General features: G+C 70.5%; 164 protein-coding genes, 2 tRNA genes and 1 riboswitch. Of the genes, 86 read left to right on the forward strand and 80 right to left on the reverse strand.

The window, feature by feature from the left end; translation table 11 throughout:
- Positions 1 to 42: 42 nt before the first annotated feature.
- Both ACH34Q_RS28740 and ACH34Q_RS28745 read right to left on the reverse strand, forming a co-directional pair.
- Complete coding sequence (locus tag ACH34Q_RS28740) at positions 43 to 888, reverse strand: MauE/DoxX family redox-associated membrane protein (protein WP_395986201.1); 846 nt, start codon at positions 886 to 888, stop codon at positions 43 to 45.
- A gap of 3 nt (positions 889 to 891) precedes the next feature.
- Positions 892 to 1,923 (reverse strand): hypothetical protein, encoded by a 1,032-nt coding sequence (locus ACH34Q_RS28745; RefSeq protein ID WP_395986202.1) that lies wholly within the window; start codon positions 1,921 to 1,923, stop codon positions 892 to 894.
- A gap of 306 nt (positions 1,924 to 2,229) precedes the next feature.
- Here ACH34Q_RS28745 and ACH34Q_RS28750 point away from each other — a divergent pair, with 306 nt between their 5' ends.
- From ACH34Q_RS28750 to ACH34Q_RS28760, 3 genes are all read left to right on the forward strand, one after another.
- Entirely contained in the window at positions 2,230 to 2,751 is a 522-nt protein-coding gene (locus tag ACH34Q_RS28750) for a SigE family RNA polymerase sigma factor (RefSeq protein WP_395986203.1), read from the forward strand.
- A gap of 405 nt (positions 2,752 to 3,156) precedes the next feature.
- Positions 3,157 to 4,779 carry a long-chain fatty acid--CoA ligase gene (locus ACH34Q_RS28755; RefSeq protein ID WP_395986204.1) on the forward strand — a complete coding sequence of 541 codons (1,623 nt, stop codon included), beginning with the start codon at positions 3,157 to 3,159 and terminating at the stop codon, positions 4,777 to 4,779.
- 258 nt (positions 4,780 to 5,037) lie between these two features.
- Positions 5,038 to 6,801: a sigma-70 family RNA polymerase sigma factor gene (locus tag ACH34Q_RS28760; protein ID WP_395986205.1), complete on the forward strand. Its 1,764-nt coding sequence runs from the start codon at positions 5,038 to 5,040 to the stop codon at positions 6,799 to 6,801.
- 166 nt (positions 6,802 to 6,967) lie between these two features.
- Here ACH34Q_RS28760 and ACH34Q_RS28765 read toward each other — a convergent pair whose 3' ends face one another.
- The gene (locus tag ACH34Q_RS28765) at positions 6,968 to 7,747 is read right to left on the reverse strand and encodes a MerR family transcriptional regulator (protein ID WP_395986206.1); all 780 of its coding nucleotides are present in this window, start codon (positions 7,745 to 7,747) and stop codon (positions 6,968 to 6,970) included.
- Between the two features lie 130 nt (positions 7,748 to 7,877).
- Here ACH34Q_RS28765 and ACH34Q_RS28770 point away from each other — a divergent pair, with 130 nt between their 5' ends.
- Both ACH34Q_RS28770 and ACH34Q_RS28775 read left to right on the forward strand, forming a co-directional pair.
- Positions 7,878 to 8,873: an adenylate/guanylate cyclase domain-containing protein gene (locus ACH34Q_RS28770; protein WP_395986207.1), complete on the forward strand. Its 996-nt coding sequence runs from the start codon at positions 7,878 to 7,880 to the stop codon at positions 8,871 to 8,873.
- 181 nt (positions 8,874 to 9,054) lie between these two features.
- A complete protein-coding gene (locus ACH34Q_RS28775) occupies positions 9,055 to 9,390 on the forward strand; it encodes a hypothetical protein (protein WP_395986208.1) in 336 nt (111 codons plus the stop codon).
- 69 nt (positions 9,391 to 9,459) lie between these two features.
- On the opposite strand, the gene ACH34Q_RS28780 is transcribed toward ACH34Q_RS28775, so the two are convergent.
- Positions 9,460 to 10,818, reverse strand: coding sequence for a sensor histidine kinase (locus ACH34Q_RS28780; protein ID WP_395986209.1), 1,359 nt, complete (start codon positions 10,816 to 10,818; stop codon positions 9,460 to 9,462).
- A gap of 116 nt (positions 10,819 to 10,934) precedes the next feature.
- On the opposite strand from ACH34Q_RS28780, the gene ACH34Q_RS28785 reads away from it, so the two are divergent.
- Entirely contained in the window at positions 10,935 to 11,453 is a 519-nt protein-coding gene (locus tag ACH34Q_RS28785; RefSeq protein WP_395986210.1) for a hypothetical protein, read from the forward strand.
- Between the two features lie 28 nt (positions 11,454 to 11,481).
- Here the strand turns inward: ACH34Q_RS28785 and ACH34Q_RS28790 are convergent, their stop codons facing one another.
- The 3 genes from ACH34Q_RS28790 to ACH34Q_RS28800 all read right to left on the reverse strand — a co-directional run bounded on the left by ACH34Q_RS28790 (position 11,482) and on the right by ACH34Q_RS28800 (position 13,667).
- Positions 11,482 to 12,177, reverse strand: coding sequence for a response regulator transcription factor (locus ACH34Q_RS28790; protein ID WP_395986211.1), 696 nt, complete (start codon positions 12,175 to 12,177; stop codon positions 11,482 to 11,484).
- Between the two features lie 75 nt (positions 12,178 to 12,252).
- The gene (locus tag ACH34Q_RS28795) at positions 12,253 to 12,876 is read right to left on the reverse strand and encodes a DUF305 domain-containing protein (protein WP_395986212.1); all 624 of its coding nucleotides are present in this window, start codon (positions 12,874 to 12,876) and stop codon (positions 12,253 to 12,255) included.
- A complete protein-coding gene (locus tag ACH34Q_RS28800; protein ID WP_395986213.1) occupies positions 12,861 to 13,667 on the reverse strand; it encodes a lytic polysaccharide monooxygenase in 807 nt (268 codons plus the stop codon). Before ACH34Q_RS28800 ends, ACH34Q_RS28795 begins: the two co-directional genes overlap by 16 nt.
- 242 nt (positions 13,668 to 13,909) lie before the next feature.
- On the opposite strand from ACH34Q_RS28800, the gene ACH34Q_RS28805 reads away from it, so the two are divergent.
- The 11 genes from ACH34Q_RS28805 (at position 13,910) to ACH34Q_RS28855 (ending at position 27,602) form a co-directional block, all read left to right on the forward strand.
- Positions 13,910 to 14,302, forward strand: a complete 393-nt coding sequence (locus ACH34Q_RS28805; protein ID WP_395986214.1) for a GntR family transcriptional regulator — start codon at positions 13,910 to 13,912, stop codon at positions 14,300 to 14,302.
- Complete coding sequence (locus tag ACH34Q_RS28810; RefSeq protein ID WP_395986215.1) at positions 14,299 to 15,189, forward strand: ABC transporter ATP-binding protein; 891 nt, start codon at positions 14,299 to 14,301, stop codon at positions 15,187 to 15,189. The genes ACH34Q_RS28805 and ACH34Q_RS28810 overlap by 4 nt, the downstream gene beginning before the upstream one ends.
- A complete protein-coding gene (locus tag ACH34Q_RS28815; RefSeq protein WP_395986216.1) occupies positions 15,186 to 16,214 on the forward strand; it encodes an ABC transporter permease subunit in 1,029 nt (342 codons plus the stop codon). The genes ACH34Q_RS28810 and ACH34Q_RS28815 overlap by 4 nt, the downstream gene beginning before the upstream one ends.
- Before the next feature lie 245 nt (positions 16,215 to 16,459).
- Positions 16,460 to 18,115 (forward strand): penicillin-binding transpeptidase domain-containing protein, encoded by a 1,656-nt coding sequence (locus ACH34Q_RS28820; RefSeq protein ID WP_395986217.1) that lies wholly within the window; start codon positions 16,460 to 16,462, stop codon positions 18,113 to 18,115.
- 164 nt (positions 18,116 to 18,279) lie between these two features.
- The gene (locus tag ACH34Q_RS28825; protein WP_395986218.1) at positions 18,280 to 19,404 is read left to right on the forward strand and encodes a hypothetical protein; all 1,125 of its coding nucleotides are present in this window, start codon (positions 18,280 to 18,282) and stop codon (positions 19,402 to 19,404) included.
- Between the two features lie 2 nt (positions 19,405 to 19,406).
- A complete protein-coding gene (locus ACH34Q_RS28830; protein ID WP_395986219.1) occupies positions 19,407 to 20,831 on the forward strand; it encodes a hypothetical protein in 1,425 nt (474 codons plus the stop codon).
- Entirely contained in the window at positions 20,828 to 23,512 is a 2,685-nt protein-coding gene (locus ACH34Q_RS28835; protein ID WP_395986220.1) for a hypothetical protein, read from the forward strand. The genes ACH34Q_RS28830 and ACH34Q_RS28835 overlap by 4 nt, the downstream gene beginning before the upstream one ends.
- On the forward strand, positions 23,512 to 24,666 hold the full coding sequence (locus ACH34Q_RS28840) for a hypothetical protein (RefSeq protein ID WP_395986221.1): 1,155 nt from the start codon (positions 23,512 to 23,514) through the stop codon (positions 24,664 to 24,666). The genes ACH34Q_RS28835 and ACH34Q_RS28840 overlap by 1 nt, the downstream gene beginning before the upstream one ends.
- Positions 24,663 to 25,235, forward strand: a complete 573-nt coding sequence (locus tag ACH34Q_RS28845) for a hypothetical protein (RefSeq protein WP_395986222.1) — start codon at positions 24,663 to 24,665, stop codon at positions 25,233 to 25,235. The genes ACH34Q_RS28840 and ACH34Q_RS28845 overlap by 4 nt, the downstream gene beginning before the upstream one ends.
- Positions 25,236 to 25,300: 65 nt before the next feature.
- Positions 25,301 to 26,464, forward strand: a complete 1,164-nt coding sequence (locus ACH34Q_RS28850) for a hypothetical protein (RefSeq protein ID WP_395986223.1) — start codon at positions 25,301 to 25,303, stop codon at positions 26,462 to 26,464.
- A gap of 1 nt (position 26,465) precedes the next feature.
- Complete coding sequence (locus ACH34Q_RS28855; RefSeq protein WP_395986224.1) at positions 26,466 to 27,602, forward strand: hypothetical protein; 1,137 nt, start codon at positions 26,466 to 26,468, stop codon at positions 27,600 to 27,602.
- Here the strand turns inward: ACH34Q_RS28855 and ACH34Q_RS28860 are convergent.
- The 3 genes from ACH34Q_RS28860 to ACH34Q_RS28870 all read right to left on the reverse strand — a co-directional run bounded on the left by ACH34Q_RS28860 (position 27,596) and on the right by ACH34Q_RS28870 (position 29,855).
- On the reverse strand, positions 27,596 to 29,155 hold the full coding sequence (locus ACH34Q_RS28860) for a protein kinase (RefSeq protein WP_395986225.1): 1,560 nt from the start codon (positions 29,153 to 29,155) through the stop codon (positions 27,596 to 27,598). The two genes, ACH34Q_RS28855 and ACH34Q_RS28860, sit on opposite strands and share 7 nt — an antisense overlap.
- Before the next feature lie 70 nt (positions 29,156 to 29,225).
- Positions 29,226 to 29,318 (reverse strand) — tRNA-Ser (locus tag ACH34Q_RS28865).
- Positions 29,319 to 29,426: 108 nt separating this feature from the next.
- On the reverse strand, positions 29,427 to 29,855 hold the full coding sequence (locus tag ACH34Q_RS28870) for a hypothetical protein (RefSeq protein ID WP_395986226.1): 429 nt from the start codon (positions 29,853 to 29,855) through the stop codon (positions 29,427 to 29,429).
- Between the two features lie 234 nt (positions 29,856 to 30,089).
- On the opposite strand from ACH34Q_RS28870, the gene ACH34Q_RS28875 reads away from it, so the two are divergent.
- Positions 30,090 to 30,162: transfer RNA gene (locus ACH34Q_RS28875), tRNA-Arg, on the forward strand.
- A gap of 76 nt (positions 30,163 to 30,238) precedes the next feature.
- On the opposite strand, the gene ACH34Q_RS28880 is transcribed toward ACH34Q_RS28875, so the two are convergent.
- Together ACH34Q_RS28880 and ACH34Q_RS28885 are read right to left on the reverse strand one after the other, a co-directional pair.
- Complete coding sequence (locus tag ACH34Q_RS28880) at positions 30,239 to 31,531, reverse strand: tyrosine-type recombinase/integrase (RefSeq protein WP_395986227.1); 1,293 nt, start codon at positions 31,529 to 31,531, stop codon at positions 30,239 to 30,241.
- Complete coding sequence (locus ACH34Q_RS28885; RefSeq protein ID WP_395986228.1) at positions 31,528 to 32,061, reverse strand: hypothetical protein; 534 nt, start codon at positions 32,059 to 32,061, stop codon at positions 31,528 to 31,530. Before ACH34Q_RS28885 ends, ACH34Q_RS28880 begins: the two co-directional genes overlap by 4 nt.
- A 135-nt stretch (positions 32,062 to 32,196) precedes the next feature.
- Between ACH34Q_RS28885 and ACH34Q_RS28890 the strand changes: the two genes are divergently transcribed.
- The 6 genes from ACH34Q_RS28890 (at position 32,197) to ACH34Q_RS28915 (ending at position 35,275) form a co-directional block, all read left to right on the forward strand.
- Positions 32,197 to 32,397 (forward strand): helix-turn-helix domain-containing protein, encoded by a 201-nt coding sequence (locus ACH34Q_RS28890; RefSeq protein ID WP_395986229.1) that lies wholly within the window; start codon positions 32,197 to 32,199, stop codon positions 32,395 to 32,397.
- Positions 32,397 to 32,822, forward strand: a complete 426-nt coding sequence (locus ACH34Q_RS28895; RefSeq protein WP_395986230.1) for a hypothetical protein — start codon at positions 32,397 to 32,399, stop codon at positions 32,820 to 32,822. The genes ACH34Q_RS28890 and ACH34Q_RS28895 overlap by 1 nt, the downstream gene beginning before the upstream one ends.
- A complete protein-coding gene (locus ACH34Q_RS28900) occupies positions 32,815 to 34,140 on the forward strand; it encodes a DUF3631 domain-containing protein (RefSeq protein ID WP_395986231.1) in 1,326 nt (441 codons plus the stop codon). Before ACH34Q_RS28895 ends, ACH34Q_RS28900 begins: the two co-directional genes overlap by 8 nt.
- A 145-nt stretch (positions 34,141 to 34,285) precedes the next feature.
- On the forward strand, positions 34,286 to 34,735 hold the full coding sequence (locus ACH34Q_RS28905; protein WP_395986232.1) for a hypothetical protein: 450 nt from the start codon (positions 34,286 to 34,288) through the stop codon (positions 34,733 to 34,735).
- Complete coding sequence (locus ACH34Q_RS28910; RefSeq protein WP_395986233.1) at positions 34,728 to 35,078, forward strand: hypothetical protein; 351 nt, start codon at positions 34,728 to 34,730, stop codon at positions 35,076 to 35,078. Before ACH34Q_RS28905 ends, ACH34Q_RS28910 begins: the two co-directional genes overlap by 8 nt.
- Positions 35,075 to 35,275 carry a hypothetical protein gene (locus ACH34Q_RS28915; RefSeq protein ID WP_395986234.1) on the forward strand — a complete coding sequence of 67 codons (201 nt, stop codon included), beginning with the start codon at positions 35,075 to 35,077 and terminating at the stop codon, positions 35,273 to 35,275. Before ACH34Q_RS28910 ends, ACH34Q_RS28915 begins: the two co-directional genes overlap by 4 nt.
- 598 nt (positions 35,276 to 35,873) lie before the next feature.
- Here the strand turns inward: ACH34Q_RS28915 and ACH34Q_RS28920 are convergent.
- Both ACH34Q_RS28920 and ACH34Q_RS28925 read right to left on the reverse strand, forming a co-directional pair.
- Entirely contained in the window at positions 35,874 to 36,155 is a 282-nt protein-coding gene (locus ACH34Q_RS28920) for a hypothetical protein (protein ID WP_395986235.1), read from the reverse strand.
- Positions 36,152 to 36,379 carry a hypothetical protein gene (locus ACH34Q_RS28925; RefSeq protein ID WP_395986236.1) on the reverse strand — a complete coding sequence of 76 codons (228 nt, stop codon included), beginning with the start codon at positions 36,377 to 36,379 and terminating at the stop codon, positions 36,152 to 36,154. Before ACH34Q_RS28925 ends, ACH34Q_RS28920 begins: the two co-directional genes overlap by 4 nt.
- A gap of 91 nt (positions 36,380 to 36,470) precedes the next feature.
- Between ACH34Q_RS28925 and ACH34Q_RS28930 the strand changes: the two genes are divergently transcribed.
- Positions 36,471 to 36,710, forward strand: coding sequence for a winged helix-turn-helix domain-containing protein (locus tag ACH34Q_RS28930; RefSeq protein WP_395986237.1), 240 nt, complete (start codon positions 36,471 to 36,473; stop codon positions 36,708 to 36,710).
- Positions 36,711 to 36,890: 180 nt separating this feature from the next.
- Here ACH34Q_RS28930 and ACH34Q_RS28935 read toward each other — a convergent pair whose 3' ends face one another.
- On the reverse strand, positions 36,891 to 37,553 hold the full coding sequence (locus ACH34Q_RS28935) for a DUF2637 domain-containing protein (protein WP_395986238.1): 663 nt from the start codon (positions 37,551 to 37,553) through the stop codon (positions 36,891 to 36,893).
- On the reverse strand, positions 37,550 to 38,038 hold the full coding sequence (locus ACH34Q_RS28940; RefSeq protein ID WP_395986239.1) for a hypothetical protein: 489 nt from the start codon (positions 38,036 to 38,038) through the stop codon (positions 37,550 to 37,552). The genes ACH34Q_RS28935 and ACH34Q_RS28940 overlap by 4 nt, the downstream gene beginning before the upstream one ends.
- Positions 38,039 to 38,226: 188 nt before the next feature.
- Here ACH34Q_RS28940 and ACH34Q_RS28945 point away from each other — a divergent pair, with 188 nt between their 5' ends.
- Entirely contained in the window at positions 38,227 to 38,385 is a 159-nt protein-coding gene (locus tag ACH34Q_RS28945) for a hypothetical protein (RefSeq protein WP_395986240.1), read from the forward strand.
- Between the two features lie 263 nt (positions 38,386 to 38,648).
- On the opposite strand, the gene ACH34Q_RS28950 is transcribed toward ACH34Q_RS28945, so the two are convergent.
- Together ACH34Q_RS28950 and ACH34Q_RS28955 are read right to left on the reverse strand one after the other, a co-directional pair.
- Positions 38,649 to 39,227, reverse strand: a complete 579-nt coding sequence (locus tag ACH34Q_RS28950) for an MFS transporter (RefSeq protein WP_395986241.1) — start codon at positions 39,225 to 39,227, stop codon at positions 38,649 to 38,651.
- 70 nt (positions 39,228 to 39,297) lie between these two features.
- Positions 39,298 to 40,173, reverse strand: coding sequence for a sigma-70 family RNA polymerase sigma factor (locus ACH34Q_RS28955; protein ID WP_395986361.1), 876 nt, complete (start codon positions 40,171 to 40,173; stop codon positions 39,298 to 39,300).
- A 92-nt stretch (positions 40,174 to 40,265) separates the two neighbouring features.
- Between ACH34Q_RS28955 and ACH34Q_RS28960 the strand changes: the two genes are divergently transcribed.
- From ACH34Q_RS28960 to ACH34Q_RS28975, 4 genes are all read left to right on the forward strand, one after another.
- Positions 40,266 to 41,024: an SDR family oxidoreductase gene (locus ACH34Q_RS28960; RefSeq protein WP_395986242.1), complete on the forward strand. Its 759-nt coding sequence runs from the start codon at positions 40,266 to 40,268 to the stop codon at positions 41,022 to 41,024.
- A 75-nt stretch (positions 41,025 to 41,099) separates the two neighbouring features.
- Entirely contained in the window at positions 41,100 to 43,235 is a 2,136-nt protein-coding gene (locus ACH34Q_RS28965) for a hypothetical protein (protein ID WP_395986243.1), read from the forward strand.
- 189 nt (positions 43,236 to 43,424) lie between these two features.
- Positions 43,425 to 44,579, forward strand: coding sequence for a S8 family peptidase (locus ACH34Q_RS28970; protein WP_395986244.1), 1,155 nt, complete (start codon positions 43,425 to 43,427; stop codon positions 44,577 to 44,579).
- Between the two features lie 278 nt (positions 44,580 to 44,857).
- Positions 44,858 to 45,334, forward strand: coding sequence for a macro domain-containing protein (locus ACH34Q_RS28975; RefSeq protein WP_395986245.1), 477 nt, complete (start codon positions 44,858 to 44,860; stop codon positions 45,332 to 45,334).
- A gap of 74 nt (positions 45,335 to 45,408) precedes the next feature.
- Here the strand turns inward: ACH34Q_RS28975 and ACH34Q_RS28980 are convergent, their stop codons facing one another.
- On the reverse strand, positions 45,409 to 45,591 hold the full coding sequence (locus tag ACH34Q_RS28980; RefSeq protein WP_395986246.1) for a DUF3995 domain-containing protein: 183 nt from the start codon (positions 45,589 to 45,591) through the stop codon (positions 45,409 to 45,411).
- 210 nt (positions 45,592 to 45,801) lie between these two features.
- Here ACH34Q_RS28980 and ACH34Q_RS28985 point away from each other — a divergent pair, with 210 nt between their 5' ends.
- Positions 45,802 to 46,314, forward strand: coding sequence for a DUF6896 domain-containing protein (locus ACH34Q_RS28985; RefSeq protein WP_395986247.1), 513 nt, complete (start codon positions 45,802 to 45,804; stop codon positions 46,312 to 46,314).
- Positions 46,315 to 46,380: 66 nt separating this feature from the next.
- On the opposite strand, the gene ACH34Q_RS28990 is transcribed toward ACH34Q_RS28985, so the two are convergent.
- Together ACH34Q_RS28990 and ACH34Q_RS28995 are read right to left on the reverse strand one after the other, a co-directional pair.
- Entirely contained in the window at positions 46,381 to 47,322 is a 942-nt protein-coding gene (locus ACH34Q_RS28990; RefSeq protein WP_395986248.1) for an HAAS signaling domain-containing protein, read from the reverse strand.
- Positions 47,319 to 47,657 (reverse strand): PadR family transcriptional regulator, encoded by a 339-nt coding sequence (locus ACH34Q_RS28995; RefSeq protein ID WP_395986249.1) that lies wholly within the window; start codon positions 47,655 to 47,657, stop codon positions 47,319 to 47,321. Before ACH34Q_RS28995 ends, ACH34Q_RS28990 begins: the two co-directional genes overlap by 4 nt.
- 245 nt (positions 47,658 to 47,902) lie before the next feature.
- Here ACH34Q_RS28995 and ACH34Q_RS29000 point away from each other — a divergent pair, with 245 nt between their 5' ends.
- Both ACH34Q_RS29000 and ACH34Q_RS29005 read left to right on the forward strand, forming a co-directional pair.
- Positions 47,903 to 48,355, forward strand: a complete 453-nt coding sequence (locus tag ACH34Q_RS29000) for a YdeI/OmpD-associated family protein (RefSeq protein WP_395986250.1) — start codon at positions 47,903 to 47,905, stop codon at positions 48,353 to 48,355.
- Between the two features lie 226 nt (positions 48,356 to 48,581).
- On the forward strand, positions 48,582 to 49,157 hold the full coding sequence (locus ACH34Q_RS29005; RefSeq protein WP_395986251.1) for a hypothetical protein: 576 nt from the start codon (positions 48,582 to 48,584) through the stop codon (positions 49,155 to 49,157).
- Positions 49,158 to 49,193: 36 nt separating this feature from the next.
- On the opposite strand, the gene ACH34Q_RS29010 is transcribed toward ACH34Q_RS29005, so the two are convergent.
- From ACH34Q_RS29010 to ACH34Q_RS29040, 7 genes are all read right to left on the reverse strand, one after another.
- Complete coding sequence (locus ACH34Q_RS29010; protein WP_395986252.1) at positions 49,194 to 50,381, reverse strand: ABC transporter permease; 1,188 nt, start codon at positions 50,379 to 50,381, stop codon at positions 49,194 to 49,196.
- Positions 50,378 to 51,004 (reverse strand): ABC transporter ATP-binding protein, encoded by a 627-nt coding sequence (locus tag ACH34Q_RS29015; protein ID WP_395986253.1) that lies wholly within the window; start codon positions 51,002 to 51,004, stop codon positions 50,378 to 50,380. Before ACH34Q_RS29015 ends, ACH34Q_RS29010 begins: the two co-directional genes overlap by 4 nt.
- Before the next feature lie 77 nt (positions 51,005 to 51,081).
- The gene (locus ACH34Q_RS29020) at positions 51,082 to 52,137 is read right to left on the reverse strand and encodes a peptidoglycan-binding protein (protein WP_395986254.1); all 1,056 of its coding nucleotides are present in this window, start codon (positions 52,135 to 52,137) and stop codon (positions 51,082 to 51,084) included.
- Complete coding sequence (locus tag ACH34Q_RS29025) at positions 52,134 to 52,556, reverse strand: hypothetical protein (RefSeq protein ID WP_395986255.1); 423 nt, start codon at positions 52,554 to 52,556, stop codon at positions 52,134 to 52,136. Before ACH34Q_RS29025 ends, ACH34Q_RS29020 begins: the two co-directional genes overlap by 4 nt.
- Before the next feature lie 71 nt (positions 52,557 to 52,627).
- Positions 52,628 to 53,515 (reverse strand): hypothetical protein, encoded by an 888-nt coding sequence (locus ACH34Q_RS29030; protein WP_395986256.1) that lies wholly within the window; start codon positions 53,513 to 53,515, stop codon positions 52,628 to 52,630.
- Positions 53,512 to 54,078, reverse strand: coding sequence for an RNA polymerase sigma factor (locus ACH34Q_RS29035; protein WP_395986257.1), 567 nt, complete (start codon positions 54,076 to 54,078; stop codon positions 53,512 to 53,514). Before ACH34Q_RS29035 ends, ACH34Q_RS29030 begins: the two co-directional genes overlap by 4 nt.
- Positions 54,079 to 54,678: 600 nt before the next feature.
- A complete protein-coding gene (locus tag ACH34Q_RS29040; protein ID WP_395986258.1) occupies positions 54,679 to 56,259 on the reverse strand; it encodes a DUF222 domain-containing protein in 1,581 nt (526 codons plus the stop codon).
- A 688-nt stretch (positions 56,260 to 56,947) separates the two neighbouring features.
- On the opposite strand from ACH34Q_RS29040, the gene ACH34Q_RS29045 reads away from it, so the two are divergent.
- Complete coding sequence (locus tag ACH34Q_RS29045) at positions 56,948 to 57,934, forward strand: WD40 repeat domain-containing protein (protein WP_395986259.1); 987 nt, start codon at positions 56,948 to 56,950, stop codon at positions 57,932 to 57,934.
- A 203-nt stretch (positions 57,935 to 58,137) separates the two neighbouring features.
- Here ACH34Q_RS29045 and ACH34Q_RS29050 read toward each other — a convergent pair whose 3' ends face one another.
- From ACH34Q_RS29050 to ACH34Q_RS29060, 3 genes are all read right to left on the reverse strand, one after another.
- Positions 58,138 to 58,359 carry a helix-turn-helix domain-containing protein gene (locus tag ACH34Q_RS29050; protein WP_395986260.1) on the reverse strand — a complete coding sequence of 74 codons (222 nt, stop codon included), beginning with the start codon at positions 58,357 to 58,359 and terminating at the stop codon, positions 58,138 to 58,140.
- Positions 58,359 to 58,967 (reverse strand): DUF2975 domain-containing protein, encoded by a 609-nt coding sequence (locus tag ACH34Q_RS29055; RefSeq protein ID WP_395986261.1) that lies wholly within the window; start codon positions 58,965 to 58,967, stop codon positions 58,359 to 58,361. Before ACH34Q_RS29055 ends, ACH34Q_RS29050 begins: the two co-directional genes overlap by 1 nt.
- A 77-nt stretch (positions 58,968 to 59,044) precedes the next feature.
- Positions 59,045 to 59,995 (reverse strand): LysR family transcriptional regulator, encoded by a 951-nt coding sequence (locus ACH34Q_RS29060; RefSeq protein WP_395986262.1) that lies wholly within the window; start codon positions 59,993 to 59,995, stop codon positions 59,045 to 59,047.
- A 282-nt stretch (positions 59,996 to 60,277) separates the two neighbouring features.
- Here ACH34Q_RS29060 and dnaE point away from each other — a divergent pair, with 282 nt between their 5' ends.
- Positions 60,278 to 63,886 (forward strand): DNA polymerase III subunit alpha, encoded by a 3,609-nt coding sequence (dnaE, locus tag ACH34Q_RS29065; RefSeq protein ID WP_395986263.1) that lies wholly within the window; start codon positions 60,278 to 60,280, stop codon positions 63,884 to 63,886.
- A gap of 76 nt (positions 63,887 to 63,962) precedes the next feature.
- Positions 63,963 to 64,487 carry a GNAT family N-acetyltransferase gene (locus ACH34Q_RS29070; protein ID WP_395986264.1) on the forward strand — a complete coding sequence of 175 codons (525 nt, stop codon included), beginning with the start codon at positions 63,963 to 63,965 and terminating at the stop codon, positions 64,485 to 64,487.
- A gap of 11 nt (positions 64,488 to 64,498) precedes the next feature.
- On the opposite strand, the gene ACH34Q_RS29075 is transcribed toward ACH34Q_RS29070, so the two are convergent.
- Together ACH34Q_RS29075 and ACH34Q_RS29080 are read right to left on the reverse strand one after the other, a co-directional pair.
- On the reverse strand, positions 64,499 to 64,900 hold the full coding sequence (locus tag ACH34Q_RS29075; RefSeq protein WP_395986265.1) for a hypothetical protein: 402 nt from the start codon (positions 64,898 to 64,900) through the stop codon (positions 64,499 to 64,501).
- 44 nt (positions 64,901 to 64,944) lie between these two features.
- Positions 64,945 to 68,172, reverse strand: a complete 3,228-nt coding sequence (locus ACH34Q_RS29080) for a BTAD domain-containing putative transcriptional regulator (RefSeq protein WP_395986266.1) — start codon at positions 68,170 to 68,172, stop codon at positions 64,945 to 64,947.
- A gap of 68 nt (positions 68,173 to 68,240) precedes the next feature.
- Between ACH34Q_RS29080 and ACH34Q_RS29085 the strand changes: the two genes are divergently transcribed.
- The 4 genes from ACH34Q_RS29085 (at position 68,241) to ACH34Q_RS29100 (ending at position 73,985) form a co-directional block, all read left to right on the forward strand.
- On the forward strand, positions 68,241 to 69,254 hold the full coding sequence (locus ACH34Q_RS29085) for an NADP-dependent oxidoreductase (protein ID WP_395986267.1): 1,014 nt from the start codon (positions 68,241 to 68,243) through the stop codon (positions 69,252 to 69,254).
- Positions 69,255 to 69,506: 252 nt separating this feature from the next.
- The gene (locus ACH34Q_RS29090) at positions 69,507 to 71,105 is read left to right on the forward strand and encodes an alkaline phosphatase D family protein (protein WP_395986268.1); all 1,599 of its coding nucleotides are present in this window, start codon (positions 69,507 to 69,509) and stop codon (positions 71,103 to 71,105) included.
- A 453-nt stretch (positions 71,106 to 71,558) separates the two neighbouring features.
- Positions 71,559 to 73,250 carry an NYN domain-containing protein gene (locus ACH34Q_RS29095; protein ID WP_395986269.1) on the forward strand — a complete coding sequence of 564 codons (1,692 nt, stop codon included), beginning with the start codon at positions 71,559 to 71,561 and terminating at the stop codon, positions 73,248 to 73,250.
- Between the two features lie 90 nt (positions 73,251 to 73,340).
- Positions 73,341 to 73,985, forward strand: coding sequence for a tol-pal system YbgF family protein (locus ACH34Q_RS29100; protein WP_395986270.1), 645 nt, complete (start codon positions 73,341 to 73,343; stop codon positions 73,983 to 73,985).
- Positions 73,986 to 74,229: 244 nt separating this feature from the next.
- Here the strand turns inward: ACH34Q_RS29100 and ACH34Q_RS29105 are convergent, their stop codons facing one another.
- A complete protein-coding gene (locus tag ACH34Q_RS29105; RefSeq protein WP_395986271.1) occupies positions 74,230 to 74,739 on the reverse strand; it encodes a hypothetical protein in 510 nt (169 codons plus the stop codon).
- 38 nt (positions 74,740 to 74,777) lie between these two features.
- On the opposite strand from ACH34Q_RS29105, the gene pyrE reads away from it, so the two are divergent.
- Positions 74,778 to 75,314, forward strand: coding sequence for an orotate phosphoribosyltransferase (pyrE, locus tag ACH34Q_RS29110; protein WP_395986272.1), 537 nt, complete (start codon positions 74,778 to 74,780; stop codon positions 75,312 to 75,314).
- Positions 75,315 to 75,499: 185 nt separating this feature from the next.
- On the opposite strand, the gene ACH34Q_RS29115 is transcribed toward pyrE, so the two are convergent.
- Both ACH34Q_RS29115 and ACH34Q_RS29120 read right to left on the reverse strand, forming a co-directional pair.
- Positions 75,500 to 75,985, reverse strand: a complete 486-nt coding sequence (locus ACH34Q_RS29115) for a hypothetical protein (protein WP_395986273.1) — start codon at positions 75,983 to 75,985, stop codon at positions 75,500 to 75,502.
- Between the two features lie 9 nt (positions 75,986 to 75,994).
- On the reverse strand, positions 75,995 to 76,726 hold the full coding sequence (locus tag ACH34Q_RS29120; RefSeq protein ID WP_395986274.1) for a DedA family protein: 732 nt from the start codon (positions 76,724 to 76,726) through the stop codon (positions 75,995 to 75,997).
- Positions 76,727 to 77,104: 378 nt separating this feature from the next.
- Here ACH34Q_RS29120 and fbaA point away from each other — a divergent pair, with 378 nt between their 5' ends.
- The 6 genes from fbaA (at position 77,105) to ACH34Q_RS29150 (ending at position 82,543) form a co-directional block, all read left to right on the forward strand.
- Entirely contained in the window at positions 77,105 to 78,127 is a 1,023-nt protein-coding gene (gene fbaA / locus ACH34Q_RS29125; RefSeq protein ID WP_395986275.1) for a class II fructose-bisphosphate aldolase, read from the forward strand.
- A 98-nt stretch (positions 78,128 to 78,225) separates the two neighbouring features.
- Complete coding sequence (locus ACH34Q_RS29130; RefSeq protein WP_395986276.1) at positions 78,226 to 78,684, forward strand: winged helix-turn-helix transcriptional regulator; 459 nt, start codon at positions 78,226 to 78,228, stop codon at positions 78,682 to 78,684.
- An 83-nt stretch (positions 78,685 to 78,767) separates the two neighbouring features.
- Entirely contained in the window at positions 78,768 to 79,370 is a 603-nt protein-coding gene (locus ACH34Q_RS29135; protein WP_395986277.1) for a GNAT family N-acetyltransferase, read from the forward strand.
- A gap of 61 nt (positions 79,371 to 79,431) precedes the next feature.
- Entirely contained in the window at positions 79,432 to 79,860 is a 429-nt protein-coding gene (locus ACH34Q_RS29140; protein ID WP_395986278.1) for a DUF3151 domain-containing protein, read from the forward strand.
- A 330-nt stretch (positions 79,861 to 80,190) separates the two neighbouring features.
- Entirely contained in the window at positions 80,191 to 81,474 is a 1,284-nt protein-coding gene (locus tag ACH34Q_RS29145; RefSeq protein WP_395986279.1) for an adenylosuccinate synthase, read from the forward strand.
- A 145-nt stretch (positions 81,475 to 81,619) separates the two neighbouring features.
- On the forward strand, positions 81,620 to 82,543 hold the full coding sequence (locus tag ACH34Q_RS29150) for a glycerophosphodiester phosphodiesterase family protein (protein ID WP_395986280.1): 924 nt from the start codon (positions 81,620 to 81,622) through the stop codon (positions 82,541 to 82,543).
- Between the two features lie 90 nt (positions 82,544 to 82,633).
- On the opposite strand, the gene ACH34Q_RS29155 is transcribed toward ACH34Q_RS29150, so the two are convergent.
- A complete protein-coding gene (locus tag ACH34Q_RS29155; RefSeq protein ID WP_395986281.1) occupies positions 82,634 to 83,737 on the reverse strand; it encodes a magnesium and cobalt transport protein CorA in 1,104 nt (367 codons plus the stop codon).
- 483 nt (positions 83,738 to 84,220) lie between these two features.
- Between ACH34Q_RS29155 and purD the strand changes: the two genes are divergently transcribed.
- From purD to ACH34Q_RS29170, 3 genes are all read left to right on the forward strand, one after another.
- Positions 84,221 to 85,468, forward strand: a complete 1,248-nt coding sequence (gene purD / locus ACH34Q_RS29160; protein ID WP_395986282.1) for a phosphoribosylamine--glycine ligase — start codon at positions 84,221 to 84,223, stop codon at positions 85,466 to 85,468.
- 155 nt (positions 85,469 to 85,623) lie between these two features.
- Positions 85,624 to 86,934, forward strand: a complete 1,311-nt coding sequence (purB, locus tag ACH34Q_RS29165; RefSeq protein ID WP_395986283.1) for an adenylosuccinate lyase — start codon at positions 85,624 to 85,626, stop codon at positions 86,932 to 86,934.
- Between the two features lie 19 nt (positions 86,935 to 86,953).
- Positions 86,954 to 87,826 (forward strand): MOSC domain-containing protein, encoded by an 873-nt coding sequence (locus ACH34Q_RS29170; protein ID WP_395986284.1) that lies wholly within the window; start codon positions 86,954 to 86,956, stop codon positions 87,824 to 87,826.
- A 61-nt stretch (positions 87,827 to 87,887) separates the two neighbouring features.
- Here the strand turns inward: ACH34Q_RS29170 and ACH34Q_RS29175 are convergent, their stop codons facing one another.
- A complete protein-coding gene (locus tag ACH34Q_RS29175) occupies positions 87,888 to 88,991 on the reverse strand; it encodes a suppressor of fused domain protein (protein ID WP_395986285.1) in 1,104 nt (367 codons plus the stop codon).
- A 334-nt stretch (positions 88,992 to 89,325) separates the two neighbouring features.
- On the opposite strand from ACH34Q_RS29175, the gene murA reads away from it, so the two are divergent.
- The 3 genes from murA (at position 89,326) to ACH34Q_RS29190 (ending at position 93,246) form a co-directional block, all read left to right on the forward strand.
- The gene (murA, locus tag ACH34Q_RS29180) at positions 89,326 to 90,612 is read left to right on the forward strand and encodes a UDP-N-acetylglucosamine 1-carboxyvinyltransferase (RefSeq protein ID WP_395986362.1); all 1,287 of its coding nucleotides are present in this window, start codon (positions 89,326 to 89,328) and stop codon (positions 90,610 to 90,612) included.
- A gap of 739 nt (positions 90,613 to 91,351) precedes the next feature.
- Entirely contained in the window at positions 91,352 to 92,680 is a 1,329-nt protein-coding gene (locus ACH34Q_RS29185; RefSeq protein ID WP_395986286.1) for a transcriptional regulator, read from the forward strand.
- A gap of 140 nt (positions 92,681 to 92,820) precedes the next feature.
- Entirely contained in the window at positions 92,821 to 93,246 is a 426-nt protein-coding gene (locus ACH34Q_RS29190) for a hypothetical protein (RefSeq protein ID WP_395986287.1), read from the forward strand.
- A 63-nt stretch (positions 93,247 to 93,309) separates the two neighbouring features.
- Here the strand turns inward: ACH34Q_RS29190 and hisC are convergent, their stop codons facing one another.
- The 7 genes from hisC to ACH34Q_RS29225 form a co-directional block, all read right to left on the reverse strand.
- The gene (gene hisC, locus ACH34Q_RS29195; RefSeq protein WP_395986288.1) at positions 93,310 to 94,389 is read right to left on the reverse strand and encodes a histidinol-phosphate transaminase; all 1,080 of its coding nucleotides are present in this window, start codon (positions 94,387 to 94,389) and stop codon (positions 93,310 to 93,312) included.
- A gap of 82 nt (positions 94,390 to 94,471) precedes the next feature.
- Positions 94,472 to 94,780 (reverse strand): DUF6401 family natural product biosynthesis protein, encoded by a 309-nt coding sequence (locus ACH34Q_RS29200; protein ID WP_395986289.1) that lies wholly within the window; start codon positions 94,778 to 94,780, stop codon positions 94,472 to 94,474.
- 64 nt (positions 94,781 to 94,844) lie between these two features.
- Entirely contained in the window at positions 94,845 to 95,525 is a 681-nt protein-coding gene (locus tag ACH34Q_RS29205) for an NUDIX hydrolase (protein WP_395986290.1), read from the reverse strand.
- A gap of 141 nt (positions 95,526 to 95,666) precedes the next feature.
- A complete protein-coding gene (locus ACH34Q_RS29210) occupies positions 95,667 to 97,040 on the reverse strand; it encodes a flotillin family protein (protein ID WP_395986291.1) in 1,374 nt (457 codons plus the stop codon).
- A 148-nt stretch (positions 97,041 to 97,188) separates the two neighbouring features.
- Positions 97,189 to 97,368 carry a hypothetical protein gene (locus ACH34Q_RS29215; RefSeq protein ID WP_395986292.1) on the reverse strand — a complete coding sequence of 60 codons (180 nt, stop codon included), beginning with the start codon at positions 97,366 to 97,368 and terminating at the stop codon, positions 97,189 to 97,191.
- 133 nt (positions 97,369 to 97,501) lie between these two features.
- Entirely contained in the window at positions 97,502 to 98,221 is a 720-nt protein-coding gene (locus ACH34Q_RS29220) for a hypothetical protein (protein WP_395986293.1), read from the reverse strand.
- Between the two features lie 139 nt (positions 98,222 to 98,360).
- On the reverse strand, positions 98,361 to 99,029 hold the full coding sequence (locus ACH34Q_RS29225; protein ID WP_395986294.1) for a lysophospholipid acyltransferase family protein: 669 nt from the start codon (positions 99,027 to 99,029) through the stop codon (positions 98,361 to 98,363).
- A gap of 417 nt (positions 99,030 to 99,446) precedes the next feature.
- Between ACH34Q_RS29225 and ACH34Q_RS29230 the strand changes: the two genes are divergently transcribed.
- On the forward strand, positions 99,447 to 99,800 hold the full coding sequence (locus ACH34Q_RS29230) for an STAS domain-containing protein (RefSeq protein ID WP_395986295.1): 354 nt from the start codon (positions 99,447 to 99,449) through the stop codon (positions 99,798 to 99,800).
- A 40-nt stretch (positions 99,801 to 99,840) separates the two neighbouring features.
- Here ACH34Q_RS29230 and ACH34Q_RS29235 read toward each other — a convergent pair whose 3' ends face one another.
- Genes ACH34Q_RS29235 through ACH34Q_RS29265 form a run of 7 tightly spaced genes read right to left on the reverse strand, consistent with a single transcriptional unit; the run spans position 99,841 to position 109,211 of the window.
- Entirely contained in the window at positions 99,841 to 100,665 is an 825-nt protein-coding gene (locus ACH34Q_RS29235) for a glutamate ABC transporter substrate-binding protein (protein WP_395986296.1), read from the reverse strand.
- 23 nt (positions 100,666 to 100,688) lie between these two features.
- Complete coding sequence (locus ACH34Q_RS29240; protein ID WP_395986297.1) at positions 100,689 to 102,218, reverse strand: hypothetical protein; 1,530 nt, start codon at positions 102,216 to 102,218, stop codon at positions 100,689 to 100,691.
- Positions 102,215 to 102,898, reverse strand: coding sequence for an FHA domain-containing protein (locus ACH34Q_RS29245; RefSeq protein ID WP_395986298.1), 684 nt, complete (start codon positions 102,896 to 102,898; stop codon positions 102,215 to 102,217). Before ACH34Q_RS29245 ends, ACH34Q_RS29240 begins: the two co-directional genes overlap by 4 nt.
- Before the next feature lie 4 nt (positions 102,899 to 102,902).
- The gene (locus ACH34Q_RS29250) at positions 102,903 to 104,279 is read right to left on the reverse strand and encodes a VWA domain-containing protein (protein WP_395986299.1); all 1,377 of its coding nucleotides are present in this window, start codon (positions 104,277 to 104,279) and stop codon (positions 102,903 to 102,905) included.
- Positions 104,276 to 105,541, reverse strand: a complete 1,266-nt coding sequence (locus ACH34Q_RS29255; protein WP_395986300.1) for a PP2C family protein-serine/threonine phosphatase — start codon at positions 105,539 to 105,541, stop codon at positions 104,276 to 104,278. The genes ACH34Q_RS29250 and ACH34Q_RS29255 overlap by 4 nt, the downstream gene beginning before the upstream one ends.
- A 2-nt stretch (positions 105,542 to 105,543) precedes the next feature.
- A complete protein-coding gene (locus tag ACH34Q_RS29260; protein ID WP_395986301.1) occupies positions 105,544 to 107,958 on the reverse strand; it encodes a tetratricopeptide repeat protein in 2,415 nt (804 codons plus the stop codon).
- On the reverse strand, positions 107,955 to 109,211 hold the full coding sequence (locus ACH34Q_RS29265; protein WP_395986302.1) for a hypothetical protein: 1,257 nt from the start codon (positions 109,209 to 109,211) through the stop codon (positions 107,955 to 107,957). Before ACH34Q_RS29265 ends, ACH34Q_RS29260 begins: the two co-directional genes overlap by 4 nt.
- A 338-nt stretch (positions 109,212 to 109,549) precedes the next feature.
- Between ACH34Q_RS29265 and ACH34Q_RS29270 the strand changes: the two genes are divergently transcribed.
- The 4 genes from ACH34Q_RS29270 (at position 109,550) to ACH34Q_RS29285 (ending at position 116,226) form a co-directional block, all read left to right on the forward strand.
- Positions 109,550 to 110,869 (forward strand): hemolysin family protein, encoded by a 1,320-nt coding sequence (locus ACH34Q_RS29270; RefSeq protein ID WP_395986303.1) that lies wholly within the window; start codon positions 109,550 to 109,552, stop codon positions 110,867 to 110,869.
- Positions 110,870 to 110,921: 52 nt separating this feature from the next.
- Complete coding sequence (locus ACH34Q_RS29275; RefSeq protein ID WP_395986304.1) at positions 110,922 to 111,929, forward strand: hemolysin family protein; 1,008 nt, start codon at positions 110,922 to 110,924, stop codon at positions 111,927 to 111,929.
- A gap of 154 nt (positions 111,930 to 112,083) precedes the next feature.
- The gene (locus tag ACH34Q_RS29280) at positions 112,084 to 113,046 is read left to right on the forward strand and encodes a cation diffusion facilitator family transporter (protein ID WP_395986305.1); all 963 of its coding nucleotides are present in this window, start codon (positions 112,084 to 112,086) and stop codon (positions 113,044 to 113,046) included.
- A 978-nt stretch (positions 113,047 to 114,024) separates the two neighbouring features.
- Positions 114,025 to 116,226, forward strand: a complete 2,202-nt coding sequence (locus tag ACH34Q_RS29285; protein ID WP_395986306.1) for a hypothetical protein — start codon at positions 114,025 to 114,027, stop codon at positions 116,224 to 116,226.
- Here the strand turns inward: ACH34Q_RS29285 and ACH34Q_RS29290 are convergent, their stop codons facing one another.
- Both ACH34Q_RS29290 and ACH34Q_RS29295 read right to left on the reverse strand, forming a co-directional pair.
- The gene (locus ACH34Q_RS29290) at positions 116,227 to 116,601 is read right to left on the reverse strand and encodes a phage holin family protein (protein WP_395986307.1); all 375 of its coding nucleotides are present in this window, start codon (positions 116,599 to 116,601) and stop codon (positions 116,227 to 116,229) included.
- A 177-nt stretch (positions 116,602 to 116,778) separates the two neighbouring features.
- Positions 116,779 to 117,270, reverse strand: a complete 492-nt coding sequence (locus ACH34Q_RS29295; protein WP_395986308.1) for a hypothetical protein — start codon at positions 117,268 to 117,270, stop codon at positions 116,779 to 116,781.
- A 201-nt stretch (positions 117,271 to 117,471) separates the two neighbouring features.
- On the opposite strand from ACH34Q_RS29295, the gene ACH34Q_RS29300 reads away from it, so the two are divergent.
- The 8 genes from ACH34Q_RS29300 to ACH34Q_RS29335 all read left to right on the forward strand — a co-directional run bounded on the left by ACH34Q_RS29300 (position 117,472) and on the right by ACH34Q_RS29335 (position 126,780).
- Positions 117,472 to 118,134 carry an HAD family hydrolase gene (locus ACH34Q_RS29300; RefSeq protein WP_395986309.1) on the forward strand — a complete coding sequence of 221 codons (663 nt, stop codon included), beginning with the start codon at positions 117,472 to 117,474 and terminating at the stop codon, positions 118,132 to 118,134.
- 54 nt (positions 118,135 to 118,188) lie between these two features.
- Positions 118,189 to 120,087: a DNA helicase RecQ gene (gene recQ / locus ACH34Q_RS29305; RefSeq protein WP_395986310.1), complete on the forward strand. Its 1,899-nt coding sequence runs from the start codon at positions 118,189 to 118,191 to the stop codon at positions 120,085 to 120,087.
- Positions 120,088 to 120,383: 296 nt separating this feature from the next.
- Entirely contained in the window at positions 120,384 to 121,250 is an 867-nt protein-coding gene (locus tag ACH34Q_RS29310) for an NAD(P)H-binding protein (RefSeq protein ID WP_395986311.1), read from the forward strand.
- A 68-nt stretch (positions 121,251 to 121,318) separates the two neighbouring features.
- On the forward strand, positions 121,319 to 121,834 hold the full coding sequence (locus ACH34Q_RS29315) for a hypothetical protein (protein WP_395986312.1): 516 nt from the start codon (positions 121,319 to 121,321) through the stop codon (positions 121,832 to 121,834).
- Entirely contained in the window at positions 121,831 to 122,511 is a 681-nt protein-coding gene (locus ACH34Q_RS29320) for a response regulator transcription factor (protein WP_395986313.1), read from the forward strand. Before ACH34Q_RS29315 ends, ACH34Q_RS29320 begins: the two co-directional genes overlap by 4 nt.
- On the forward strand, positions 122,508 to 123,896 hold the full coding sequence (locus tag ACH34Q_RS29325; protein WP_395986314.1) for a sensor histidine kinase: 1,389 nt from the start codon (positions 122,508 to 122,510) through the stop codon (positions 123,894 to 123,896). Before ACH34Q_RS29320 ends, ACH34Q_RS29325 begins: the two co-directional genes overlap by 4 nt.
- A 5-nt stretch (positions 123,897 to 123,901) precedes the next feature.
- Positions 123,902 to 126,235: a PQQ-binding-like beta-propeller repeat protein gene (locus ACH34Q_RS29330; RefSeq protein WP_395986315.1), complete on the forward strand. Its 2,334-nt coding sequence runs from the start codon at positions 123,902 to 123,904 to the stop codon at positions 126,233 to 126,235.
- 158 nt (positions 126,236 to 126,393) lie between these two features.
- Complete coding sequence (locus ACH34Q_RS29335; protein WP_395986316.1) at positions 126,394 to 126,780, forward strand: DUF6924 domain-containing protein; 387 nt, start codon at positions 126,394 to 126,396, stop codon at positions 126,778 to 126,780.
- On the opposite strand, the gene ACH34Q_RS29340 is transcribed toward ACH34Q_RS29335, so the two are convergent.
- Together ACH34Q_RS29340 and ACH34Q_RS29345 are read right to left on the reverse strand one after the other, a co-directional pair.
- Positions 126,767 to 127,786 (reverse strand): hypothetical protein, encoded by a 1,020-nt coding sequence (locus tag ACH34Q_RS29340; protein ID WP_395986317.1) that lies wholly within the window; start codon positions 127,784 to 127,786, stop codon positions 126,767 to 126,769. The two genes, ACH34Q_RS29335 and ACH34Q_RS29340, sit on opposite strands and share 14 nt — an antisense overlap.
- A 27-nt stretch (positions 127,787 to 127,813) precedes the next feature.
- Entirely contained in the window at positions 127,814 to 129,145 is a 1,332-nt protein-coding gene (locus tag ACH34Q_RS29345) for a hypothetical protein (protein ID WP_395986318.1), read from the reverse strand.
- A gap of 205 nt (positions 129,146 to 129,350) precedes the next feature.
- On the opposite strand from ACH34Q_RS29345, the gene ACH34Q_RS29350 reads away from it, so the two are divergent.
- Together ACH34Q_RS29350 and ACH34Q_RS29355 are read left to right on the forward strand one after the other, a co-directional pair.
- On the forward strand, positions 129,351 to 129,650 hold the full coding sequence (locus ACH34Q_RS29350; RefSeq protein WP_395986319.1) for a hypothetical protein: 300 nt from the start codon (positions 129,351 to 129,353) through the stop codon (positions 129,648 to 129,650).
- A complete protein-coding gene (locus ACH34Q_RS29355; RefSeq protein WP_395986320.1) occupies positions 129,647 to 130,039 on the forward strand; it encodes a hypothetical protein in 393 nt (130 codons plus the stop codon). Before ACH34Q_RS29350 ends, ACH34Q_RS29355 begins: the two co-directional genes overlap by 4 nt.
- A gap of 78 nt (positions 130,040 to 130,117) precedes the next feature.
- On the opposite strand, the gene ACH34Q_RS29360 is transcribed toward ACH34Q_RS29355, so the two are convergent.
- Positions 130,118 to 130,615 carry a MarR family winged helix-turn-helix transcriptional regulator gene (locus ACH34Q_RS29360; protein WP_395986321.1) on the reverse strand — a complete coding sequence of 166 codons (498 nt, stop codon included), beginning with the start codon at positions 130,613 to 130,615 and terminating at the stop codon, positions 130,118 to 130,120.
- A 172-nt stretch (positions 130,616 to 130,787) separates the two neighbouring features.
- Here ACH34Q_RS29360 and ACH34Q_RS29365 point away from each other — a divergent pair, with 172 nt between their 5' ends.
- On the forward strand, positions 130,788 to 132,398 hold the full coding sequence (locus ACH34Q_RS29365; RefSeq protein ID WP_395986322.1) for a DHA2 family efflux MFS transporter permease subunit: 1,611 nt from the start codon (positions 130,788 to 130,790) through the stop codon (positions 132,396 to 132,398).
- Between the two features lie 116 nt (positions 132,399 to 132,514).
- Here the strand turns inward: ACH34Q_RS29365 and ACH34Q_RS29370 are convergent, their stop codons facing one another.
- Positions 132,515 to 132,697 carry a hypothetical protein gene (locus ACH34Q_RS29370; RefSeq protein ID WP_395986323.1) on the reverse strand — a complete coding sequence of 61 codons (183 nt, stop codon included), beginning with the start codon at positions 132,695 to 132,697 and terminating at the stop codon, positions 132,515 to 132,517.
- A 494-nt stretch (positions 132,698 to 133,191) separates the two neighbouring features.
- On the opposite strand from ACH34Q_RS29370, the gene ACH34Q_RS29375 reads away from it, so the two are divergent.
- The gene (locus ACH34Q_RS29375; RefSeq protein ID WP_395986324.1) at positions 133,192 to 133,974 is read left to right on the forward strand and encodes a hypothetical protein; all 783 of its coding nucleotides are present in this window, start codon (positions 133,192 to 133,194) and stop codon (positions 133,972 to 133,974) included.
- On the opposite strand, the gene def is transcribed toward ACH34Q_RS29375, so the two are convergent.
- Positions 133,971 to 134,516, reverse strand: a complete 546-nt coding sequence (gene def / locus ACH34Q_RS29380) for a peptide deformylase (RefSeq protein ID WP_395986325.1) — start codon at positions 134,514 to 134,516, stop codon at positions 133,971 to 133,973. The genes ACH34Q_RS29375 and def overlap by 4 nt on opposite strands.
- A 223-nt stretch (positions 134,517 to 134,739) precedes the next feature.
- On the opposite strand from def, the gene ACH34Q_RS29385 reads away from it, so the two are divergent.
- The 4 genes from ACH34Q_RS29385 (at position 134,740) to ACH34Q_RS29400 (ending at position 140,867) form a co-directional block, all read left to right on the forward strand.
- Positions 134,740 to 135,282 (forward strand): DUF4365 domain-containing protein, encoded by a 543-nt coding sequence (locus ACH34Q_RS29385; protein ID WP_395986326.1) that lies wholly within the window; start codon positions 134,740 to 134,742, stop codon positions 135,280 to 135,282.
- Positions 135,279 to 136,460 (forward strand): hypothetical protein, encoded by a 1,182-nt coding sequence (locus ACH34Q_RS29390; RefSeq protein ID WP_395986327.1) that lies wholly within the window; start codon positions 135,279 to 135,281, stop codon positions 136,458 to 136,460. Before ACH34Q_RS29385 ends, ACH34Q_RS29390 begins: the two co-directional genes overlap by 4 nt.
- A 226-nt stretch (positions 136,461 to 136,686) precedes the next feature.
- Positions 136,687 to 136,913, forward strand: a riboswitch (cobalamin riboswitch).
- 36 nt (positions 136,914 to 136,949) lie between these two features.
- The gene (metE, locus tag ACH34Q_RS29395) at positions 136,950 to 139,208 is read left to right on the forward strand and encodes a 5-methyltetrahydropteroyltriglutamate--homocysteine S-methyltransferase (RefSeq protein WP_395986328.1); all 2,259 of its coding nucleotides are present in this window, start codon (positions 136,950 to 136,952) and stop codon (positions 139,206 to 139,208) included.
- 318 nt (positions 139,209 to 139,526) lie between these two features.
- A complete protein-coding gene (locus ACH34Q_RS29400) occupies positions 139,527 to 140,867 on the forward strand; it encodes a PucR family transcriptional regulator (protein WP_395986329.1) in 1,341 nt (446 codons plus the stop codon).
- On the opposite strand, the gene ACH34Q_RS29405 is transcribed toward ACH34Q_RS29400, so the two are convergent.
- From ACH34Q_RS29405 to ACH34Q_RS29420, 4 genes are all read right to left on the reverse strand, one after another.
- Positions 140,842 to 141,729, reverse strand: a complete 888-nt coding sequence (locus tag ACH34Q_RS29405) for an alpha/beta hydrolase family esterase (RefSeq protein WP_395986330.1) — start codon at positions 141,727 to 141,729, stop codon at positions 140,842 to 140,844. The genes ACH34Q_RS29400 and ACH34Q_RS29405 overlap by 26 nt on opposite strands.
- A gap of 87 nt (positions 141,730 to 141,816) precedes the next feature.
- A complete protein-coding gene (locus tag ACH34Q_RS29410) occupies positions 141,817 to 142,650 on the reverse strand; it encodes an alpha/beta hydrolase family protein (protein ID WP_395986331.1) in 834 nt (277 codons plus the stop codon).
- A gap of 199 nt (positions 142,651 to 142,849) precedes the next feature.
- Entirely contained in the window at positions 142,850 to 143,434 is a 585-nt protein-coding gene (locus ACH34Q_RS29415) for a TetR/AcrR family transcriptional regulator (protein ID WP_395986332.1), read from the reverse strand.
- Between the two features lie 76 nt (positions 143,435 to 143,510).
- On the reverse strand, positions 143,511 to 144,323 hold the full coding sequence (locus ACH34Q_RS29420; protein WP_395986333.1) for an SDR family NAD(P)-dependent oxidoreductase: 813 nt from the start codon (positions 144,321 to 144,323) through the stop codon (positions 143,511 to 143,513).
- 120 nt (positions 144,324 to 144,443) lie between these two features.
- Here ACH34Q_RS29420 and ACH34Q_RS29425 point away from each other — a divergent pair, with 120 nt between their 5' ends.
- Positions 144,444 to 145,604, forward strand: a complete 1,161-nt coding sequence (locus tag ACH34Q_RS29425) for a hypothetical protein (protein WP_395986334.1) — start codon at positions 144,444 to 144,446, stop codon at positions 145,602 to 145,604.
- A gap of 26 nt (positions 145,605 to 145,630) precedes the next feature.
- Here ACH34Q_RS29425 and ACH34Q_RS29430 read toward each other — a convergent pair whose 3' ends face one another.
- Entirely contained in the window at positions 145,631 to 146,140 is a 510-nt protein-coding gene (locus ACH34Q_RS29430) for a Dps family protein (RefSeq protein ID WP_395986363.1), read from the reverse strand.
- An 85-nt stretch (positions 146,141 to 146,225) separates the two neighbouring features.
- Between ACH34Q_RS29430 and ACH34Q_RS29435 the strand changes: the two genes are divergently transcribed.
- Complete coding sequence (locus ACH34Q_RS29435) at positions 146,226 to 146,354, forward strand: hypothetical protein (protein WP_395986335.1); 129 nt, start codon at positions 146,226 to 146,228, stop codon at positions 146,352 to 146,354.
- A gap of 144 nt (positions 146,355 to 146,498) precedes the next feature.
- Here the strand turns inward: ACH34Q_RS29435 and ACH34Q_RS29440 are convergent, their stop codons facing one another.
- Positions 146,499 to 147,260, reverse strand: coding sequence for a TetR/AcrR family transcriptional regulator (locus ACH34Q_RS29440; protein ID WP_395986336.1), 762 nt, complete (start codon positions 147,258 to 147,260; stop codon positions 146,499 to 146,501).
- Positions 147,261 to 147,380: 120 nt separating this feature from the next.
- On the opposite strand from ACH34Q_RS29440, the gene ACH34Q_RS29445 reads away from it, so the two are divergent.
- Positions 147,381 to 148,625 carry an FAD-dependent monooxygenase gene (locus ACH34Q_RS29445; RefSeq protein ID WP_395986337.1) on the forward strand — a complete coding sequence of 415 codons (1,245 nt, stop codon included), beginning with the start codon at positions 147,381 to 147,383 and terminating at the stop codon, positions 148,623 to 148,625.
- 122 nt (positions 148,626 to 148,747) lie between these two features.
- Here ACH34Q_RS29445 and ACH34Q_RS29450 read toward each other — a convergent pair whose 3' ends face one another.
- Positions 148,748 to 149,365 carry a hypothetical protein gene (locus tag ACH34Q_RS29450; RefSeq protein ID WP_395986338.1) on the reverse strand — a complete coding sequence of 206 codons (618 nt, stop codon included), beginning with the start codon at positions 149,363 to 149,365 and terminating at the stop codon, positions 148,748 to 148,750.
- A 366-nt stretch (positions 149,366 to 149,731) separates the two neighbouring features.
- Positions 149,732 to 150,730, reverse strand: coding sequence for a helix-turn-helix transcriptional regulator (locus ACH34Q_RS29455; RefSeq protein WP_395986339.1), 999 nt, complete (start codon positions 150,728 to 150,730; stop codon positions 149,732 to 149,734).
- A gap of 177 nt (positions 150,731 to 150,907) precedes the next feature.
- On the opposite strand from ACH34Q_RS29455, the gene ACH34Q_RS29460 reads away from it, so the two are divergent.
- Complete coding sequence (locus tag ACH34Q_RS29460; protein WP_395986364.1) at positions 150,908 to 151,303, forward strand: RidA family protein; 396 nt, start codon at positions 150,908 to 150,910, stop codon at positions 151,301 to 151,303.
- Positions 151,304 to 151,500: 197 nt separating this feature from the next.
- Positions 151,501 to 152,529, forward strand: coding sequence for a hypothetical protein (locus ACH34Q_RS29465; RefSeq protein ID WP_395986340.1), 1,029 nt, complete (start codon positions 151,501 to 151,503; stop codon positions 152,527 to 152,529).
- A 90-nt stretch (positions 152,530 to 152,619) separates the two neighbouring features.
- Here ACH34Q_RS29465 and ACH34Q_RS29470 read toward each other — a convergent pair whose 3' ends face one another.
- The gene (locus ACH34Q_RS29470; protein WP_395986341.1) at positions 152,620 to 152,829 is read right to left on the reverse strand and encodes a DUF397 domain-containing protein; all 210 of its coding nucleotides are present in this window, start codon (positions 152,827 to 152,829) and stop codon (positions 152,620 to 152,622) included.
- Positions 152,826 to 153,644, reverse strand: a complete 819-nt coding sequence (locus ACH34Q_RS29475; protein WP_395986342.1) for a DUF5753 domain-containing protein — start codon at positions 153,642 to 153,644, stop codon at positions 152,826 to 152,828. The genes ACH34Q_RS29470 and ACH34Q_RS29475 overlap by 4 nt, the downstream gene beginning before the upstream one ends.
- Positions 153,645 to 153,793: 149 nt before the next feature.
- On the opposite strand from ACH34Q_RS29475, the gene ACH34Q_RS29480 reads away from it, so the two are divergent.
- On the forward strand, positions 153,794 to 154,033 hold the full coding sequence (locus ACH34Q_RS29480) for a hypothetical protein (RefSeq protein ID WP_395986343.1): 240 nt from the start codon (positions 153,794 to 153,796) through the stop codon (positions 154,031 to 154,033).
- Positions 154,034 to 154,226: 193 nt separating this feature from the next.
- On the opposite strand, the gene ACH34Q_RS29485 is transcribed toward ACH34Q_RS29480, so the two are convergent.
- The 4 genes from ACH34Q_RS29485 to ACH34Q_RS29500 form a co-directional block, all read right to left on the reverse strand.
- Positions 154,227 to 154,592 (reverse strand): GntR family transcriptional regulator, encoded by a 366-nt coding sequence (locus ACH34Q_RS29485; RefSeq protein WP_395986344.1) that lies wholly within the window; start codon positions 154,590 to 154,592, stop codon positions 154,227 to 154,229.
- On the reverse strand, positions 154,589 to 155,368 hold the full coding sequence (locus tag ACH34Q_RS29490; RefSeq protein ID WP_395986345.1) for a hypothetical protein: 780 nt from the start codon (positions 155,366 to 155,368) through the stop codon (positions 154,589 to 154,591). The genes ACH34Q_RS29485 and ACH34Q_RS29490 overlap by 4 nt, the downstream gene beginning before the upstream one ends.
- A 200-nt stretch (positions 155,369 to 155,568) precedes the next feature.
- Complete coding sequence (locus ACH34Q_RS29495) at positions 155,569 to 156,312, reverse strand: SAM-dependent methyltransferase (RefSeq protein WP_395986346.1); 744 nt, start codon at positions 156,310 to 156,312, stop codon at positions 155,569 to 155,571.
- A gap of 14 nt (positions 156,313 to 156,326) precedes the next feature.
- Positions 156,327 to 156,779, reverse strand: a complete 453-nt coding sequence (locus ACH34Q_RS29500) for a MarR family winged helix-turn-helix transcriptional regulator (protein WP_395986347.1) — start codon at positions 156,777 to 156,779, stop codon at positions 156,327 to 156,329.
- Positions 156,780 to 156,878: 99 nt separating this feature from the next.
- On the opposite strand from ACH34Q_RS29500, the gene ACH34Q_RS29505 reads away from it, so the two are divergent.
- Together ACH34Q_RS29505 and ACH34Q_RS29510 are read left to right on the forward strand one after the other, a co-directional pair.
- Positions 156,879 to 157,058 (forward strand): hypothetical protein, encoded by a 180-nt coding sequence (locus ACH34Q_RS29505; RefSeq protein WP_395986348.1) that lies wholly within the window; start codon positions 156,879 to 156,881, stop codon positions 157,056 to 157,058.
- A gap of 9 nt (positions 157,059 to 157,067) precedes the next feature.
- Complete coding sequence (locus tag ACH34Q_RS29510) at positions 157,068 to 157,265, forward strand: hypothetical protein (protein WP_395986349.1); 198 nt, start codon at positions 157,068 to 157,070, stop codon at positions 157,263 to 157,265.
- Positions 157,266 to 157,289: 24 nt separating this feature from the next.
- Here the strand turns inward: ACH34Q_RS29510 and ACH34Q_RS29515 are convergent, their stop codons facing one another.
- Together ACH34Q_RS29515 and ACH34Q_RS29520 are read right to left on the reverse strand one after the other, a co-directional pair.
- Positions 157,290 to 158,714 carry an MFS transporter gene (locus ACH34Q_RS29515; RefSeq protein ID WP_395986350.1) on the reverse strand — a complete coding sequence of 475 codons (1,425 nt, stop codon included), beginning with the start codon at positions 158,712 to 158,714 and terminating at the stop codon, positions 157,290 to 157,292.
- Positions 158,711 to 159,916, reverse strand: coding sequence for a M20 family metallopeptidase (locus tag ACH34Q_RS29520; RefSeq protein WP_395986351.1), 1,206 nt, complete (start codon positions 159,914 to 159,916; stop codon positions 158,711 to 158,713). The genes ACH34Q_RS29515 and ACH34Q_RS29520 overlap by 4 nt, the downstream gene beginning before the upstream one ends.
- A 70-nt stretch (positions 159,917 to 159,986) precedes the next feature.
- On the opposite strand from ACH34Q_RS29520, the gene ACH34Q_RS29525 reads away from it, so the two are divergent.
- Positions 159,987 to 161,126: an Lrp/AsnC family transcriptional regulator gene (locus ACH34Q_RS29525; RefSeq protein ID WP_395986352.1), complete on the forward strand. Its 1,140-nt coding sequence runs from the start codon at positions 159,987 to 159,989 to the stop codon at positions 161,124 to 161,126.
- Between the two features lie 20 nt (positions 161,127 to 161,146).
- On the opposite strand, the gene ACH34Q_RS29530 is transcribed toward ACH34Q_RS29525, so the two are convergent.
- From ACH34Q_RS29530 to ACH34Q_RS29550, 5 genes are read right to left on the reverse strand one after another with little or no spacing between them, the layout of a single operon-like run.
- Positions 161,147 to 162,406 carry an ABC transporter substrate-binding protein gene (locus ACH34Q_RS29530; protein WP_395986353.1) on the reverse strand — a complete coding sequence of 420 codons (1,260 nt, stop codon included), beginning with the start codon at positions 162,404 to 162,406 and terminating at the stop codon, positions 161,147 to 161,149.
- 40 nt (positions 162,407 to 162,446) lie between these two features.
- Complete coding sequence (locus ACH34Q_RS29535) at positions 162,447 to 163,490, reverse strand: branched-chain amino acid ABC transporter permease (protein ID WP_395986354.1); 1,044 nt, start codon at positions 163,488 to 163,490, stop codon at positions 162,447 to 162,449.
- Between the two features lie 38 nt (positions 163,491 to 163,528).
- Entirely contained in the window at positions 163,529 to 164,410 is an 882-nt protein-coding gene (locus ACH34Q_RS29540) for a branched-chain amino acid ABC transporter permease (RefSeq protein WP_395986355.1), read from the reverse strand.
- Between the two features lies 1 nt (position 164,411).
- A complete protein-coding gene (locus tag ACH34Q_RS29545; RefSeq protein WP_395986356.1) occupies positions 164,412 to 165,191 on the reverse strand; it encodes an ABC transporter ATP-binding protein in 780 nt (259 codons plus the stop codon).
- A complete protein-coding gene (locus ACH34Q_RS29550; protein WP_395986357.1) occupies positions 165,188 to 165,946 on the reverse strand; it encodes an ABC transporter ATP-binding protein in 759 nt (252 codons plus the stop codon). Before ACH34Q_RS29550 ends, ACH34Q_RS29545 begins: the two co-directional genes overlap by 4 nt.
- Before the next feature lie 266 nt (positions 165,947 to 166,212).
- Between ACH34Q_RS29550 and ACH34Q_RS29555 the strand changes: the two genes are divergently transcribed.
- From ACH34Q_RS29555 to ACH34Q_RS29565, 3 genes are read left to right on the forward strand one after another with little or no spacing between them, the layout of a single operon-like run.
- A complete protein-coding gene (locus ACH34Q_RS29555) occupies positions 166,213 to 167,685 on the forward strand; it encodes a PucR family transcriptional regulator (protein ID WP_395986358.1) in 1,473 nt (490 codons plus the stop codon).
- Positions 167,672 to 169,435 (forward strand): AMP-binding protein, encoded by a 1,764-nt coding sequence (locus ACH34Q_RS29560; protein WP_395986359.1) that lies wholly within the window; start codon positions 167,672 to 167,674, stop codon positions 169,433 to 169,435. The genes ACH34Q_RS29555 and ACH34Q_RS29560 overlap by 14 nt, the downstream gene beginning before the upstream one ends.
- Positions 169,392 to 170,684 (forward strand): alpha/beta hydrolase family protein, encoded by a 1,293-nt coding sequence (locus ACH34Q_RS29565; protein WP_395986360.1) that lies wholly within the window; start codon positions 169,392 to 169,394, stop codon positions 170,682 to 170,684. The genes ACH34Q_RS29560 and ACH34Q_RS29565 overlap by 44 nt, the downstream gene beginning before the upstream one ends.
- Positions 170,685 to 170,717 lie beyond the last annotated feature (33 nt).

Consider the following 170,717-nt stretch of genomic DNA (forward strand, 5'->3'; position numbering starts at 1 on the left):
CGCCCCCCCCCCCCCCCCCCCCCCCGCGCCCGGGGGGCTGGGTTAGAAGGTGGCGGTGAGGGGTTCTCGGTCTGGGTCCGGGGCGGTCGACGGTACGGCGGCGACGCGGACGGTACGGCTCCGTTCGGCGGTCGAGACGGCGAAGACGAGTTCGGTGTCGCGTCCGTCCACGTGCGCGGGAAACACGACGAAACGCCAGCAGGCCTCGCGCCACACGTCCAGGGGGACGGCGCTGGTGATCGCGTTCTCCGAGGCGGTCCAGGCCTCGCTCGCGCGGAGTCGCGCGTACGTCTCGGACAGCGGGCTGCGGCGGCGCTCGCACGGGGTCACCGGACGCAGCCGCCGGACGCGGTCGGTCAGGACGGAGAGTTCGGGAGAGAGCGCGGCGAACACGGCCAGCTCGATCAGCAGGACCAGGACCACGTCGACGGGCCCGTCCAGCAGCGCCTCGTAGCCCGCGTGCGGCGCGGGCAGTGAGGTGACGGCCACGGCGGTGAGCAGCATGGCGCGCAGCACGCTGCGGCGGCCGACACGCCTGGTGCTCAGCCCGCCGAAACAGCCGCAACCGGTGTCCGGCCGGCGTACGCGCAACTCCCCCACGATCCAGGTGGCGGCGGCGAACATGACGGTCGTGGCCAGCCGTACCGACAGGTGCGAGCTGACCAGCAGGGCGAGGCCGAGCGCGCCTTCGGTGAGGCCCAGCCCCACGCTCGCCCGCCGGCCCTGCCATAGCGCGGTCGCCCCGCGGATGCGTCCCGGGACGGGTACGCCGTGCACGTGCTCGGGCGTCCCCGCGACCGGGGCGCGTACCAGGAGTTTGGCCAGGCAGGCGGTGAGGAGTACGCCGGACAGGAGCAGGAGTTGCGCGTTCTGGATGTGCGCGGTCATCGGTCAGCCCTCCGCGGCCCGGGGAACGCTGTTGCGCAGGACGGTGTTGAAGCAGCCCTTGTCGAGATCGCCGCCAAGGGCCACGAACGCGGCGGGCGTCAGCTCGCCGAGCCGCCCGCGCGGGGAGGTGTCGCACGTGACGCAGCGGTCGCAGAAGCGGGCCGCCATGCACCCGCACTCGATCACGGGCAGCGCGCTGGAACGGTCCGCGCACGAGTTGTGCAGGACCAGGTCGCTGCCGATCGAGAGGTAGGGCAGCGCGACGCACCCCGAGGGAGCGTCGGAGCAACCGCCCGCCTCGCCCTCGGGATCCACCGCCGGATAGGCGACGCCGGCCTCCCCGGCCAGCGTGAACGGCCGCTCGCCGCCCATGCCCGCGCCGCCGGATCCCGGCCGGGGCTCGTACGTGGCGCCGCCGAACCAGGTGGCCGTGCCGTGCATCGTCTCCGGAACGGCGGCCCCCGGCTCAGGCGAGGCCAGGTCGGCCGGGCGGTGTCCCGGCTGGGACGTACCGGGCCGGAACGCCATCGGGCCGTCCGCGGACCGTACGCAGATGACGTCGATCAGGTAGCCGGGCTCGAGCCGCGGATGGCGGACGAGGACGTGGCCGAGGGCGTGCGGGGGGATCACCACATGGGTACGGCCGCGATGCGGACCCATGTCCACCTCTACGGTGTTCCTCCCGCACGCCTGGATCGTGCCGGTCACCCGGCCGATGTCCACCCAGACCCGGGCGGCCCCGAGCCCGTCGGCGGACGGCCGGACGATGACCTCGCGACCCGGCCTCAGCGCGGCGAGGCCCCCGCGCTCGCCGTGCCAGATCGTGGTGCCGGGCAGCATCGGCAGCCGGACCTCGCCGTCCGCCGTGGACAGCACCAGCAGATGAGGGCTGGCGTCGAGGACGACTCCCGCCACGACGTTCGAAGGCCGCCGCGGCACCGCCGGGGGCTCGCCGCGCGGGTGCGCGGACGCACCGAGCACGACCTCCCGGTATCGGCGGCGCCCCGTTCCATGACGGTGGGTGGTGATCGGCATGGCGGCACTCCGGCGTCGATCTTTTAACTCATGGCCACTGCTGTGAGGACAGCCTGTCAAGAGTCAACGCCGAGCGACCCGGGTGTCAGTGGATTTATCGCGATAAGTCAGCCAGTGGTTGACCTTTATTTTACCCGGGTTGATTATTATCCCCTGGTTGACCCGAATATGTAATTTCTGATGGACCGGAATTACGGTCCCCATGCGATCGTCGAGAGCGTCGGGATCTTGCCGGCCGATCCGGCATCCGAACAGGCCGCCTGAGGCCCCAATCCCTTGGCCCGGTGGTGACCTGAAGGTGGTGACGTGAACAGGACACGGCACGACGAGTTCCGCGACTATGTCACGGAACGCGGACATGTCCTGCTTCGCTCCGCCGTCCAGCTCACCGGCGACCGGGCCGAGGCCGAGGATCTCCTGCAGGCCGCCCTGGCCAAGACCTATCTGGCCTGGGATCGGATCCAGGATCGCTCCGCCATCGACGGCTATGTGCGCCGGGCCATGGTCAATACCCAGATCTCCTGGTGGCGGCGGCGCAAACTGGAGATCTATCCTACGGATGATCTTCCCGAACAGGCGGTAGACGATCACACGCGCCGCAGCGAGTTGCACGATGTGCTCGGCCGCGCCCTCGACCGGCTTCCCGAACGGCAGCGCCTCGCGGTGATTCTGCGCTATTACGAGGACATGCCGGAAGCCGAGATCGCCGATGTGCTCGGCGTCAGCATCGGCACCGTCAAGAGCACGGTCTCCCGCGCCATGGCCAAACTCCGCGACGATGCCGGCCTGGAAGCCGACTTCCCCGGCATTCCGCCCCAACGCCCATAATTCAGTCGAATTCCGATAGGCCCAACTGTCTCGCCTTTTCCGGGTGCCGTTTCGTGTGGGCAGGGCTTCCTGCTGGTCGTGAGTCCCGGCACTGGCCTCGCCCGTGCACCCCTCGGCCGCCCGCGTATGGCTCGGACGTACTCCCACGTACGAGTCGCACGGCCCCCGCGTACGAGTCGCACGGCTCCCGCGTTCAAGGCCGGGCAGGCTCCCCGTACAAGTGGCCTCTCGGCTTCTGTCGTGCGACGCCGTACGACGCCGGAGGGAGGCCGGTGCGCGCCCGGAGATGCCGGGAAGGTGGCGATTGGGCCCGTATTGATAAAAATGGGGTGGCGAGTACTGACATGGCAGTACCGGACGGGCCAGAATCCGGTCTGAGGATCCACCGAGCTGGAGGCGCGCGCCATGTGGAGCACGATGCAGGACTTCCCGCTGACCATCACTTCGATCATGCGCTTCGGTACGGGGGTCTTCGGCGGGAGCGAGGTCGTGACCTGGACGGGCGAGGGGACCCGGCGGCGGTCCTATGCCGAGCTCGGTGAACGGGCCGCCCGGCTGGCCGGGGCGCTGCGCGGGCTGGGCGTGGACGGTGACCAGCGGGTGGCCACGTTCATGTGGAACAACGCCGAGCATCTGGAGGCGTACCTCGCGGTCCCCTCGATGGGGGCCGTGCTGCACACCCTCAACCTGCGGCTCTTCCCTGATCAGCTGGTCTACATCGCCAACCATGCCGAGGACCAGGTCGTCCTCGTCGACGGTTCGCTGATCCCGCTGCTGGCGCCCGTACTGGACCAGCTGAAGACGGTCCGGCACGTGGTCGTGGTCGGGGACGGCGACACGGCGCCGCTGGAGGCGGCCGGCAAGGAGCTGCACTCGTACGAGGAACTGCTCGCCGCCGCGCCCGCCACGTTCGACTGGCCGGAGATCGACGAACGGTCGGCGGCCGCCATGTGCTACACCAGCGGCACCACGGGCAACCCCAAGGGCGTCGTGTACTCGCACCGCTCGGCGTACCTGCACTCGATGGCGATCTGCACGGGCAACTCGCTGGCGATGGACGCGGCGGACCGGGTGCTTCCGGTGGTGCCGATGTTCCACGCCAACGCCTGGGGCATGCCGTACGCGGCGATGATGGCGGGCGCCTCGCTGGTCATGCCGGACCGGTTCCTGCAGGCGGAGCCGCTGGCCCGGCTGATCGAGGCCGAGCGGCCCACGATCGCGGGCGCGGTGCCGACGATCTGGGCGGACCTGCTGCGCCACGTACAGGAGCACGGCGCGGACCTCAGCTCGCTGCGGATGGTGCCGTGCGGCGGCTCGGCGGTGCCGGCGGCGCTGATGCGGGGCTTCGACGAGATCGGGGTACGGATCGTCCAGGCGTGGGGCATGACCGAGACCTCGCCCGTGGCCACGATGGCGCACCCGCCCGTGGGCTCGGAGGGCGACGTGGCGTGGCAGGCGCGGGTGTCGCAGGGCCGGGTGCTGGCCGGGCTGGAGATGCGGATCGTCGGCGACGGCGACGTGGTGCTGCCCGAGGACGGCGAGGCGGTCGGCGAGGTCGAGATCCGGGGCCCGTGGATCACCGGGGCGTACTACCTGGACGAGGACCCGGCGAAGTTCCATGACGGCTGGCTGCGTACCGGCGATGTCGGGACGCTTTCACCGGACGGCTATCTGGTCCTGACGGATCGGGCCAAGGACGTCATCAAGTCGGGCGGGGAGTGGATCTCCTCCGTCGAGCTGGAAAACCATCTGATGGCGCATCCGGACATCCTGGAGGCGGCCGTGGTCGGGGTTCCCGACGACCGCTGGCAGGAACGGCCGCTGGCCTCGGTGGTCGTACGGGAGGGCGCGGCGGTGACCGCGGGAGCGCTTCGCGAGTTCCTCTCCGGCCGGATTCCGAAGTGGCAGCTTCCCGAGCGCTGGTCGTTCATCGAGGCGGTACCCAAGACCAGCGTCGGCAAGTTCGACAAGAAGGTCCTGCGGCGCCGGTACGCCGAGGGTGAGCTGGCCGTCGAGCGAGTGGACTGACGGGCGGATATGCCGGTTCCCCTCGCCGTCCCGACCATTTCGCCATTCCGTTCGTACGGCATGCCGTCACCGCGCCACCACTCCATGGTGGCCCTATGAATACGAAGGGGTGGGGGTGTGTCACCCCAGAGTCACCTTCGTCGTGATTTCAAGGGATCAAGTGGTGCCGATGGGGCAGTCGGGTGTATGCAAGATGGGCCGAATATTCAGCTGACCCCGCGAGGGCGGGTCTCCCACATGCCGGTGCGGGGAGCGCATATGCCCAAGTGGTCCTCTTTCGACGCCGCGACCGACCGCCGGTTGGTCCACGGGTTGAACGAAGGCGACGATGGTGCTCTCGCCCTTCTCTACGAGTCGTACGCTGAGCGGCTGTACGATTACGCGCTGTCCATGATGGGTGAGTACAAGGACGCCGCCGACATCGTGCACGACACGTTCATCGACGCCTGCCGGCGCGCGCCCCGGATGCGCGACCATGTGCGGCTGCGTTCCTGGCTGTACGGGGCGGCCCGGCGCCGGTGCGTCCAGCGCGGACGGGTCCGGGTCCTCTTCTGGGAGCCGGACGTCGATTTCAGCGAAGCTCCGTACCCCGAAGCCGCGCGCGCGCCGGACCGTACCGACGACGCGAGCGACGAGGGCCGGGCCCGCCGGCGCCCCGATGTCGAGTTGCCGCCCTCCACCGAACTGCGCGGGCTGCTGGAAGCCTCGCTGGCGCGGCTGGAGATCGGTGAGCAGGAGGCGTTGCTGCTGGCCGTACGGCACGGGCTGCTGCCCGCCGAGATCGGCACCGTCCTGGGCGTCTCGCCCCGGCGGGCCGCGGCGCGGGTGGCGCGGTCGCGGTCCCGGCTGGACGCCGCGTACGAGACCGAACTCATGCTGGCCACCGAACGCTGCGTCGCCGGAGTCCGGGCGAGGCCCGCGGCCCCCGAACGGGCCCCCGAACCGGCCCCCGAACGGGTCGCCGAGGAGAAGTCCGACGGCACCGTCGTCGGCGATGCCTCCGCGAAGCAGGCCGCCGCCGAGGTTCCCGTCGAAGAGACCACGGCCACCGGACCCGACGACGGTTCCCGGCCGCCGCGTTCGCGCCAGGCCTCGGCCGTCCTGGCGCAACGGTCGCCGCCGGCCTCGCGCTGGCCCGCCTGCCGGTCCCGTCCTGGCGGGCGGCGACCGGCGAGCCGTACCGCCACGACAAAGTGGCCGGGCGGCCACCACTGCACGGAGTGCGAGCGCCGGTCCGGCGTGTACGCGGCGGCGCTGCTGGCGCTGGCCCCGTCCCCCGTCCTGCCCGCCGCGCTCCGGCACCGGGTGATCCATACCGCGACGGACTCCGAACTGGCCGGATACCGGGCCGACATCGCGGCTCGCGGCGGCGGCCTGACGCCCGACGGCCTGCCCAGCCAGCCCGACATGCCGTCCCCGTTCACCAGGCGCTGGCTGTTCGCGGGCGGCGGCATGGCGGGAGCGCTGGTCACCGCCGTGCTGGGCGCGCTGCTGATGGGCCCGGGGCTGGGCAGCCCCACGATCTACTGGCCGCCGTTCCAGACCCGGCCGCAGCCCTCGATCACCGAGCAGACCCCGGAGCAGCGCAACGGCGCCACCCCCGGCCCGCAAGCGCCCCCGCAGGCCCGGGCACCGGGCAGCGACGGCCGTCCCGGCGCCCCGCAGCGGAACGGCTCCGGCACGCCCGCGCCGAGCTCTCCCGCGCCGACCTCCCCGGCGGCGCCGCCGCCCGGGACGCTGGGGGTCAGCCCGGCCAAGGTGGAGCTGTACGGCACCAAGACCGCGCGGGTCCGGCTCACCGCCCAGGAGGGCCCGGTCAGCTGGAACGCCGTCGCCTCGGACGCCGAGGTCTCGGTCTCGCATCCGCAGGGCGGCCTGGACGAGAACGGCGAGATGGACGTGACGATCACGCTCCGGGGCGGGCTGCTCAAGCTGCCCGGCGAGGCCACCGTCACGTTCATCGACGCCGAGACCGGAGCCTCACGCGAAGTCGCCGTCGTCTGGGGAGCCTCGTTGCTCTAGCTGTTAAGCCCCGGCCTGCGGCGCTCGCCTAGCGGCTCGCACCGCAACCGTGCCTTGGGCGAGCGCGACATCGCTTCGCTACCTGCCCGGTGAGGCTCGCCTTCGGCATTGCCTCACCGGGCAGGTAGCGCGCTCGCGTGGTGGCTGAGGCCACTTTGAAAGGCGCTCAGGCCTCTGCGGCGGAGGTGGCGGTCTCGGCCGCCAGGTGGTCGCGGATCTGCTCCAGCTCGGTGCCGAGGGCGGCCTGCACCCGGGTCTCCATGGCCCGCGCGATGAACGGGTCGACGACCATCTTCACCAGCGGGCGCATCCGCCGTACCATCGCGGCGATCTCGGAGACGTCCTCGCCGCTCAGCGCGGACTCGCCGTCCAGCCGCTGGAAGACGTGCTCGCGGACGAGGTCGACGAACCGTCCGGCGATCACGTCGCAGTCGTCGCGGATCTGGGCCGCGATGTCGAGCACCGCGTCCAGCGGGATCCCGGCCGCGACCAGCTCGGCGCCGACGTGCAGCAGCCGCGGGCTGGGCACCCGGAAGTGGTCGCCGGCCGGCTCGATCAGGCCGATCTCGACGGTCCGTTCCAGATCGCGGACGACCTCGTCGTCGTCGGAGCCGGGGCTGAACGCCGCGCGCAGCTCGTCGAGGGTGACGGTGCCGGGGATCTCGTCCGACCACGGGTCGGTGAGCACCTTCTCCAGCCCGAGCACCTCGCCGACGTCCTTGCCGGTCTCCCAGGCCGAGAGCAGATCCTTGATGATCGCGAAGGTGTAGCCGCGGCCGAGCAGCTTGCCGATCAGCCGGAGCCGCGCCAGGTGGGAGTCGTCGTACAGCCCGACCCTGCCCTCCAGCCGGGGCGGTGGCAGCAGCCCGCGGTCCTGGTACGCCCGGATGTTGCGGACCGTGCTGCCCGCCGCGTGCGCCAGCTCGTCGATTCGGTACTCGGCCATGCCCCGTCCGCCGGTCTGTGTCGTCCTCGACCACCGCGGGCGTCCTGTTGACCGCGGTGATCCGTTCCTTGACCGCTTTGATCTTACGCGCCACCATTGTTACATCGACCGATGGCACATAGAGGTGGTCATGGCGGATACCCCGGAGCCCCCCGACATCGAGGAGACCCTCCTCGGCGGCCCGTTGCGCTACACCCGCAAAGAGGTCGCGGAACGCTCCGGGATCTCCGACGAGAACGCTCGCCGTATCTGGCAGGCGCTCGGCTTCCCCGCCCCGCCCGACGACGAGGTCGCGTTCACCGACGGCGACGTGGCCGCGCTCCGCGAGATCAAGGGGCTGCTCGGCCACGCACTGGTGGACGAGGAGATGGTGCTGCGGCTGTCCCGCGCGGTCGGGCAGACGATGGGACGGCTGGCCAGCTGGCTCGGCGACGTCTGGCTGCAGACGTTCAGCGACCAGCTCCCGCCCGACGAGCCGCTCAACACCGAAGCGGTCATCGCCGCCCTGCAGGCCACCGAGGAACTGCGTCCCGCGTTCGAGCGCCTGCTGATGCACGGCTGGCGGCGCCAGCTGTCGGCCGCCGGGATGCGCGCGGCCGCCTCCACCGCCACCGCGACCGCCGACCCCGCCGCGGGCGTCGCCCGGCTGGCCGCCGGCTTCGCCGACATCGTCTCGTTCACCCGGATGAGCCGGCAGATGGAGGGCAAGGAGCTGGCCGACTTCGTGGAACGGTTCGAGACCACGGTCACCGGCATCGTCGCCGAAGAGGGCGGGCGGGTGGTGAAGACGCTCGGCGACGAGGTGATGTTCGTCGCCGAGGAGCCGGCCGCCGCCGCCGAGATCGGCCTGCGCGTCGCCGAATTCTCCGAACAGGATTCCGACTTCCCCCGGGTCCGCGTCGGGCTGGCCTACGGCGAGGTCATATTCCGCCTTGGCGACGTCTTCGGTACCCCCGTGAACCTGGCCGCCCGCCTCACCTCCGTCGCCCACCCCGGAACGGTCCTGTCCGACACGGGTCTGGCCTCGGCCCTGCCGCCCGCCGCGTACGACGTGTCCTCGCTGCGCCCCCGTACCCTCCAGGGCCTGGGCAAGGTCCGCATCCGCGTCCTCCGCCGCCACACCTGACGGCCGAGCCCCTCCGGCCGGGCAACGCACCCATCGATTCGCTCTTAAGGTCCTTTCACCGTTTTCTTAAATCTTGCATAAGACGGTGGCTTTAGTGTTTCGGTGGAGTTTTTCGCGCGACAGATCCCGGTAATGTGCGTGGCGGTCAAAGAATGGCTTAACGCGCGGGGCGGTGGTGCTGATGGCGGGACGAGGGGGCGCCTCGACCACGTCGCCGGGCGGTTCCCGGCCAGGTGGCCGCGCCCACGGCCGTGGCAGGCGGAGGCGGAGGCGGCGAACCGGAACGTACCGGCTGACCCTGCACCACCTCGCCGGGAACGGTGGCGCGGGGGCGCACCGTTCCGGCCGGCGCGGGCGGCTCGGTGGTCCCGGCCCCGCCTCCGGACCCAGGCACGCGGTGGACGCGGCCTCGGCGCCGGTCGTCATCAGGTTGCGCCGGTGCGCGAACGCGGTCTGGCTGGTGAACGGCGCGCTGGCCGTCACCTCACTCGTCGTCGCGGTGCTGCCGTTGGGGTGAGGATCGCGGGCACGGGCGTACGTACTGCCGTTGGGTGAGTAACGCGGACCGGGGCGTGCGTACTGCTGGTCAGTGGCGTCCGGTCCGGCGTCCGTTGCGGCGTGCGGTGCGCCGCGAGGTCGGGCGGGGAGCGGTGCGCAGCCACAGTTCGATCTGGGCGCCGCCCAGCGAGGAGGTGCCGACGCGCAGCGATCCGCCGGTGGACTCGGCCAGCCGCCGGGCGATGTCCAGGCCCAGCCCGGTGGACCCGGCGCCGCTGGCACCGCGCCGCAGCGCCGCCTCGACATCGGCGATTCCGGGACCGGCGTCGCCGAAAAGCAGGCCGGTGGAGTGCCGGCCGCGATGGACGGTGAGGCGGAAGGCGGTGCCGTGCGAGGTGTGCCGGAAGATGTTGCCCAGCAGCGCGTCCACGGCGGCGGCCAGGTCGGCCTCGGGGACCGGGACCGGTACGGGCCCGTCGGCGCCGGCCAGATCCCAGCCGCGGTCCTGGTCCTCGGCCAGCGCCGACCAGAAGTGCAGCCGCCCGCGGATCACGGCGGCGACGTCGCAGCCCACCGCCGCCGTGCCGGACGTTCCGGCGGGCCGCCGGGCGGTGTCGATGATGTCGTCGATCGCGGTCTCCAGCCGTTCCAGCGCGTCCTGGCTCTGCGTCAGCCGGCCCGGATCGCCGGGGTGGGAGGCCAGCCCGTCGAGGTTGACCCGCAGGGCCGTCAGCGGTGTCCGCAACCGGTGCGACAGGTCGGCGCCCGCCTCCCGTTCGGCCGCCAGCAACCCGGCGAGCCGGTCGGCCATGTGGTTGAACGCCTCGCCGGTCGCGCGCAGCTCCGCCGGTCCCTGCGGATCGACGCGCACCGCGAGGTCTCCCGCGGCGACGCTGGTCACCGCGTGCCCGAGCCGGTCGGCGGCCCGGACGACCCGGAGGGCCAGCCGGTCGGCCATCGCCACCGAGACCAGCACCAGCGCGAGCGCCACCAGGATGAGGATCAGCCAGGACCTGACGACGCCCCGTTCCAGTTCACCCTGCGGTACGTACACCTCGATGACGGCCAGGGTCCCGGTCTCCAGCAGGACGGGGCGCAGCAGGACCGTCCCTCCGCCCGGTGCCGCGACGGTGGAGGTGCGGCCCTGCCGCCGCGCCGCGGCCAGGTCGGCGCGCGGGGCGTGCGGGGACCCCAGCACCTCACCGGTGGCCAGATGCAGTGCCAGCCGGCCCGCCGCTCCGGCGGGGACCGAACCGACCGCCGCGGTCAGCGCGGCCGGGTCGCGGGTCACGGTCAGCACCGGTACGAGCGAGGCGGCCTGCCGCTCGGCCGCCGTCAGTGCCCGGTCACGCGCCATCTGGCCGTTCAGCAGCCCCAGCGGGATGACGAACGACAGCGCCACCATCGCCGTGACGGCCGTGGCGATGCGCGCCAGCGCACCTCTCATCCCGCATCCCCTCAGGTCCGTCGCGCCGCACCGATGGCTCATCGGTCGTGCGGCGATCACGTAGAAAGCGAAAGATATTCTCTTATGGCGATGATGGGGTGGCGATCATGAGGCCCGTGCGGGTGCGAATCGGATTTCTGGCGGCCTGGATCGCCACCACGGCCGCCGGTATGGCGATCAGCTGGGCGGGCGTGGGCGACGCGATGCGCGGGACCGCCCTCGCCACTCCCGACCTGGCCGCCGAGGCCCCGGTCCGGCAGGGACGGCCGCCGACCTCGGGTCCCTCGCCCGAACCCACCACCTCCAGCGAACCCGACCCGTCCTCGTCCCCGTCCCCGGCACGCTCCGAGCCGGGGGACCGGTCCACCACCAAGCCCACCGCCCGGCGATCCGCGTCCCCGCGTGCACCGAGCGGGCGGGTGCGCACCTACGTGGTCAAGTCCGGACGCGTGGTGCTGGAAATGTCCGCCGACTCGGCGCGGCTGGTGTCGGCCTCGCCCAACAGCGGCTTCCAGGCCAAGGTGTGGCGGAACGACGAATGGCTGCGCGTCGATCTGACCGACGGTGTCCACGGCTCGGCGGTGTTCGCCACCTGGAACGGGCACCCGCCGATGGTCCAGATCTACGAGTACTGACCCGGCACAGTTGCTCAGGCCCGGTCCGTCACTCGGGCTCGGCTGGTTGCTTTGGCGCTGTCAGCATCACGCCTACGCCTCGTACGGTGTGCAGGTAGCGGGGTGCGGCGGCGCGGTCGCCCAGTTTGCGGCGCAGCCAGGACAGGTGCACGTCGATGGTCTGGTCGTCCCCGTACGGCTGCTGCCACACCTCGGCCAGCAGTTCCCGCCGGGTCACGACCCGGTCGGCGTTGCGGGCGAGGAACGCCAGCATGTCGAACTCCTTGCGCGACAGGTGCAGGGGAGTGCCGTCCAGTCTCGCCTGCCGCCGTTCGATGTCGACGTGCAGTGCCCCCACCATCAGCAGCTGCTGCCGGGGCACCGTCCGTGCCCGCCGGAGCACCGCCTCGACGCGCGCGTGCAGGTGACCGGCCGAAAAGGGCTTGACCAGATAGTCGTCGGCACCCGATCGCAGCAGGCGGATGATCTCCTGCTCGCCGTCCCTGGCCGTCGCCACGATCACCGGTACGTCCGAGACCGCGCGCAGCATCTTCAGTGCCTCGCCGCCGTCCAGGTCGGGCAGCCCGAGATCCAGGACGACCACGTCGGGGGCGTCCGCGGCCACTTCCCGCAGTGCCTCCAGTGCCCGGCTCACGCTGCGTACGGTGTGCCCCAGATCCCGCAGTTCCCGCAGCAGCGCATGCCGGACATCGTCGTCATCCTCGACCAACAGCACCACAGCCACCGTCGGACAGTAACCCATTATGAGCCGTCCGAAATCGGGAATCGGTTACCTGGCATGGTCGCCGCCCACCGGGCCTCAGCCGTTGAGCAGACCGAGCATCTGCCGGATCTGGTCGGTCCGGGATTCCTCGACCCGCTTGGCGAACGCCTTGGTCTCGGGGTCGCCGCCCTTGCTCCGCTCCGTCTTGGCCATCTTCACCGCGTTGTGCTGGTGGGCGACGAAGAGGTTGAGGAACGCGGGCTCGAACTCGGCGCCCTTGGTCTGTGCCAGGGCCTTGATCTCCTTGGCCCCGGTGGCGGGCATCCCGCCGTGGTCGGCGTGGGCGCCCGGTGCGTGGTCGGTCGTGGTCGGCTTCGACCACGCGACCAGCCGGGAGCTCATCGTCTTCACCTCGTCGGCCTGCGTCACCGTGACGGCCGAGGCCAGCCGGCGTACGTCGTCGCGCTGGGCTCGGCCGGCCGCCAGGCGAACCATCTCCAGCCCCTGCCGGTGATGCGCGATCATCATCTGCAGGAACATCACATCGTCGTCGTTGTAGCCGGCGGCGGCCGGCGCGGCGGAGGCGGCGCTCGCCGGCTTGGTCGCCCCATGCTGACCGTGCTGCCCGTGGCCGGTGCCGCACGCCGTCAGCAGCAGGGGTACGAGGAGTGCCGGCAGCGCACGGCGGTACGTGGGACGGGCGCTCACAGCGGCAGCCACAGGGCGAGGGTGTACGGCGGCTCCCAGCTGCGGATCGTCGTGTGGGCCTGGCGGCAGCGGTACCGGACGCCGTTGTAGGTGACCTCGTCGCCGACCCGGTACGTCACGCCCGGCTTCCAGGCCGCGCCGGGCGCGGGCGCGCCGGTCGGTGTGGGCCGCGCCGACGTCGGCCGCGTCGACGGCCGGGTGGTGGGCGAGCTGGACGGCGTCGGCCGCGTCGACGGGGCGGTGGTGGGCGGAGCCGTCGTGGGCGGGGTGGTGGGTGGCGTCGTCCCGGAGCCGCCGCCGACGTTCAGGTCGACGCAGTTGTAGAACGCCATCGGGGTGTCGCCGATGTTCCACACCGCCAGGACGGTGCGCTCGCCCGGGAACTTGCTGAGATCGACCTGGTGCGTCACGACCGAGTTCGGCTGCTGGTTGCCGTCGTCGAAGACGGCCACGCGGGTGCCTCCGACGTAGTACTCCCAGGTGCTGGTGCGGTGGCGCGCGGTGAGCGTCCACCTGAAGGACACGTTCGTCCCGACGGCCTTCGCCGGCCAGTTGCGGCTCTCGTCCGACAGCACCGCGAACTGGGGGATGTTCGCGTGGCAGTTGCGCAGGCCCTTCGGGCCTTCGACGCTCTGCGGCTCGAACTGGATGGGGCCGCAGTCGGGTACCGCGCCCTGCGCGCACAGCGCCTGCCGGCTCGGCGGCGAGGAGATGTAGCCGTGCGCCGATGCGGGACCGGCGACGGCGACCGTCGATCCGGCGGCCGCGACGACCGCGAGTGGATAGGCGATTGACCTGCGCATACAGACCGTCCCAGGGGTGTCGGGGGGTGGTCGGCCGCCGGGAGTCCGGTAGCCGTGATCGCGCTCAGGACGGTAACGACACGTTCCCTAAAGCCGCCTTAACAACCTCAGAAGTGATCATCAACGTTCCGGCGGGCCACGCCCGCGCGCCCCTTCCCGGGACGGCGGCCGCGTCCCCGATGGTTGACATCGTGCCCCTCTAGGGTACTAAAGTACTACCTATCTAGATAAATGAGGTCCCGATGATCGAGTTCCATCTGGACGCCCGCTCGGGCGTCTCGCCGTACCTGCAGCTGGTCCGCCAGGTACGGCACGCGCTGCGGCTGGGGCTGCTGCGGGAAGGGGACCAGCTTCCGACGGTGAAGGACGTGGTGGCGCAGGTCGCCATCAACCCCAACACGGTGCTGAAGGCGTACCGGGAGCTGGAGCACGAGGGCCTGGTCGGTGCGCGGCCGGGTGTGGGGACGTTCGTGACCGCGACGCTGGCCGACGCCTCGCTCGCGGCGCACGGACCGCTGCGGCAGGACCTGCGGCGCTGGCTGACCAAGGCCCGGATGGCCGGGCTCGACGACGAGAGCATCGAGGCGTTGTTCATGACGACCTTTCGGACCGCCGCTCAGGAGGACATAGCGTGACCGCCGTCGTGAGGGCCCGAGGTCTGGGCAAGAAGTACCGGAAGCGCTGGGCGCTGGCCGACTGCGACCTGGAGATCCCGGCAGGGCATGTCGTGGGCCTCGTCGGCCCGAACGGCGCGGGCAAGACCACCTTGCTGAGCCTGGCCGCCGGGCAGCTGATGCCGACCTCGGGGAGCATCGAGGTCCTCGGCGACCGTCCGGGCAGCGACCCGGACCACATGCGCAAGGTCGGTTTCGTCGCCCAGGAGACGCCCACCTACGCCGGCCTGAGCATTGACGAGCACCTGAAGCTCGGCGCCCGCCTCAACCCCGGCTGGGACGCCGCACTCGCACGCGAACGGATCGAACGGCTCGACCTCGACCCTTCGCTGCGGGCGCGGAAGCTGTCCGGCGGGCAGCGCGCCCAACTCGCGCTCACTCTGGGCATCGCCAAGCGGCCCGAGCTGCTGATCCTGGACGAGCCGGTCGCCGCGCTCGACCCGCTCGCCCGCCGCGAGTTCATGCAGAGCCTGATGGAGGCCGTCGCCGAGCACGGGCTCAGCGTGGTGCTCTCCTCGCACCTGGTGTCGGACCTGGAACGGGTCTGCGACTACCTGATCGTGCTCGTCGGCTCGCGCGTCCAGGTGGCGGGCGAGGTGGAGGACCTGCTGGCCGGCCACCACCGGCTCACCGGTGCCCGCCGGGATCCCGCGACGCTGCCGGCCGATCAGTACGTCGTCTCCGCCAGCCATACCGACCGGCAGTCGACCCTGCTCGTCCGTACCGACGCCCCGATCCACGACCCCGCGTGGACCGTCAGCCAGATCGGCCTGGAGGACCTCGTCCTGGCCTACATGGAGAAGCGCGGCGACACCGGCACCCGGCCGGCACTGGAGGTCCTGCGATGATCTGGCTGACCTGGCGCCAGTTCCGTACCCAGGCCGCGGTGGCGGGCGCCGCCCTCGCGGTCCTGGCGATCACCCTGGCGATCACGGGCCCGAGCCTGGCCGACGAGTACGCCGCCGGGATCGCGATGTGCTCCGGTACGGGCGACTGCACGGACTTCGCCAGCGACTTCTTCGGCGCCAACCAGAAGGCGTTCCTGGCTCTGGTGGCCGTCGTGCTGGTGCTGCCGGCGCTCATCGGGCTCTTCTGGGGCGCGCCCCTGATCGCCCGCGAACTGGAGGCCGGTACGCACCGGCTGGTGTGGAACCAGAGCGTCACCCGGTCCCGCTGGCTGATGGTCAAGCTCGCCCTCATCGGCCTGGCAGCCATGGCCGTCGCCGGGCTGGGCAGCCTCGCGGTGACCTGGTGGTCCAGCCCGCTGGACGGGGTCGCGGACAGCGACTTCGTCCGGCTCTCACCCGTGATGTTCGACGCGCGCGGCATCGTTCCCATGGGCCACGCGGCGTTCGCCTTCGTGCTCGGCGTGACCATCGGGATGGTGGTACGCCGCACCGTGCCCGCCATGGCGATCACCGTGGCCCTCTTCGTCGCCGTGCAGGTCGCCATGCCGATGCTGGTCCGGCCGCACCTCCTCCCGGCGAGCACGTCGACCGTCGTGATCAGCAACTCGAACCTGAGGGGGTTCATGGCAGAGGGCGACGACGCCCCGATCCAGGTGCATGTGGCGGCCCCCCAGCCCCGCGCCTGGGTCCTGACCAACCAGACCGTCGACGCGTCCGGCCGTGCGGTCGACACGGTCCCCCTGACCTTCTCGTCCGGGCCCTGCGTACCGGCCGCGGGGCCGCCCGGGGAGCCCCCCGAGGCGTGCCTCGCCGAGATCAAGCGGCTCGGGTACCGGCAGCAGGTCAGCTACCATGCCGACGGCCGATTCTGGGCCTTCCAATGGGTCGAGACGGGGGTCTACGCCGGCCTCTCCATCGGTCTCGCGGGCTTCTGCTTCTGGTGGATCCGCCGCCGCGTGTCCTGATCGAACGCCTCGTCCCGGCCGTACGGCGCTTGCCGTACGGCCGGGACGTTCCGTTCGGACCCGCTCGGCGTGGGAACGATGGCCAGGTGACACCGCCCACGCCCCACGCCGGCCCTCTCCTCGACGCAACACCCCCCACCTGCATCGATATGGACATCCATATCGATGTCACCGTGATATCCGTCTTGGACATCGCGCCGGTCAGGTGGTCTCCTAGGGACGATTCGGGGACATAGGGGGATTGGATGCGTAAACCGCACGCCATCATCGTGGCCGTCACGGTCCTGGCCGTGCTCGCGGGGGCGGGGATCTTCTGGTTCCTCCGTTCCGGAGACGGGCCCAGGGACACCGCGGAGAAGTACCTGGCCGCCTGGCAGCGCGGGGACACCGCCGCCATGCGCGCCCTGGTCGACGGCCCGCCCGCCGACTTCGACCAGCGCGTTACCAAGATGCGCGACGACCTCGGCGCCGTACAGCAGCGGTTCACGGTCAGCTCGGTCGGTGACCCCAAGGACGGCGAGGCCGGCGGCTCGTACCACGCCGCGTTCACGCTGCCGGGGAACCGCACCTGGTCGTACGAGGGGACGCTGCCGTTCGTCGAGCGCGACGGCGAGTGGCGCGTGTCGTGGTCGCCGCGGGTGCTCTACCCGGAACTGAGCGAGGGACAGCGGCTGCGCTCCAGCATGGCCTGGCCGGACCGCGCCGCGATCCAGGCCGCCGACGGCAGCGACCTGGGCGCCTCCTCCTCCGGTTCGGTCCAGCAGATCGCCGGGCCGGTCGGCCCCGCCTCGGCCGAGGACGCCAAGAAGATCGGCGCCCCGTACCGCCAGGGCGACAGCGTGGGCACCGAAGGACTGCAGCGCCAGTACGAGCGCAGGCTCGCGGGCACGCCCGCGATGGCCGTGCAGATCGTCGGAGCGGACGATGCCGTGGTCAAGACGATCCAGCGGTTCGGGGGAACCGAGGGGCAGCCGCTGAAGACCACCCTCGATCTCCAGGTGCAGAAGGCGGCGGGGGACGCGCTCGCCGACGTGGACAAGCCCGCCTCGATGGTGGCGCTCAAGCCGTCCACGGGCGAGATCCTCGCGGTCGCCAACAAGCCCGGCGGCTACAACCGCGCGCTGATGGGCCGCTACCCGCCCGGCTCGACGTTCAAGGTGGTCACGGCGGCCGCGCTGGTCGCGGGCGGGCTGAGCGTGAACAGCCCCGTCGGCTGCCCCGCCACCACCAGCATCGGCGGCCGGACGTTCAAGAACGCCGGGAACGAGGCGTTCGGGACCGTCCCGTTCAAGGACGCGTTCGCGCACTCCTGCAACACCACCATGGCGCGGCAGACCGTGGACCGGCTCGACCAGAAGCGGCTGGCGGAGGTGGCGACCCAGTTCGGCTTCAACGCCCCGATCATCGCCGGGCTGCCCGCCGTGCGCGCCTCGTTCCCCGACACCAAGGACGACACCGCGCTCGCGTCCGCCTCGTTCGGCCAGGGCGAGGTGCTGACCAGCCCACTGAACATGGCGGGCGTCGCCGCGGCGGCCGCGAACGGAACGTGGCGTTCACCGCGCCTCGTCGACGCCGCGCTCGCCTCGCAGGCCGTGGACGCGAAGGGCCGCAAGCCCGAAGCGCCGCACGAACTGGAGCCGGCGGTGAGGAAGGCGCTGCAGACCCTGATGCCCGCCGTGGTCAGCGAGGGCACCGCCTCGAAGGTCAGCTTCCCCGCCGGTACGGCCGGGAAGACGGGAACGGCCGAGTTCGGGACCGCCGAGGCCGGCGAGGAACCGCCCACGCACGCCTGGTTCATCGGCTACCGGGGCGATGTCGCGTTCGCGGTCATCGTCGAGGACGGCGGCACGGGCGCCGGCGCCGCGGCCCCTGTCGCGGCCAAGTTCCTGCGCGGTCTCTGACCTGGAACGGAATCGGATCGACGTTCACCACCCCCGCCGGCCCCACGGCACGCCCCACAAAATCCGTGCATAACTATGCTCGTGGCTAACTTGAGCTACTTTCCGGTAATGCCGTAAATATAGGGCTCAGTGATCACCATTTGACGCTGGGCGGGCGGGGGCCGGTGGAAGAGACGTTCGTCCTGCAGGAGTCCTTCGGTCATTCCGGTCGGGTCGAACTCCGGTTCGTTCCAGGTGGCCTCCAGTACGAGGACGCGCTGTTCAGCCATCGCCACGGCAGGACCGGCGACCGTGACAGCCTGCTCAAGTCCGCCCTGCCGCCCGCCGGCATCAAGGTGCTGCGGCGCGAGGCGGAGGCCTACGACCGGTTCGGCGGGCGGCACACCGCGTTCGGCCGGCTGCTGGGTTTCGAGACGGCACGGGACCCGGTCTGCCTCCTGGTCACGCGGCGCGGCGCGCCGATCTCCCGATGCGAGGCCGGCCTCCGGCTCGATGCCGCCCAGCTCACCCGGGCGGCGCGCGACCTGTTCGGTGCGCTCGCCGCACTCGCCGATCTCGGCTTCGCGCACCGGGCCGTCTCGGCCGACAGCGTGTTCTGGGACGGACTGAACATCGAACTCCAGGAACTGGGCCACGTGGAGCCGCTCGGCACGGGCGCGGCGCTGAGCGGGTCCGCGCTGGGGTCGCCCACCGGGCTCCCGGTCAGCGACGTCTCCGACGTCCACGCCGCGGCGCGGCTGCTCCACCGCCTCGCCACCGGCCGTACCGGCGGCGGTGAGCCCGCGGCCATGGTCGAGGAACTCGCGCAGATCGATCCAGGCCTCGCCGGTGCCCTCGAACCGGCGCTGCATGCCCGTCCCGGTGAGCACCCCGCCCCTGAGGGAGTGGTGAACCGGCTCTGGCAGAGCCGCCCGAAGTCCGAACCACATGCGGCCACGTCTCAGGCGTCCGCGTCCCAGCGGTCCACGACCACGCAGGACGGGCCCGTACCGGTCGGCTCGCCCGCTGCCCGTACCGCCGCCCCGCCAGGCGCGGCCAGGGACGAGCGCCAGGCCCAGGACCACGCCCACCGCAGCGAGTTCCGCGAGCTGCGCCGGCAGCAGCGGGAGTTTCGCCAGGCCAGCCGGTCCGCCCTCCGGCCGGCGGCCGGGTCCGGCACGCCCGCCTGGACGCCGGGACGATCCGCGCCGCAGCAGCAGTCCCCGAACGGCGGCTGCTCGTGGCCGTCGCTCCTCGCCGGTGCGCTCGTCGTGCTCATCATCGTTGTCGTCGTCCTGGTGGTGAGGTGACCATGAGCGATCCCGAGGCGCCGCGCCCGAAGATGCCGCCCAAGCCCGACGGGCCGCCCTACGCCATGCCGCCGTCCGCACCGGACGGCACGCCCCCGGACGGCGCGCTCGCGGACACGACGCTCACGTCCCCCTCCGCCCCGGCGATTCCGTACCCGGAGAGCGGCCCGCTCCCTCCGGACCTCCCGTCGTACCGCTTGACGGGCGAGCCCCTTTTGACGGGCGAGCCCCTCTTGACGGACGAGACCGCCACGGAGCCGCCCTCGACCTCGCCGTCCGAGGAGCCGGGCCCGGCACCGCCCGACGACCGTCCCCGGCCGGTCACGGCGGGATCCTCGCACCGGCCACGCGAGGAGGGGCCGCCGGACGATCCCGCGGGCCGGACGATGGTGTGCCCGTACTGCCTCAGCGACTTCGACTGGGACAGCGCCCCGCTGGTGAACCGCGACGCCGGCGGGGACGAGATCGCGCTGCATCCGGAGCCGGACGAGAGCGAGAGCCGCTGGCGCAACCGCACCATGGACGCCTGGCGGGTCTGCGAGACCACCGAGGAAGACCACTTCATCCCCGCCTCGCTCGGCAGCATGAAGACGCTGATCGTCGGCCTGGTCGGCAAGACCGGGTCGGGCAAGTCGCACCTGCTGTGGGCGATGATGGAGGAGCTCGGCCAGTCCGCGCTCAAGATCTCCCATGGTCTCGACGTGCTGCCGCTGAACCCCCGGCTGCAGGGGGAGCTGTTCGCCCGCAACCAGCTCGGCCTGCTGAACGACCGCAAGCTGCTGCCGCAGACCCGGCTCGCCAGGAGTCCGGAGTTCAGCTGCGCGTACCGGATCACCAGCGGGCACACCGGCGAGAAGTACGCGCTGCTGATCTTCGATGTGGCCGGCGAGATCTTCAGCCGCGGGGACACCGCCGTGTCCACCCCGTTCATGGCCATCGCGGACGCACTGATCTTCGTGGCGGACGGCTCCGACCTCGACGTCAAGCACGGCCGGCGCACCGGTGACCCCGGGTTCACCGCGGTGCTCTCCCATCTCGACCACGTCCATCCCGAGCGCGGCCGGGAGTTCCTGCCGGTCCCCGCCGCCATGGTGATCGCCAAGTCCGACACGCTGCGCGTGTTCAAGGAGGTCGACCAGTGGCTCGGCCGCCGGGACGACCTGGACCTGCACACGGTCGAGCAGGAGTCCGAGGACGCCTACGCCTTCCTCAAGTCGCGCGGGGCGGGGTCCTGGCTCGTCCCCGTCCAGAAGTTCGCGGACTCCACGCTGCACTTCGCCTCGGCCACCGGCGTCGAGGCACAGAACGGCGAGTACCCCGAGAAGTCGTTCCGCCGCCAGCGGGTGCTCCGCCCGCTGCTGTCCCTGCTGGCGATGAAGGGCGTGCTCCCCCGAGAGAGCCTGGGAACCGGACCGGAGGCGTCATGAGGAGCCCGAACCCGGCCGTCCGGGTCGACCAGATCGTCTTCGTCTGGTCGGACCGGCTGCTCATCGGCGGCAGCGGCCTCGGCCCGGTGGCGACGTCGCTGGACCCGGACGGCCTGCGGGGCTGGAACGAACGCCTCGTCGGCGGCGACGTGGCCGTCGGGCAGTGGCATCAAGGCGGCGCCGAGTGTGTCGCGCTGGGCGCGCTGCGGCTGGGCCGGCGCGGCGACCAGGGCGCCGTGCTGCGGTTGCTGCCGGCCCGGGACCCGAACGGCCGCGTCTCCCAGATGGTGCACGCGCTGGTCGGCCCCGCCGAGGCGGTCGACGCCCGGCTGGCGCTCGGCCTGCACCGCTGGCCGAAGTGGATCACTCCGGAGCTGCTCCCCGGCCTGCCCGCGTCGCTGCCCGTCCTGGACGCCGCCGAGCTCTGGGCCGAGGCCGGCCCGGGACTGGACGCGCTGGCGGTACGGCGCGAGCCGCTGGCCGGCCTGCTGGCCGGGGCGATCGCGGCGCCCGCCGACCGCTACCTGGCGGACATCTCGCCCGCGGACCTCGACCTGGTCGCCGGGCTCGTCCGCCGGCTGGACGGGGTGGCGGGCAAGGAACCGTGGACGATGATGCTGGGCGCCGAGGTCACCCGGGCCGAGGCGCGGCCACGGCTGCTGGTGCTGGCCCGGGACGACGCCCGGCGCGACCGTACGCCGCTGACCACCGAGGCCGCCGGCGATCCGCGCCTCGACCGGGCCGCCGGACTGCTCGCCGACCTGCGGCCCGAGTCGCTGACCCCGCCGCGGTCACCGCTGGCGGACCCGGCCGCGCTGCTGGACTGGGCGGAGACCGAGCACCAGCGGGCGAGCACCGTCCTGGACCTCATCGACCGCGCGCTCGCCGGAACGCTGGACGAGGACGCCCACCGGCACCTGGACGGGCCGTCCGGGCAGGAACGGCTGCGGGCCGAACTGAGGCACGCCGACGTGGCGGCGCTCACCGAACGGCTGCACCGCTGGGCCGCCGCCCCGCCGCAGGGGCTGGCGAACGCCGGCCGGACGCTGCGCGGCATCGCGGCGGAACGGTACCTGGCGCACGCCGGTGAGGTGTCGGAGGCACCGGATCACCTGGCGCAGGCGGCGCGGCGGCTGGGCACCCCGCCCGACGAGGCGGCGCGCGTCCTCGTGGACTGGTTCGCCGGCCTGTCGGAGGTCACCTCGACGCACCGGTACGCGGCGGTGTACTTCGCGCTCTGGTTCGACGTCGATCTGACGACCGATGCCACCATCCGCTCGGTGCTGGCCGGCATGCCGCCCGCCGACGTGCTGCGCTGGGTCGCGCAGCTGGCTCCGGCCGGCCGTACCGGTGCCGCCCGGCACTTCGTGGACGTCGCCTTCGACCGGTGGCGCCGCGCGCGTGACCAGGCGGGGGACGAGCGGGTCCGCGCGCTGCTCGCCGAGACCGGGATGTTCCACGAGACGATCCACCTGCTCGTCACGGCCGGCGACGCGATGGCCGACGAGGAGACCCAGCTCTACCGGACCGTCCTGTACCTGGCCTACGGTGCCCCGATCGGCGATGTGGGGCCGGTGCTGGCAGCGATGCCGGTCGACGCGGCGGCGACGGAGTTCCGGCCCTGGCTGGCGGTGGCCGCCGTGGTCCAGGAGCGCGCCCTCGTCTTCCAGATCGCGGCGCACGCCTTCGGCCTGAACGCTCCGTCGGCGGTCATGGAAGAGCTGCTCGACCGCTTCTCCAGTACCGATCTGATCACGGGGCTCGCCGACCGGCCCGGACAGCCGGGCTTGCTCCAGACCGTCTGCAACCTGCTGAACTCTCGCCCGCCTGGCATCGCCGAGCGCTCCGCGAACCACGCCGTGCTGATCGCGCACCACTTCCTGTCCGAGATGGTCGAGTCGGCCTGGGGGGCCGTACCCGAGCGTCGCTTCATCGCCTACACGATCCTCCTCAGAGCCGCTTACGGGCAGGGCGACCGGGCGGCGGGGAACGGAGCGGGCCTGACCGTTCCCCAGGTCAGGGAACTGCTGGCCCTGGGAGGGCCGCCGTCGTTCGTGTGGGCCGTGTTGGACGCAGCCAGTGAGGAAGCGGTGCTGCCCGTCCTGCTCGACGAGCAACACCGGCGGTCGGCAGCGGCAGGCCTGTCCAGCGGTGCGGCCGAACGGGCGCTGCGCGTCCCGCATCACCGGGCGGTCGAGGTCAAGCGCGCCGAGGCCCCACGGCCGCTGCCCGCCGTACCCCAACAGGACCGTTCCGGCCTGGCCTCCGCGCCGACCGGCACCCCACCGAGCCTGCAGTACTCGCTTCCAGGTGGCGGACTGGTCGGCTCGAACGGCGGTACGCACCCGGGCGACCAGCCTGACCGCTTCCCGTCCGACGAGAAGGAGCCCGTCCCGGACGACCGGAACAGGGCCCTGGCCTTCGTGGCGGACCTGGACCGCAACGTCCTCATCAGCGTGGGGATCGTCGGCCTCGCGGTGGCCCTGCTGGCCTGCTACCTGATCTTCAGTGGCGGTTCCGAGGACGACCCGCCCGGCGAGGGGGCGGTGGTCCCGACCGTGACCGTGACCGTGCCGGCCGCACCGCCCACCAAGACCGACCGGGCGACACCCACCGGCACCGATAGCGCGACACCCACCGGCGACCGAACCCCGGAACCGACGACAGGACAGAGCCCCTGATGACCACTGGATCGGCCCCGGCCGTCACCGGTCCGTCACCCGACCGGCTCACCCGGGACACGGAACTGAGCCTCATCAGCGAACGGTTCGCCGGGTACGCCGACGAGGCGCTGAAACGCTCGCTCGGGACGACCGCGACCGGCCCGGTCCTGCTGAAGCGGCTGGCCGACGACCTCGATCCCGCGAACGGGCGGCCGCCGCCACCGGCCACCGATCTCGTCGCCGCCTACCCGGCCGAGGCACTGCTGCCCGACCCGCCGCCGCCGCGCTGGCTGGAACTGGTGCTGTTCTGGACACGGATGCTGCGTGACGTGCTCGTCTTCGTCCCGATCCTGGTCACCTGGTGGAAGCTGCACGACGCCCTCATCGCCTACGGCAAGGTCGGCAGCGAGGCCTCGTTCCTGCTCGGCTGGCAGGCCGGCTCGTTCAGGCCCGACCACATCGCCCGGGGCGTCCAGGACTTCGACCCGCTGTCGCGGACCGCCTGGTGGGTCGTCATCACCGTCCTGGTGGTGATCGTGTTCGCCATGGCGGTGAACGCGTGCGAGAACCGGCTCGACCGTCCCCGCTACGAGGCCGAGCGCCTGCAGATCACCCAGGACCTGGCGCTGGCGTCCCACCTGCTCACCGGTACGGCGGACGGCCAGGTCACGTACCGGGACCTCAGCTCGCTGGTCCGCCAGATGGAGTCCAGCATCGGCGGGCTCATCGGCCGGCTCGCGACCACCGCCGACGAGATGCGCGCCGCGCTGGAGAGCAGCACCGGCCAGCGGATCGAGGAGGCCCTGCGGGCCTGGATCGACAAGTCCGCCGCACTCGAGCGGGCGCTCGAGGCGATGCAGGCGCCCGGCGAGACCCTGGAGGCGTTCCGGGCCCTGCAGGACGACATCGCGGCGGGGCAGCGCGAGCTGCGCGCGGAACTCTCCGCCATGGTCACGCAGGTCGAGCGGGCGACGCTGGCCACCACCGACCACGCCGACACCGTCCGGCACTACCAGGACGCCGGCAACGAGCTGATCTCCGGCTCGGCGGCCCGGCTCGCCGCGGGCACCGACCGGCTGGGCACGGCACTCGAACGGCTGGAGGAGCTGGTCGCCGACTCGCGCGAGTTCATCGCCTACGTGCGCGGCGTCGACGGCGGTGCGCTGCGGTGAGCCGGCGTACGTCCCGGCGGCCCCGGCGGACCTCCCGCTTCGGTGCGTCCCATCTGGCCGGCTGGCTGTTCGCCGACCTGATGCTCGTGCTGTTCCTGGTCGCGATGGCGGTGCAGCCCCGGGCCCAGCTCACCACCGGGACCCCGGACGAGAAGAAGCCGTCGCCGGCCGGGCCGCGCGTGCTCGGCCAGGACTTCTGCGAGTTCATGATCCCGGTGGAGGCGGCGGGGCTGATCGGAGGCAGCGACGGCGCCCGCGCCGACCTGGTGACCAAGGTGGAGCAGACCCTGCACCGGAAGCATCCGTCCTGGCTGCACGGTCCGGCGATGCGGGACGCCGAGGGCCGCGCCAAGTGCGACGCGATGCTCAAGCAGAACCTGCAGGTCGGCTTCTTCCTCGTCTACGGCGCCAGGAACGACACCGGCAGCGGCGTCCGCCTCGGCAAGAACGCGGCGACCGCGATCAAGGCCGGCAACCCCCGCTTCCGCCAGGCCATCTACCGGGCGGCCTGGACCGGCGGCCAGGGCAACGGCTCGGTCCAGCTCATCGTCTTCTTCTACCAGAACTGACCGGCCGGCTGCCGAGCACCGGCTGACTGACCACCAGAACCGATCGACACGGGGGATATGACGGGGTGACCACCGAGACCGTACAGCTCAGGACGCCTGCCGGCGCCGCCGGCGAACGCGCGGAATTCGTGCTGACCCTGGAACACGGCGCGCACCACGGCCCCCGGTTCAGCCGCCGGTACGGTACCGCCCGGCGCCCCGGCGGCGGGGAGACCGACTGCCTCTACAAGGTCGCCTCCGGCGAATGGGGGCGGCGTGCGCTCAGCAACGAGGTCGCCGTGTTCAGCGGCCTGGGCATCGTGGGAGTGAACACCCCCCTGTTCGCCGAACTGCTCGGCGACGACCTCGACACCGACGAGGGCGGCGCCCGGCTGCTGCAGACCCGCCGCGGGCGGGCGCTGGCAGGCGAGCGGCGCAGCTCCCTGCCCGCCGCCGCGCAGCTCTGGCAGCCCACCCATGATCTGCTCTCCGCGCTCCAGGTGCTGGCCGACAACGGCTACGCGCACGGCGCCATCGCGCCCGACACGGTCTTCTGGGACGGCGAGGGACTGCAGATCGCCGATCTGAGCAGCGCGACCAACCAGACGGGCGACGGCGAACTCCTCCGGGACGTGCGCAACGCCGTCGGGCTGCTCTCCTGGTTCGCCTCCGGTGAGGAGTCGTCGTTCGGGCTGCACAGCGAAGGAATCCCCCGCGACGACGAGTTCCGGTTCCTGACCCGTTCCCATCCCGACCTCGCCATGGTGCTCGGCCCGGTGTACGAGGGGGCGGCCGCCACCGCCGGGGAACTGCTGGCACGCATGGCGGGCTGGCCCCGTCCGGCCGCCGTGGCGCCCCGTCCGCCGGCACCGCCGCCGCCGGGCGGGACGACGGTCAAGGACGCCGAGAAGACCGAGACCACCGAGACCATCGAAAGGATGGAGAACGGCACCGCCGTGATCTCACCGGCGCCGCCCGTCCACGACGGCGACCGTCAGGCGGGCAAGAACTTCGACGAGCTGTGGAAGATGATGCACGAGCGGCCGACGGACGCGGGTCCGCTCGCCGGCCCGGCCGAGCCGCGCCCGGCCGTTCCCCGGCCGCGACCCGAGCCCGGGACGGTGCGCCCGTCCCTGCCCAAGGACTTCCCCTTCAACGTCGGCGACGACGGAAAACGCCGTCCGCACCCGCTGCTGGTGTGGCCGGCCCTGTTCATCCTGGTCCTCCTTATCCTCTTCATGGTGATGTGACATGACCGTCCCGCCCCCACAGCACCCGGCGCCGCGCGACCTCAAGATCTGCCCGTACTGCCTGAATCACCTCGACTGGTCCGACTACGGCGAGCTGCCCCTGGTCAAGGACACCCCGGAAGGCCCCGAGGTGCTCACCCGTACACCGGACGAGTCGGAGACCCGGTGGCTGCACCGGACGCTCGGTGCCATGCGGCAGTGCCGGGGCAACGGCGAACCGCACCTGCTGCCGGTCGACTACGGCGATCTGGACCCGCTCATCATCGGCCTGGTCGGTGCCACCGCGGCCGGCAAGACGCACCTGCTCACCGCGATGATCGCCCAGCTCGAACGGCGCCGGGCGATGCTCGCCCAGGAGTTGCGGATCGAGCCGCTCGACGGGCGGCTGCGGCAGCGCTTCTACGAGGAGCGCATCCGCCCGTTCCTGGAACGGCACGAGGTCCTGCCGAGCACCCGCGCCGGGCAGGCCGAGTTCGTCTACGCGCTCCGGGTGTCCAGCAGGCAGACGGGCAGGAGCCACGCCGTCGGGTTCTTCGACGTCCCCGGCGAGCACTTCACCGGGCACCGCTACGACGAGACGCCGTTCATGAGCGTGGCCGACGCGGTCATCTACGTCGCCGACGGGGACAAGCTCAAGGTCGGCGACGCCTGGAACCCCTGGGTCCCCGACCCCGGCTTCACGCACGCGATCACGCAGCTGCGGCGGACCCGGGCCTCCGGCGACGGCCGGCTGCCCCCGGCCGTCATCGTCGTCGCCAAGTCCGACGTACTGAACGGACTGGACGACGACGACACGGTCACCCGCTGGCTCGGGCGGCCGGACGAGAACACGCTCGACGACCTGCGCAGCATGCGGCAGGAGAGCCGGGACGCCTACACGTTCCTGAACCGGCACGGCGCGGAACTGTGGCTGGAGCCCTTCGACTCCGCCGCCGCGCCGATCACCATCCACTTCGCCTCCGCCTCCGGCGTCTCCCAGCGCGACCCGTCCGAGCGCGTGTTCCCCGACGAGGACTTCGGGCCCCAGCGGGTCCTGCGCCCGCTGCTGTCGCTGTTCAGCATGGCCGGGCTCGTACCGAGGATCGCCGTGGACGAGCCCGACGGCCCCATGGACGAGGCGTCGCGGCTGTTCTACTGACCGGAGACCCGCCAGGCGTGGCCGGCGAGCAGTTGCGCCACGACGAGATCGGCACGTCCCGCGACGGTCACCGGATCAGCGCTCCGGTGCCAGTCCGGCCACCAGGGCACCCCGGGCGGGACCGCTCCGGCCAGCGCGCGCGCCCGCGCCGCGGCCTCGGGCCACAGCGTCAGCTCGGTCGCCCACGCCCACAGCATCGTCCACTCGCGCGCGGACGGCAGCTCGGCCGGCCCCCGCCCCCGGTAGCTCTCGACGATCCGGCCGCGCAGCCAGCCGAGCCGGGCGTCCGCCCGCCCCATGATCTCCGGGACCTCCGCATGGACCCGGTCGACCACGGAGCACCGTCCCCGGCAGCCCGGATGGGTGCAGCGGTGCCCGGCCGCGTACTCCAGCACGCCGCCGTCCAGTGCCTGCTGCAGCAGCCGCTGCTCCGCCTCGCCGCCCTGAGCGAGCCTCAGCAGCCCCGGCGCGTCGATCGGACGCCCCTTGTAGCGCGGCGTCACCTCGGGGATCACCCGCGAGGTCAGCCTGGCCAGTGCACGCGGTGCCCGGCCGGGCGACAGCCCCCGCAGGTACTGCACCTCGCCTGGGGCGGCGCCCAGCTCGACCAGCCAGTCGGCGATCACGCCGCCGTTGCCGGCCAGCCAGCCGATGCCCTTCGCCCAGTCCCGTTCCAGGTCATCGACGAGGTGCTCGATCCTCCGGTACGTCCGGCCGTCGAAGCGCGTACGGCGGTTCTCGCCCGCCCACCCGGCCACCTCGTCATAACTCCAGCGCCGCTCCGGCTCGACGGTCAGCAAACCCTCGATCAGCGACCGCCAGGCCGGATCATGTACCTCGTCCAGCACGGGCCTCCGCCCGGCACGCAGCATCTCCTGGACCTCGGCGCCCCGCATTCCCTCGTACGGCGTCCGGTGCAGGAGCAGCTCGTAGGCGATGATCCCGAGCGCCCACCAGGCCGCCGGGGCGCCCCTGCGGCCGCGCACGGTCTCCGGTGACGCGTAGGACAGCGTCGCCGCCACGCCCTCCTCGGAGCCCTCGTACCGGACGTTGCGCGCGGTGCCCCCGAAATCGCCGATCAGCAGCTCGTACGGGCCGCGCGACCGCACCAGGATGTTGGCGGGCTTCACGTCCGTATGCGTCAGCCCTAGGTCGCCCAGCCAGAAGTTCAGGCATTCGGCGAGCTCGGCGATGATCAGGCGTAGCTCCGCGTCCCCGGCCGGCGGCGCGCTCCCGTAGATCACCTGATGCAGCGAGCCGTACGGGCAGTACTCCTGTGCCATCCACCCGACGGGGACCCCGCGCATGACGGTGTCGCCATAATCCAGGATCTTCGGAACATGCCTGGCGGAGTCCCCCAGCGACAGCAGCCGCAGCTGATCGAATTCAGCCCGCGACGCCTGGTCGACCTTGACCACCACGTCGGCCGCCCCGCCGGCGGCCCTGGCCAGGAAGACGACCGATTCCCCGCCGACCTCCAGCAACCTGACCGGGACGAACCGTCCCAGCAGGCCAGCCGGAAAATCAGCGATCCCCCACGCCTGCGGCCCCAACGATCAACCCTCCAGCCCCGCCAAACGACTCAGGGAGCACCCGCCGCACGGCGGGTGCTCCCTGGTCAAGTGGCGGAGGATCGGGGATTTGAACCCCGGATGGGCGGTAAACCCAAACCGCATTAGCAGTGCGGCGCCATAGACCGGACTAGGCGAATCCTCCAGAAGCCCTCAGGCTCACGACAGGTTACCGGTCAGCGGCCCGACCGGCAAAGTCCGGGCCGGTCGAGCGGAGACCCCGGGCCTGCCGGCCGGGGTCTCCGCCGTCCGATCACATGCCGGAGATGCCGCAGGCCTTGCCGAGCTCGCTGGCGCTCTGGATCAGCGAGGAGCCGGAGTTCGTGCTCGGCGGGTTGCCCGAACCGAGGTTGGCCATCATCTCGGCCAGCCCCTCCAGGTCCTTCGCCACCTTGTCGGCCGCGGTCTCGACGTCCCCGCCGGCCTTCTGGCCCTCGCTGCGGATCTTCGAGGCGGTGTCGCGGTACAGCTTCACGTTGGCTTCCTGGCCGGCGCCCGGGTTGCTCATGTCCGGCTTGGCGATCTTGCCCTGCACCGAGGACAGTTCGGTCCGGATGTTCTTGCAGGCCTCGTCCTTGGCGCCGCCGTCGACCACGGAGGCGAGGGGGCCGCAGCCGGTCGAGAAGAGCAGCGCGCCACCGAGGGCTAGGGCGCCGACAAGCTGGGTGGCAGACATGCGCATGGGGGGTTCTCCTTCAGCGGGGGGTGACGTGTGAGGGTAAGACCTCGTACGCCAGTTCTATATCGGTTGCCCTATTGGGCGCACAACCCAGACGAACGGTTCCATCACCCTCAGCAAGACCTTTGCCATGCGCGGGTACCCCGTTCGGTGCCCTACACTGGTGGACGTTGCCACGGCCGGGAAGCTGCTAGACTCCCGTGCGGCAACGAAGCCCTGGTGAGAGCCAGGAAACCGGCAGCCGTAGCTCAACGGATAGAGCACCTGACTACGGATCAGGAGGTTGGGGGTTCGAATCCCTCCGGCTGCGCACCTCCCACCATGGCGTTCCTTGATCTTCAAGGGGCGCCATGATCGTTTTGTAGCAACGCATGTAGCAACGCGCGCTAGGAAGCCCGTTCCCGCCGCTTCTTCACTGCGGTGAGGTCGACCAGCACGCCGTTCATCGACTCAGCCGCAGCGTCCTTCACCTCGTCGAGCAGGTGCACGTAGATCTCGCTCGTCGTCGCGAGCCGCGTGTGCCGTAGAACGCCCTGGATCACCTTGAGGTCCACGCCATCGGCGAAGAGGAACGACCCGCAGGCGTGCCGCAGGTCATGGACCCGGCATCGCTCGACCTCGGCACGCTGGCAGATCTCCTCCCACACCCGATTGACGTTGCGCGGCTCAAGCGCCGTCCCGATCACGGTCGTGAACACCAGACCCTCGTCATGCCAGATCCTCGCGGTGTCCTGCTCGGCCTCCTGCGCCGTGCGGTGCTCGCGCAGCGCCACACACGCGAAGGCGGGCAGCTTCAATGTGGCCTTGCTCGCCGGCGTCTTGAGTCCCTTGGCAACGAGCTTGCCCTTGCGCTTGCCCGTCTTCTCGTCGAGCTCGCCCCGCAACCGCTGGACCGACAGGGAAAGGCGGACCGTGCCCGCGGACAGGTCGACGTCATCCCACCGCAGGCCGAGGCCTTCACCGCGGCGCAAGCCAAGGGCGAGCAGCAGTAGCCAGTAGGCCCACAGCCGATGATCGGCCGCGGCCGCCAGGAGCTGCCGCACCTCGTCCTTGGTCAACTCGCGGGGCGGCTTGCGGTCGACGGTCGGCGCATCGACCAGAAGGCAGACATTCCGCTTCACCGACTCGTCGTCAACGGCATCATTCAGCGCCTTCCGCAGCACGGCGTGCGCGTAGGCGACCGTGCGCGTCGACAGCTTCGCCGGCGGCGGCAGCTTCTTCTCCCCGGGGCGCAACTTCCGACGGGTGTGGCTGGACGGCTTCTCTGCCAGTTCCAGCAGCCATGACCGGATGTGCGTCGTGCCGAGGTCGACCAGGCGCACCCGGCCGAGGTGGGGAACGATGTGCTTCTCGACCATGTCCCGGTACGAGTCGAGAGTGGAATCGGCGAGCTTGCCCGCCTTCACACGCTGGGCCAGTGTGACCGGGAGCCACACCCGCATCAGGTACTGCCCGACGGTGTCCGTACGACCCGCCGTGACCGGAAGGTTGTCTTCTATCTCCCGTTCGGCCTTTTTCTTCTTCCCGACAACTTCCGTGCGACTGTTGCCGTATACCGGCTTGCGTTTGCCGTTGGGGAGGTAGACGGTAGCGACCCATTTCCCGTCGCTCTTGCGCTGATACGGGGCACCCTCCCGATTGCCGCGCGTGCGTGGTTTACTGGCCACCTTTTCGCTCACCCGGCCCTGCCCTTCTCGCCCGGAGGCAGGAATCCACGTTGGCGCGCTTCCCGCACCCAGCGATGCACGGTCGTGGTGGGCACCTCGGATTCCTCGGCCAGAGTCTTGGCCGGCGCCCGCGTTGTCCGTGCAAGTTCTGAGTAGGCGAACGCCACTTCTCGATAGAACTGATCCGGGTTCTCGCCGGTCGGTCGGCCGAGCTTTCTGGCCCGCCGCTGCTGCCGTTCGGCGACCTTGACCGCCCGTTCGCGGAGCGCCGGGAGCGTCAGATCGTCATCGGCCTGGTGGCCCTTACCGCCTTGTGCCCAAGCGTCCAGCGCACCCTTCTCCTGAGACGTGGGCGCGTTGATGGCTGCTTCAAGACGGCTCACTGAGACCGCGCGCAGAGCCTCGGCGCTGACCTCGGCGCCGTGCATGTAGAGATCGGTGATCTTGAATCGGCCGGTGTCGGTGAGCTTCACGCGTACGTGAAGACCGTCCAGGCCGAGGGGTGGCGAGATCGAACACCACCCGTCGCGAGAGATGTGCATCGTCGCACCGTACAGCCGTTCGCCTAAGTACATCAAGGTTCGCGCATACGTTAGCGAACTTGCGCGGACGCGTCAGGGGCTGGTAGGAATCTGCCAAGCGCTTAAGTTGCAGAACCTAGACCCCTGGAGGTCGCGTTGACGGTTGAGCCGCTCGCGTACCGGGCCGAGGAAGTCCCCCACGTCTTCCCGATCGGCCGGACAGCCCTCTTCAAGCTGATCAAGGCCGGTGAGCTTCAAAGCTTCACGGTCGGTCGGTCCCGGTTCATCACGCGGGAAGCGCTGGTGACCTTCATGCGGGACCGCCTCGCCGAGCAGAACGGCGAGGGTGCCGCCTGATGACTGCCAACGAGTACGGCCCCGGCAGTCGCGCCGGGGCCGTAGTGGACGAGCAGCCGAGCAGGCATCACGTCGTAGCCAGCGTACGGCACCCGTACGTCGTCGCCGTAGAGATGCTGGCGGACTCGGCAGTCAGGGAGCAACGCATCGACAGGGCCGCGTTCAGTGAGGGATACCGGGCGGGTTTCATGGCCGGCCGGGAGGTCGGGTACCGCGCGGCCGAGAACGACATGGCGCGCGCCTGGTCGTACCTCGCTGCGAAGGTGCGCGGGCTGGCGATGTCGCCCAAGCACGACGAGCTGGAGCGCATCCGGTGGGACGGGCGTCGGGAGGACTTCGGCAAGCCGCGGCCGGGAGACCATCCGGGCGGCCCCAAGGACTGGAACGGCAACATGATGTCGGGACGGGGCCGGCCGCGTGAGTAGCCCTCTCGACTTCGTGCCGGGGTTCGAAGTCGACGACGGCGCGCAGCTGCTCGACGACCTGCGCGCCGCGCTGACCCGGTACGTGATCCTCCCCTCGGCCGAGGCCGCCGACGCTGTGGCGCTGTGGATCGCTGCGACGCACGCTCAACCCGCGTGGCAGCACGCGACCCGTCTCGTGATCAAGGCGCCTGAGAAGCGGTGCGGTAAGTCCCGGCTGCTCGACATCATCGAGACCACGTGCCATGCCCCGCTGGTCGCGGTGAACATCTCACCGGCCGCTCTCGTGCGCTCCATCAAGGACGACCCGCCGACGCTGCTGCTCGATGAGGCTGACACCTACTTCGGGAAGAAGGCCGCCGACCATCACGAGGATCTGCGCGGGCTGATCAACGCCGGTCATCAGCGCAACCGGCCGTACATCCGGTGGAATGCCGCGGCCCAGGTGCCGGAGAACTGCCCGACGTTCTCCATGGCGGCGCTGGCCGGGATCGGCTCGATGCCCGACACCATCGAGGACCGGGCCGTGATCGTGGCGATGCGGCGGCGCGCGCCCGGCGAGCAGGTCCAGCCGTTCCGGACCCGCCGTGACGCTCCCGCGCTGAACGATCTGCGCGACCGGCTCACAGCGTGGATGCGCGGGCAGCTCGACGCGCTCACCGACGCCGAACCGGAGATGCCGGTAGAGGACCGGGCCGCCGACAACTGGGAACCGCTGATCGCCGTCGCCGACGCCGCCGGCGGCGCCTGGCCGGACCGGGCGCGTAAGGCGTGCCGGGTCCTCACCTCGGCCGCCGACGAAGACACCACGGTCGGTGTGCGGCTGCTGGCCGATCTCCGCGAGGTGTTCGGCGACGCCGACGCACTGCACGGAGCGACCATCCTTGACGCTCTCTGCAAGCTCGATGAGGCGCCATGGTCGGACTGGTACGGCAAGCCGTTCGGCGCCCGTGATCTGGCCAAGATGCTCAAGCCGTTCGGCGTCTCTTCGATGGACGTCAAGGAAGACGGGGTCAACCGGAAGGGCTACCGGCGGGAGCATCTGCACGACGCTTGGGCGCGCTACATCCCGCTTGGGCAGGAGGGGAGCGCTACCGGCGCTACTTCCGCTACTGCGCAGGTCAACGGCATGGGCGCGGTAGCGGGTAGCGGACAGCGAACGCTACCCGCTACCGGTGCCCCCTCTCTGACCAGCGGAGTAGCGCAAGTAGCGCCGGTAGCGGATACCCCCTGCTGTGCGGGGTGCGGCGGGCCCATGACCGTGATCGAGCCGGGCCAGACACGGCACGACGACCCGGCATGCGAGCGGTCCGCCTCATGACCGGTCATCGATAACGATGGGTCGCGATAGTTCGGCGTACTATCGGAGATGTGTCGTAAGTCTGCTCGGCGACGACAAGGCCCCGCCCGGCATCGGATCGGCCGGGCGGGCAGCCGAGCAGACCAGAGCAGACAGGAGACATCCGATGGACCGCACCGAACTCAAGATGATCCGCACCGAGGGCGCCAAGCTGCGCAACGTGCTGGGCATGGCCGCCAGCGACCGCCCCGCCACCCGCTCGCAGCTGGCCGCCGCGCTGGACGAGGCGGGCATCACCGACACCGCCATGCGCGAGAAGATCGGCGCCGACTGCATCGCCCTGGCCAAGCAGGCCCGCGAGGGTGAAGGCCCGTTCGTGCTCCACCAGCTCGCCGACCAGATGACGCTCGGCCACCTGAAGGCCATGCACACCGGTGACAGCCTGCTCGGCGACGAGCCGGACTGGTCCGACAACACCCCCGACGAGACCGGCGCCGACGACGTCATGGACCGGGTCCGGCACCCGCACGAGACCGACGAGCAGCGCGCCGCGCGCCGCCAGGCCGACGCCGAGCGCGACCGCCTGCGCGCCCTGGGCGTGAACGTCGGTGGCTGAGAAGCTGACCCCCGGCGCACTGCCGGAGGACTGGAAGCCACCCACCGAGGCGCCGGCCGAACCGTCCCGGTGGGCCGACAACGGGTTGCCCGGCGGGATGATCGTCGACCGGCACGAGCACGACGTCACCGACCCCGGCATGTACGAGGCGGCCGAGGCGCCACCGCGCGCCGACGTCCGGGAGGGCCTGGAGTACCAGCGCGCAGCCCAGGCCACCGGCAGCCCGCACGTGTTCAGCTTCGCCACGTGCACCGGGTGCGCGACGCCCATCACCTACTACGGGCGGGCCGACCGGATGCCGGACACCCCCCGGTGCGCGGACTGCACCGAGGCGCCGTCATGAGACGCGCCGAGGACATCCGCGCGTGGGCGGCGCTCATGCGCTCGCAGTCCCAGGTCGTCACGTCCCAGCGGTTCCCCGAGGGATCGCCGCAGTGGGTCAAGCTCGTGGGCGCGTGGAGAGACGCGATCGACCAGACCGAGGCCCAGGCGCTACGGCAACTCCCCCCGCCCACCGACCAGACTCCACCCCCGGCGTGAAGCCCACCCCGCCGCACCGGCGCCATGGTGCGGGACCACGGGGAGGTAAGGCAGGGAGCGGGCCACCTCTTCCCGCGTTGATCTGCCTGCGCCGCACGTCGTCACCCTCGCCCGCGGCACGGCCACCAGGCCGGACACGCGCGGCCGGTGGTGCGGGTCGACACCGGGGACGCCCGGCCGCACCACCAGCACCACGCGCGGCGCACCGACAGGTGCATCACGCAGGCGAGGGCGACGACGCACCTCACGCAGCGTCACCCAGGGGTGGGGGAGGCCCCCCTCAGGGCAGGGGTACGAAACGGCGGGGTTAGCTGATCGCAATCTGTACGGGTTACAGGCTCCCAGGCCGTCACGGTGCGTACAGGCCCATATGTGCCCTGATCAGGCAGACCGGGCCCCGTGGGGTCCCGCCGCGCATGGACAAAACGGGCCCACGGGGCCCTGTTCTACGTCCGGAACGGGCTCAGAGAGTGCCGGGAGCGCGAGAATCGCCAGCGTTTCGGGGGGCCGTGGCCCCGGCGTCACCGCGCGGGACATCCGGGGCCACGGCGTCAGGCCCGCGGCCCGGGGCGCATGGGTTCACCCGGGCCGCGGGGGTCTAGTAGTCCGCGACCAGTCTCTCGGCCATCACCAGGTGCGGGTCTTCCGTGTCGTCGTCGATCGGCTTGACGAGCACCAGGCCGCGCGGCCCCTTGCCCCGCCAGAGACCGGGCCCGTCCTTGAAGAACGTTCCCACGATCTCGCGCGCGCGGTTCGGGTCAGGGTCAACCAGGAACCACACGCCGGCGGGTGAGGGCTCGACGACGTACCCGCCGACGACCGGATACCGCGGCCGGGCAGCCTCGCGCGGCCACCTCGCCCGCTTCGTCTGCCCGGTCACCTCGCCCACCCCCGGCCGCGGTCGAGTACCTCGGCGAGGTGCTGCGGGTGCTGGCCTTCGACCAGGCGCCCGCCGGCCAGCGCCCACCAGGCGCCGGTGGCCTGCCCGTACCAGGCGAGGACTCCGTACCGCTCGCGCATCGCCCGCACGGTGACGAGCTGCTCGCCGGGCGAGGGTGGGATCAGGGGAAGGTCATGGGCTGTGATGTTCGGCTGCTCGGCCATGGGGTCAGCGTAGAAGGCTATAGAAGGCTATGGAAGTCTCTAGCCTGACCTGGGAGGTTACGAGGGTCTGGGGCTGTCTACGTTCCCGGGCATGGAATGGGACCCGACCCGGTACCGGTACGAGCAGATCGCCGACGACATCGAGGCGCAGATCAGGGACGGCCGGTTGCAGCCGCGTGCGGCCCTGCCAGCGATCGACCGTTTGGCGGAGGAGTACGGGGTGGCCCGCATGACGATCGTCCGGGCTACGAAGGTGCTCGCCGAGCGCGGTCTTGTGGTGGTGCTGTCCGGCCGGGGCACGTTCGTCGTCGAGCCGGACGAGGGGCCCTAGCCCGTCCGAGGCGTACGAGGATGCAGGCCAGCGGACCCCTAGGAACCTCGGACGGGGCCCTAGATCCTCGGACCCGCTACCCGAGCCCTAGGGCCCACCTCGTACCCGGCCGCTACGGCGGGCACGCCCCCGTTGCAGTCGGGGGCGTGCCCGCACCTCATGGCCGCCAGATGCCGAGGATCAGCCCGGCCGGTCACCGGTCAACGCCGATCGGACCGCGACCGCTCGCGGGTGCCCTACGCGCAGTTCCCGCCGTAGCGCGCGCACCGAGGGAAGGGCGCCGGTGGCGAGTGGCTCGGCGAACCGGTCGCGAGCGGTCGCGAGCAGTTCCGCGAGCGGCTCGTCACCGCGACCACCGGCCGGGAACGGTACCGGTGGCGCATGCTCGGCCTCGGCCTGGGCGACCTCGAGCACGGGCGGCCCCGGGTCGACCTCGGCCGCCGGCGGCTCGGCCGTACGGGCGCCACGGATCAGCCGCGCGAGCATCTCGAACGATCCGACCGCGACCAGCGCGGGCCATCCCGCGATCACCGCGCCCACCGGGCCGTGAGCAAGCCCGTGAGCGACGTTCGCGCCGAGCGTGGCCACGATCCCCGCTCCCAGCAGCAGCCACGCCAGAACGGGCGCCCGCCGTCGACAGCGGGCCGCGTCGAGCAGAACGAGGGAACACGTCACGATCAGCCCGTCAACGGTGAGCGGGAGAGCGCGAGCGGTCGCGCCGGTCTCGCCGTGCGCGATCACCAGCGCGTAGGCGTGCCCGTAGGAGATCACCGCAGCGATCACCGCGACCACCGTCACCGAGACCGCAGCAGACCACCGGATCAACCGATCCCCGCGCTTCACGACCGACCCTCGGCCTGCCGCACGGCCAGCAGGGCCCGCGAGGCGTCGAGCCGGGCGCGAGCGGTCGCGGTCGCGCCGTCGAGCACCTCGGGCACATCGTCAGCGACCGCGGTCGCGAGGTCGGTCATGCTGCGCGCGACGTCGTCCATGGCCCGCGCGAGCAGCTCGTCACGCGAGCGGAACCGCTCGGCCAGCACCGCCCACCGCACCGCCAGGTCCCGCACCTCGCGCGCCTCGGCCTCGGCCTGGCGGACCGTGGCCGGCTCCCCTTCCGGCCAACTGCTCGACTTGCCCTCGGCCGCGGGCTCGACGTGCGACTCGCAGGCGAACACCTGCGACCCGGTCGCCGAGGTGCCCACGGGGATGGACGGCACGTCCACGCGCATGTAGTCGGCACTGCACACCACGCAGGCCATGCCGTCGGCCTGCGCCTCGGTGAGGCTCGCAGCGTCGAAGGTGATGCCGTGGGTAGGCTCCATTGCCATGGGGTTGACCTCTCCGAAGGTGGATCTCTAGGCCCCGACCAGCGCCGTAATCGCTGACTCGGGGCCGCTTCATTCCCAGGTCATCCCTAGGTTTCGTATTACGTTAGACCTGTCACATCTGTTTGGCAACCCTTACACTGCACGTAGATGGCAGGATTCGTAATACGCCTGTAGTGCAGGGAGGTCCCGTGGCCGAGAAGCCGGTCCGTTCTGTCCGCGTACCGGACGGCAGATGGAACGCCGTAAAGGACATGGCCAAGCGCGAGAAGAAAACGACCTCGGACGTCGTGAACGAGGCGCTGGAGGAGCACATCCAGAAGGACGCTAAGAAGCGCAGGGCCAGGTAGGCGCGAGGTGTCATGTAGCAACGCGTGTAGCAACGCGCCGAGGTCCGCCGAGGTCCGCCTAGATCTGTAGACGGACACTTACGCAGGTCATGGACCCGCGTGAACCTCGGCGGACCTCCTGCCTAGGTCTACGGATCAGGAGGTTGGGGGTTCGAATCCCTCCGGCTGCGCCAGAGATAAAGGCCACTTCCATTGACGGAAGTGGCCTTTTGTTTTTGCCCTTGTTGACATCTCGTCCGGGGCCTATGGCGGTGTGGTCGTCCTCACTGGTTCGCGGGGCGGTCGGTGACCGTGATGATGCCCCCGGCGAGGCAGGCCAGCAGCGTCAGGATCAGCGGCGGCAGGGATATCAGGAAGACCATTCGCCACCCGATCGTCGTTGTCAGCACCCCGCCGAGTACGGGCCCGAGGACAGCGGCGAACGTGCCGAGCCCGGCCGTGAGTCCGATCGTCTGCGCCCGGCCGCCTCCCACGCGGAGGGCGAGTACCACCGCGGTCGCGACGAGCGCGCCGGCGCCCAGGCCGGACAGGGTCTGGCCCGCCAGCAGCAGCGTGTAGCTCGGCACCAGGAGGCTCAGCGACGATCCGACGATCATGAGGCCGGCGGAGGCCGCGGCCATGCTGTTCGGATGTCGCCTGCCGAGTACCGCCCCGACCGGCGCGGTCAGCGCCGCGGTCAGGAGGTAGCCGACGGACGCCCACGGGACGGTCGGCGCGCCCAGATCCACCAGGGCGTGATCCATCCATGTGGGCCCCACCGTCACGGTGGGCAGGTACAGCGCGACGAGGCCGCCCAGCCCCGGCCCGATCAGATCCCGGCCTGCGCTTGGCCGCGCGGGCATGGGGGGCCTCGCCGGTGAATATCGCTGTGGGTGGCCGGTCACCGTACGAGTTGGGCGGTCGGCCCTCGTGTCAGTCGGGGAGGACGGCGAGGTCCAGCCGGTCCAGGCGGTCCGGGTCCGCGATCACGTCGATTTCGGTGATCTGGTCGTCGATGATCGTGAAGCTGAGGACCAGTGCCAGCCGGCCGCGAGGGGCCATCGCGAGTCCGACCGTTCCGTTGATGAGGGCCGGTCCGGCGAGGCGGGCCCGTCCCATGGCGGCCATCGCGCTCTTGGCCACGGTGCCGGCGCCGCTGATGAAGATGGACGAGGGAGTCGGAACGACCGACTTGTCGGCGCGCAGGACCACGTCCGGGTGGAGAAGCGTGACCAGCGCGCTGAAGTCGCCGCCGCGGGTCGCGGCCAGGAAGGCGTCGACGACGCGGCGATGGCGGGGCAGGTCGGCGTCGGGTGCCGGGGCGCCCTTGACGCGGCGGCGGGCGCGGCTGGCGAGTTGCCTGGCCGCGGGAGCGGACCGTTCGATCAACGGGCCGATCTCGTCGAAGGGCACGGCGAACATGTCGTGCAGCACGAACGCGAGCCGTTCGGCCGGGGTCAGTGTGTCGAGTACCACAAGCAGCGCCAGCCCGACGGAGTCGGCCAGGACGGCTTCTTGCTCGGGGTCGTTCTCGTGGTCGGGCGGTGGGCCGGGCGTGTGCGCGTCGAGGGGTTCTTCGCGGCGGTGCTCGCGCGAGCGCAACACGTTCAGGCAGATGCGGCTCACGACCGTTGTCAGCCAGGCGCCGAGATTTTGCACGTCGGTGGTGTCGGCGCGATTGAGGCGGAGCCACGTTTCCTGGACGGCGTCATCGGCGTCGCTCATCGAGCCGAGCATCCGGTAGGCCACCGCGCGCAGGTGGGTCCGATGCTCCTCGAAACGCTCGTCCGGCCGTTCGCGCTCGTCCACCGTGTCACGTTCCTTTCTTGCCCGGGGTCGTAACAGTAGGCCCAGGAAATCCTCCTGATGCGGCCGGGACACCGAACGAATTTGGAGAAGCCATGACGTCATCCATCCTGCTGACCGGCGGAACGGGAACGCTGGGACGCCTTGTCACGCCGCTCCTGCTGGACGCCGGCTGCGAAGTACGGGTGCTCAGCCGGCAAGGCCGCGAGTCCGGGAACGGCATCGAGTACGTGACGGGCGATCTGCTCAAGGGGGAGGGGATCGAGCTGGCCGTGGACGGTGCGGAGATCGTCCTGCACCTCGCGGGCGGGCCCAAGGGCGATGATGAGGCGACCCGCAACCTCGTACGCGCGGCGTCGCAGGCCAAGGTGCGGCACCTGGCGTACATCTCGGTCATCGGGGCCGGGCAGGTGCCGCTGGGCTACTTCAAGCGGAAGTTCGAGGCGGAACGCGCCGTTGCCGACTCCGGGCTGCCGTGGACGACGCTGCGGGCAGCACAGTTCCATGATCTGGTCCTGAACGTGGTGTCGACGATGGCGAAGATGCCGGTGATACCGGTCCCGGGCGGACTGCGGTTCCAGCCGGTCGACGCACGCGATGTGGCAGCACGCCTCGTGGAGCTGACGCTGGGCGAGCCGGCCGGCCTGGTGCCCGATCTGGCCGGACCGAAGGTGTACGGGATGGGCGAGCTGAGCCGGGGGTACCTGCAGGCGCGCGGCAAGCGCCGGCCGATGATGCCGATCCGGATGCCGGGAAAGGCCGGCCGCGCCTACCGGGCCGGCGAGAATCTGTCCCTTGAAGGGGCCGACATGGGTAAGCGGACCTGGGAGGAATTCCTGGTCGAGCGGGTGTGAAACCGCCGCCGGATCGTACGGAGAACTCCGGGACGAGGGTTCCTCGGACCCACTTCTCATGCAAGTGTCGGCGCCATGACCAACCCGGGAAAGGACCGGCGTAAGCCTTCGCTCGCCGTCCTGTCGTACGGGGTGGTCTCGATGCTGGCGCTGGTCGCCGTCGGGCTCGGGTCGGCCATCCGGGAGTACGGCCCGACCGCGCGTTCCGCCGACGGCGATGGATATCAGGGCGTGTTCACCGCCCACACGCTGCACTGCTCGAAGGGGTCGAATTGTTCCTGGTACGGGACATTCGACTCTGACCGGAACGACCATTCGAGCGTCCAGCTGCGGGGCCTCGATGATGATGCCGTCGAGCGCGGTCAGCAGGTGGCGGCGCTCGACGTCGGTTCTCGTGAGTTCGTGTTCGCGGTGGGCGGTTCCGCGGACTGGGGCACCATGGTCGGTGTTTCGATCTTCACGCTGCTCATGGGAGCCATCGGGACCGCGTTCCTGGTTCTCTTGCTCCGGTGGACTCCGTGGGCGCGGCTGAGGCACGGCGTCAGGCTGGACGATCTCGCGAGGAACGGACGCGCCGCGGCCGCCGGGCTTCTCGCGAGAGACCGCTGGGGTCCGTTCGCGCGGCCCCGTTCCGTGACGCGGATCAGGATGGCCAGGTCGAGCAGGAGGACGCTCCTCTGGACCATCGCGTTACCGGTCTTGGGGGCGTTCGTCGTGACGGCGCCGGTGATGGTGGTGGAGGAGCTCGAACGTGTTCACGTGCCCGAGCAGAAGGCACTGCTGCTGTGGGTGCTGTCCGTGGCGTTCCTGCTGCTGTTCGCATTGGTGCAGGTCATCAGGTTGGTGCTGTTCCGGCCCAGGATCTGGCTGGCGGACGAGGAACTGCTCATCTGGGACAGCGTGATGCTGTGGAAGGTCGCGCGGATCCGGCGGGCGGACATCGGCGGGACAGGCCCGTCCGAGGGCCCCGCCCTGTACTTGTCCGACGGGGAGCGTGCCGAGCTGAGCCCGTTCGAGGAGCCGCTGAACCTCGACATCGTCCTTCGTACGGACGTCCATCTCCCGGTACGGCGCCTGCGGTGGGGCAACTGGATCTGGCTCCTCAGTCAGGAGGAGTCGTACCGTGGGCTACTTCCCGCCTATCCGCACCGAGATATCCCGTTCCGCCGGATCGCGATCCGGGCCGCGGACCCGGAGCGGGCGGTCGCCGATCTCGGCCGGTGGCTGAGCCGCGATCGTCCGGAGCCGCCCGTACGGGAGCCCGGGTTCGAGCCCGCCGACCACTTCTTCCACGGCAAGCAGGCGGCGTTCCACGGGAGCGGGCCCGAGACCGTGAAGGTCAAGGGGACCTTCCCGCAGCCGGTGGTGGCCGAGATCAGCACCGAGAAGACCGGCGACCTGCGTGCGACCGTGAGCCGGACCGTGTCCGGCCGCGTCCGGCCCCTGGCGTCGAACGGCCCCTGCGCGACGGTCGTCCTCGACGACGGAGTGCTCGGCGGACCCGCCGGGAACGTGACCGAGCGGTTTTTCCACATCGAGGCGAGAGGGCCGTGGACGGTCAAGCTCGCGGGCCCGGAAGCGGCACGTGAATTCGATGGCAGCGCCTCGGGCGCCGGGGCCGAACTGCTGTCGTACGTCGGGCCGCCAGGGATCGCCACGATTTCCGCCAACGTGGCCGGTTCCACAGGCGGGACGTACGACGTCACCTTGCGCGGGCCGGACCTCACGAGCCGGTACGGAAAGGGCCCGACGGCGTACTCACGCGCAAGCGGTCCTATGGCGTTCTCACGCCGCATGCATAAGACGTATCCGCTCGAAAAAGCCTGGATCGCGATGCCGGCCGGAGCCCTTCTCCAGGTCAGAGCCCATGGGGGCGAGTGGCGTATCAACGTCCTGCCCCTGGAACGGTCGCCCGGCGGCGTGGACGTGCTCTTGGGGCCGGGCGCCAGAAGTGTGCGGTCGTTCGATCTCACGATCGAGGGAAGGCAAGCCTCGGTACTGCTCTACACCGGGCCGTCAGGGCTCGTACAGGCGTCCTATAGAGGGAAGGGCGCCTTCAGAGTCGATCGCGTCAGCACCGGTATGGCGCCGGTCGAACCCCTGGTCAGGGCGACCGGTGATCACAGCGGCTTCATCGACGTCGAGTCGGGCTCGCTCCTCCAGATCAGCGGTGCCCCGGGAAGGTGGTCCCTGCTGGCGGTCGTCAAGTAGCGCCGCGTGCCTTGTTGTGAACGCGGCCGGCCGCGCGGGACATCGAGTGTGAACGACGTTGAATGTTGAATTCTGGCGCCATCGAACCCGTTGACGGATATGTCCAGCCTGGTCAGCATACTCATCGATCGACTTCGTGAGACGGGCCGTTCCCCCGAGCGGCCGCTCCTCCCGCAGAACGGAGTATCGATGAGAAGGCGCCTCCCCCTGGTCGCGATGCTGGCCGCAGTGCCACTCGTGGCCGCGCTGGCCTCACCGGCCCAGGCCGTCACCCCCCACACCCCGGTCGCGCTGGCCGCGCCCGGTCAGGGTGTGAACAGCCAGTACATCGTGACGCTGAAGAAGGGTGTGTCGGTCGGCGACACGGTTTCCAAGCGCGGCATCACCACGACCCATCGCTTCGGTAAGGTCCTGAACGGCTTCGCGGCCAAGATGAGCGCCGAGCAACTGCAGCGGCTCCAGCGGACCCCGGGCGTCGCCGCCATCGAGCAGGACGGCGTCGTACGGGCCAGCACGACGCAGAACAACCCGCCGTCCTGGGGCATCGACCGCATCGACCAGACGAACCGGCCGCTGTCGAGGAGCTACACCTACACGGCCACGGGTTCGGGCGTCACCGCGTACATCATCGACACCGGCATCGCCACCTCGCACTCCGACTTCGGCGGCCGCGCGTCCAACGTCTTCGACTCGTTCGGCGGCAACGGCCAGGACTGCAACGGGCACGGCACGCACGTCGCCGGCACCGTGGGCGGCAACGCGTACGGCGTCGCCAAGGGTGTCAGCCTGCGCGGCGTACGCGTCCTCAACTGCCAGGGCAGTGGATCGTTCTCAGGCATCATCGCCGGAATGAACTGGGTGGCCAACAACCACACCAAGCCCGCCGTCGCGAACATGTCGCTCGGGGGCGGCTACTCGTCCTCGGTGAACTCGGCCACCAACAACCTCGCGTCCTCCGGCGTCTTCGTGGCCGTGGCCGCAGGCAACGACAACCGGAACGCGTGCAACTACTCGCCCGCCAGCGCCGCCAACGGCACCGCAGTCGCGGCCAGCACGAGTACGGACGCCAAGGCCTCGTACAGCAACTACGGAAACTGCGTCGACCTGTACGCGCCCGGTTCCAGCATCACCTCGACATGGCTGAACGGTGGCACCAACACCATCAACGGCACGTCGATGGCCAGCCCGCACGTGGCCGGAGTCGGCGCCCTCTACAAGGACGCCAACGGTGACGCCTCGTACTCCACGATCCGCAGCTGGCTGACGTCCAACGCCACCAGCGGCGTCATCACCGGTAACCCGTCCGGTACGCCGAACCTGCTGCTCAACAAGCGTTCCCTCTGAAATCCCCGGAAGGTCCGGCCCCGGCGTCCCGCCCGCTCCCAGAGCGCCGGGGCCGGGCCTTGCGGCAGTGTCGTGTTTCAAAAGCCCCGGCCCACGCTGCTCGCCTGGCGGCTCGCACCGTGACCGGTTCTTGTGCGAGCGCGGCATCGCTTCGCGATCTGCCCGGGTGAGGCTCGCCTTCGGCTTTGCCTCACCCGGGCAGGTAACGCGCTCGCGCGGTGGCTGAAGCTCCTTGAGACAAGCCCTAGGTCGTCCGAGCTGACCGTTAGGTTCGCCCCATGGCGATCCGGTACATCAAGGGCGACGCGACCTCACCCCAGGCCAAAGGGGTAAAGCTCATCGCCCACGTCTGCAACGACCGTGGCGGCTGGGGCAAGGGCTTCGTCCTCGCCATTTCCAAGCGCTGGCCCGCCCCAGAGGCCGCCTACCGTGCCTGGCATCGCGACCGCGCCAAAAACGACTTCGCCTTGGGCGCCGTGCAGTTCGTACAAGTAGACCCGTACATCTGGGTCGCCAACATGGTCGCCCAACACGGCGTGAAACCCAGCAAGAAGAACGGCCCGCCGATCCGCTACGAGGCCGTGGACCAATGCCTCCAGTCCCTGGCCACCCGAGCCCTGGACCTGGGCGCCACCGTCCACATGCCCCGAATAGGCTGCGGCCTGGCCGGCGGCAAGTGGCCCCGAGTAGAACCCCTCATCACCAACCGCCTCACAACCCAGGGCGTACCGGTAACGGTCTACGACCACGAGTGACCATGCCCCCGCCTGCTCCGGCTGCGAGCATTGTGCCGACCGCCGCATTGGTCAGATGGCCGCCACCCTGACGATCACTCGTTCTTGGCGACGTAGGCGGCGAGGGCGCCGAGGGTCAGGCAGAACGGGGAGTACAGGGCCAGGTCCCAGCGCGTGAAGGTGGTGGACTGTTCGGCGAATCCGGAGGTGACCAGGCCCGCGCTGCCGCGGAGCAGGAGCACGCCTGCGACGGTGGCGATGCCCAGGCGGGTGAGCATGCCGGGCAGCGGTGTCGGTCAGCGGATCGGTCACGGTCGTGGCGGGTGTCAAGCCGAGGACCCCTCGCACTGCCCGGGCGACGAGCTCGATGTCGTAGGGAGGAGGGCCGTGATCGCCGGCGTGGATCGTTCGGGGAAGCCGTGGGCGTCTAGGTTGATGCTGTTCTGTGGCGCCGCTGGCGCCGGCTTCTCTACCGGGAGGATCTGCGGGTGGCTTCGGAGCCTTCACCCGAGACGATTCGCCGCGTTGCCACTCGCGGCAAGGCCGTCGTCTTCGATGTGCCCACCGGTGAGTCGATCGCCATCGCGCAAAGGCTCAACGCGCAACTCGCCGGGGAGAGCATCCGCGTGATCGTCCCTGGGCCCGCGAGGATCACGGCGCTACAGCTGGTCAGCGAGGAAGAGGCGCGACGCGTACTCCCCGAGCTGGAAGCCCTTGTCGCCGACTTCCGTGAACGGGCGCGCTCCCTCACCCGGCGGTTCGACGGGGGCGCGTTCACCGAGGAGAACTGGATCGCCTGGCCGCATGGCGAGCACTGCCGTTTCGAGAACCTGGAGAACGGCGTGATCGTCGAGGCGAACATCGAGTTCCCCGACAGGGTCGATGCGTACTTCCTCTTGCTCTTCGCCGAGACCTCGAGGAGGTATCCCGGGATCCTGGGGGCCTGCGTTCACGGTTACCACGACATGTACCGGATGCTTGAGCTGGCGGGAGTCCTGTGAACGACGCGGCCGCGCAGCGCGGCGGAGGGGTTCTCGCCGGCTGCGCGGAGGGGCGTCAGGGTCTGGTCACTTGCGGGCTTCGCGGAAGCGCTTGAGGACCTCACCGCCGCTGATCGCCAGGACGATCAGAGCGGAGGCGGTGTAGAAGGGCGCCGGAGTCGACCAGTCGTCGCCGTTGATGGCGGTCAGGAACTCGGGGTTGAAGAAGTTCTGCTGGTACAGGATCCAGGCCAGCGGCAGCGCGAACACCGCGTGGGCGAGGGCGTACGCGCCGACCAGCGGGACGGACGATCCGCGCACGGCCCGGACCAGATCGAGCACCACGAGGCCGGCGAGACCGGCGAGGATCGGCCAGATCCAGACGGCCCACAGGTCGGGGTCGAGGACCGGCAGCCGGTCGCCGTCGGCACTGTACGGCTTGGCGGTGTGCTGCCAGGCGATCAGGCCGATCAGCAGTCCGTTCCAGGCCGCCGAGGCGAACGCGGCGCCTCGGAGCCGCTCCCGCCGCGGGCTGTCGGGCAGGTCGTCGGCCGTCCACTCGTTCGTACCCGCGATCGACTTACCGCCCGTGCCCAACCGGTCGATCAGGGCGAACACCACGGTGAGCCAGGCGATGATCTGGCCGCCGACGGTGAGCACCGTGCCGATGCCGGTGCCGATCGCCGTGCCCAGCGACTTGTTGTCCAGCACGTCCATGATCACGAGCACGGCGACGACGATCGGCAGCACGGTGGACAGCAGCGTGACCAGCAACCGGATGTACGCGGGGTAGAGGTCGGGGCCGATCAGGGCGAGCGGGCGGTCGGCGTAGCGGGCGGCGAGCCGGATCGGGTCGCCCATCTCGGTGATGACCTCGCGCTCGGCCGTGGCCGGGTCGGCCGGGTCGCGGGCCTCGACGGTGTCGGCGATCGTGGTGCGCAGCTCGTCGGCGACGTCGTCGCGCTGGTCGCCCGGGATGCGCCGGACGACCTCCTGTACGTAGCGCTCGGTCAGCGTGTTCGAGCTCATCGGCTCTCCTTGATCAGTCGTGAGATCGAAGTGACGAGGTCTTCCCACTCGCGCACCAGGCCGGTGCGCACCTGGGAGCCCTGGGGGCCGACCCGGTAGAACTTCCGTGGCCGGGGCTCGTCGGTGTTCCATTCGCTGGTCAGCAGGCCCTGTTTCTCCAGCCGGCGCAGCAAGGGGTAGAGGGTGTTGCCGTCGACGGTGACGCCGGCGGCGTTGAGCGTTTCGAGCAGTGCGTAGCCGTACTGTGGCCGCTCGAGCAGCGCCAGGCAGGCCAGGACGACCGTGCCGCGGCGCAGCTCCTGGGCCTGGCTCAGGATCAGTTCCTCAGTGGACACGAGTCACACTATACAGTGCGCCACACACTAATGTCACACGCACGTTGGCGTAGCAGGCATGCCTGGACGGCCGGAGCGACCCGTACAGTCGCGCTACCGCGGGCGTTTCCCATGGGTACGCGGGTTCTGAAGAGTGAGTTCTGAACACGTCCGAAGAATCTTGCGGCGGAGTGTCGATTCAGGGATCGGCCGGTCGACGCATGGATGAGACCGGCCGTGAGACCGGCTGAAAGGGGAGACCTCGGATGAAGATTCGCGTCACGCTCGAGCTTGGCGGGAAGACCGCGACGGGGTTCGCCGTACCGGAGGACGTCGTGCTCGGACTCGGTGCCGGCAAGCGGCCGCCGGTCAAGGTCACGATCAACGGGTACACCTACCGATCGACCGTGGCCCCGATGGGCGGCAGGTACCTGATCGGCGTCAACGCCGGCAACCGGGAGGCCGCGGGAGTCAGTGCCGGCCAGGAGGTCGACGTCGAGCTCGAACTCGACACCGAGCCGCGCGTGGTGAGCGTCCCGGCGGACCTGGCCGAGGCCCTGGCCGCCGAGCCCGAGGCCGAACGGTTCTTCGAGAGCCTCTCGTACAGCAAGAAGAGCTGGTTCGTCCTGTCGGTCGAGGGCGCCAAGAAGGCGGAGACCCGGCAGCGGCGCATCACCGACGCGGTCACGATGCTGAAAGAAGGCCGCAGCTCGCGCTGACGCGGGCTGACAGCGATGCCCATCCTGCAGAACGTCCGGCACACCGTGGTGATGGGCGGCGCGGTCCTCGCCCTGGTCGCGACGATCATCGCCTGACGAGCCGGAGGCCCGGATCCGGGCGGTCGCACCCGAACCCGCCCTCCGGTCTCGGCATCACACAGCGGGGTGACCCCGCCGAAGGCGCGAGTACCGGGCGGGTTCGCGAGCACCACGATCGGGAGAGCCGATGCCCAGCACAGCACACCGGACGAGTGGATTCGGCGCCCTCGCGCTGACCGGCCTTTGCTGCCTCATCCTCGTCCTGGCCGAGTGGAACCCTTGGAACCACAGGCTCTTCCACCATGACATGTTCTGGGCACTCGTCCCGGCGGCCCTGATCGCGGGCGGAGCGGGGCTCATCCTCCTGGCGATCGGCCGGCCACGCCTTCCGGCGCAGGTCGCGGGCCTGGTCATCGGCCCCTTGGCGGTGGGCACCGGCCTCCTTGTCGGCTACGTCCTCGTCGTGCTCACGACGATGCCCGCCGGCGACATCAAGGTCAGGTCCACGGTCGATTCACCGTTCGGTTCTCACCGGCTCGTCCTGATCGGGGGGACGACGATTCCCGTGGACACGCGGTACACGGTGTGGCTGCGGGACGGGGACGGGCTGACGGCCCAGGCGATCGAGGTCGGCAGCTATGTGGAGGTGAGCAAGGTGACCATGCGTTTCACCGGTCCTCGCGGTATCGAGGTCGATGCCGATGGCAGCGTCCGGCGCTGGAGGTTCGACGGTGAATCCCTGGATCTTCACCGGCTGGGATGACGAACGGTCAGTGAAAGCTCTTGCGCGGGGATCGCGCTAGGCACTGCTCAGAGCGACGGTGGGGGCCAGGCGGGAGGCTCGTACGGCTGGATAGAGGCCGGCGAGCCCGCCCATCAGGAGGGTCGCGGCGGTCGCGGCGGCGAGGGCCCAGAGGGGTACGACCGGTGGCCATCCCTGGACGAGGGCGTACGACAGGGTGGCGAGCGTTCCCAGGACCAGGCCCGCGGTCCCGCCGAGGGCCGAGACCAGGAGCGACTCGGTGAGGAACTGGACCCGGATCTGGCCCCGGGTGGCACCCAGCGAACGGCGCAGTCCGATCTCGCGGCGGCGCTCCAGCACCGAAATGATCATGGTGTTGGCGATCCCGACACCGCCGACGATCAGGGCGACCGCGCCCAGGCCCAGCATCAGGCCGGTGAACGTTCCCGCAGCCGCGGCGCGTGCGGCGAGCGCGTCCGAGGGACGCGACACCGCGACCTCGGACGGATCCTCCGGACTCAGCGTCCGTGGCAGGAGGTCACGGACCTCTCGGACGGACCCCTCGGACGAACGCTCGTACACGGTCGTCGGGTGGCCGTCGTAGCCGAGATGCGCCTGCGCGGCCGGGACGCCGATCAGCGCGGCACGTTCGATCTCCGGGGCCAGCGGCAGCGGTTCCAGAACGCCCGTCACCGTGAACCAGCGGTCCTGCACGTGGACCTGCACGCCGGTACGGGTGATGCCGAGCCGCTGGGCCGCCACCGAGCCGAGCACCACGGTGGGGTAGCGCGCCGTACCGCCGTTGAGCCAGCTCCCGACCCTGACACGGCCGTCCAGCGTGCGCAGCAGGCCGAGGTCGGCGGCGAGGACCTCGATACCGCCGGTGTCGGCCTCGGGGATGCGGTCCGTACGGCGGATCGAGGCGTCGAGCCGGCCGGTCGCACTCGCCGAGGCGACCGCGCCGATCCGTTCCGTCCTGGCCCGCGCGTCGGCCGGCAACCGCACCGGACCGCCGCCGATCCGCTCGGCGGGCTGGACGCGCAGCAGGTTGGTACCGAGGCGATCCAGGCGGCGCAGCAGTTCCTCCTGGCTGGACGCGGATATGCCGATCACCGACACCATCGTGGCGATGCCGATCGCGATTCCCAGCGCGGACAGCGCCACCCGGGCAGGACGAGCCCGCAGGCCCGAGGCGCCCACCCGAACAACATCGCGCGGGCGCAGCCGGACAGGAACGAGGCTCATGGCGCCTTCCCAAGGGTCCGCCGCCGAGTATCGGCCACGACGTGGCCGTCGCGGACGGCGATGCGGCGCGGGCAGCGGGCGGCGACCTCCCGATCGTGCGTGATCATGATGACCGTGGTGCCGGTGGCGTTCAGGCCGGTGAGCAGGACGAGAACCTCCTCGCCGGACGCGGAGTCGAGGTTGCCGGTGGGTTCGTCGGCGAGCAGCAGCGGCGGGTCGCCGACGACCGCGCGGGCGATGGCCACCCGCTGGCGCTCGCCGCCCGAGAGCTGGTCGGGACGGTGGTCAAGGCGGTGGCCGAGGCCGACCCGTTCAAGCGAAGCGGCGGCCCGCTCGCGGCGTTCGGGCAGAGCCGGACCCGCATAGAGAAGCCCGTCGGCCACGTTGTCCAGGGCGGACGCCCCGGGGTCCAGATGGAACTGCTGGAAGACGAAGCCGATGTACGCCACGCGCAGCGCGGACAGCCGGCGATCGGAGAGGCCGCCGGTGTCGTGCCCGGCGATGCGGACCGTACCCGACGAGGGCCGGTCCAGCGTGCCGACGAGATGCAGCAGGGTGGACTTGCCCGAGCCGGACGGCCCGATGACGCAGGCCAGCTCGCCGGACTCGAATGCGAGGTCCACGTCCGCCAGGGCTTCGACGCGATCGCCGTAGCAGCCTGCATTCGGAAAACACCGCGTGACGCCGGTGAGTTCGACCATCACAGGGACGGCACCCCGACCTTCATGCCCTCGCGCAGACCCGTACCGGAGATCTCCACGCGGCCGCTTCCGTACGCGCCGGTACGTACCGGGACGACCCGGAGCGTTCCATCCGATGAGGTGACCTCGACACCGTGACCGCCCTCGCGGAGCGCCAGCAGCGCCTCGACCGGAACGGTCAGGACGTTCCGGCGCCGCTCGCGCTCCAGGGTGACCGTCACCGGCGCCCGGTCGAGCATGCCGGGCCCAGGTTTCCCGGTCAGCTCGATCTCGACATCGATCGTCGGCTCCCCGGACTCCTCACCCGCGGGCTTCTCGGCGACCGTTCCCACCGAGGTGATCCTTCCCGGGACGGTGCCGCCGCCGGGAACCTCCACGGTGACGCGGCCGCCCTCGTCCACCAGGCCCTGGTCCGACACCTTGAGATCGACGTGGACGAGGCGTTCGGTGGACGTCACCGTGAGCACCCGCCGCCCCTGGCCGATCCTGTCCCCCACGGCCGTCTTGACCTCGGTGATCCGCACCCGGCCCGGCAGGAAAGCCACCTGCGATGCGTCGACCGTCCCGGTCTCCGGCAGGCCCGCGCCGTCCTGCCACTCGCGTACGGCGCGTGCGGTGGCCGCGGTGAACGTGCGATCGACCGTGACGCCGTCGCCATATCCCAGGCTGCGCAAGGCCCGTTCAAGCTGGGTCACGTCGGGACCGGCCGACATGCCCTGGCGCAGCGGCCGGTAGAGCGGCACCTTCCCGTACAGGAGAACGACCGGCCGGCGGTCCACCCGATAGAGAGCCGCTCCCAGCCGCAACACACGACCGGGTGCGGGCAGGGAGGTGACGACACCCGCCGCCGTCGCCGCGATGCCACGTTCTCCGGCGAACGTCAGCGAACCGTCCACCGACTTGGTATCGACCAGATCGCCCCGGGTGATCGCCGCCGTGGCGCCCTTCAGAGACGTGGCAGCCGCCGCGCCTCCCTCGCCCGTACGGACCGCCAGCCCCGCGACGGCGGCCGCGAGGGCCACCGCCGCCACGCCTCCGGCGACGAGCCGCCTCACTTCCGCCCTTCCTGGAGGATGGGGGAGCAGACCTTCGAGGCCTTCTCCCACTTCGCCGGGTCCTTGAGATGGATGTCCGGAGGCGCGTCGTCCGGCATGTCGAAACCGTTCTCGCGCATGCACTTGCCGAACCGGGCGAACCGTTCACGCACGGCCGGGTCCTTCATGTCGATCGTCTGACCTGGAGGTACGAGGCCCTTGCAGGCGTTCACCGCCTTGTCGGGGATCTCCACTCCGCCCTGCGGGATGTCCTTGGGATCGTCGGGCATGTTCGCTCCGTTCTCCCGTAGGCACTTGTTGTACTTCAGGTTCGCGGCATCAGAGGGGGCCGCACTGGCGGCTCCATCACCGGACGAGCCACCACCACAGGCCACAAGCGCCAGCAGCGGTACGACGAGCAGCATGGACAGACGTTTCATGTGAGCTCCTTGCTGATTTCAGGCATGGCGAAGCGAGGCGACGTGCGTACACGCCGTTCAGGAGATGTGGCTCAGGAGCCGTTCGGGCAGTCGGTGGGCACTGGACGGGTCTGCCTGGACGGCCTCACATCGGCCACCAGGAGAGCCTTGCCCGGTTCGGTCAGCCAGCCTTCGTGGACGTACCAGGAGCCCGGTACCGACGACCGGGCCCCCTTGAGCGGCACCGCGATCCTCGGAACGGTCACGCCGCGCCCCCGCAGCATCGCGACCACCTCGGCCACCGTCCGGCCGGCGAACTCCCGGCACTGCAGCGGCTCCCCAGGACCGTTGAGCTGGCCGAACCCCTTGTACCGCTCGCCTGGCCGTGCCTTGCGGCCCAGCGAGATGACGGCCGGTCCCCGGTGCTCGGGGCCCTCGTACGCGCGATAGCCCACCGGGATCTTCACCCCGATGGCACACCGCTCGACGGCGGCGCACGCGCCGGGCCGTTCGATCGGAACGATGAGATCCGTGCGGCGGGCCTGCTCCCCGGAGGACAGTCCGTTCAGCCTGGGGTCGTACGGCGTGAAGATCATCCCCACCATCCCCGGCGACACCGGCCCCAGCTCCAGCCGGACGTCCAGGCCGAGCTCGCGCAACTGCTCGCTGTAGCGTTCGGGATCGGCGAAGTGGTCCTTCACCGTGACGACGTAGTAGCCGCCCTCCTTCTTGATGTCGAGCGCGGCCGCAGCAGGGCTCGGCCCGATGCCGGGCACGACGGGCAGCAGCCAGCCGACCAGCACGATCGCCGCCACGAGCGGCAACATGAACCGCAGCCGGGGCCACCGGCGCCCCACGGGCACCCGCTCCGCCTCTCGCGGCGTGGACATGATCGCGTCGAGCAGCTCGCGGCTCCCCTCACCCGCCGGCGGAACGGCATGGGCGGGCTCGGCGTGCCTGATGATGTCGTCGAGGCTCATCCGAGCGCTCCTTCCGTCATGGCGACCGCCGGGGCTCCGTACCGTTCGGCGTCCAACCCCTCCTTGGCGAGTTCGGCGGCGAGCCGCTTGCGCGCCCGGTGCAACCGCACCCGGACACCCGCCGCGCGGCAGCCCAGCACCTCCGCGATCTCGGCCGGACGCAGCCCCTCCCACCCGGTCAGCGCCAGCAGCTCGCGATCGTCGTCCGAGAGCCGCCCGAACGCGGCGCGCAGCTCGTCCGCGACCGCCTGCTCCGCCACCGCATGCTCTGGCGCCGCCTCCAGGAACTCCCCGCGCAGCCGACTGATCAGCAGCTCCCGCCTGACCGTGCCCCGATGGTGGTTAGCGAGAACGCGGCGGGCGACGCCGTAGAGCCAGAGCAGCGTCCCGTCCCCGTCCGGTACGGCGTCAAGGCGGCGCCAGGCCGTCAGGAACGTCTCAGACAGGACATCGACGGCGTCGTCCGGCGATCCGGTACGGCGGAGCGCGTACCGGGAGATCGCTTCGTAGTGCGCCGCGTAGATCTCCTCGAAGCGCCGCCGCTCCTCCGATGCGTCCCCCACACCGCCTCCTTTCGCCGTACACCTCAGTAAATGTCCGGCCGGACGGCGCCGTTTCACGCAACAGACCCTTTTTCTCAGCCACTCAGCCACTCAGCCACTCAGCCACTCAGCCACTGCACGCAACCACTCGTCCTGACCGCCGTAGCGCAGTTCGGCGGCGCCCGGCGAGCACTGGACTTGGCGCGGCAACTCGGCGTGACGCCCGGCACGCCACGGCCAGAACTCCCGCAGGGACCAGCGAGCCCGCCGGGCGGCGCGTGCACATCCTGGACCATGAGCAGGTGGAAGAAGCGATCGCGAAGACAATGCGAAACGCGTCCCGTCCCGCCCCGCCCTGCCCCGTGCCATGCGTCGAGCCGGACGAGCGAGGTCGTCGAGTGGATACGCGCGAACCTGGGCGCAACATCGATCACGCTCACGACCGGTGTGTTCACGGCCGACCGCGCTACGACCATCTGCCCGCCTGGTGGGTGGGATTCCGCCTCCACCTTGCCGGGCTACGCGCGGAGATGGCGTCCCGTGCGTCACAGTGGCGCCGGAACTGGACCAGGCTGTTGGAACTGAGGTGGCAGCCCGGCGAGCCCTTCCAGTAACGGGGCCTTACTGCCTGTCGGGTCGGTTGATGTGCCATGTGCCGGTGGGTGTGGTCCATACGAGTAGGCCTGGCCAGGGTTGGTGGAGTGTCCAGCCGCTGGTTTGTTTGGTTCGGTGGTGGCGTCTGCATAGTGGGGCGAGGTTGCAGGCGCAGGTGGTGCCTTTGCCGTAGGGGGTGGTGTGGTCCAGGTCGCAGTGGCTGGAGCGGATGTTGCAGGTGGGGAAGACGCAGGTGGGGTGCCGTTCCTGGATCAGCCGCCGGAGCTGGGCGGGCGGGCGGTAGCTGGGCCGCCCGTGCGCGCCGGTGGCGGCATCTGTGGCCTCTGCGTTGTGGATGGCTTGAGCGGTTTGGCAGCGGGTGTCGCGGAGTTCGACGAGGGCGTCATGGACGTCCTGTACGGCTCGTGCGCTCAGTCTCGGTAGTGCTTCCATCCTGCCGACGGCCCGCACGTGGTCTCGTATCGCCGTGAGTCTCTGCTCGATGATCCCGGCCACGACCGCGATCACCACCTCATCCCCAGGCGTGGCAACGCGCTCATCCAGGCTCGCGGGACGGACCGGCGCAGCCATGATGCCCGGATCGGCGAGTGGCTCACCATCGGACACCGCTGGCGTTGAAGAAAGCGGCGGCACCTGATGGGCAGCGCTGAACGCTGGCCCGGGAGCAACCGTGGGCGAACCCTGGGCGCATGGCCGCGGATCGGGGGCTGAGACCTCTGCCTCTGTCTCTGCGGCCGCTGCTTGGAGTTGGGCGCGGATGGCGTCAGGGAGCCGGGCACCGTTGAGCAGTTCCCGGGCCAGGTCGGCGCGCACGGTGTTGAGGGGGCGGGTGTCGCCGTCAGCGATCAGGGCGCGTGCCGCTGCGGTGATCTTGTTGTAGATGGCGTGGGCGTCTTGGGGTGCCAGGTCCAGAAGCGCGAGGTCGCAGGTGCCTGCGGCGGTTTCCCACAGTTCCAGGCGTCGTCGCTGCACGGCCTGCTGTTTGCGGTCGTCGACCTGGTCGGGGGCCAGGCGATGGGTGATGCGCTTGAGTCGTCGGCGTAGTTGCCCGGTGGTCTGGGACGGCGCCGCGTCCAGCACGGCGGCTTCGAGGCGTTCGGCGAGACCCTCGGGCAGACCATCGGTGACGTCGCAGATGACCCGGGCCCGGGGCAAGTCGATCCGCCCGGCCTCCAGAGCCTCACCGGTACCGGCGAGGTCGGTGCTGAGCCGGTCGGCCAGATGGACCAGGGTGCCGGCGGCGTTGCCGGTGATGGTCAGCGCCGCCGCAACCTCTTCCACCACCGATTCGTGTGCGGACAGGACACGGGGGTCGCGATCACCCTGGCCCCCGCTCTGGTCGTCGTCTTCGGCTCGGCGGCGCCGGTGGTACAGCTCGGCGATCGCCGCGAGCTCACGGGCCTGTGCCCAGGAGGTCTGGCGGCGCGCGGAAGCGGCGGCCTCGAGCAACTCGGTCTCGGACAGATCCGAAAACCGTTCCCGCTCGGGCGACAACAGCGCAGCATGGGAGTCGGGCATGGACCAGGATCGGGATTCTTTCTCACCGAGCGCCATACCGACATCAAAAATAGCCGCCATCTGCACCATTGCCCACCCACCTCCCATCAGAGTCCCATAATAATGCATGACTCGAAAAGATCACAATGAGATCTCGAACAAACAACCATTGTGTGTGCCACCTCACTCTCCACACTGAACCCTCAACAACCCCAGCTTGATCTCAGCGATCACCGTCAGGTCTTTTTCTGTCGAAATGGTGTGGCTCGGGTAGGCGGGAGGCTGGGGTGGCCGCTGCCGCCCTGCGCTCATCTGCCGCTCAGCAGCAGGCGGGCGTCACGTTGGTTGCGGTGGTGGTTGAGGTAAGTGTGTAAGGGTGACGGGCGGCGCGGGGTACCGCAATGCGCAAGGCGTCATATGCACCTGGCCGCAGATCAACAAATTCGCCCACCTGCAACCCCAACCAACGTGACGACAATCCGCGCCTACCTTCGCGACGTACGACTACACAAAGAGGTCACCTCAGCCGTCCACCCAGCGCAGCCATAGAGAAGCGATAGAAAAGAAGGCTCAACCCGCATATACCTGAGCCCGAGCGAGGAGGGGCGCAGGTATATGCGGGCTGAGGGCGATTCGGACCATCCCCTATGCACCGGCCACACACGTTCGCCGGATCCGATGAGGATCACGCCGATGAGAGTCAAACCGATGAGGATCAAACCGATGATCACCGAGCCGCGGCCCGCCTATGATCCCGGGCATGCTCCCACCTCGGTCCGTGATTGCCGCCAGGCTTCCCTTCGACGGCCAGATCCACGACTTCGACATCGTCGTACACGATGGCCGACCTCTTCTGGTCGGCACGCATGATCGGAGTCGTCGCGCCTTCACCTGGGACCCGGCGAGTGACGAGTGGACCGTTCACGAGCTTGACGCTCCCGCGCTCCCGGAAGCCGACTCCACCGAACTCACCGCGCTGGGGGCCGCGGTGGTCGACGGCCGGATCGTGATCGGCGGAGGCGGCGATCATCAGGGATTCGCGCAGTGGGACCTGGAGAGCGGCCAGCTGCGGCTGTCGGCACAGGAGGGCGGCGTGATCTTCACGTCCGCGGCCGTCTTCGGTGACCGCACGCTGCTTGTCGTGGGTTTGTCATCCGGCCCGACCGTTCAGCTATGGGACCCGTCGGTGGCCGAAGCCGATGAGGAACTGGAGGAGGACCTCTCGCCCTACGACTCCCTTGTCGAGGTGGAAGAGTTGGAGGCCGTCTCCTACGCCGCAAGCGCCGTCGCGGCAGGAATGCTGCGCGACCGCCCGGTTCTGGTGGCCAACGGCATGAACCGCAGAGTGCTCGTATGGGACATCGACGCCGGACGGGCGCTCGCCACTTTCAACCGTCTGGAAAACCAGCCGCATGACTTCGCGCTGGTGGCCAGTGGCGACCGTACACGCGTCGTGGCGGTCGGTGGACGGAGCTTGCTGGTCGGCGACCCTGACACCGGCGATTGGGACGAACCGCTCACCGTCCCTGGCGGTGACATCTCGTGCCTGGACGCCGGCCTGGTGAACGGCCGCGCGGTCGCGGTCACCGGCGCCAAGGACGGCACGGTCTGCGCATGGGATCTGGCAGGGCGCCGGCTGCTAGGCGAACCATTCCGCGGACAGGACGAGATATTCGCCATCCGCATGACCGAGCTGAACGGCCACCAGGTCGTCATCAGTGCAGGCCGGGAGAACATCATGCGGATGTGGGAGCTGACTCCCTAGCGCGGTGACCTCGCACGTTCACTGCTCGCCTGCCCGCACATGATCCAGCGCCAAACGCGCCTCGGCACCCGCAGGCCCCAGCACCCGTACGTTACTCAGCACCCGTACGTTACTCAGCACCCGTACGTTACTCAGCACCCGTACGCCACTCAGCGTCCGTACGGGACTCAGCCTCCGTATGCGGCTCAGTGTCCGTTCGCGGTTCAGCGTCCGTACGTGATGAGGTCGCCGGGCTGGCAGTCGAGTTCGCGGCAGATGGCGCTGAGGGTGGTGAAGCGGATCGCCTTGGCGCGGTCGTTCTTCAGGATCGAGAGGTTGACGACGGTCACCCCGACCCGTTCGGCCAGCTCGGCGAGGGTCATGCCGCGCTCGGTCAGGAGGCGGTCCAGGTGCACCTTGATCTGGTGCGATTCGTCTGCCGGCATCAGACCAGGCCTTCGGTGTCGGCGCGCAGCCGGGTGCCATGCCGAAACGCTCCGGCCGTGGCGGCGATGAGAAGCGCCACCAGCCACCAGATGGCCGAGACCTCATAGGTGTTCTCGATCGCCGATTCCACTGGCCTGCCGCTGACGAGGACTTCGGTGGTGACGGTGTCCAGTAGCGGTACGAGGGTGGCGATCAGCAGTACGGCGAGGGCGATGCCGTTCAGGCGCCGCGCGTTCTGCGGTACGAACGCGTCGCCTTGCTGGAACGTGCGAGCCATCCGCAGAAGAAGGCCGAGGATCGTCAGGGCCAGCACCGTGGCGGTGAGCCCGGGAAGGACGAGCAGGACGCGTTGCCCGAGGTCGGGAGCGGCGAAGACCAACTCGGCGGTGTCGTTGCCGCGCAGCGTCACGGCACCCGAGGTCGTGGTTCCGGGGATGTCGGCGACGCCGTCGAGGTGGACGTCGCGCGTGTCGACCGGGGACAGCGGCCCGGTCACTCCGAGGATCGGGAACGCCGCTCCGATGAGGCCGACCAGTAGCAAGGCCAGCCCGAGAGTCACTTCGAGAACGCGGTCGTCGATCCAGGCCCAGCGGGACTTGATGCTCATGCTCGCTCCCGGCTCAGGAGATATCGTTTTTCGATAGTAACGATAAACGATATGTCCTTGTCAAGGAAGCAGGGCGTTCAGAGGAAGGCGGCGCGGTCCGCTTCGGGGAGCCACTCGCGGGACGGGTCCAGCGGACGGTGGTTGCTCTGGATGTGGGCGACGAGCCGGCGCAGGGCCGGGTGCCGGTTGTGCTTGTGCCAGAGCAGTGAGAACGGGAACAGCGGCACGGGTTCGACGATGGGGATCTGGACGACGTCGGGATTCCAGGGGACGCGCACCCTCTCGCCGACGAAGGTGACGAGGTCGTCGGACGCGGCGATCCGTTCGACGCTGTGGTCCAGGCCGAAGTTGGGGCCGGACGGGTCGATGCCGACACCGAACGTGGAGCTGAAGATCCGGTAGAAGTCGGCCCACTCGCTCTCGCGCTCGTTGTTGTTCATCCACGCCGTCAGCCCCGCCAGGTCGGACATCGGGACCGACCGGCGGGTGGCGAGAGGATGGCGGCGGCCGACGAGGATGTGCATCGAGTCCAGGTAGGCGGGCGTGCACTCGATGTCCTCGGCGAGGCCCTCCTCGGATCCCGGCAGCCCCACGGCTCGGCAGAACACGGCGTCGACCGTACCGCTGGACAGTTCGGCGACCCGGTCGGTGAGGCCCGCCGAGGTGACGATGTCGATGGTCACGTCCGGGGACGCCTCATGGAACTCCCTGACCAGGTCCATCGGCGCGATGCGCGAGGCGAGCACGTCCACGCGGAGCCTGCGGTGCCGGGTGCGCAGCAGTTCCACCGCCTGGTCGGCGAGGCCGATCAGGGCCCGGGCGTGGGTGAGGAACGACGCGCCGTCCTCGGTCAGTTCGGCACCGCCGTGCGAGCGGCGGAACAGGGTCGTGCCGAGGTCGGACTCCAGTTTGGCGATCCGCTTGGAGATCGCCTGCTGGCTCACGCCGAGCCGTACCGCGGCCTCGCCGAAGTACCGGTCGTCGGCCACGGCGACGAACGCGCGGACCGCGCCGAGGTCCAGGTCCATCAGCTGCTCCTACACCTGTTGGTTGTGCCGTTGTGGGGTGTCGATTGTTGGACGTGCAGGCGTTCCTTCAGATCGAATACCGAAATCCGGAGACGGCACGGCACCTGCCGGAATTCGCAGACGGCACCTGCCGCAACCCGGGAGGCGACCCTGCCGGAATCCGGCGGCGACGGCGCGAAACCGAGGACACCCGTGCTGCCGGAACCCGGGGGGCGACCCTGCCGGGATCCGGCGGCGACGGCGCGAATCGGGAGACGACCCTACAACCGCGAGGAGTGGTGAGTGGATTCCTTCGCGCACCTGCATGTGCACACCGAGTACTCGATGCTGGACGGCGCCGCGAAGGTCGGCCCGCTGATGGACGAGGTGGCGCGGCAGGGGATGCCGGCCGTGGCGATGAGCGACCACGGCAACGTGCACGGGGCGTACGAGTTCCACCACGCGGCGGGCAGGGCGGGCGTCAAGCCGATCATCGGGATCGAGGCGTACCTCGCCCCGGCGTCGCGGCGCCATCGTGAGCCGGTGTTCTGGAGCGACAACCGCGCGCTGCGCAAGTCGAACGACGAGACGGGCCTGGGCGGTGACGTCTCCGGGCGCGGCCTCTACACCCATGTGACGATGTGGGCCGCCGACGCGCAAGGCCTGCGGAACCTGTTCCGGCTCCAGTCGCGCGCCTGGTTGGAGGGCCGGGCCGGCAAGTACCCGCGGATGGACGACGAGCTGCTGGCCGAGCACGGTACGGGCATCATCGCCACCACCGGATGCCCGTCCGGGGAGGTGCAGACGAGGCTCCGGCTCGGCCAGTACGCGGAGGCCGTCAAAGCGGCCGCCAGGTATCGGGACATCTTCGGCGAGGGCAACTACTTCCTGGAGCTGATGGACCACGGCCTGGCGATCGAACGCCGCGTACGCGAGGACCTGCTGCGGATCGGCAAGGAGCTCGGCCTGCCGCCGTTGGCCACCAACGACTCGCACTACGTGACCGAGTCCCAGGCAGGCGCGCATGACGCGTTGCTGTGCATCGGTACGGGCAAGCAGCTCGCGGACACGGAACGGTTCCGGTTCGGGGGCAGCGGCTACTACATCAAGACACCGCAGGAGATGCGGGCGATGTGGGACGCGGAGGTCCCGGACGCCTGCGACAACACGCTGCTGCTAGCCGAACGTGTCGGTGACTACGGCGAGGTGTTCGCGCATCGGGATCTGATGCCGAGGTTCCCCGTACCGGACGGCGAGACCGAGTCGTCCTGGCTGCGCAAGGAGACGCTGGACGGCGCGCGGCAGCGCTACAAGGGCGACCCGCCGCAGGCCACCCTCGACCGGATCGACTACGAGCTCTCGGTCATCGAGGACATGGGCTTTCCCGGCTACTTCCTCGTGGTCGCAGACATCTGCCGGTACGCACGCGCCAGCGGCATCGGCCTGGGCCCGGGACGCGGATCGGCCACCGGCTCGATGGTCGCGTACTGCACGGGGATCACCGAGCTGGACCCGATCGAGCACAAGTTGATCTTCGAGCGGTTCCTCAATCCCGAACGGATCACCATGCCGGACGTCGATCTGGACTTCGACGACCGGCGCCGGGAGGAGATGATCGACTACGTCACCCGCCGGTACGGGGCCGACCGGGTCTGCCAGATCGTCACGTTCGGAACGATCAAGGCCAAGGCGGCGGTCAAGGACTCCTGCCGGGTGCTGGGGCTGCCGTACGCGCTCGGCGACCGGATCACCAAGGCGTTCCCGGCGGCGGACGGCGGCAAGGAGATCCCGCTCGCCGCCGTCCACGAGACCGGCCATCCCCGGTACGGCGAGGCCGCGGAGCTGCGCCGGATGTACGAGGAGGAGCCCGAGGTCAAGCGGATCCTCGACACCGCCGCCGGCGTCGAGGGCCTCACCCGAGGGACGGGCGTGCACGCGGCCGGGGTGATCCTGTCCTCCGAACCGCTGCTCGACGTCCTCCCGCTGGCCCGGCCGAAGGCGGACGGCCCGGTGGTCACCGGTTTCCCGTTCACGCAGGCCGAGGAGATGGGCCTGCTGAAGATGGACTTCCTCGGCCTGCGCAACCTCACGGTCATCCACGACACGATCGCGGGCGTCAAGGCCAACAAGGGCGTCGACATCGACATCTCCGAAATACCGCTGGACGATCCCACGACCTATGAACTGCTGGCCCGCGCCGACACGCTCGGCGTCTTCCAGCTGGACGGCAGCGGAATGCGTGTGCTGCTGAAAATGATGCGGCCGACCGGCTTCACCGACATCGCCGCCGTGAACGCCCTGTACCGGCCCGGTCCGATGGAGATGAACGCGCACACCAATTACGCGCTCCGCAAGACCGGCAAGCAGAAGGTCGAGCCCATCCATCCCGAGCTGGCGGACGCCCTCGAACCGATCCTGGGCGACACGTACCACCTGGTCGTCTTCCAGGAGCAGGTCATGGCCATCGCGCAGCAGCTCGCCGGGTACTCGCTCGGCGGCGCCGACATGCTGCGCCGGGCGATGGGCAAGAAGAAGAAAGAGGTCCTGGACGCCGAATGGGGCAAGTTCTCGGCCGGAATGAGGGAACGCGGTTTCTCCGGCGAGGCCGTCAAAGCGGTCTGGGACGTCCTCGTACCGTTCAGCGGCTACGGCTTCAATAAATCGCACACCGCCGGGTACGGCCTCGTCTCGTACTGGACCGCCTACCTGAAGGCCAACCATCCCGCCGAATTTCTCGCCGCGCTTCTCACTTCCGTGGGGGACGACAAGGACAAGATGGCCGTCTACCTCTCCGATTGCCGCCGCCTCGGCATCAAGGTCCTGCCGCCGTGCCTCAACCAGAGCGCGCTCGACTTCGCCGCGGTGGGCGACGACATCCGATTCGGGCTGGGCGCGATCCGCAACGTCGGCGCCGGTGTGGTCGAGGCCATCGTCGCGACCCGTACCGGCAAAGGCCCCTACACCGGCTTCAACGACTTCCTCGCCAAGGTCCCCGCCGCCGTCTGCAACAAGCGCGTCATCGAGTCGCTGGCCAAGGCGGGCGCGTTCGACGGCCTGCGGCACGACCGCAAGGCCCTCGTCGCCGTCCACGAGCAGGCCGTCGACCTGGTCATCGACATCAAGCGCCACCAGGCCCACGGCCAGGACTCCCTATTCGGAGCGTCCACCGGAGCATCTGCCGGCCCGTCCACCGGCGCGTCCACGGACGGCACGAGCAGTGACGGCTTCGCGATCACCGTTCCCGAGGGCGAATGGGACAAGGCCACGCTGCTCGCCTACGAACGGGAGATGCTCGGCCTGTACGTGTCCGGCCATCCCCTCGACGGTACGGAACGGGTCCTGGAGGCCAACCGCGACCTCACCATCGCCGAACTCCTCGCGTCCGGGCGCAAGGACGGGCCGGTACGGGTGAGCGGCATCGTCTCCGGCCTCCAGCGCAAGGTCACCAAGCAGGGCCACCCGTGGGCGATCGTGAACCTCGAAGACCACGACGCCGCCGTGGAATGCCTGGTCTTCCCCAAGAGCTACCTGCTCTACGGCCAGGCACTGGCCGAGGACCAGGTGCTGTCCGTACGAGGCCGGGTCAACGTCCGGGACGAGACGACGAGCGTCTACGCCGAGGACGTCGCCGTCCTGGACGTCACTGTTCTGGACACCACTGGGGCGGCCGGCGGCGAGCCCGTGGTGATCACGGTGGCGGAGAGCAGGGTGACCGCACGGCTCGTCCAGGAACTGAAGCACATCCTGGCCGCCCACCCCGGCCCGTCCCCGGTGCACCTTCACCTGCGACGGCAAGGCCCCGGGGTGAAGGACGTCCTGTACGACCTGAGCTGGTTCCAGGTCCGGCCCGAACCCGCCTTCTACGGCGACATCAAGTCCCTGCTGGGCCCGAATTCGGTCAGCAGAACCTGACCCGCCGGGCCGCTCGGCCGAGCGAAGCGGCAGTAACTTGTGCAGGGGGCGACCGGCCGGCGGACGGGAGATCTCTGTGAACAAGCTTTCCCCGGCACTCACGCTCACCGGGCACGGCCTGGTCCTGCGCGAGTGGACGGACGACGACCTGACCACCCTGGTGGAGCTGTTCGACGACCCGGACATCGCCTCCCGCACGCCGCTGGCCTCGCCCTTCGACCTCGTGGCCGCGCGCGACTACCTGGACCGGGCCCGGCAGGCCCGCGCGGAGCTGCAGCGCGTCCAGTTGGCCATCACCACCGACGGGCACAAGGCCAAGGGCGAGGTGCAGCTCAACCTGGCCCGGAGCACCCTCAGCTATGGCGTCGGTTCCGCGTACCGAGGGCAAGGCCTGGCGTCGCGGGCCCTCCGGTTGATGATCGAGCACGCGCACAAGCCGCTCGGCTTCTCCCGGCTGATGCTGGAGATCGAGGCCGACAACCACCCCAGCATCGCGGTGGCCAGAGCGACCGGCTTCACCCTCACCGACGCCGCTCCCGACGTGGTGCAGGGCGAGCGCCGCAGCTACACCCTCTACACCTGGGCACTAAACCTCCCCTGATCCCCGGCCCCTTATCCCTGTGCCCCCGTGCTTTGGCCCGTGCCTTCGACCTCGCGTCGCACGATGCTCGCCAGGCCCAGCGTGATCCCGCCGACGAGGAGCGTGCCGATGCCGACCAGGCCGGCGCCGATCACCCAGAGGCCGTCGCCATCGTCCGACCAGTCCACGGCGGCGGCGACGGTCATGCCCACCGTCGCCCCGACCACGGCGGCCGCGGCCTGTCGGCGCCAGACGGCGATGCCGCCCATGACCGCGAGCACGAGGATGAGGCCGATCACCTGCCACGGCTCGTACGGGCCGGTCGAGTGGCCGTCGGGATGCACATCGCGCTGCTGGTCCCAGCCCAGCCACGCGAACCAGTTCAGCAGGGTCAGAGCGAGGCTCAGCAGCGCCGCCAGGACGTATTTCGTCATGCCCCGAGCCTCTCGCGGCGGCGCGCCAGCGCGGCAGAGCTCAGCTACTCAAGATCGCCTGAGTACGGTTGCTCAAAGGCTGCGGTGAAGGCCTCGCCGGACAGTGAACGGCGGATCCCGGCGGTGATGCGGTCGACATCGCCGCGTTCGGCGGCCGGCAGGGGCGCGCCGGCCGAGGCGCGGAGCGCGGCCGCGGCGCCGAGCAGGCGGGCGGCCTGGACGGCGTCGCTCTCCACTCCGGCGAGGCCCTCGTACGCGAGCGCGATGGCCCGGGGGTCGCCGATCCGGCGCGCGGCGGCGAGACCGTCCCGGTGCAGCGTACGGGCGGTTTCGCGGTCGCCGCGCTGCTCGGCGGCGAAGCCCAGTTCGGCGAGGACGAGCGGTAGCCCGGGCTCGCCGTCGACCTGCCGGATCCAGCCGAGCCACTTGCGCAGATGGGACTCGGCGGCCTCGGGACGGCCCTGGCGGCGGGCGGACAGGGCCAGGCCGACCTCGGCGAAATGCTCGGTGACCTTGTTGCCCTGCTCGATCGCCAGCCGCATCGCGCACCGGTGGTGCTCGTCGGCGGCCGCGAAATCCCCGTTCAGCAGCGAGATCCGGCCCATGCCGGAGAGACGGAGGGAGGCTTCGGTCCGCAGGCCGAGCTCCTCCGCCAGGCGCAGGCCGTCGCTGTGCAAGGCCATCGCGCGGGGGTAGTCGCCCGCGATCTCGGCGAGTTCGGCCAGGCTGTTGGTGGCCTTGAGGAGACCCCAGCGGTCGCCCAGCTCGCGGAACAAGGCTTCGCTCTCCGTCGCGTCACGGCGGACTGCGGCCAGGTCGCTGCGTGCGCGGCTGATGGTCGCCCGTACGGCGAGTGCGGCGGCGATCCCCCAGCGTTCGTCCTTGGCACGGAACTCGGCCAAGGCCTCTTCTATGAGATGTGCCGTGACGGACAGATCGCCGAAGCCGCGGTAGGCGAAGCCCAGTGTCCATTGGGCTCGGGCCGTCATTCCTGGGACGTTCCCCTGCGCGACGAGCGTGACCTCTTCGCGCGCCTGCGGGTCGGTGCCGTCGCAACCGAGCAGGGCGAATCCGGCCCGCCAGGCCCGTACGGCGGCCGTCTGACCAAGACCGAGTGCAAGGTCGAACGATCGGCGCCCCTCGGACAGGCGCCCGCGCAGGAACCAGTACCAGGCGAGCGCGTTCACCAGGCGCAGGGCAAGGTCGGATTCCTGGAGTTGCACGGCCGTTTCCAGGGCGGCGCGATGGTTCGCCGCATCCTGGTCCAGGCGTTCCAGCCACGCGCGCTGATCGTGCCCGTAGAGGTGGGGCTCGGCACGTTCGGCTAGGGCGACGTGCAGCTGTACGTAGCGCCGCCGGATCTCCTCGGCCTCGCCCGCCTCCTCAAGCCGTTCCATGCAGTAGGCCCGCACGGACTCCAGGAGGCGGTAGCGCGGACCGTCGGTCATGACGACGAGTGAACGGTCCACGAGGCGAGCCAACGCATCGAACACGTCCAAGCCAGGCTCGGCACCAACATGCTGGCCACGTTCAGCACACACGCCCAAGCCAGGCTCGGCACCAACATGTTGGCCAGGTTCAGCACACACGTCCAAGCCAGATTCAGCGCACGCGTCCAAGCCAGGTCCTGCGGAAACCTCTTCAGCGGCTTCCAGCGTGCAGCCGCCCGCGTGCACCGCCAGGCGGCGCAGGACGATCCGTTCGCGCTCGGACAGCGGCTCCCAGCTCCAGTCGATCACCGCGCGGAGCGTGCGCTGGCGGGCCGGGGCGTCGCGGGCACCGGAGGTCAGCAGGCGGAACCGGTCGTCGAGGCGCCGGGCCAGCTCGTGGACGCCGAGAGCCCGCACGCGGGTCGCGGCCAGCTCCAGCGCGAGGGGGATGCCGTCGAGGCTGCGGCAGATGGCCATGACGGCGTCGACGTTGTCCGGTCCCACCGTGAATCCCGGTGCGGCGGAGGCGGCGCGTGCCGCGAACAGCCGGACGGCACTGGAACGTTCCGCCGCGTCCAAATCCAGTGGCGGTACGGTCCACAGCGCCTCACCGGCAATGCCGATGGGCTCCTGGCTGGTCGCCAGGACGCGCAGGCCAGGCGCGGTGCGCAGGAGCATCCCACACAGCTCCGCCACCTGTTCCACGACGTGCTCGCAGTTGTCGAGCAGCAGAAGCAGCCGACGGTCGCGGAGGGCGGACGCGAGCCGTTCGGCGGGCTCGGCACGGGAACCGGCCAGGGACGCGTCGTCCCGTACGCCGACGGCCGTGGACACGACGTCCACCAGGGCATCGGTCGCCGAGGCGCGGTCGAGACCGGCCAGCTCCACCAGCCACACCTCGCCATTGGCGTCGCGAGCGGCTTCCAGCGCGAGCCGCGTCTTGCCCACTCCGCCCGGGCCGGTCAACGTCACCAGGCGGGCGGTCTCCAGCAGTGACCGCACCTCGGCCACAGCTTCCGACCGGCCGATCAGATCGGTCACGCCGGCCGGAAGGTTGGAACGCACCGTGTCCTGGCGAAGGATGGCCTCATGGACGGCGACGAGTTCGGGGCCGGGGTCCAGACCGAGGTCCTCGGCAAGGCGTTCTCTTAGGTCGGCGTAGGAGGCGAGAGCCTCGGTCTGCCTTCCGGCCCGGTAGAGGGCCTGCAGCTGTACGGCCCGTAGCCGTTCGCGCAAGGGGTGCCGCTCCACCAGGTCGCTGAGCTCACCGGCCAGTTCGCCATGCTCGCCCAGCGCGAGCCGTACCTCCGCGTGCTCTTCCCGTACGACGAGGCGCTCTTCCTCCAGCCGAGCCACCGCGACGCGGACGAATTCCTCATCCGCGAAGTCCTCGTACGCCGATCCACCCCGCCACAACGACAGCGCCTCGGCGAAAAGCCCGGCCTTGGCTCGCGCGTCTCTCGTGGCGCGCGCGCTTGCCACCAGGCTGTGCCAGCGCTCCGCGTCCACAGCCTGTGGATCGACAGCCTGTGGGTCCACAGCCTGTGGGTCCACACGGAGCAGGTAGCCCGGCGGTTGGGACACCACGAGGGCGCGGGCACCACGCTCCGCCTGTTCCAGTACGCGGCGTAGCTGCGAGACCCGTGTCTGGAGGGTGCCGACCGGATTCTGCGGCAGGCGCTCGCCGCCCCACAGGTCCTCGATCAACCGGTCGGCCGGTACGGGACGCCCCTCGTGGACGAGCAGATCGGCCAGCAAGGCCCGAACCTTCAGTTCGGGCACCTTCACCAGGGTGCCCTCGTCCGTCCACACGGCCAGTGGACCGAGCACCCCGAATCGCATGGGCGCAGGCTAGCCGACCTACAGCGGACCTAAAGGAAGCCCAAAGCCGCCAACAGCACTGTTGGGCCATGACTACAGCGAAGACCCGCGAAATCCAGCTCGTGTCCCGTCCCGTCGGGGAGCCCCGCCCGGAGGACTTCTCCCTCGTCGAGACCGAAACCCCCGCACTCGCCCCAGGGCAGATCCTGGTCCGCAACACCTGGATGTCGGTCGACCCGTACATGCGGGGCCGGATGGACGAAGGCACCTCCCTCATCCTGCCCGCCTTCGAGCTCGGCGCCCCGCTGAACGGCGCGGCGGTCGGCGACGTCATCGAGTCCCGGGCGGACGGCGTCCCGATCGGCGCGACCGTCGTGCACTTCCTGGGCTGGCGGGAGCACGCCGTCCTGGATGCCGCCGAAGCCACCGTCATCGACACCTCCCTTGCGCCCGCCCCCACCTACCTCGGCCCGCTCGGCACGACCGGTCTCACCGCGTACGCCGCCCTGACCGACATCACCCCCGTCCGGGAAGGGGACGTGGTGTTCGTGTCCGCCGCCGCCGGGGCTGTCGGCAGTGTCGCCGGGCAGCTCGCCCGCAAGCTGGGCGCGGCCAAGGTGATCGGCTCGGCCGGCGGAACGGACAAGGCACGGCACCTGGTGGACGCCTTCGGGTACGACATCGGCCTCGACTACCGCGCCGAGCCCCTTGCCGAGCAGCTCGCCAAGGCCGCTCCCGACGGGATCGACCTGTATGTGGACAACGTGGGAGGCGACCACCTGGAAGCGGCGCTGGAGGCCCTGCGCCCGGGCGGCCGCGCGGTGCTCATCGGAGCCATCAGCGGCTACAACGCCACCGACCCCATCCCGGGCCCCGCCAACCTGTTCAGGATCGTCGAGAGGCGGCTCACGCTGCGCGGCATCCAGGTGAGCGAGTACCTCGGCCTGTTCCCCGAGTTCATCGGGCGCGCCGCCGGATGGCTCGCGGACGGGAGCCTGCGCGCGGAGGAGACCGTGGTCGACGGCATCGAGCAGGCGCCCGCCGCGCTGATCGGCGTCCTGCGCGGCGCCAACACCGGCAAGATGCTCGTCCGGCTGGACTGACCGGCTGGACTGACCGGCTGGACTTCCGACCGGTCTCTGGCCGCGTCCAAGATCAACTAGGTTGGTGCGCCAAGCCCCGCTTGTCCTGGCGGCTCCGGCTGTCCTGGCGGATCCGCTCGTCATGGCAGGTAGGAAGGGAAACGCAGGGCAACGTACGGATTCCGAACCAACCGAACGATGGACGCGGCCACCGCCGGTCCGCTAGAGGTACGTGTTATGACCGCTTTGCTACTCGGGCCCCTCCTCCGGCACGTGAGCGACCGCACCGCCACCATCTGGGTGGAGACCGATCGCCCGTGCGAGGTGCGCGTCACGGGCGACGGGCACGGGGTGGACGCCACGGCCAGGACGTTCACCGCCCACGGCCACCACTACGCGCTCGTCGAGATCGGCGGGCTGGAGCCGGGCGCCCGGATCCCGTACGCGGTCGACCTCGACGGCGAGCGGGTGTGGCCGGAGCCCGGCTCCCGCTTCCCCGCCCCGCTGCTCAGGACGATGGACGCCGCGGGCGCGGTGCGGATCTCGTTCGGCTCCTGCCGACGCTCGCCCGACCGGGCCTCGCTGCACGGGCTGGACACGCTGACCGCGTTCGCGAACCGGCTCGCGAGCGCCGATGACGGTGCCGAAACCGAGTGGCCGGACGTGCTGCTCATGGTCGGCGACCAGATCTACGCCGACGAGCTGGGCGAGGAGATGCAGGCGTACCTCGCCGAGCGCCGCGAATCGAACGTGGAACCCGTCGGTGAGGTCGCCGACTACGAGGAGTACACCCACCTCTACAAGCTGGCCTGGAACGAGGACCCGGCGGTGCGGTGGCTGCTGTCCACGGTGCCGACGTTCACCATCTTCGACGACCACGACATCCGCGACGACTGGAACACCTCGTACGCGTGGCGGCAGGAGATGTGGGCGCAGCCCTGGTGGCGCGCCCGGATCACCGGCGGCATCGGCTCGTACTGGATCTACCAGCACCTGGGGAACCTCTCGCCGGAGGAGCGCGCGACCGACCCGATCTACGAGGCGGTACTCGCCGCCTCGGCCGACGGCGGCGACGCCGGGAAGATCCTGGACGAGTTCGCCGAGCGGGCCGACAAGGAACCGGCCACGACCCGGTGGAGCTACGCGCACGACTGGGGCGGCACGCGGCTGATCGTCGTCGACAGCCGGTGCTCGCGGCTGCTGACCGCCGACCGGCGCGGGATGCTGGACGACGAGGAGTTCCGCTGGCTGGACGAGCAGTGCCAGGGCGGCATGGAGCATCTGCTGATCGCCAGTTCGCTGCCGTACCTGCTGCCGCGCGCCATCCACCACGCCGAGACCTGGAACGAGGCGATGGCCGGGGGCGCCTGGGGCAAGCAGGGCGGCAAACTGGCCGAGAAACTGCGCCAAGGCGCCGATCTTGAACACTGGGCGGCGTTCGACCAATCGTTCCGCGCCGTGGCCGAGGACGTCCTCGCGGTGGCGCGCGGGGAACGCGGTAAGGCTCCCAAGAGCATTTCGTTCCTGTCCGGCGACATTCACTACTCGTATCTGGCGCGGGTGAAGGCGCCCGATACGCAGACGCCGATCTCCCAGGTGGTGTGCTCGCCGCTGCGCAACCCACTGATCGGCAAGTTCAAGCTGGCCAACCGGATCGCGTGCTCACGGGGCGTGCCCGGACCGTTCCGGCTGCTGGCCCGGCTGGCCAAGGTGCCGCCGGCGCCGCTGAAGTGGCGGATCACCGAGGGGCCGTGGTTCGACAACGCCATCGCGACGGTCACGCTGTCAGGCCCGCAGTGCCGCGTCCGGTGGGAATCCCCGCGTTCCGACACGTCCCTGGAAGAGATCGGCAGCGCCCGTGTTTGCGGGTGAGTGCGGGTGAGGCGCGGACGTGAAACGGAATGATTTAAGCCGGAGTGTGCCGGACCGACCCCGGAGCGTTATTGCACGTGCAGGGCTGAACCCCGCAGCCGATTGTTCCCGTAAAAATTCACGACGACCCATTATGGACGGGCCGGAACGGCTGGTAGCGTCCGCGCTGACCGCTCCAGGCCACGGGCTCGCGCTACGACCTCGGCCAAAGGCGTCGCCGAATTCGCGGGCACGGATCACTCGCGCTGGGCTAAGTGTCATGAAAGAGTGGCGAATCGCCGTATTGGCCTACGGGGCTAACGGGCTTCACTACGCTATGGAAGTCCGGGGTCTTTTCCCGGCCCGCGTCCCCCGGCAGCAGGAAGGGGAGGCCGCCAGTCGATGGTCATCCCTCGCGACCCTGATCGAGGAGTGGGCTTCCCGAGGTCCCGTGTTGAGGAAGGGCGATGTCCCATGGATCGCTGCGCGCTGTTCGTAGACGCCGGCTACCTGCTGGCCGACGGCGCCATGGCGGTGCACGGCACCCGCCATAGGGAGACCGTCTCGTGGGACTTCGGCGGGCTGCTGCAACTGCTCGGCACCCTCGCCCGCGAACGCACCGGCATGCCCCTGCTGCGCTGCTACTGGTACGAGTCCACGGTCGAGGGCCGGCGCGCCCCCGAGCATGAGGCGCTCGCCGACCTGCCCGGCCTGAAACTGCGGCTCGGCCGCACCCGCCCCGGGCGCCGCGAGGGCGTCGACAACGAGATCCACCGCGACCTGATGGCGCTGGCCCGCAACGGCGCCCTGGCCGACGCGGTCGTGGTCAGCGGCGACGAGGACCTCACCCAGGTCGTGATCGACGCCCAGGACTTCGGCGTACGGGTCACGGTCGTGCACGTCACCGTGGACGGCAACTGGACGGTCTCCCGCGCGCTCCGCCAGGAATGCGACGACCTGATCGAGATCGGCTCCGGCGACCTGCGGCCGTACGTCAACCTGCTGGCCGGCGCCGACACCTCCGGCGGCTCGTCCCCCTCGCCGCTGTCCAACGGCCACGGCACGGGCAACACCATCGGCACCCTGCAGACGACGGGCCCGCTCAGCAGCCCGCCGCCGGCCTCCCCCCTCACCGGCCCGCCCCCGTCCCCGCCGTCGCTCGCCGGGCCGTCCCCGTCCAGCACCGGCTCGCAGCCGCCCCTGGGCTCCAGCTTCAGTTCCGGGACGACGTCCGGATACGACAGCGGCTACGGGACGAACTACGACTCGGGCTCGTCCTCCGGTTACGGCTCCGGGAGCGGTTACGGCTCTGGCTCCAACGGCTCCGCTCCCGCCCTGGGCAGCGGCTCGTCCTCCCCAGGGAACGGCTCCGCACCCAGCTACGGCAACGGCTCGTCGCCTAGCTATGGCAACGGTTCCGAGCCCAGCTACGGCAACGGCGCTGCGCCGAGCTACGGCAACGGCACGGCGCCCAGCTATGGCAACAGCTCTGGCTATGGCAGCGATCCGTCCCCCAGTTACGGGAACGGCTCGTCGCCGAGCTACGGCAACGGCTCGTCCCCGTCCATGGGGAACGGGTCCCTCAACGGCTCCGGCCTGGGCACCGGCGGATCCGACCTGCCCCGCAGGAACGGCAACGGCGGTTCCGTCCCCTCGCAGGCGCCTCCGCTGCACGCAGCCCCCACGCCCGGCCCGTCCAACACGGGTCCATCCAACACGGGTCCATCCAGCACGGGTCCGATCAACTCCGGGCCCTCCCTCACCGGTCCGGCGACCTCGGCGCCCCCGTCGCACGGCTCGGGCCCGCATTACCTGCCGACCTCACCCGTACAGCCGCCCTCGCAGCCCCCGCCCGCGCCCTCGCACGGCCCGTACACCGGCCCCCAGCAGATCGCGCCGATCCCCGCGCAGCAGAACTCGCCGTCGCTCTCCGACGCGGTCAAGGCGGCGCACCAGGAGGGCCAGGACTTCGGCGAGTCGGTGGCCCGCGACGCTCCGGCGCTGTGGCTGGAGGCGGTTCTCGCCCGCAAGCCGCGGATGCCCTCCGACCTGGAGGCGCGGCTGCTCCAGGGTTCCTCGCTGCCCATCGACTTCCTGCTGCACGACGAGGTCAGGCACGCGCTGCGGCGCGGATTCTGGGACGCCCTCGAACGTTCCCGCAGGTGATCACGGTGCGCCGCCCTCGTACGCGTAGGTAATTCACGATCCTCCTCGATTCACCCGCTTCGCTCGCCGGGCGGCGGGTAGCGTTGAACCGTGACGCATGTGACGGAAGACGATCTCGACGACCTGGAGTTCGACACCCTGCGCACGGGCGATCACATCTCGGCGGCACGACGGCTCAGCGAGCTCGCCGAGACGGTGTCCGGCGGGGTGTCGCGGGCCAACGTGCTGCTCCGCGCGGGCGAGCAGTGGCAGCACGCCGGCGACCACGCCCGGGCCGCCGAGGTCTACCGCTCGGCCATCCAGGACGGTGGTGAGACCTACGGCGATCCGCGCGCCTACCTGGCCGACGCGCTCTTCGAGCTCGACCAGGCCGACGAGGCCCGGAAGCTGATCGAGCAGATCCGCGCCGACAAGCCCCGCGACCCCGAGGTCTACCGGGCCGTCGCCGAGGTGTTGTACGCCCAGGGCGACGCCATCGGAGCCCACGATTGGGCCACCGCGGGCGCCGACGTGGTCCTGGCCCTGCGCGACCGGGCGGTCGGCATCGGCGCCGGCACCGACAGCACCCCCGAGGACGACGAGGAGCCGTTCGCCCCCGGCCCCGACGACGTCGCGCTGGCCGAGGACAGCCTGGAGGCGCTGCTCCGCCTGCGCTACCGCGCCCGCGTCGACCTCGGCCGCAAGGAAGACGACTACGACGCCCTCCTCGACGACCTGCTCAAGAACGACGCCTGACCCTGCCGCCCTGCTTCCGTTGACTCGTGGCGTGTTCGCCCTGGCACCGCCGGCGGGAGGCGAACACGCCACGAGTCAACCGCCGGGCACGCCGGTGAACGTGGGTGGATACGCGGCTAGAGCAGGGCGATGCGTTCGGCCAAGGTGGGCGCTGACAGTTCTCGCCCGTGACACCACTGGCTAGAGCAGCGCGATGATCTCGGCTAGGACGGGCGCTGACAGTTCTCGCCCGTGACACCACTGGCTAGAGCAGCGCGATGATCTCGGCTAGGACGGGCGCTGACAGTTCCTGCTCGATCACTGGCCAGCCGCGCAGGCGTGCTTCTCGTACGGAACGGTCGGCGGCTTCGGCGGGCTCGGCCGCGGAGGTGCGCAGGTAGCCGCAGGGGGCCTCGGGCCAGTCGGGCGGCACCGCGACCTCGGGCGCGGCGTGGTCGTGCAGGCCGGCGGTACGCGGGAACGCGGCGTCGATGAAGACATATCCGCTGATCTTGCGATGCGCCGCCCGCTGCGCGAGCGCGATCGCCGGCAGCAGCGGACCCGCGCCGCCGTGCGCGACCAGCACGAGCGGCTCTGAGGGGACGGCTGCCGCGATCTCCAGGCTGGCGCGTGCCACGTACCGCATTCCGGCCTCGGCGGGCACGTCCGGCGCGATGACGTCCGGCCCGGCCGTGCGCAGCGCCTCGGGCAGGTCGCCCCAGTCGCTGGAACGGCCGTGCGGGGCATGCAGCAGAACGAGCGTTCCGGGGGTCACGTCACCTCCAGATCACCACGCTACATAGGGTTGCGGGCGTGAGCGAACGTGATGACCTGCTGCAGGAGATCAAGTCCAAGGCCGTGGTGCACGGCGACTTCGTGCTGTCGTCCGGGAAGCGCGCCACCTGGTACGTGGACCTGCGCCGGGTGACGCTGGACGCCGTCGCGGCGCCGCTGGTCGGCCGGGTGATGCTGGAGGCCACCGCGGACCTGGACTACGAGGCCGTCGGCGGGCTCACCCTGGGCGCCGACCCGGTCGCGGCCGCGATGCTGCACGCCGCGGCCGCGCAGGGGCGCGCGCTGGACGCGTTCGTGGTCCGCAAGGCGGGCAAGGCGCACGGCTTGCAGCGCCGCATCGAGGGCCCGGACGTCGCGGGCCGGCGGGTCCTGGCCGTGGAGGACACCTCCACGACCGGCGGCTCGGTGCTGACGGCGGTGGAGGCACTGCGCGAGGCGGGGGCCGAGGTCGTCGGCGTGGCCACGATCGTGGAACGGGGCGCGGCGGAGCGCATCGCGGCGGAGGGACTGGTGTACCGCCATCCGTTCACCGTCGACGACCTCAATGTGACCTGATCGATACGCGATCCCTCAGCGGATTCGCGGCGGGCGGTCGGTGGACGTTCAGCGGACGTACAGCGGAGGTTCGGCCGGGGGTCAGTGTTCAGGGACGAACCAGTCGGCCGGCGTTCAGGGATGAACCGGCCGGTCAGGGTTTGGGGACGACTCAGTCGGCCTGCGTTCAGGGTTGAACCGGCCGGTCAGCGTTTGGGGACGAACCACTCGCCCCGGACACCGTCCGGCTTGCGTTCCTGGGTCTTGCCGTAGATGACGACATCCAGCGAGCCGCCGTTGTTGGCGACCACGGCGAGGGGAGCCTGGTCGTACTGGCGGCCCTCGCCGGTACGCAGGACGCCTTGCTGGAGCACGTCACCGGTGCCGGTGACGCGCACGTAGACCTGGGTGGGCGCGCCGGTAACGCGGATGACCAGTGGAACCCCCGATGTGCCGGTGGTCTGGGCCGAACGCGTCGCAGAGGGGGTCGCTGACGCGCTGGCCTTGGGTTCCGCCCCGCCAGGATCCGTGGACGCGGCAGTGCCCGCCGGCCCGGGATCGTTCGAGCTGGAGGTCAGCGCATTCACCAGCGCCATGCCGCCTACGACCAGAAGCGCTAAAGCGAGCACCACGGCGACGACCGCGATCAGGATGCGCGCGAGACCCCGAGGGTCCGACCGATGACGTCCCACATGGGGAGGTTAGCGATAACTGTCACCGCTGAGCGACGGACGTGACTCTTCAGAGGCATTCTTATTCGTACCGTTGCCCGAGGAACCCCGTCCGCGCAGCATCTCCCGGGCGATCGGGATGACCGACAGCACCAGGATGATCGCTACGCCGGGCAGGATGTAGGCCTCGATGTTGGGGACCTTGGTCCCCAGGAAGTGGCCCAGGAGGAACAGCGAATCGGTCCACACGACCGCGCCGATCGCGTTCCAGACGAAGAACCTGCGGGCCGACATGCCGCAGATGCCGGCGAGCGGGTTGAGGAACGTCCGCACGATCGGGATGAAGCGGGCCAGCACGACGGCCTTGGCCGGGCCGAAGCGCTCGAAGTAGTACTCGGCCTTCTCCACCCACTCCTTGCGGAAGATGCGGGAGTCGGGCCGCTCGAAGAGCCTGCGGCCGTACTTGGCGCCGAGCCAGTGCCCGAGCTGGGCGCCGAGGATGGCCGCGATGGGCCCGCCGACCAGCAGCCAGGGCAGCGACAGCGGCTGGAACTCCTGGCCGTTGATGGTCGACACCGCGGTGAGGATGCCCGCCGTGAACAGCAGCGAGTCACCCGGCAGGATGCATCCGAAGAGCAGCCCGGTCTCCGCGAAGATGATGGCGATCACGCCGATCGTCGCGAACGTGCCGAACAGCTGCAGCCATGCGGTCGGGTGCAGCCACTCGGTGATGTCAAGGGAAATCAGCGTGAGATCCACCATGCGAGCGTACCTGCCGGAACGGCCTTGGTCCGTGGTAATGGACCGCCGATGGGCCGATCGGCGGCCAGTCCCGGCCGCGGGCCGTCCGACCCGCCGGGCTTGTATGCGTTTCTAGGCCACATTCCGGAACGCTCCAGCACATCCGGACAAGCCGGGGGCGTCCGGCCCGTCACGGGTCACTGAGCGCCGCGTACCGGCACGCCCACGCTTCCCCGGGGGCTGGGCGGGCACTCCTTCAGGGAAGTCCGAGATACTGACCGCTGGACGGCATGCCCTGCCCGGACCTCGCGTTCTCCCGGCCCGCCCGGAACGCGCTGGTCGGGGCGCACCGCCCGGCGGGACGCCGGCGGCACCGCTGCGTGAGAAAGGACGCTGATCATGCCCATCGCAACGCCCGAGGTCTACGCGGAGATGCTCGACCGGGCCAAGCAGGACGGGTTCGCCTACCCCGCGATCAACGTGACCTCGAGCCAGACGCTGAACGCGGCACTGCGCGGTTTCGCGGACGCCGAGAGCGACGGCATCGTCCAGGTCTCCACCGGGGGCGCCGAGTACCTGTCCGGCGCCTCGGTCAAGGACATGGTCGTGGGCTCGGCCGCGCTGGCCGAGTACGCCCGGGTGGTGGCCGAGAAGTACTCGGTCAACATCGCCCTGCACACCGACCACTGCCCCAAGGACAAGCTCGACGGCTTCATGCGGCCGCTGATCAAGATCTCCCAGGAGCGGGTGGCGCGCGGCGAGCAGCCGCTGTTCCAGTCGCACATGTGGGACGGCTCGGCCGTACCGCTGGAGGAGAACCTGCAGATCGCCGCCGAGCTGCTGGACGAGTGCGCCAAGGCCAACATCATCATGGAGATGGAGATCGGGGTCGTCGGCGGCGAGGAGGACGGCGTCGCCAACGAGATCAACGAGAAGCTCTACACGACGCCGGGCGACGCCCTTGCCACCGCCGAGGCGGTCGGCGTGGGCGAGCGGGGCCGCTACATCCTGGCCGCGACGTTCGGCAACGTACACGGCGTCTACAAGCCGGGCTCGGTCAAGCTGCGTCCCGAGGTGCTCAAGGACATCCAGGACGCGGTCGGCGCCGAGCACGGCAAGGACAAGCCGTTCGACCTGGTCTTCCACGGCGGCTCCGGCTCCACGCTGGAGGAGATCCGGGAGGCGGTGTCGTACGGCGTGATCAAGATGAACATCGACACCGACACCCAGTACGCCTTCACCCGCCCGATCGCCGAGCACATGTTCCGCAACTACGACGGCGTGCTCAAGATCGACGGCGAGGTCGGCAACAAGAAGCAGTACGACCCGCGCTCGTACGGCAAGGCCGGCGAGGCCAACATGGCGGCCCGCATCGTGCAGGCCTGCGAGAACCTGCTCTCCGCCGGCAAGAAGATCAAGTAATAGATCGAGCGGCGCACCACTCCGTCCCGCCCCGGTCCCGCTCTCGCGCGGGGCCGGGGTGGTGCGTTGTGTGACACAACCCAGGTAGGCTCGGCCTCGTGGCGCTGCCCCGCACCTACGACTCCCAGAACTGCTCGATCGCCCGCTCCTTGGAGGTCGTCGGCGATCGCTGGACGCTGCTGGTCATCCGCAGCGCGTTCGAAGGCGTGCGCCGGTTCGACGACTTCCAGGACGCGCTCGGCGTCGCCCGCAACGTGCTCACCGACCGGCTCATCCGGCTGTGCGACGAGGGCATCCTGCGGCGGGTCCGCTACCAGGAGCGTCCCGACCGCTTCGAGTACCGCCTCACCCGCAAGGGCGTCGAACTCTGGCCGGTCATCATGACCCTGCTGAAGTGGGGCGACCGCCACTACGCCCCCGGTGGCCCGCCCCTGCTCGTCGGGCACGCCGGCTGCCCCGGCCTGCTCACCGACCGGCTGACCTGCGATCACTGCGGCGCGGTACTGGAGCCGGACCAGGTCGAGCCGCGCCCCGGCCCCGGCGCTCTGGACATCTGACCGTGCGGTACGTCTGACCGTACGGTTTCCCTTTACCCGCAAGGTAGTTGCTTCACGCAACGCACTGATGTGCAATGGGTTGCATGAAGCAACTCGAAGGGGCCGACGGCGTCCCCGCAGAAGCCCTGCCCGCAGAGATCCTGCACACAGAGTCCCTGCCCGCAGAGATCCTGCTCAGTGACGTCCGCATCCGCCCGTACGCGATCGACGACGGCGACCGGCTCCGGCGGATGTCCGGAGGGCTGTCCAGGAAAAGCCTCTACACCCGGTTCTTCTCGGGTACGCCGCGGATCCCCGAGGCGTACGTGACCGCCCTGCGGATGCTCGACCACTGGGACCGGGAGGCGATGGTGGCGCTGCTGGACGGGGAGATGATCGGCGTCGCCGAGTACATCCGGGACCGCCACCGGCCTTGGCGTGCCGAGCTGGCCGTGCTGATCGCCGATCCCTGGCAGCGGCGCGGCCTGGCCCGCCGGCTGGTGACCTGTCTCGCCCCGCTGGCCGAGCGGCGCGGCATCACCGGCTTCGACGCGGAGGTGATCCTGGAGAACCGGGACGCCATGGTGGCGATCCGCCACGGCTGGCCCGCCGCCCGCCCCGGCAGCCAGGACGGGGCGGCGCACTACAGCCTGCCCCTCCCGCTGCCCACGCCCGCCGTACCGGCGCCCGCCCGGGCCCTCGGATGACCCGCACGCTGGACCAACAGCAAGGACCCGGGTTGCCGTCGTACCGGCGGGCCCACTTACGATGACCCGCATGACCCAGAATCTGCTCGGCGGCCCGCCCCCGACCGAACTGCCGGAGAACGTCGAGGCCCGCGAGGCCCTCGACGCCGGCGTGGACCCGGTCGAGGTGGCCGCCCGCCACCCGGAGTACCCGGGCGCGTGGGCCGCGCTTGCGGATCGCGCCTTCGCCGCCGGTGCCGTGATCGAGTCGTACGCGTACGCGCGGACCGGCTACCACCGAGCACTCGACCAGCTGCGCCGAGCGGGCTGGAAGGGGCACGGCCCCGTGCCCTGGGAGCATGAGCCCAACCGCGGCTTCCTGCGCGCCCTGCACGCCCTGGGCCGCGCCGCCGCCGCGATCGGCGAGGACCACGAGGCCGAGCGCTGCAGGACCTTCCTGCGCGACAGCAGCCCGGCCGCCGCGGACGCCCTCAACGGCAGCGGCGGCTAGACGGCGGCGCCCGCGAACCAGGACCTGTTTCCAAGTGGCTCAGCCACCGCGCGAGCGCGTTACCTGGCCGGGTCTTTGGAAACACAGCTCCCTCGCGATCGACAGGGCGGCCCGGGTGGCCGGCACGACCCGGGCCTCGCCGAACCGGGCGAGCGCCGCCCCCGCCGCACGGCCTGACGCCGCCCGCTCACACCGCCGTCCGCACGCCGTGAGCAGGGCTTCGGGGACCGCTCCGGTTTCCTTGGCGGGCCGGTACGGGTACGATTTGATCGCAAGAGGCCCCTTCGCACTTGCGATCAGGGGCCTTCGTCGTGGGAGAGGGTGTACGGCATGCCGGCGATCGTTCTGGTCGGGGCTCAGTGGGGGGACGAGGGCAAGGGCAAGGCCACCGACCTGCTGGGTGGTGACGTCGACTACGTCGTGCGCTACCAGGGTGGCAACAACGCCGGCCACACGGTGGTGATCGGTGACAAGAGCTATGCCCTGCACCTGCTGCCCTCGGGAGTGCTCTCACCGGACGTGGTGCCGGTCATCGGCAACGGCGTGGTGATCGACCCGGCCGTGCTGCTGCAGGAGATCGACGGGCTCAAGAACCGCGGGATCGGCTGCGACCGGCTGCTGATCTCGTCCAACGCGCATTTGATCATGCCGCACCACCGGGCCCTGGACAAGGTCACCGAGCGGTACCTCGGCAAGGCCAGGATCGGCACCACCGGGCGCGGCATCGGCCCGGCCTACGCCGACAAGATCAACCGGATGGGCGTCCGGGTCCAGGACCTGTTCGACGCCAACATCCTCACCCAGAAGCTCGATCTGGCGCTGCGCGAGAAGAACCAGGTCCTCACCAAGGTCTACAACCGGCGCCGGATCGACACCGGGCCGATCGTCCAGGAGTACCTGGCGTACGGCGAGCGGCTGCGGCCGTACGTCGCCGACACCACGCTGGTGCTCAACCAGGCCCTCGCCGAGGACAAGGTCGTCCTCCTGGAGGGCGCGCAGGGCACGCTGCTGGACATCGACCACGGCACGTACCCGTTCGTGACGTCGTCCAGCCCTACCGCCGGCGGCGCCTGCGTGGGCTCCGGGGTCGCCCCGACGAAGATCACCAAGGTGATCGGGATCCTCAAGGCGTACACCACCCGCGTCGGCTCGGGACCGTTCCCGACCGAGCTGCTGGACGAGTGGGGCGAGTTCCTGCGCAAGACCGGCGGCGAGTACGGCGTGACCACCGGCCGCGACCGCCGCTGCGGCTGGTTCGACGCGGTCATCGCCCGCTACGCGACCCGCGTCAACGGCGTCACCGACTACTTCCTCACCAAGCTGGACGTGCTGTCGGGCCTGGAGCGGGTGCCGGTCTGCGTCGCGTACGACGTCGACGGCGTGCGCCATGACGAGCTGCCGGCCTCGCAGACCGAGTTCCACCACGCCAAGCCGATCCTGGAGTACCTGGACGGCTGGCAGGAGGACATCACCGGCGCCGAGACCTTCGACGACCTCCCCAAGAACGCGCAGCGCTACGTCCGCGCGCTCGAGGAGATGTCGGGCGCCCAGATCTCCGCCATCGGCGTGGGCCCGGGCCGCACCCAGACGCTGGCGCTGCGCTCCCTCATCTGAGCCGTTCCCGCCCGGCCCGTTCGCACCGGGCCCACGGGACACCGCACCGAACGTTGGGGACTTCGACCACAGAAGTCCCTAACGTTCGGTGGTTTCTCACCCGTCGTCCATAAGTCGTTCGGCAACTGGTTGTAGCGTTCCAGCCGTGACTTTCACCGGGGCCACCGTCGAAGTGCACGGACACCGGGGGGCACGGGGGCTCCGACCGGAGAACACCCTGCCCGGTTTCGCCCACGCGCTGGCGCTCGGCGTCCACGCGGTCGAGTTCGACGTGGGGCTGAGCTCGGACGATGTCGTCATCCTCAGCCACGACCAGGTGCTGTCGCCGGTGACCACCACCGACACCGGCCCGGTACTGGCCGGCGACCCGCGCTTCCCGTACGTCGGCAAGGCGCTCAGGGACCTGACGCTCGCGCAGATCAGGACCGTGGACGCCGGGACCAGGCGGCCGGGCGGCGCCGACGATGAGTTCGTCCTCACCCAGCTGCAGCTGCCCGGTACGCCGCTGCCGACGCTGGCCGAGGTCTGCGCCCTGCTCAGCGCCGTTCCGGACGTGACGCTCGCGATCGAGCTCAAGACCGATCCCGGCTGGCGCGACCAGGAGATCACCCGCTTCACGGCGGAGGTCGCCGAGGTACTGGCCGCGTTCGGGCTGACCCCGCGCAGCCGGCTGCTGGCGTTCGACTGGCGGGTCCTGGTGGAGGCGCGCCGGTACGCGCCGGAGGCGGGCCGGGTGGCCCTGGTCGAACGGGCGACGACGGGCGCGGGGACGCGCTGGCTGGCGGGCCTCGGGCACGCGGATCCGGCCGGCGCCGCGCTCGACATCGGCGCCACCTCGCTGTCCCCCGAGATCACGATGGCCACCCCTGAACTGGTCGAACGGGCCCAGGGCCTGGCGCTTCCGGTGTCGGTGTGGACGGTCAACGAGCCGTCCGAGATGGCGCGGTACGTCGGTTACGGCGTCGACGCGATCGTCACCGACTACCCCGACCGGCTCCGCGGCGTCCTCACCGACCACGGCCTGCCGGTCCCCACGCCGTACCCCGACGTCCTGTCCATGCAGACCTGACCGCCGTACAGGCCCGGTTGACTCGTGGCGTGTTCGCCCCTTCAGGCGGCGAAGCAGGCGAACACGCCACGAGTCAACGTGGCCGGGGGGTCAGAGCCAGCCGTTGCGGCGGAAGCCGCGGTAGAGCGAGAAGCAGGCCAGCGCGATCACGCAGAGGATCATCGGGTAGCCGAACCGCCACTGGGTCTCGGGCATGAAGGTGAAGTTCATCCCGTAGATCCCGGCGATCGCGGTGGGCACCATGAAGAGCGCGCCCCAGGCCGAGATCTTCCGCATGTCCTTGTTGTCGGCCACCGTCACCTGCGTCATGTGCGCCTGCAGGATCGGGTTGAGCAGCTCGTCGTACGCCTCGACCTGCTCGCGGACGCGGGTCAGGTGGTCCTCGACGTCGCGCAGGTACTCCTTGATCTCGGCCGGGACGAACCGCCGCCCGCCGAGGTTGCGCAGCGGCCCGGCCAGCGGCCCGACCGCCCGCTTGAGCTGGATGACCTCGCGCTTGAGCCGGTAGATGCGGCGCGACTCGTCGGTGCGCTCGGGGGAGAACACCGCCTCCTCGACCTCGTCGATGTCCTCCTGCACGGCGTCGGCGACGCAGACGTAACCGTCCACGACCCGGTCGGCGATCGCGTGCACCACGGCCGCCGGGCCCAGGCTCAGCCGTTCCGGGTCGCGTTCCAGCCGCTCGCGGACCGAGCCCAGCTCGCCGTGCGCGCCGTGCCGTACGGTCACCACGAAGTCCGGTCCGGCGAAGACCATGAGCTCGCCGGTCTCCACGACCTCGGGGCCGTTCGGCTCCTTGCGCACGTAGCCGACGGTCTTCATCACCAGGAAGTTGACGTCGTCGTACCGCTCCAGCTTGGGCCGCTGGTGCGCGTGGATGGCGTCCTCCACCGCGAGCGGGTGCAGCCCGAAGACCTCGGCCAGCTCGGTCAGCTCGGCGGCGGACGGCTCGTGCAGGCCGACCCAGACGAAGCCGGCGCTGCCGTTCTCGGCCGCGGTCAGCTCACCGTCGCGGATGAGCCGTACGGCGTCGGCGACGGTCTCCGTACAGACGCGGTGCCCGTCGATGTAGGCGGCCCAGTCGAGGACGGCGGTGTCGCGGTGCCGCAGCACGGACTGCGCGGAGTGAGGGCGGCCGCGCGACTTGAACAGCGACCTGGTCGCGCGTCCCGGGCGAACTCGTGTCATGGCCATGAGGAGCTGCTCCTAACCCGCCGGCCGTACACGCGCCGCGACGCGCTCGACCCAGGGTCAGCGTGGGGAGCGCGCGAGTGCGTCGGCCGGGCGCCGGATAGAGGCGGACGGATGGACAGTCCGGTTCGGACTGTGAGGGATATCCGGCGTACTGCAAGGTTCACCAGGAATCATCCCGACCACCTCCTCTCGCTCCTCGGTCTCATGACCATGAGACTGGCGCCACGGGCTCTGCCGCCCGAGTTCGCCGCCCAAAAGCTACTCAGGCCCCAAAACCGCTCAGGCCCATAAGAAAAGCCACTCAGGCCCATAAGAACGGCCCGTTCAAGCCGTGCGCAGCCTAGCAGCCGACACTAAAAGCTAACCGAAGTTCAGGACGTCCGGGACTTGACACGGGTTCACGGCGGCGCGGTGTGGCGGTGGTCACTCGGGGCCAGGGCGTCGGCCAGGCGTCGACCCTGCCTGGCCGGATAGGCTCCCCGCGTGCGAGTTCTTGTTCTTGGATCCGGCGGCCGCGAGCACGCGCTCGCGCGCGCCCTGCATCGCGACCCCGGCGTCACCGCCCTGCACTGCGCCCCCGGCAACCCGGGCACCGCGCCGTTCGCCGAGAACCACCAGCTGGACCCGGCGGATCCGACGGCCGTGGTCGAGCTGGCCGGGCGGCTCCGGGTGGAACTCGTCGTCGTCGGCCCGGAGGCACCGCTGATCGAGGGCGTCGGCGACGCACTCGGCCGGGCCGGGATCCCCTGCTTCGGCCCCGACCGCGAGGCCGCCAGGATCGAGGGCTCCAAGGCGTTCGCCAAGGACATCATGGCCGCGGCCGGCGTCCCGACCGCCGCCGCGCGGGTCTGCGAGACCAGTGACGAGGTCCAGGAGGCCCTGGACGCGTTCGGCCCGCCGTACGTGGTGAAGGACGACGGTCTCGCCGCCGGCAAGGGCGTCGTGGTGACCGAGAACCGCGCCGAGGCCGCCGAGCACGCCGCCGCGTGCGGCCGCGTGGTCATCGAGGAGTTCCTGGACGGCCCGGAGGTGTCGCTGTTCGCGCTGTGCGACGGCAACACCGCGATCCCGCTGATGCCCGCGCAGGACTTCAAGCGCGCGTACGACGGCGGCGAGGGCCCCAACACCGGCGGCATGGGCGCGTACACGCCGCTCCACTGGGCGCCCCCCGGCTTCGTGGACGAGGTCATGGCCTCGGTCGTGCAGCCTGCGGTGGACGAGTTGCGGCGCCGTGAGGCCCCGTACGTGGGGGTCCTGTACGCGGGGCTCGCGCTGACGCAGCAGGGCGTGCGGGTCGTGGAGTTCAACGCGCGCTTCGGCGACCCCGAGACGCAGGTCGTCCTGGACCGGCTCGCCTCACCGCTCGCCCCGCTGCTCCAGGCGTGCGCGATCGGCGGCCTCGACCCGGCGTACCGTCCCGAATGGCACGAGGGCGCGGCCGTGAGCGTCGTGGTCGCCGCCGAGGGCTATCCGGCGAATCCGGTCAAGGGCGACGTCATCGAGGGCCTGGAAGCCGCCGACGAGGTGCCGGGCGCGTACGTGCTGCATGCCGGCACCAAGCGTGACGCGGAGGGCCGGCTGGTCGCCAACGGCGGCCGGGTGCTCAACGTCGTCGGCTCCGGCCCCGATCTCGCCGCCGCCCGTGCCGCCGCGTACGAGGCCGTGAGCCGGATCACGCTGCGCGGCTCCCACCACCGCACCGACATCGCCCAGGCCGCCGCCGAGTCCTGAGGCGCCCTCCTGACCTGCCCCTGCCCGCGCCGTGCAGTCCTGACCCGAGCCGTGCGCTCGACTTGGCCGATCCTCCCGCGGAGTCGTGACCTGGGCCGTACCCGTACGGCGAGCCCGGGGCCCGAGCAGCCGACGCGACCTGGGAGAATCGTCGGGTGATCGAGCGCTACACACTTCCGGAGATGGGCCGCGTCTGGAGTGACGCGCACAAATACGAGCTTTGGTGCCAGGTCGAGACCCTCGTGGTCGAGGCTCACGCCGAGGCGGGCACGATCCCGGCGGAGGTGGTGGAGCCCGTTCGGAACGCGGCCCCGCCAACGCCGGAGGCCGTGCACGAGATCGAGGCGGTCACCCAGCATGACGTGATCGCGTTCCTGTCGGCCTGGGCGGACAACACCGAGCCGCGCGAGGCGGCCCGGTTCGTCCACTTCGGCATGACGTCCTCGGACCTGCTCGACACCGCGCTGGCCGTCCAGCTCGTCGAGGCCACCGACATCCTGCTGGCCAAGGCCGACACGCTGGTCGGCACGCTGCGCGACCACGCCCTGGAGCACCGCGCCACCCTGCGCGTCGGCCGTACGCACGGCATCCACGGCGAGCCGGACGTGTGGGGGCACCGGGTCGCCGACTTCGCGTTCGCGATGGCCCGCTCGCGGGACCGGCTGCGCCGCGCCCGCGCGGCCGTCGGCGTGATGGCGATCTCCGGCGCGGTCGGCACGTACTCCAACATCGACCCGGCGATCGAGCGCCATGTGGCCGACCGGCTGGGGCTGAGCTGCGCGGACGTGTCCACCCAGGTGGTGATCCGGGACGGCATGAGCGAGTGGGTGTCCGCGCTCGCGATCATGGCCACGGTGTGCGAGGCGATCGCGCTGGAGGTACGGCACGGGCAGCGCACCGAGGTCCGCGAGCTGTGGGAGCCGTTCGGCAAGGGCCAGAAGGGCTCCTCGGCCATGCCGCACAAGAAGAACCCGATCATCTCCGAGCGGCTGGCCGGGATGGCGCGGATCGTGCGAGCGCAGATCGTCCCGGTGCTGGAGGGCATCCCGCTCTGGCACGAGCGCGACATCTCGCACTCCTCGACCGAGCGGATCGCGCTGCCGGACGCGTCGATCGCGCTGGACTACATGCTCAACCTCACCAACCGGCTGATGTCGGGCCTGGTGGTGGACGCCGACCGGATGAAGGCGAACCTGGAGTCCACCGGCGGCCTGATCTACACCTCGACGGTTCTGCTGGAGCTGGTCGAGGCGGGCATGTCGCGCGACGACGAGGCGTACCCGCTCGTCCAGAAGGCCGCGATGGAGACCTGGCGGACCGGGGAGCCGTTCCGCGAGACTCTGCGCAAGCACGCCGCCGAAGCGGGCCTGAGCCTCGCCGAGGAGCGGCTGGACACGGTCTGCCGCCCCGAGCGGTTCGTCGAGCGCCTCGGCCCGGTGTTCGACCGCCTCGCCGCGCTGACGTAGAGCCTTACGAGGAGCACGCATGCCGGGGAAGTTGACCGAACTCAACGTCTACCCGCTGAAGAGCGGCGGCGGCACGCCCCTGCGTACGGCCGAGCTGCTGCCCACCGGGCTCCGGTACGACCGCGAGTTCATGCTGGTCGGCCCGGAAGGCCGGTTCCTGACGCAGCGCGACCACGCGGAGATGGCGCTGCTGCGCCCGGTGTACGACGGGGACGTCCTCACCGTGGACGTCCCCGGCCGCGAGCCGCTCACTCACAAGCCCGTGGATGACGGCCCGGTGCGGGACGTGGTCGTGCACCGGTCGGAGTGCCAGGGCGTCGACCAGGGCGACGAGGCGGCCGGATGGTTCGCGGACTTCCTCGGCGCCGAGTGCCGGCTGGTGCGCTTCACCGGGCGGCGGCCGACCTCGCGCGGCGGCGGCGAGGTGACGTTCGCCGACGGCTACCCGCTGCTGGTGATCTCGGCCGAGTCGCTGGCCGACCTGAACGAGCGCCTGGCCGGCGGACCGGATGCGCCGCTGCGGACGGTCCCGGCCGAGTCCCCGGCCGCCCCGAACGGAGCGGCCCGCGGGCTGGAGGGGCCACTCCCGATGAACCGGTTCCGGCCCAGTCTGGTGGTCGAGGGGCTGGGCGCGTACGGCGAGGACCGGGTGCGGCTGCTGCGGATCGGCGACACCGTGATCGAGATGGTCAAGGCGTGCGCCCGCTGCGTGATCACCACCACCGACCAGGACACCGGCGAGCGCGGCCGCGAGCCGCTGCGCACGCTCGCCTCGTACCGCGCCATCGACCGGGGCCTGCGCTTCGGCCAGAACGCGGTACCCCGAACGACCGGCACGCTGACCGTGGGCGACCCCGTAGAGATCATCGAGGCCGCGGCCACCATCGGTTGACTCGTGGCGTGTTCGTTCGATCGCCGCCCTGGAGAGGCGAACATGCCACGAGTCAACGGGCTTAGCCGATGACCTCGCCGGTCTCGTTGCCGTACTGGTCGCGCATCCGGGTCGGGACGATCTCGACGGCCAGGCCCGGCAGGGACGGGACGGGCGTCCGGCCGGACTCGGAACGGATCGCGCCGAGCAGGCCGTCCAGGGCACCCTCGGGCACGCCGATCTTGAGCACGCCGTTCTCGCGCGCCAGCGAGAAGCCGTCGGCCGGCTCGAAGCACAGCGTCATGTCGTCGGCGACCACGTAGAGCTCGCGGCCGTACGGCAGCCGGCCGCTCAGCGACTGGCGGATCATCGGCGCCTGCAGGGCCCCGAGCCGCAGCACGGTGGTGCCGTCCGGCTCGTCGGCCCAGCCCGCCGTGGTGACGTAGAGCATGCCGCTGCTGGACCCCTCGCGCTCGACACCGGCCTGGACGGCGGCGGCCACCTCCGGGTCGGCCAGCAGCGAGCCGCGGTCGATGTCGGTGACGAAGAGCGGGATGCGCGGCTCCAGGATCTCCAGCATGGAGCCGGCGTTCCACTGCCGCGCCGCCTCGTACTCCTCCCGGGCCAGCCCGACGACCTGCAGGAACTCCAGCCGGCCGTTCGGCGTGGAGATCGCGCCGAGCTCGGGGTCGGTGGCGAACACCACGGCCTGGATCTCCGAGTCGGCGCGGTCGGCCGCGATCGGGCCGTTGGCGTCCATGTGGTGCCCGGCCTCGAAGTGGTTGCCGGAGGAGAAGACGTACCTGCCGAGGTTCTGCAGCAGGTTGGCGGCCCAGACCGGCGGGGTCTCCTCGGCCGGGTCGCGGGCCAGCCGGAAGGTGAACTCGAAGCCCCAGCCGGACTCCTCCGGGTCGCCGTCCTCGGCCTTGCCGTACAGCTCGCTCATGCCGTACGAGATGTAGTGCCAGTGCGGCACCGGCTCGGTACGGGCGTGGACGCTGATGCCGTCGAGCGGGTCGCGACCGCCCAGGCTCCACTTGAGCAGCGTGCCCCAGTGGTACGGCTTGGTGTCGCCGTAGATCCGCTCCAGGGCGCCGTTGATGGCCTGCCAGCCGGGCGCCTCGTCGTCCAGTTCGTCCTCTGGACCGAACGGCTCGACGGGGGGTTCGGTGGGTGTTTCATCCATGGACGTTCACCCTAGAGATGATCGCGCCGATTCGTGCGCGGATGGCATGGTACGGGCCCGCCCGGACGGAAGACCTGGGGAGAACGCGAACTTCTGGGCACTTTGCACGGTCATAGAGACCGGGCCCACGCCACCCGGCGCGCTCAGCACTTCGCACCTTCTTCCCGGTGGTTTACTGGACACGTTGGAGGCTCTCGGCCCTCGCGACGACCCGCCGTTCCGGTACGGACGGACGGGCGCACGGCCCGCAGCGGGCAGCCAGTCCAGTTGATCTCGCGGGATCGAATCCGCAGTCAGCAGCAGACAGCAGTCAAAGGAGTCATACGGCATGAGCATGGGCCACGAGGTTCGCTACCGCGTGCGCGGGGGCCGGCAGCTGAACGGCACCGTCTTCATCCAGGGCGCCAAGAACGCCGTCCTGCCGATGATCGGTGCCTCGCTGATGGCGGCCAAGGGCCGGACGGTCCTGCGGAACGTTCCGATCATCGAGGACGTGCGCCGCGCGGTGGAACTCGCGCAGGCGATCGGGGCCAAGGCGGAGCTGCACGAGGCCGAGCGCACCCTGGTGATCGACGCCTCCACGTTGAACAGCCCGGTGCTGCCGGCCGACATCGCCGCCCGGTTCCGCGGCTCGTTCCTGTTCGTGCCGGCGCTGCTGCACCGGCTCGGCGAGGCCGTGATCGAGGGCGTCGGCGGGTGCAACCTGGGCAGCCGCAACCTGGACTTCCACTACAACGGGTTCAAGCGGCTCGGCGCGACGGTCACCGAGCAGATGGGCGACAACGGCAACGGGCAGATCCACATCAAGGCCGGGGATCTGCGCGGCGGCACGCTGTACTGCGATACCCCCTCGCACACCGGCACCGAGAACCTGATCATGGCGGCGGCGATGGCCCGCGGCACCACGCTGATCAAGAACGCGGCGCTGGAGCCCGAGGTGCTGGACAACATCGCGCTGCTGCAGGCGATGGGCGCCAAGATCAGCGGCGGCGGCACCGGCTTCATCACCGTCGAGGGCGTCGGCGGCCTGACGGCCGTCGAGCACACCGTGATGCCGGACCGGATCGACACCGGGGTGTTCGTGATGGCCGCTGCGATCACCGGCGGCGACCTCAGCCTGGTGGGCGCCAACCTGGAGCACCTCGGGGTGGCCGGCGACAAGCTTGAGCAGATGGGGCTGGAGTTCCACCAGCAGGGCGCCGTGCTGCAGGTACGGCGCGAGCGCGGGCTGCGCCCGATCAACGTGATCACCGACGAGTATCCGGGCTTCGCCACCGACCTGCAGTCGCCGATCATGGCGCTGTCCTGCCTGGCCGACGGCCCCTCCTACATCTACGAGCGGATCTTCGACGGCCGGTTCAAGCTGGCCGACGAGCTGTGCAAGATGGGCGCCGACATCGACGTGGACGGCAACCGCGCCAAGGTCAACGGCCCCAACCGGCTGCACGGCGCCGAGGTCGAGGCGCACGACCTGCGCTGCGGCAGCGCGCTGGTGCTGGCCGGGCTGGCCGCCGAGGGCGAGACGACCATCACCTCCGCCTACTACCTCGACCGCGGGCACGCGCACACCGCCGAGCGGCTGTCCCAGCTCGGCGCCGACATCACCCGCGAGACGTTCTGATCCCACGGCGGCCGGCCCATGGTGGTCGGCTCGTGGGTGGCCGCGCCGTGGGGGAGCCCGCGTCCCGGAAGATCATCAACGTGACCTCTGACACGATTTCTGACACCGTTTCCTGACAGTCGCCTGACGCTTCGCCCCGCGGCCCGGTCCCTCTCGGACCGGGCCGCGGGGTTTTCTGCTGGCCGAACCTGGACATTCCGGCCCGGGCGGGACGCCGGCCGTACGGCGCGTACCGGAGCGGCCGCCCGTTTCGGCGGACGCGTGACCGGCGAGAACGGCCGCGAAACCTTGCCGCGAGGCGGATCGCTCGTCCTGGCAGGGCCTCCGGCGACAGGACGGTCGATTTTCGGCCGAGGCGTAAACCGATCGGACACCGCAGGGGTCTCTTCAGTGCGCATCAGTGCCACATGCGGCTTCTCGCGGTGATTTCGGGTCTTGTTTTTCCACTTCGGACATCCGAAGATGCAGGATCAAGTCTGTCCGATTGGTGACAAATTACTGACTAGGGGGTCCCGTAGGTTACTTTTTGGCCGCACTCTTGATTCGATTTCGCGTCTGGGCGTCACACATCGTCGCCCTGACCCGATCTGCCCACTGAGGAACGAATCGCGGGATTGCGGTGCAGGGTCAGAAGGCAGGGGCGACAAGCCATGAGTCAACCGTTGGGCGGAGCGTGCGCGAACGCATGTCCGGGGCCGGGCCCCCACCAAGAGGATGGTCGGGAAGCGAGCGATCACCGATGACGACCACCAGACCGGGGTCGGTGACCCCCGATCTCACGATCGGCGTGGTCGGTCCGCATGACCTCGTCGAACGGGTCATGCTGATGGGGCATGGCCCCACACCGGTACCGAGTCGGCTGGTAGCGGCCGCGTACCGGGACGAACAGGAGGCGGCCGACAAGGTCGTACGGCTGGGCTCGGGGGTGGACGTGTGCCTCTTCGCCAGCCCGGTCCCGTACGACTTCGCCCGCAAGGCGGGCGTGCTGACGATGCCGGCCACCTACGTACCGCTGAACGGCGCCGCCCTGCAGGGCGCGCTGCTGCGGGCCTCCCTGGACGAGCGGTTCGATCCGGGCCGGGTGAGCATCGACGTGCTCGGCCGCGCCGAGGTCGAGGAGGCGTACGCGGAGATCAGCCTGGGCACCGACCAGGTCCATCTGCGCGAGGAGGCCGCCGGGCCCGGCACGCTGGCCGCGTTCCACGAGCGCCTGTGGCGCCGCGGCGCGACCACCGTCGCGATGACGTGCGTGCACGCCACCGCGGAACGGATGGAGATGGCCGGCGTACCGACCATCCGGGTCCGTCCCACCGGCGCGGCGATCCGCAGCTCGCTGCAGACGGCGGCGCTGCTGGGCGCGCACCACCGGCTGGAGGAGTCGCAGCTGGTGGTCGTTTTGGTCGACGTGCCGACGCTGCGCGAGACACCACGCCGGGTCACCCCGCGCTACTGGCGCGACGAGCTCAAGCTGGCGCTGCACCGCGTGCTGCTCCAGGAGGCGCACCGGATGAACGCGTCGGTGTGGCCGCTGGACGACCACAGCTACCTGGTCATCGCCACCCGGGGCTCGGTCACCGCCGGTACCGAGGGCTTCCGTACGCCGCCGTTCGTGGAACGGGTCCGCGAGGAGCTGGGCCTGGCCATCGAGGTCGGCATCGGGATGGGCCGTACGGCGCACGAGGCCGAGACGCACGCCCGCGCCGCGCTGGCACGCTCGCAGAGCTCGCAGCGTGCCCAGGGCTTCGCTCTGGACCGTGACGGACGTGCCCTCGTGCCCGCGCCGCGCACGCCCCCGCGCGCGCAGCCGCAGGTCAAGCCCAAGGGCCTGGAGATCCTCGCGCGGCTCGCCGACAAGCTCGGCGACCAGGAGCAACCGCTGATCGTGGACGCGGAGAACGCCGGCAAGATGCTCGGCGTGACGCCTCGTACCGCCCGGCGCCTGCTCCGGACCCTGGTCGAGGAGGGCCTCGCCTGGCCGCTGCCGCCCAACCGGACCCCGCAGCCGGGCCGGCCGCGCCAGCTCTACCGGCTCATCGTCGAGAAGCTGGGGCCCAAGGCGGGCACCTGACGGCACCGCCCCCGGGCACCGACCTGCCCGGGGAGCCGGCGGCCGGACCCGGTCACGCCTGCCCGATCGGCCGGCCGGTACGCGCCGTACCCTCGAAAGGGAGCGGGTGAGTTCTCACCCCCTGGCCCTGGGGGCAGGGCATGAAGCAGAAGTCCGCCGACCGCCTGCGCATCGCGGCCGCCGCCGGCGCCGCCGCTCTGGTGCTGGGCTCCGGAGTCGCCGTGTCGGCCATCGTGGGCTACGAGCCGATCCGCAGGCACGCTCCAGCCCTTCTCAGGCTGTCTCCGAGCCCCGTCCCGGCCCCGAGCGTCACTCCGGCCCCGGCCGAGACCGACGCGGGCACTCCGCCGGTCGTGGCGCCCCAGACGACGGCTCCCACGCCCAGCCGTACGTCCAAGCCACCGAAGCCTGACCCTCGCCCGGCACCGACGACCCCGGCTCCAGGCACGAGCGCTCCCACGACACCGCCGGCCGACCCGCCCACCACACCACCGGTGGATCCGCCGACGACCCCGCCGGTCGATCCGCCGACGGACCCGCCCGATCCCGGCGGCGGGACGGGCTGAACTCAGTTCCTGATTCCGGCGGTACGGGCTGGCTCAGTTCCTGGTCCCGGGGGACAGCCGACCTCAGTTGCGGTGCGGGTAGGCCTTGGCCACGGCGAGGAAGGCCTCGTTCTCCTCGGGCGAGCCGATCGAGACCCGGACGCCTTCGCCGGCGAACGGCCGCACGCTGACGCCCTGCGCGTCGCACGAGGCGGAGAAGTCCAGGGTGCGCTCTCCGAGCCGCAGCCAGACGAAGTTGGCCTCGCTCGGCGGTACGGTCCAGCCGTCCGCCAGCAGCGCGTTGTGGACGCGCTCGCGCTCCTTCACGGTGTGCTCCACGCGGGCGAGGAGCTCGCCCGTGGCGGCCAGCGAGGCGACCCCGGCCGCCTGCACGATGGAGTTGACGCTGAACGGCAGGTACGACTTGCGAATCGCCTCGGCCACTTCAGGGTGACCCACCATGTAACCCACGCGCAGGCCCGCGAGGCCGTAGGCCTTGGAGAAGGTACGCAGGACGACCAGGTTGGGGCGGCCGCCATAGAGCGTGAGGCCGTCGGGAACGTCGGCGTCGCGGATGTACTCGCGGTACGCCTCGTCCAGGACCACCAGGCACTCGGCCGGCACCCGGTCCAGGAACGCCTCCAGCTCGGCACGCCGTACGGCCGTACCGGTCGGGTTGTTCGGGTTGCACAGGAAGACCAGGCGCGTCCGCTCCGTGATGGCGTCGGCCATGGCGGACAGGTCGTGCGTCTCGTCCCGAAGGGGCACCTGTACGGCGGTGGCACCCGAGAGGGCCACCAGGATCGGGTACGCCTCGAACGAGCGCCAGGCGTACACCACCTCGGCACCGGGCTCCGCGACGGCCTCCAGGAGCATCTGGGTGACGCCGACCGACCCGCAGCCGACCGCGATGTGGTCGGCGGGAACGCCGTGGTGGGCGGCGATCGCCTCGATGAGGGCGGTGCAGTTGTTGTCGGGGTAGCGATTGACGCGCTGGGCGGCCTCGGTGATGGCCTCCAGTACGGAGGGAAGCGGACCCTGCGGCGACTCGTTCGACGACAGCTTGAACGAGCGCCCCTCGGGCGACACCACGACCTTGCCGGGCTTGTAGGCCTGGAACCGGTCGAGTACGGAGCGGAAGCGGGGGGTGGTTGCTTCGGACACCGTTGTCCTCCTCGTTCTCTGTTCTCTGGGTGCGCATCCCAAGCTTCGGGTGCGCGCCCCAAGCCTACGGAGTCCCGCCCGGTCAGGAGGAGGGCGACGTCCCCCGGCGCATCATCCAGCAGATGGTGACGATCCGGACGAACTCCCAATCGTGCGTACTGTCCGGCCACCACCCGCGCCGGAAGGCCTCCTCGGCGAACGAGTGCAGGTAGTCCATCAGCGCGGCCGGTTCCGGCGACGCGCGGTCAGGCCCCGTCACCAGATCGCGGACCGCGGCCGCGTGCTGATCGACGGCGGCCGCCAGGGCCGGGGAACCGGCCATCTCCTCGATCCCCGCCTCGCCGATGTCACGGACGAGTATCCCCAGCACTTCCGACAAATCGCCATCCATGGATAACCACGCTAGCAATCCCGAAAAGGTGCACTGACCGGGTCAAGTACTGAATCGTTCCAGGTCAGGCGCAGCCCCGGGGCCGCAGCATCGGCGGGCGCAACTGCTCGGCACCGCCCCTGCTGTAGAGCCGGGCCGGACGCCCGCCGTCCCGCGTCGTCGTCCGTCCCGTCGGCACCAGGAACCGGTCGGCCCCGGTGACCTTCCGATGGAAATTGCGGGGATCGAGCTCGGTTCCCCAGACGATCTCGTACACCCGGCGCAGCTCCGCCACGGTGAACTCCGCCGGGCAGAACGCCGCCGCCAGCGAGGTGTACTCCAGCTTCGCCCTGGCCCGCTCCATGCCATCACCCAGAATGCGCCGGTGGTCGAACGCGGCACTGTCCCGGTTCCTGAGGTCGTCCACCGCCGTCCACAGCACCTGCGCCCGGCTGGACGCGGGCAGATCAGGCGCCAACCCCAGATAGGCGACGCTCACCACCCGCTGCCGGGGATCGCGATCCGGATACCCGTAGGTCGCCAGCTGCTCCAGGTGGATCCGTACATCCGCCAGCCCCGCCCGCTCGGCCATCAGCCGCGACGCCGCCACCGGAAGGTCCTCGTCCAGCTGGATGAACCCGCCGGGCAACGACCAGCACCCGTCGTACGGTGCCCGGTCCCGCCGCCACATCAGCGCGCTGAGCCGCTGCTCGCGCACGGTGAGGACGACCAGATCGACGGAGACGGCAAGGCGCGGCACGGACATGCCCATCACCCTATGGCGCAGAATCAGTGTGGGGGGCGACCTCCTTGCACCCCGCAAGGGGCTCCGCCCCCTTGACCCCCGAAAAGCCGAACCGCCCGGCCCGAAGGGTTCGGGACGGGCGGGGCGGTACGGGATTGCGGGTCAGTCGTTGTCCGGGTCTGTTTCTGGCTTCGCGGGGGCCGTCACCGGGACGGATTCGGCGGGGGCGAGGCCGTTGGCCGGCTTGCCGTTCGGGGCGCCGTTGGGCGAGCCGGCCTGGCCGGCCAGCAGGGAACGGGCCAGGCCGAGGCCGGTCCCGCCGAGGGTGAGGGCCTTGGCCAGCATCTCCTCGACGCCCTGGGCGCCGTTCAGCACGATCATGTTGTCCACGTTGCCGAACACGCCGGCACCGGCCTCGACGATCTCCGGCCAGTTCTCGGCGAGCTGCTGGGCGATGATCGCCTCGGTGTTCTCGGCCAGCGCCTGTCCCCTGGCCTTGATCGCATCGGCCTCGGCCAGGCCCTTGAGGCGGGTGGCGTCGGCCTGGGCCTCACCCATCAGCCGGATGGCCTCGGACTCGCGCTGGGCCTTGAGCTGGACCTCGGTGGCCGCGGCCTGGGCGTAGGAGATGCGCTCCTCGCGCTCGGCCTCGGCCAGCTTGACCTGCTCGTACGCCTTGGCGTCGGCCGGCTTGCGGACCTCGCTCTCCAGCCGCCGCTCGGTCCGCTCGGCCTCCAGCTCGGCGTTGCGGGTCTCGCGCTGGATGACCTCCTGGCGGGCCAGCTGCTCGGCCTGCTTGACCTGGCCGTCGTACTCGGCCTTCTTCATCTCGGTCTCACGGATCACCGAGGCCTTCTGCCGCTCGGTCTCCTGCTCGCGCTGGGTGGCCTCCTGGTCGCGCTCGGCCTCGGCGATCCGGGCGGACGCGGCGACCTTGGCGGCGTGCGGCCGGCCCAGGTTGGTGATGTAGCCGGTCTCGTCGTCGATCTCCTGTATCTGCAGCGAGTCGACGACCAGGCCGAGCTTGCTCATCTCGTCGGCGGCCGAGCTGCGCGTCTCGCTGGTCAGCCGCTCGCGGTTGAGGATCAGGTCCTCGACGGTCAGGTTGCCGATGATCGAACGCAGATGGCCGGTGAACAGCTCGTGGATGGCGTCGTCCATGGAGTCCTGCTGCTCCAGGAACCGCCGGGCGGCGTTGGCGATGGAGACGAAGTCGTCGCCCACCTTGTAGATGACCACGCCGCGGACCTTGACCGGGATGCCCTGCTGGGTGACGCAGTTGACCTCGAGGTGCCCGGCGCGGCTGTCCAGCCGGAGCCGGCGCGACACCTGGAAGCCGGGCAGCACGGAGGTGCCCTTACCGGTCACGATCTTGAAGCCGAGGCTGTCGATGCCGTCGATCGGCTTGGATCTGGCCCCGAGCCCCGAGATGATCAGCGCTTCGTTCGGTTCGGCCACCCGCCAGACCATCTTGAAGATGATGATCAGTACGATGACGGCGACGACCGCCGCGATCGCGATTGCGACAACGGGCATACGGCCTCCTCGGGGGCTGGGGGCGGTCCGATGCCATGGGGCTCCGGATCGGAACACCGTTGATGGTGTCCCTATGATGCGCTAAACCGCGTTCCGGTTCCCTTTTGTACGGTCTGGGGTGGTGGCCGGATCGTGCCCCGTCACCGGTTCAGACCAGTGCCTGCGCCACGTAGACCGTACGGGGTGGATGGTATTCGACGACCACCACGATCGTGCCCTGCGTGAACTCGTCGCGCGGATCGGACGGATGCGCGTAGAACGCCTCCACCCCGCCGCGGATCGGGATCATGACCTCCCCGACGAGACCGGGTCCGATCCTCCCGGTCACCCGGCCTTCCTTGCCGATCAAGGGCTCCCCCGCTCGCTCACATGCGCCGATGAACGCGTACGCGGCGGCCAGGCCGGGCGTGCGCGCCAGTAGGGGAACGGTATCCGTTCGGAGAGACGGCCCGCGAGTGCGGTCAGGGCAGGATCCGCTGGGCCTGCGCGTCGGCCTGCCTGGCCAGCTGCTCGGCCTCGGCCCTGGTGGCGTTGGGGCCGATGAGGCTGACGGTGGCGAGGTAGCGGCGCCCGTGCAGGACCACGTACCAGGTCTTCATGGTCGAGTCGCCGCTGCGGGTCGCGACCCCGACCGTACGGGAGCCCTCGCCGATCGCGCCGGGCGGCGACTCGACCACCCGGTGCTCGGACCACTTGCCGCCGACCTTGGCCTTGAACGTGGTGCAGGCCTCCGGGACCCGGGTCTCCACATGCTTCTCGGCGGCGTCCGCGGGCATCGCCATGAGCGTCTCGGTGACTGTCTGCCCGTTGCCCTTGCTGAACGAGGCGATGGCCGCGGGGGCGCTCTTGTCCAGCGCTGGCCCGCCCGGGGTACCGCCCGCCTTGCCGGCGCAGTTCGGCTTGTCCAGGGTGACCTGGCGCTGCAGCTGGTCGAAGTTCTGGACGACCTTCATCGCTCCGTACTCGCCGGCCTCGGGCTCACCGGCCCGCTTGTACCCGGTCGGCTCTCCGAGGAGTGCCTGCCGGAGCTGGTCGGAGGTGTAGGCGGTCCCGGCCAGCGCGGCCCGTCCCGTCGACTTCACCTGCTGCGTCTTCGCGCCGTCCTCACCGCCGCCGCATGCGGCCAGCGAGGTGGCGGTCACCGTCAAGAACATCGCCGTGCAAAGGAGCCTGTGCGCCATGCCTGGTGACACTACGGCGGCCATGGCCGCATCAGGCGAGGGCGACACGCCCTTTCCCCAAGTCAGGCGATGGATTCAGACCTCTGATCTGCACATTCGCCCCGGACTCCCACATCAGCGGCACGCCAGGGGGCGCAGGTCACCCGTTGGCGCGGTCGTTGTACTCGCCGGTGTAGTCCTGGCCGGACATCTTCTGGATCGTCTGCACGATCTCGTCGGTGATGGCTCGGCGGGCCTTGGCGGGCGGGAGGTCGCGGTAGTGGGTGAAGTCGATCGGCGCGCCGATCCGTACCGTGGGGCGGGGGCCGAGGAAGCGGGGGCGGGAGGCGCCCAGGGGCTGGATCTTCTCGGTGCCCTCCAGGGCCACCGGCAGGACGCGGGCGCCGGAGGCGAGGACGAGCCAGCCGACTCCGGTACGGCCGCGGTAGAGGCGGCCGTCGGGGGAGCGGGTGCCCTCGGGGTAGATCGCGAAGGCGCCGCTGTTGTCGAGCACGTCGCGGCCCTGCTCCAGGGCGCCCATGGCGGCGCGGCCGGCGCCGCGGCTGATCGGGACGTGCCCGAGGGTGGTCATGAACCAGCGGACGAACCGGCCCTTGAGCCCCTTGCCCTCGAAGTAGCTGGCCTTGGCGACGTAGGTCACCGGCCGCGGGATCGACAGCGGGATGATGAAGCTGTCGATGAACGACAGGTGGTTGCTGGCCACGATGAGGGGCCCGTAGTGCGGGACGTTCTCCAGGCCCTCGACCCGCGGCCGGAAAAGCAGGCGCAGGATCGGGGCCACGACGCGCGACATGAACGTGTAGAACACCCAGCCTCCAGAATTCGGCACCGCCACTGTAACGTCTGGGCCGTTCCGCGCTGTGGCCGCCGCTGCATTTAGGGACGCCTGGGGCGGGGCGGACGGGCTTCGCCGCAGGTCACGGTGGTGTGGAAGTGAGATGTACCACGCTGGTAAGGGGTCGCCGTAACGTGCCGACATTGGACCGGCCTCCAATCCGGCGCCATTTCTTACTGCAAGTAAGTTTCTGCACAGTAGGTTTTTGGCGGGCGTGATTCCGGGCGTCTCGGGGGGCCGGGCGGTCCGTCCATGGCGGGGGATCGGTTACCGTCGGGAACGTACGGGGCGATGGGGCCCACCGGATCGGAACGGTTCGCCGCAGGCGCGGGACCGGATCGTACGGGACGGCTCACGGGTGCTCTCATACTCGGGGCGGGGAGGTTGCCCATGGATTTCGACGTTTCCCTTCTGCGCCAGGACCGCTGCACGGTGGTACGGGTGCGCGGCGAGATCGACGTCGTGTCCCGCGAGCGCTTCGAAGAGACCATGTCGGAGGTCCTGGAGGCCGGCGGCCCCATGGTCGTCGACATGCGGGAGGTCACGTTCTGTGACTCCACCGGGCTCAACTCGATCGTCAAGGCCTACCGGCGCGCGCTCGAGCGCGGCACGATGATCGCGCTGGTGGCGCTGCCGCCCCGGGTGCGGCGGGTGTTCCGGATCACCGCGGTGGACGAGTTCATCCCGATCTACGACACGCTGCGCGAGGCGATCGGCGCCCTGCCGTCCGCTACGACGCCCTGACGACCTGAGCCCATGACGCCCTGAGCCATGACGCCCTGCGCTACGAGCAGCCCTCGAACTGCGGGACGCTCGTCGCGAGCTTCAGCCCGGACTCTTTGAACCACTTGGTCAGCAGCCGGGCGGCGGTGCCGTCCTGGTACATCCGGGTGAGCGCCCGGTTGACCGTCTCGCAGCCCTCCAGATCGCCCTTGCGGATGCCGACGCCGTACTTCTCGTCGGTGAACGGGGCGTTGATGATCTTCACCGGGCGGCCGGCCGCGAAGCCGGCCAGGATCAGGTCGTCGGTCGAGACCGCGTCGATCCGCTTCGCGGCCAGCAGGTCCATGCAGGCGCTGTAGGTGGGCGCCTTGACCCGGACGGCGGCGATCTTGCGTTCCTCGGTCACCCGCCGCCAGGAGTTGGACCCGGCGACCTCGCAGAGCCGCTTGCCCGCCAGGTCGCGGACGTTGCGGATCGAGGTGTCGTCCGCGCGGACCAGCGTGTCCTGGTGCGGGACGTAGTACGGGCCGCCGAACGTGACCGCCTCCTTGCGCCTCGCCGTGATCGAGTACGTCGCGAAGATCATGTCCACCGAGCCGCTCGCCAGCGCCTTCTCGCGGATGGACGAGGGGGTGGTCTTGAACGTGACCCGCCCCGGCGGGACGCCCAGCCGGCCGGCGACGTAGCGGGCCACGTCCACGTCGAAGCCCGCGTACGTCCCGTCCTCGGTCTTCAAGCCGAGTCCCGGCTGGTCGGCCTTGACGCCGATGACGAGCGATCGCTTCTGCGCGATCGACTCCTCGCCGCCGCCCAGGCCGCAGGCGGCGCCCGTCGCGGTGACGGCGGCCAGCGCGGCGGCGAGTGCGGCGTTCCGGGCGATGCGCATCGGTCCCCTGCCTTTCAGCGGCGTCATCGGAACTCGGCCAGCCGCGGGCGTACCCCGCCCACGATCAGTACCGCCAGTGCCAGCGCCGCGAGCGGCGGCAGCATCGTCCAGCCGCGCAGGCCGCCGTCGGCGGCCCTGATGGCCTCCTGGAACCGCTGCCGGTGGAGGGTGGACAGGGCGACCAGTTCGCGGTCGTAGCGCTCGAACGCGTCGATCGCGCCGCCGGACTCGCGGCGCATCCGGAGGGCGATGGCCTCGTCCCGGCGGCCGCTGGTGGCGAGTTCGCGCATCCGCCGGTCGTTGTCCATGACCTTCGCGTACGCCATCAGCATCGGGGACATGCGGGCCGTGGTGCCCGCCTCGTGCGACTTGGCCGCCTCCGTGGCGAACAGGCCGAGGAAGGCGGGGTCGCGCTCGCCGGAGTACTCGCCGACGGTCCGGGCGATCAGCGTGTAGTACGTCTCCAGGTTGAGCGGCTTGCTCTCGCCCGGATCGACGTAGGCGATCGACAGCGCCTTGTCGAGGAACGTCTGCTCGTAGGTGTCGGCGCGGTCGGGATCGAGCAGGTAGCGGCTCTCGTCGGCGAACGCGCTGTGGCTGATCGCGCGGGCCCGGGAGAGCGTGAGGACGGAGTCGAAACCGTCCTCCTTCGCGGTCCTGAGATGGTCGAGCTGCCCGTTCAGCATGCCGAGCGCCGAGCCGAGGAGCAGCAGCGTGCCGGCGGTCGCGAGGGCCAGCGCCGGATTGATCGTGCGCCGGAAGTTGCGGGCCAGGTAGATCTGGCCCGCGAGCAGGATCAGCAGCACCGCGAGCCCGGCCAGCGCCACCCAGGCCTGCCCGGCCTGGACGGACGCGCGCTTGTCCTCGTACTCCTGCCGGACGGTCGCGCCGCTGTCGAGCGTGAGGTTGTACGCGCGGGGCAGCAGTTCCATCCGCATCAGGTCGGTGGCCTGCCGGTACGCGTCGAGGACCGGCTTGGGCGTCTGGCCGGCGGCGTGGTCGGACTGCCGGCTGAGCAGCAGTGCCTCGCCGACGAGCCGGTCGTAGCGGCCGAGGGCCTGCAGGACCTCGCGTACGGTCTTCTGCCGGTCGGGGTCCTGCCCGGCGAGCTGGGCGGCCTCGATCGCCGCCTGGCCCGCCTCGTCGCGGCGCGTCTCGTACAGCCGCAGCGACTCGTCGTGCCCGATGCCGAGATCGTGCTCGCGCCCGATGAGCAGGATGTCGGCCACGTGGGCGTCCATGTCGCTCAGCGCGAAGTACAGGGCGCCGGTGGCCACGACCTGCGGGCCGGCGTCGTGCCCGATGGTCCGTACGGCGTCGCGGGCGTTCCCGATCGTCGCGGTGAGGACGGCCAGTAGCACGGCGACGGCTGCCAGCCCGAGCGCCGCGTACAGCCGGATCCGCCCGGGTACGGTCCGCAGCCAGCCGCCTCGGGCGAAGCGCGCGACCGCTCCGGTGGCGGGCGGGTTCACCTCGGCGGGGGCCGTCTTGGCGGGCCCGTTCTCGGTGGGCTTGGTCTGGGTGGGCTGGCTCTCCGTCGGCGCCTGGGTCATGGGGACGACCTCTCGAGGGTGATCGTGGTCCAGGCGCCCACGTGGACGCGGTCGCCGTCGCCGACCGGGACCGGCACGTTGACGTCGAGGAGCTTGCCGCCGCCGTTCAGCGTGGTGCCGTTCATGGAGCCGGGATCGACCAGCGCCCACGTCCCGTCCGGCTGGCCGAGCAGCACCGCGTGGACGTGCGAGACGCCCGGGTCCTCGGGCGGGCCGCTCAGGTCGATCTCCGGCTCGATGCCCCGGGACGCGCTGCGCCGGCCGATCCTGATCTGCTCGCCGGACAGCGCGACCGTCCGTTCCGGGCAGTACGGCGGGAACGCGATCGTCGCCGCGTCCGGGCCGCCGAGCTCGATCACCGACTGGTAGTAGGCGCGGTCGGCGCTGATGACGGCCCGCCACGCCCCGCCTTCAGACGGCGGCCGCGGCGGCTGGGGCGGGACGGGGGCGGCCGTACGGCTCGCGGCGCCGGTCTCGAAGTCGTAGGCGTCCACCTCGCAGAAGCGCCCGGAACGGGGCGCGCCGCAGACCGGGCACTCCTCGGCGGGCTCCGCCTCGGGCGGCGGCGCGGAGTTCTCCGCGTCTCCCAGGCGCTGCCGGGGTGCTCCCGGGATCAGGTCGCCGCAGGTGTCGCAGAAGTCGTCGGAGCCTGACGTGTGACCGCTCGGGCAGATCGGCATGGCCTCACCCCTCCCCCCGCGATTCAGGACGCGTGGCGCGGGTGCCCGGATGACTTTCCGGCTCGACGCGTTGGGCGGTCCGTACGGTCCGTACCGAACGGGTGTCGAGCGACATCTCGTCGGCCTTGGAGACGTCGCGCTTCAGCCGTACGGTCCCGGACTCCAGGTCGATGACGTCCACGACCCGGTCCAGCAGCCCGGCGATCTGCTCGTTCCCGACCTTGCCGGCCAGCACCACGGCGCGGCCGAGCCGGGCCGTCGCGGTCTCCTCGTCGCCGACCCGGCGGGCCTCCAGGCCCTCCTGGATGGCCTCTGCCAGCTCCGACTGGCCGGTGTGGTGGGCGACCCGCCCGTTGATCCGCGTCGACTTGGCCTCGTCGTCGGTCCACTCGACCAGGACGTTACCGGCGGCCAGTTCGCGTTCGGCGGGATCGTCGCGGGTGCCGGGGACGATGAGCTTCACCCAGGCCGCGCGCATCTGGCGTCCGATGTCCCCGGCGGGCACCTCGACGCACAGGTGGTACTCGCGGTCCTCGTTCCCCCACGCGCCGATGGGGTAGTCGCCGATCAGCCCGGTGCCGGTACGCCGGTCCGTGAGGTCCTCCACGACCGGGACCATCTGCTTGAGGAAGCGCACCTCGGCGTGCTGGGGCGTCCAGACGCGCAGCACGACGTCGGCGACGCGCTTGCCCATCGCCATCGCGGTCATCTCGCGGAAGTCGTCCTCTAGGTCCTGGGGGTCGGGGACGTCCAGGAACGAGCCCAGCAGCGCCGAGGAGATCTTGCGCAGCTCGGCCACGTCCCAGTCGGTGCCGACGCCGCGCGCGTCGCAGACGAAGCGTCCCGAGCACTGGGCGAGCGCCTTGTCGAGGTCCCGCTCGGTCTCGTGCTGGTTCTTGCCGTCGGTGAGCAGGATCGTGTGCCGCAGGGCGTGCGGGTGGTCGGTGAACAGCTCGTCGGCCAGCCGCAGCCAGGAGCCGATCGCCGTACCGCCCGCGGCGTCCAGCCGGGACACCGCGTTCGCCGCGTCCCGGCGGCTCGCCGCGCTCACCTCGGCCAGGCGGCGGCCCTGGGGGTAGACCATGCGCGGCTGGTTGGCCCCGGCGACGACCGCGAAGTGGACGCCGTCGCGCAGCACGTTCAGCGCGGCCTTGGCGGCCCGCTTGGCCGCGGCCATCTTGCCCGAGTACGACATCGAGCCCGAGGCGTCGATGATGATGATCTCGGCGGCCTCGGTGACCGGGCCGGCCGGACCGGCTCCGGCACTGGCACTGGCTTCGCCTGTCGCCTCGACGCCGATGATGGCGTGCGTCTCCCTGCCGCCCGCGGGGAGATGGGGGTTGTGATCGACACGGATCGTGAACTCGGGAAGGTCGCTCATTCGAGGGGCTCCCTTGAGGGTTCGTCCGGGTGGTCGGGGACTTGCGGGGAACGGGGGAGCGGGGGGAACGGGATCAGCGCGACCGTGACGTTGTCGTGGCCGCCGGCGTCCAGGGCGGCCTGGACGAGGCGGCGCGCCACCGCGAGGAGGTCGCCTTCCGGAGCCGAGGCACGCGCGATCTCCGCCAGCGTGGACGCCTCGGGCAGGTGGTTCCAGAGGCCGTCGCTGCAGACGACGACCACGCCGGAGCCGCCCGGCCGGAACGTGATCGCGTGCGGGGCGAACGTCCCCGCGTCCGAGCCGAGCCAGCCGGTCAGCAGGTGCGCGCGGGGATCGGCGCGCGCCGCGTCCTCGCTCATCCGCCGCCGCGCGATCATCAGGTCGGCCCACGAGTCGTCCCGGGTGAGCTGCACGGACAGCCGGCCGTCGGTCTCCGGCTCCCGTACGGGCCCGCCCGGCTCGGCGATCCAGTAGGCGCGGCTGTCGCCGATCCAGCCGACCGTGACGGTCTGCCGCTCGACGACGGCCGAGACGTAGGTGCAGGCGGGCGGGTTGTGGCGGGAGTCCGCGAGGTCCGCGACGGCACGGCTCGCCTGTTCGAGTGCGCCTCGCGTGGCGCTCTCCGGCCCGTCCCCCGCCTCCAGCCGCCGTACCAGCGTCGCCGCTCCCGTATCGGCGGCGACCTGCGCGGCCTGGTCCGAACCGGGCGCCGAGGCGACGCCGTCGCACACCACCGCGCAGACCGTACGGGGCAGCGCGGCCATCGCGATGGCGTCCTCGTTGCGGTTGCGGCGATGCCCGAGATCGCTCACGCCTGCGGCACGTACGAGGTCCCATCCGTTCCCGCTGGGCCGGCCGTTTCCGTTGAACGGGCCGTTCCCGTTGGGCGGGGCGTCCTTGTTGGGTGGGCTGTCCCCGTACGGTGGGCGGTCCCCGGTGAACGGCCCGCACAGCTCGATCTCGACATGCTCGTTGCCGGTCGGCTGGCGCAGCCCGCACAGCTCGCAGAAACCGTCGGGGTCGATTCCCGTACCGCCACAGTCGCCGCAGCGCGCTGGTGGCGCCTGCCGGAGCCGCTTGGACGAGGTCTCCAGCACCGCCGATGGCCGGACGTCCGGGATCTCGACGACGGAACGCGGTCGGACCGGGCGCGGGCGCCCGCACAGCTCGCAGAAGCGGTCGTACGGGTCGAGCGGCTCGCCGCATCCAGCGCAGGGGACGGCCCCGTGCTCTCCGTTGCGCTCGATGCCGTCGCCGTTCATTGTCAGAACAGCGTCCTCGGTCGTACGGCGTTGGCCCTGATGACCAGCGCGTGGCGTTCGACGGGACGTTCCGCCAGCTTGGCCAAGACGCGGTAGGTCTCCTCCAACCGTCGCCGCAGCGGGGGCTCCGCGAGCGGTGTACCGAGCAGATCGTCCCTGCCTTGAGCCTTGGCGGACGCCCACAGCCAGCCGAGGCCGGCCTCTAGGACCTCGGCGGCGAACGTGTTGTAGCGCTCGGTGTCCAGGCGCAGCGTCTCCAGCCTGCGGCCCGCTTCCGTGAGCGTGGCCGCGTCCAGCTCCCCCGGCTTGCGGCCGCGTACGGCGGTGACGACGGTCGCGAGTTGTGCGGCGACGTAGTGGCGGGAGATGAGGGGGACCGCGTCCAGTGCCTCCTCCGCTCCCTTCCGGTCGCGGACCGCCAGCCGCACGCGGGCCAGCCCGAACGCGGCGTTCACGAAGGTCGGATCGGTACGCCGGACCGTCTCGTAGTAGCGGTCGGCCTCCACCGTCCGGCCCGCGCACTCGTGGCAGAAGGCGAGTGCCAGCTTGGGCACCATCTCGCCGGGCATCAGGTCGTACAGGTCATCGAAGATCGTCACGGCGGTGGCGAACCGGCCCCCGGCGAGCGCGGCGGCCCCGCGGTACCAGTCCAGGCGCCAGTCGTCCGGGCGGTCGGCCGCGATCTCGTCCAGGAGCGCGCCCGCCCCGTCCACCTCGCCCAGCTCGATCCGCGCGCGGGCCAGCGCCAGGGCCACCTCGGTCGAACGCATCGGTGCCGAGCCGAGCGCGGCGGCCAGCTCGCCCGGATCGCCGGCGGTGAGCCCGGCCAGGAACCCGGCCGCCGGGTCGGTGCTCTCCACCAGCGGTACGGGCAGCGCGGCGGCAGCGGCGGCTGGTGTCAGGGGCGCGAGCACCGGGCGCGGCCCGCCGGTCCCGTTCGTGCCGCCGGCCTCGGGGAGGAGCGGGACGACCTCCGTCCCGGCGGCCTGCCGTTCCGGCCCGAACAGCGCGGACGGCGCCGGGCGCGGCCGCCCGTCATCGGCCGACAGGACCTCCCGCAGCACGCCGGTGAGCTGCTCGGCCATCTCCTCGGCGCTCTGGAACCGGCGGGACGGGTCCATGTGGGTGGCCCGGCGCAGCAGCCGGTAGTACGACTCGTACCGGACCAGCAGTGGCACCTCCTCGCGCGGCGGCAGGCTGCGCAGGTGGCGGCCGGTGTAGCCGCGGAACGGGAAGCTCAGCACGGCCAGCGTGCGGCCCACCGTGTAGAGGTCGGAGGTGATCGACGGGCCCTGGTCGCCGATCTCGGGTGCCTGGTAGCCGGGCGTACCGAAGATCGGGCTGCCGGAGTCGAACGCCCGCCGCACCCCGCCGAGGTCGATCAGCTTGAGCTGCTCCTCCGACTGGATGGCGTTGTCGGGCTTGAAGTCGCAGTACAGCAGCCCCACCCCGTGCAGGTAGCCGAGCGCGCGCAGCACCTCCAGCCCGTACGCGATCACCTGGCCGATCGGCAGCGCCGCGCTCTCGCCGCCCGCCCTGCGGTGCCGGAGCAGGATGTCCTTGAGGGACTCGCCGCCCACGTACTCCATCACGATGTAGCCGGACCCGCCGTGCCGGACGAAGTTGTAGATCTTGACGATGTTGGGATGCTCGACCTCGGCCAGGAACGCGCGCTCGGCGGTCGCGGCGGCCAGCGAGTCGGCGTCGCCGGTGTCGAGCAGCCCCTTGAGCACCACCCACCGGCCGCTGACGTTGTGGTCGCGGGCCAGGTAGACCCAGCCGAGCCCGCCGTGCGCCAGGCAGCCGAGCACCTCGTACTGGCCGCCGAGCAGCTCGCCCTTGCTCAGCTTCGGCGTGAACGAGAACGGGTGCCCGCAGCTGCGGCAGAAGCCCTCGGTCCGGCCGGGCCGCCCGTCCCGGCCGGGCCGCCCGTCCCGGCCGCGCCCGACCGGCTCGTCGCAGCGGCTGCAGAAGCGCCGGCTCTCCGGTACCTCCGGCCGGTCCATGACCGCCGAGGCGGGATCCCGGTACGGGACGGGCGGGACCTCCACCAGCCCGGCGCCGAGCATGCCGCGCCGTGTCGAGCCACCGGACCCGGAACCCGCGCTGCCCCGCGTCGCCGTACGGCCGGAGGAGCCCGAAGACCCCGAGGACCCGGACGAGCCCGAGGAGCCCGAGGAGCTCGCCGGATTCGAGGAGCCGGCTGGACCCGACGAGCCCGCCGAGCCCGCTGCCATCGCGGCGGGCCTGGTCTCCGACAGCGATCCTTGCTCGGACGGCGCCGACCCGGGCATCGACCCGGACTGGGGCACTGGCGCCGGCGGGGGCGGCTCAGGGGCGGGGGCCATCCCGCACATGTCGCAGAAACCGTCCCCCTGGACGTCGCCCGTACAGCCGGGCTGGGCGCACCGCGTCATCGACCCGACTCCGTTCGGCTCTGGTCCTGGCTCTCGCAGTTCTTGATCGCGTCCTGGTAGCGGGCCACGGCGGCGGTGGATCCGCGCAGGTCGCACGGTGCCGACCACAGCAGCTCGCGGGCCCGCGCGTACAGCTCGGTGAGCCCCTCGTCCTCGGCGAAGCCCAGCCGGGCCGCCTTCGCCCGGTACGCCTCCAGCCGTCCGCGCAGCTCGCCCCGCCGGTCGAGCAGGCCGGTGCTCAGACCCAGGTTGTCGCGCGCCCGTTCCAGCGCCGCCGCCGCCGCGCGGTCGAGCTCGGCCAGCCGCGCGGCCAGCTCGGCCCAGCGGCCCGCCTCGCGCAGCGCGTCCAGGTCGGCCAGCCGGTGCCGGAGGCCGCCGCCGAGCGAGGGCGGCTCCGGCACGCGAACGGCCGCGATCTTGATGGTGGCGGTGGTCCGGGCCTCGCGCGCCTGCCGCTCGGCCTCCTCCACCTCCCCGATCGACGCCGCGACCTCCGCCAGCCGCTCCGCGTGGCCGTCCCGGAGCCGTACGGCCTCGTCCAGCGAGGCGCGCAACGCCGCCATCGCCTCGCGCAGCCGGTCCAGCCGGGCGGTGTCGACCTTGTCGTCCCGTACGAGGGACAAGGGGTCGGTACGGGCGACATGCCCGACCGCGGACAGCTCGCGGCCCAGCCGGTCCAGCTCGGGATGGCGCGCGCCGTCCAGGTCCTGGGCGAGCAGCGCCGTCTCCCGCCACGACTCCTCGACGTCCTCCAGCGGGACGAGCAGTGCCGTCCACGCGGTGTCCGCCGCCGCGATCACCTCGGCCGCCGTGGCGTACCCGGCGGACATCCGCTCCACCGCCTCGTCCAGCGTGATCCGTTCGCTGGCCGCGCCCAGCAGCGTCCGCCGTTCCAGCGGGATCTCGCCGCCGGGCACCTCGACCGACTCGCCGGTCAGCAGCCCGGTCAGCTCCAGCAGGACGGCCGGGCTCGGGCGGCCGTGCCGTTCGCGCAGCTCAGAGGCCTCGGCGAGGACCCGCTGGTACGCGTCGTACAGCCGCCAGACCAGCGCGATCCCGGTCCGCGCGTCCTCCCAGCGCCGCCAGGTCTCGCCCGCCAGCCGGGCGCCCTTGAGCAGGCGGGTACCGTCGTGGCCCTCCAGGTCGAGAAGCGCCGAGGAGATCCGTTCCTTCTCATCGCGCAGGTGCCCGAGGGCGTGGTCGATCCCCTCGCGGCTCATCGGCGCGACCGCTCCGGCGCCGCTCTCGTTCAACCCAGCCCCGCGTTCAATCCAGCCCCGCGTTCATCGTCCCCGTCGCTCAGGAGCCCGGACCACCAGGATCCGACGCACGCTCGCCTTCCAGTGTGATCGGTGACACTTTTTCAGACAAGCGGCCCATGTCGGATGATCACGATGAGGTCTTCATCACCGAACCACGTCTTGTCAACCGGGAACGACCTGGTGTGAGGTGACGTTGCGAAAGTTGGAACCCCTATCGGGAGGAGTTGAGAGTCCGCAGTGTCGGACCCCAGTCATAGACCCGGTGCCGTCCATCGGACCGGTACCGAAGCTCATAGAACGGCCGCGTCGGCTTACAGGACAGGTGTGTCGTGCTGACCGCCTTACTCGGCGTACTCGCCGTGTTCCTGCTGACCGCCGCCACCGGCTACTTCGTGGCCCAGGAATTCGCCTTCGTCGCCGCCGACCGGGCCAGGCTGACCCAGGCCGCCGACCAGGGCGACATCGCCGCCAAGCGGGCCCTGCGCGTGATCGGCCGGCTGTCGTTCATGCTCTCGGGCGCCCAGCTCGGCATCACCATGACCACCCTGGTGGTCGGCTTCATCGCCAAGCCGGCGCTGGCCGAGCTGATCGAGCCGCTGCTGCGGGTCGCGGGCGTACCGCTCGGTGCCACCGGCGCGGTCTCGCTGGCCACCGGCTTCGTCCTGGCCACCCTGATCCAGATGCTGCTCGGCGAGCTGTTCCCCAAGAATCTGGCGCTGGCCCGGGCCGAGGCACTCGCCCGCGCGCTGGCCGCCTCCACCCTCGTCTACCTGACGATCTTCGGACCGCTGATCCGGATGTTCGACCGGTCCGCCGAACGGCTGCTGCGCGCCGTCGGCGTCGTGCCGGTCGAGGAACTGCACAGCGGCGCCACCCTGGAGGAACTCGGCGAGATCATCGGCCGCTCGCACACCGCCGGCCTCATGCCCGCCGACCTGTCCGGCCTGCTCGAACGCGCCCTGTCGTTCGGTGACCGTACGGCCGACGAGGTCATGGTGCCCAGGCCCCAGGTCAGCACCATGCCGGCCGGCGCCACCGTCGCCGAGCTGATCACGCTGATTCGCGAGACCGGCCACACCAACTATCCCGTCTACGGCCAGGACGTCGACGACGTCATCGGCGTCGCCGGCGCCCGCGAGGTCGTCGACGACACCCTCGACCAGGAGACCCCGCTGCACAAGATCGCCCGGCCGGCCCTGCTCGTCCCGGGCAGCCAGCCGCTGTACGGGGTGATCGAGCAGATGCGCGACACCGGCGAGGAGTTCGCCTGCGTGGTGGACGAGTACGGCGGCCTGGCCGGCATCCTCACCTTCGAGGACATCGCCGAGGAACTGGTCGGCGAGATCGCCGACGAGACCGACGCCGACGAGGCCGCCCCCACCGCCGCCGCCGACGGCTCCTGGGTCGTGGACGCCGGCCTGCGGGTCGACGAGGTCAGCCGGCTGACCGGCCTCGCGCTGCCCGAGGGCGACGCGTACGACACCCTCGGCGGGCTGATCATGGCCCGGCTGCGCCGCCTGCCCGACCCGTCCGACCGGCTCACCATCGAGCTGGACGGCACCCGGGTCGAGCTGGAGGTCCTGTCCGTCCAGCGCCGCGTGGCCGAAGAGGTCCGCCTGCGCACCATGATCCCGGCGGAAGCGTCATGACCACCCCGAGCACCCCGAGCCACCTGACACAGCGGCCCCCGGCAGAGATGACATGACCACCCTCCTCATCACGGTCCTGCTCCTCGTCGGCAACGGCTTCTTCGTCGCCGCCGAGTTCGCCCTCGTCGCGGCCAACCGTCCGCAGCTGGAACGCCTCGCCGCCGGGGGCAGCCGTCCGGCGGCGGCGGCCCTGGCCGGTACGCGGGAACTGTCGCTGATGCTCGCCGGCGCCCAGTTCGGCATCACCATGTGCTCGCTGGGCCTGGCGATCGTCACCGAACCCGCGTTCGAGCACCTCCTCGAACCGCCCCTGCACGCCCTCGGCGTACCGGAGGCGGGCGCCAAGGCCATCGCGCTGGCCACCGCGCTCGCCGTGATCACGTTCCTGCACATGGTCATCGGCGAGATGGCGCCCAAGTCCTGGGCCATCACCCACCCCGAACGGTCGGCGCTGATCCTGGCCCTGCCGTTCCGGGCGTTCGCGAAGGTGTCCCGCCCGATCCTCTCGGCGCTGAACAGCGTCACCAACGGCATGCTGCGGCTCATCCGCATCACGCCCCGCGACGGCCTGGACGACCACACCGACCCGCAGCGGCTCGGCCACCTGCTGGGCGAGTCCCGGCGGCGCGGCCTGATCGGACGGCACGACCACGAGCTGCTCCGCCGTACGATCTCGGCCCGCGAGGCCACCGTCGGCCACCTGGTCGTCCCCGCCACGTCGGTGACCACGATCGACGCCGGCGCCACCGCCACGCGGATCCGCCGTACCGCCACCGCCAGCGGCCACAGCCGCCTGCTGGTCCGGGACGGTGACGGCACGATCGCCGGGATCGTCCACGTACGGGCGGCCATCACCGAACCGAACGGCGAGCGCCGCGCGGCCGAACTCGCCCACCCCGCCCCGGTCCTGACCGCGACCACCACCGTCCTGGACGCGGTCACCAGCCTCCGCCGCGACCGCGCCCAGCTCGCCGTGGTCAACGACCCCCAGGGCGCCTTCGCCGGCATCGTCACCCTGGACGACCTCCTGGCGGAACTCCTGGCCACCAACCCCCACTAGCTCCGCCTGTCGACTCGTGGCGTGTTCGCCTCCAGGGGCGGCACCAAAGGCGAACTCGCCACGAGTCAACGAGGAGAATGCGAACGGCTGGCACCTGCGCAGGCGACGTTCTTCTCGAGATGCTGCAATGCGATCTCTGGGTCATCGTGGAGGTATGAAGGGACACGCGTTCCGCCCCCACACGCACGAGTCCGCCGACAAAGTGGACTCGGCTCTGGAGTCCAGCGCCGAGGGGATCCGGGCCCTGTGGATCTCCCTGGCCGTCCTGGGCGCCACCACGGTGCTCCAGGCCGCCGTCGTCATGGTGTCGGGCTCCGTCGCGCTGCTGGGCGACACGATCCACAACGCCGCCGACGCCCTCACCGCCGTACCGCTGGGCATCGCGTTCCTCCTCGGACGGCGCCCGCCCACCCGCCGCTACACCTACGGCTACGGCCGGGCCGAGGACGTCGCGGGCATCATCATCGTCCTGACCATCGCCGCCTCCGCCCTGGCCGCCGGCTACACGGCCATAGAACGCCTCGCGAACCCCCAGCAGGTCAACCACCTGTCCGCCGTCGCCATCGCGGCCCTGGTGGGCTTCGCGGGCAACGAACTCGTCGCCCGCTACCGCATCCGCGTAGGCCGCCGCATCGGCTCCGCCGCCCTGGTCGCCGACGGCCTGCACGCCCGTACCGACGGCTTCACTTCACTGGCCGTCCTCCTGGGCGCCGCAGGCGTCGCCGTCGGCCTGCCCTGGGCCGACCCCGTCATCGGCCTCCTCATCACCCTGGCGATCCTGCTCGTCCTCCGCCAGGCGGCCCGCGAGGTCTGGCACCGCCTCATGGACGCCGTCGACCCCGCCCTCGTCGACAAGGCCGAATCCGCCCTCACCTCGACCCCGGGCGTCCTCGGCGTGGGCGACGTCCGCCTCCGCTGGATCGGCCACCACCTCCGCGCCGAATGCGACGTCATCGTGGACTCCGGCTGCACGCTCGTCCAGGCCCACCACGTCGCCGTACAGGCCGAACACAGCCTCCTGCACGCCCTCCCCCGCCTGGCAGGAGCCCTCGTCCACCCCGATCCCCAACCCCGCAATGGCATTGATCACCATGCACCCCTTGCGGGCCATCGTTGATCGTCGACGTGTGAGACGTTAGTCCTGGGCAGAAGGGGAGAGAATACGGCCCCGAAACCTAGGAAACGGGATAATGGCGTGAAGCACTCAGATGACCGGCCGTCCAACGACCCAGAGCGCAGCGTCCCGTTCGCCACTCCAGAGCGCCCGGCGTCCGCCGACGAGCCACTGCCCCTGGACACCGAACGCGCTCTCCCCGTCACCCCCGCGCCCCCTGAGCCGGCCGGCGAACTCCCCTCCCCACCGACCCCCGAGTCGTCCGTACCCGCGAGCCTCGACCTGACCGCGCCACTGGACACAGAAGCAGCGGCACGCCTCAGCGCGGAACGACCAGCAGCCGCAGCCTCCACGGAAGACCGGCCGAGCGCTGAGCCGGCCGTACCCGCAGACACCGAGGCAGCGGCATCTCCGGGAACTGAGCCAGGAAGCGCCGAGGCGACCACCCCTGTGGACGTAGAGCCAGCCGCTGTGGACGTAGAGCCAGCCGCGCATCTCGGAACCGAATCGGAAGCGACCGCCGACGACCAGCCCGCGGACGTGGCCGAGGATGATCAGCCTGCTGATACTTCGGACGCTGACGCGGGCGCTGGGACGACTACTCCCCTGGATGCGGACTTGGCCGCGCAACTGGAAGCCGAACAGGCGGCAGCGTCGGACGATCAACTCGTGGAGCCTGCGGGCGCTGAGCCGGCCACAGCAGCAGCAGGGACTGGAACGACCACGCCGCTGGACGTAGAGGCGGCGGCTCAGCTCGAGCCTGCGGTGGCCGAGGACGATCATCCTGCAGAGTCTCCGGGCGCTGACTCGGGCGCTGGGACGACCACACCGCTGGAGGCGGACCTGGCGGCGCGACTGGAGGCTGAACGAGCTGCGGACTCGCTCGTGGATCCTCCGAGCGCTGAGGTGACCACTCCGCTGGAGGCGGAGAGCGCGGTAGGGCCCGGGGAAGCTGCGGCAGTCGTTGCCGAGGCGTCGGTGGTGGATGAGATCGCGGCGTTGATCGAGGTCTATGAGGGGCTTGAACGGGGGCTGCGCGAGGGTGGCTCTGAGGCGGTCGGGTGGCGGGGGCATCTGGCGGCTCTGCGGGCTGTGCAGGCGGGCAGCGTGGCCGGGGACTGGGAGGAGCTGGTCCGGTTCCTTGAGGATCCGCCTGTACGGGACGAGGCCGCCGGCGAGGTCGTACGGGACGCACTGGCCGGAGGGGATCAAGTCCTCGTCCTGGTGCCTGACCGGGCGGCGGCGGACGAGGTTTTCCGGGCGGCCGGGACCGAGGTCTTCGCGTTGCTGGTGGAGGGCGACGTGGCGGCAGCGCCTGTGGCGGCAGGGCCCGTGGCGGCGGCGCCACCGGTCGTACGGGAAGAGCAGGATTACGGGTCCAACGGGACGGTGGAGTTCAGGCCGCTGACGTCCGCTGAGGTGACTCGGGCCCAAGAGATTCCGTCCGAGCCCTCGTCCGCTGAGGTGACGCGGGCGCAGGAGGTTCCGTCGGAACCCTCGTCCGCTGAGGTGACGCGGGCTCAGGTGGTTCCTCCTGAGCCGGAGGCGCCTGTTCAGGAGGGGCCGGTGCATGAGGCGCCGGAGGCGCGGACGCGGGGTGTGGTCGTACGGCCCGTGGGGGAGGCGTGGCGGCAGGCCTGGGTGACCGAGGGGCGGATGCTGCAGCGCGGGCTGATGTGGCTTGAGCAGTGGCCTCGGGACCTGGCGGCGCTGGAGGCGCTGGAGCAGGCGCGGCAGCGGCGGCGGGAGGAGTTGGACGCCGAGCTGGCGGGGCTGGCCTCGCGGGGCGAGGAACTGACGGGCGCGGTCGGGACGGCCGAGGAGGCGGGGGCACGGGCCACCGAGGAGGCCACGCGGCTGGCGGCCGTCCAGGAGGAGATCTCGGCCAAGCTGGCCGGGCCGTGGGCGGAGGCGCAGCGGCTGCAGGCGGTGGCGGACGGTACGGCCGAGGACGCGGAACGGCTGACCGGCGTCGCGGAGGCGACCCGGGCGCGGTGTGCGGCACTGGACCAGCGGGATCAGCAGGCGCGGGCGGAGTTGCAGTCGGCGCAGCAGCAGGAGGGCGCGCTGACGAACGATCTGGCGCGGGCGCGGGAGGATCTGCCCCGGGCGGCCGAGGAGGCGGACCGGCTGGTGGCCGAGTCCGCGGCGGCGGACGCCGACGGGCATGCCAAGTACTACCGGCTGACGGCGGCGGAGTCGGCGCTGGCGGGACGGCGCCGCAAGATGAGCCTGGGGCAGCGGCTGCATGTCGCGGCGCCGCCGCCGGAGCTCAAGGATCTGCGGGCGGAGGTCAAGTCGCTGACCCGGGAGGCCGACGGCGCGGCGGAGAAGGCTCAGCTGGCGAAGGAGGCCGCGGAGCGGGCGCACGGGTACCGCACGCAGCTCGAGGCGTTCATCAACGAGGGCGGGGCCCGGCTGAACGGGGCGCAGGAGGCGCAGCGGCAGCTCGGGGCCGAGCTGGTACGGCTGGCGACGGAGCGGCAGGCCGCGGCGGCGGACTACCAGGAGAAGGCGGCGCAGGCCTCGGAGGCCGTGGAACGGGCCAGGCAGGCGAGCGCGGTGGCCGTGGAGGCGAACCGCGTCGCGCAGGAGATCGACGGCCGCCTGGTGGCCGCGCGGCACGCGTACGAGGGGGCCCGGATCGCGCACGAGCGGGCCAGGGCGGAGGCGGAGGCCGCGAAGGCGGGCGCCGCCGAGGCGGAGGCCCTGCTGGTACGGCGGCGTGCCGAGGCCGAGCAGGAGCTGTCGGCGCGGTCGGCGGAGTACGAGGCGGCGACGGAGGCCGAGGCCCGTTCGCGGGAGAACGTCCAGGAGATCTGCGGCTCGGAGCCGATCGACAAGGATCTGCTGGCCACGCACCAGCAGCGGGCGATGGTACGGATCGAGCAGCTGACCAAGTATCTGGAGCGCGACGAGGCCGGGGAAGAGGCGCGCGAGGTGATGCTCCGTACGGCCGAGCTGGTCTGCGGTACGCCGGCGGCCGTCGGGGCCGCACCGGAGGCGGAGTTCGACGTGCTCGTCGTGGCCGGGGCCGGGGCGGTCAACCGGGGGGACTTCCTGGTCGGTGCCGTACGGGCCCGGCGGTGGATCCTGGTGGCGGGGCCGGACGAGCGCCCGCCCGCGTACGGGGAGTACGCGGGCGAGCGGCGGCTGCTGGAGCCGCTGGTCGGTCGTCCCTGATCAGTCGTCGTCCTTGATCAGCAGGTCCAGGACCCAGCCGACCACGCCGACCACGATGGCGCCGGCGAAGGCGGGCCAGAAGCCGGTGACCTCGAACGGCAGGCTGAACTGCTCGGCCAGCCAGCCGGTGAGCAGCAGCAGGAGCGCGTTCACCACCAGGCCGAACAGGCCCAGGGTGAGGATGTAGAACGCGCAGCCGAGGGTCTTGACGATGGGCTTGATGACGGCGTTGACCAGGCCGAAGATCACCGCCACGCCGACCAGGGTGAGTATCCGGCGGCCGGTGTCGTCGCCCTCGACGTCGACCCCGGCGATCAGCAGGGTGGCGACCCACAGCGCGACCGCGGTGATGGCTACCTTCAGAAGAATCCGCACACCCTGATCCTGCGTCGCCGGGGCCCGGTTAATCATCAGCCCACGCGGGGATTTCGGCCGGTCCCGGTCTCATCACCGGGAACGAGTGGCCGCTTTTCCGGTCGGTCCTGGCGGTCGCGCCGGTCGCGCCGGTCGGTCCTGGCGGTCGTGAGCCGTTCGGTGCCGGTGGTCGAAGGATCAGTCCTGGCGGTCGAAGAAGGTGGAGCGGGCGGCCGAGCCGGCGAGCGGGACGTCCTGGGTGGGCCCGTTCCGGGAGCCGCGGGGCTGCGCCGCGCGGGGCTGCGGGACGCCTGCCCCGCGAGGGGCTGCGGGAGCCGGAGCCGGGGCGGGAGCGGGGGCGTCGCCGTCGCGGCGGACGCGGGCCAGCTCGCGCTGCAGCCGGCGCTTCTCCATCTCCAGCGTGGTCATCGACTCCTCGTGCTCTTCGCGCAGGTAGCGCAGATCGCGGCGGGTCCGCATCAGGCGGCCGAATCCGACGAACGCGAGCATCATCCCGATCATGAAGATCACGGCGATGAGGGCGCCGCTCATGAAGACCTGCCACTGGTTGCCGACTCCCGGCACGTCCTGCCCGAAGACGGTGAGCGTGGCCGCTCCGTCGTTGGCCAGCACGATGCCGGCGGCGGCGGTGACGGCCGCCGCTGCCAGGAGCAATCCGAGAAACACCATGGGTCGTTCTCCTCTCCAGTCACTGTCCGGAGGCGGAAGCGAGGTGAAACCACCATGCCAGACCCGAACGCAATTCGCCTTAATTGCGGCGTTTATGCAGTTCAGTGCGCTCTTGACTCCGAGCGATCATGGGGATTCCCCCCGTATCCGCTGGGTAGTGGGACCCGTACCGGACATGCGGAAACGACCCGGGAGCAGCCCATGCAGGTACAGGCCGTCGTCTTCGATCTGGACGGGGTGCTGATCGACTCCGAGCCCGTCTGGGAGGAGGTCCGCCGGGCCTATGTCGCCGATCACGGCGGGCGCTGGCTGCCCGACACCCAGGAACGGCTCATGGGGATGAGCACCGTGGAGTGGGCGACGTACCTGGCCACCGACCTCGTCGACGGCCCGTCACCCGAAGAGGTCGCGTTCGAGGTGATCGACCGCATGCGCCGCCGGTACGCGGAGCAGGTCCCGGTGCTGCCGGGGGCCAGGGAGGCGGTACGGCGGATCGCCGACTACTTCCCGCTCGGCCTGAACAGCTCGTCCCCGCGTGCCCTGATCGACCTCATCCTCGCCGAACTGGGGGTGGCCGCCCTCTTCCGCGCCACCGTGTCCACCGAGGAGGTCGACCAGGGCAAGCCCGCCCCGGACGGCTATCTCGCGGTCGCCGGCCAGATGGAGATCGCGCCGAAGCACTGCGTGGCCATCGAGGACTCCTCCAACGGCCTGCGCTCGGCGCACGCCGCCGGGATGCGGGTGATCGCCGTACCGCGTCCCAGCCACCCGCCCGACCCCGACGCGCTGGCCCTCGCCTCGTACGCCGCGGATGACCTCGACTCGGTCGATCCCGAGGTCATCGCCCGTACCGCACCGCCCTAGGGCAAGACTCCCAGTCGTCCTTCGGCACCCCGTTCCGGTCACTAACATGAACGGGTGGCCGTACCGGAGATCGACACAGAGACAGCCGACACCGTGCCCGCTGACACCTCGTCTGCGGACACCGTGCAGGCCGGCACGGAGACCGAGGCGCTGCGGGCGCTGCGGCGCGTGTTCGGGTACGACACGTTCCGGGACGGCCAGCAGGAGATCATCGAGCATGTGGTGGAGGGCGGCGACGCCCTGGTCCTGATGCCGACCGGTGGCGGCAAGTCGCTGTGCTACCAGATCCCCGCGCTGGTCCGTAAGGGCACCGCGGTGGTGATCTCGCCGCTGATCGCGCTGATGCAGGACCAGGTGGACGCGCTGCGGGCGGCGGGCGTCCAGGCCGGGTTCCTCAACTCCACCCAGGACTTCGACGAGCGCCGGGTGGTCGAGGCGCAGTTCCTCGCGGGCGAGCTCGATCTGCTCTACCTGGCGCCCGAGCGGCTGCGGGTGCCGTCGGCCGTACAGCTGCTCGACCGGGGTACGGTCGCGCTGTTCGCGATCGACGAGGCGCACTGCGTGGCGCAGTGGGGGCACGACTTCCGGCCCGACTACCTGCTGCTGTCGGGGCTGCACGAGCGCTGGCCCGACGTGCCGCGGATCGCGCTGACGGCCACCGCCACCCCGGCGACCCGGGCCGAGATCGCCTCCCGGCTCGACCTGGAGAACGCCCGCCATTTCGTGGCGAGCTTCGACCGGCCCAACATCCAGTACCGGATCGAGCCCAAGTCCGACGCCAAGCGCCAGCTGCTGCGGCTGCTGCAGACCGAGCACGCGGGCGATGCGGGGATCGTCTACTGCCTGTCGCGCAACTCCGTCGACAAGACGGCCGAGTTCCTGTCCACGAACGGGATCGAGGCGCTGCCGTACCACGCGGGCCTCGACTCCGGCACGCGCGCCGCCAACCAGTCGCGGTTCCTGCGCGAGGACGGGCTGGTCATGGTCGCGACGATCGCGTTCGGGATGGGCATCGACAAGCCCGACGTGCGGTTCGTGGCCCATCTGGACCTGCCGAAGTCGGTGGAGGGCTACTACCAGGAGACCGGCCGCGCGGGACGTGACGGGCTGCCGTCCACCGCCTGGCTGGCGTACGGGCTGCAGGACGTCGTCAACCTCCGCAAGATGATCGAGGGCTCGGAAGGCGACCTGGCGCATCGGCGGCGGCTGGGGCAGCACCTGGACGCGATGCTGGCGCTGTGCGAGACCGTCGACTGCCGCCGGGTGCGGCTGCTCGACTACTTCGGCCAGCCCGGCGAGCCGTGCGGCAACTGCGACACGTGCCTGTCCCCGCCGGAGTCCTGGGACGGTACGGTCCCCGCGCAGAAGGTGCTGTCGACCGTCGTCCGGCTCGATCGCGAGCGGCGGCAGAAGTTCGGCGCCGGCCATGTCGTCGACATCCTGCTCGGCAAGAAGAACGCCAAGATCATCCAGTTCGACCATGACGCGCTCAGCGTCTTCGGCATCGGCGCCGACCTGCGCGAGGCCGAGTGGCGCGGCGTCGTACGGCAACTGCTGGCGCAGGGGCTGATGGCCGTGGAGAGCAACTACGGCGCGCTGGTCCTGACCGACACCAGCTCCGAGGTGCTGCGCGGCGAGCGCAAGGTCATGATGCGCCGGGAGCCGGAACGTACCGCGACCAAGGCCGCCAGGACGGCCAAGGAGCGCAAGGCGCCGGTGGACCTTCCCGCCGGGGCGCAGCCGGTGTTCGAGCGGCTGCGCGCCTGGCGGGCCGCGACCGCCAAGGAACAGGGCATGCCCGCGTACGTGATCTTCCACGACGCGACGCTGCGCGAGATCGCCACCGCGCTGCCGTCCTCGCTGGACGAGCTGGGCAAGGTGAGCGGCGTCGGCGAGAACAAGCTCGCCAAGTACGGCGAGCAGGTCCTGGAGACGCTCGCCGCCGAGGATTGAGCACCGTCGAGCGTTGAGCACCGCCGGGGCGAGCACCATCGGCGATTGAGCACCGCCGGGGCGAGCACGTCGAAACGAGCACGCCCAAAAATTGACCGGATTTCTCGAATTCGCAGGTCAGGGGGCCGGTCACCGGATCCGCCCCATGGATGAAACCGCAGGTCAGTGCGGTATATGAACATCATGTTCGCGTTTGCCTTTCCTCCCGTGCCGGCCGCACGATGGAGCCTCTCCGCATCGCGAACGAGCCCCTGACCTGGGGCCTGTTCGCCATGCCCGGAACAAGGGGGAACGCGATGACGATCCTGGTGACAGGTGCGAACGGCGGCGTCGGCCGGCTCGTGGTCGAACGGCTCGCACAGGAAGGCGCGAAGGTGCGGGCGCTGACCCGTACCCCGGCCAAGGCGTCCTTCCCGGACGGCGTCGAGGTGGCCGGCGGCGACCTGACCGAGCCCGAGGGCCTGGTGGACGCCCTGCGCGGTGTCGAGCGCCTGTACCTCTTCCCGGTCGCGGCGACCGCCCGGCAGGTGGTCGAGCTGGCCGTGCGGGCGGGCGTGCGGCGCATCGTCGTGCTGTCGTCCGGTGCCGTGACCGGCGGGTACGACACCGACTTCCACCTGCCCGTGGAGCAGGCCGTGGAGGCGTCCGGCCTGGAGTGGACCCACGTACGGCCCGGGGAGTTCATGCTGAACAAGGTGTGGCTGTGGGGCCCGTCGATCCGTACCGAACGGGTCGTACGGGAGCCGAAGCCGGACGCGGCCTGGTGCCCGGTCCACGAGCGCGACATCGCGGACGTCGCCGTCACCGCGCTGCTCTCCGACGGCCACGCGGGCAAGGCGTACGACCTGAACGGTCCAGAGCCCGTCTCCCTCCGCGACCAGGTCGAGGCCATCGCGTCGGCCATCGGGGAGGAGATCCGGATCGAGCGCGTCACGCCGCAGGAGGCGCGGGAGATCTACCTGAAGCAGGGCGGTTTCGCGGCGGAGAACGCCGACTTCCTGCTGGGCTTCGAGGACTACGGGGGAGGCGAGGCGGACCCGGACTCCGCCGAGGACTTCGACCTGGCCGCGTACGGGCCGTTCCCGACGGCCGAAGCGGTCACCGGACGGCCCGCGCGCACGTTCGCGGAGTGGGCGCGCGACCACGCGGCCGACTTCCGCTGACGGATTCCCAGGGTTATCCCAGACTTCTCCCTGGCCTACTGCCAGGAGAGTCCGATTAGGTAAGTCCCATGAAGGTAACCAGGAAGACGTTGGCGGCCGGCCTCGGCGGGGCCACCCTGCTCGGCCTCGGGCTGTACCTGGCCGTACCGGCCGCCGCCAATCCATCGCCCTCCCCCAGCGCGACCACGTCGGCGCACCCGAAGGCCAAGGAGCCCGGCCAGAAGGGTTACCGGGGCGAGAAGGGACCCCGCCATCGGGGCCAGGACGGTCCCCGCCACCGGGGTCGCTGGGCCGCCGGTGTCCGGGGCGTTCACGGTGAGGCGACCGTGCAGCGCAAGGACGGGTTCCATCTGCGCACCTGGCAGACGGGCGAGGTCACGGGCCGTTCCGGCGCGAACGTGACGGTACGCAGCGCGGACGGCATCAGCTGGACGTGGGTGACCGTCGGCGGCACCCGCGTGCACAAGGAGGGGGAGAAGTCGGCGGTGTCCGCGCTCGCGAACGGCGACCGGGTCATCGTGATCGGTGAGCGGGCCGGCACCACCCGGACCGCCCAGATGATCAGGATCCCGAAACCCAGGTGACCGAGAACCCGCTGGTCCTGATCGTCGAGGACGAGGCCAACATCCGCGACCTGGTCCGGACGGCCCTGCGCTTCCACGGCTTCGAGACCGGCGAGGCCGGGAACGGGGCCGAGGCGCTGCGCGAGGCCCGCGAGCGGCGGCCCGGCCTGATCCTGCTCGACGTGATGCTGCCCGACCTCGACGGGTTCGAGGTCTGCCGCCGGCTGCGGTCCGGCGGCGACGAGACTCCGGTGATCTTCCTGACCGCCCGGGACACCCCCTCCGACACGGTCACCGGACTCACCCTCGGCGGCGATGACTATGTCACCAAGCCGTTCTCGATCGACGCGCTGATCGCCCGCGTCCGCGCCGTACTGCGCCGGGCGTCCCCCAAGGAAGCCGATCCGGTGCTGCGGATCGCCGATCTGGAGCTGGACGAGTCCCGCTGGACCGTACGGCGCGCGGGCACCGACATCGAGCTGTCGCCCACCGAGTTCCGGCTGCTGGCGTTCATGATGCGCAATCCCGGCCAGGTGCTCACCCGGGCCCAGCTCCTTGAGAACGTGTGGGGATGGGAGCACCACGGGAACGCGCAGGTCCTGGAGACCTACGTCAGCTACCTGCGGCGCAAGCTCGATCCGCTGGGCCCGCCGCTGATCCACACCAAGCGCGGCGTCGGCTACGCGCTGCGGGGATGACGCTCAACACCCGGCTGCTGGCCGGGCTCGTCGCGGTGACCCTCTCCGGACTGCTGATCATGGGTCTGGTCAGCGCGTTCGTCCTGCACGGCTACCTGATGCACCGCGTGGACGAGCAGTTGCGTTCCACCCGCGACCGCGCGGTCACCCGCCTCGTGCGGCCCGGCCTTGCCGGTGAGGGCGTGGCGCCGGCGGAGTTCCTCGTTCTGCACGTGAACCGGGCGGGCCAGGTCCGCGTGCTCGGCGCCCCGGGCCCGTCCGTGGACCCGCAGGAGGCGGTCACCGCGGTCGAGAGGCTCGGACCGTCCGGCCTCGCCGCCCATGCCGGGGAGCCGTTCTCCCTTGAAGGGATGCGCGCGGTGGCCCGCCCGTCCCGTACGGGCGGAACGGTGGTCGTCGCGACGCCGCTGGACGAGATCCGCTCGGCCGTCCGCAACCTCGTCCTCACCGAGATCGCCACGGCCGCCCTGCTGCTCGCCGCGCTCCTCCTGCTCGGCCGCTGGCTGATCGCCCGAGGCCTGCTCCCGCTCAACCGGATGGCCCTGACGGCCCAGGCGATCGCGGCCGGCGGCGACCTGCGCGCGCGGATGCCCGACCCGGAATCCCGTTCCGAGACCTCCCGGCTCGCCGCCGCGATCAACGTGATGCTGGACCGGATCGAGCAGGCCTTCCACGCCCGGAGCCGTTCCGAGGCCCGCGTCCGCGAGTTCGCCGCCGACGCCTCGCACGAACTCCGCACGCCGCTCACCACGATCCAGGGGTACGCGGAGCTCTACCGGCACGGCGCCCTCGGCCCCGACGAACTGCCCGACGCCATGCGCCGTATCGAGGACGAGGCCCAGCGCATGAGCCGCCTCGTCCACGACCTGCTCGAACTCGCCCGCCTCGACCGCGAGGCCTCCCTGAAGCCCGTCCGCACCGACCTGGCCGCGCTCGCCCGCGACGCCGTCGCGGACGCATCGGCCGCCGACCCGGACCGTACGTTCACGCTCGACGCCCCCGACTCGCTCGAAGCCGTCGTGGACGAGCCGCGCCTCCGCCAGGTCCTCGCCAACCTGCTGGCGAACGTCCGTACCCACACCCCTGCAGGAACGCCCGCCACCGTACGGCTGACCCCGGACCCGCTCACCATCGAGGTCATCGACGAGGGCCCGGGTATGTCCGCAGGCGACGCCGCCCGCGCCTTTGAACGCTTCCACCGTTCAGGGGAAGGAACCACCGGGGCGGGCCTCGGTCTCCCCATCGTCACCGCCATCGCCGCCGCCCACGGCGGACGGGCCGAACTGCTCTCGTCCCCGGGCAAGGGCACGACCGTTCGCGTCACGCTTCCGGCACGTTCCATCACCGAACCGGTTGCCACGGCGGTAGATGATCCAGAAGGGTGACGGGCATGCAGCCCCTCGCCCCCTCGGACCCGCCGCGCATCGCCGCGTTCCACCTGCTGGCCAGGCTCGGCGCCGGCGGGATGGGCCGGGTCTACCTGGCCAGGTCCCCGGGCGGCAGGCTCGCGGCCGTCAAGGTCATCCACACCGACAAGGCGGACGACCCCAGGTTCCGGCAGCGGTTCCGCCGCGAGACCGAGGCGGCCAAGGCCGTCAGCGGCTTCTACACCGCACCCGTCATCGACGCCGACCCCGACAGCGACCCGCCCTGGCTGGCCACCGCGCACGTCCCCGGCCCGGACCTGAAGACGGTCATCCAACAGCACGGCCCGCTCCCCGCCCGGATGGTCACCGCTCTGGCCGCCGCCCTCGCCGAGGCCCTGACCGCGATCCACGCCGCGGACCTCGTCCACCGCGACCTCAAGCCGTCCAACATCCTGCTCGCCCAGGACGGCCCCCGCGTCATCGACTTCGGCATCGTGCACGCCTTCAACGCCACCGACATCACCCAGGGCATGATCGGTACCCCCGAGTACATGTCCCCGGAACAGGCCCGCGACGAGGAGATCGGCCCGGTCAGCGACGTCTTCTCCCTCGGCGGCGTCCTCTGCTTCGCCGCCACCGGCCGACCCCCGTTCGGAACGGGCACCAGCCTCCCCGTCCTGATCCAGCGCCTGCTCACCGGAAACCCGGACCTCACCGGTGTCCCCCCGGCCCTGCACTCCCTGATCACCCGCTGCCTGGCCAAGGAACCCGCCGACCGCCCGACCCCGCACGAACTCCTGGAAGAACTGGCGGCCGAGGTCGCCGGCCACCGCACCGACTGGGCCACCGGCCCCCACGCCACTCTGATCGACGCCCACGCCGCCGAGATCTCCCACTACGCCACCCCCGAACCCACACCACCCGACCCCGAACCAGACCCACCCACACCCGATCCACCGCGCCCGACGCCGCCGCCTGCGGAGCCTCCCCGGCCAGAGCCGACTCCGCCCGCGCCCTCTCCGCCCACACCACACCCGTTCACCACGGTCACCGACCGGACAGAGCCACCGTCCAGCGTCGCGCCACGTCCCAAGGCAGGCAGAGTCAGACGTTCCGCACTGGCCGTGGTGCTGACCGTCGGGGTCGTCTCGGGAGGCGTGGCCCTCGCCAACCGCGGGGATTCCGGCCAGGGCGGCGGCTTCCGCCCCTGGTCGGTGGACGGCGTGTACGGCCCGACGGTGGTGGCCGATGGACGGGTGTACGCGGGCCGTTCCACCGGTACGGCCGCCTATGACGCGCGTACGGGCCAACGCCGATGGGCGTCGACCGGTGGCCTGGAAACCGTCATCGGCCGCTACGGCGACCGCCTTCTGGTCCGTAGCGAGAGCAAGCTGTCCGGGCTCGACCCGGCCACCGGCAAGCGGCAATGGCAGGTCCCGCTCAGCAAGGACGGCTGCGTGCCGGGCAAGCCCGACGATGCCGGGAACCTCGCCGTACTGGACGAGATCGACCGCCCGGAGACCCGGGACGACCTGCAGATCTCCGTCATCGATCTGGCGAACGGCCAACGCCGCTGGACCACGACCCTTCCCGGGGCTTCCTGTTCCGGCCTCGCCCGGGACAGCACCGCGGACCGGATCAACGTCAAGATCACCGGCTCTGGCACCGGCAAGGGATCCCTCATGTCCTACGGGACGACCTCGGGCGAGAGCTGGCGATTCACCGGAGACATCGAGGAGGTCGCGTCCGACGACGAGAACGTGTACGCCCTGGCCGAGACGGCGAACGACCAGTTCCGGCTGCACGCGCTGACCGCGAGCACCGGACGCTCACGCTGGGACGCGTCGATCCCGGTCAAGTCGGACGCGGCCCTGGCGGCCTCAGGCACCACCGTCTACGTGCTCGCCGACGGTACCGTGCACGCCTTCGACCGTACGAAGGGCACCCGGCTCTGGCGGACGGACTTCCCCGACGCGAATTCCGGCGAGTTGGAGATCCACGGAAACATCGCCTACATACGCCAGAACCGCGACGAGAACTCGCTGTTCGGCACCAAGCGCCGCACGACGCTCGCGGCCGTCGACCTCCGTACGCGCAGCCAACTCTGGAAGTCCGACCGCGACTCCACCGCACGAATGGCAGGCGTCGACAACGGCACCCTCTACCTCAGGACGCATACGCCGCGCCGATTCCGCTCCGACGGCAATTCCCTCATCGCCCTCGACGCGCGTACCGGCAAGGAGCGCTGGACGACCGACCTGAAGGTGAACGCATTGGCCCTGGGCCAGGATGCCGTCTACGTCGTGGACGGCAAGGAACTCCTGGCCATCAACGCGGCCACCGGCGAACGCCCCTGACACCCGTACCGGAGCAGGCGCACACGGCCGCACCGCTCCGCGTACCCCTGTCAGATCGCCTTCGGTGGCAGGATGATCACCCATGACTGCCGGGGATACCGCGCTTCGAACCGTCCCCGCGAAGACAGGGCCACGCGACCGCCGCCTCAGGAGGACCCATGCTGGTGGTCCGAACCGATTTCTCTGATCAACAGGCATGGGAAGCCGTCCGTACGACCATCGAGACGCCCAACGAGGACGGCTTCAGGGCGTACGGGGAGGTCATCGACGATCCGGCGTACAGGGATCTGCCAACGGACCGGGTCCTGACCATGGTCAGGCAGGACGGTGCTGAGCACCGGTTCATGGCCGTGGTGGACAGGACCACCCTCGGTTCGGCTGAGATGCCCCTTCTCGTGATCGACCAGCGCGCCGAACCCGACGGCGCGATCCGTGTCATCGCCACGGAGTTCTGGTCGATCGACAACAACCTCTCCATCGCGAACATGGACTACGAGGAGTTCGCCGATGCCGTCGATGAGGACGGCACCTTCAGAGGCTTCTGAATTCACCCCGTAGGCGTGGAGCGGTGCTGGTCAGTACTTCCTGGAACTCGCGGGCCGCCGGGGATCCACGTTGCCCAAGGGGGATGGTGTGCAGGACGGACTTGGCGGTTTCGGTGATCAGGCGGTTGCGGTACGAGGGCTCCAGTGCGTCCAGCACCGCCGACGCCTGCCGGGCGCCTTCGCGGATGCCGCCGTTCACCACGGTGCAGCGGGCTGCGTGGAGCTGAACATTGGTCTTGTACACGTAGTCGCCGGGGCGGCTCAGAGCGAGCACATTCCCACGCGCTCTGTCAGCTTCGGCTTCGTCGCCCGCGCCCGCGTAGACCCAGCTTTCGGCGAAGCGTGGCTGGTCAAAGCTCCAAAGCGTCGGGAAGACGCTGGCACGGCCGTCGCCTCCTTCGAACCTGACAAAGGTGTGCAGCGCCTGTTTCGCCTCGTCGTGCCTCCCGAGGAGAGACAGTGCCTTTGCCCGGGTCCCGGCAAGGTCGGCGTTCCAGAAGGAGGGCGAGTCACCCGCAAGCCGCTGAGCGGCTTCGATCAACCGGAGAACGGTCTCCAGGTCACGCTGCCCGTAGAGGCCGAAGCCCACTTCTTCGGTACGGACCATCAGGCGAACATCAAGGTCACCGGACGCGTCGGCGGCGGCTCTCGCAGTGCGCCACCAGTGGATGGCGCCACCATGGTCACCGAGTCGGGTCAGCACGTTGGCGTGCAGCGTGGACAGTGCCGCGAGGACTCGATGCAGCTCCGGGAGGTCCTTGGCATTGGCGGTCTTCAGTTGACGATGGATTGCCAGCAGATCGACGCTGAGGCCGTTGCGGACCGCGACCGGCGGGCGCGTACGTAGCGCGTGTAGTTGATCGACACAGGTCAAGCCCCAATCCTCGATGGAGCGGGGCTCACTCTCCCGAGCCAGGTCGAGGAGTTGGCGGAGGGATTCACCGGGCGAGCTGAACGCTCCGGCCGCTATACCGACGGTGGCCAGCAGCAGGCGTCGACGCTCCATCTTGTCTCGTTCCTGGAGGTCTCAGGATCAGGTGGGGAGCAACGTGCGGGGAGCGGTGCTGGCCAGGACTTCTTGGAACTCCCGCGGCGCGGGGCGCTGTCGTTGCTCGATGGGAATGGCGCGGAGTACGTTCCTGCCGATCTCGCTGATCATGTGGCTGCGGTACGAGGCCGGGAGCGCGTCGAGTACGGCCGCTGCCTGCTGGGAGCCCTGGTCGACGCCGCCCCTCACGACGGTGCAGAGTGCTTCGTGGAGCCGGACGTTCGCCGCGTACTGATAGTCCAGGAAGCGATGTGCCAGGACGCGGTCGCGGGCGGCATCCGCGCCGGTTTCCTCCCCCGCGCTTGCGTAGACCCAGCTTTCGGTGAACTGGACTTGGTCGCTGGTCCAGTAAGCGGGGATGAGGCTTGACGGCCAGTCGTCCGGAGCGGCGTTCACAAAGTCGTGGAGGGTCCGCTTCGCCTCTGCGTGCCTGCCAAGCAGGGAGAGTGCCTTCGCTTGCGTTCCGGCGATGAGTGCTTGGCCGAGGGAGGGGCGATCTCCGGCGATCTGTTGCGCCTTCTGGGTGAGTTGGAGGACGGTCGCCGGGTCGCGCTGGCCATAGAGCCCAGCGCCCGCTTCGGAGCGGCGGACCATGAGGCGAAGGTCGAGATCTCCAGTGGCGTCGGCTGTCTGGCGGGCGGTGCGCCACCAGCGCACTGCCGAGCCGTGTGCGCCAAGGCGGGTCAGGATGTTGGCGTGGAGTGTGGAGAGAGCGGCCAGGATGCGCAGCAACTCGGTCCTGTCCTCTTCGCCGGGAGTCTGGATCTGGCGCTGGATGGCGAGCAGATCCAGGACGAGGTCTTCGCGGGCTTCCTGCGGTGGGCGGGTGCGGAGAGCGTGAAGGTGATCGGCGCAGGCCAGCTGCCAGTCGTCCATGTCGCGGGGCGCGCTGGTCAGCGTGGCATCGAGGAGTTGGACTGCTGCTTCCCCCTGGGGCGCGAGCGCACCGGCTCCCACACCTAGAACGGCCAGCCGGAGGAGAAGTCGACGCTCCATTTCGTCCCATTCCTGAGGAGTGTCCGTTCCTTGGACGCTACCCAGCGGGGTCGCCTCTGACGCGGGCCGGTTGAAGAGCCTGTCCTCGGTGGTGTCGTACGCGAGGGCGTACAGGAGGCGGTACGTGGGGCCGGGAACGTGTTCGCCGGCTTCGTGGCCTCGGATCGTGCGTTCGAGGTCTCTGAGGCTGGGCAGCCGTCGCTTGATGCGGTCAGGCGCGATCTCGCGGAAGCACTCGGCCAGTCCGGCGACGGTGTAGCCGTGCGCCTTGCGCTCCGCTCGCATCCGTGACCCGGGACGGGCCGTCTGCTGGGCAGGCATCACGCCGACCCCTCCATGATCTGCGGATATTCGCGGATACGCAGTCGTATCCGCGCTCACCCCTACTTATCACGGTGACTCAGGGGCTCGATGTGGATTCACTGAGTTACGGCGGCAGGCCTTGCTTGCCTCAGAGACAAGGCGGCCCCGGCTGGTGGGCTAGCACCAGTACCGGGGCCTTGATCCGACAACGGAGGTCGGACCCATGGCTGATCGTAGGACCGAGACCGATCCGCTCGCAGTGCTGGACGCGTTCTTGTCCGCATGCGGTTTCACGACCGAGCGCCGAGCGAGCGGGCTCAGGGTGGTCAATCCGCAGGTGATGGGGTGTTGCTCGCTGGTGGCCGACACCATCGGCTGCCGGGCGCGGGACGAGGACCAGCGGGTGTGGTTCTGGACGTCGTGGGGCGAGCCGATCGCTCCGGCCGACCGGATCTCCGATGCCGCGCTGGCCGTCATGGCGTACATGGGCGAACGGGCGCATGCGCCGGAGGCAGGGCGATGACCGCCGTCGCGCCATGGGGAGCGGCTGAGCTTGATCCGGAACGGGCGGTTGCCGAGCTGGCGCGCCGATTCCCCAGGGTGCTGACCTGGTACGGCGAGTACACCGGCTCCTGGTGGGCCATGCTCCGGGACCGGAACGGGCGGGATCATCTGGTGGAGGCGCACACTCCGGCCGAGCTGGGACGGCGGCTGGAGGAGATCTTCTGGTACCGGCAGGTGTCCCGCTACGCGCGTCCCCCCGCAAGGACCCCCGCGAGGACCGGCGCGAGGACCGGCGCGAGGACGCCCGCAGGTACGCCCCGTCCCAGAGATGGGCGCCCGCCGCGCCGCGCCCCCGTACGGCGCCGGTCGCTGCTGCGGCGAGTGCTCGGCATCGCCGCCTTGCGTTGACTCGTGGCGTGTTCGCCTCCACGGGCGATGCGAGGGGCGAACACGCCACGAGTCAACGAGGGGAGCGGTGGGCGGCGGTCAGCCGCTCCGGGGCTCGCGTGCCTCTTCGGCGAGGACCTCTTCCATCGTGGTGCTCAGGTGATCGAGGAAGCCCTCGAACCGTTCGAGCAGCTCGGGCGGGTACTGGGCGAGCATGGCGTCCATGTGCCGGGCGAGGGGCGCGAAGAACTCGATGGCGGGCGCCTGGATCTGGGGGCTGCTGCGCAGGGTGACGACCCGCCGGTCGGTGTTCTCGCGCGTACGGACGACGTGCCCGGCGGTCTCCAGCCTGTTCAGCAGCGTCGCCGTGGCGCCCGATGACAGCGAGATCCGTTCGCTGAGCCGGGACGGGGTCAGCGGCTCGCCCTTGTCCTCGGCGTAGAGGATCTCCGCCAGGGCGGCGGCGTCGGTCGAGTGCAGTCCCAGCCAGCGCGCGAAGCGCCGGGTCATCTCGGTGTAGTTGGCCCCGAACACCCGCAGGCCGCCCAGGATCTGCCCGCGATGCGCCGCGAGGTCACTGGGGTCCGGCGCCTCCATCGATGTCCTCCGCTGTCGTACCGCGATCCGCCCCGTGCCGCATCCGCCCGTGCCGCATCCGCCCGAGCCGCATCCGCACCGTGGCGTATCCGCTCTGTGGCGCGCTTTGACAATCTATCGCTCCCACAATATATCTTCATCATAAAGTAACTTCATGATGGAGGTAATTGTTGTGAGTGATGCTCCGGCCGCGCGCCGATGGCTCGGGCTGATCGCCCTCTCGCTGGGGGTGGGACTGATCGTGGTGGACGCCACGATCGTCAACGTGATCGTTCCCCCGCTGGTCGAGGACCTGAACGTCGGCTCGGTCCAGGTCCAGTGGGTCCAGGAGTCGTACGCGATCGTCTTCGCGGCGCTGCTGCTGGTGACCGGCCGCCTGTCGGACCTGATCGGTGCCCGGCGGATGTTCCTCGCCGGAGTCGTCGTCTTCGCGGCGACCAGCGTCCTGGCCGGGCTCGCGACCGGCGGCGGGACGCTCGTGGCGGCGCGCTTCCTGCAGGGGATCGGCGGGGCGATGATCCTGCCGTCCTCGCTGGCCCTGGTGAACGCCAACTTCACCGGACGCGAGCGCGGTCAGGCGTTCGCGATCTGGGGCTCGACGATCGGTGCCGCGGCCGCCCTCGGCCCGCTGCTCGGCGGCGCGCTCGCGGAGGGGTCGTGGCGCTGGGCCTTCGGCATCAACATCCCGCTCGGTGCCCTGGTCTTCGCGGGAGTGGCGGCGTTCCTCGCGCCCTCGCCGCGTACGAGCGGGCGCGTCGACGTCATCGGCGCGCTCCTGTCCATCGCCGGGCTCGGGCTGCTCGCGTTCGCGATGATCGAGGGACGCACGTACGGCTGGCTCGGCACCGTCCATCCGCTGAACATCGCGGGCCTGTCCTGGGACGGCGGGCCGTCACCCGTGCTGGTCGCGCTGCTGGTGGCCGTGGTGGCGCTGACCGCCTTCGCTCGCAGGCAGGCCGCACTCGGACGCGACGGCACCGGCACGCCGCCCCTGGTCGATCTGCGGCTGTTCTCGATCGCGTCCTTCCGGAACGGCAACATCGCGACGCTGTTCATCGGGCTCGGCGAGTTCGGCATCATCGCCGTGCTGCCGCTGTGGCTGCAGTTCACCCTCGGCTACGGCGCGCTCCAGGCCGGACTCGCCCTGGTCCCCCTGGCCGTGGGCAGCTTCCTGGCCAGCGGCGCCAGTGCGGGGATGGACGGCAAGGTCTCGCCGCTGGGGATGGTCCGCCTCGGGCTGGCACTGGAGGTCGCGGGCCTGGCCTGCCTGGGCCTGATCGCGACGGCGGACGTCCCGTGGTGGCCGATCGCGCTGGCCCTGATGCTGTACGGGACGGGCGTCGGGTTCGCCACGGCCCAGGTCACCAACGTCGTGCTCACCGACGTCCCGGACGCGAGCGCCGGTCAGGCTTCGGGCATCCAGAGCGCCGCGCGCGAGATGGGCGCCGCGCTGGGCATCGCGGTGCTCACCACGGTCTTCTTCAGCATGCTCGATTCCAAGGTGGACCGGCTGCTGACCGGCGGCGGCATGCCCGATGCCGAGGCCGCCCGGCACGCGGGTGCCGTCACCGACAGCGCCGGCGCGGTGATCGCGCCACTGGCCGCCGATCCGAGGACCGTCGCCGTCGCCGACGCGGCACGGCAGGCGATGACCGAGGCGCTGGCCTTCGGTGCCTACCTCGCGGCGGGACTGCTCGTCCTCGGGCTCATCGCCACAGCCCTCATCCCTCGCGGCACCGCCACCGCCGCCGACGCCGATGCGGTCGAGCCGGCCCGTACGTAGGTCGGCTCGTACATCAAGCTGCCCGTACGTGAGGCCGCTCTTACGTGAGGCGGGTACGGCCCCGGCCCGTCGCTGGACGGGCCGGGGCCTGGGATCGCCCGGTGCCTGCTCCGGGGTCAGCGACCGCGCTGGAGTTGGCGGTTGGGCATCTGCCGGGCGTTCCGGCGGACATTGTTGCGGGCGAAGCCCGCCGACTTCGGGTCGGAATTCCGCCCCTTGCCCTTCTTCTTCAGGGCTTTCTGGAAGGGGTTGTCGTCACCGTTGTTGTGGTTCATGGGGTTCTGGTTGATGGCACGCAAGAACTGACACCTCCGGGCAGGTCGAATTCGGCCCGCTAAAGGCCGATGAAAATGGCTTGAGGACAGGCCTGAGGACAAGCCTGAGGAACGAGCGCCGGAACGGGTGTGGAGTCATCGTGCCTGGTCACGGCCGTGCGAACCCATGCGGAGACACAGGTGTTCACGGTGGCGAACAGGCGTTGAAAGCGATGTGATGCCGATGAATCCGCGCCCGTGGCGCTGGACTGGGAGCGGGCCGGGACGGCGTTCGGGGCAATGTACGGAACGAGGGTGCGTATCAGTGCTTCGCACCAATGCTTCGTAACGATGCGCCCGCGCTGTCGCGGCGGCTCAACCGGTGGGTATCAGGACTCCATGGCCCCAATATTAGCTTCATGATCCGCTCTGTCAACCCCGTCATTCGATCCGGGGTGACGGGCGGGCCGTCGCGCGGGTGCTGGCCGGATTTGTCGGTTTCATGGCAAGTGAAGGCGGGCAGCGGAATAATCGCCCAGATGGTGCCACTTCCGTTGCGCTTCCACTGCCGGCCCGTACCGGGGGCCGCTGTGACGATGCTGGGGCTGGGCGGGGTGGCCGAGCCCGTCTGGGGCTGGGGGCTGTTGCAGACCTCTCACGCCACGCTGACCGAAGTGGCCGCGCTGGCGCCGCACCCCGAATCGTGTCTGCCCCTAGGAGCCGGGCAGGGGGCCTACTGGGCCGACCTGGCGGTACGGGACCACGTGACCGGTGAGGTGTGGACCGGGACCAAGACGTTCCTGCCGAGCCGCGTGGACGGTATCCAGGCGATGACGGGCGTGACCACGACCCTGATGTCGGACGCGGAGTTCATCACGGGGATCCCGGGCGCATGGTCGGGCGCGATCGCGGGCGTTCCGGGGCACGGCTATCTCCATCCGAACGGCGTCGGCCGGCTACCGCTCGGTCCCTCCGACCTGGCGGACGCGCCGCAGCACATCCGCACGTTCTTCCCCGTACTGCTCGACGCGCGCATCGACCCGGAGGCGGTCTGCGCGCTCGCCGGCGACTTCCTGGACGTACCGGGCCGGTCGTACGTTCTGGCCGCGTTCCTGCTCCAGGACCTGCAGAGCCACCGGCATCACCTGGACGTAGTACGGGAGGCGCCTCCGGGGTGGGAGCACACGGGCAACGCGTGCCATCTCGTACGCGGCACCGAGACCGTACGGCTGGAGCACCTCTGGCTTGAGGGGCGTGCGTGCGAGCTGCCCGTGAAGGAGTTCCACCGGGCGCTCGACGCGTACGAACAACTACTCGGCTAGGGCGCGGCGGCTTCCGCCTCGGCTTCGGCGCGGAGCTGCTCGTACTCCTTGAGGACCTTCTTACGCGCGCGCCCGGACAGGCGGTCGATGTAGACGCGCCCCTCCAGGTGGTCGCACTCGTGCTGCAGGCATCGGGCGAGTAGCCCGGTCCCCTCTACGGTGACCTCGTTGCCCTTCACATCGAAGCCGTGGCACGTCGCACGGTCGGGACGGGCCAGCTTGGCGTACGGGCCGGGCACCGAAAGGCAGCCCTCGTCGTCATCGTCCAGGCGGCGCTCCCCGAGTTCCGGTAGGACGAGGGTGGGGTTGATGAGGACGCCCTTGTGCTCGCGGTCGTCGGCGTCATGGCAGTCGTACACGAACACGCGCAGGCCTACGCCGACCTGGTTGGCGGCGAGCCCGACGCCGTTCGCCTCGTACATGCTGGCGAACATGTCCTCCACGAGCTGTGCGAGCTCGTCGTCGAACCGTTCGACCGTACGGCACGGCGCGTGCAGGACCGGCTCCCCCACCAGCGTGATCGGTCGTACCTGTCCCGTCATCCCGCATCCCTTCCCGCGTCCGGGCGAACCCAGCGTCGGCCCCCTGAATGCTACTGACGTCGCGTGCCCGTTACTCACGGCCGGCACGATGCCCGTGACTCCCCACCCACTCTGCATTCACGGACTTGGCGGCAGGTTCAAGGCACGTTGTCCAACACGTCACCCACCACCCGCTGTGCGCGACTTGCCACGCTCGAGCCGAGTTGTACGACACAATCGACCCGTGCGGGACCACGACCAGAACACCCTCCAAGGTGACTTCGGCGAAGCCTGGCTAGAGGCTGTCGCAGCGGGCTGCGGCCTCCTTCACGGTCGGCCTACCACGGTAGATCTCCAGAAGGCGGACGTGCAGCTCGTGTACCCAGGGGTGGAACTGGGGACGTACTACCCCACTGTGAACGTGCAGGTAAAAACTACGATCGAGCTTAGGCAGCTTGACTCCGGAGACTTCAGCTACGACCTTGACCTTGAGACCTACCATGTGCTCAGGCGCACCGATCACGCCGTTGGTAGAGTACTCGCCGTCATCGGCGTTCCTGGAGAAGGTGAGAAGGTGCGCCTTCACGAGCAGGGAACGCTCCTGTGCGGTCGTGGGGCATGGGTGTCACTTGAGGGCATGAAGCCCTCAAGCAACGGGACGAGCCAAGTGGTCCGCCTTCCTACGATCAACAGCCTGGATCGTTCAGGCCTGTACAGGATGCTCAAGACGTACGGAGTTCGGCGATCGACCCCGGTTCCCGCCATTGATGTTTGGGAGCAACCGTGAGCCAACTGGATGCCGCTCCTGGGCGTGCCGCATTTAAGGCCCCCGGTCTGGAAGCGCTCAAAAACTACCTTCAGAGATCAGGTTGGTCTCTCGAGGATGTCGATGGCCGTACGAGCCTGTGGCGACCCGCTGATGGTGTCGCCGATCGCGTGATTCGCATCGTCCTACCTGCACAGCAGAATGTGCGCGACTATTCCGAGCGCGCCTACGAGGCTTTGGAGGCACTATCTTTTGTTGAGCGGAGGCTGCCCCAGGAGATAGTCAATGACATTCTTTTTGGCGGGGCAGACAATGTTGCCGTCCGCCTCACTCCAGACGTTCCACCGGGCGAAGCCCCCTTAAACCTTGCGCATTCTGCAATTTCTGCCCTCAAGAACTATGTGGTCGCCGCCGCTGCCGCACTGGACTCTGACTCTCTCGTCCTGCCCCCGAGGCGCCCTCAGCGCGCTGAAGCTTATGCTGCCCAAGCAAGGATCTCGACGCAGCCGGGAAGTTTCATTCTTTCTCTCGCACTGCCCCTGGACGACGTTTATTCAACTGAGACTGATGATTCAGTGCCGCCAGGCCAGGAGTCGCTCGTTCAGGTACCCCCTCAGCCCTTCGGGCGAAAAGTGACGAACAGAATGCTTGCGGCCGCAAGGAAGGCCCAAGGGTTGGCGGAGCACGTCAGCGAGGGGAACCTTCCGCTCTCCTCGTTTGGAGAACATTCTCCGGGTGCGCCTAATGCTACAGAACTCGCCGCCTTGAGTTCCTTGGGAGGCGTGGACCATGGAACATATCAGGTCCGTTTCGCCAAAACACCGCTTGCAGGTGGCGCGACACTTCCGGCATTTCTTCGCATAACGCCTGGCCAGCAACGCATTCTCGGTGAAGCTGCCGACTACCTGCGCACCAAGCAATCCAGGGCGGGAGTCACTGTCACCGGCCTCGTCGTCCGCTTGTTCCGGGAAGGTAAATATGGGCGAGGAGAGGCGGTGGTTCAAGGTGTTTCTGATGACTCCGGTGAACCTCGTCGGTATCGAGTGGAACTAGGTGAGACCGACTACAACGAGGCGTTCCGGGCTCACGGGAATGGGCTACTGGTAACCGTGACGGGCGATTTGGACATAAGGGGAACGAGGCGATCGATTCGAAGAATCACATCGTTCTCTGTTCTCCCGGGCCCGGAAGACGAGTAGCCGGCAAGTACAACCTGGTTTTACGGGCACTTGCAATCGCTTGCGGTACAAGCCGAGCGCAGCTCAGCCGCCCTGGCGGCGGGATCGGTTTGGTTCTCCCTGCTGACAGCGCGGGCCACAATGGGGTCCGTTCGTCCCCGACCGTGATCGTTCACTCGCCCTCGCGATGGCGTGGGTGCCGGTGGCCGGTCGTGGGCCCCCTGAATGCTACTGACGTCGCGTGCCTATACTCGCGGTTGCGGATGGTTCACCTGTGCCGCGTCCCAGCGGACGGGTGTCGTAAGAGGGAACCCGGCGAGATTCCGGGACTGCCCCGCAGCGGTGAACGGGAACGACCGCCGTCATCACGCACTGGACCGCCGGAAGCGGTCTGGGAAGCGACGGCCAGTAGGGCGTGCCTGACCGGCACGGTGCCCGTGAGTCCGAAGACCTGCCTCCGCCCGCGCGCCGGCCGGCGCGCGGAGTCCATGGCGACGAGGGAGAGCTGCCATGACATCTACGACCGTGCTCGGTTATCCCCGGATCGGCCCGGAACGCGAGCTGAAGCGCGCGACCGAGGCCTACTGGGCGGGACGCGCCGGCGAAGCCGAGCTCCTCCGTACGGGAGCGGGCCTGCGGCGCGACGTGTGGACCGGGCTGAGGGACGCCGGGCTGGAGCAGATCCCGTCCAACACGTTCTCGCTGTACGACCAGGTGCTCGACACCACCGTCCTGCTGGACGCGGCGCCGGCGCGCTTCCGGCATCTCAGCGGGCTGGACGCCTACTTCGCGATGGCGCGGGGAGCGGACGGCATTCCGGCGCTGGAGATGACGAAGTGGTTCGACACGAACTACCACTACCTCGTTCCTGAGCTGGGCCTGGACACGAGGCCGCGGCTCGCCGGCGGGGGCGGGGCCAAGCCGATCGCCGAGTACCGGGAGGCGCGGGCGCTCGGCATCGAGACCCGGCCGGTGCTGGTGGGCCCGCTGACGTACCTGCTGCTGGCCAAGCCCGCGCCGGACGCGCCCGAGGGCTTCCGGCCGCTCGACCTGCTGGACCCGGTCGTCGAGGTGTACGCGGAGCTGCTCGAACGGCTCGCCGGCGAGGGCGCGCAGTGGGTCCAGCTGGACGAGCCCGCGCTCGCGGCGGACCGTACCGACGAGGAGCTGGAGGCGCTCCGCCGGGCGTACGACCGGCTCGCCGGGCTGACGTCACGGCCTCGCCTGATGGTCGCCACCTACTTCGGGGAGATCGGCGCGGCGCTTCCCGCCCTCGCCGCGACCCGGGTGGAGGCGATCGGCCTGGACTTCGTCGCCGGGCCCGGCAACCTCCAGGCGCTGGCCTCGATCGGCGGGCTGCCGCGCCGCACGCTGGTCGCCGGGGTGGTGGACGGCCGCAACGTGTGGCGCACCGACCTGTCCAAGTCCGTGTCGACCTGCGCCTCGCTGCTCGGCCTGGTGGGCGAGGTGGTGGTCGGTACCTCCTGCTCGCTGCTGCACGTACCGCTGGACGCGGACGCCGAGCCGGACCTGGACCCCGGGCTGCGGGCGCGGCTGGCGTTCGCGCGGCAGAAGGTGGACGAGGTGGTGCTGCTCGGCCGGGCGCTGCGCGAGGGCCACGACGTGATCGCCGACGCGGACGGGGACGTGGTGGCGCGGCCCAGGATCGACAACCGGGTACGGGCGCGGCTGGACGCGCTCGGCGACGGTTCCGTCCGTCCCGACCGGTCCGTACGGTTCGCGGCGCAGCAGCGAGCGCTGGAGCTACCGCCGCTGGCGACCACGACGATCGGCTCGTTCCCGCAGACGGCGGAGGTACGGCGGGCGCGCGCCGACCACCGGGCCGGGCGGATCGACGCCGACGCGTACGAGAAGGTCATGCGGGCCGAGATCGACCGCGTCATCGCGCTGCAGGAGGAACTGGGCCTGGACGTCCTCGTCCACGGCGAGCCCGAGCGCAACGACATGGTGCAGTACTTCGCCGAGCAGCTCGACGGGTACGCGGCCACCGTGAACGGCTGGGTGCAGTCGTACGGCACCCGCTACGTCCGGCCGCCGATCCTGCACGGGGACGTGTCGCGCCCGGAGGCGATGACCGTCCGCTGGACGACCTACGCGCAGTCGCGCACGCGCCGTCCGGTCAAGGGCATGCTGACCGGGCCGGTGACGATGCTGGCCTGGTCGTTCGTCCGGGACGACCAGCCGCTCGGCGAGACCGCCCGGCAGGTGGCGCTGGCGCTGCGGGACGAGATCCGCGATCTGGAGGCCGCCGGGATCGGGGTCGTCCAGGTCGACGAGCCGGCGCTGCGCGAGCTGCTGCCGCTGCGCCGGTCCGCGCACGCCGCGTACCTGGAGTGGGCGGTCGGCGCGTTCCGGCTGGCGACCTGCGGGGTGGCGGACTCCACGCAGATCCACACGCACATGTGCTACTCGGAGTTCGGCGAGGTCATCGGCGCCATCGGCGACCTGGACGCCGACGTGGCGAGCGTGGAGGCGGCCCGTTCGCACATGGAGCTGGTCACCGACCTGCGCGAGGCCGGGTACGGCAGCGGCATCGGGCCGGGCGTGTACGACATCCACTCGCCGCGCGTTCCGGCGGTCGAGGAGATGGAGGAGTCGTTGCGGCGGGCCCTGCAGGCCATCGCGCCGGGACGGCTCTGGGTCAACCCCGACTGCGGGCTGAAGACCCGCGGCTATCCGGAGACCGAGGCGGCGCTGCGCAACATGGTGGAGGCGGCGCGCCGCGTCCGCGACTCCCTGTCCAGCTGACCCTCTCAGCGTCTGATCCACTCAGGGTCTGACTCACTCAGCGTCTGACCCACTCAGCGCCGGTCCGGTACGGCATCGTGCCGGGCCGGCGCGTTCGGGCGCAAGAGCGCGCCGGAGGGTTGGGAACGGTCCCGGTCTGGAACGGGATCCGGCATGGCCCGTCACAGAGGGACTTGCCCCTCGTGTTGCTTGTGTGCAGATTGATAACCGCAGCGCCCAAGAAATTGTCATCGTGACTATCTCTGTGGAGGCGACCGCGCAACGGTGTAAGGACAGTGGTGCGCGAACGCGTTCGGGGGACCTGGCAAGGAGGTCCACGTGAACGAGCAGATCAGACCGGCGGCCACCAGGCTGCGGCTCGCGGAGGTGCCGGAGGCGCTGGCACGTCCGCTGCGCCCGCATCTCGAGGCGGCGGCGGAAGAGATGGTCCGCGAGATCCAGGGGCTGGTGCCCGAGTACGCGCGGCCGGCGGAGAGCACCTACGGCCGCCGGATGCGCTGGACGGTCGAGGAGACCGTGCGGCACTTCGTCGAGGCGATGGGCCGGCCGGAGACCGGCTGGGACGAGCTGACCCGGATCTATGTCGGCATCGGCGCGCACGAGGCGCGCGGCGGCCGCAGCCTGGACGGGCTGCAGACCGCGATCCGGGTGAGCGGGCAGGTGGCGTGCCGCCGCTTCATCAAGGACGCCCGGCGGCTCGACTGGTCGCTGACCACCCTCGGGCAGATCATCGAGTCGCTGTTCGTCTTCCTGGAGGAGCTGGCCGGCGCCGCCGCGCAGGGCTACGCCGACGCGCGGCAGCGGCTGGCCACCGAGCGCGAGCGGCACCGGTGGCGGCTGCGCGACCTGCTGGTCGTCGAGCCGCCCGCCAGCATCGAGGCGGTCGCCGAGCTGGCCTCCGCCGCCGGCTGGGAAACGCCGCGCACGGTCGCGCTGGTCGCGCTCGGCCCGGCGCTGGAGGACCACGCGCCGGTCACCCCGCCGTCCGTGCTCGCCGACTGGCACGGCCCCGACCCGTACCTGATCGTCCCGGACCCGGACGGGCCCGGCCAGGAACGGATGCTCGCCGCCCTCGTCCGGGGCCGCCCGGCGGCGATCGGGCCGACCGTACCGCTGAACAAGGGCGCGGTCTCGCTGCGCTGGGCGCGGCGGACGCTCGACCTGGTCGTCCGGGGCGTCATCCCCGAGAAGGCACCGGTGAAGTGGCTCGACCATGTGTCCACGCTGGTCGCCTCGATGAGCGAGGAGCTGATCGACCTGGCGACCGGTGCCCGGCTGGGGCCGCTGATGGAGCTGCCCCGGCACCGCCGCGAACCCCTCGTCCGGACGCTGCTGGCCTACATGGAGAGCCGGGACAACGCGGTCGCGGCGGCGGAACGGCTCGTCGTCCACGAGCAGACCGTCCGGTACCGGATCCGCCGGCTCGAACAGCTCCTCGGCGGCATGCTGTACGACCCGGACCGCCGGATCGAGCTGCTGCTGCTCCTGCACACCTGGGTCAGGTTCCCCGACGTACCCGGGCAGGTGAACGCCGCGGAGCCGGCCGACGGAGAGCCCGGCGGCAGCGGGTCGCCCTCAGGCCTGCGGGACGGTCCACGTGGCCGGCCCCGCAGCGGCGCCGGCCACGTACCGGTCACCCGCGCCGCACGTGCGCGTTGAAGAACCGCCACAGCATCGGGCTCGCCTCGACCTCGGGGTCGACGCCCACGTCCGCGCCGCGCGGCCACTCGTGCCCGCCGTCGAAGATCGTGCAGAACTCGACCTCGGTGCCGGACGGCCCGCGTCCGGTCGTCCGGCAGGTGGTCTTGGCGGTGTCCAGGGTGATCCGCCGCAGCGGTGACAGCCGGTAGAGGTCGCGCCAGAAGTTCATCACGGAGATCACCGACGGGAACGGGTTCTCGTTGTTCCAGTCCAGATTGCCGCCGCCCCCGAACGGCACCGAGAAGTCCGCGGTGCCGTGGAAGGCCATCACCGAGACGGCATCCCGGGGCTCGCACTCGGTGGCGAGCGACCCGGACACCACTCCGATGGCCGCCACCCGCCCGGCCCGTTCGCACGCGTACCGGTACGCCATGCCGCCGCCGTTGGAGAAGCCGGTCAGGTAGATCCGGCGCGGATCGGCCAGCCCGTCCCGTACGAGCTTGTCGATCAGGGCGTCGAGGAATCCGACGTCGTCGATCCCGGCCATCCGGGCGAACCAGCAGCAGCCGCCCGCGTTCCACGTCCTCATGAAGCCGTTGGGGTAGGCGACCAGGAACCCGTTCTTGTCGGAGACCTCGTCGAGGCCGGTCTGCTCGCGGATGTAATGCATGTCGTTGAGGCCGCCGTGCAGTGCGACCACCAGGGGCCGAGCCTTCGTACGTCCTGGCGGCACGTGCAGCAGGTACTCGCGTGCCCATCCGCCGGGCATGGTCAGCGTGCGCTCGTGCGTACCCGGGGCCTCGGCGGCAGCACCGGCCGGAACCGCCACCAGCCCAATGACCAGGCCGAACACCAGCATGACGCGCATGACAGTCTTCATGACTTCGCAACCCTCACACGTGTGAACCCCCGGTCGGAACGGTCGAAGGGCGACCCGCAGTGCGGGCCGCCCTTTCCATACGAGCAGTCAGTTGGGGCAGGTGTCGCGGTACTCGCTGATGTTCTGGTTCGGGTTCGGTGCCGGGCACAGGAACTGGTCATAGCGGGTGTCGTCGTCCACGAACCGCTTCATCCAGGCGATGGTGTATTTCGCGGTCGTGGTGTGCGGGCTGATGAACGTCATGTGACCGGCGTTGTTCAGCTCCAGGTACGCCTTCTCGGGCGTGGACGTGAGGCTCTGGTAGAACGGCTCGGCGTGCGTGCCGACGCCCGCGATGAAGTCGTTGTCCGCCCCGATGATCATTGTCGGTACCGTGACGTTCCGCCAGTTCCGGTTGGTGTGCCACGGCGCGAGCGGGACCGCCGCCTGCAGCGCGGGCCGCTGCTCGGCCGCCCGCAGCGTGCCGCCGCCGCCCATCGAGTGCCCCATCACCGCGAGCCGGCTCGGGTCGACGCGGTCCTTGGCCTTGCTCTTGCCGGCCACGTAGTCCAGCGCCGCCAGCAGCTGCGTGGCCCGCTGGTCCGGCAGGTTCGTCGGCGACAGCGTCTCCAGCGTCATCACCACGAAGCCCTGGGACGCCAGGCGCGGCCCGTACCAGTCGATCCACGCCTGCGCCGACACGAATCCCGGCGACACCGCGATCGCGCCGAACGTGCCCTCGCTGGTGTCGGTCGGCGCGTAGATCGTCCCCTTGTTGAAGCCCGGCCCGCTGCCCTGCGGGACCTCGATCTTCTCGACCGCGAACGGGCCCTTCACCGCCGTGATGCTCGCCTCGGTCGGCGCCGGGCCCCGCTCGTACGGGCTCGCCGCCGCCTGCGCGGCCGGCGCGGTCAGGCCGCCGGCGGCGAGGACCGCGGCCACCGTAAGCGCCTTCAACGTTCGAGCCAGATGCCTTTTCATGGGCGAGCTCCATTTCCTCGGCGGGGGCCCGCGGGAGAGGGTGTCTCCGAGCAGGCGTGCAAGGATTTTGGAGCGCGCCGGGCCACATTGCTGCACAGGTGCCACCGGACTTTCCGGGCGACTTCTATAGGGAGGTGATAACCCCGGCTAGTCCCGGGTCTCAGGCAGTGCTCGAAACCCCACGCCAGATGCGTTCCGGCAGGATCCGGGACGCCACCGCCAGGTCGATGCCCGGGTCCCCGGCCAGCCAGCGGCGCGACGTCTCGGCCACGGGACCGATCACGAGCATCTCCGTGAACGGGTCCGGAAGGGGCAGAACGTCCCCCGATTCGACGTACGGGCGGAGCCAGGCGGCGATCCTGCCCATTCGCGGATTCTTGGCTGCGGCGACGCGTTCGGCATAAGCCGGAAGGAAGTCCGCGTAAGACGAGGCATGAATGAAGTGCGCCGCCGGACGATTCTCCTGAGTGAAGCGCAGGTAGGCCTCGACGAGGGCCCGTACTCCTGTACGCGCCGTACGGGAGCGCTCAAGGGCCTCGACGATCGAGTCGAGCAGATCGGCCATGCAGCGGGCATAGAGCGCGGCGCGCAGCCCGTCGAAACTCCCGAAATGGTGGTAGAGGCTGCCGCTGCTGATCCCCGTCTCCGCGATGAGCGCGGACATCGTCAGCCCGTCAGGCCCCTTGGCCGCGTACGGATCGTTCGCCGCATACAACTCATTCGCCGGGTACGGACTGTGCACCATATACAGACTGTGCGCCGCGTACAGATCGAGTGCCGCCTTCAGGACCCTCTCGACCGTCTCCTCACCGCGCCGCTGCTTAGGCGACATCGGTGAGCTTCGCCGCCTGCTCCCACAACCGCCGCGCCCTCGCCGTATCAGCGGCGACCGGCGCCAAGGGCTGCTCCTTCTCCAGGTGGAAGTAGCGCCCATCCCTTTCCGGCCTGGCCAGCGCAAGCTTCACCACAGGGCGCGCCCCGGTCTCCGGCTTCTTCTCGACCACCTTGGCCGCCTTGAGCAGCAGCCCCACCGGGCCCTTCCTCGCCCCGAGCCCGGTACGGATGACTCCGGGATGGACGGCGTCGATGGTCACCCCGGCATCCTTCCAGCGCTCGGCGAACAGCGGCATCATCATCAGGTTGCACAGCTTGGTGTCGCAGTAGGTCCGGATCGCGTGGAAGTCCAGGCCCTCGGGGGTCCGCTCCGGGTCGGCCTTTCCCTTGACGTAGAGCCCGGCGCTCACCTGGACGACCCGCGTGCTCGACGCCAGCAACACGGGTTCCAGCGCATGGTTCAGCAGGAACGGCGCCAGATGGTTGGTGACGAACGACTGCTCCAGCCCCTCCTCGTTCAGAACGCGCCGGCTCGGCCACAGCCCGGCGTTGTGAACGAGAACGTCGATGCGCGGGCACGCCTCGGTCAGCGCGTCGGCGGTCTCGCGTACGGCCCGTACCGAGGAAAGGTCCCCGACGACCAGGCGCCCGCCACCCAGCGAAGCCCGCGCCGCCTCCCCGCGCGCCCGATCACGCGAGACCAGCACCACGTCGTACCCATGCCGCAGAAGCCCCTGGGCGACCGCGTACCCGATCCCCCGATTGGCACCCGTCACCACGGCCGTCGCTCCGTCGCCCATGGCGGGAGTATAGGCAGAAACTAGAGAGCCTCTCTAGAAAGGTCCGCCGATCCGCAACCAGTCCGGGCACGGCCCGAGGCGAACTCGTCTCGCGCTGGCCGCATCGCCTATACCTGTCCCATGAGCCACGCCCCGCGCCTCGCGACCGCGTTCAGCATCGAGCTACCGGACGAGGCGTCCGCCCGCCGCGCCGCCGAGCTCCTCACCGAACGTGGGCACACCGTGGTCCGTGTGGGGCCGCGTACACCGGGGGTCCCCTACCCCGGCTCCTGGTGGCGCGTCACCGGCCTCGACGAAGGGCCCTACCCCAGCGACGACGAGCACTGGTGGATGGCCGCGGAGGAACGCTTCATCGCCGGGGCGGCCGGGGACCTCGGCGGCGGGTACGCGTGCACGCAGGCCGACCCGGAGACCGCGCGGCGCTTCCTCCCCGAGGGTGAGACCGTGGCCGACCGCACGGCGGCGGAGGTCCGGGAAGCGCGGCTGGCGGCGCTGTGCCTGGAGCGCGCCCGCGTCCCCGCTCCCCGCATCCTCCATCACCTGAAGGTGCCCGAGCCGGACAGCGTCCTCACCGGCGGCCCGATCCCGCTGGCCGGCCTCGACGACGTTCCCTGGGCATCGCTCACCCACGCCTACGGAACGGCCGAGGACGTCCCCGAGATGCTCACGCGGTTGGCGGCCGGCGGGGAGGGCTGGAGTGCGGCCATGGCCGCCTACTTCAGCGCCGTCGTGCACCAAGGCACGCACTACGAGTCGACGCCGCCGAGCATCGGGTTCCTCGTACAGATCGCCAAGGCGCCGCGCCTGCCCGCCCGGCACCGGCTGGACTTGCTGATGGGTCTCGCCCACATGGCCACGGACCTGTGCCACCCGCCCCTGCCGTACGAGATCCAGACCCGGCAGGAGATCGTCCGCCACCTCCCCGGCCTCCTGGACGTGTGGCCGGACGTCTCCGGCCCGTCCCGGGCATGGCTGGTCGTCCTCGCCGCACACGTCCCTGGCACGGCTTCCGTGCGGCTTTCCGAGTTCCGGGCGTTCCGACGGAGTGTCGAGGGACCGAGCCCCGCGCTCGACCTCGCGCTCGCCATGTGCGCCGATGACGGGGACGCCGTACTCGACCTCACCCTCGACGCGGCCTCCTGGCACGACGAAGTCCCCCGCGAGCTCGCGCGGCCCGGAGCGCTCCGCGACCGGCAGATGGAGGTGCTGCTGCACCTGGCCAGGGCGGAATTCTCGCCCCGTTCCGAGATGGGCGAGTCCGAGACGGGCGAGGATCGGTGATCGAACCGGTCACCGCCGTGGCGGGGTCACCGGCGGCCGTTGTGCGGGGCCTCGACGAGCTTGGTGTTCACCAGGTGCTCGATCAGGAACCAGGTCTGGATCTCGCCCGTACGGATGACCTCGGAGACCAGCAGGTCATTGGTGCCGTCGTCGCCCATCTCCTGCGTCCTGGCGGCCGCGTCGTGGCACGCGACCAGGATCGTCTCGTGCGCCTCGACCAGGCGCGAGAGCATCGCGGGCACCTCTTCGGCGCCGTCCGGCGGGCGCGGGATGACGGTGATCTCGGCGACGTGCCGGGGATCCCCGACCGCGACGCCGCCGAGCGTCTGGACCCGTTCGGCGATCAGGTCCACCAGCTTGACCTGCTCCTCGGCGTGCTTGTCGAGCAGCAGATGGAGCTGGTAGAAGGTCGGGCCCCGCATCAGCCAGTGGTGCTTCTTGTAGAGGTTGTAGAGGATCTGGGTATCGGCCAGGATCTGGTTGAGCCGCTGGCAGGAGTACATCCGCGCGTCGAACGACAGCCCGAGCGGGAACATCCGTACCGTGCCGAACTCCTGGATCTGGGTGCCCTGCACATGCACCCACGGCTGGCTGTCCTTGCTCGACGCTCGACTCGACGCCTTGCTCGTGCCCGCCTTACTGGTGCTCGCCTTGCTCGCGCTCGGCTTACTCGCGCTCGACGCCTTGCCGGACGCGGCGGTGGACGCCTTTCCGGATGCCTTGCTGGTGCGCTGGGTGGCCAACGGATGACTCCCTCGTCGTACGGAACCGTCTCGGACGCCCCGTTCCCGCGCGCGGTTCAGAACAGACCCCCGCCGAGTCCATCACCACCCCAAGAAACGCTGGATGCCCGCCCGGCTGATTGTCAGGCGACAAGGACCACGGCGCCGCCGTCTATGTGGTGTGCGTACGGGTGAGCGCGTCCACGCCGTCGAGGATGCGGTCGAGGCCGAAGGTGAACTCGGCGTCGGAGTCGTCCCCGTCGTCGTCGATGGCTCCGGCGGCGATGGCGGCGCTGACCGCTGGAAACCGCCGGGCATCGATCAGCCGGGTGAGGGCGCTGCCGTGGGAGATCTGCGGGCGCCGGTCACCGGCCGTCTGGATGCCGGCGGTCAGGCCGGCCCAGTTCCGGACGAAGCCGGACAGCAGCATGATCACTGAGAGCTTCTCGTTCTCGGCGATGCCGGTGCCGCGCAGGCGGGTCAGTCCGCGCTCCAGCCAGGCGATCTGGTTCGGGGTGATCGGCGGTCCCGCGATGGGGACCTGCAGTATCCACCGATTCCGGCGCAGCACGGCCAGGTAGTCCCACGCCCAGGACGAGAGGCCCTCGCGCCAGCCCGGGTCGGGCCGGTCGGCGGGGGGCGGGCCGATACCGGTGTCCACCATCAGGTCGAGCAGTTCGTCCTTGGCGGCGACGTACCGGTACAAGGCCATCGTGGAGACGCCGAGCCGTTTGGCGACCTGGACCATGGACACCGCTGCCAGGCCCTGGTCGGACGCGAGCTGGACAGCGGCGTGAACGATCCGTTCCAGGCTCAGCCCGGGTCTGGGACCGGGGCCGGGCCGGGTGTGCAGGCCCCACGCCGCCTCGATGCTCGCCGGCAGTCCGGTGCCGCTTTCCTCGCCCATCCGCTCGCCTCCGCGGTCGGCCCGCATGGTTGACCCCACTGCCAGTGATGTGTATAGCATACGCAATTATGTTTAAGGCTTACACAATTGCGTGTGAGCCTTACGCAGTTCGCGATGTCACCGGGGCGACCCGGCAAGGAGAGCCGCATGCGCAACATCAACGTCCTCATCTCGGGCGCGAGCGTCGCCGGCCCGGCGCTGGCGTACTGGCTGCGCCGGTACGGATTCACCCCGGCCGTGGTGGAACGCGCGCCCGCGCTGAGGTCCGGCGGCTACAAGGTCGACCTGCGTGGTGTCGGTGTGGACGTCGTCGACCGGATGCAGATCGGTGCCCAGGTGCGCGGCCGGGCCACCGACATCCTCGGCGGAGACTGGCTGACCGCCTCCGGGAAGAAGGTGGCCACGCTAGGCCCCGACGTGATCGGCTTCCGGGACCCCGGCGACCTGGAGATCCTGCGCGGCGACCTGGCCGAGATTCTCCACGAGGCGGCGCACGGACAGGTGGAATACCTTTTCGGCGACGCCATCACCGCGCTCACTCAGGACGCCTCGGGAGTGCACGTCACCTTCGAGCGGGCACCGGCGCGCACCTTCGATCTGGTGGTGGGTGCCGACGGGCTGCATTCGGACGTCCGGGAGCTGGCGTTCGGCCCGGAGTCACGGTTCGTTCACCCGCTCGGGCTGAGCGTCGCGGTCTTCACCGTTCCCAACCGCCTGGGCCTGGACCGTTGGGAGATGGTCTGCACGGCCTCCGGCCACACCGCCAACCTCTACGCGATGCGGCCGTCCACCGACGCCACCGCCCAGTTCTTCTTCCCCACCCCCGCCCCTCGGCCCGACCGCCACGATCTGCGCGCCCAGCACCAGGCGCTGGCCGAGGCGTTCGCCGGGCACGGATGGGAGGTGCCCTGGCTGCTGGAGGCCATGCCGACCGCGCCCGACTTCTACTTCGACTCCCTGGCCCAGGTCAGCATGCCCTCCTGGTCGAACGGCCGGGTGGTGCTGCTGGGCGACGCGGCCTACTGCCCTTCCCCGGCGTCCGGGCAGGGCACCAGCCTGGCCCTGGTCGGCGCCTACGTGCTGGCAGGCGAACTCGCGGCGGCCCATGGCGATCCGCGTACCGCGTTCTCGCGGTACGAGCAGGAGATGCGCGCGTTCGTGGAGCTGAACCAGGAACTGGGACGCGACGTGGTCAAGAGGCTGGTTCCCGCCACCCGCCTGCAGGCGGGACTGCGGCTGGCGATGATGCGGATGATGCCCTACATGCCCGGCAAGGCCAGGGTCATGGAAAAGATCATGAAGCCGGTCCGGGAAGCGGCCAACGCCATCACGCTGAAGACCTACTCGACCACCCCCGTCCCACCAGCCGGCCCCGCACGGCCCCCGCGTTGACTCACATGGCCCGGCATCGCCCGCAGGGACGCCCGCCGGCGGCTTGCCATCGCGCTCGGGCAGGTTCAACCGCCGCACGGCCGAGGTGATCGCGGGCGTCAACTCCGCGTCGGGTACGGAGGTCACACGTTCTCCGGGATTTGCTGGACAGGTACAGGAGGCCGGCTGCCGGGGCGGGGACGGCGGCGCAGGTAGTAGGCGATGGCCAGGACGACGACGACCGGCCCCCACACGCTGATCGGAGCGGTGCAGATCATCGCGAGCGCGTACCACCACCCGTTGTCGTAGGGGACGTTCTCAACGATGCCGAACACGGTGAGCCATTGACCGTCGCCGAACGGTACGGAACCGAACAGCGCGGTGAGGGCCAGCCCACCGAGCAGAGCGGGGATGACCGCTGCCAGCGGCCGGATGCGCTTGCCGCCGATGAACGGGATCCGGGCGGGGGCGATCTCGCCCCAGCCGCGCACCAGCCCGATGCACAGGAACGCGATCAGTTCCGACATCACGCTCAGCCCGAAGACGTACAGGATGCTCACCCACAAGCTCGGCAGGCCGCCCTCCTGCTGCTGCCCCATGTCGAAATGGAACGCGAACGGCAACCGCCACAGGCACGAGGGCAGCAGTAGCAACGGCATCGCATAGGCCAGCCGCATGACCCAGCGCGGCACGGGCCGCTCGGTGTCGCCGGTGGTCGGAGGGCTGGGGTGAACCATGCGGAGAAGCTTGTCGATCGCCATGGCCGCGAGTCTTACGCCCCAGGCCACCCCGGCTGATCACCCATACAGGGCAATCGACTCCCCCGCACGGGTGACCACGGTTGAGCGAGCGCACGGGCGGCCGCATCCGTCCACCCGCACCGTGCCGCCCCACGCCGCAATCCCCGTCCGGCAGACCGGCCCCATGCCCGCCGCATCCTGGCGTTCCCACAGGCCAACCGGTATTCGCGCACGACAGCACTGATCTCCCGGACACCGCACCGCTAGACCCTGGATTCACTCGTGGCGTGTTCGCCTTTCCGGGACGGTGAGACAGGCGAACACGCCACGAGTCAACGGAGCAGGGACGACCGCGGCCTCGTGATGGCCTGGCGGGTGAATCGGCCGTCAGCTCTCGGATTGGGACTCGTCATCGGATTGGGATTCGTAGGAGGTGGCGATCGCGGTGGCGCGGTTGCGCAGGGCGGTGCGCAGCCACTGCGGGGACAGCGCTTCCGCGCCGGTGGAGAGCTGCCACAGTGCCCATTCGGCGTGTCTCGGATCCTGGAAGGTCACCTCCAGCCGCAGCCGGCCGTCCGCGTCGGTCTCTTCGGCGAGGACGGCCACCGCGGTGCCCACCAGTTCCTCCCGCCGTGCCGGGTGCATCCGTACCAGCACGGTGACCTGGTCGCCGCCGGTCCGGAACCGCGTGCTGCGTTCCTGCCAGGCCCGGTCCAGATCGACCCGGTCCGGTCGCTGTGCCGGTTCGGTGAGTTCCTCGGCGGCCAGGATCCGGGACAGCCGGTAGGTGCGGTCCGCGCCGGATCTGGTGGCCAGCAGGTAGCCCTGGTCTCGTACGGTGACCAGGCCGATCGGGTCCACCGTGCGCCACTGCGGTTCCTGGTCCTTGGCCGCGTAGTGGATGCGCAGCTTGTGTCCGGCGAACACCGCGCGCCGGACCTCGGCCACGATGGCGTCCGGCACCTCCTCGGCGACCAGCCGGCGCGAGAGGAGGTCGGCCTCCGGGTCGATGAGCAATCGCTCGGCGGCTCCGGCCGCGGTGTTCCGATAGCTCTCGGGGAGCGCGTCGACCACCTTGAGCATGGCCGAGGCGAGCGCCGAGCCGAGGCCGAACACCTGCGCGCCGCGCCGTGATCCGGCGACCAGCAGGGCCAGCGCCTCGTCGTGGTTCAGTCCGGTGAGCTCGGTCTGGAAACCGGGCAGCAGCGCGAACCCGCCGTGCCGGCCGCGTTCGGCGTAGACCGGGACGCCGGCCGTGGACAGTGCCTCGATGTCGCGCAGCACCGTACGGGTGGACACCTCAAGCTCGCGGGCCAGCGCGGTCGCGGTCAGCCGACCCCGCCGGCGCAGCAGCAGCACCAGCGATACCAACCGGTCGGCGCGCATGCGAGAACTCTAAAGGAATACACGACACAGGATGTCGTGATTTGTTGGGAGGCTCATCAGCACGACCGAAGACGGCGGCTACCGAGCCGGTCGGCGTACGTGACGCCTACGAAAACGTCTACGAATCGAACGGCCATGAATCGAAACGTCTACGAATCGAATGGAGCTGATGTGGCGATGGAGCGAACGGCGGTCAACCCGTGGGTGTGGTCGGCGGAGATGGGATACAACCAGGGTGAGCTCGTCTCCGGACACACCCGGACCCTGTACTGCGCCGGACAGACCGCGATGAACGGCGACGGCAAGCCCGAGCATATCGATGACATGGCAGGGCAACTGGCGCTGAGTCTGGACAACATGGAGGCCGTGCTCGGCGAGGCCGGCATGTCCCTCGCGAACCTCGTCCGGCTCAACGTCTACACCACCGACGTCGATCGGCTCTTCGAGCACTACGGCGTGCTGGCGTCGCGGCTGGGCGCCGCCGGGGTGGCACCGTCCACCACGATGCTCGGCGTGACACGGCTGGCGATCCCCGTCCTGATGGTCGAACTGGAGGGAACCGCCGTCGCGTAATGCGACCTCGCCGCCTCCGGCAGGTCTGCCGGAGGCGGCACGCGCAGTAGGTGGGCGGGGAATTTGCAGTGCTCAGGATGGCGACGATCGGCGTCCTTCGCTTCGGTGACGAGTCCTGCCTGCAACGACCGCGAGCCCCTGTCCACCCGGCGCGGTGCCATGGAGTGCGGTCACGATCGTGCTGGTTGACTGGGTGGGTGGAGCTTCCCGATACCGCCGTTCTTGTCATGGAGATCGACGCTTTCAGGGCCGACGAGCGTGACTATCCCCTGCGCTTCTACCGCGACGTTTCCGGCGGGGGCTGGTTCGTCGATCTCTGGCCGGTGTGGCGAGCGGCGGTTCAGCCACAGGAGGTGCACCGGTTCATCAGCGCCTGTCTCAATGTGCTCCAAGGGGGCACGTTCGAGGACTCGGCGTGCTTCCTCGATGACGGCTATGTCAGTGGTGAGGTGCTCGTCCAGGGGATCGCGAATGACGCCGGCACCGTATGGCTGGCGGTGGATCTGATAGTCGATTTCCGGCAGGACCTGATCGGGCATGACGTGAACGGACGGCCGGTCTACCGCGGGAACCCGGGGACCGTGTCGATCTCACCCGGCTGCCGCTTCGAGTCCGAGCAGGATCGCGATCGGCTGCTCGGATCGCTCCATGCGCTGCGGGCACGGCTCGACGGCCTCGACGATCCCGAACCGCCCGACGGCGCCGTTCTGGTCGCCGAATTCGATGACTTCCTCAGCGAGGACGGCTGCCATGACCTGCTCGGACTGTCCTTCCACCATGACGAAGCGGACGACCGATGGTTCGTCTCCCTCGCGACGGAAATGTCGTTCTGGCCAACCTTCACGGGCTTCCCGGTGCGCTACCTCCCGGTGACCCGGCACGGGCTCCGTCGATTCGTCGACGCCTATGCGGCGATCGTTTCCACCGAGATCCCCGCGGAAACGAGGCTTCTGCGCTACTACGACTATGAAATCGTCCTGCACACCTACGGCTTCACATTCGACCCCGACACCAACGACGTACTCGACTTGGCAGAGGACGAGGCGGACCTCCGCCTCGACATCCGGTGCAGGACGGGCTCGAAGTTCATCGGCCGCTCGCCGGACGGCGAGCCGCTCTTCTCGCCCGGAGGAAACTCCGTCTGGGGCTCGGAGTTCCTCATGCTGCAGCACCTGCACCGGTTGAGGCCGAAGATGATCGCATTGGGCGACCGCCTCGACCGCTGACCCATCGGTCGCCGAGCCCGCAGTCCGAGCCAGGCGCTGGAGGGTCGCGCCACCCCGGCCACCAGGCGGCCTTGACCACCCCGTCCGAGATCAGGCCAGGTCGCGCTCGCCCGCCTTGATGCGGTGGGTGAACGCGCGCCAAGTGGCGGTGTCGAAGGCGAGCGCGGGGCCGGCAGGGTCCTTGGAGTCACGTACGGCGATCACGTGACTCAGGGCACCCACCTCCACACAGGCTCCGCCATGCTGGTCACTGCGACTACTCTTTCGCCAGCGATTGGGCGCTGCGTCATTAGCGGTCATAGGTCCTCCATCAAGGTCCTGATCAGGGCTTGTGACTCCCTGACATGTAGCGCGTGGCCTCGCACCAAGTCATACCGTACGACATGGCTTGCGACACGGGCGCGCTGGTTGATGAGAACACCTTCCCCAGCGGACTCGGTGTACGCGACGCTGGTGCCGTCTTCGAATCCCAGAATGGCGAAGAAGCCCGTGAGGCCGTCATGAAAGCCCGCACTGAGCGGAACGATGTTGACCTGATTGGTTGGACGCTGACTGAATTCCAGAATATGCGCCAACTGTTCGCGCATTATCTCTCGGCTCCCGACGATGCGTCGCAAGACCGCTTCGTCTATCGTGAACCAGGTGCGCGGCGGGTTCTCCATAAAGATCTCTTGCCGCTTCAAACGCTCCTGTACCAACCTGTCGATGATGTCGGGCACCTGACTGGCTTCGAGCACGGTACGCGCGTAGCCCTCCGTCTGGATTAGCCCGTTGATCAGGGTCGCATCACAGGCTCGTAGCACGGTCGCCTTCTTCTCGTACTCAAGATATTGCGGGAAGCCTGGCGGTAGTGATGACAAGTGGCGGGTCTCGTCGATGCGTCGCCAGAGGCGCTGGAAGAGGCCGTTCGTCTTGAAGTACGTGTCGAGGTCGATCGCGAATTTCTCTGACGGCAGGTTCTTGCAGAGCTCGATCTGCCCCACGTACGAGTCGGTGTAGCCGAGGGCTTCGGAGAGGCCGGTCTTGGTGAGGGCGGCTTCTGTTCGCCACGCTTCGAGTTCGTTGGCGAACGTGACGATGGCGGGGGTGTCGTAGGGCTCATTGCGTGCGGGCATGGGGGCCTCCCGAAGTCGAACCTGACCGGCGGGGTTCGGTCGATCTTGATTGAGGTGCACTGCACTTGGTGATCGGTCGCTTTCGAAGAGTGATCGATGCCTGTGACAGTGGACCCACGTTCCGTAATCGAGACGCGAGGGGTCCTGGCATGGACACGCGAACGAGGTCTGACGATCAGGAGTTGATCCGGCTCCGTACGGAGTTCACCGGGCATCGGATCTGGAGGTCGGTGCGTTCCGATGGCCGGCTCGGTGAGTGGGTGGCCAGCCTGCACGATCCGGAGGCCGGCATCACGCCGACGCTGATGTTCCCGACGCCCGAGCAATTGCGTGAGGCGCTCGTACAAGAGCGGCTTAGGGCAGCGGTCAGGCTCAACAGGACCTGGTGACGGTTTCCCCGTAGCCGTCATCGGAAGAGAGACTGCGCGGCCGGTGGACGTCCCCCCGGGTACACCGGTCGCGCCGTCGTTCGGCGGGGGTGAGATGAATGCGCAATCAGCGGTGTGAGGGTTTGGAATTGCTGGAACGTGCAGTGAGCGGTTCTTCTGGGCGAGGGTGTGGTGGCAGTGGCGACCGGGTGGTTCATGGGGTCGAAGCGTGGCCTAGTGCGGCTTCGACGATCCGGATCGCTTCGGTGGGGTCGATGCCGACGCTGGTGATGACCGCCGCGTAGTCGCGGGCGGCGCGGTGGGCCTGCTCTAGGGCCTGCTCGCCGGCGGCCGAGACGAACGAGCCGGCCCGCCCGCGGGTCTCGATCAGCCCGGCCTCCTCCAGTTCCCGGTACGCCCGGCCGACGGTGTTCACGGCGAGGCCGAGGTCGGCCGCGAGCCGGCGGATCGTCGGCAGTCTCGTGCCGACGGCGAGCGAACGATCCTGGATCTGCCTCGCGAGCTGGGCTCGGAGCTGCTCGTACGGCGGCATCGGCGAGGCCGCGTCGATGACGATCATCGAGCCGCCATGGCGCGCCGTGCCGTCGTCCCGACACCCGTGGTCCGGTTGTGGATCAGCGAGAGCGCGATGACACCCGCCGCCACGAGCGCCATCGAGACCACGTTCCACCAGCCGAGCGATTCGCCGTACAGGAAGATGGCCGGCATCGACCACACCAGGCTGGGTGTGACGAGGGCGCGGGCGTCCTCGACCCGCATGATGACATCGGCCGTGAGCGACGCCTCGTCCTGCGCCACGGCCGGGCTCGCCAGCACCTGGCGCAGCTGCATGATGATGCCGGTTCCTGTGCCGGCGAGGCTGATCAGCACGACGATCGCTCCGTACCGCAGGCCCGGATCCGGAAGCGGCAGCACGCTCACCGCGAGCAGCGATGCGCCGGTGAAGGTGGCGACCGTGAACGCGGCATACGGCCGGCCCAGCACCGCCCGCCAGCCGAGCTGGACCGGGTGGGCCACCCGCCGGGACAGTTGCGCGCCGGCCCGCTGGTCGGCGCGCCGCACCCACCGGCCGAGCAGCCACTGCGCCACCAGCAACCCGACCACCAGCGCCACAAGCACCAGTAGCGGCAGCCAGGAGAACGCGCCATGCGGGAGCCGCCACAACACGTGCGTGAGTGCCGCGCCGATCAGGAACGCGGCCAGAAGGACGCTGTCGGCGAACTTGGCACTCCGCCGCACCGCCAGCCGCGCCGCGAGCAGCGGAGTCGGCTCGGTGTCGGTCAAGCCGTGCCGGGCCAGCCACCGCTTGGTCTCCGTGTGATCTGCCTGGCGCATGACACACCTCCGACTGTCGCAAGCTTTGTATCAATAAGATGAGTCATAGCTTGCGACAATGTCAACCCCGGGCCGGATGCCGTCACAGTGGCCAGGTCGGTCGGCGTGCGGCACGCCCGCCCCTGCCCCGTGGACATCGGCCACCGGCGAGCTGCGCGGGGGCGGGCGGAGTGCCGCCTGCCCTCGTGCGGAACTGACGATCAGCGCTTCATCAGGGCGAACACTCCCCAGCCGAGATACTCACGCATGTAGCGCGTGTAGCGTGCGGGCTCGGTGGTGAGCTCGGCCCGTACCTCGGGCACCAGTTCATCGTCGGGGTTCCGGTCGAGCCAGCGGCGCATGTTGAGCCACTGTGCCGCGCTGTACCGGTCCCAGCTGTCCTGGTCGGCCAGCACCATCTCCACGACGTCGTACCCGAGGTCGCCGAACCGCTCGATCAGCTCGGGCAGCGGCAGGAAGTCGGCCGGGCCGGTGGCGTGGCAGGCCTTCGCGGCCTCCTGGTCCGGAGTCCGGCGCCAGTAGGGCTCGCCGATCAGCATCAGACCTCCGGGGCGGAGGCTGCGGCCGAGCAGCTCGGCCGTTCCGGCGACGCCGTCGCCGATCCAGGTGGCGCCGACGCAGGCGGCGAGATCGACCGGCTCGTCCGCGACATGACCGGAGGCGTCGCCGTGGACGAACTCGACCCGGTCGGCGACGCCGAGCTCGATGGCGCGGGTACGGGCCTGCTCGGTGAAGACCGTGCTGATGTCCACGCCCGTACCCGTGAAGCCCAGGTCACGTGCCCAGGTGCACAGCATCTCGCCCGAGCCGCTGGCCAGGTCGAGCACCCGCGTCCCGGGGGCCAGGTGAAGTGCCTGGCCCAGGGCGGCGAACTTGCCGGGAGTCAGCGGGTTATGGATGCGGTGGCTGCTCTCGCGGATGGTGAAGATGCGGGGAAGGTCCATGGCGGCTTCCTGGGTCAGGGTGTGGTTGCGGCGGCTATGACGTGGGTGAGCGTGCTGTGCAGGGCCTTGAGTTCGTCCAGGTCCATGCCCAGGCGTTCCATGATGGTGGCGGGGATCTTCTCGGCCTGCTCACGGAGGGCCTGGCCGGTGGGCGTGAGGGTGACGGCCAGGAGGCGCTCGTCACGGCTGTCGCGCCGGCGGTGGATGAGGTCGATGTTCTCCAGCCGCTTGAGCAGCGGGGACAGCGTTCCCGGGTCGAGCTGGAGCAGACGGCTGAGCTCTTTGACCGACAGCTGTCGGTGTTCCCAGAGTGCCAGCATGACCAGGTACTGCGGATGGGTCAGGCCCATCGGCTCCAGGATCGGACGGTAGAGCGCGAGCACGCTGCGCGAGGCCACGACCAGGGCGAAGCAGACCTGGTTCTCCAGCGCGAGCGGCTCCGGGATGTCGTTCAGATCACCCGCCACAGGTCCTCCCCTTCATGGCTCGTCGGCTATAAAGGTTAGCGTAGCAATGGTTTGTGCCCCAATCGTTGGCAGGGCAACCGAGAGTGAGGCAACGAGCGCATGTTCCGCAGACCGCCACTGGAGGAGCGCATCGCCCAGCGCCAGGCCGAGTTGCCCCGCCGGGACGCGAGCAGCCAGTTCGATCACCCGACCGCCAAGGCCCTGCTGAAGGTGTCGCTGGTCGTGACCGTCGCCGCGCATGTCGTCGGCGGTGTCCTGCTCGCCGTCTTCCTGCACTGAGGAGTGCCGATGCTCATCAGGCGACCGTCCTTCCTGCCGTCCCTGGAGGAGTTGGAACAGCAGGCCCAGGACCGTTCGGCGCAGTCCGGCCCGCCGGGGTCGCAGTTCGATCACCCGACGGCCAAGTACATCTTCTTCGTGGGGCTGTGGATCACCGTTGTGGCCCATGTCGTGGGCGGCGTCCTGTTCGCGATCATCAAGTTCTGAACCCGGACGCCGCCCCGAAGCGGATCAGCCGGTCGTCTCCTTGCGCTGGGCGATGAGGGCGGAGACGACGGCCAGGGCCGCGCACAGGGCGCAGGCCAGCCAGATCGTCACGTAGCCGCCCTCGCGTACGGTCTCGCTGCTGGAGATCGTGAACGCGCTCAGCACCGTTCCGAAGATGCCGCCCGCCAGGGCACCGCCCAGGGTCTTGATGTTGTTGTAGAGGGCGGTCGCGATGCCGGTACGGGTCGGCTCGGTGGCCTCAACGATCACGGTGGGCATGGCGCCGAGGGCGGCACCCATCCCGAGGCCCATCAGGATCATCAGGGTGGCCATCTGCCACAGCTCGTCGTGCAGGACCGCCATGCCGACGAACGCGACGGCGGCCATGCCGAAGGAGATGACCAGCGTCCGGCGGTAGCCGCCGAGTTTGCGGGCGATCACCGCGGTCATGGTCGAGCCCACCACGCTGGCGATCGTGGCCGGCACCATGATCAGCGCGATGGACAGTGCCGACAGGCCGAACCCGTATCCGGCCTCCTCCGGTTTCGTGGCCAGGAACGTGGCGTTCGGCGACTGCGCCCCGAAGAACAGCACGCCGAACACGAAGGACGTGGCGTAGAACGGGGCGATGTGCCGTCCGGCCATGGCCCGCAGGTCCACCAGGGGCTCGGGGGTACGCAGCTCGTACACCGTCCAGGCGATCAGCAGCGCCACTCCGGCGAGGATCGGGACCAGCGCGATGGCGCTCAGCCAGCCGCGGCTGCCGGCCGCGGACACGCCCGCCATCAGCGCCAGCATCGAGAGGCTGAGCAGCGCGATGCCCGGCCAGTCGGCCCTGCCGGAGGCGCGCTGCTGCGACTCGGGCACGGCGATGAAGCACACCGGTACGCAGATCACCGACAGCGCGGCGGCCACCCACAGCGAGCCCTGGATGCCCAGGGCCTCCTCAGCCATGCCCAGGCCGAGGGCGCCGATCAGCCCGCCGAACGCCAGCGCGCCGACCAGCCGGGCGATCGCCTTGCGGGCGAGTTCGACCGGCAGCCGGTCGCGGACCAGCGCGATCTCCAGCGGCAGCAGCGCGGCCAGCGGGCCCTGCAGCAGCCGCCCGGCCAGCAGCACCTCGAACGTGGGGGCGATCGCGACCAGCACCGAGCCGATCGCGACGGAGATCAGCGCGATCCGCAGCATCCGGCGGTGGCCGTGCAGGTCGCCGAGCCGGCCGAACGCGGGCACGCTGACCGCGGCGGCCAGCAGCTGGACCGACACCACCCAGGTCAGCGCGGAGTCGGAGACGTCGTGCAGGTCGCCGATGCTGGGCAGGATCGGCGCGATCCCGCCCTGCAGCAGGCCGCTGACGAACTCGAACAGGATCAGCAGGCCGACCACGGCGCTGACCGAGGCGACCGGGGGCGCCTTGGGGCCGGAGCCGGGCGGGGTGGTGACGGTCATCGGGGGTCCTCCTCGGCGGCGAGCCGGCGGATCGCGAGTTCGGCCAGCAGGGCGGCCGCGTCGGGCAGGGCGCCGTCGTCGTAGACGGCGTGCGGGGAGTGGTTGATCGCCGCGTCGGCGGGGTCGAGGTCCGGCGGGCAGGTACTGAGCATCACGTACGCGCCAGGCACCTCCTGGAGGACGAACGCGAAGTCCTCCGAGCCCGCCACGGCGCGGGGGGTCTCGAAGGAACGGTCCGCTCCGAACAGGTCGGCGGCCGTCTCCAGCGCGAACGCGGCCTCGCCGGGATCGTTGACGGTGACCGGGTACTGCTCCTGGTAGTCGAGGTCGACCGAGACGCCGTGCGTCGCCGCCACGCCGTGGATCACGCGCTCGACGCCCGCCCGGACCTTCTGATGCGCCTCCTCCGAGAACGTGCGTACGGTCGCCTCGAAGTAGCCCGTCTCAGGGATGACGTTACCGGCCGTACCTGCATGAATGGTCCCGACGGTGACGATGGCCGGGTCGTGCGCGTCCATGGTGCGGGTGACCATGGTCTGCAGCTCGCCGACCATCGCGCACAGCGCCGGTACGGGATCCACGGCGGCGTGCGGCGAGGAACCGTGGCCGCCGGCACCGCGGACGGTGACCCGTACCGCGTCGGAGGCGGCCATCATCGGGCCCGGCCGGCTGACCACGATGCCGCGCGGCAGCAGGGTGGAGAACACGTGCAGCGCGTACGCGGCGATCACCGGCTCGCCCGCCGCCGCCAGTACCCCCTCGTTCACCATGATCTTGGCGCCGCCCATGCCCTCCTCGCCGGGCTGGAACATCAGCACCACGTCCCCGCGCAGCTCCGCGCGGCGCGCGGCGAGCAGCTTGGCCGCGCCCACCAGGCCCGCGACGTGCATGTCGTGGCCGCAGGCGTGCATGTGGCCGGCGACCTGCGAGGTGTACGGGACGCCGCTCTCCTCCTGGACGGGCAGCGCGTCCATGTCGGCACGCAGCAGGACCGCCGGGCCGCGCCTGCCGCCGCGCAGGACGGCGGTGATCGAGCTGAGTCCCTTTCCGGTGGAGATCTCCAGCGGCAGGCCGTCCAGCGCGGCCAGGATCCGCCGCTGGGTCGCCGGCAACTCCAGCCCGAGCTCGGGCTCGCGGTGCAGGTCATGGCGGAGTTCGGTCAGCTCGGGCAGCAGCGTGCGGGCGTCATCGAGAAGGGGCATGCGGGTATGGTGCGGACACCGGTCGCCAGGACGGTCGCAGTGCCGGTAACCACCAGCGAAGGGGACATCCGTGCAGGAATCCACTGGGGTGGACCGCTCGCCCGGCATGCCCGAGGCCCTGGACGAACTGGACTATCAGCTGGTCACCGCGTTGCAGACCGCGCCGCGGGCGGACTGGCGGCGGATCGGCCGGGCGGTCGGTGTGGACGCCACCACCGCCGCGCGCCGCTGGGCCCGGCTGACCGAGGCCGGGCTGGCCTGGATCAGCTGCTATCCGGGCATGATCGAGGGCGTCACCACGCTGCCCGCGTTCATCGAGGTGGACTGCGCGCCGGGGATGGCGCACGAGGCGGCGGCGCAGATCGCCGGCGACCCGAACGTGATCAACGTGGAGCATGTGACCGGCAACCGCGACCTGCTGCTCACCGCGCTGCTGCCCGGCCAGGGCGCGCTGTCCCGGTACGTGGCGTACCGGCTGGGACGGCTGGAGCAGGTCGTCGCGACCCGTACCCAGATCGGGACCGCCATCCACGCCGAGGGCAGCCGGTGGCGGATCGACCGGCTGGAGGGGCCGACCGGGGAGCCCTCGCGGGACCGGCTCGGCCAGGAACGCCTGGCGCAGGACCGGCCGGGGCGCGGGCGCGGTGCGATCAAGCGGTCGGACGTGGAGCTGGTCCGGCTGCTGGGCCACGACTGCCGGCAGCCGGTGGCGCGGCTGGCCGAGCGCACCGGGCTGAGCCCGACGACGGTACGGCGCAAGCTCCAGCGGCTCGACGCCGACCGCGCACTGATCTACCGGTGCGAGGTCGCCCGGCTCGCCTCCGGCTGGCCCGTCGCGGTCAACTTCTGGGGCGCGGTGGCCTCCGCCGAGGTCGCCGAGGTCGCGGCCCGCCTCGCCGGGCTCCGCGAGATCCGGCTGTGCACGTCCCTGTCGGGCCCCTCGAACCTGCTGTTCACCGTGTGGCTGCGCTCGTACGAGCACATCCAGGCATTCGAGACCGAGCTGGGCCGGCGGTTCCCGACACTGGCGATCAACGACCGCGCGGTGACGCTGTGGCCGATGAAGCTGGGCGGCCACATCCTCGACCCCGACGGCCGGCACCTGCGCGCCGTCCCGTTCGAGGCCTGGCAGGACGCCGGCGCCGAGGCGGCCCAGAAGGACCTGCTGGCCCGGCTGCGCGAGCAGCCGGGCCAGCAGGTCAGCCGGTGATCAGCACGGCCCGTCAGGGCTCAGCCTCCGGTGAGGGGGCCGAACGCCTTGCGGGTGTCGATCACTTCGCCGAACAGGTTCCAGCGCTCGCCCTTGAAACGCATCATCTGCATCGACTCGATCGGGAAGCCGTCGTCGGCGGCCGTCTGCAGCGTCACCCCGGGCAGCAGCATCGGGACCTCGACGTTGTTCAGGCTGCGCATGGAGTCGCGCAGGCCCTCGCGGGTCGGGCACTTGGCGGCCTGCATGGTCTTGTGGAAGCTGCTCGCGGCGGCCCAGCCGAAGGCGTGGTACGGCACGGACGGGTCGACGCCCGGCGCGTACTGCTTCAGCTTCGCGTTGTAGAGCTTCATCTCCGCGTCGTCCTTCCACTGCGGATCGATCGGATCCTTGTAGTACGTGGAGGAGACGACGTTCTGCACGTTCTTGAAGCCGACCGGCTTGAGCACCGTGACGGAGGCCGCGACGTTGTTCACGATGTGCAGCGGGTTCCAGTCGGTGATCTTGGCGTCGGCGGCCAGCGCCTGCGAGCCGAACTTCGGCGTGGTGACGTTCAGGAACACGTCGGCCTTGGAGCCCGCCAGGTTGCGCATCTGGGGCTCCACGCTCGGGTCGGAGACCTCGTAGCTCTCCTCCTGCGCGATCGTGATCTTGGTGCCCTCGATCGCCTTCTTGAAGCCGCCGAGCAGGTCCTTGCCGAAGTCGTCGTTCTGGAACAGGACCGCGACCTTGGCCTCGGGCTTCTCGTCCTTGAGGTACTGGGCGTACACCCGGGCCTCGGAGATGTAGTTGGGCTGCCAGCCGATGGTCCACGGGTGCTTGGCGTCGGAACCGAACTTGGACGCACCGGTGGCCACGAAGATCTGCGGCACCTTGCGCTGGTTGGTGTAGTCCCAGGTCGCCGTGGTCGACGGCGTGCCGAGGGACTGGAAGAGCGCGAAGACCTGCTCCTGCTCGACCAGCCGGCGCGCCTCCTCGACGGCCTTCGGCGGCTGGTAGCCGTCGTCCCGGACGACGAACTCCACCTTGCGGCCGCCGATGCCGTTCTGCTCGGCGTTGACGTAGTCGAAGTACGCCTTGATGCCCTTGGGGATGGCTCCGTACGCGGAGGCCGGGCCCGACAGCGGGTAGATCCCGCCGAGCTTCAGTGTCTTGTCGGTGATGCCCGTCGTCTGCTGGCCCTTGCACTCGCCGCTGGCGGTGGTCCCGCCCTCTTCCTCCCCTCGCCCCCCGCAGCCCGCCGCCGTGGCCGCCAGCACGATCGCCGCGCCGGCCGCCATTCCTCGTGTCGATACCTGCCTCGCTGATAGGCGCATGCCCTTACCCCTTCCGGAGGGTCTTGTTGAACGAATGCGCAGCGCGTCCCGCCAGCCCGGCAAGCCCGGTCGGGGCCACGTACATCACCACGATGATCAGCAGCCCGAAGATGACCCCCGGCGCCGCCTTGTTGATGTCCTGGGACAGGCTCGGCACGAACATCACGAACAGCCCGCCGAGCACCGGTCCCCAGGTGGAGCCCAGCCCGCCGACCACGATCCCGGCGAGCAGCGTGATCGAGAGGTTGACGGTGAACGAGTCGGGCGAGACGAACCCGATCGTCCACGTGTAGAGGCAGCCCGCCGCGCCCGCGAACATCGCGCTCCAGGCGAACGCGAGCCGCTTGTACGAGGCCGGCTTCACGCCCATGACCTCGGCGGCCGTCTCGTTGTCGCGGACCGCGTGCATCGCCCGTCCGACCCGCGAGCGCAGCAGGAAGTGGACGACGACGAACGCCAGTACGGTGGCCGCCAGCGCCAGGTAGTACAGCCACTGGTCCTCGGCCAGCCCGGTCCAGCCGGGCGGGGTCGGCTTCTCCAGCGTCAGCCCCATCGACCCGCCGGTGAACGACTCGAACCGCTTGAGCAGCGGCACCAGGAAGATCGCTATGGCGAGCGTGACCAGGGCCAGATACAGGCCGCGGAGCCGTGTGGTCGGTACCCCGAGCGCCAGCCCGATCGCGAACGCCAGCGCGGCCGCGAGCGGGAACGTCACCAGGTACGGCACGTCCCAGCGATCCATCATGATCGCCGTCCCGTACGCGCCGACCGCGAAGAACGCCCCGTGCCCGAGCGAGATCTGCCCGCCATGGCCGACCAGGAGGTTCAGCCCGAGCAGCGCCACCGCGTAGACCATCACCATCGTGAACTGGAAGACCCGGAACGGGACCAGCTCGAACGGCGCCCACAGCGCCACCAGCGCCAGCACCCCGATGCCGATCCAGCGCCCGCGCCCCGCGAGGAGACCCGTCAACCGCTCCCGCCCGGAGGCCTGGGGAGCCTTCTCGTCCTTGGCCTCCTTGGCTTCCTTGGCTTCGGGCTCGGACATGTCCGTGCCCGTCGTGTCGGTCGATTCACTGCTACCTGTCATGCGCGTTCCACCGCCGCTCGTCCGAAGAGGCCTTGGGGGCGCAGCAGCAGGACGCCGAGGATGACGGCCAGCGGAACGCCGATCTTCAGGTCGGAGCCGATGAAGCCGACGTACGCGCCGGCCAGCGTCTCGGCCACGCCGACGATCAGGCCGCCGGCCACCGCGCCCGCCGGGCTGTCGAAGCCGCCGAGGGTGGCCGCCGCGAACGCGTAGATCAGGACGCCGCCCATCATGTTGGGCTCCAGGAACAGCAGCGGGGCGACCATGACGCCCGACACCGCGCCGACCAGGGCGGCCAGGCCCCAGCCGAGCGCCAGCGTCCAGCCCACCCGGATGCCGACCAGCTTGGCCGAGTCCGGGTTGGTGGCCACCGCGCGCATCCCGAGGCCGATCTTGGTGTGTCGGAACAGCAGGTAGAGCAGGCCCATCACCCCGCCCACCACGGCGAGCACGCCGAGCGTGGAGTAGCCGACGCTGACCCCGCCGGCCTCCAGCGCGCCGGTCGGGAACGGGTTCGGGAAGTCCTTGATCAGGAACGACCAGATCCAGCCCGCCGCCGCGTTGACGAAGATGAACAGGCCCACGGTGACGATCACGATGGTCAGCTCGGGGGCGCCCTCGACCGGACGGATGATCACCCGTTCGATCAGCATCCCGCCGAGGAACGAGACCGCCAGCGTGAGCACCAGGGCCAGCCAGAACGGCATCCCGCCGTCGATGAACGTCCAGGCGACGTAGGTCGCGAACATCGCGAGCTCGCCCTGCGCGAAGTTGACGATTCCAGTGAACTGGTAGATGAGCACGAGGGCGAGGGCGAGGCTGGCGTAGATCGCGCCCGAGCCCAGACCCGCGACGATCTGCTGCAGGAAGTCGGCCATGCTAGATCCGGTATCCGAGGTAGGACTGGGCGACCTGTTCGTTCGCCCGGATCTCGTCGGCCGTCCCCGACAGGACGATCCGGCCGGTCTCCAGCACGTGCGCCTGACCGGCGATGCCCAGGGCCAGATGGGCGTTCTGTTCCACGACGACCACGGTGGTCCGCTCCTCCTGGTTGATCGATTGCACGATGCCGAACAGCTCCCGGGTGACCAGCGGCGCCAGTCCCAGCGACGGCTCGTCCAGCAGCAGCAGCCGGGGGCGCGACATCAGCGCGCGCCCGATCGCGAGCATCTGCTGCTCGCCGCCGCTGAGGCTGCCCGCCTCCTGCTTGAGCCGGGCCTTGAGTACGGGAAAGTGGCCGTACACGCGGTCCAGATCGGCCTGGACGGCGGAGCGGTCGCGCCGCGCGTACGCGCCGAGCCGCAGGTTCTCCTCGACGGTCAGCGGCATGAACGTGCCGCGCCCTTCGGGGACGTGCGCGACGCCCTGACGCGCGACGGCGTCCGGCGAGCGCCCCGACAGCGTGGCCCCGTCCAGCCGTACGGTCCCGCGACCGCGGATCATCCCGCACAGCGCCCGCAGCAGCGTGGTCTTGCCCGCCCCGTTCGGGCCGAGGATCGCGCAGATCTCGCCATGCCTGACCCGCAGGCTCAACCCGTGCAGGACCTTCACGTCGCCGTACCCGGCATGCAGGTCCTCCACGACGAGGAAGTCCCCCGCCGGCTCTTCGCTCTTGATCGCTTCCTTGCTCAGCTCCGCCTCCTCGCTTCGCTCGGTCATGCCGCGGTCCCCAGGTACGCCTCGATGACGGCAGGGTCGCGTTGGACCTCTTCGGGCGGGCCTTCGGCGATCTTCTTGCCGAAGTCGAGGCAGACGACGCGGTCGCAGATACCCATCACGAAGCCCATGTGGTGCTCGACGACGATCACGGTCACGTCGAGGTCGTCGCGGATGGCGCGCAGCCAGCCGGAGAACTCCTCGACCTCGCTGGAGCTGAGGCCGTTGACGGGCTCGTCCAGGAGCAGCAGGCGGGGACGGGAGGCGAGGGCGCGGGCCAGTTCGACGCGTTTCAGGGTGCCGAACGGCAGGCCGCTCGCGGGGTGGTCGGCGACCTTGGACAGCTCCAGCCGTTCGAGCAGCTCGTCGGCCTCGGCGCGCAGCCGGGCCTCCTCACGGCGGACGGCCGGCAGCCGCAGGCTCGCGCTGACGAAGCCGGCGCGGCCGTGGTGGTGGGCGCCGACCATGACGTTGTCGCGTACGGACATGTGCGGGAAGAGCCCGAGGTTCTGGAACGTACGGGCGATGCCGAGCGCGGCGATCGCGTGCGGGGCCGCCTTGAGCAGGTCGCGGCCGTCGTACTCGACCCGGCCCTCGTCGGCGTTGTAGCGGCGGGTGAGGCAGTTGAACAGGGTGGTCTTGCCGGCGCCGTTGGGTCCGATCAGTCCCACCATCTCGCCGCTCTGCACGCCGAAGCCGACACCCCCCAGCGCGGTGATGCCGCCAAAGCGAACGGTAAGATCGTGAACCTCCAGCATCCGGCCTCCTGAGCGCGGGGTGGGTGGAACGGGTCAGCAGGAGCAGGTGGACAGGGGCTGTGAGCGGGGCAAGGCGGGAGCCGGTCGCGTCGCCACCACAGAACGGTGTTCTGGAGTAGGGCGTCAGCGTAAAATCCGCACCTCAGCGCGCACATTGGGTGCGGGAACCCAAGATGCGACCTGGGAATTGTCCGTCGAGCACAGCATGCGTCTCGGACATGTCACGAGCCGTTGACGCTGCCGCCGCGGACATGGATCATCCGGACATGTCCGGTGGTTTCAGCACGGGAATGCTCACCGGTGCGGACACGCTCCGTACCGAACGCTCACGAATCCTTGCCGAGCTCCTCAACCGCGTCGACGAACTGGCGGACAGGGCTGTCACGACGATGCGCGCGGAGATCCCCGCGTACGCGGCCCGGGACGCCGGCTTCCACGCCGACGCCCGGGAGCAGGTGGCGCGCCATTACCGCACCAAGCTCGCCGTACTGCTGGAGGAACGCACGGTCACGTTCGAGGACATCGCCTTCACCCGGCGCGCCTCGATGCGGCGCGCCCAGGCCGGCTTCGCCCTGGCCGACTACATCAACGGCTTCCGTGTCGGCCAGCAGGTCTTCTGGGAGGCGGTGCTCGAGCACGCGGGCCGCTCGTACGGGGGGCACGAGGCCGCGCTGACGCTGGCGTCTCCGCTGATGCGGTACTGCGACTTCGCCAGTACGCACGCGGCCAACGCGTACATGGAGTTCCAGCAGTACGCGGCGGCGGAGGCCGTACGCGAGAGCCGGGACCTGGTGGAACTCCTGCTGGACGGGGAGATGCCCACCCGTGGACCGCAGCTGGCGACCGCCCATGGCCATGGCCTGGCCACCGACGCGCGCGCTCCGCTGGTGGTGGTGACGGCGATCCTGGTCGGGCCCGAGCCCGGAGCGGACGCGCGGCACGCGGCGTGCGCGGCGATCGCCCGGACGGGGGTCAGCGGGCACCGGACGCTCTCGATCGTGCGGCAGTCGGAGATCGTCGCGATCCCCGCGCTGGGTCCGGGCGGCGATCCCGAGAAGCTGTGCGACCGGCTCCAGAAGGTCCAGGAGAGCCTGCTGGCCGAAGGCATCGTGCTGGCGATGGGCATCAGCACCGTCATCGACGGTACGGCGCAGATCCCGCGCGCCTACCAGGAGGCGCGGGCCGTACTGGAGTTCCTGCCCGAGGACGGGGGCGTTGCGGCACTGCCGCGGATCTCGCCGTTCGAGTACATGGCGCTGCGGGCCGACGACACCGCCCGGCACCTGGTCGATCCGCGGATCACCGGGCTGCTGTCCGAGGACCGGATGCGCGGCGGGGTCCTGACCGCCACGATCCGCGCGTTCGCCGCCGCCGACCTCAACCTGAGGGCGGCGGCCGAACGGCTCCAGATCCACCACAACACCGCCCAGTACCGGCTCCGCCGGATCCAGGAGCGGACCGGCCGCAACCTCCGGCACATCACCGATCTGGTGGATCTGCTGGTGGCGATCGCGCTCCAGGACGTGCTGCCCGCCGGAGCCGAACCGGGCCTGGCCACCTACTCGGGACGCCCCGTCAACGGGACGCGGCCGAGCACGGCACCCGTCACGGGCCAGTCCGCCACGGGCAGGTCCACCGATACGGAACGGCCCACCAATACGGGACGGCAAAGACTGGTCTCCGCGACCAATGAGGGGGATGGGACCACGGACGTACCGTCGGTGCATGAACCTCGCTGAGCGGCTGCGCGCCGCCGCCGAAAGGCTCGGCGGGCGCACGGTCCTCACGCTGGACCGCGAGGGGCTCAGCTATCGGGCGCTGGAGGTCATGAGCGCCCGGGTGGCGACGCTGCTGCGCCGGCGCGGGATCCGTCCCGGCGACCGGGTCGCGGTGATGCTGCCGAACGTGCCCGAGTTCGCCGTCGTCTACTACGGGGTGCTGCGGATCGGGGCGGTGGTCGTCCCGCTCGACCCGCTGCTGAAGCGGCGCGAGATCGCCGCGTACCTGGAGGACAGCGCGGCCCGGCTGGTGATCGCCTGGCATGCGTACGCGGAGACCGTCGAGGCGGGCATGGCGGACTCCCGCGCGGACTTCCTGTTCGTGGTCCCCGACGAGTTCCGCAGGCTGCTGCGGGGGGTGCCGCCCGAGCACGACATCGTCCAGACGGCCGGCGACGAGACGGCCGTCATCCTCTACAGCGCCGGTACGACCGGGCTCGCCAAAGGCATCGAGCTGACTCACGCCAACCTCGGTGGCAACGCGGCGACGGTGGCGCGGATGCACGCGCTGGGGATGGACGACGTCGTCCTCGGCGCGCTACCGCTCTACCACGCGTTCGGCCAGACCTGCGCGCTCAACGCGACCATCCACGCGGGCGGGCGGCTGACGCTGCTGGAACGGTTCGAGGCGGGACGGGCGCTGGAGGTCATCCGGCGGGACGGCGTGACGGTGTTCCAGGGCGTCCCGGCGATGTTCATCGCACTGCTCGACCAGCCCGGCGTGTCCGACCTGTCGCTGCTGCGGATCTGCGTCAGCGGGGGCGCGCCGCTGCCGCTGGACGTGCTCGGCGCGTACGAGACCCGGGTCGGCTGCTCGATCATCGAGGGGTACGGGCTCAGCGAGACCTCGCCGCTGTCGGCCTCCAACCGGGGCGGGCGGGGCCGCCGGCCGGGCTCGATCGGGCGGCCCATCCGGGACGTGGAGATGCGGGTCGTCGGCGACGACGGGCGTGAACTGCCGTGCGGCGAGATCGGCGAGATCATCGTGCGCGGCCCCAACGTCATGAAGGGCTACTGGAACAACCCCGAGGCGACCGCCGACGCGGTGCGCGGCGGCTGGTTCCACACCGGCGATCTCGGCCGGGTCGACGACGACGGCTTCTTCTTCCTGGTCGACCGGCGCCGGGACGTGATCATCCGGGCCGGCTACACCGTCTACCCGCGCGAGGTCGAGGAGGTCCTGTACGAGCATCCCGCCGTACGCCAGGCCGCCGTCCTCGGCGTCCCGCATCCCGAGGTCGGCGAGGAGATCGCGGCGGTCGTCGCGCTGCGCGCGCCGGCCGGTCCCGACGAGCTCCAGGCCTGGGTGAAGGAACGGGTCGCCGCGTACAAGTACCCCCGGCAGGTCTGGTTCGTCGACGAGATGCCCACCAGCCCCACCGGAAAGATTCTCAAGCGTGCCCTCGGGCTGCCGCTGCACACGGCCGCCACCACCCCCCGCATAGGAGGTGACGGCCGTGCGCCGTCGACACCACCCGAGTCCGAACCCGCGAGATCTGACCGAACGACCACCGAACCGCAGGTCCCTGAGAACGCTGAGAGCGCTGGGCCGACCAGCACAGGGCCGACCAGCGCTGGGCCGACCAGCACAGGGCCGACCAGCACGGGGCCGACCGCTGCGGAACCGGCGGGCGCTGACCGTGCTCGGGACGCTGTGCGCCGCGACCTTGATCGTCGGGAGTCCGGGCCCGGCGGCCGCCGGACCGGCTAAGCCCCCGAAGGTCCCCGGCGACCAGCCGCTGCCCGGCTACACGATCAACAACCCGCCGCTGGCCCCCGCGCTCGTGGACGGGAAGCCGACCCGTGTCCTGCAGGGCGTCCACGGGCACGCCGCGTACGACATCGAGGTGCCGCCGAACTGGAACGGCCGGCTGGTGATGTACGCGCACGGCTTCCGTGGGGCGACCCGGGTCCTCACGGTCGAGCCGCCCGGCTTCGGCATGCGCCAGAAACTCCTGAACCAGGGGTACGCATGGGCCGCGTCCTCCTACTACGCCAACGACTATGACGTGCGAGCCGGCGTGCTGAGCACCCGCGATCTCGCCGACCATTTCGCCCGCAAGGTCGGCCATCCGCGCAAGACGTTCATCACCGGTGTCTCGATGGGCGGGCACGTCACGGCCCGTTCGATCGAGGAGTATCCGAGGATGTACGACGCCGCGCTGCCGATGTGCGGTGTCCTCGGCGATCACGGGCTGTTCGACTTCTTCCTGGACTTCTCGCTGGTCGCCCAGGACCTCGCGGACATCCCGGCGTACCCGCCCCCGGCCGACTACCAGACGGTCGTCGTTCCCAAGATCAAGGCGGCTCTCGGGCTGGCGTCCGGTGCTCCGACCAACGCGCTCGGCGAGCAGTTCCGCGCCATCGCGGTCAACCGCAGCGGTGGCGAGCGTCCCGGCGACGACGCCGCGTTCGCGTACTGGCAGAACTACCTGTTCAGCCTGGCCGGGCCGCCCACCGGAGGCACGCTGGCCCAGGAGCCTGGGAACGTCGCGACCAACCTCCGTACGCGCTACACCCCGAGCACGCCGGTCAACGTGAACAGGACCGTCGAGCGCGTACGTCCGGCCGACCCCGGCGCCCGTCACACCCGGCGCCTGACGGAAGTCCCGAGCATCTCGGGCCGTCCGAACGTGCCGGTGCTGTCGCTGCACAACCTCGGTGACATGTTCGTCCCGTTCTCGATGGAGCAGCTCTACGCGAAGGACGTCGCCCGTAACGGCCGCACCAAGCACCTCGTGCAGCGTGCGATCCGTTCCATCGGCCACTGCGAGTTCAGTGCCGCCGAGGTAGGCGCCGCCTGGGACGACCTGGTCCGCTGGGAACGCGACGGCACCCGTCCCAAGGGCGACAACGTGAGCCGCCCGAGCACGGTCGCCGACCCGGCCTACGGCTGCCGATTCAGCGACCCCGCCGCGTACTCGACCGGAACGAGGGCCCTCTACCCGGCCTGCCCCTGACACCCGCTTCCGTTGACTCGTGGCGTGTTCGCC

The sequence above is a fragment of the Actinomadura sp. 9N407 genome (assembly GCF_044326315.1).
Lineage (GTDB): Bacteria > Actinomycetota > Actinomycetes > Streptosporangiales > Streptosporangiaceae > Spirillospora.

Coding starts and splice junctions, on each gene's coding strand:
- ACH34Q_RS29005 (WP_395986251.1), top strand. CDS start 48,582: ATGCCCAGCACAGCACACCGGACGAGTGGATTCGGCGCCCTCGCGCTG.
- ACH34Q_RS28870 (WP_395986226.1), bottom strand. CDS start 29,855: ATGCGCATGTCTGCCACCCAGCTTGTCGGCGCCCTAGCCCTCGGTGGC.
- ACH34Q_RS29310 (WP_395986311.1), top strand. CDS start 120,384: ATGACGATCCTGGTGACAGGTGCGAACGGCGGCGTCGGCCGGCTCGTG.
- ACH34Q_RS29520 (WP_395986351.1), bottom strand. CDS start 159,916: ATGCCCCTTCTCGATGACGCCCGCACGCTGCTGCCCGAGCTGACCGAA.
- ACH34Q_RS29255 (WP_395986300.1), bottom strand. CDS start 105,541: ATGAACGGCGACGGCATCGAGCGCAACGGAGAGCACGGGGCCGTCCCC.
- ACH34Q_RS29260 (WP_395986301.1), bottom strand. CDS start 107,958: ATGACGCGGTGCGCCCAGCCCGGCTGTACGGGCGACGTCCAGGGGGAC.
- ACH34Q_RS29355 (WP_395986320.1), top strand. CDS start 129,647: ATGACCGCCGTCGCGCCATGGGGAGCGGCTGAGCTTGATCCGGAACGG.
- ACH34Q_RS29190 (WP_395986287.1), top strand. CDS start 92,821: ATGAAGCAGAAGTCCGCCGACCGCCTGCGCATCGCGGCCGCCGCCGGC.
- ACH34Q_RS28775 (WP_395986208.1), top strand. CDS start 9,055: ATGGCGGGACGAGGGGGCGCCTCGACCACGTCGCCGGGCGGTTCCCGG.
- ACH34Q_RS29560 (WP_395986359.1), top strand. CDS start 167,672: ATGAACCTCGCTGAGCGGCTGCGCGCCGCCGCCGAAAGGCTCGGCGGG.
- ACH34Q_RS29300 (WP_395986309.1), top strand. CDS start 117,472: ATGCAGGTACAGGCCGTCGTCTTCGATCTGGACGGGGTGCTGATCGAC.
- ACH34Q_RS28940 (WP_395986239.1), bottom strand. CDS start 38,038: ATGGCAATGGAGCCTACCCACGGCATCACCTTCGACGCTGCGAGCCTC.
- ACH34Q_RS28950 (WP_395986241.1), bottom strand. CDS start 39,227: ATGCCCGCGCGGCCAAGCGCAGGCCGGGATCTGATCGGGCCGGGGCTG.
- ACH34Q_RS28965 (WP_395986243.1), top strand. CDS start 41,100: ATGACCAACCCGGGAAAGGACCGGCGTAAGCCTTCGCTCGCCGTCCTG.
- ACH34Q_RS29240 (WP_395986297.1), bottom strand. CDS start 102,218: ATGACCCAGGCGCCGACGGAGAGCCAGCCCACCCAGACCAAGCCCACC.
- ACH34Q_RS29495 (WP_395986346.1), bottom strand. CDS start 156,312: ATGGACCTTCCCCGCATCTTCACCATCCGCGAGAGCAGCCACCGCATC.
- ACH34Q_RS28740 (WP_395986201.1), bottom strand. CDS start 888: ATGACCGCGCACATCCAGAACGCGCAACTCCTGCTCCTGTCCGGCGTA.
- ACH34Q_RS29550 (WP_395986357.1), bottom strand. CDS start 165,946: ATGCTGGAGGTTCACGATCTTACCGTTCGCTTTGGCGGCATCACCGCG.
- ACH34Q_RS29535 (WP_395986354.1), bottom strand. CDS start 163,490: ATGTCCGAGCCCGAAGCCAAGGAAGCCAAGGAGGCCAAGGACGAGAAG.
- ACH34Q_RS29010 (WP_395986252.1), bottom strand. CDS start 50,381: ATGAGCCTCGTTCCTGTCCGGCTGCGCCCGCGCGATGTTGTTCGGGTG.
- ACH34Q_RS29200 (WP_395986289.1), bottom strand. CDS start 94,780: ATGGATGGCGATTTGTCGGAAGTGCTGGGGATACTCGTCCGTGACATC.
- ACH34Q_RS29455 (WP_395986339.1), bottom strand. CDS start 150,730: ATGCGCGCCGACCGGTTGGTATCGCTGGTGCTGCTGCTGCGCCGGCGG.
- ACH34Q_RS29210 (WP_395986291.1), bottom strand. CDS start 97,040: ATGCCCGTTGTCGCAATCGCGATCGCGGCGGTCGTCGCCGTCATCGTA.
- ACH34Q_RS28885 (WP_395986228.1), bottom strand. CDS start 32,061: ATGCACATCTCTCGCGACGGGTGGTGTTCGATCTCGCCACCCCTCGGC.
- ACH34Q_RS29085 (WP_395986267.1), top strand. CDS start 68,241: ATGACTACAGCGAAGACCCGCGAAATCCAGCTCGTGTCCCGTCCCGTC.
- ACH34Q_RS29420 (WP_395986333.1), bottom strand. CDS start 144,323: ATGGGCGACGGAGCGACGGCCGTGGTGACGGGTGCCAATCGGGGGATC.
- ACH34Q_RS29060 (WP_395986262.1), bottom strand. CDS start 59,995: ATGGACCTGGACCTCGGCGCGGTCCGCGCGTTCGTCGCCGTGGCCGAC.
- ACH34Q_RS28780 (WP_395986209.1), bottom strand. CDS start 10,818: ATGAGAGGTGCGCTGGCGCGCATCGCCACGGCCGTCACGGCGATGGTG.
- ACH34Q_RS29440 (WP_395986336.1), bottom strand. CDS start 147,260: ATGCGGGCCGACCGCGGAGGCGAGCGGATGGGCGAGGAAAGCGGCACC.
- ACH34Q_RS29315 (WP_395986312.1), top strand. CDS start 121,319: ATGAAGGTAACCAGGAAGACGTTGGCGGCCGGCCTCGGCGGGGCCACC.
- ACH34Q_RS29335 (WP_395986316.1), top strand. CDS start 126,394: ATGCTGGTGGTCCGAACCGATTTCTCTGATCAACAGGCATGGGAAGCC.
- murA (WP_395986362.1), top strand. CDS start 89,326: ATGGGCCACGAGGTTCGCTACCGCGTGCGCGGGGGCCGGCAGCTGAAC.
- ACH34Q_RS29510 (WP_395986349.1), top strand. CDS start 157,068: ATGCTCATCAGGCGACCGTCCTTCCTGCCGTCCCTGGAGGAGTTGGAA.
- ACH34Q_RS28840 (WP_395986221.1), top strand. CDS start 23,512: ATGACCACTGGATCGGCCCCGGCCGTCACCGGTCCGTCACCCGACCGG.
- ACH34Q_RS29275 (WP_395986304.1), top strand. CDS start 110,922: ATGACCACCCTCCTCATCACGGTCCTGCTCCTCGTCGGCAACGGCTTC.
- ACH34Q_RS29425 (WP_395986334.1), top strand. CDS start 144,444: ATGAGCCACGCCCCGCGCCTCGCGACCGCGTTCAGCATCGAGCTACCG.
- ACH34Q_RS29250 (WP_395986299.1), bottom strand. CDS start 104,279: ATGAGCGACCTTCCCGAGTTCACGATCCGTGTCGATCACAACCCCCAT.
- ACH34Q_RS29450 (WP_395986338.1), bottom strand. CDS start 149,365: ATGGCGATCGACAAGCTTCTCCGCATGGTTCACCCCAGCCCTCCGACC.
- ACH34Q_RS29415 (WP_395986332.1), bottom strand. CDS start 143,434: ATGGTGCACAGTCCGTACCCGGCGAATGAGTTGTATGCGGCGAACGAT.
- ACH34Q_RS29485 (WP_395986344.1), bottom strand. CDS start 154,592: ATGATCGTCATCGACGCGGCCTCGCCGATGCCGCCGTACGAGCAGCTC.
- ACH34Q_RS28970 (WP_395986244.1), top strand. CDS start 43,425: ATGAGAAGGCGCCTCCCCCTGGTCGCGATGCTGGCCGCAGTGCCACTC.
- ACH34Q_RS29555 (WP_395986358.1), top strand. CDS start 166,213: ATGTCCGGTGGTTTCAGCACGGGAATGCTCACCGGTGCGGACACGCTC.
- ACH34Q_RS29490 (WP_395986345.1), bottom strand. CDS start 155,368: ATGCGCCAGGCAGATCACACGGAGACCAAGCGGTGGCTGGCCCGGCAC.
- ACH34Q_RS28895 (WP_395986230.1), top strand. CDS start 32,397: ATGACTGCCAACGAGTACGGCCCCGGCAGTCGCGCCGGGGCCGTAGTG.
- ACH34Q_RS29515 (WP_395986350.1), bottom strand. CDS start 158,714: ATGACCGTCACCACCCCGCCCGGCTCCGGCCCCAAGGCGCCCCCGGTC.
- ACH34Q_RS29075 (WP_395986265.1), bottom strand. CDS start 64,900: ATGACGAAATACGTCCTGGCGGCGCTGCTGAGCCTCGCTCTGACCCTG.
- ACH34Q_RS29295 (WP_395986308.1), bottom strand. CDS start 117,270: ATGGTGTTTCTCGGATTGCTCCTGGCAGCGGCGGCCGTCACCGCCGCC.
- ACH34Q_RS28980 (WP_395986246.1), bottom strand. CDS start 45,591: ATGCTCACCCGCCTGGGCATCGCCACCGTCGCAGGCGTGCTCCTGCTC.
- ACH34Q_RS28990 (WP_395986248.1), bottom strand. CDS start 47,322: ATGAGCTCGAACACGCTGACCGAGCGCTACGTACAGGAGGTCGTCCGG.
- ACH34Q_RS29350 (WP_395986319.1), top strand. CDS start 129,351: ATGGCTGATCGTAGGACCGAGACCGATCCGCTCGCAGTGCTGGACGCG.
- fbaA (WP_395986275.1), top strand. CDS start 77,105: ATGCCCATCGCAACGCCCGAGGTCTACGCGGAGATGCTCGACCGGGCC.
- ACH34Q_RS29175 (WP_395986285.1), bottom strand. CDS start 88,991: ATGGATGAAACACCCACCGAACCCCCCGTCGAGCCGTTCGGTCCAGAG.
- ACH34Q_RS29375 (WP_395986324.1), top strand. CDS start 133,192: ATGGTGCCACTTCCGTTGCGCTTCCACTGCCGGCCCGTACCGGGGGCC.
- ACH34Q_RS29280 (WP_395986305.1), top strand. CDS start 112,084: ATGAAGGGACACGCGTTCCGCCCCCACACGCACGAGTCCGCCGACAAA.
- ACH34Q_RS29000 (WP_395986250.1), top strand. CDS start 47,903: ATGAAGATTCGCGTCACGCTCGAGCTTGGCGGGAAGACCGCGACGGGG.
- ACH34Q_RS28760 (WP_395986205.1), top strand. CDS start 5,038: ATGCCCAAGTGGTCCTCTTTCGACGCCGCGACCGACCGCCGGTTGGTC.
- ACH34Q_RS28770 (WP_395986207.1), top strand. CDS start 7,878: ATGGCGGATACCCCGGAGCCCCCCGACATCGAGGAGACCCTCCTCGGC.
- ACH34Q_RS28820 (WP_395986217.1), top strand. CDS start 16,460: ATGCGTAAACCGCACGCCATCATCGTGGCCGTCACGGTCCTGGCCGTG.
- ACH34Q_RS29095 (WP_395986269.1), top strand. CDS start 71,559: ATGGATCGCTGCGCGCTGTTCGTAGACGCCGGCTACCTGCTGGCCGAC.
- ACH34Q_RS29140 (WP_395986278.1), top strand. CDS start 79,432: ATGACCCGCATGACCCAGAATCTGCTCGGCGGCCCGCCCCCGACCGAA.
- ACH34Q_RS29120 (WP_395986274.1), bottom strand. CDS start 76,726: ATGGTGGATCTCACGCTGATTTCCCTTGACATCACCGAGTGGCTGCAC.
- ACH34Q_RS28855 (WP_395986224.1), top strand. CDS start 26,466: ATGACCGTCCCGCCCCCACAGCACCCGGCGCCGCGCGACCTCAAGATC.
- ACH34Q_RS29345 (WP_395986318.1), bottom strand. CDS start 129,145: ATGCCTGCCCAGCAGACGGCCCGTCCCGGGTCACGGATGCGAGCGGAG.
- ACH34Q_RS28915 (WP_395986234.1), top strand. CDS start 35,075: ATGAGACGCGCCGAGGACATCCGCGCGTGGGCGGCGCTCATGCGCTCG.
- ACH34Q_RS29025 (WP_395986255.1), bottom strand. CDS start 52,556: ATGAAACGTCTGTCCATGCTGCTCGTCGTACCGCTGCTGGCGCTTGTG.
- ACH34Q_RS29405 (WP_395986330.1), bottom strand. CDS start 141,729: ATGAAGACTGTCATGCGCGTCATGCTGGTGTTCGGCCTGGTCATTGGG.
- ACH34Q_RS29505 (WP_395986348.1), top strand. CDS start 156,879: ATGTTCCGCAGACCGCCACTGGAGGAGCGCATCGCCCAGCGCCAGGCC.
- ACH34Q_RS28835 (WP_395986220.1), top strand. CDS start 20,828: ATGAGGAGCCCGAACCCGGCCGTCCGGGTCGACCAGATCGTCTTCGTC.
- ACH34Q_RS29155 (WP_395986281.1), bottom strand. CDS start 83,737: ATGGCCATGACACGAGTTCGCCCGGGACGCGCGACCAGGTCGCTGTTC.
- ACH34Q_RS28815 (WP_395986216.1), top strand. CDS start 15,186: ATGATCTGGCTGACCTGGCGCCAGTTCCGTACCCAGGCCGCGGTGGCG.
- ACH34Q_RS29430 (WP_395986363.1), bottom strand. CDS start 146,140: ATGTTCCCGCTCGGGCTGTCGTTCGACGCGCGGATGTACTCCTGCCAG.
- ACH34Q_RS29475 (WP_395986342.1), bottom strand. CDS start 153,644: ATGCCCGCACGCAATGAGCCCTACGACACCCCCGCCATCGTCACGTTC.
- ACH34Q_RS29340 (WP_395986317.1), bottom strand. CDS start 127,786: ATGGAGCGTCGACGCCTGCTGCTGGCCACCGTCGGTATAGCGGCCGGA.
- ACH34Q_RS28975 (WP_395986245.1), top strand. CDS start 44,858: ATGGCGATCCGGTACATCAAGGGCGACGCGACCTCACCCCAGGCCAAA.
- ACH34Q_RS28745 (WP_395986202.1), bottom strand. CDS start 1,923: ATGCCGATCACCACCCACCGTCATGGAACGGGGCGCCGCCGATACCGG.
- ACH34Q_RS28800 (WP_395986213.1), bottom strand. CDS start 13,667: ATGCGCAGGTCAATCGCCTATCCACTCGCGGTCGTCGCGGCCGCCGGA.
- metE (WP_395986328.1), top strand. CDS start 136,950: ATGACATCTACGACCGTGCTCGGTTATCCCCGGATCGGCCCGGAACGC.
- ACH34Q_RS29145 (WP_395986279.1), top strand. CDS start 80,191: ATGCCGGCGATCGTTCTGGTCGGGGCTCAGTGGGGGGACGAGGGCAAG.
- ACH34Q_RS29040 (WP_395986258.1), bottom strand. CDS start 56,259: ATGGTGCAGATGGCGGCTATTTTTGATGTCGGTATGGCGCTCGGTGAG.
- ACH34Q_RS28960 (WP_395986242.1), top strand. CDS start 40,266: ATGACGTCATCCATCCTGCTGACCGGCGGAACGGGAACGCTGGGACGC.
- ACH34Q_RS29445 (WP_395986337.1), top strand. CDS start 147,381: ATGCGCAACATCAACGTCCTCATCTCGGGCGCGAGCGTCGCCGGCCCG.
- ACH34Q_RS29235 (WP_395986296.1), bottom strand. CDS start 100,665: ATGCGCATCGCCCGGAACGCCGCACTCGCCGCCGCGCTGGCCGCCGTC.
- ACH34Q_RS29185 (WP_395986286.1), top strand. CDS start 91,352: ATGACGACCACCAGACCGGGGTCGGTGACCCCCGATCTCACGATCGGC.
- ACH34Q_RS29170 (WP_395986284.1), top strand. CDS start 86,954: ATGCCGGGGAAGTTGACCGAACTCAACGTCTACCCGCTGAAGAGCGGC.
- ACH34Q_RS29530 (WP_395986353.1), bottom strand. CDS start 162,406: ATGGCGGCCGGCGCGGCGATCGTGCTGGCGGCCACGGCGGCGGGCTGC.
- ACH34Q_RS28930 (WP_395986237.1), top strand. CDS start 36,471: ATGGAATGGGACCCGACCCGGTACCGGTACGAGCAGATCGCCGACGAC.
- ACH34Q_RS29330 (WP_395986315.1), top strand. CDS start 123,902: ATGCAGCCCCTCGCCCCCTCGGACCCGCCGCGCATCGCCGCGTTCCAC.
- ACH34Q_RS29135 (WP_395986277.1), top strand. CDS start 78,768: ATGAAGCAACTCGAAGGGGCCGACGGCGTCCCCGCAGAAGCCCTGCCC.
- ACH34Q_RS29220 (WP_395986293.1), bottom strand. CDS start 98,221: ATGGCGCACAGGCTCCTTTGCACGGCGATGTTCTTGACGGTGACCGCC.
- ACH34Q_RS29325 (WP_395986314.1), top strand. CDS start 122,508: ATGACGCTCAACACCCGGCTGCTGGCCGGGCTCGTCGCGGTGACCCTC.
- ACH34Q_RS29055 (WP_395986261.1), bottom strand. CDS start 58,967: ATGAGCATCAAGTCCCGCTGGGCCTGGATCGACGACCGCGTTCTCGAA.
- ACH34Q_RS28805 (WP_395986214.1), top strand. CDS start 13,910: ATGATCGAGTTCCATCTGGACGCCCGCTCGGGCGTCTCGCCGTACCTG.
- ACH34Q_RS29480 (WP_395986343.1), top strand. CDS start 153,794: ATGGACACGCGAACGAGGTCTGACGATCAGGAGTTGATCCGGCTCCGT.
- ACH34Q_RS29030 (WP_395986256.1), bottom strand. CDS start 53,515: ATGAGCCTCGACGACATCATCAGGCACGCCGAGCCCGCCCATGCCGTT.
- ACH34Q_RS28925 (WP_395986236.1), bottom strand. CDS start 36,379: ATGGCCGAGCAGCCGAACATCACAGCCCATGACCTTCCCCTGATCCCA.
- ACH34Q_RS28905 (WP_395986232.1), top strand. CDS start 34,286: ATGGACCGCACCGAACTCAAGATGATCCGCACCGAGGGCGCCAAGCTG.
- ACH34Q_RS29545 (WP_395986356.1), bottom strand. CDS start 165,191: ATGACCGAGCGAAGCGAGGAGGCGGAGCTGAGCAAGGAAGCGATCAAG.
- ACH34Q_RS29080 (WP_395986266.1), bottom strand. CDS start 68,172: ATGCGATTCGGGGTGCTCGGTCCACTGGCCGTGTGGACGGACGAGGGC.
- ACH34Q_RS29230 (WP_395986295.1), top strand. CDS start 99,447: ATGGATTTCGACGTTTCCCTTCTGCGCCAGGACCGCTGCACGGTGGTA.
- ACH34Q_RS29540 (WP_395986355.1), bottom strand. CDS start 164,410: ATGGCCGACTTCCTGCAGCAGATCGTCGCGGGTCTGGGCTCGGGCGCG.
- ACH34Q_RS28755 (WP_395986204.1), top strand. CDS start 3,157: ATGTGGAGCACGATGCAGGACTTCCCGCTGACCATCACTTCGATCATG.
- ACH34Q_RS29460 (WP_395986364.1), top strand. CDS start 150,908: ATGGAGCGAACGGCGGTCAACCCGTGGGTGTGGTCGGCGGAGATGGGA.
- ACH34Q_RS29360 (WP_395986321.1), bottom strand. CDS start 130,615: ATGGAGGCGCCGGACCCCAGTGACCTCGCGGCGCATCGCGGGCAGATC.
- ACH34Q_RS28765 (WP_395986206.1), bottom strand. CDS start 7,747: ATGGCCGAGTACCGAATCGACGAGCTGGCGCACGCGGCGGGCAGCACG.
- ACH34Q_RS28830 (WP_395986219.1), top strand. CDS start 19,407: ATGAGCGATCCCGAGGCGCCGCGCCCGAAGATGCCGCCCAAGCCCGAC.
- ACH34Q_RS29245 (WP_395986298.1), bottom strand. CDS start 102,898: ATGCCGATCTGCCCGAGCGGTCACACGTCAGGCTCCGACGACTTCTGC.
- ACH34Q_RS29050 (WP_395986260.1), bottom strand. CDS start 58,359: ATGCCGGCAGACGAATCGCACCAGATCAAGGTGCACCTGGACCGCCTC.
- ACH34Q_RS29205 (WP_395986290.1), bottom strand. CDS start 95,525: ATGTCCGTGCCGCGCCTTGCCGTCTCCGTCGATCTGGTCGTCCTCACC.
- def (WP_395986325.1), bottom strand. CDS start 134,516: ATGACGGGACAGGTACGACCGATCACGCTGGTGGGGGAGCCGGTCCTG.
- ACH34Q_RS29470 (WP_395986341.1), bottom strand. CDS start 152,829: ATGACCGCTAATGACGCAGCGCCCAATCGCTGGCGAAAGAGTAGTCGC.